252 protein-coding genes, 16 tRNA genes and 1 other RNA gene (2 of these 269 only partly in view) are annotated in these 223,858 nt (G+C 43.1%); 82 read left to right on the top strand and 187 right to left on the bottom strand.

Features of this window, described 5'->3' with window-relative positions; translation table 11 throughout:
• A protein-coding gene (locus VFA52_01765; GenBank protein HZS42925.1) for a DNA recombination protein RmuC crosses the window boundary here: on the top strand, nt 1-537 show its 3' portion. 519 nt of this gene lie to the left of the window's left edge; only the last 537 of its 1,056 coding nucleotides appear in the window; its start codon lies off the left edge, out of view; its stop codon occupies nt 535-537.
• Between the two features lie 67 nt (nt 538-604).
• Here VFA52_01765 and VFA52_01760 read toward each other — a convergent pair whose 3' ends face one another.
• The gene (locus tag VFA52_01760; protein HZS42924.1) at nt 605-1,000 is read right to left on the bottom strand and encodes a hypothetical protein; all 396 of its coding nucleotides are present in this window, start codon (nt 998-1,000) and stop codon (nt 605-607) included.
• A 77-nt stretch (nt 1,001-1,077) separates the two neighbouring features.
• Between VFA52_01760 and rplU the strand changes: the two genes are divergently transcribed.
• On the top strand, nt 1,078-1,443 hold the full coding sequence (gene rplU, locus VFA52_01755) for a 50S ribosomal protein L21 (GenBank protein ID HZS42923.1): 366 nt from the start codon (nt 1,078-1,080) through the stop codon (nt 1,441-1,443).
• Between the two features lie 53 nt (nt 1,444-1,496).
• Here rplU and VFA52_01750 read toward each other — a convergent pair whose 3' ends face one another.
• Both VFA52_01750 and dnaB read right to left on the bottom strand, forming a co-directional pair.
• Nucleotides 1,497-2,120: a toprim domain-containing protein gene (locus VFA52_01750; GenBank protein HZS42922.1), complete on the bottom strand. Its 624-nt coding sequence runs from the start codon at nt 2,118-2,120 to the stop codon at nt 1,497-1,499.
• Entirely contained in the window at nt 2,120-3,511 is a 1,392-nt protein-coding gene (gene dnaB, locus VFA52_01745) for a replicative DNA helicase (protein ID HZS42921.1), read from the bottom strand. Before dnaB ends, VFA52_01750 begins: the two co-directional genes overlap by 1 nt.
• A 126-nt stretch (nt 3,512-3,637) precedes the next feature.
• Between dnaB and VFA52_01740 the strand changes: the two genes are divergently transcribed.
• A complete protein-coding gene (locus VFA52_01740) occupies nt 3,638-4,048 on the top strand; it encodes a hypothetical protein (GenBank protein HZS42920.1) in 411 nt (136 codons plus the stop codon).
• Nucleotides 4,049-4,056: 8 nt separating this feature from the next.
• Here the strand turns inward: VFA52_01740 and cysS are convergent, their stop codons facing one another.
• Complete coding sequence (gene cysS / locus VFA52_01735) at nt 4,057-5,439, bottom strand: cysteine--tRNA ligase (protein ID HZS42919.1); 1,383 nt, start codon at nt 5,437-5,439, stop codon at nt 4,057-4,059.
• Between the two features lie 4 nt (nt 5,440-5,443).
• A complete protein-coding gene (locus VFA52_01730; protein ID HZS42918.1) occupies nt 5,444-6,358 on the bottom strand; it encodes a magnesium transporter CorA family protein in 915 nt (304 codons plus the stop codon).
• A 111-nt stretch (nt 6,359-6,469) separates the two neighbouring features.
• Here VFA52_01730 and VFA52_01725 point away from each other — a divergent pair, with 111 nt between their 5' ends.
• Nucleotides 6,470-7,693: a S41 family peptidase gene (locus VFA52_01725; GenBank protein ID HZS42917.1), complete on the top strand. Its 1,224-nt coding sequence runs from the start codon at nt 6,470-6,472 to the stop codon at nt 7,691-7,693.
• 20 nt (nt 7,694-7,713) lie between these two features.
• Nucleotides 7,714-8,157: a 50S ribosomal protein L9 gene (rplI, locus tag VFA52_01720; protein HZS42916.1), complete on the top strand. Its 444-nt coding sequence runs from the start codon at nt 7,714-7,716 to the stop codon at nt 8,155-8,157.
• 74 nt (nt 8,158-8,231) lie between these two features.
• Here rplI and rpmA read toward each other — a convergent pair whose 3' ends face one another.
• Complete coding sequence (gene rpmA, locus VFA52_01715; GenBank protein HZS42915.1) at nt 8,232-8,504, bottom strand: 50S ribosomal protein L27; 273 nt, start codon at nt 8,502-8,504, stop codon at nt 8,232-8,234.
• 12 nt (nt 8,505-8,516) lie between these two features.
• On the opposite strand from rpmA, the gene VFA52_01710 reads away from it, so the two are divergent.
• Both VFA52_01710 and VFA52_01705 read left to right on the top strand, forming a co-directional pair.
• On the top strand, nt 8,517-8,942 hold the full coding sequence (locus tag VFA52_01710) for a hypothetical protein (GenBank protein HZS42914.1): 426 nt from the start codon (nt 8,517-8,519) through the stop codon (nt 8,940-8,942).
• Nucleotides 8,943-8,944: 2 nt separating this feature from the next.
• Nucleotides 8,945-9,538, top strand: coding sequence for an exonuclease domain-containing protein (locus VFA52_01705; protein ID HZS42913.1), 594 nt, complete (start codon nt 8,945-8,947; stop codon nt 9,536-9,538).
• Between the two features lie 9 nt (nt 9,539-9,547).
• Here VFA52_01705 and VFA52_01700 read toward each other — a convergent pair whose 3' ends face one another.
• Nucleotides 9,548-9,787 carry a hypothetical protein gene (locus tag VFA52_01700; GenBank protein ID HZS42912.1) on the bottom strand — a complete coding sequence of 80 codons (240 nt, stop codon included), beginning with the start codon at nt 9,785-9,787 and terminating at the stop codon, nt 9,548-9,550.
• A gap of 349 nt (nt 9,788-10,136) precedes the next feature.
• Here VFA52_01700 and VFA52_01695 point away from each other — a divergent pair, with 349 nt between their 5' ends.
• From VFA52_01695 to VFA52_01660, 8 genes are all read left to right on the top strand, one after another.
• Nucleotides 10,137-10,580 carry a hypothetical protein gene (locus tag VFA52_01695; protein ID HZS42911.1) on the top strand — a complete coding sequence of 148 codons (444 nt, stop codon included), beginning with the start codon at nt 10,137-10,139 and terminating at the stop codon, nt 10,578-10,580.
• 32 nt (nt 10,581-10,612) lie between these two features.
• Nucleotides 10,613-11,413, top strand: coding sequence for an ATP-binding cassette domain-containing protein (locus tag VFA52_01690; protein HZS42910.1), 801 nt, complete (start codon nt 10,613-10,615; stop codon nt 11,411-11,413).
• 6 nt (nt 11,414-11,419) lie between these two features.
• Nucleotides 11,420-12,166 (top strand): ABC transporter permease, encoded by a 747-nt coding sequence (locus VFA52_01685; protein ID HZS42909.1) that lies wholly within the window; start codon nt 11,420-11,422, stop codon nt 12,164-12,166.
• Nucleotides 12,167-12,205: 39 nt separating this feature from the next.
• Nucleotides 12,206-12,739 carry a hypothetical protein gene (locus VFA52_01680; GenBank protein ID HZS42908.1) on the top strand — a complete coding sequence of 178 codons (534 nt, stop codon included), beginning with the start codon at nt 12,206-12,208 and terminating at the stop codon, nt 12,737-12,739.
• 89 nt (nt 12,740-12,828) lie between these two features.
• A complete protein-coding gene (locus tag VFA52_01675) occupies nt 12,829-13,500 on the top strand; it encodes a serine protease (protein HZS42907.1) in 672 nt (223 codons plus the stop codon).
• A gap of 205 nt (nt 13,501-13,705) precedes the next feature.
• On the top strand, nt 13,706-13,966 hold the full coding sequence (locus tag VFA52_01670) for a helix-turn-helix domain-containing protein (protein HZS42906.1): 261 nt from the start codon (nt 13,706-13,708) through the stop codon (nt 13,964-13,966).
• Nucleotides 13,963-14,391: a type II toxin-antitoxin system death-on-curing family toxin gene (locus VFA52_01665; protein ID HZS42905.1), complete on the top strand. Its 429-nt coding sequence runs from the start codon at nt 13,963-13,965 to the stop codon at nt 14,389-14,391. Before VFA52_01670 ends, VFA52_01665 begins: the two co-directional genes overlap by 4 nt.
• 51 nt (nt 14,392-14,442) lie before the next feature.
• Nucleotides 14,443-14,946, top strand: a complete 504-nt coding sequence (locus tag VFA52_01660) for a hypothetical protein (GenBank protein HZS42904.1) — start codon at nt 14,443-14,445, stop codon at nt 14,944-14,946.
• A 144-nt stretch (nt 14,947-15,090) separates the two neighbouring features.
• Here VFA52_01660 and VFA52_01655 read toward each other — a convergent pair whose 3' ends face one another.
• The 3 genes from VFA52_01655 to VFA52_01645 are packed head-to-tail and all read right to left on the bottom strand — an operon-like array spanning nt 15,091 to nt 16,711.
• Nucleotides 15,091-15,441, bottom strand: coding sequence for a DUF2200 domain-containing protein (locus VFA52_01655; protein HZS42903.1), 351 nt, complete (start codon nt 15,439-15,441; stop codon nt 15,091-15,093).
• 26 nt (nt 15,442-15,467) lie between these two features.
• Nucleotides 15,468-16,127, bottom strand: a complete 660-nt coding sequence (locus VFA52_01650) for a peptidoglycan DD-metalloendopeptidase family protein (GenBank protein ID HZS42902.1) — start codon at nt 16,125-16,127, stop codon at nt 15,468-15,470.
• Nucleotides 16,128-16,159: 32 nt separating this feature from the next.
• Nucleotides 16,160-16,711, bottom strand: a complete 552-nt coding sequence (locus tag VFA52_01645) for a hypothetical protein (protein HZS42901.1) — start codon at nt 16,709-16,711, stop codon at nt 16,160-16,162.
• Between the two features lie 28 nt (nt 16,712-16,739).
• Between VFA52_01645 and VFA52_01640 the strand changes: the two genes are divergently transcribed.
• Complete coding sequence (locus VFA52_01640) at nt 16,740-17,498, top strand: endonuclease/exonuclease/phosphatase family protein (GenBank protein HZS42900.1); 759 nt, start codon at nt 16,740-16,742, stop codon at nt 17,496-17,498.
• A gap of 640 nt (nt 17,499-18,138) precedes the next feature.
• Here the strand turns inward: VFA52_01640 and VFA52_01635 are convergent.
• The 5 genes from VFA52_01635 to VFA52_01615 form a co-directional block, all read right to left on the bottom strand.
• A complete protein-coding gene (locus VFA52_01635) occupies nt 18,139-18,618 on the bottom strand; it encodes a VOC family protein (protein ID HZS42899.1) in 480 nt (159 codons plus the stop codon).
• The gene (locus tag VFA52_01630; protein ID HZS42898.1) at nt 18,618-19,208 is read right to left on the bottom strand and encodes an IPT/TIG domain-containing protein; all 591 of its coding nucleotides are present in this window, start codon (nt 19,206-19,208) and stop codon (nt 18,618-18,620) included. The genes VFA52_01635 and VFA52_01630 overlap by 1 nt, the downstream gene beginning before the upstream one ends.
• A 31-nt stretch (nt 19,209-19,239) precedes the next feature.
• Nucleotides 19,240-20,388, bottom strand: a complete 1,149-nt coding sequence (locus tag VFA52_01625) for a replication-associated recombination protein A (GenBank protein ID HZS42897.1) — start codon at nt 20,386-20,388, stop codon at nt 19,240-19,242.
• A gap of 256 nt (nt 20,389-20,644) precedes the next feature.
• Complete coding sequence (locus tag VFA52_01620) at nt 20,645-21,211, bottom strand: S24 family peptidase (protein ID HZS42896.1); 567 nt, start codon at nt 21,209-21,211, stop codon at nt 20,645-20,647.
• Between the two features lie 7 nt (nt 21,212-21,218).
• Nucleotides 21,219-21,419 carry a hypothetical protein gene (locus tag VFA52_01615; GenBank protein ID HZS42895.1) on the bottom strand — a complete coding sequence of 67 codons (201 nt, stop codon included), beginning with the start codon at nt 21,417-21,419 and terminating at the stop codon, nt 21,219-21,221.
• A gap of 89 nt (nt 21,420-21,508) precedes the next feature.
• Here VFA52_01615 and VFA52_01610 point away from each other — a divergent pair, with 89 nt between their 5' ends.
• Nucleotides 21,509-21,808 carry a hypothetical protein gene (locus VFA52_01610; GenBank protein HZS42894.1) on the top strand — a complete coding sequence of 100 codons (300 nt, stop codon included), beginning with the start codon at nt 21,509-21,511 and terminating at the stop codon, nt 21,806-21,808.
• A 72-nt stretch (nt 21,809-21,880) separates the two neighbouring features.
• Here the strand turns inward: VFA52_01610 and VFA52_01605 are convergent, their stop codons facing one another.
• The 18 genes from VFA52_01605 to VFA52_01520 form a co-directional block, all read right to left on the bottom strand.
• Nucleotides 21,881-22,168, bottom strand: coding sequence for a hypothetical protein (locus VFA52_01605; protein ID HZS42893.1), 288 nt, complete (start codon nt 22,166-22,168; stop codon nt 21,881-21,883).
• 33 nt (nt 22,169-22,201) lie between these two features.
• Entirely contained in the window at nt 22,202-22,438 is a 237-nt protein-coding gene (locus tag VFA52_01600; protein HZS42892.1) for a hypothetical protein, read from the bottom strand.
• Nucleotides 22,410-24,254 (bottom strand): asparagine synthase (glutamine-hydrolyzing), encoded by a 1,845-nt coding sequence (gene asnB / locus VFA52_01595; protein ID HZS42891.1) that lies wholly within the window; start codon nt 24,252-24,254, stop codon nt 22,410-22,412. Before asnB ends, VFA52_01600 begins: the two co-directional genes overlap by 29 nt.
• A 52-nt stretch (nt 24,255-24,306) precedes the next feature.
• Nucleotides 24,307-25,629: a peptidoglycan DD-metalloendopeptidase family protein gene (locus tag VFA52_01590; GenBank protein ID HZS42890.1), complete on the bottom strand. Its 1,323-nt coding sequence runs from the start codon at nt 25,627-25,629 to the stop codon at nt 24,307-24,309.
• Nucleotides 25,607-26,980, bottom strand: coding sequence for a glutamate--tRNA ligase (gltX, locus tag VFA52_01585; GenBank protein ID HZS42889.1), 1,374 nt, complete (start codon nt 26,978-26,980; stop codon nt 25,607-25,609). Before gltX ends, VFA52_01590 begins: the two co-directional genes overlap by 23 nt.
• Before the next feature lie 3 nt (nt 26,981-26,983).
• Complete coding sequence (gene murG / locus VFA52_01580) at nt 26,984-28,111, bottom strand: undecaprenyldiphospho-muramoylpentapeptide beta-N-acetylglucosaminyltransferase (GenBank protein HZS42888.1); 1,128 nt, start codon at nt 28,109-28,111, stop codon at nt 26,984-26,986.
• Nucleotides 28,112-28,184: 73 nt separating this feature from the next.
• Complete coding sequence (locus VFA52_01575) at nt 28,185-29,279, bottom strand: putative peptidoglycan glycosyltransferase FtsW (protein HZS42887.1); 1,095 nt, start codon at nt 29,277-29,279, stop codon at nt 28,185-28,187.
• Complete coding sequence (locus tag VFA52_01570; GenBank protein ID HZS42886.1) at nt 29,279-30,334, bottom strand: hypothetical protein; 1,056 nt, start codon at nt 30,332-30,334, stop codon at nt 29,279-29,281. The genes VFA52_01575 and VFA52_01570 overlap by 1 nt, the downstream gene beginning before the upstream one ends.
• Nucleotides 30,335-30,361: 27 nt before the next feature.
• On the bottom strand, nt 30,362-31,354 hold the full coding sequence (locus VFA52_01565; GenBank protein ID HZS42885.1) for a hypothetical protein: 993 nt from the start codon (nt 31,352-31,354) through the stop codon (nt 30,362-30,364).
• A complete protein-coding gene (gene scpB / locus VFA52_01560) occupies nt 31,347-31,952 on the bottom strand; it encodes an SMC-Scp complex subunit ScpB (GenBank protein ID HZS42884.1) in 606 nt (201 codons plus the stop codon). Before scpB ends, VFA52_01565 begins: the two co-directional genes overlap by 8 nt.
• A gap of 2 nt (nt 31,953-31,954) precedes the next feature.
• Nucleotides 31,955-32,686 (bottom strand): ScpA family protein, encoded by a 732-nt coding sequence (locus VFA52_01555; protein HZS42883.1) that lies wholly within the window; start codon nt 32,684-32,686, stop codon nt 31,955-31,957.
• Nucleotides 32,687-32,737: 51 nt separating this feature from the next.
• Nucleotides 32,738-34,567, bottom strand: a complete 1,830-nt coding sequence (locus tag VFA52_01550; GenBank protein HZS42882.1) for an ABC transporter ATP-binding protein — start codon at nt 34,565-34,567, stop codon at nt 32,738-32,740.
• 74 nt (nt 34,568-34,641) lie between these two features.
• On the bottom strand, nt 34,642-36,042 hold the full coding sequence (aspS, locus tag VFA52_01545) for an aspartate--tRNA ligase (GenBank protein HZS42881.1): 1,401 nt from the start codon (nt 36,040-36,042) through the stop codon (nt 34,642-34,644).
• A gap of 36 nt (nt 36,043-36,078) precedes the next feature.
• The gene (gene trpS, locus VFA52_01540) at nt 36,079-37,032 is read right to left on the bottom strand and encodes a tryptophan--tRNA ligase (GenBank protein HZS42880.1); all 954 of its coding nucleotides are present in this window, start codon (nt 37,030-37,032) and stop codon (nt 36,079-36,081) included.
• An 84-nt stretch (nt 37,033-37,116) separates the two neighbouring features.
• A complete protein-coding gene (locus VFA52_01535; protein HZS42879.1) occupies nt 37,117-37,419 on the bottom strand; it encodes a hypothetical protein in 303 nt (100 codons plus the stop codon).
• A 49-nt stretch (nt 37,420-37,468) separates the two neighbouring features.
• Nucleotides 37,469-39,046: a HAMP domain-containing sensor histidine kinase gene (locus VFA52_01530; GenBank protein ID HZS42878.1), complete on the bottom strand. Its 1,578-nt coding sequence runs from the start codon at nt 39,044-39,046 to the stop codon at nt 37,469-37,471.
• Between the two features lie 13 nt (nt 39,047-39,059).
• Nucleotides 39,060-40,166 (bottom strand): ThiF family adenylyltransferase, encoded by a 1,107-nt coding sequence (locus tag VFA52_01525; GenBank protein HZS42877.1) that lies wholly within the window; start codon nt 40,164-40,166, stop codon nt 39,060-39,062.
• Nucleotide 40,167: 1 nt separating this feature from the next.
• Complete coding sequence (locus VFA52_01520; GenBank protein ID HZS42876.1) at nt 40,168-41,193, bottom strand: hypothetical protein; 1,026 nt, start codon at nt 41,191-41,193, stop codon at nt 40,168-40,170.
• A gap of 289 nt (nt 41,194-41,482) precedes the next feature.
• Between VFA52_01520 and VFA52_01515 the strand changes: the two genes are divergently transcribed.
• Complete coding sequence (locus VFA52_01515) at nt 41,483-42,301, top strand: helix-turn-helix domain-containing protein (protein ID HZS42875.1); 819 nt, start codon at nt 41,483-41,485, stop codon at nt 42,299-42,301.
• 1 nt (nt 42,302) lies between these two features.
• On the opposite strand, the gene VFA52_01510 is transcribed toward VFA52_01515, so the two are convergent.
• The gene (locus VFA52_01510) at nt 42,303-43,538 is read right to left on the bottom strand and encodes a hypothetical protein (GenBank protein HZS42874.1); all 1,236 of its coding nucleotides are present in this window, start codon (nt 43,536-43,538) and stop codon (nt 42,303-42,305) included.
• A 527-nt stretch (nt 43,539-44,065) separates the two neighbouring features.
• On the opposite strand from VFA52_01510, the gene VFA52_01505 reads away from it, so the two are divergent.
• The gene (locus tag VFA52_01505; protein ID HZS42873.1) at nt 44,066-44,368 is read left to right on the top strand and encodes a hypothetical protein; all 303 of its coding nucleotides are present in this window, start codon (nt 44,066-44,068) and stop codon (nt 44,366-44,368) included.
• A gap of 39 nt (nt 44,369-44,407) precedes the next feature.
• Here VFA52_01505 and VFA52_01500 read toward each other — a convergent pair whose 3' ends face one another.
• A complete protein-coding gene (locus tag VFA52_01500; protein ID HZS42872.1) occupies nt 44,408-44,917 on the bottom strand; it encodes a hypothetical protein in 510 nt (169 codons plus the stop codon).
• 37 nt (nt 44,918-44,954) lie between these two features.
• Between VFA52_01500 and VFA52_01495 the strand changes: the two genes are divergently transcribed.
• The gene (locus VFA52_01495) at nt 44,955-45,212 is read left to right on the top strand and encodes a UBP-type zinc finger domain-containing protein (protein HZS42871.1); all 258 of its coding nucleotides are present in this window, start codon (nt 44,955-44,957) and stop codon (nt 45,210-45,212) included.
• Here the strand turns inward: VFA52_01495 and dnaJ are convergent.
• The 32 genes from dnaJ to VFA52_01335 all read right to left on the bottom strand — a co-directional run bounded on the left by dnaJ (nt 45,209) and on the right by VFA52_01335 (nt 74,460).
• Nucleotides 45,209-46,285, bottom strand: a complete 1,077-nt coding sequence (dnaJ, locus tag VFA52_01490; protein HZS42870.1) for a molecular chaperone DnaJ — start codon at nt 46,283-46,285, stop codon at nt 45,209-45,211. The two genes, VFA52_01495 and dnaJ, sit on opposite strands and share 4 nt — an antisense overlap.
• Before the next feature lie 272 nt (nt 46,286-46,557).
• Entirely contained in the window at nt 46,558-48,462 is a 1,905-nt protein-coding gene (gene dnaK, locus VFA52_01485) for a molecular chaperone DnaK (protein HZS42869.1), read from the bottom strand.
• A gap of 47 nt (nt 48,463-48,509) precedes the next feature.
• On the bottom strand, nt 48,510-48,872 hold the full coding sequence (locus VFA52_01480; protein HZS42868.1) for a hypothetical protein: 363 nt from the start codon (nt 48,870-48,872) through the stop codon (nt 48,510-48,512).
• 43 nt (nt 48,873-48,915) lie between these two features.
• A complete protein-coding gene (locus tag VFA52_01475) occupies nt 48,916-49,482 on the bottom strand; it encodes a nucleotide exchange factor GrpE (GenBank protein ID HZS42867.1) in 567 nt (188 codons plus the stop codon).
• 172 nt (nt 49,483-49,654) lie between these two features.
• Nucleotides 49,655-50,062, bottom strand: coding sequence for a 30S ribosomal protein S9 (gene rpsI / locus VFA52_01470; protein HZS42866.1), 408 nt, complete (start codon nt 50,060-50,062; stop codon nt 49,655-49,657).
• Nucleotides 50,062-50,406, bottom strand: a complete 345-nt coding sequence (gene rplM / locus VFA52_01465; protein HZS42865.1) for a 50S ribosomal protein L13 — start codon at nt 50,404-50,406, stop codon at nt 50,062-50,064. Before rplM ends, rpsI begins: the two co-directional genes overlap by 1 nt.
• A 4-nt stretch (nt 50,407-50,410) precedes the next feature.
• On the bottom strand, nt 50,411-50,758 hold the full coding sequence (gene rplQ, locus VFA52_01460) for a 50S ribosomal protein L17 (GenBank protein ID HZS42864.1): 348 nt from the start codon (nt 50,756-50,758) through the stop codon (nt 50,411-50,413).
• Between the two features lies 1 nt (nt 50,759).
• Nucleotides 50,760-51,734 (bottom strand): DNA-directed RNA polymerase subunit alpha, encoded by a 975-nt coding sequence (locus VFA52_01455; protein ID HZS42863.1) that lies wholly within the window; start codon nt 51,732-51,734, stop codon nt 50,760-50,762.
• A 54-nt stretch (nt 51,735-51,788) separates the two neighbouring features.
• A complete protein-coding gene (gene rpsD, locus VFA52_01450) occupies nt 51,789-52,397 on the bottom strand; it encodes a 30S ribosomal protein S4 (protein HZS42862.1) in 609 nt (202 codons plus the stop codon).
• Between the two features lie 40 nt (nt 52,398-52,437).
• The gene (rpsK, locus tag VFA52_01445; protein ID HZS42861.1) at nt 52,438-52,869 is read right to left on the bottom strand and encodes a 30S ribosomal protein S11; all 432 of its coding nucleotides are present in this window, start codon (nt 52,867-52,869) and stop codon (nt 52,438-52,440) included.
• A gap of 37 nt (nt 52,870-52,906) precedes the next feature.
• Entirely contained in the window at nt 52,907-53,284 is a 378-nt protein-coding gene (gene rpsM, locus VFA52_01440; GenBank protein ID HZS42860.1) for a 30S ribosomal protein S13, read from the bottom strand.
• A gap of 9 nt (nt 53,285-53,293) precedes the next feature.
• Nucleotides 53,294-53,410, bottom strand: coding sequence for a 50S ribosomal protein L36 (gene rpmJ / locus VFA52_01435; GenBank protein HZS42859.1), 117 nt, complete (start codon nt 53,408-53,410; stop codon nt 53,294-53,296).
• 74 nt (nt 53,411-53,484) lie between these two features.
• Entirely contained in the window at nt 53,485-53,706 is a 222-nt protein-coding gene (infA, locus tag VFA52_01430; protein HZS42858.1) for a translation initiation factor IF-1, read from the bottom strand.
• Between the two features lie 65 nt (nt 53,707-53,771).
• Complete coding sequence (locus tag VFA52_01425; protein HZS42857.1) at nt 53,772-55,208, bottom strand: hypothetical protein; 1,437 nt, start codon at nt 55,206-55,208, stop codon at nt 53,772-53,774.
• Between the two features lie 24 nt (nt 55,209-55,232).
• Nucleotides 55,233-56,390, bottom strand: a complete 1,158-nt coding sequence (locus tag VFA52_01420; protein ID HZS42856.1) for a hypothetical protein — start codon at nt 56,388-56,390, stop codon at nt 55,233-55,235.
• Nucleotides 56,391-56,416: 26 nt separating this feature from the next.
• Nucleotides 56,417-58,099, bottom strand: a complete 1,683-nt coding sequence (locus VFA52_01415) for an alanine--tRNA ligase (GenBank protein HZS42855.1) — start codon at nt 58,097-58,099, stop codon at nt 56,417-56,419.
• Nucleotides 58,100-58,106: 7 nt separating this feature from the next.
• Nucleotides 58,107-59,894 carry a M3 family oligoendopeptidase gene (locus tag VFA52_01410; GenBank protein ID HZS42854.1) on the bottom strand — a complete coding sequence of 596 codons (1,788 nt, stop codon included), beginning with the start codon at nt 59,892-59,894 and terminating at the stop codon, nt 58,107-58,109.
• Nucleotides 59,881-60,489, bottom strand: a complete 609-nt coding sequence (locus tag VFA52_01405) for a uracil-DNA glycosylase (GenBank protein HZS42853.1) — start codon at nt 60,487-60,489, stop codon at nt 59,881-59,883. The genes VFA52_01410 and VFA52_01405 overlap by 14 nt, the downstream gene beginning before the upstream one ends.
• Before the next feature lie 13 nt (nt 60,490-60,502).
• A complete protein-coding gene (locus VFA52_01400; protein ID HZS42852.1) occupies nt 60,503-61,111 on the bottom strand; it encodes a protein-L-isoaspartate O-methyltransferase in 609 nt (202 codons plus the stop codon).
• Nucleotide 61,112: 1 nt separating this feature from the next.
• Nucleotides 61,113-61,910 (bottom strand): PD-(D/E)XK nuclease family protein, encoded by a 798-nt coding sequence (locus tag VFA52_01395; protein HZS42851.1) that lies wholly within the window; start codon nt 61,908-61,910, stop codon nt 61,113-61,115.
• A gap of 37 nt (nt 61,911-61,947) precedes the next feature.
• Nucleotides 61,948-62,547, bottom strand: coding sequence for a dihydrofolate reductase family protein (locus VFA52_01390; protein HZS42850.1), 600 nt, complete (start codon nt 62,545-62,547; stop codon nt 61,948-61,950).
• Nucleotides 62,548-62,625: 78 nt separating this feature from the next.
• Nucleotides 62,626-64,014, bottom strand: a complete 1,389-nt coding sequence (locus VFA52_01385) for a hypothetical protein (GenBank protein ID HZS42849.1) — start codon at nt 64,012-64,014, stop codon at nt 62,626-62,628.
• Nucleotides 64,015-64,092: 78 nt separating this feature from the next.
• Nucleotides 64,093-65,058, bottom strand: coding sequence for an endonuclease NucS domain-containing protein (locus VFA52_01380; GenBank protein HZS42848.1), 966 nt, complete (start codon nt 65,056-65,058; stop codon nt 64,093-64,095).
• Between the two features lie 52 nt (nt 65,059-65,110).
• The gene (locus tag VFA52_01375) at nt 65,111-65,956 is read right to left on the bottom strand and encodes an ATP cone domain-containing protein (GenBank protein ID HZS42847.1); all 846 of its coding nucleotides are present in this window, start codon (nt 65,954-65,956) and stop codon (nt 65,111-65,113) included.
• Between the two features lie 50 nt (nt 65,957-66,006).
• Nucleotides 66,007-67,068, bottom strand: a complete 1,062-nt coding sequence (gene mnmA / locus VFA52_01370; GenBank protein HZS42846.1) for a tRNA 2-thiouridine(34) synthase MnmA — start codon at nt 67,066-67,068, stop codon at nt 66,007-66,009.
• Between the two features lie 32 nt (nt 67,069-67,100).
• On the bottom strand, nt 67,101-68,084 hold the full coding sequence (gene mltG, locus VFA52_01365) for an endolytic transglycosylase MltG (protein HZS42845.1): 984 nt from the start codon (nt 68,082-68,084) through the stop codon (nt 67,101-67,103).
• A complete protein-coding gene (locus tag VFA52_01360; protein ID HZS42844.1) occupies nt 68,084-69,319 on the bottom strand; it encodes a hypothetical protein in 1,236 nt (411 codons plus the stop codon). The genes mltG (VFA52_01365) and VFA52_01360 overlap by 1 nt, the downstream gene beginning before the upstream one ends.
• Before the next feature lie 28 nt (nt 69,320-69,347).
• A complete protein-coding gene (locus VFA52_01355; protein ID HZS42843.1) occupies nt 69,348-70,376 on the bottom strand; it encodes a sigma factor-like helix-turn-helix DNA-binding protein in 1,029 nt (342 codons plus the stop codon).
• A 71-nt stretch (nt 70,377-70,447) separates the two neighbouring features.
• Nucleotides 70,448-72,796 (bottom strand): class I tRNA ligase family protein, encoded by a 2,349-nt coding sequence (locus tag VFA52_01350; GenBank protein ID HZS42842.1) that lies wholly within the window; start codon nt 72,794-72,796, stop codon nt 70,448-70,450.
• A gap of 8 nt (nt 72,797-72,804) precedes the next feature.
• Nucleotides 72,805-73,362, bottom strand: a complete 558-nt coding sequence (locus VFA52_01345) for a hypothetical protein (GenBank protein ID HZS42841.1) — start codon at nt 73,360-73,362, stop codon at nt 72,805-72,807.
• A 61-nt stretch (nt 73,363-73,423) separates the two neighbouring features.
• Nucleotides 73,424-73,597: a hypothetical protein gene (locus tag VFA52_01340; protein ID HZS42840.1), complete on the bottom strand. Its 174-nt coding sequence runs from the start codon at nt 73,595-73,597 to the stop codon at nt 73,424-73,426.
• A gap of 47 nt (nt 73,598-73,644) precedes the next feature.
• Nucleotides 73,645-74,460, bottom strand: a complete 816-nt coding sequence (locus VFA52_01335) for a redox-regulated ATPase YchF (GenBank protein HZS42839.1) — start codon at nt 74,458-74,460, stop codon at nt 73,645-73,647.
• Nucleotides 74,461-74,514: 54 nt separating this feature from the next.
• Between VFA52_01335 and VFA52_01330 the strand changes: the two genes are divergently transcribed.
• The gene (locus VFA52_01330; GenBank protein HZS42838.1) at nt 74,515-75,525 is read left to right on the top strand and encodes a serine hydrolase; all 1,011 of its coding nucleotides are present in this window, start codon (nt 74,515-74,517) and stop codon (nt 75,523-75,525) included.
• On the opposite strand, the gene VFA52_01325 is transcribed toward VFA52_01330, so the two are convergent.
• Genes VFA52_01325 through VFA52_01295 form a run of 7 tightly spaced genes read right to left on the bottom strand, consistent with a single transcriptional unit; the run spans nt 75,526 to nt 80,616 of the window.
• On the bottom strand, nt 75,526-76,089 hold the full coding sequence (locus VFA52_01325; protein ID HZS42837.1) for a hypothetical protein: 564 nt from the start codon (nt 76,087-76,089) through the stop codon (nt 75,526-75,528). It lies immediately after the preceding gene.
• A complete protein-coding gene (locus VFA52_01320; GenBank protein ID HZS42836.1) occupies nt 76,086-76,661 on the bottom strand; it encodes an NAD(P)H-dependent oxidoreductase in 576 nt (191 codons plus the stop codon). Before VFA52_01320 ends, VFA52_01325 begins: the two co-directional genes overlap by 4 nt.
• Before the next feature lies 1 nt (nt 76,662).
• A complete protein-coding gene (locus tag VFA52_01315; GenBank protein HZS42835.1) occupies nt 76,663-76,887 on the bottom strand; it encodes a hypothetical protein in 225 nt (74 codons plus the stop codon).
• A 17-nt stretch (nt 76,888-76,904) separates the two neighbouring features.
• Entirely contained in the window at nt 76,905-78,209 is a 1,305-nt protein-coding gene (locus VFA52_01310; GenBank protein HZS42834.1) for a glucose-6-phosphate dehydrogenase, read from the bottom strand.
• Between the two features lie 20 nt (nt 78,210-78,229).
• Nucleotides 78,230-79,543 carry a DUF5667 domain-containing protein gene (locus tag VFA52_01305; GenBank protein HZS42833.1) on the bottom strand — a complete coding sequence of 438 codons (1,314 nt, stop codon included), beginning with the start codon at nt 79,541-79,543 and terminating at the stop codon, nt 78,230-78,232.
• Complete coding sequence (locus VFA52_01300; GenBank protein ID HZS42832.1) at nt 79,527-80,069, bottom strand: RNA polymerase sigma factor; 543 nt, start codon at nt 80,067-80,069, stop codon at nt 79,527-79,529. Before VFA52_01300 ends, VFA52_01305 begins: the two co-directional genes overlap by 17 nt.
• 49 nt (nt 80,070-80,118) lie before the next feature.
• On the bottom strand, nt 80,119-80,616 hold the full coding sequence (locus tag VFA52_01295; protein HZS42831.1) for a PH domain-containing protein: 498 nt from the start codon (nt 80,614-80,616) through the stop codon (nt 80,119-80,121).
• A gap of 42 nt (nt 80,617-80,658) precedes the next feature.
• On the opposite strand from VFA52_01295, the gene mltG (VFA52_01290) reads away from it, so the two are divergent.
• Entirely contained in the window at nt 80,659-81,504 is an 846-nt protein-coding gene (gene mltG, locus VFA52_01290; GenBank protein HZS42830.1) for an endolytic transglycosylase MltG, read from the top strand.
• Here mltG (VFA52_01290) and VFA52_01285 read toward each other — a convergent pair.
• The 7 genes from VFA52_01285 to uvrA all read right to left on the bottom strand — a co-directional run bounded on the left by VFA52_01285 (nt 81,494) and on the right by uvrA (nt 89,784).
• Nucleotides 81,494-81,844 carry a diacylglycerol kinase family protein gene (locus VFA52_01285; GenBank protein HZS42829.1) on the bottom strand — a complete coding sequence of 117 codons (351 nt, stop codon included), beginning with the start codon at nt 81,842-81,844 and terminating at the stop codon, nt 81,494-81,496. The genes mltG (VFA52_01290) and VFA52_01285 overlap by 11 nt on opposite strands.
• A gap of 96 nt (nt 81,845-81,940) precedes the next feature.
• On the bottom strand, nt 81,941-83,404 hold the full coding sequence (locus VFA52_01280; protein HZS42828.1) for an AAA family ATPase: 1,464 nt from the start codon (nt 83,402-83,404) through the stop codon (nt 81,941-81,943).
• 130 nt (nt 83,405-83,534) lie between these two features.
• A tRNA-Ala gene (locus VFA52_01275) sits at nt 83,535-83,607 on the bottom strand.
• 99 nt (nt 83,608-83,706) lie between these two features.
• Nucleotides 83,707-84,051 carry a hypothetical protein gene (locus VFA52_01270; protein ID HZS42827.1) on the bottom strand — a complete coding sequence of 115 codons (345 nt, stop codon included), beginning with the start codon at nt 84,049-84,051 and terminating at the stop codon, nt 83,707-83,709.
• Between the two features lie 28 nt (nt 84,052-84,079).
• Nucleotides 84,080-85,054, bottom strand: coding sequence for a D-alanine--D-alanine ligase (locus VFA52_01265; GenBank protein HZS42826.1), 975 nt, complete (start codon nt 85,052-85,054; stop codon nt 84,080-84,082).
• 273 nt (nt 85,055-85,327) lie between these two features.
• A complete protein-coding gene (locus VFA52_01260; GenBank protein HZS42825.1) occupies nt 85,328-86,617 on the bottom strand; it encodes a UvrB/UvrC motif-containing protein in 1,290 nt (429 codons plus the stop codon).
• Nucleotides 86,618-87,177: 560 nt separating this feature from the next.
• Nucleotides 87,178-89,784 (bottom strand): excinuclease ABC subunit UvrA, encoded by a 2,607-nt coding sequence (gene uvrA / locus VFA52_01255; GenBank protein ID HZS42824.1) that lies wholly within the window; start codon nt 89,782-89,784, stop codon nt 87,178-87,180.
• Nucleotides 89,785-90,390: 606 nt separating this feature from the next.
• Between uvrA and VFA52_01250 the strand changes: the two genes are divergently transcribed.
• The gene (locus VFA52_01250) at nt 90,391-90,582 is read left to right on the top strand and encodes a hypothetical protein (GenBank protein HZS42823.1); all 192 of its coding nucleotides are present in this window, start codon (nt 90,391-90,393) and stop codon (nt 90,580-90,582) included.
• Between the two features lie 33 nt (nt 90,583-90,615).
• Here the strand turns inward: VFA52_01250 and uvrB are convergent, their stop codons facing one another.
• The gene (gene uvrB / locus VFA52_01245) at nt 90,616-92,658 is read right to left on the bottom strand and encodes an excinuclease ABC subunit UvrB (GenBank protein HZS42822.1); all 2,043 of its coding nucleotides are present in this window, start codon (nt 92,656-92,658) and stop codon (nt 90,616-90,618) included.
• Nucleotides 92,659-92,707: 49 nt separating this feature from the next.
• A complete protein-coding gene (locus VFA52_01240) occupies nt 92,708-92,989 on the bottom strand; it encodes a hypothetical protein (protein HZS42821.1) in 282 nt (93 codons plus the stop codon).
• Nucleotides 92,990-93,021: 32 nt separating this feature from the next.
• Between VFA52_01240 and VFA52_01235 the strand changes: the two genes are divergently transcribed.
• The 11 genes from VFA52_01235 (at nt 93,022) to VFA52_01185 (ending at nt 100,681) form a co-directional block, all read left to right on the top strand.
• Nucleotides 93,022-93,258, top strand: coding sequence for an AtpZ/AtpI family protein (locus tag VFA52_01235; GenBank protein ID HZS42820.1), 237 nt, complete (start codon nt 93,022-93,024; stop codon nt 93,256-93,258).
• Between the two features lie 10 nt (nt 93,259-93,268).
• A complete protein-coding gene (gene atpB, locus VFA52_01230) occupies nt 93,269-94,018 on the top strand; it encodes a F0F1 ATP synthase subunit A (protein HZS42819.1) in 750 nt (249 codons plus the stop codon).
• A gap of 33 nt (nt 94,019-94,051) precedes the next feature.
• On the top strand, nt 94,052-94,450 hold the full coding sequence (locus VFA52_01225; protein HZS42818.1) for a cupin domain-containing protein: 399 nt from the start codon (nt 94,052-94,054) through the stop codon (nt 94,448-94,450).
• Between the two features lie 128 nt (nt 94,451-94,578).
• Nucleotides 94,579-94,800: an ATP synthase F0 subunit C gene (gene atpE, locus VFA52_01220; GenBank protein ID HZS42817.1), complete on the top strand. Its 222-nt coding sequence runs from the start codon at nt 94,579-94,581 to the stop codon at nt 94,798-94,800.
• 30 nt (nt 94,801-94,830) lie between these two features.
• Complete coding sequence (atpF, locus tag VFA52_01215; protein HZS42816.1) at nt 94,831-95,349, top strand: F0F1 ATP synthase subunit B; 519 nt, start codon at nt 94,831-94,833, stop codon at nt 95,347-95,349.
• 3 nt (nt 95,350-95,352) lie between these two features.
• Nucleotides 95,353-95,667: a F0F1 ATP synthase subunit delta gene (locus VFA52_01210; GenBank protein ID HZS42815.1), complete on the top strand. Its 315-nt coding sequence runs from the start codon at nt 95,353-95,355 to the stop codon at nt 95,665-95,667.
• A 4-nt stretch (nt 95,668-95,671) separates the two neighbouring features.
• Nucleotides 95,672-97,210 (top strand): F0F1 ATP synthase subunit alpha, encoded by a 1,539-nt coding sequence (gene atpA / locus VFA52_01205; GenBank protein HZS42814.1) that lies wholly within the window; start codon nt 95,672-95,674, stop codon nt 97,208-97,210.
• Nucleotides 97,197-98,135, top strand: coding sequence for an ATP synthase F1 subunit gamma (gene atpG, locus VFA52_01200; GenBank protein HZS42813.1), 939 nt, complete (start codon nt 97,197-97,199; stop codon nt 98,133-98,135). Before atpA ends, atpG begins: the two co-directional genes overlap by 14 nt.
• A gap of 33 nt (nt 98,136-98,168) precedes the next feature.
• Nucleotides 98,169-99,569, top strand: a complete 1,401-nt coding sequence (atpD, locus tag VFA52_01195) for a F0F1 ATP synthase subunit beta (GenBank protein HZS42812.1) — start codon at nt 98,169-98,171, stop codon at nt 99,567-99,569.
• Complete coding sequence (gene atpC, locus VFA52_01190; GenBank protein ID HZS42811.1) at nt 99,569-99,802, top strand: ATP synthase F1 subunit epsilon; 234 nt, start codon at nt 99,569-99,571, stop codon at nt 99,800-99,802. Before atpD ends, atpC begins: the two co-directional genes overlap by 1 nt.
• 27 nt (nt 99,803-99,829) lie before the next feature.
• Complete coding sequence (locus tag VFA52_01185; GenBank protein HZS42810.1) at nt 99,830-100,681, top strand: hypothetical protein; 852 nt, start codon at nt 99,830-99,832, stop codon at nt 100,679-100,681.
• Nucleotides 100,682-100,698: 17 nt separating this feature from the next.
• Here VFA52_01185 and tgt read toward each other — a convergent pair whose 3' ends face one another.
• Genes tgt through VFA52_01165 form a run of 4 tightly spaced genes read right to left on the bottom strand, consistent with a single transcriptional unit; the run spans nt 100,699 to nt 103,020 of the window.
• The gene (gene tgt, locus VFA52_01180) at nt 100,699-101,904 is read right to left on the bottom strand and encodes a tRNA guanosine(34) transglycosylase Tgt (protein HZS42809.1); all 1,206 of its coding nucleotides are present in this window, start codon (nt 101,902-101,904) and stop codon (nt 100,699-100,701) included.
• Nucleotides 101,904-102,407 (bottom strand): FKBP-type peptidyl-prolyl cis-trans isomerase, encoded by a 504-nt coding sequence (locus VFA52_01175; GenBank protein HZS42808.1) that lies wholly within the window; start codon nt 102,405-102,407, stop codon nt 101,904-101,906. Before VFA52_01175 ends, tgt begins: the two co-directional genes overlap by 1 nt.
• A 10-nt stretch (nt 102,408-102,417) precedes the next feature.
• Entirely contained in the window at nt 102,418-102,684 is a 267-nt protein-coding gene (locus VFA52_01170; protein ID HZS42807.1) for an MGMT family protein, read from the bottom strand.
• 6 nt (nt 102,685-102,690) lie between these two features.
• Nucleotides 102,691-103,020, bottom strand: coding sequence for a hypothetical protein (locus VFA52_01165; GenBank protein ID HZS42806.1), 330 nt, complete (start codon nt 103,018-103,020; stop codon nt 102,691-102,693).
• A 116-nt stretch (nt 103,021-103,136) separates the two neighbouring features.
• Between VFA52_01165 and VFA52_01160 the strand changes: the two genes are divergently transcribed.
• Nucleotides 103,137-103,394, top strand: coding sequence for a plasmid stabilization protein (locus tag VFA52_01160; GenBank protein HZS42805.1), 258 nt, complete (start codon nt 103,137-103,139; stop codon nt 103,392-103,394).
• A 100-nt stretch (nt 103,395-103,494) separates the two neighbouring features.
• Here the strand turns inward: VFA52_01160 and VFA52_01155 are convergent, their stop codons facing one another.
• From VFA52_01155 to VFA52_01055, 21 genes are all read right to left on the bottom strand, one after another.
• A complete protein-coding gene (locus tag VFA52_01155) occupies nt 103,495-104,091 on the bottom strand; it encodes a hypothetical protein (GenBank protein ID HZS42804.1) in 597 nt (198 codons plus the stop codon).
• Nucleotide 104,092: 1 nt separating this feature from the next.
• The gene (locus VFA52_01150; protein ID HZS42803.1) at nt 104,093-104,752 is read right to left on the bottom strand and encodes a thioredoxin domain-containing protein; all 660 of its coding nucleotides are present in this window, start codon (nt 104,750-104,752) and stop codon (nt 104,093-104,095) included.
• Nucleotides 104,753-104,768: 16 nt separating this feature from the next.
• Nucleotides 104,769-105,194, bottom strand: a complete 426-nt coding sequence (locus VFA52_01145) for a disulfide oxidoreductase (protein ID HZS42802.1) — start codon at nt 105,192-105,194, stop codon at nt 104,769-104,771.
• Between the two features lie 66 nt (nt 105,195-105,260).
• Nucleotides 105,261-106,163: a hypothetical protein gene (locus VFA52_01140; GenBank protein HZS42801.1), complete on the bottom strand. Its 903-nt coding sequence runs from the start codon at nt 106,161-106,163 to the stop codon at nt 105,261-105,263.
• 23 nt (nt 106,164-106,186) lie between these two features.
• The gene (locus tag VFA52_01135; GenBank protein HZS42800.1) at nt 106,187-106,438 is read right to left on the bottom strand and encodes a hypothetical protein; all 252 of its coding nucleotides are present in this window, start codon (nt 106,436-106,438) and stop codon (nt 106,187-106,189) included.
• Nucleotides 106,439-106,534: 96 nt separating this feature from the next.
• Nucleotides 106,535-107,560 (bottom strand): DoxX family protein, encoded by a 1,026-nt coding sequence (locus VFA52_01130; protein ID HZS42799.1) that lies wholly within the window; start codon nt 107,558-107,560, stop codon nt 106,535-106,537.
• 85 nt (nt 107,561-107,645) lie between these two features.
• A complete protein-coding gene (locus tag VFA52_01125) occupies nt 107,646-108,263 on the bottom strand; it encodes a lactate utilization protein (GenBank protein HZS42798.1) in 618 nt (205 codons plus the stop codon).
• Nucleotides 108,264-108,336: 73 nt separating this feature from the next.
• On the bottom strand, nt 108,337-109,230 hold the full coding sequence (locus tag VFA52_01120; protein HZS42797.1) for a G1 family glutamic endopeptidase: 894 nt from the start codon (nt 109,228-109,230) through the stop codon (nt 108,337-108,339).
• 264 nt (nt 109,231-109,494) lie between these two features.
• Entirely contained in the window at nt 109,495-110,991 is a 1,497-nt protein-coding gene (locus VFA52_01115) for an MDR family MFS transporter (GenBank protein ID HZS42796.1), read from the bottom strand.
• 56 nt (nt 110,992-111,047) lie between these two features.
• Nucleotides 111,048-111,710 carry an efflux RND transporter periplasmic adaptor subunit gene (locus VFA52_01110; GenBank protein HZS42795.1) on the bottom strand — a complete coding sequence of 221 codons (663 nt, stop codon included), beginning with the start codon at nt 111,708-111,710 and terminating at the stop codon, nt 111,048-111,050.
• Between the two features lie 66 nt (nt 111,711-111,776).
• Nucleotides 111,777-112,373 carry a YcnI family protein gene (locus VFA52_01105; GenBank protein ID HZS42794.1) on the bottom strand — a complete coding sequence of 199 codons (597 nt, stop codon included), beginning with the start codon at nt 112,371-112,373 and terminating at the stop codon, nt 111,777-111,779.
• A 7-nt stretch (nt 112,374-112,380) separates the two neighbouring features.
• Nucleotides 112,381-112,968 (bottom strand): hypothetical protein, encoded by a 588-nt coding sequence (locus VFA52_01100; protein HZS42793.1) that lies wholly within the window; start codon nt 112,966-112,968, stop codon nt 112,381-112,383.
• Nucleotides 112,937-113,668, bottom strand: a complete 732-nt coding sequence (locus VFA52_01095; protein HZS42792.1) for a hypothetical protein — start codon at nt 113,666-113,668, stop codon at nt 112,937-112,939. Before VFA52_01095 ends, VFA52_01100 begins: the two co-directional genes overlap by 32 nt.
• Before the next feature lie 68 nt (nt 113,669-113,736).
• Nucleotides 113,737-114,444 carry a hypothetical protein gene (locus tag VFA52_01090; protein ID HZS42791.1) on the bottom strand — a complete coding sequence of 236 codons (708 nt, stop codon included), beginning with the start codon at nt 114,442-114,444 and terminating at the stop codon, nt 113,737-113,739.
• A gap of 30 nt (nt 114,445-114,474) precedes the next feature.
• Nucleotides 114,475-115,500, bottom strand: coding sequence for a CAP domain-containing protein (locus VFA52_01085; GenBank protein ID HZS42790.1), 1,026 nt, complete (start codon nt 115,498-115,500; stop codon nt 114,475-114,477).
• A 93-nt stretch (nt 115,501-115,593) separates the two neighbouring features.
• Entirely contained in the window at nt 115,594-119,046 is a 3,453-nt protein-coding gene (locus VFA52_01080) for an SdrD B-like domain-containing protein (GenBank protein HZS42789.1), read from the bottom strand.
• Between the two features lie 155 nt (nt 119,047-119,201).
• Entirely contained in the window at nt 119,202-119,603 is a 402-nt protein-coding gene (locus VFA52_01075) for a hypothetical protein (protein HZS42788.1), read from the bottom strand.
• Nucleotides 119,604-119,680: 77 nt separating this feature from the next.
• The gene (locus VFA52_01070) at nt 119,681-120,613 is read right to left on the bottom strand and encodes a DUF5666 domain-containing protein (protein ID HZS42787.1); all 933 of its coding nucleotides are present in this window, start codon (nt 120,611-120,613) and stop codon (nt 119,681-119,683) included.
• A gap of 105 nt (nt 120,614-120,718) precedes the next feature.
• Nucleotides 120,719-121,501, bottom strand: a complete 783-nt coding sequence (gene msrB / locus VFA52_01065) for a peptide-methionine (R)-S-oxide reductase MsrB (protein ID HZS42786.1) — start codon at nt 121,499-121,501, stop codon at nt 120,719-120,721.
• Between the two features lie 36 nt (nt 121,502-121,537).
• Nucleotides 121,538-122,320, bottom strand: a complete 783-nt coding sequence (locus VFA52_01060) for a hypothetical protein (protein ID HZS42785.1) — start codon at nt 122,318-122,320, stop codon at nt 121,538-121,540.
• A 333-nt stretch (nt 122,321-122,653) separates the two neighbouring features.
• Nucleotides 122,654-122,724, bottom strand: a tRNA-Gln gene (locus VFA52_01055).
• 86 nt (nt 122,725-122,810) lie between these two features.
• Between VFA52_01055 and VFA52_01050 the strand changes: the two genes are divergently transcribed.
• The gene (locus tag VFA52_01050) at nt 122,811-123,617 is read left to right on the top strand and encodes a hypothetical protein (GenBank protein ID HZS42784.1); all 807 of its coding nucleotides are present in this window, start codon (nt 122,811-122,813) and stop codon (nt 123,615-123,617) included.
• A 7-nt stretch (nt 123,618-123,624) separates the two neighbouring features.
• Here the strand turns inward: VFA52_01050 and dnaX are convergent, their stop codons facing one another.
• The 5 genes from dnaX to serS form a co-directional block, all read right to left on the bottom strand.
• Nucleotides 123,625-124,677 carry a DNA polymerase III subunit gamma/tau gene (gene dnaX / locus VFA52_01045; GenBank protein HZS42783.1) on the bottom strand — a complete coding sequence of 351 codons (1,053 nt, stop codon included), beginning with the start codon at nt 124,675-124,677 and terminating at the stop codon, nt 123,625-123,627.
• Nucleotides 124,678-125,201: 524 nt separating this feature from the next.
• Entirely contained in the window at nt 125,202-126,185 is a 984-nt protein-coding gene (locus tag VFA52_01040) for a tRNA-dihydrouridine synthase (GenBank protein ID HZS42782.1), read from the bottom strand.
• Between the two features lie 14 nt (nt 126,186-126,199).
• Complete coding sequence (locus tag VFA52_01035; GenBank protein HZS42781.1) at nt 126,200-127,333, bottom strand: serine hydrolase; 1,134 nt, start codon at nt 127,331-127,333, stop codon at nt 126,200-126,202.
• Between the two features lie 15 nt (nt 127,334-127,348).
• A complete protein-coding gene (locus VFA52_01030; GenBank protein ID HZS42780.1) occupies nt 127,349-128,224 on the bottom strand; it encodes a hypothetical protein in 876 nt (291 codons plus the stop codon).
• A complete protein-coding gene (gene serS, locus VFA52_01025) occupies nt 128,225-129,499 on the bottom strand; it encodes a serine--tRNA ligase (GenBank protein HZS42779.1) in 1,275 nt (424 codons plus the stop codon).
• Nucleotides 129,500-129,605: 106 nt separating this feature from the next.
• On the opposite strand from serS, the gene dprA reads away from it, so the two are divergent.
• Nucleotides 129,606-130,469, top strand: coding sequence for a DNA-processing protein DprA (dprA, locus tag VFA52_01020; protein HZS42778.1), 864 nt, complete (start codon nt 129,606-129,608; stop codon nt 130,467-130,469).
• Between the two features lie 52 nt (nt 130,470-130,521).
• Nucleotides 130,522-132,750 carry a type I DNA topoisomerase gene (gene topA, locus VFA52_01015; GenBank protein HZS42777.1) on the top strand — a complete coding sequence of 743 codons (2,229 nt, stop codon included), beginning with the start codon at nt 130,522-130,524 and terminating at the stop codon, nt 132,748-132,750.
• A gap of 216 nt (nt 132,751-132,966) precedes the next feature.
• Here the strand turns inward: topA and VFA52_01010 are convergent, their stop codons facing one another.
• Both VFA52_01010 and VFA52_01005 read right to left on the bottom strand, forming a co-directional pair.
• The gene (locus tag VFA52_01010; GenBank protein HZS42776.1) at nt 132,967-133,200 is read right to left on the bottom strand and encodes a hypothetical protein; all 234 of its coding nucleotides are present in this window, start codon (nt 133,198-133,200) and stop codon (nt 132,967-132,969) included.
• A gap of 54 nt (nt 133,201-133,254) precedes the next feature.
• Nucleotides 133,255-134,304, bottom strand: coding sequence for a ParB/RepB/Spo0J family partition protein (locus VFA52_01005; protein HZS42775.1), 1,050 nt, complete (start codon nt 134,302-134,304; stop codon nt 133,255-133,257).
• Between the two features lie 63 nt (nt 134,305-134,367).
• Here VFA52_01005 and VFA52_01000 point away from each other — a divergent pair.
• The 3 genes from VFA52_01000 (at nt 134,368) to miaA (ending at nt 136,671) form a co-directional block, all read left to right on the top strand.
• Nucleotides 134,368-134,449, top strand: a tRNA-Leu gene (locus tag VFA52_01000).
• Nucleotides 134,450-134,871: 422 nt separating this feature from the next.
• Nucleotides 134,872-135,759, top strand: a complete 888-nt coding sequence (locus VFA52_00995; GenBank protein ID HZS42774.1) for a hypothetical protein — start codon at nt 134,872-134,874, stop codon at nt 135,757-135,759.
• 27 nt (nt 135,760-135,786) lie between these two features.
• The gene (gene miaA / locus VFA52_00990; protein HZS42773.1) at nt 135,787-136,671 is read left to right on the top strand and encodes a tRNA (adenosine(37)-N6)-dimethylallyltransferase MiaA; all 885 of its coding nucleotides are present in this window, start codon (nt 135,787-135,789) and stop codon (nt 136,669-136,671) included.
• On the opposite strand, the gene VFA52_00985 is transcribed toward miaA, so the two are convergent.
• The 3 genes from VFA52_00985 to rpmG form a co-directional block, all read right to left on the bottom strand.
• Nucleotides 136,634-137,317 (bottom strand): DUF5672 family protein, encoded by a 684-nt coding sequence (locus VFA52_00985; protein ID HZS42772.1) that lies wholly within the window; start codon nt 137,315-137,317, stop codon nt 136,634-136,636. The two genes, miaA and VFA52_00985, sit on opposite strands and share 38 nt — an antisense overlap.
• Nucleotides 137,317-137,391, bottom strand: a tRNA-Trp gene (locus VFA52_00980). The genes VFA52_00985 and VFA52_00980 overlap by 1 nt, the downstream gene beginning before the upstream one ends.
• A 47-nt stretch (nt 137,392-137,438) precedes the next feature.
• On the bottom strand, nt 137,439-137,594 hold the full coding sequence (rpmG, locus tag VFA52_00975; protein ID HZS42771.1) for a 50S ribosomal protein L33: 156 nt from the start codon (nt 137,592-137,594) through the stop codon (nt 137,439-137,441).
• A 427-nt stretch (nt 137,595-138,021) separates the two neighbouring features.
• On the opposite strand from rpmG, the gene VFA52_00970 reads away from it, so the two are divergent.
• Nucleotides 138,022-138,108: transfer RNA gene (locus VFA52_00970), tRNA-Tyr, on the top strand.
• 183 nt (nt 138,109-138,291) lie between these two features.
• Here VFA52_00970 and VFA52_00965 read toward each other — a convergent pair.
• From VFA52_00965 to VFA52_00955, 3 genes are all read right to left on the bottom strand, one after another.
• Nucleotides 138,292-140,976 (bottom strand): AAA family ATPase, encoded by a 2,685-nt coding sequence (locus VFA52_00965; GenBank protein ID HZS42770.1) that lies wholly within the window; start codon nt 140,974-140,976, stop codon nt 138,292-138,294.
• Between the two features lie 95 nt (nt 140,977-141,071).
• Complete coding sequence (locus VFA52_00960; protein HZS42769.1) at nt 141,072-141,881, bottom strand: S1C family serine protease; 810 nt, start codon at nt 141,879-141,881, stop codon at nt 141,072-141,074.
• Nucleotides 141,865-143,067 (bottom strand): cysteine desulfurase family protein, encoded by a 1,203-nt coding sequence (locus VFA52_00955; protein ID HZS42768.1) that lies wholly within the window; start codon nt 143,065-143,067, stop codon nt 141,865-141,867. Before VFA52_00955 ends, VFA52_00960 begins: the two co-directional genes overlap by 17 nt.
• Here VFA52_00955 and infB point away from each other — a divergent pair.
• The 5 genes from infB (at nt 143,057) to VFA52_00930 (ending at nt 145,582) form a co-directional block, all read left to right on the top strand.
• The gene (infB, locus tag VFA52_00950) at nt 143,057-144,646 is read left to right on the top strand and encodes a translation initiation factor IF-2 (protein HZS42767.1); all 1,590 of its coding nucleotides are present in this window, start codon (nt 143,057-143,059) and stop codon (nt 144,644-144,646) included. The two genes, VFA52_00955 and infB, sit on opposite strands and share 11 nt — an antisense overlap.
• Nucleotides 144,647-144,677: 31 nt before the next feature.
• Entirely contained in the window at nt 144,678-145,001 is a 324-nt protein-coding gene (locus VFA52_00945) for a ribosome-binding factor A (protein ID HZS42766.1), read from the top strand.
• Nucleotides 145,002-145,095: 94 nt separating this feature from the next.
• Nucleotides 145,096-145,170 (top strand) — tRNA-Cys (locus VFA52_00940).
• A 78-nt stretch (nt 145,171-145,248) separates the two neighbouring features.
• Nucleotides 145,249-145,330, top strand: a tRNA-Leu gene (locus tag VFA52_00935).
• Nucleotides 145,331-145,509: 179 nt separating this feature from the next.
• A tRNA-Lys gene (locus VFA52_00930) sits at nt 145,510-145,582 on the top strand.
• Nucleotides 145,583-145,657: 75 nt separating this feature from the next.
• Here the strand turns inward: VFA52_00930 and def are convergent.
• Nucleotides 145,658-146,287 carry a peptide deformylase gene (gene def / locus VFA52_00925; protein ID HZS42765.1) on the bottom strand — a complete coding sequence of 210 codons (630 nt, stop codon included), beginning with the start codon at nt 146,285-146,287 and terminating at the stop codon, nt 145,658-145,660.
• A gap of 66 nt (nt 146,288-146,353) precedes the next feature.
• On the opposite strand from def, the gene VFA52_00920 reads away from it, so the two are divergent.
• Nucleotides 146,354-147,298 (top strand): gluconeogenesis factor YvcK family protein, encoded by a 945-nt coding sequence (locus VFA52_00920; GenBank protein HZS42764.1) that lies wholly within the window; start codon nt 146,354-146,356, stop codon nt 147,296-147,298.
• A 17-nt stretch (nt 147,299-147,315) separates the two neighbouring features.
• Complete coding sequence (locus VFA52_00915) at nt 147,316-147,795, top strand: hypothetical protein (GenBank protein ID HZS42763.1); 480 nt, start codon at nt 147,316-147,318, stop codon at nt 147,793-147,795.
• 33 nt (nt 147,796-147,828) lie between these two features.
• Here the strand turns inward: VFA52_00915 and VFA52_00910 are convergent, their stop codons facing one another.
• The gene (locus VFA52_00910) at nt 147,829-148,314 is read right to left on the bottom strand and encodes a hypothetical protein (protein HZS42762.1); all 486 of its coding nucleotides are present in this window, start codon (nt 148,312-148,314) and stop codon (nt 147,829-147,831) included.
• 232 nt (nt 148,315-148,546) lie between these two features.
• Here VFA52_00910 and VFA52_00905 point away from each other — a divergent pair.
• The 3 genes from VFA52_00905 to VFA52_00895 all read left to right on the top strand — a co-directional run bounded on the left by VFA52_00905 (nt 148,547) and on the right by VFA52_00895 (nt 150,505).
• A tRNA-Leu gene (locus VFA52_00905) sits at nt 148,547-148,630 on the top strand.
• 136 nt (nt 148,631-148,766) lie between these two features.
• The gene (locus VFA52_00900) at nt 148,767-149,867 is read left to right on the top strand and encodes a hypothetical protein (protein HZS42761.1); all 1,101 of its coding nucleotides are present in this window, start codon (nt 148,767-148,769) and stop codon (nt 149,865-149,867) included.
• Nucleotides 149,867-150,505 (top strand): hypothetical protein, encoded by a 639-nt coding sequence (locus VFA52_00895; protein HZS42760.1) that lies wholly within the window; start codon nt 149,867-149,869, stop codon nt 150,503-150,505. Before VFA52_00900 ends, VFA52_00895 begins: the two co-directional genes overlap by 1 nt.
• 58 nt (nt 150,506-150,563) lie before the next feature.
• Here the strand turns inward: VFA52_00895 and VFA52_00890 are convergent, their stop codons facing one another.
• From VFA52_00890 to VFA52_00840, 11 genes are all read right to left on the bottom strand, one after another.
• Nucleotides 150,564-150,839, bottom strand: a complete 276-nt coding sequence (locus VFA52_00890) for a hypothetical protein (protein ID HZS42759.1) — start codon at nt 150,837-150,839, stop codon at nt 150,564-150,566.
• A gap of 2 nt (nt 150,840-150,841) precedes the next feature.
• Nucleotides 150,842-151,270 carry a pilin gene (locus VFA52_00885; GenBank protein ID HZS42758.1) on the bottom strand — a complete coding sequence of 143 codons (429 nt, stop codon included), beginning with the start codon at nt 151,268-151,270 and terminating at the stop codon, nt 150,842-150,844.
• Between the two features lie 11 nt (nt 151,271-151,281).
• Nucleotides 151,282-151,641: a hypothetical protein gene (locus tag VFA52_00880; protein ID HZS42757.1), complete on the bottom strand. Its 360-nt coding sequence runs from the start codon at nt 151,639-151,641 to the stop codon at nt 151,282-151,284.
• 90 nt (nt 151,642-151,731) lie between these two features.
• Nucleotides 151,732-152,052: a hypothetical protein gene (locus VFA52_00875; protein HZS42756.1), complete on the bottom strand. Its 321-nt coding sequence runs from the start codon at nt 152,050-152,052 to the stop codon at nt 151,732-151,734.
• 3 nt (nt 152,053-152,055) lie between these two features.
• Nucleotides 152,056-152,505, bottom strand: coding sequence for a pilin (locus tag VFA52_00870; GenBank protein HZS42755.1), 450 nt, complete (start codon nt 152,503-152,505; stop codon nt 152,056-152,058).
• Nucleotide 152,506: 1 nt separating this feature from the next.
• Complete coding sequence (locus VFA52_00865; GenBank protein HZS42754.1) at nt 152,507-152,908, bottom strand: pilin; 402 nt, start codon at nt 152,906-152,908, stop codon at nt 152,507-152,509.
• On the bottom strand, nt 152,909-154,213 hold the full coding sequence (locus VFA52_00860; protein ID HZS42753.1) for an extracellular solute-binding protein: 1,305 nt from the start codon (nt 154,211-154,213) through the stop codon (nt 152,909-152,911).
• 24 nt (nt 154,214-154,237) lie between these two features.
• Entirely contained in the window at nt 154,238-154,768 is a 531-nt protein-coding gene (locus tag VFA52_00855) for a methyltransferase domain-containing protein (protein HZS42752.1), read from the bottom strand.
• A 12-nt stretch (nt 154,769-154,780) separates the two neighbouring features.
• Nucleotides 154,781-157,258 carry a DNA gyrase subunit A gene (gene gyrA, locus VFA52_00850; protein HZS42751.1) on the bottom strand — a complete coding sequence of 826 codons (2,478 nt, stop codon included), beginning with the start codon at nt 157,256-157,258 and terminating at the stop codon, nt 154,781-154,783.
• A gap of 43 nt (nt 157,259-157,301) precedes the next feature.
• Nucleotides 157,302-157,613 (bottom strand): hypothetical protein, encoded by a 312-nt coding sequence (locus VFA52_00845; protein HZS42750.1) that lies wholly within the window; start codon nt 157,611-157,613, stop codon nt 157,302-157,304.
• A 31-nt stretch (nt 157,614-157,644) separates the two neighbouring features.
• A complete protein-coding gene (locus tag VFA52_00840) occupies nt 157,645-158,250 on the bottom strand; it encodes an MBL fold metallo-hydrolase (protein HZS42749.1) in 606 nt (201 codons plus the stop codon).
• A 179-nt stretch (nt 158,251-158,429) separates the two neighbouring features.
• Between VFA52_00840 and VFA52_00835 the strand changes: the two genes are divergently transcribed.
• Nucleotides 158,430-159,545, top strand: coding sequence for a S1 RNA-binding domain-containing protein (locus VFA52_00835; protein HZS42748.1), 1,116 nt, complete (start codon nt 158,430-158,432; stop codon nt 159,543-159,545).
• Nucleotides 159,546-159,629: 84 nt separating this feature from the next.
• Nucleotides 159,630-159,911 carry a hypothetical protein gene (locus tag VFA52_00830; protein ID HZS42747.1) on the top strand — a complete coding sequence of 94 codons (282 nt, stop codon included), beginning with the start codon at nt 159,630-159,632 and terminating at the stop codon, nt 159,909-159,911.
• A gap of 57 nt (nt 159,912-159,968) precedes the next feature.
• Here the strand turns inward: VFA52_00830 and pth are convergent, their stop codons facing one another.
• Entirely contained in the window at nt 159,969-160,592 is a 624-nt protein-coding gene (gene pth / locus VFA52_00825; GenBank protein HZS42746.1) for an aminoacyl-tRNA hydrolase, read from the bottom strand.
• 158 nt (nt 160,593-160,750) lie between these two features.
• On the opposite strand from pth, the gene lepB reads away from it, so the two are divergent.
• From lepB to VFA52_00790, 7 genes are all read left to right on the top strand, one after another.
• Entirely contained in the window at nt 160,751-161,386 is a 636-nt protein-coding gene (gene lepB / locus VFA52_00820; GenBank protein HZS42745.1) for a signal peptidase I, read from the top strand.
• A gap of 1 nt (nt 161,387) precedes the next feature.
• On the top strand, nt 161,388-162,632 hold the full coding sequence (locus tag VFA52_00815; GenBank protein ID HZS42744.1) for a His/Gly/Thr/Pro-type tRNA ligase C-terminal domain-containing protein: 1,245 nt from the start codon (nt 161,388-161,390) through the stop codon (nt 162,630-162,632).
• A 28-nt stretch (nt 162,633-162,660) separates the two neighbouring features.
• Nucleotides 162,661-162,912 (top strand): hypothetical protein, encoded by a 252-nt coding sequence (locus VFA52_00810; protein ID HZS42743.1) that lies wholly within the window; start codon nt 162,661-162,663, stop codon nt 162,910-162,912.
• On the top strand, nt 162,912-163,337 hold the full coding sequence (gene ybeY / locus VFA52_00805; GenBank protein ID HZS42742.1) for an rRNA maturation RNase YbeY: 426 nt from the start codon (nt 162,912-162,914) through the stop codon (nt 163,335-163,337). Before VFA52_00810 ends, ybeY begins: the two co-directional genes overlap by 1 nt.
• Nucleotides 163,338-163,367: 30 nt before the next feature.
• Entirely contained in the window at nt 163,368-164,555 is a 1,188-nt protein-coding gene (gene ftsA, locus VFA52_00800) for a cell division protein FtsA (protein HZS42741.1), read from the top strand.
• 164 nt (nt 164,556-164,719) lie between these two features.
• A complete protein-coding gene (gene ftsZ / locus VFA52_00795; GenBank protein ID HZS42740.1) occupies nt 164,720-165,862 on the top strand; it encodes a cell division protein FtsZ in 1,143 nt (380 codons plus the stop codon).
• A 15-nt stretch (nt 165,863-165,877) separates the two neighbouring features.
• A complete protein-coding gene (locus VFA52_00790; protein ID HZS42739.1) occupies nt 165,878-166,798 on the top strand; it encodes an FAD-dependent oxidoreductase in 921 nt (306 codons plus the stop codon).
• 46 nt (nt 166,799-166,844) lie between these two features.
• On the opposite strand, the gene VFA52_00785 is transcribed toward VFA52_00790, so the two are convergent.
• The 3 genes from VFA52_00785 to VFA52_00775 all read right to left on the bottom strand — a co-directional run bounded on the left by VFA52_00785 (nt 166,845) and on the right by VFA52_00775 (nt 168,326).
• Nucleotides 166,845-167,228, bottom strand: a complete 384-nt coding sequence (locus tag VFA52_00785; GenBank protein ID HZS42738.1) for a hypothetical protein — start codon at nt 167,226-167,228, stop codon at nt 166,845-166,847.
• 133 nt (nt 167,229-167,361) lie between these two features.
• Nucleotides 167,362-168,174, bottom strand: a complete 813-nt coding sequence (locus VFA52_00780) for a hypothetical protein (protein ID HZS42737.1) — start codon at nt 168,172-168,174, stop codon at nt 167,362-167,364.
• Between the two features lie 65 nt (nt 168,175-168,239).
• Nucleotides 168,240-168,326: transfer RNA gene (locus tag VFA52_00775), tRNA-Ser, on the bottom strand.
• Nucleotides 168,327-168,393: 67 nt separating this feature from the next.
• Here VFA52_00775 and VFA52_00770 point away from each other — a divergent pair.
• The 8 genes from VFA52_00770 (at nt 168,394) to VFA52_00735 (ending at nt 175,281) form a co-directional block, all read left to right on the top strand.
• Nucleotides 168,394-168,465: transfer RNA gene (locus VFA52_00770), tRNA-Glu, on the top strand.
• A gap of 9 nt (nt 168,466-168,474) precedes the next feature.
• Nucleotides 168,475-169,245: a DUF817 domain-containing protein gene (locus tag VFA52_00765; protein HZS42736.1), complete on the top strand. Its 771-nt coding sequence runs from the start codon at nt 168,475-168,477 to the stop codon at nt 169,243-169,245.
• 203 nt (nt 169,246-169,448) lie between these two features.
• A tRNA-Val gene (locus VFA52_00760) sits at nt 169,449-169,521 on the top strand.
• A gap of 2 nt (nt 169,522-169,523) precedes the next feature.
• Entirely contained in the window at nt 169,524-170,711 is a 1,188-nt protein-coding gene (tsaD, locus tag VFA52_00755) for a tRNA (adenosine(37)-N6)-threonylcarbamoyltransferase complex transferase subunit TsaD (protein ID HZS42735.1), read from the top strand.
• Nucleotides 170,712-171,307: 596 nt separating this feature from the next.
• Nucleotides 171,308-173,440: a valine--tRNA ligase gene (locus tag VFA52_00750; protein HZS42734.1), complete on the top strand. Its 2,133-nt coding sequence runs from the start codon at nt 171,308-171,310 to the stop codon at nt 173,438-173,440.
• Nucleotides 173,437-174,201: a PrsW family glutamic-type intramembrane protease gene (locus VFA52_00745; protein ID HZS42733.1), complete on the top strand. Its 765-nt coding sequence runs from the start codon at nt 173,437-173,439 to the stop codon at nt 174,199-174,201. Before VFA52_00750 ends, VFA52_00745 begins: the two co-directional genes overlap by 4 nt.
• A gap of 10 nt (nt 174,202-174,211) precedes the next feature.
• Nucleotides 174,212-174,706 (top strand): Hsp20 family protein, encoded by a 495-nt coding sequence (locus VFA52_00740; protein ID HZS42732.1) that lies wholly within the window; start codon nt 174,212-174,214, stop codon nt 174,704-174,706.
• A gap of 320 nt (nt 174,707-175,026) precedes the next feature.
• Nucleotides 175,027-175,281 carry a hypothetical protein gene (locus tag VFA52_00735; GenBank protein ID HZS42731.1) on the top strand — a complete coding sequence of 85 codons (255 nt, stop codon included), beginning with the start codon at nt 175,027-175,029 and terminating at the stop codon, nt 175,279-175,281.
• Between the two features lie 151 nt (nt 175,282-175,432).
• Here the strand turns inward: VFA52_00735 and VFA52_00730 are convergent.
• The 4 genes from VFA52_00730 to VFA52_00715 all read right to left on the bottom strand — a co-directional run bounded on the left by VFA52_00730 (nt 175,433) and on the right by VFA52_00715 (nt 177,141).
• Nucleotides 175,433-175,505: transfer RNA gene (locus tag VFA52_00730), tRNA-Phe, on the bottom strand.
• 289 nt (nt 175,506-175,794) lie between these two features.
• Nucleotides 175,795-176,670, bottom strand: a complete 876-nt coding sequence (locus VFA52_00725) for a class I SAM-dependent methyltransferase (protein HZS42730.1) — start codon at nt 176,668-176,670, stop codon at nt 175,795-175,797.
• Nucleotides 176,671-176,700: 30 nt separating this feature from the next.
• A tRNA-Arg gene (locus tag VFA52_00720) sits at nt 176,701-176,772 on the bottom strand.
• A 135-nt stretch (nt 176,773-176,907) separates the two neighbouring features.
• The gene (locus VFA52_00715) at nt 176,908-177,141 is read right to left on the bottom strand and encodes a glutaredoxin family protein (protein ID HZS42729.1); all 234 of its coding nucleotides are present in this window, start codon (nt 177,139-177,141) and stop codon (nt 176,908-176,910) included.
• A gap of 135 nt (nt 177,142-177,276) precedes the next feature.
• On the opposite strand from VFA52_00715, the gene VFA52_00710 reads away from it, so the two are divergent.
• Nucleotides 177,277-177,639: a hypothetical protein gene (locus tag VFA52_00710; protein ID HZS42728.1), complete on the top strand. Its 363-nt coding sequence runs from the start codon at nt 177,277-177,279 to the stop codon at nt 177,637-177,639.
• Nucleotides 177,640-178,009: 370 nt separating this feature from the next.
• Here the strand turns inward: VFA52_00710 and VFA52_00705 are convergent, their stop codons facing one another.
• From VFA52_00705 to VFA52_00675, 7 genes are all read right to left on the bottom strand, one after another.
• Entirely contained in the window at nt 178,010-178,519 is a 510-nt protein-coding gene (locus VFA52_00705; GenBank protein ID HZS42727.1) for a type II secretion system protein, read from the bottom strand.
• Between the two features lie 267 nt (nt 178,520-178,786).
• Nucleotides 178,787-178,857, bottom strand: a tRNA-Gly gene (locus VFA52_00700).
• 51 nt (nt 178,858-178,908) lie between these two features.
• The gene (locus VFA52_00695; protein HZS42726.1) at nt 178,909-179,301 is read right to left on the bottom strand and encodes a septum formation initiator family protein; all 393 of its coding nucleotides are present in this window, start codon (nt 179,299-179,301) and stop codon (nt 178,909-178,911) included.
• A gap of 182 nt (nt 179,302-179,483) precedes the next feature.
• The gene (lepA, locus tag VFA52_00690) at nt 179,484-181,313 is read right to left on the bottom strand and encodes a translation elongation factor 4 (GenBank protein HZS42725.1); all 1,830 of its coding nucleotides are present in this window, start codon (nt 181,311-181,313) and stop codon (nt 179,484-179,486) included.
• Between the two features lie 443 nt (nt 181,314-181,756).
• On the bottom strand, nt 181,757-183,445 hold the full coding sequence (locus VFA52_00685; protein ID HZS42724.1) for a lipid II flippase MurJ: 1,689 nt from the start codon (nt 183,443-183,445) through the stop codon (nt 181,757-181,759).
• A 15-nt stretch (nt 183,446-183,460) separates the two neighbouring features.
• Entirely contained in the window at nt 183,461-185,428 is a 1,968-nt protein-coding gene (locus VFA52_00680) for a tetratricopeptide repeat protein (protein HZS42723.1), read from the bottom strand.
• Between the two features lie 39 nt (nt 185,429-185,467).
• Nucleotides 185,468-185,866 (bottom strand): hypothetical protein, encoded by a 399-nt coding sequence (locus VFA52_00675; GenBank protein HZS42722.1) that lies wholly within the window; start codon nt 185,864-185,866, stop codon nt 185,468-185,470.
• Between the two features lie 84 nt (nt 185,867-185,950).
• Here VFA52_00675 and rnpB point away from each other — a divergent pair.
• Nucleotides 185,951-186,336: RNase P RNA component class A (gene rnpB, locus VFA52_00670), an RNA gene on the top strand.
• 48 nt (nt 186,337-186,384) lie between these two features.
• On the opposite strand, the gene VFA52_00665 is transcribed toward rnpB, so the two are convergent.
• The 3 genes from VFA52_00665 to VFA52_00655 all read right to left on the bottom strand — a co-directional run bounded on the left by VFA52_00665 (nt 186,385) and on the right by VFA52_00655 (nt 191,015).
• Nucleotides 186,385-187,392, bottom strand: coding sequence for a ribonucleotide-diphosphate reductase subunit beta (locus tag VFA52_00665; GenBank protein ID HZS42721.1), 1,008 nt, complete (start codon nt 187,390-187,392; stop codon nt 186,385-186,387).
• A 224-nt stretch (nt 187,393-187,616) separates the two neighbouring features.
• Nucleotides 187,617-190,358 (bottom strand): ribonucleoside-diphosphate reductase subunit alpha, encoded by a 2,742-nt coding sequence (locus VFA52_00660; protein ID HZS42720.1) that lies wholly within the window; start codon nt 190,356-190,358, stop codon nt 187,617-187,619.
• 171 nt (nt 190,359-190,529) lie between these two features.
• Nucleotides 190,530-191,015 carry a DUF192 domain-containing protein gene (locus VFA52_00655; protein ID HZS42719.1) on the bottom strand — a complete coding sequence of 162 codons (486 nt, stop codon included), beginning with the start codon at nt 191,013-191,015 and terminating at the stop codon, nt 190,530-190,532.
• 77 nt (nt 191,016-191,092) lie between these two features.
• Between VFA52_00655 and VFA52_00650 the strand changes: the two genes are divergently transcribed.
• Nucleotides 191,093-191,533, top strand: a complete 441-nt coding sequence (locus tag VFA52_00650; protein HZS42718.1) for a GtrA family protein — start codon at nt 191,093-191,095, stop codon at nt 191,531-191,533.
• 51 nt (nt 191,534-191,584) lie between these two features.
• A complete protein-coding gene (locus tag VFA52_00645; protein ID HZS42717.1) occupies nt 191,585-192,307 on the top strand; it encodes a dolichyl-phosphate beta-glucosyltransferase in 723 nt (240 codons plus the stop codon).
• 22 nt (nt 192,308-192,329) lie between these two features.
• On the opposite strand, the gene VFA52_00640 is transcribed toward VFA52_00645, so the two are convergent.
• The 7 genes from VFA52_00640 to VFA52_00610 all read right to left on the bottom strand — a co-directional run bounded on the left by VFA52_00640 (nt 192,330) and on the right by VFA52_00610 (nt 197,751).
• Complete coding sequence (locus VFA52_00640; protein HZS42716.1) at nt 192,330-193,169, bottom strand: aminotransferase class IV; 840 nt, start codon at nt 193,167-193,169, stop codon at nt 192,330-192,332.
• Between the two features lie 389 nt (nt 193,170-193,558).
• Nucleotides 193,559-193,861 (bottom strand): gamma-glutamylcyclotransferase family protein, encoded by a 303-nt coding sequence (locus VFA52_00635; GenBank protein ID HZS42715.1) that lies wholly within the window; start codon nt 193,859-193,861, stop codon nt 193,559-193,561.
• A gap of 7 nt (nt 193,862-193,868) precedes the next feature.
• Nucleotides 193,869-194,507 carry an MBL fold metallo-hydrolase gene (locus tag VFA52_00630; protein ID HZS42714.1) on the bottom strand — a complete coding sequence of 213 codons (639 nt, stop codon included), beginning with the start codon at nt 194,505-194,507 and terminating at the stop codon, nt 193,869-193,871.
• Nucleotides 194,494-194,895 (bottom strand): peptide-methionine (R)-S-oxide reductase MsrB, encoded by a 402-nt coding sequence (gene msrB, locus VFA52_00625; GenBank protein ID HZS42713.1) that lies wholly within the window; start codon nt 194,893-194,895, stop codon nt 194,494-194,496. Before msrB (VFA52_00625) ends, VFA52_00630 begins: the two co-directional genes overlap by 14 nt.
• Nucleotides 194,892-195,989 carry a hypothetical protein gene (locus VFA52_00620; protein HZS42712.1) on the bottom strand — a complete coding sequence of 366 codons (1,098 nt, stop codon included), beginning with the start codon at nt 195,987-195,989 and terminating at the stop codon, nt 194,892-194,894. The genes msrB (VFA52_00625) and VFA52_00620 overlap by 4 nt, the downstream gene beginning before the upstream one ends.
• Before the next feature lie 15 nt (nt 195,990-196,004).
• Complete coding sequence (locus VFA52_00615; GenBank protein ID HZS42711.1) at nt 196,005-197,105, bottom strand: DUF2914 domain-containing protein; 1,101 nt, start codon at nt 197,103-197,105, stop codon at nt 196,005-196,007.
• Nucleotides 197,077-197,751, bottom strand: coding sequence for a phosphatase PAP2 family protein (locus VFA52_00610; GenBank protein ID HZS42710.1), 675 nt, complete (start codon nt 197,749-197,751; stop codon nt 197,077-197,079). The genes VFA52_00615 and VFA52_00610 overlap by 29 nt, the downstream gene beginning before the upstream one ends.
• Before the next feature lie 96 nt (nt 197,752-197,847).
• Between VFA52_00610 and VFA52_00605 the strand changes: the two genes are divergently transcribed.
• Nucleotides 197,848-198,396, top strand: a complete 549-nt coding sequence (locus VFA52_00605) for a ferritin-like domain-containing protein (GenBank protein ID HZS42709.1) — start codon at nt 197,848-197,850, stop codon at nt 198,394-198,396.
• Nucleotides 198,397-198,448: 52 nt separating this feature from the next.
• Here the strand turns inward: VFA52_00605 and VFA52_00600 are convergent, their stop codons facing one another.
• The 7 genes from VFA52_00600 to VFA52_00570 all read right to left on the bottom strand — a co-directional run bounded on the left by VFA52_00600 (nt 198,449) and on the right by VFA52_00570 (nt 201,856).
• Entirely contained in the window at nt 198,449-198,850 is a 402-nt protein-coding gene (locus VFA52_00600; protein HZS42708.1) for a VOC family protein, read from the bottom strand.
• A gap of 67 nt (nt 198,851-198,917) precedes the next feature.
• Nucleotides 198,918-199,424: a hypothetical protein gene (locus VFA52_00595; GenBank protein HZS42707.1), complete on the bottom strand. Its 507-nt coding sequence runs from the start codon at nt 199,422-199,424 to the stop codon at nt 198,918-198,920.
• Nucleotides 199,414-199,782, bottom strand: a complete 369-nt coding sequence (locus VFA52_00590; GenBank protein HZS42706.1) for a DUF1801 domain-containing protein — start codon at nt 199,780-199,782, stop codon at nt 199,414-199,416. The genes VFA52_00595 and VFA52_00590 overlap by 11 nt, the downstream gene beginning before the upstream one ends.
• Nucleotides 199,783-200,202, bottom strand: a complete 420-nt coding sequence (locus VFA52_00585) for a DUF1761 domain-containing protein (GenBank protein ID HZS42705.1) — start codon at nt 200,200-200,202, stop codon at nt 199,783-199,785. It abuts the gene before it with no gap.
• Nucleotides 200,203-200,306: 104 nt separating this feature from the next.
• The gene (locus tag VFA52_00580) at nt 200,307-200,690 is read right to left on the bottom strand and encodes a hypothetical protein (GenBank protein ID HZS42704.1); all 384 of its coding nucleotides are present in this window, start codon (nt 200,688-200,690) and stop codon (nt 200,307-200,309) included.
• A 68-nt stretch (nt 200,691-200,758) separates the two neighbouring features.
• A complete protein-coding gene (locus VFA52_00575) occupies nt 200,759-201,262 on the bottom strand; it encodes a hypothetical protein (GenBank protein HZS42703.1) in 504 nt (167 codons plus the stop codon).
• 168 nt (nt 201,263-201,430) lie between these two features.
• Nucleotides 201,431-201,856 (bottom strand): hypothetical protein, encoded by a 426-nt coding sequence (locus VFA52_00570; protein ID HZS42702.1) that lies wholly within the window; start codon nt 201,854-201,856, stop codon nt 201,431-201,433.
• Nucleotides 201,857-201,960: 104 nt separating this feature from the next.
• Between VFA52_00570 and VFA52_00565 the strand changes: the two genes are divergently transcribed.
• Nucleotides 201,961-202,557, top strand: a complete 597-nt coding sequence (locus tag VFA52_00565) for a hypothetical protein (protein HZS42701.1) — start codon at nt 201,961-201,963, stop codon at nt 202,555-202,557.
• Nucleotides 202,558-202,609: 52 nt separating this feature from the next.
• Here VFA52_00565 and VFA52_00560 read toward each other — a convergent pair whose 3' ends face one another.
• The 3 genes from VFA52_00560 to VFA52_00550 all read right to left on the bottom strand — a co-directional run bounded on the left by VFA52_00560 (nt 202,610) and on the right by VFA52_00550 (nt 204,271).
• Nucleotides 202,610-202,882, bottom strand: a complete 273-nt coding sequence (locus tag VFA52_00560) for a hypothetical protein (protein HZS42700.1) — start codon at nt 202,880-202,882, stop codon at nt 202,610-202,612.
• Between the two features lie 86 nt (nt 202,883-202,968).
• Nucleotides 202,969-203,625: a hypothetical protein gene (locus tag VFA52_00555; GenBank protein HZS42699.1), complete on the bottom strand. Its 657-nt coding sequence runs from the start codon at nt 203,623-203,625 to the stop codon at nt 202,969-202,971.
• A gap of 49 nt (nt 203,626-203,674) precedes the next feature.
• Nucleotides 203,675-204,271 (bottom strand): MFS transporter, encoded by a 597-nt coding sequence (locus VFA52_00550; GenBank protein HZS42698.1) that lies wholly within the window; start codon nt 204,269-204,271, stop codon nt 203,675-203,677.
• 56 nt (nt 204,272-204,327) lie between these two features.
• On the opposite strand from VFA52_00550, the gene VFA52_00545 reads away from it, so the two are divergent.
• Complete coding sequence (locus VFA52_00545) at nt 204,328-204,888, top strand: hypothetical protein (GenBank protein HZS42697.1); 561 nt, start codon at nt 204,328-204,330, stop codon at nt 204,886-204,888.
• A 40-nt stretch (nt 204,889-204,928) separates the two neighbouring features.
• On the opposite strand, the gene VFA52_00540 is transcribed toward VFA52_00545, so the two are convergent.
• Together VFA52_00540 and VFA52_00535 are read right to left on the bottom strand one after the other, a co-directional pair.
• A complete protein-coding gene (locus VFA52_00540) occupies nt 204,929-205,327 on the bottom strand; it encodes a hypothetical protein (protein ID HZS42696.1) in 399 nt (132 codons plus the stop codon).
• Nucleotides 205,275-206,396, bottom strand: coding sequence for an AAA family ATPase (locus VFA52_00535; GenBank protein HZS42695.1), 1,122 nt, complete (start codon nt 206,394-206,396; stop codon nt 205,275-205,277). Before VFA52_00535 ends, VFA52_00540 begins: the two co-directional genes overlap by 53 nt.
• A gap of 98 nt (nt 206,397-206,494) precedes the next feature.
• Between VFA52_00535 and VFA52_00530 the strand changes: the two genes are divergently transcribed.
• A tRNA-Ser gene (locus VFA52_00530) sits at nt 206,495-206,581 on the top strand.
• A 183-nt stretch (nt 206,582-206,764) separates the two neighbouring features.
• Here the strand turns inward: VFA52_00530 and VFA52_00525 are convergent.
• Nucleotides 206,765-207,076 carry a YdeI/OmpD-associated family protein gene (locus tag VFA52_00525; protein HZS42694.1) on the bottom strand — a complete coding sequence of 104 codons (312 nt, stop codon included), beginning with the start codon at nt 207,074-207,076 and terminating at the stop codon, nt 206,765-206,767.
• 71 nt (nt 207,077-207,147) lie between these two features.
• Here VFA52_00525 and VFA52_00520 point away from each other — a divergent pair, with 71 nt between their 5' ends.
• Complete coding sequence (locus tag VFA52_00520) at nt 207,148-207,360, top strand: hypothetical protein (GenBank protein HZS42693.1); 213 nt, start codon at nt 207,148-207,150, stop codon at nt 207,358-207,360.
• Between the two features lie 85 nt (nt 207,361-207,445).
• Here VFA52_00520 and VFA52_00515 read toward each other — a convergent pair whose 3' ends face one another.
• The 7 genes from VFA52_00515 to VFA52_00485 all read right to left on the bottom strand — a co-directional run bounded on the left by VFA52_00515 (nt 207,446) and on the right by VFA52_00485 (nt 212,496).
• Nucleotides 207,446-207,676 (bottom strand): hypothetical protein, encoded by a 231-nt coding sequence (locus tag VFA52_00515; protein ID HZS42692.1) that lies wholly within the window; start codon nt 207,674-207,676, stop codon nt 207,446-207,448.
• Nucleotides 207,677-207,722: 46 nt separating this feature from the next.
• Nucleotides 207,723-208,628: a M48 family metallopeptidase gene (locus tag VFA52_00510; GenBank protein HZS42691.1), complete on the bottom strand. Its 906-nt coding sequence runs from the start codon at nt 208,626-208,628 to the stop codon at nt 207,723-207,725.
• 33 nt (nt 208,629-208,661) lie between these two features.
• Nucleotides 208,662-209,150, bottom strand: a complete 489-nt coding sequence (locus VFA52_00505; GenBank protein ID HZS42690.1) for an NUDIX domain-containing protein — start codon at nt 209,148-209,150, stop codon at nt 208,662-208,664.
• Nucleotides 209,151-209,172: 22 nt separating this feature from the next.
• A complete protein-coding gene (locus tag VFA52_00500) occupies nt 209,173-209,739 on the bottom strand; it encodes a LemA family protein (protein HZS42689.1) in 567 nt (188 codons plus the stop codon).
• A gap of 9 nt (nt 209,740-209,748) precedes the next feature.
• On the bottom strand, nt 209,749-210,399 hold the full coding sequence (locus VFA52_00495) for a hypothetical protein (protein ID HZS42688.1): 651 nt from the start codon (nt 210,397-210,399) through the stop codon (nt 209,749-209,751).
• A gap of 88 nt (nt 210,400-210,487) precedes the next feature.
• The gene (gene groL / locus VFA52_00490; GenBank protein HZS42687.1) at nt 210,488-212,140 is read right to left on the bottom strand and encodes a chaperonin GroEL; all 1,653 of its coding nucleotides are present in this window, start codon (nt 212,138-212,140) and stop codon (nt 210,488-210,490) included.
• Between the two features lie 11 nt (nt 212,141-212,151).
• Nucleotides 212,152-212,496 (bottom strand): co-chaperone GroES, encoded by a 345-nt coding sequence (locus VFA52_00485; protein HZS42686.1) that lies wholly within the window; start codon nt 212,494-212,496, stop codon nt 212,152-212,154.
• Nucleotides 212,497-212,647: 151 nt separating this feature from the next.
• Between VFA52_00485 and secG the strand changes: the two genes are divergently transcribed.
• From secG to VFA52_00465, 4 genes are all read left to right on the top strand, one after another.
• Nucleotides 212,648-212,878: a preprotein translocase subunit SecG gene (secG, locus tag VFA52_00480; GenBank protein HZS42685.1), complete on the top strand. Its 231-nt coding sequence runs from the start codon at nt 212,648-212,650 to the stop codon at nt 212,876-212,878.
• 64 nt (nt 212,879-212,942) lie between these two features.
• Nucleotides 212,943-214,715: an ABC transporter substrate-binding protein gene (locus VFA52_00475; GenBank protein ID HZS42684.1), complete on the top strand. Its 1,773-nt coding sequence runs from the start codon at nt 212,943-212,945 to the stop codon at nt 214,713-214,715.
• A 109-nt stretch (nt 214,716-214,824) separates the two neighbouring features.
• Nucleotides 214,825-216,744, top strand: a complete 1,920-nt coding sequence (locus VFA52_00470; protein HZS42683.1) for a ribonuclease J — start codon at nt 214,825-214,827, stop codon at nt 216,742-216,744.
• Between the two features lie 161 nt (nt 216,745-216,905).
• Nucleotides 216,906-218,090, top strand: coding sequence for an MFS transporter (locus VFA52_00465; GenBank protein HZS42682.1), 1,185 nt, complete (start codon nt 216,906-216,908; stop codon nt 218,088-218,090).
• A gap of 117 nt (nt 218,091-218,207) precedes the next feature.
• Here the strand turns inward: VFA52_00465 and VFA52_00460 are convergent, their stop codons facing one another.
• From VFA52_00460 to VFA52_00425, 8 genes are all read right to left on the bottom strand, one after another.
• Nucleotides 218,208-219,416 (bottom strand): diadenylate cyclase, encoded by a 1,209-nt coding sequence (locus tag VFA52_00460; GenBank protein ID HZS42681.1) that lies wholly within the window; start codon nt 219,414-219,416, stop codon nt 218,208-218,210.
• 5 nt (nt 219,417-219,421) lie between these two features.
• Entirely contained in the window at nt 219,422-220,339 is a 918-nt protein-coding gene (locus tag VFA52_00455; GenBank protein HZS42680.1) for a CAP domain-containing protein, read from the bottom strand.
• 341 nt (nt 220,340-220,680) lie between these two features.
• Nucleotides 220,681-221,121: a hypothetical protein gene (locus tag VFA52_00450; protein HZS42679.1), complete on the bottom strand. Its 441-nt coding sequence runs from the start codon at nt 221,119-221,121 to the stop codon at nt 220,681-220,683.
• A gap of 59 nt (nt 221,122-221,180) precedes the next feature.
• Nucleotides 221,181-221,462, bottom strand: a complete 282-nt coding sequence (locus VFA52_00445; protein HZS42678.1) for a hypothetical protein — start codon at nt 221,460-221,462, stop codon at nt 221,181-221,183.
• Between the two features lie 9 nt (nt 221,463-221,471).
• Nucleotides 221,472-222,077, bottom strand: a complete 606-nt coding sequence (locus tag VFA52_00440; protein ID HZS42677.1) for a Gmad2 immunoglobulin-like domain-containing protein — start codon at nt 222,075-222,077, stop codon at nt 221,472-221,474.
• Between the two features lie 98 nt (nt 222,078-222,175).
• On the bottom strand, nt 222,176-222,565 hold the full coding sequence (locus VFA52_00435) for a DUF4383 domain-containing protein (protein ID HZS42676.1): 390 nt from the start codon (nt 222,563-222,565) through the stop codon (nt 222,176-222,178).
• A gap of 95 nt (nt 222,566-222,660) precedes the next feature.
• Nucleotides 222,661-223,731, bottom strand: a complete 1,071-nt coding sequence (dinB, locus tag VFA52_00430) for a DNA polymerase IV (GenBank protein ID HZS42675.1) — start codon at nt 223,729-223,731, stop codon at nt 222,661-222,663.
• A 9-nt stretch (nt 223,732-223,740) separates the two neighbouring features.
• Nucleotides 223,741-223,858, bottom strand: the end of a protein-coding gene (locus VFA52_00425) for a cytidylate kinase family protein (protein HZS42674.1). The gene runs 407 nt beyond the window's last position; only the last 118 of its 525 coding nucleotides appear in the window; the start codon falls outside the window, past its right edge; it ends in the stop codon at nt 223,741-223,743.

Raw genomic sequence — 223,858 nt, 5'->3', positions numbered from 1 at the left:
GAAGAGCGAAATGAAACCGAGCGAGTACGCCTAGAAAAACTTTTCGTTAACGATCTAAAATTCCGCATTCAGGAGACCTCCAAATATATTAAGCCGGCTGAAGGTACGATGGATTTCGCTTTTATGTTTATTCCTCATGAAGCCATTTATTACGATTTGCTGGTTAACAAAATCGGCGCTCTAAATACTGACGACACTGAAAATCTGATTCAACGAGCCGCCAGTCGCTATCGCGTAATGATCGTCTCGCCAACTTCTTTTTTGGCATATCTCCAAACCGTTTTACAAGGTTTGAAGGCTCTGCAGATCGAAGAGACAGCCAAAGATATTATCAAGCGGGTAGGGGAACTCGGCCGACACCTCAAAAGCTACGAGGAATATCACAATAAACTCCGCAACTCTCTTGCCACCACCGTTAATCACTTCAACGCCTCCAGCGGCGAATTCAAGAAGATTGATAAGGATGTCATGCGCATTACCGGCGCCGCTATAGAGATTGAGACGGCGGCTCTAGAGAGGCCGATGCTAGAAGATTAAAAACCTCAAGCCGCCTTGTGCCTCACCGGTGCAAGGCGGCCTTTTTCATTTTCCAAAATAAAATGCCCTAAGGCCGGGCATTGACTATCCTTTTTACCAACTCATCACAGAACAATCCGTGAGTCTCCACGAATTTCTCTGTTGCTTGCTGAAGTTGGGCTTCCAACATTTCCAGCTCTTCAATTGTCATTGATTGATTAACTCCAAAGAAACCATTGTCAAAAAAAGCTAAATGGAAAATCTCATGGATTACATTTTCCTTATGATCTTCGAAAATGCACCAATCAGCTGACAGAACTGTAAAGCCGGCCATATTTTCAGATTTCCGGCTACCCCCATATAGAATTTTAGACTGGAGATCAAACTGGATATTGTAAGCCGAGATAAGATAATCGACGTAGGCTGGATTAACCCCCAATAACTTTTGACCGATTAATTTAATCAGCTGAAGTTTCTTATTCATCTGAACATACTCTAATCTATTTCCTTACTTTGTCTATTTGCAATTTAGGGCTAAATAAGTAAAATAAAAATCCTACTATGCCCACCAAGACACCCAAAAGAAAAAGTACTAAGAAGGCCAATTCCGATGAATTTGCCGTTATTTCCACAGGTGGCAAACAATACAAAGTTGCCGTGGGTGATGTCCTAAATATTGAGAAGATCAAGGGGGACTACAAAGCGGGAGACAAAATTACTTTTGATAAAGTCTTGCTGGTAGACAATGGATCGGACACCACCATCGGGACACCTTACATTGATGGGGCGGCCGTGGTTGCCACTCTTGAATCAGCCGGGCGAGCCAAGAAAGTAACCGTCATTAAATACAAACAAAAGAGCCGTTATTTTAAGAAGAACGGACATCGACAGCCGTACTTCAAGGTGAAGATTGAGGCGTTGAAATAATAATAATAATACTAAAAAAACAAAGAGCGCCGGCGAAGCCGGCGCTCTTTGTTTTAGGCTCTATTCTTCAAAGCATTTTTTATCGTCTCCGTGTCTGAATATTCCAACTCGGTGCCGGTAGAGAGCCCGCGGCCGAGAGTGGAGACTTTAATATTATTTTTTTCTGAAAGAGGTTTAAGCAAAGCGTTCAGATAATCGGCGGTGTTTTCACCTTCTGGATTGAGGTTCATGGCCACGATGATCTCCGTTAAGCCTTCTTTCTTGAGCCGACTCTCAATAGTTTTAAGTAATTCTTTCTGACGAATCTTAGTTTCGGGGTTTTTCTCCAAGATTGGCACTGATCCTCCAAGGACAAAGTAAAGTCCGGCATAAATATGGGCTTTCTCAATATTTTCTAAATCAACGTCGCGACTTACTAGAGTTAAGAGCTTCCTATCGCGATGAGGGTCGCGGCAAATAGAACAAAGCGGACTTGACGATCGGTCGGCCGGGAAAAATCTATAACACGATTGGCAGACTGAAGTTGAGGCCTTTAATTCATCGAGTAGGGAAGTCAGATTTTTCAGATAACTATCGGAGCGGGTCAGGAGGAAATAGACAAAGCGACGAGCCTGTCGCGGGCCAATACCCGGAAATTCCGAAAATATTTCCGTTAATTTTCGAATCGGATCACTCATTAGAATTGCTGGGGAGCTGAATCATCAAAGACGCCGAAATCGCTCTTATCAATACTAAGGAAGGTAGCGCGCTTATCATCAAAATAAAGTTCCACCTTGCCAGTCGGACCATTTCGATGTTTCTCAATCAGAATCTCTGCAATATTCGGTTTGTCTGAATTTTCATTGTATTTATCATCGCGGTGAATAAACATGACGACGTCGGCATCCTGCTCAATGGAACCAGAATCACGAAGGTCCGAAAGTCGAGGTTTGCCACCGCGTTGTTCCACGGCCCGAGAGAGTTGGGAAAGAGCCAATACTGGTACATCGAGTTCGCGAGCCAACTGTTTCAGAGAACGGGAAATTTCCGTCACCTGATGCACCATACTGTCATAATTTCGATTACTGCTCGGTACCATAAGTTGCAGATAGTCCACTACAATCAGCCCCAGGCCTTTCTCCGCTTTCAGTCGACGAGCGACCGAGCGCATCTTCAGGATGTTATTACCCGGTTGGTCGTCAACGAAGATCGGCGCGCGGGACAGCGGATCGAGAGAGTCGCGAATTTTATCGAACTCGCTATCGAGGGAGAGCTTGCCAGTGCGAAGCTTCCAGCCATCAACGCGAGACTGAGCGGCTAGCATACGATCAACTAGCTGTTGTGAGCTCATTTCAAGAGAGAAAATACCGACAGGAATATTGTGGTTGATAGCAGCCTGACGAGCAATATCCAAAGCGAGAGATGTTTTACCCATTGAAGGACGAGCGGCCAGAATAATTAAGTCCGATTTCTGAAGACCGGCCAGTTTGCTATCAAGCTCCTTAAAACCGGTTGGAATGCCGCGCATCTCATCCTTTGATTTGTGAAGCTTGTCCAATCGCTCCCAAGCTTCACCCAAGGCGTCTTTCAGTTCAATAAATTTGTGAGTGCTGGAATTGTTAGTTAAATCGTAAATTCTTTTTTCGGCTTTATCTAAAATGTCATCAAGTTCGGCTGCTTCATCAAAACCTAAATTGGAAATGTATTCCGAAGCCTCAATTAGATTTCGCATCATGTGCTTTTTGTGCACGATCTCAGCGTAATGTTTGACGTTGGAAGCCGAAGGAACTGAATTTGAAAGCTCGGCTAAGTAGCTTGCGCCGCCAGCGGCCTCAAGCATACCCTTTTCATTTAATCGAGTGCGAAGCGATAGGAGGTCAATCGGCTGCATCTTGCCGAAAAGTTCCATCATGGTACGAAAGATTACTCGGTGCCGCTCGCTGTAAAAACAAGTATCTTTGATGATATCGACGATTTCATTAATCGCTTCCGGCCGCAGCATAATGGAGCCGAGCAAGGCTTTTTCGGAGTCGTTATTTTGAGGAGGCACGCGCAGTTTTGGTTTTTTGACAGTTTTAGTGTCGGCCATAGTTGGAAGCATTTTAGCACAATTAGAAAAAGGTCAATTTGCTCCAAATAGCATAATATGGGCAAAAGATGGGGATTAGTCTTTGCTTATTTACAGACTAAAATTATGTGTTAATTTGATGGATAGATGAAGTTAATTGAATTTGATTCAGAAGAGTGGTGTCTAGAGCTCCGCAACGTCTCTACCGTAGAAATTCTTGTGGGCCTTTTGGCAAGATTGGATAATAAATGGTTCTCTGATGAGCAATTCTATGACTGGATTATCTCGTTGGGGGACAAAGAACTCGTTCGCCGGTTTGGTATTAGAGAAACTGAGCCAGCCACATCCAAAAGTTTCAGTTTAGTTTTCAGTGCTCTTACCATCGGCAAAATTTTAGAAGAGTCTCTGGAAGCTGGGCCAAATCTTTACCGTCGCAAGATTTCTCCTGAGGTTTTGATTAAAGACCTAACAGACAGAGAGGTCTGGCCGAGATATGAGAATCTTTTTTGCCAATTGGCAGAGAACTTTCGAGAACATCAATGTCAGTATTCCCGCTAGGCGGGATTTTATTTAGAAATTTTTTGACCACTTTCAGTGTCAGAAATCTCAAAACCAAGTCTCCGAATCTGATCTCTTAACTCATCCGCCTTTTTCCAGTCTTTATTTTGGCGAGCTGCTTCTCGTTCGTCGGCGAGCCGGCTGATTTCGGCGGGGATTTCGAAATCAGCCGGCTCTGATAACTTTTCCAGATTAAGGCCGAAGACTCGATCAAAATCTAAAATAGTGGCACCTTTGTCAGCCTCGGAGACGTTTTGATCTTTGATTAAATCCCAAACGAGAGCCAAAGCTTTTGGAGTATCTAAATCGTCGTTAATGAATTGGTGGAATTTTTGCTGGTAAGCAGGATTGATGGCGCCGCCTGTGGCGGCGCTAGATAGATGGCTCGCAAGCCTGTCTAAGGCGGCTTGCGAACCTTTTAGAGCTTCAAGATTTAAGTTTACTGGACTCCGGTAATGTGAAGTCAAAAGCCAATATCGGTAGGCTAGGGGAGAGATGCCCTCATTCTCCAGATCCTGAAGCTTAAGAAAATTGCCTGCTGATTTAGCCATCTTGCCCCCATCGGAAACATTCACGAAAGCATTATGAAGCCAGTAATGCGCCAGAGACTTACCGGTAGCCGCTTCAGATTGAGCAATCTCATTGTTGTGATGAATGGGAATATGGTCCACTCCACCTGTATGGATATCAAAAGTCTCGCCGAGATATTTCATACTCATGGCCGAGCATTCTATGTGCCAACCGGGGAAGCCTTTGCCATAAGAGCTTTCCCAACCGAGATCATTATTGAATTTCCAGAGAGCAAAATCCTGAGGATGACGTTTTTCAGGATTTTGCTCGATTCGAAACTGATCCTCGGCGGCATCTCTATTAATGCCGCCGAGCCTTCCATAATTCGGATCCTTCGAAGTGTCAAAATATAAACCGTCGGAAGTTTTATAAACGAACCCCTTTTGATCCAGCCTTTCAATCAATTGCAAATCTTCTTGAATATTCTCACTGGCTTTCGGCATTAAAGTCGGTTTTTCAATATTTAGCTCATCCAGATTTTTTAAAAAGGCGGTGGTATAAAAATCCGCCAACTCTTTTAAAGAATCTAGATTCAAAGATTTGCCTTCGCGCTTTAGAGCGGCTGTCATCTTATCTTCGCCTTCATCCGCGTCCGATCGCAAATGCCCAACGTCCGTAATATTCATTACCTGCTTAACTTTAAAATCGTTATATTCAAGGGTGCGCCGTAAAATATCGGCAAATAAAAAAGCTCGCAAATTACCAACATGAACGTAATCGTAAACGGTCGGCCCGCAATTATACATTTTTACTTCACCATCCTGAATCGATTTAAATTCCTCTTTTTGGTGCGTGAGAGTATTGTGAAAACGTAAATTCACGTTATTAGAGCCACTTCTTATACTTAAAGAATGAGAAAATGCAAAGACCGATCACCAGCATTGAGCCAAGAATGATCCAAAAACCGTTTGGACTTCCGACAATTGGCAGATAGTCGCTGTTCATGCCGAAAATTGAAGCGATGAAGGAGAGAGGCAGAAAGATAAAGGCCATGATCGTTAAGGTTTTCATCACCTCATTCTGCTTGGTGGTCAGGAGAGAATTGTTAGTAGTTCGAAGTTCTTCTACGAATTCCTTGCTGCCCTGGATCTCGGTGTGAACTTTAAAGTATTCGCTGATGATTGATTGAAGATAATATTCAAAATCCGGCCCAAAAAATTTCTTACCGGCGATTGCCAGAGAATCCAGAACACTTTTATGAACACTGGTAGCTTCCTTGAAATCCAAAAGAGTTCGGCTAATTTGGGAAAGTTCAATCACCATCTCTCGTTCCTCGCCCTTAAAGATATGATCTTCCACTTGAGCCAAGGAGCTCTTAATGGAATCAAGCTGATCAATCAGATAACGGTAAAGATTGCGGATCATGTAATAGAAGATAAAGCCGGCATGCTCTCCCATGTTGCTACGGTCTAAAATCGAATTGACCTCAAAGACGCGAGAAAACTGGTGAAGCGGGTCAATTTCTTCATATCGCGAGGTAACCAGAAAATTGCGGCCAATAACAAAATCGATTTCTTGATTTTTCTGGCTATTCTGGCCGTATTTCAAAATAGGGAAGTGAAGGATGAGATAAATGCAATTGTTATAGAGATCAACTTTTGGCTTAAGACTCGGTATTAAAAGTTCTTCGGCCACCAAGGGTTCCATGGCGTATTCATCCATGACGGCCCGTACCTCGTTGCTGCTTGGATTTTCCAGATCAATCCAGACTAAATTGCGATACTCGTATTTCTTAATCATTGAAAATATTATACCGAATTAAGTGTGGAATTAAAAACCGGAGAGTCAAAAGGGCTTGGCTAGGTCGGCTGAATTGACCTAGCCAAGCCCTTTTGAGATAATTAGTCCTTCATGAATTCCAACAAAAGGATTGTTTCAATTATTCTCGCCATCCTCCTTCTCGGAGGTTCGTTTTTTTTGGGTCTTTCGGTTGGCAACGCCAATCATCCGCCGATAAATGACATCACCACTCTTTCAAACAAGGAAAGCGGTCAGCCCGATCAGGTGGATTTTTCGCCCTTCTGGAAAGCCTGGGGTATCGTTAATGAGAAGTATGTAGCCACTCATTCCACCACCACGGTCTCCGATCAGGACCGCGTTTACGGCGCTATTAAGGGCATGGTGGACTCTTTGGGCGATCCTTACACCACTTTCTTCCCGCCAGCTGACGCCAAAGTTTTTCAAAGCGAAATTAGTGGCAACTTCGAAGGAGTAGGCCTTGAAATGGGGGTAAAGAACGGCATTCTTACCGTTATCTCCGCTCTTAAGAACACTCCGGCCGCCAGAGCTGGCATTCAGCCGGGAGATCAGATTTTGAAAATAAATGACGCTGATGCCACCAGCCTAAATATTGATGAAGCTGTTCAGATGATCAGGGGACCAAAAGGTACTAAAGTCACCTTTACCTTACTTCGAAATGGCGAAAAGCAGCCTATTGTAGTCAGTCTTGTTCGCGAAACCATCAATATTCCGACCATTGATACGAAAATGCGCTCTGACGGAGTTTTCGTAATCAGCCTTTACAATTTCTCAGCTGATTCTCCTAATCTTTTCCGAAATGCTTTGCGAGAATTTATCAACGCTCACACCGACAAGCTCGTGCTTGATTTGCGAGGTAATCCCGGAGGCTACCTCGACGCGGCCGTTGACATGGCTAGCTGGTTTCTACCAACCGGTGATGTCATTGTTCAGGAAGATTATGGTCAAGGGAAAGAGAAAGAAATTTCCCGCAGCAAAGGCTACAACATTTTCAGCAAGCAACTTAAAATGGCTATTCTTATAAACGGGGGTTCGGCTTCGGCCTCGGAGATTCTCGGCGGCGCCCTGCAGGAACACGGCGTAGCCAAACTGGTAGGACAAAAAAGTTTCGGCAAAGGTTCGGTGCAGGAGCTGGTTAATCTGACCCCGGATACTGCCTTGAAAGTGACAGTCGCTCGCTGGCTAACACCAAATGGAAAATCAATTTCAGATGGTGGCTTAACGCCCGATTTAGTAGTACCGATGACAGAAGATGATGTAACAGCTGGAAAGGATCCGCAAATGGAGGCAGCCGCTAACTTGCTAAAATCGGAATAATAGTTTAAAAATAGGAAACCATGAAAGTAATCTTACTGAAAGATGTGCCAAATTTTGGCCGACGATATGAAGTGAAAAATGTTTCGGACGGACATGCTCTGAACTTTTTGTTTCCCCGTGGCTTGGCGGAACTGGCAAACGATCAAACTCTAAAGAAAGTTGAGGAACTAAAGAAGCAACACGATGATGAAAAACGAGTTCGTGAAGATCTCTTAGTGAAAAACTTAAAAGCCCTGACTGACTCTCGAATTGAATTAAGTGAAAAAGCCAATGATAAAGGCCATCTCTTCGCTGGTATTCACAAGCCGGAAATCATCGCCGCCATTAAAAAACAGACAGAGTTGGATGTGGATGCCGATCATCTTGATTTGGAAGAGCCGATTAAAGCAGTAGGGGAGTATGATATTAAAATCAAGGTTCAGGACAAGGAAGCGACTTTTAAATTAATTGTAAATTCTATTTAAAATTTAGATTGAGAGAAAAAATAAAAGGCCGGCGCGACGCGCCGGCCTTTTATTTTTTCTTTATCAAAACTTCATTAGTTAACGTGTACAATTTTTCGGACTGTAGTCGTTCGGTCGTAATTAGTCTTTCGTTTATTTTTAAATTCCACCTTGCCTTCTTTTAGAGCAAATAGAGTATGGTCTTTGCCGATACCGACATTCTTACCGGCTAGCACTCGGGTGCCGCGTTGCCGAACGATAATAGCTCCCGGTTGAGCTACTTCACCATGATAGAGCTTTACGCCGAGAAATTTTGGATTGGAATCGGTTAGGTTTTTGGCCGAACCGCCGGCCTTCTTTGTTGCCATAGTGCCACTATTATGCTGGAAAAGATTAAAAATGCAAGTTTGGTCAGATATTTAGCCATTTTCGGGGTTGGCACTCTTTTTTTAAGCGACGCTTTTGGACTCGGACGTCTGTCCTTGCTCCTTCATCAAAAAGAGCCAATTGCCATTGAAGGGTATTTGCCGGAAGCGGTTTCAGCATCTTTGAGTTTGCTGGCAGGGTCGCCAGCTTCGCCGGCGACCCTCTCAACTTCTTCGGCTTCCACTAAATCAACTCGCTCCGCCGTGCCCAAATCTTCCGAAACCGCCATCTTTGTCGCATCTAAGACCGGTCAAGCTTACTACTTTCCTTGGTGTGGTATAGTTAAACGCATCAAGCCCGAGAATCAAATCACTTTTCATTCCAAAGAAGAAGCAGAAAAGGCGGGTTATCATGCTGGCAATTGCGCCGGTCTCAAATAAACATGCTCGTGGTAGATGTAGAAGGAACAGGTCTAGATTTTCAAAAGCTGTCTCTTTTGAGTATTGGAGCCATTGACCTGAACAATCCTTCCAATACTTTTTATGAAGAATGTCGTATCTGGCAGGGCGCCCACGTTGATCCGGAATCACTGAAATATAACGGCTTCACTATTGAAGAAATTAATGATCCGACTAAAAAGAGTGAGGAAGAGATTCTTAAAGATTTCATAAACTGGGCCAGCATACTACCTGATTTCACTTTTGCCGGTCAAAACGTCTTCTTCGATTATGAGTGTTTGCGTCAGGCGGCAATGCGCTACCATTTAAATTGGCCCTTTGCTCAACGAATTATTGATGTACATTCTGTCTGCCTCGCACATATGATCAAAAAAGGAATTATTCCTCCACTCCAAAACCACCATTCATCTTTGAACTCAGATGCTGTCTGCCAATATGTCGGCATTCCAGCAGAACCTAAACCTCATCGCACACCTCTTGGAGGTGCCAAATGGGAAGCGGAAGCTCTCAGTCGACTTCTTTATGACAAAAATTTGCTAGAAGAATTTGCCCAGTATTCTATACCTTGGATTAAATAAAATGCGTCCTCATGGACGCCAAGGTACTAAACAAAGCAGAATTTGGATCCCTGGTCGAGCCAAATAGAATTCGACTCGATGAATGTTGTGAACGGGGGATTTACCCACTTCATAAGAAAGATAAAGGATAGAATTGGGTCGAGACATTCGTTTCGCAATCTCAACTATCCATCGGTCTTCTGGTTCAACATCAATGTATTCCTTGGTTTCGGGTGGAAGATCGGACATTCGGAACATGTGAGCTTTCATCTTAACTGTTTTTACCACATTTTAGAGTAAATTGTCAATTGGACCAAGTTAAAAAATGCTTATTTTAAGGCACGAAATATAAAATTTCCTTTATTTTTTATCCACAGCGGCCTTGAAAAAAACCTCAAATCTGCTAGTATATTGATTACCAGACATGATGTCTGGTTTTTTCTTCTCCCGGTAAGTCTTCAGTTTATCAGCTAAAAAAAGGCTTATAATACATTTATTTATTGCAGCATTTACTGCCGTATCCCTCTTAATTACCCCAAAACCGACTAGCGCCGCTCTAATTTCACAAACTCCGAATCTTTCACCGAATACCTATTCGGTTCTTCATGCTGAAGAAACTGTGGCCACGAAGGGTCAGCCAGTCAATAAAGTAGCCCTTTTGCTGGCCACCTCCAGCTCCAAGGTAGCTCAAAAGCCGGATGAAAAAACCCTTTATGTGAGCCCTAAGAAGGTGGAAGCGGCAGTAAAGGCCTACTTTAAGGACATTCCTTTAATGGCCGATATCGCTCAGTGTGAATCGCATTACCATCAATATGCCTCAAACGGCAATATTTATCGCGGTTCCATTAATACCAGTGACGTCGGAGTGATGCAGATTAACGAAAAATACCACCTCCAGACTTCGAAAAAGATGGGTCTCGATATCTACACCTTAAAAGGCAACATGGCCTACGCCCGTTATCTCTACACTTCGCAGGGTTCGGAGCCGTGGATTTCTTCCAGCGCCTGTTGGGACAATGTGGCCAAATCCGCCGCAAGCTCAAGCGTCGCTATCAATAAGTAAGCAAGAAGGACATCACTCGTCCTTACATAAACATGGACTCAAACATAATTGAGGTAAAAAATCTCATCAAAAAATTCGGCGACTTCGTCGCCGTCGACAACATCTCTTTTGAAGTAAAGAAAGGAGAGATTTTTGCTTTTCTTGGTCCAAATGGGGCAGGGAAGACCACAACTATTAAAATGCTTACGACCTTGCTTCATCCCACTTCCGGCAACATTCGTCTGAACAGTTTTGATGTTACCAAGCAGTCAAATCAGGCGCGGCATTCTTTTGGAATCGTCTTTCAGGATCCAAGTTTGGACACCGATCTGACCGCTTTGGAAAACATGCATATTCACGGGGTGCTATACGATTTGCCAAACGACCTCTATCGCAGTCGGGCCGAGGAACTTCTAAAAATGGTGGAACTTTGGGATCGTCGCAATGACTTCGTGCGTGAATTTTCCGGTGGCATGAAGAGACGACTGGAAATTGCTCGCGGCCTTCTTCATCACCCGAAGGTGCTGTTTTTGGATGAGCCAACCCTCGGACTGGATCCTCAAACTCGCAATCATATGTGGTCATACATTCAGGATTTGAACAAAAAAGAGGGAATTACTGTTTTTGTCACCACTCATTACATGGAAGAGGCCGATAAAGTAGCCGGCCGAATTGCCGTGATCGATCATGGTAAAATCGTCGCCCAAGGGTCATCCGAGGAATTAAAAAAGCAGACGGGGAAGGGAAGTCTGGAAGAGGCCTTCCTATCGCTTACCGGACATGCCATTCGGGAAGAAGGAGGCCAGTCGGAATTTAAACAAATGGCCAAACTTTGGCAGGGTGGCCGAAGATAAAAATATATGAGAACTATTTATATTCTTTGGTTAAGACAAGTAAAAAAATATCTTCGCTCGCCGTCCCGCGTGATAGGCTCACTTGGTCAGCCGATTCTTTATTTAGTGGCTCTAGGTTACGGCCTTGGCTCGATTTACGCCAAGGCCGGCGGAGGCAATTACATCCAATTCTTGACGCCCGGAGTTATCGGCATGAGTGTTCTTTTTACCTCCATCTTTTCCGGTATTGAAATTATTTGGGACAAACAATTCGGCTTTCTAAAAGAAACGATGGTAGCGCCGGTCTCACGTTTCAATATTATGCTCGGCCGAACTCTGGGCGGCGCGACAGTTGCCAGCCTGCAGGGAATTGTCGTTCTAATTCTTTCGGTAGTGGTGGGATTTCGTCTGACTAATTTCAGCCTGCTTATTCCAGCCTTCGTCTTTATGTTTCTAACCGCTTTACTCTTCACCGCCCTCGGAACAGCCATAGCCGCACGATTAAATGATATGCAAGGGTTTCAATTGATCATGAACTTCTTGGTGATGCCAATTTTCTTTCTCTCCGGCGCTCTCTTTCCACTTTCCGGTTTGCCAAAAATAATTGAATATCTGACTAGAATTAATCCACTCTCGTACGGTATTGATGGCTTGCGGGGAACACTAATTCATGCCGCCACTTTTAATCTCTGGACTGACTTTGGCATTCTGGCTGTGCTTAGCATTCTGTTCATCGCCGTCGGTGCTTATCTATTCTCTACGATTGAAGCCTAGCTTGTATTCAGAGTGGATTTGACTATACTATGAGCCAGAATGCACTGCTCATTAGCTACACTTGTGGCTCAAAAGCCCGCCGGTACAAATGGCAAAGTTGTGCGGCTGAAAGACGCCACACTTTATAAGCCCCTCTCTGAACCGCTTTCGGCGGAAGAGATTTCAAACAGGCTGGAAGTTTATCTTGGGAAACTGGGACAAAATTCCATTCCTCCGGCCTTGACCAAGAGGGAAAACAGATGCGCCCTTGCCCAAGCTTTGGCGGACGCCACCTGTTTTGACCCAGAGAATCCGTCGGAGCTAATTATTACGAAGTTTCGAACGGCTGTTTACTTTCTTGAAGCAAATCGGCTACCGCCAAGGATATGCAACTTAGGCGAAATCCTGATCGGATTTTTGAAGATCCTGCAAGAGAGATCGCCGGAACTGCTCAAAGGAAAAGAAAAGAGGGAAGCGCGGTTGGAACTCAAAAAGCTTCTTTCGGAGCTCAAGATTCATCAAGGTCACCTCCGAGTTCATAATGTGAAGTTGCCGGCTAGAATCGCCGAACCCTTTCCCGAAAAGAAAAAGTAGCGCGAACGTTCTCGTTCGCGTTTTTTATTTTGGTAGTCTTTTATTTTAAGAAACTAAGTATTAAAATATGAGCAGAATCCAGAATACTCATGAAAAAGCTCCTGTTCATTTTAATTCCATTTTTCTTTACCCAATTCGCAGAAGCGGTAGAGGAGTGGCCATCATCACTTCACAACAAGTTGGCACAGTCTGTGACATTCGTGAGAACGCTAGTAAGTTCTAAGAGAGTAAAGGAATCAACCTCTAGTGGAAGCCTTCTAGCACGAGTGACTACACGTGTTATCCAAAACAACCTTAACTCCAGTGGTTTCGCAATTGGTAACGGCCATTTTGTTTTGACTTGTTTCCACGGCATAGACAATAGAAAAAGTTGTGCTGTCTCCAGTCTAAGAAACGAGACTCAAATGGGTAAAGTAGTAAAAACCGATCCAAAAGATGATCTGGCCCTTATTTGGATTAAGAAACCACTGCCACCGCTTCAACTCGCGACAGCTAGCCGCCTGCGTTCCTTCGAGTCAATTCATCAGATCGTTCATCCGATGGATAAAAAGTGTGTAGAGAAAGTTGGTTATTTTCTTTATCACTTCAATCATCAAGATTTCTTCACTATTAGGAGTGAGCATGGAAACTCCGGTTCACCATTATTTAATCAAAATGGGGAAGTGATCAGCATGGTGATGGCCACAAACGTGTGCGGTGGAATTACTACGACTGTTGGTAGAGATCTGAAAACGCTAAAAAAATTCCTGGCCGCCCATTAGGTCAGATTCACGAATACCCGAGGTATTCGTTTTTATATCAGATGAGAGAGAGGCAACATCGCACAATATGGTAATCGCGACTAACAAAAATACTGAATTTTTTTCTAGCGCTTTGACAGGATTTTTGAACAAAAATGGCAACAGTATTTCTGCTGTAAAAGAGCCAGAATTTGATTTGATAGTTAACATATGTTAACATACAAATATGAAAAATGGCTCAAACAAAAGATACTACAGCGCTACTGAAATATCTCGTTTATATGGATTAAGCAGAACGGCCGTATTCAAGAAGATTCAAAGTGGTGAAATTCCGGCTGAAAAGGTTGGAAGAAACTATATTATTGATGTAAAAAATCTACATATAGATTCCAATCTTCCCAAATCTAGTCGAAAAGAAATTAACTCGGCAGTAAAAAGAGCTGTAAAGGAGTATCGAGAAGTCTTCGAGAAACTTGGAAAGGAATGAGATCAAAACCCATTACGATCCAGGAGGTGGAATATGGGGCTCACGCACTAGCACGAGCATTGATGAAATATAGTGAGCCAATACCTGAATTTGGTACTCGATATAAAGGTAAGTTAGAAAGTTGTTTAGATACTCCTTTCCAAACTTATGGTGGAAAGTATCTTTACAAGGGGCTTATAGGAAAAGTAAGTATATTATTTTACCTTTTGGTGAAAAATCATGCCTTTGTTAATGGAAATAAAAGAATTGCTGTGATGACCGTTTTTTCTTTCGTTAATAAAAACAAAAGATGGCTAGCCATGCCCAAAAAACTCCTTTATGAAATTGCCAAAGAAGTTGCTATGAGTGAGGCATCTGACAAAGACAAAGAAGTAGAGAAAATCCAAAAGATTTTCAATATATATCTTGTAAAAGCAAAAAGGTAGGGAAGTGAGCCCCTGGTCGGATCCTGCATAAATTAGAGGTATAATAATTGAATGTCTCTGTCAGATTCTAATTTTAGAGAATTCATCTTTAAAGAATTGGAGAGGAATAGATGGGGCGAAAAGCTTGCTGATGAAGAATTGAGTAAAATTCTTTTATACGTTTCCGCTGGGGCTTTCGCCGTATCGATTACTTTCTATAGCGGCTCTTCTTGTTTAGAGAATATTCAACTACTACTGGCTTCTTGGGCCTGTCTTTCTTCTTCGCTAATGTCAAATGCCTTTAGTTATTACATAAGTAGAAGATATTCTGCAGAAAATTTTGAGGAAATAAACAACCGTATTGGTGCACCAGAGGAATTTACACCTCAAATGTATCAAAAGTTGTCTGATGATCTCAAGGATAAAAGAGGAAGGAAAATCGAACGAATAAATGACTTTGTAATGTTTAGTTTTATTTTGGGTTTAGCCTTTTTGGTTCTATTTGCGATTTGTAATGTAGCAGCAAACAATGTCCAAAAGGAAGTAAGTCTGAGTCAAACATCTTGCCATCAATAAGAAAGTCGAACCACTAAAAACCCCATGCAGTATTACACGTCGCTATAGCTGTGGGGAAGAGACCTTTCTCATATATAGATAGTGTCGCACAATATACCTTTTGCGACATGGTATAGCTACACCACCGCCTCTCGAGCTTTAAGCTTACTTCCGTAAAATTTGCTCCATAGGCTTTCCTTTGGCCAATTCATCAATCAGTTTGTCTAAATAACGGAGTTCTCGCATTACTTTGTCCTTAATTTCTTCAACTCGAACACCACAGATCACGCCTTTTATTAAGGATCTCTTGGGGTTAGGCTTAGGCGCTTTGGTATAGAAAGTCTCGAAGTCAGTTCCCTTTTCGAGTTGTTTTTCAAATTGTTTTTGGGTGTAGCCGGTTAACCAGCAGATAATCTTATCAACTTCCGCTTTCGTGCGTCCTTTTTTCTCCGCCTTGGCAATATAGTAAGGATAAACCTTGGCGAACGATGTGGCGTAAAGATTTTGTTTTAGCATGAATTAATTTTTGATTACCGTTTAAGCTATGTAAGTGATATGTATTGGAGTGGGTCAGGAAATCTAAAAGCGTGATTCGCTAAATTCTCCCAAGAGCCGTAACCATCAAGATCTTCTACAGCATTTTCCTTTTCTAGCTGTTTATAGAAATCCTCTCTAATTACTTGAACGTGTACATGAGGAAACCAATTTCCATTGTAAGGAGCCTTACCGATCCGGGCGAATACTTGTCCTTTTGTAATTTTTTCTCCCTTCGTAAACGAAATTTCTTTGTCCAAATGTCCGTAAATAAAATACACCGGTTTTGATTGATGTTTCAGCATAACTCTTGGTCCCCAACCCCCTTCTTCCGGATAATCGTCATCAATCAAAATCACTTCTGCATTAAAATCGGCAGCTATTTCTGTTCCAACCGGGGCATTAATATCAACACCAAGGTGGAGATAAGTATTTAGAGGCTCAAGATATGTTCCGCGCCCCAAAAAACTTCTGTCTTCCATCCAACCACCATACGAAAAATCAATTCCATATTTTTTGTGCACATCAGCAACCATTTTAGTATTCACTTCAGGATCAAGTAAAGCATTTTCTTTTAAAGCTGGTTTCTGATCTTTAAGCCACAGTTCCGCTTCAGTATTTAGGTTTACATACCCAAAGGCCTTATTTTTTAAGGTCGGGAAAATCATGGAGAAATTATAGCAAAATAGAACGCGTAATTTTAAAGACTGATGAGAAATCCAACAATTGAGCTAAGCAAACCGAAAATTAAGTCACCCATGGTGTCTAGGTTTGTTGGCTGATCTAGCAGATTGAAGCGGAGGTTGTAGCTAAGAATAGGCTCGTGAACGATCTGAAGGCGGAAAATATCGTGGAGGCACTCCCCTATTTCCCAAAGGACAAAAAATAAAGTGGAAAGAGAAACCAGGATAAGGAAATTTTTCCAACGACTTTCATGAAGGATTGAATATTTTGGGAAAAGCTGGCAGAGCCACAATATTAAAAACCAAAATAAAAGTCCTGAAAAGAAATGCTCAAAGGCGTCGTAACCGAAAAATTCAACCCCACAGCCTAAGTATTTATGACAATCGGCGTTGGCCACGTAAGCATACTCAACCGCCCCATAAATCTGAATTATGATGTATATCCCCGCAAATAAAACCAGCATCCAGCCGAAAAATTGCTTGGGTGTTAATTTTATGGATTTTAAAATCACTGTTCCGGCAATGCCTGCAACAAAGCCTCCGATGATAAGATAAGTAGCGGTATCCATACTTTTATGCTAATACAGAGTTAGATTTATGTCGACTAAAATCAAAATTGCCACTTTAAATCTTCAATCGGGAGTAGCTACTACCCGCGGTCTTCATGATTTCTTTTTAACTGGTTGGCGGTATTGGCTGCCTCATTCCGACGCCCCGATCAGACAGGCAGGAGAAATCCTTAAAAAAGAAGGGATTCAGATTGCCGGCGTAACTGAAATCTCGGAACCCTCACTTCGAGGAGGATCTGAATCACAACTCAAGGTTCTCTCCGGAAGCTCCGATCTGGCCGAAACTCATTTCTATTCGTCACAGAAGTACGGCAAATTCTTCTTTTATGAAGGAAATGCACTTCTGACGCAGTTTCCGATCAAGAGATTTGATTCGCATCGTATTTACAATAAATTGATGCGAATGGCACTGGAAGAAGGCGCGATCGATGTTGGGGGCCAGAAAATGAGTGTCTTCATTTGTCATTTGGCTCTTCAGACTAAAAATCGGCGAATTCAGATTGGAGAGATCATTGAAGTGCTGAAAGATCGGTCGGAGCCGTTAATCCTAATGGGCGATTTCAATACCAGAAAGGATAAGGAGGCACGGGATCTTGAGGTCTTGCTTCAGAAGACACCGCTAAATCATTGCTGTAGTCTCCCGACCTATCCTTCGTGGAATCCAAAGCAGCCGCGAGATTACATCTTTCTCAGCCATCATTTCCGGTCAATTAACTGCTACATTCCGAAAGCCAAGGCTTTTTCGGACCACTTAATGTTGGTGGTTGAAACGGAGCTGTCAGACTAAAGAGGTCTGGCATTTTATTTCACATTTATAAGATTTATAAGATAAGTCTAGAGGGCTTATTTATCTTGGTTGGGTTTGATTTTTTCTTTATCTTAATTTAATCTAGAAATTAGATGAGTACATTTTCTCATGTTCTTTTTTACCTTTTTCTTTACTTTTTTCTCTGGGGACCCATCTCTTTGGCTCTCTGGTTAAGCTTCTATAGTCTAAGCAGACTTACCAGAAGGATCAAAAAGCGTCCAGCCTGTCGAAGTTGCAAAAGTCTGGAGGTGACCACTATAGTTATTACCTGCAATCGTTTAGTGGTCTACTTCAATGAGTCAGAGCCACGGGCGCATTACCACAAAATCACCACCAGATGGTGTCGTCAGTGTGACCATCTCGAACTCTTGTACTGCTACTCGCGAGTAGCTACATCAGAGGATTTGATAAACGTGGCCTTCGATAGTCCACGAATGATTAGGAGGATTTATCACCATGTCTCTTAAGCAGATTTTGTAGGGCGTGGGAATTCTCCTGGTAATCGTTTAATCGTTCTGGTCTTTCTTTCACGAATAGGTTTCCAAACATGGAAACAGATGTGTCAAAAATTCAATGAATCCAGACTCGATTAGCAACATGCGATATCGAGTTTTTATTTTTAATCCAAAGTCTTAAGCAAATCTTCCAAATCGAGAGGCTCGGTAATCATTTCCACTTCCCCATCATTTTTAACTTTCCATTCTGAACGAGGTCGATCAACATAAAGTTCCACCCCATTACCATCAGGATCATTGAGATAAATAGCTTCGGAAACACCATGATCGGAAGCGCCAGTCAATGGATAATCAGCTTCAATTAATTTCTGCAAGACTGTGGCCAGCTCTTTTCGACTTGGATACAAAATCGCAAAGTGATACAAGCCTGTGTGACCTGCTGCTGGCGGAGTTCCTCCCAGACTTTCCCAAGTATTTAAACCAATGTGGTGGTGATAGCCTCCGGCCGAAAGAAAAACCGCTCCGGCGCCATACCGAGCAGTCACCTCAAAGCCCAGAAGATCTCTATAAAATTTCAAGGCTCTATCAAGATCGGCCACCTTTAAATGGACGTGACCGATCTTTACTTCTGGATGAACAGCCATTACTCAGTCAGGCTAAATTGAACAACATTACTAGTGCCATTTTTATTGATGACACTGACAGGATAAGTTCCGGAAGTTAGACGCAGAGCGGAAATTCCAATACAAGATCCGGCGCTGCTACAAAGAATGCCGGATGGACCACTGGCGGGAACGGTAAAAGTTAAAGTTTTGCCATCAGCCGAACCAACATTGGCAATAACGTTATCAGCCGATCCATCCGGATGATGGCGACCATTGGAACTGCCAAAAGTGATTTGATTGGAATTTCGATCAAAATTTAAACCGCTAATAGTTACTTCTGTGCCAGCGCTACCACTTGAGGGATTCAATGAATTGATTTGAGGTTTGCTCGTAGTTGTAATGACAGTGGTGGTGGAAGTAGTAGTGGAAGTTACAATGGTGACTGGAATGGATCCTCCACTATTTGAATAATTGCCAGCCGGTAGCGGCGCATTCGCCGATAAACTCAAAACATCCGCAGTTTTCTGATATTGAACTCCCAAGTAAAAAGTCAAAATCGGCAGAAGAAGAATAAAGACGATTAAAGCGGCAAGCCGCGAATACCAAGTATACTCATTCCATTTGATCATAGAAGTTTAACTTAATTATTAAGTTCCTCAATTATAACTTACTCTTATCATTTTTATAATACTTCTTCCCTTTTAATTTTTCCGGAAGAAGGTCTTCTTTGCTGTAGCGTTCATATCCTTTGTGATAGCCGAGATCTTTCATCAGTTTGGTGGGAGCATTGCGAATCTTTAGTGGAATTGGAAGATTGCCGAATTTTTTGGCATCTTCCATGGCGCGGCCGAAGGCCTCGTAAGAGGCCTTCGATTTTGGCTGACGGCACAAATAAACCGTGCCGTCAGCCAAGTTAATGGCGCATTCCGGTAATCCAATTATCTCAACCGCCTTAAACACTTCATTGGCCACTACTAAGGAGGTTGGGTTAGCCTGTCCGATATCTTCCGAGGCAAAGATAACCATTCTGCGAGCAATAAATTTTGGATCCTCTCCGCTCTCAATCATTCTGGCCAGATAATATAGCGCCGCGTCCGGTTGACTGGCGCGCATACTTTTAATGAAAGCACTTATAGTGTTGTAATGCTCTTCTCCTTTCTTATCAAAACGCAAAAATTTGCTCTGCAAAGTTTCCGCCAGAGTCTTGGGAGTAATTTCATCATAAAGTTTCGAAACGGCTTCAAGCATAGTAATGGCCTGTCGGGCATCACCATTGGCCATACCAATTAGCCACTCTTTTGAATCTTTAGAAAGCTTCAGGCCGGTTCGATCAATAATTTTAGACATCTCCGCATCAGTCAACTCATTTAGGACAAATACCCGACAGCGACTAAGCAAAGCCGGAATAACTTCAAAACTCGGATTTTCTGTGGTGGCTCCGATTAAAGTAATTTCGCCACTTTCTACGTAAGGCAACAAAAAATCCTGCTGGGCTTTGTTAAAACGATGTATCTCATCGAGAAAAAGCAACTTCGGTTTGGAAAGGAGATTACCCTTCCCCACCAATTGCTTAATGTCATCTTTGCCGGCCGAGACAGCCGAGAGATGATGAAACTCCACATCTAGAGCGTCAGCATAAATTTTAGCCAGAGTAGTTTTTCCGACCCCCGGCGGTCCCCACAAAATAAAAGAAAAAAGATGCTTCTCTTTAATAGCAATAGCCAAAGACTTTCCGCGGCCCACTAAGTGAGATTGACCGATAAATTCCTTCAAACTCCGAGGCCTAATACGCGAGGCTAAAGGCTCCATATAAAAATAGTGGGCCAGTAAATCAGAAAGTTAGCCGTTAGGAGTAAATTCCTAACAAGCTAACCGCCGATTTAACTAAGACCTAACTAAAATAAAGAAAGAGTGACGAGCTTATTGTGGAACTTCAAAAAGATCTGGAAATGACTGGCAAAGCGATGCTTTGCTCTCTGAAGTCGTCTCTCCTTAGTTTGATAATCGTAATACAACATGTTTTTGATGACGTAAACGGTTGATAAATCTTACTTTAATGACCTAATTAATATTTTCTGATAACTGCCCGAACAATGGCGGCGATTTTCATCTCATATTCCGGATAAATATTGCGGTAATTCTTATTAGCCGGCTGAAGATAGTGCTTGCCGGTTCGACTGTCGCGGCGCAGATACTTCATAGTCCAGCCTCCGTCGACTTCGGCGATAACAATATCTCCTTCCTTTGGCTTACCTTTGCGATCGACCAGTACCATATCCCCTTCCTCAATATGAGCATCAATCATGGAATCACCCTTAACCTCCAGAAGATAAGTAGAATCTTTATTCTCCACCAAGAAATCTTCAAGACTAATGGTGTCACCCCGGATCTCTTCCGCCGTTTCCGGAATACCAGCTTCTACCAAACCGAGTAAAGGGATTTCATCAAAAATGGAGTTGAGACTGATGCGACCGTTGCTGTCTTTATTCAGAATTCCTTCATCTACCAGCTTATTAATCAGCTTAAAAACGGCATTCTTGGATTTGAAACCGAGCATGCTCATCATTTCTTTGTAGCCCGGCAATCGTCCGTGCTTTTGATAGAAACCGATGATTTTATCTTTATGATCCATGTTCATCTTAAAATAACGTTAAGAAACGAAAGCTTTTAGTTAGTAAAGAACTTCCCTCACTCTGCAATCGGTTGAATCGGGAAAGCAAAATCTTATGTTTACTAGCCAAAGATTTGTAGTTGCGGCCCTCAATAATAGCTAGATCGATCTGCTCATTTAACTTGTCGAGCTCATATCTAATTTTGTTTAAAATCTGACTTTTACCCATGTCTATAGTATAGGTGAACCATAGTTCACCTGTCAACTATAGGGCTGTGGATAACTTTTTCTAGGCCGGATGGCTATACTTTAGAGCAGATGAAAAAACTCCTATTTGCCCTTTGTCTACTTTTCAGCTGCCAACACGTGGCCTCGGCTTATAGCTGGAATGGTGACATTTGTACCCTGACCCTTAAGGAATGGATCAATATAAACAGTTGCGATTTCGGCCTTCAGGACGAACTTCTATACCACATTACATATGAATACCTACACGGGCCGGCTGGATTTGAGCTCTTCTATAAATATCAAGTTGGAATTTTTGAATATCGGTTAACAGGTATGGAGATCCGCTTGATTCCTGTTCGTGGCAGTCTTCGGCGCCTAACTAAAGCTTGAACTGCGTTTTAGCGCAGTTTTTATTTAAATAAAAAGACTCTACCAAGGGCAGAGTCTTTGAATAGATTGAATTCAAGAAAGAGGCTTCCCGTCCAAGAATCTTATGGCCATTAATCCGCCACACTCGATAAGACCGCAGGGGCAATGACCAGTCTCTTGGATAACCTCGGAACTGAACTCCAATTCCGCCATACCTCCGACGAATTTCAGTCTGACTCGTCCTTTCTTTATCAGTCGGCTGGCTTTAGCAAAACTGATGATTTTTGAAGAGCTGCCCTGCTTCTTTGGGGAAATCTTTCCTCGTGGACGAGATCCACTTTTCTTCTTTTTAGCTTTTGCTTTCGAAGTAGCATTTTTCATCTACTTCAATAATATAATATAAAAACAGATATGTCAATGGCCTTGGACAATACCGCGAATGAAGTTTAGAAGTAGAAGAAAATCTTGCCAAATAATTTTAGTTAGATCCCATACATAAACAAAAAAGTCGTGGACAGATTTCTTACTTAAGAGTTCAAGTAGGCTGATATTAAGATAGTGAAGAATCACCAGCGCAATTACTAAGACCAATATGATCTGAAGAAAGCCTCCCTGCTGCCGTTTAGTGTGCGTCATTTTTGATAAAGACATTATACCAAAGGGCCAGCATGTATAAGAGATAGAGTTTGCGGGCATTGTCCTCTTTTCGATTAAGATGATTTTCAGAAAGTTCCTTAATATATTTCAAACTGAATTTAGCACTGATATATTCATTATCGGTAATCGTTTTTAAAATAACTTCGGCTTTTTTCGGATCTTTTAGCCAAGCGCGAATTGGGGTGGGAAAACCAAGCTTCTTACGATCAGCCGTGGCCTTAGGTAAGATCCCTTCAAAAGCTTCGCGCAGAATGTATTTGGTTTTACCATTTTTATATTTCAATTCTTCTGGAATGCGGCCAGAAATTTTAGCAATTTCCACATCCAAAAACGGCACTCGCAGCTCCAGAGAATTGGCCATAGTCATTTTGTCCGCCTTGGCCAGAATGTCGCCTGGGAGCCAGGTGTGAATATCAATGAACTGCATTTTGGCTGAATCAGTCTGGGTTTTGACCTGATCGTAAAGTGGGTTGAGGTTGAACTTTTCGTTCGGATTACTTTTCCAAAGTTTTTCTATTTCAGCCGGATGGAAAACGTAGGCGTTGCCGATATAGCGCTCTCTAATTGGCAGAAGAACACGTTGAAGATAATTGCGTCCATAGAAATCAAAAGGCAGATTGGCGAAGAATCTAATCAAAGATTTTGGGAGCCATTTGGCATACGCCAGAGCAAAAGGCTCGCGATAAATGTTGTAGCCGCCGAAAAGCTCGTCGCTTCCCTCGCCACTAAGCACTACTTTAACGTGCCTTCGGGCTTCTCTGGCCAAAAAATAAAGCGCTACTGCCGAAGGATCGGCTACAGGCTCATCAAAATGCCAGACAATTTTTGGCATCTCTCTAAAATATTCTTCTGAATTAACGCTGATTTCCGTATGTTCCGTCCCCAGAAGATCAGCCATCACTTTAGCTTCGCTCTGCTCACTGACTTCGTTGAACCCAATAGTGAAGGTCTTCAGATTGTCGCCGGTTTCTTTTCTGACTTTACTCATCATGGCGACAATGACGGCGCTATCAATTCCTCCAGAAAGAAAAGCACCAACCGGTACATCGGCAATCATATGCGCTCGCACCGAATCTTCAATTCCCTCTCGGACTTCCCGCTTCAATTTCTCCTCATCGATATTTTTTTCTCGAAACTGGTAGCCCCAGTATTTCTCTTCTTTAATACTCTGATCATTTAAATCAATTCGCAAATAGTGACCGGGCAAAAGTTTATGAATTCGCCGAAAAAAAGTTTCTTTAAACGGATTGTATTGGTATGAAAGATAATTAAAAATAGCTTTCTCATTTAATTCCGGCTTGAAATCCGGATGAAGCAGGATCGATTTAATTTCCGAGCCGAAAGCTTTCAGCTTCCAGTCGTCAAAGAAATAGTAGAGAGGTTTGATACCAAAATAATCCCGTGCCACGAAAAGTTCCTCCTTTCTTTTGTCATAAATGGCGAAAGTAAACATTCCGCGCAACTTTAAAAGCATCTCCGGTCCGTGTTGCTCATATAAATGAACCAGTGTTTCTGTATCGCTGTGAGTCTTTAGAATGTGGTTTTGCTGAAGGAGTTCTTCTCGAAGAATTTTATAATTGTAGATTTCACCGTTAAAAACGATGCCAATATCTTTAGTTTCGTTCCAAATCGGCTGGTCTCCGGTGGATAGGTCAATAATACTAAGGCGCCGCATGCCAATGGAAGCTTTCTCTCCGTCATAAAAACCATCGCCATCGGGTCCGCGATGACGAATTCTTTCAACCATTTCCCGAATAATTTTTTCCTTATTCGGCGTACTTTGTCCGACTATTCCGGCAATCCCGCACATAAAACTATTATAGCAATATTTTTATTAGTTCCTTTTGTTTGCACGAAGTTTTTTATTGCGTTGGACCGCTATATGCTGGCAGATATAACATTGGATCTAAATAGCCGTTAGTAGCGGCGATTGGTAAACGATAAATACGGTTGCCGCAGACTTTGCTGGGAAGATTTTGCATGGTGACAGCAGCTGAAGCGTACACACTCAAATGAAGGTGAGGACCGGTAGCGTAACCTGTTGAGCCGCTGTAACCAATAACCTCTCCTCTTTTTACTTGCTGACCCTCCTTCACGGAGATGACTGAAAGGTGACCGTAAGTGGTGGCTAGACCATCATAATGGCGAATAAAAACGTAACGACCGAATGAAGCCCCCGGACAAACTAAATCCGTATCAGCCGCGCCTTCTACTGTACCGTCAGCCGCTGCTTTCACCGGGGTGCCGACACTGGCGGCAAAATCTACACCGTTGTGAGAGCCGGAAACGTACAATCGAGCCGAAGCGTTAGTGACGCCGAATAATTGAGTGATTCGGATCTTATCAAGAGGCCAGGAAAGCACGGCCGACCCGGCTTTTGGCAAGCTGCTCGGATTTAATTTAAACTTCAATTGCGACTCGTAATCGTAAAGCTCTTTTTCAAAGGCCGCTTTTTTTGCCTGCTTCTCGGCAATCGTCTGCTGATAAATTTTTTCCTGATTTTTAGTTTCGGTCAGAAGTTTTGACTGCTGCTGTTTGTTATAAGCGATTACTTTTTCCTGATCGCTTAACTGATTCTGATAATTCTGAAGATTTACTTTTTCAGCGGTGGTGGACGCTTGATCCTTCTCCAGCCCGGCTTTGGTATTCTCTAGATCTTGCACTCTATCTCGTACCCGATTTTGAAAGGTGATGAGATTTTGAACATCATTCCAAAAATCACCTAAATTTTTCCGGCTAAGAAAAGAAGTAATAAGACTTTCAGAATCAGTTTGCTGAATGCTACGTAGGGCCTGGGCAATGACTTCCTGATTTGTTTTAATATCCTGCTGTTTATCAGTAATTTGAATTCCCAGTTTTTGAATATCCAAGTTAGCCGCGGCGATTTTATCTTGAGTTACTTTAATGCTGGCGTCGAGTTTTTTCTGACTGGCTTGCAAAGTGGCGATAGCATTTTGCAAAGTCTTGGCTTGAGCGCTGGTCTTGTCGGCCAAGGCCTGATATTGAGCAATTTCTTTTTCCAGTTGAGCGATATTGGCGTTACGCTGATCGATTTGAGCTTGAAGGTCGGAGACATCGTCGGCACGGGCAGTGGAGAGCGGCAGGCGGACTAACAAAACGCCTGCCGCCACTAGAATGAGGAAGCCGACAAGTAATAATTTTTTATTTAATTTTAGAAATGGCATTATCTAAACGTCTCAAGGTTTCGTCTTTGCCGAGAATCTCGGCCAAGGTGAAAGGATCGGGCGATTTGTCGCGGCCGCTTAATGCATATCGCATGGCCCAAAGGACTACCGCTCTACCCTGCTTTTCCGCGTATGGCCAAATTGTATCCTTTATAAAATTTCGGTCAAAATTGTCTAAAAGTGGCTCTAATAAGCCCTTTAAAGCCTCTAAAATCGGTTTTAAGGCCCCTAATTCCAGCTCCTGACCCTTTCGCTGTTTAGGCGGACAAAGGAGACTTTGAGGGTCATATTGAGGCGGCTCAAAAAAGTACTGAATTTCACCCGCTTCGGCCATTTCTTTAAGCTCTCCAAAAGTAGAAATACGCTCTCGAAGGAGAGGCAAAATTTTCGGAAAAACAGTCGAAAATTTTGCCGCCTCTTTAATTTCTTCCGGCAGCCACTTCTTTACTTCCTCAGCAAACCCTTCCTCCGGCATCAACTTAATATGTTCCTTATTAATCCATTTTAATTTCACCAAATCAAAAATGGCGCCACCTTTCTGAACCGCTCCGATATCAAACTCACCAATCAATTCTTCCATTGAAAAAATTTCTTGCTCTGTCCCCGGATTCCAGCCAAGTAACGCCAGATAATTAACTAAAGCCTCCGGTAGATACCCCATCGCGCGATACTCTGTCACACTGACTGCTCCGTGTCGGCCTGAAAGTTTTGAACGATCCGGCGCCAGAATTAGAGGAATGTGAGCATACACTGGTCGTGGCGCCCCAATCGCTTCCTGAATTAAAATCTGGCGCGGTGTATTTGAAATATGATCCTCACCCCGAAGGACGTGGGTAATTCCCATTTCAAAGTCATCTACTACCACTGTCAGATGATAAAGCGGATCATCGATAGTTCGGGCAATGACAAAATCCTTCAAATCCGTTGTATCAAACTCAACTTCGCCGCGAATTAAATCATTCCATTTAATTTTCTTATTTGGATTCTTGAAGCGCACCACTTCTATATTTTCAGTGGGATTTTCTTTTTTGGGTTCTATTGATTTATAAGCTGCTCCACTTTCCAGAAGCCTCTTTAAATATTTTTGATATTCTCCCGTCCTCTCTGATTGCCTAAAAGGGCCTTGATCATATGAAATACCCAGCCACTTTAAACTTTCAACAATATCCTGCTCGAATTCGCTTTTGGATCTTTCCTTGTCGGTATCTTCCAATCGGAAAACCATTTCTCCGCCGTTTTTCCGGGTAAATAAAAAATTAAAAAGAGCGGTACGAGCCCGACCAATATGAAGAAAACCGGTCGGACTCGGTGGAAAACGAGTGATAATTTTCGGTTTATTAGTTTGCTCCATAATCTAGTTCTGGTGTTCCAATCCCAAGGCAATGATTTCTTGGGCAATTTTCTTGGCTGCGTCCAGTTTGGCAAAATCTTTAGCCGCCTTCTGCATTTTCTGATAAATTTCCGGATTAGTCATAATTCTTTTTATCTCGGAAAGCATAATTTCCGGTGTCAGATTCTCCTGCTCAATCACCACCGCCGCTCCACTTCTGGCATACGCATAAGCATTTTCGCGTTGATCATGACTAACTTTTTCCGGAATAGGGATCATGATGCTGGGCAACCCCCAGGCGGCAATTTCAAATAAAGTGGAACCGCTGCGAGAAATTACCAATTTACTGGCACCGGCCGCCATTCGTAGAGCCAAATCATTTAGATAATCAAAAGGTTTATATCTTTCCGGGTGCGGTCGTTTCTCCAAGATGACTTTGGCCCGCCCTTTCACTTCTTCAATATTTTTACGACCGGTTTGGTGAATAACCTGAAAGTTTTCTACTAACGGCGCCAGACAATCGAGTAATCTTTCGTTAATGATTTTTGCGCCCTGCGAGCCGCCCAGAATTAAAATTGTCGGAACTTCTCTTTGAAGATTCAGAAACTCAAATGATCCTTCTGTGGCCGGAATCATAATTTCCTTGCGAATAGGATTGCCGGTATAAACCGTTTTGTCTTTTGGAAAATAACTGGCTGTTTCCGGATACGAAATAGCAATGGCTCTGGCAAACTTACCAGCCCAGAGGTTTACTTTACCCGGAACCGTATCGGACTCGTGAATAATTACTGGAATTTTCAAAAGTTTGGCGGCGAAAAGCACCGGAAAACTCATGTAACCACCTTTGCCAAAAACCACATCCGGATAAATCCAAAAGACTTTCCATAAAGCGCGTATTACTCCCCAGCCGGTTTTAAATAGGTCGAAAAAATTTAAAATGGATCGGTAGCGGCGGACCTTACCAGCCTCAATTTTCTTGTAAGTGATGTCGTGATCAAAAAGAATTTTACTCGAATACGGAACCGGCGCTAAATAATATATTTGGGCTTCCAGCAATTTCTCTTCGCGCATTACAGCTCGCAATTCCTCGGCCACGGCAATTAGTGGATAGAAATGTCCGCCCGTCCCTCCACCACAGAAAACAATTTTCATTTTAAAAGGTTAGAAGTTCTTAAGGTTTAAAAGTCCGTAAAGTAGTCTTTATGAACTTTATAAACTCTATAACTTATCTTTTGGATGTGTATCGTGAGACATTTAAAATAATTCCGACTTCGGCCAAAGTGAAAAAAAGAGCGGTGCCACCGTGACTGATAAAGAGAAGCGGAATTCCGGAAACCGGCAAAATACCCAACATGGAAGCAATATTAATGAAGGACTCGGCTAAAATCAGTATAACAAGCCCTGTTACTAATAGTCTACCGAAGAGATCCGGGGTTTGAGCCGCAATGCGCAGGCCACGAAAGGTAAAGAAAAGATAAAGCAAAATAATTAAACTAGCGCCCACAAAACCGAATTCTTCTGCTGCCACGGCAAAAATAGAGTCGCCAATCGGCTCCGGTAAATAATTGAATTTCTGAATACTTTGACCAAATCCCCTACCGGTAAGTCGCCCGGCTCCTATGGCGATTAAGGACTGCTGAATTTGGTAGCCGCTCCCCAGTGCGTCATTGGCCGGATGGATAAAAGTATCAATTCGCTGTCGAATGTAAGGGCGACTGACATATAAAACCCCGATGCCGATAATGCCGATAAGTCCCAGAATAAAAAGATCCCGCCAACGACAACCTGCAACCACAAACATTGAAAGTCCGGCAATAAAAATCACTCCGAAGGTGGCGGTGTCAGGTTCTATTAACATTAGGATGGCAGCGATGGCAATTAAAATGGCGAATGGCAGGCTGCCATATTTAAAAGTATCCACTTTTTGCTTTACACCCGAAAGCCAAGCGGCAAAATAGATAACAAAACCAACTTTGAAAATCTCTGATGGTTGCAGAGAAAAACTACCTAAACTAATCCAGCGCCTGGCGCCATTGTATTTGAATCCAATATGAGGAACAAAAATTAGGAGCACCGATAAGATGGAGCCGACAAAGATAAAAAGAGCGTATTTTCGCCAGAACTTATATGGAATTTTATTGTTGATATAACAGGCCAGCGACCCCAGCACCACTCCCAAAACTATTTGGTTTATCAGAACGGATTTAAAGGTGGCGCCGCTGCCGGCTAAAAGTCCGAGAGAGGCTGAACTAAAAATAAAAAGACCAGCAATGACTAAGATCAGGATAGAAATCAAAAATGGTTTGTCGACAGCTTTCATCAACTTATGATAGCAATAATTGCTCCGATTAAGGCGAAGACAACGGAAATAATCCAGAAGCGCATCGTTACTTTGTAAGATGGCCAACCGGAGGCCTCAAAATGATGATGGAGCGGCGCTACTATAAAAATCTTTCGATTAAATCTGGTTTTAGCAATTCTCTGAATAATTACTGAAAGAGAAGTAATGAAAAGCGGAAAAGCGATTAAAGGCAAAACTAAAACGGAATTCGTCAGAAAAGCGATGATAGCCAGAGTAACGGTTAGTCCCAGCATGCCTGTCTCCCCCATATAAAAGCGAGCGGGTGGAATATTGAACCATAAGAAAGCCAGAATTCCGCCGACAATCACGGCGCAGAAGGCGGCCAAGTCAATCTGGTTGTGAACAAAGGCAATGATCATGTAGGCGCCAAAGGAAGAAGCCAGGACGCCGCCGGCCAAGCCATCGATGCCATCAATGACCGAACCAGAAAAGACGCCGAGCATGACGATAATAAAAAATGGGATGAAAGAAATGCCTAAATCAACGTCCTGCCAAAACGGCACATGAACGCCGAAATTTTTTAACTTAAAATAAAACCACCAAGCGCCGATGGAGCCGAGAAAAAGAACGATTAAGACTCGCAAACGTCGATTGAGCCCGTCACTTAATTCAATTCGAGTGCTATAAATTTGCAGAAGATCGTCAAGAAGGCCGATCAACGACGCCAAAACCAGAGTAAAAAGTGGCAGTAAAGTTTGATTCTGACTTAAGAAATTTAATTTAATATTCAGACGACTCGGAAATATAAAGGAATTCAAAGAAAGTAAAAGCGTGGAAATCAAAACGGAAAGCCAGACAATGATGCCGCCAATTCGCGGAGTTGAAGTTTCGCCGCCGTGATTATGGATTTTCTGAAACTCAGGAGTGACATAATCCTTGTTTTCAGCGCTTCGAGAGCGGTTTTTCCACATCCGACGCCGATAGAGAATGTTGCTAATGCTTGGCGTAATAGCCAGACCGACCAGAAAGGAAAGAATGGCGGGGACAAAGACTTTAACCGTACTGAGAATCATAGGAGAATTATAGCCTAAAAAGAGGCATTATTGGCTCTTGAGATAGGCGCGAGTAGAGGAAGCTAGAGCCAAAGTATCGCTAAATCGGCCAGCCGCAGTTGAGCCAAGCACGGTGATAATAATCGGGTGAATCAGTCCTGGGTTATATGCAATAACCAGGTTTCCACCAGCAAGCAAAGTGTAGCCGGTTTTCGAAGCAATAATTCCGGAAATCCTAGTGATATCTTCGTCGGTATTTACCGCCGTATGATTTATACCGCTCAATGAAGTGAACTTAAACCGATTATTTTTAGTGATTTCCACAATATCGGGATGAGTTTGAACAAGATAGCGTAAGAATTCACTTACATCTTTAGCCGAACCAATTGCTCCCGGAGTTGTCGTATCGACATCGAGGCCGGTGGAATTTTGAAAATGCAAAGTAGGAAGATTTAATGAAGCGGCTGCTGTATTCATTTCATTGGCGAAGAGAGCCTCGAGAGTGCTGCTACTTAGACCGGAGATAGTCGGATCCGTTGAGCTTGAATGAGTGGCGATGGTAGTGGCAACGGCCAAAGCGATGGCGTTGGCGCCATCGTTGGAAGAAACCATCAGAGTAAAATTTCTTAAATCCTTGAAAGTCCAGAGCTCATTTGGCTGGAGGCCACTCTCACCCTCAATCGCTGCGGAAGAAGTGGAGATAGTTACAGTGGCCTTATCGTCTAAAAATTTTGAGCCAACAAAAGCTGTCATTAGCTTGGTTATGGAAGCGAGGGGCAACGGCGTGTTTTCATTTTTGGCGAAGATAACCTGATTGGTAGTGATGTCGAGAACGTACGCAGCTTTGGCCTGAAGTTTAAGATGATCAAAAAGACCGACAGTTGGTAGCGACGCCGGGACCGGGACTGTCGAAGATGCTTCGTTGTTTGGATTGGTAACGGTGTCGCGTTTAGAAGGGGCATACACCAAAATGAAAAAAACAACCACCGCTAAGGTTCCAATCACCCATTTTTTAAAAGTTTCCTTTCTTATTCTATTCATTCTGAACTGGTTCCAGGTTTTCTTCCGAAGGCTCGCTGGTTGTTTCTCCTTCACTTTCGACTTCCGACTTCTCTTCAGCTTTTTGGAAATCATTCAATTGGGTGAGAACTTCCTGATAATTCGGGATGCTTTCCAGGCGACTTGCCCCAAGATAAGACAGTAGTTCAAAAGTTGGCTTGTAGAGGAAGCTTCGCTCGTCTTTTGGGTTAGTAATTTTTTCGACTAAACCGCGAATCAGAAGATGTCTCAAAATAAAAGTGGAATTAACTCCGCGGATAAAATCAATTTCGCGACGGGTAATCGGCCCTTTGTAAAGAATAACGGAAAGAGTTTCGAGACCGGCTCGCCCCAAATCTTTAGTCAGTTCTTCCTTGGCCAGATCCTCAATCATTTTTGAAAGAGCCGGAGCGGTTCCGAGCATCACTTCATCTTCTTTTCGCATTAGAACCAAACCGCCGGTTTCCAGCCTTCTTTCCAGAGTGGTAAGAGCCGCTTCAATTTCGGCTGGATCTTTTTTGAGAATGTCGGCGAGCCGCTTGATAGAGAGCGGCTCGCCCTTCCAAAACAGAATTGCTTCAATTTTATTTTCCAGATTCATGGTCAATTATATTTTGGAGTTTCAAGACTTTGAGTTTCCATATGAATATCGTCAAAATTGGTATTTTGGGTGACATCAATTATGCCCTGTTTGACCAATTCAAGCATGGCCAGAAAGCTGACGATAATATTTATCTTATTCTCTTTGCTAATTTTGGTAAACTCTCGAAAACTCATCTTTAAGGAATCTTTGATGCGGACCGTCAGACTATCAATCATCTCTTCCAGACTAATTACTTTTTCCACTACCGTTTTTGGCAGTCGCTCATTCTTTGGTAGATTAGCTAAGAGATTTTGCATGGAACTTACTAATGAGTCCAGGGATAAATCCTCTGCCGGAGAAAAGACAGAAACCGTCATTCGCGTTGATGACTTTGGAAAAATTATCTTTCGGCCAAAGTGCTCGCGCAGGCCGGCCGTAGCCTCTTTCAAAATTTTGTAAACTCGAAGCCTCTCTTGAAGCTCCTCAATGCTCATTTCTTCTTCCTCCGAGAGGCTGATTACCGGCAATAAAGATCTGGACTTTATAAGAACCAGAGTAGAAGCAATTAATATAAAATTGGCGCTTTCCGGAATGGAAAATTGAGGTAGATTTTTTAAATAGCCCAGATAATCATCGGTCACTTTGGCTAGAGAGATGTCGTTAATCAGAAGCTTTCGCTTCTCAATCAGGTTTAAAAGCAGATCAAGAGGCCCTTCAAATTGTTCGGTTTTGATGGCGAATTTTGTCGTCATTCTAATAATTATATAGTAGAAGAGGGGTCGGGCGAAGCCCGACCCCTCTTCTTAATCCTCTTCCTCCTCTGTATCTTTTTCTTCAATAGTCTCCTCTTCCCCATCATCAGTCACAATAAAACCGCCTGCCTGTAAATTCCATAATTTCTGATACAGCCCGCCTTCTTTCTGAAGCAGCGACTGATGTGTACCTTCTTCAATGATTTTGCCATTTTCTACTACTACAATACGATCCATTTTTTGAATAGTAGAAAGTCGGTGAGCGATAACAATTACGGTTTTATTCTGCATCAGCTTTTCCAAGGCGTCCTGAATTAAAGCTTCCGAATGTGAATCAAGACTTGATGTCGCTTCATCCAGCACTAGAATTGGCGCGTTTTTCAGAATGGCTCTGGCAATGGCGACCCGCTGCCTTTCCCCTCCGGAAAGCTTGATACCTCGCTCTCCCACATAAGTTTCATATTTCTTCGGCAAGCTCTCAATAAATTCATCACAGTGTGCCAATTTGGCCGCTCTAATCACCTCTTCATCGGTGGCGTCACGCTTTCCATATCGAATATTTTCCATCAAGGTTCGGTGAAAAAGAATTGGGTCCTGTGGCACCAGACTAATATTGGCATGGAGACTTTCCTGTCGCACTTGCTGAATATCTTGTTCATCTATCAAGATCTTACCGCTAGTAACGTTATAGAGTCGAAGTAAGAGGCGAACGAAAGTTGATTTACCTGCACCCGAAGGGCCGATAAGAGCCACTTTTTCTCCGCCAGCGATTGTTAGATCAACGTCTTTTAGCACCTGCCTATTTTCATTAAAACTAAATGAAAGATTCTCGAATCTCACCTCCCCTTTCCTGATTTGAAGATTTTGGGCGTTTGGCTGATCCTGAATTTCATGTGGCAAATGCAGAATTTCCACCATTTCCTTGGCGTCGGCAAACGCTTCATAAAGATTGCGGATGATGTTACTGAACCCCCAAAGTCGATAACCTAGACCAAGAATGTAGGTTTGAAAAAGCACGAATGTTCCCAAACTGATTTGATTTTCCGCCCACAATCGAATGGAAAAATAGAACAGAAAAAATTCCATCAGGATCATCAATAAAGCTTGCGTGGCGTCCATTGCCTCATTTAAATTGGCTACCAAAAGACCGAGGCGGAGCTGTTCATTTGTTGTTTCCTTATATCTTTCGTTCTCCATTCGTTGTCCAGTAAAAAGTTGAATGGTGTTGTGATTGGTGATGTTGTCAGCCAAAAGGCCCGAGGACTTAGTATCGGCAGCCGCTTTGGCAATATCGTACTTCAGTTTGAATCGGGCAAAGGTGTAATTAAAAGCTAAAAAGAGAATTGTCCAGCCGACAATTACCCAAGCAATGACGTTGTTAATAGTAAAGACAATAATAATCGTTCCGACAATTCGAATAGCAAGCGGAATAATGTTGTAAGAGATCCGATCGGTCAAACTCTCATATGCGCGGGCATAGCGGCCAATCTTCTGTGTCAACGATCCGGTAAAATTATTGGCAAAGAAAGTGTAAGAATGATCGATTAGATATTCAAACGATAGCTGACGTATCCTGATTGAACCTTTACTCTCGAAACGGTCAATACCGATAGTGCCAATCCGAGAAATAGCCCATTCGGCTAAATTCAGAACAAGAACAATAACAATGATTTTCGAAAGAGCGGGAATGGTCGCCGCCTTATCCGTGGCGTCAGCCAATAAGTTAAAAAAGTTTCTATATTGCAGCGGAACAAAGATATCAATAACAGTGGGGCCGATACTCCCAATTAAAGTGAGTATAAGCCAAAAACGAACGGTTTTGACTATCCGCCAGAATGAGAGCGCCACCTCTTTTATGCCGATTTTCGGGGTGTTTTTCATACTTTTATAGACAAAGAAAACCAGGAATTTCCTGGAGGATTTTTAGCATATCACTAGCTTCAGCTAAAACAAAGTTAACCTTGCGATTTTTTCTTTAGACTGATTCCTAACTCTCGCAGTTGCTCATCAGATACTTCGCTTGGCGAATCCATCATCAGGTCTCTTCCCTCTCCAGTTTTTGGGAAGGCGATTACTTCACGGATGTTTGGCTCGTTCTCAAGTATCATCATCAGGCGATCAAAACCCCAAGCAATGCCACCGTGCGGTGGCGTACCGCTTTTAAAAGCATCCAGCATATGCCCAAAACTCTTTTCAATGCTTTCCTTTGAATATCCCATGATTTCGAAAACAGAAGTCAGAGCCTCTGGATTATGATTTCGAATACTACCGCCGCCAATTTCATAGCCGTTCAGGACAATATCGTATTGAGAAGTCAAAATTTGATCAATATTCTCTTTGTTTTTAAGCCAATCTTGATGCTCGGTCTTGGCGCCAGAAAAAGGATTATGAGTAAATGTCCAAGCCCCTTTATCAGTTTTCTCAAAGAAAGGAAAATCAATAATCCAGCAAAAAGCCAAAACATTTGGATCATTTTTATCTTCTCTGAGATCAGGCCGGTCAGTCTGGTATTTTTCCATCGTCTCCGCGTACGAAATTCTTGGAAATGGAATCTCTTGAATTTTCTTATCTGGATAAATCGCCTGAACCATTTCAATCAAAAGCTTTTCATTAAGTGCCATCACATCATCTTGATCCACGAAGCTCATTTCCAGATCAAGTTGAGTGAACTCCGGCTGTCGGTCTCCTCGAGTATCTTCATCGCGCATACATTTGGCAAATTGAAAGTACTTCTCCAAACCAGCAGCCATCAAAAGCTGCTTGTATTGCTGTGGCGATTGAGGAAGGGCGTAAAAATGGCCCGGTTCAAGCCGAGACGGCACAATATAATCTCGAGCACCCTCCGGTGTTGATTTAGTTAAAACTGGTGTTTCAATTTCGGTAAAGCCTTCTTTGTCCAGAAAATCCCGCACAAACTTCACCACTCGATGGCGATGGCGAATATTTTTCTGCAACCTTGGCCGCCGCAAATCCAAGTAACGATATTTTAGACGATGTTCTTCTCCGATTTCGTGACCGTCACTCTGAACATCAATCGGTGGAGTTTCCGCCTCGTTTAAAACCACTATCTCTTTAATTTCCAGTTCAATATCGCCGTTTAGTTTTTCCGGCTGAACACTTTTTTCCGGTCGCTTATTGACAAGACCCTGGACTTCTACCACCCATTCCGGCCGGACCTTTTCCCCAATCTCATGCGCTTCACTTTTAGGCAAGATTACACCTTGTACATAGCCACTCATATCGCGAAAATCTAAGAAAATCAGTTTTCCCTGATCACGTCGAATATCAATCCAACCATTAATTTTGACTTCCTGTCCGATTTTCTCCTTTAAGTTTTTAATATAGGTTCTTTGCATTTTCTAAAAGCTAACGCCCATAAGCTATAAGCTATTTCAATATAATTTTACCCCGATGCGCTCACGAACAATATTCATTTTGGCCGCCGCTCGCTCCCGGGCCTTCTCCCCGCCCTCTTTTAAGATTTTCAGCACCTCCTCTCGCCGACTCTCCCATTCTTTTCTTTTTTCTCGTAGCGGTGAAATGAAAGCAGTTAAATCTGTAATTAAGGCTTCTTTCAGAGACTGATACTTTCCGCGGCTTTCCGAATATAGTTTTTCAACTTCCGCGGCGGGTTTTACCAGAAGATGAATGGCTTTCACATTCGTCGGCTCCCCCTCTCCTGAATCAGTGACGATGCTCATTACCGATTTCCTTATTTCCTCATCCGAAGCAAAAAGTGGAATGGTGTTGTTGTAACTTTTGCTCATTTTCTGTCCGTCAATGCCGGGCACCGTTTGAACTTCACTCAAGATCATTGGCTCCGGCAGCTTAAAAGTTTCCCCGAAAATTCGATTGAATTTTTCAGCCGTATCTCGAGCAATTTCCACATGCTGTTTCTGGTCGCTTCCTACCGGAACGACGGCCGGATCATAAAGCAAAATATCAGTGGCCATCAACATCGGATAATTAAAAGTGCCGGCGCTAATTTCCTTATTTTTGGCTAGCGCATCCTTGTAGGCGTGAGCGCGCTGAAGATATGGCATGGTGGTAATGGTGTCAAAAATCCACGTTAATTCAGTATGTTCCGGCACATCTGACTGCTTAAATAAAATTACCTTTTTAGGGTCAAGGCCGATGGCTAAATAATCCATCATCACTCCGACAATATTTTCGGTCATTTCGTCGGCATTTTGAATGAAATTGAGGGCATGATAATCGGCAATCATCACCAGACTGTCATATTTATCCTGCAATTGTACAAACTGGCGCATGGCCCCAAAATAATTGCCAATATGAGGTCGGCCGGTTGGCTTAACGCCGGAGAACATGATTTTTGAGTTTGCCATTAGGAAAATAATAGCAAAAAATGGCTTAAAACTGAAATAAAATAATTAGCCCAGCCACTTTTGATGGTGGCTGGGCTAATAAAATCACGAAACATATGGTTCGAACTCCGGCCGCAATGGCAGAAGCCTTCGCAGTCGGCCAGTGGTGGCTTCGACATGCACGACACCCTCTTCCATTGCCTTCGCTGGAATAGGGCGATCCATGGGCAAGATAACCACGCTCGGCTTGATCTCTCTGCAAAGTTTTGAGTGCTCGAGATAATCTCGCGAATCTAGCTTCACGTACTGAATCTCTTTTCCCGGAAAGGCATGTTCGATGGCGAGAACTTCTTCCTGAAGCAAGTCCTTTTGCTCACGACGCAGAATTCCAACAATGATTTTATCCAAAAGACCTCCTTGGTTTATTTTCCGAATTATACCATCTTTAAATAAAAAATCAAGTAGCGGATAATTCCACAAAAAAAGTAGAACCTTTTCCGGCCCCTTCCGATTCGGCCCAAATGCGCCCTTTATGAACTTCCACGATTTGTTTGGCGATATAAAGGCCGTAACCGGTGCTGTCAACATTCACTTTAGTTGATTCCTTGCCGCGCCCGCCTTCGGTGAAGAGGCGCTTCTTATCTTCATCTGTAATTCCAACACCACTATCCTTTACCCAAAATAAAATTTTGTCTCCATTTTTTCTCAAGCCAATCGTGACGTTCCCCTTCAGGGTGTATTTAATGGAATTATCGATCAGATTTCCGATAACGTGCTTACTCAATTGTTCCCCGTCTCCGATCAAAGCATAATTCGGTTCTTGATCAATCTGACTTTCAAAACGCAACCCTTTATCGACGGCGGCCTTTCGGTGACTATCGATCTGATCGATTACTAACTTCCTAAAATCAAGTGATTCTCTTTTGTAGGTAACTGTACCACTTTTCAAATTGGCGGCGCTCAAAATGCTCATGACGGTCTCTACCCCTTCCTGATTATCCTTCAATCCTTCTTTAGCCACAGACTTAACATTCTCAGAGACTTCCCCGAAATCCCCCTCCAAAATACCGGCAAAAGCGGCCTTGCTTTTGGTCAGATACCCCTTAATTTGATGACTAATAAAGTGGATTAAACCCTCTTGTCTCTCATTGGCGCGCTCCAATTCTTCTCTTTGTTCGGCAATAGTTTCCACAAAACGGTTCATCAAGATGCTAATTGCCAAAACAATTAAAAAGACTGCGGATCGAAAAATAATTAAAACTAAAGTATTGGAAAAAATAATTTCAAGAAATGACACTACGCATAGGACTGAAGTAATAACCGAGACACTAGCTGCTCGAACGTTTAATAATTTTCGCTGATAAATGGCATAACTAGTCAGGGCTATTAAAGGGAAATTGAACAAGGCCCCATAGATAATATAGTGTGAATCTCCACGGAAAGCAGGATAAATGAAAATAAAAGTAATGATCAAAAAGAAAGTGGTGAGAGTGCCTATCAAAATATAGACGAGCGGCGCTTTCTGACCTGATTTAGCCCGAACAATCTTGCGAATTAAAATAATGAAGGCACTAATAAGCAGAATAACAATGGTTAGCCCGAAAAAAGGAATTAAGGGACCGGGCAGGAATGAAATTAAATGACCATCTCCGGAGTAACTTCCTGGAGTGGCCGCTACTAAGTTACTCAAAGTTAGTAGAGATAATAGGCAAACCCAGGGAATTAAAAATCTCTGATAATATCTCGGAAAAGTAACCGTCTCTTCCGGCAACACATACAGGAATTTAAAAAAGTAATAAGTGTGCCAAATAGCGCAAAAAAGTTCTCCTCTTATCAAGAACAGCTGGTTGGGTAGGATCAACTGGTAACTTAAATAGTTTAGAATGCTCCAAACTATCGAGACTACCGACAACATCAAAAAAGTTTGGTTGGTAATGCTTCGCCGATTATTGATGTAGAGAGTAAAGCCCAGAATACCAATTCCGGCCGTAACGATTCCTACTGTCAAAAGATCAAAGTTTTGAAAGACATCCATCGTTAAAATTCTATCAGGCTATTTTCTTTTTCAAAATACTGTCAGAAGTTAATAAGTATCTTCCGGATACCACTTTCTCTCCGCTTAGAATTTTTCTTGCGCCATGACAGAGGAGGGCGCCGCGCAAAAACGTCCATTCGGCTAACTGCGGAATGCTTGGGATTTCCGTACCAATTTTTTCAAAAGCTTCGTTTAAACGTTGAGAATGCAGATCCTTCCCGATAAAATCCCGCGCCAACATCACTCTTTCTCGCAAGTTGCCTTTGCTGGGCACAACATTATTTATCCCTTCAATGACTTCCGCCCTCAAGTTGCCCGCCATAATTGGCAAATCAGGTTCCAAATCATATCTTTCAATGTCTAAAATGCCATCAGCGGTGACCATAATCACTGGGATCCGATGAAGCTTAGCTCTTTCCCGGATAAGAATTTTCAATTTTAAATTGTCCATTTCCTCAATGAGTAGGTCAATTTTAGGCTCAAGAAGAAATTTATCAATATTTTCCGGCTTAATTCCATCTTCATACAATTCTATTTCCATGAATGGATCTATTTCGAATATTTGTCTAGCAGAGATTATGACTTTATTTACTCCTAAATTATCAATGCCGGTATTAAAACGGTTCATATTCGACACAGATAAAGGATCAAGGTCAGCCAATTTCATCTGACGGGATCCTCCCTCTAGCGTAATACAAACGGCCCCCGGATTACCGACATTTAGACCGGCGAAACCAATTCTCGCCCCCTCGAACTTTTTCTGTTCCTCCAGGGTAATCAAGTGACTATTTCGAGACGTCCGAAGTTCTATATAATCAGATTTCGCCAAAAGGTGAATCAGACTTTTCCTCCAAGGGAAATACACCCAAACTCCTTCGTCGGGATCTGTTTTAGATTCTGTCTTTGTTTCGGTTGGATGAGAAATTTTAGATGGATCCCGAACTTCGGCCAATTCTTTATTCTGAATATGAAAAGTTTCAATTATTCGGTCAATTGCCCCACTTTCTATAAGATCTGCCACGGCCTTTTGATCCTTCTGCGTTTTTAAATCAAAAATAGAGGGTTGCCAGATCGTATCCGGTTTGTGAGGTTGTTTTTTAATTTTAGAGAAGAGATCCATGTCAATTAATAATTTTCTTTTCTAATCGATGACGGGGCGTGAATTTATGAAGGGAGTCTATTTTCCCTACCGCAAAAAGAAATTGTGGAATTTCAGTCGTATTTAAAATTTTCTGAACCTCTTTATAAAGATCAGCCATTTCAATAGAGGCTACAAAAATGGAAGTCTGCAGATCTTGACTCTGAAATTCAAGCATGAGTCTTTCGGCTAATAGCCCAGTTTCGAGCCAAGTGTGCGGATCATTCTTCTTGGCGCTTATAACTACTAAAAGCGGAGCAGATGAAATACTTTGATAATTTTTGTCGGCTAAAAAAGGGCCAATATCCTTCAGACGAACTAAAGTAGGAATAATGAAAGACAAAAACAGTGGCATTTTAAGCGCGTAACCGTGGAGCCCTTCTTTTTTCGGCGAAAGACTATTATTCATCCATCGAGACATTTCCCTTCTAAAAATAGGTTTTTGATAAGCCATACGGAGACCCCGTGCCGTTAAACGGGCAAGACTATTTATTTTATCTCGATCCACAATGAGGTGAAGAGTTAAATTATCGGTATAACCACTCTTTTGCATTTCAGATTTGACTTCGTCCAAAGTAGACAAATTGATTTCGGTCTTTTGGAAAACTCCACGGGCATTAATTCTTTTCGGGATCGTATTTAAGAGATTCCCGTAGTTATCGAGCTTATTGGCGGGTTCGGAGAAAATTATTTTTGCAAGAAGATTTTTTTCCTCGAACGGACCGAGATTAACAATGGGAGCCATACCAAAATATTTAGCGGCGATATTCAAGTTTTCCACCGCGCACCCGATACTTATATGCAGATCGCGAGTTAGAGGATCTCCTACCGGAATCAAATATTTTGGATCGTAATAAACCTTACAGACATTATTCTCAATTTTAAAAAGCCATGGCTGGCTGTTGTGAGTCGATGGCGCCAGAACGGCGTAACTCAATAAAAACTTAATACGGTCTGACTGAGTTACCATTCGATAAAAATTTGATAATTTAATGTCCCTAGGGTTCATTTCTTTAACTCAAAATTAAATAGACAAACAAGCTTTTTGGAAGAAGATAGATAAACTTTTCATTTTTTCTTTAGACCATTTTATCCACTTTCTTTTTCCTCCGTGTTTAAAAGTAAATCTAATCAAGACAATCTGATTCATGTGTTTATTTTATCATTAAAAATCCCCGTGGGCTAAGCGGGGCTCAATCACCGTAGAATAATACCGCATTCACCTGCCGAAGATTTGATTTTATCTGCATGACGAGCAGATTCAGGTTCATCAATATTTCCACCGACTGAACGACCCATTGATTCTTTTAAAGATTAATTCTAAGATGTTGTTGATGCTTAACAACACAAAAAATGACTTAACTTCCATTGGATTAAGTGAGAAACAAATCACAGTTTATGTCTGTTTAATAAAGCTCGGGACCGCAACAGTCAGTGTGATAGCTAAAGAGGCAAAAGTTAATAGAAGCTCGACTTATGTCATCATTGATTCTTTGCGGAAACGCGGTCTGGTGGAGTTGGTGGTGGGTCATAAATGTCAACAATTTGTGGCAGCTACCCCAGATGCTATTCTGAAAATCGCAGAAGACGCTGTAAAAGACCGTACTCTTGCTTTAGATTCGGTGAAAAAAATCATCCCTGAATTGCGTGCTTATCATAAAGAAACACGATACAAGCCAACCGTGAAAGTATATGAGGGCGTTGAAGGATTGAAAAATACTTATCATGATATCTTTTCTTCTGAGGCGAAAGATTTAAAGACTTATGCAAATCCAGGGACTATTTTTAAAATTTTCCCGAACTTTCTAGAAGAACATAATATACCTCGTATTAAAAAAGGTATAAAGATGCGGGCAATAAATCCTGCCAACAAGGAGTCTGTAGCTCGCTGGAGAACATTGCCCAAAAATATACCTGATCAAATCTCGCTCATACCAGAAAAAGAATATAAATTCCCTTGTGATATGGCTATATATGGGAATCGAGTAGCATTAGTAGATCCCGTAAAAAAATTTGGAATTATCATTGAACATAAAGAAATAGCGGAGATGTTCAAAAATAGTTTTAATTTAGCGTGGAAAGAGGCTCAGAGGTTACACGAACGGATCAAAAAATAGTTTAGCGTTGTTTTTTAACCCACTTTTGTTTAATGCCCGGGCGAAAATGTTCAGGATGTTCATTTGGCCAAAAGACTAAGCGTGGATAAGCTCGCTTCTTCAAAAAATTTGAAAGTTCCCGATACTCCGAGTTTTTCAGGCGCAAATTTTTCACAATCTGCGTCAAAGTTCGAGCCTTCAATGCTTGAGAGGCGTTTTTGTTTTTTTGAAGTTCCAAATTGATTTCCAAGTACTGATTCTGGAGGTGATCATATCGAGTAATGAGAGTAACCTTACCGGTTAAATAGGTTGAGATTGGTTTTGTCAAAAGAGCTTCCCGCACTGTTTCCGGATAAATCTGCAATCCGTATAGAGTGGTGGAAAGATCGGCTCTTTCGTAGACATAAACAAAAGGAAATTTCAAAATGGTTTTGGATATACCAGCCTTTTCCGCTTCCCGCAAAATATTTATACCGTGATTGCGAAATATTCGAACGACCTCTCTGAAGGTCATGGTTCCCCCGTGGTCACCAATATCGTATTTGATTAAAGGTATGGTGCTGTCCCCGGAAAGCAGAATACGACCATTATTGGAAACAAAATGAATAAATTCCGGATTATACTGCGCAAAAGTAGGAGTTTTTGAGATTGATGAAAAAAGAGAGTCAAAAAGCTCCGGTTTTCTTTGGGCTAAACGGCGCATTAGAATGCTAATTGGCGTTTCAAAAGCCATGGCGCCGATATCCGCACTGCCGTAGATATTCATCGTATCGAGAAGAACATTTTTGAGACCGGCTTTCTTTGCAATATAATCACGAAAACCTTCTGTAAATGCCTCGGCCGCAAAAATAAGTCTTACATTCATTTTGCGCAAATTAACACCCTGACTAGGTGCCTCATCAACAATATCTTTTATAAACGGAGCGTACCCAACCATAATGACCTCATCAAAATTGTAGGCGATCTTTTTCAAGGCATTGAATATCTCTGCTTTATTAATACCTGGTGTAAGAATAGATATAGATTCACCTCTATCCCCCATTATTTTAAAGGCCTGATAAGTGAGAATTCCACCAATCCAAACACCCATACCGAAACAAACGATCACTAAAGTCGATTTATCTTTAGAATCTGAACGATATTTATAAAAAAGATCATGAACCCATGCGGCTTGATTATCGACAAGTTTTTCGCGCGGGAAATAAAATGGCTCGCCCGTTGATCCGGACGTGGAAGTAAAAATAAGATGATGACGCATAGAACCTTTCCAGGTCAACTCCTTTAATGGATATCGACGAAGGTAGTTGGACTTATTCATTATTGGGATAGTCAAAAAATCTTTTGATCTCGAAATATCAGTTGCATTTAAGTGGTTTTTTTTGAGAAACTTTTTATAAGCCACTACGTTTCTTGCTGCTTTTTCAAAAAGTTCTAACGTTTTTCTCTCTCCATTCATGGGTTTCATTTGAATCCTTATTTAAGCGATTTTTTAAGAATTTTAACACAAGACATTACCTAATCCAAATTTATACTATGAAAGATGCTAGCCGAATCAATAAAACTATTAAAGACTTAAATTTAAATAATAATTTTTGTTAAAAAACTTCCGCTGTTTATTATATATAACAGAATCTCATTCTATAATTGTTTTTGGACTTAATCACTGTTGGCGCGCAGAGGCAGTATTTTGCACATGTAGAAATTTATTTCCTAATTGTTGTTGGCTATAGACAACAATTATTGCCACACTATTCTTATTTTGTTATAAGACCTAAGAATAAATTCATGAAAAAGTATGAATTACTGTGTGTTTGCGGAAACAGACTATTCGCATATTTTAAAAAGGATAAAAAAGCTCCTAAATGCTGTTATTTAAATCAAATCTTGCCTTCCGATTTAATTAAATTTCAATCTGACTTAAATAATACAGATCCGGATAATGTTCGACTTCTGATATGTATAGAATGTCATCATATGATTGGAATGCCTATTAAACGCAATGGAGAACTTGCGTTTCTACTTCGCCAAAGTCGCTTTAAAGAAAAAGAAATGCAGAGGATTCCGCTTCCAAATAAAACAAGTGGATAATGACGTTATTTTTGACGACACCGGTTTTTTTGGTAATGTCTACCGAGTGAAAAATAGTCCAACAAATGGCACTAAAAGCCACCAGAAGAAATCTTTGGAGGTTGAGAGATAACGAGCTAACGGTAAGGAAACAGAGTAGACGTTTGTTAAGGGCACCACTCTATAGAAGAAAACGATGATCAAGATCAGAATGGAGATGGAAAGAATAGCGGCTTGCAGAAACTTTCGATTACTATTGAAGCCGAAATCCCCGAAGACAAATCGATTAAAAATAAGATGAATTGGAATAAGAAATATTAGAAAGATAACGCATTTGGAAACAAAGATCTGGCCGGCCGTCGCTTTAATTAATAGAAGATTATTAACGTAAGGAAAGTTCAGGAAAAGCAGAATGGCCGGATAAAAAGCCAAAATTAAGGAAACCAGCCGCTGCTTGCCCCAATACAAACCGTAGACGGCGGTCAAAATAAAAAGAATTACTAGAATGCTTAGATCAGCGCCGTATGAATGGGTTAAGGAATTGGGTAAGAGGGCCAAAATAGTTTTCATCTCTATATTTTAACATAATAGTTGATATGATTAGGGCATGGAAAAGAAATGTACTCATATAAGCAGTATTAAAGAGGTCAAACCTAAAAGTTCTGGTTGTGAAGAATGTTTGAAAATGGGAGATAAATGGGTTTCACTTAGACTTTGCCTCAGTTGCGGTCATGTGGGTTGCTGCGATTCATCCAAGAACAAGCACGCTACTAAACATTTTAAAGCAACTGGCCATCCAATCATTCAATTCTTTGGACCGGAGCAAAATTGGCGCTGGTGCTATGTTGATGAAATGTTTATTTAAATCCCCTCTTTTTTGAGTTCTTCAATTAGCTTTTTGCTTTCTTTAGAAAGTTTTTTCGGCAACTCAATCTGAATTCGGATCATTAGATCCCCGCGACGATTGGTTCGCTCGCCCGGTACGCCTTTGCCTTTAATTCGCAAGATTTCTCCAAAAGTGATGCCGGCTGGAACCTTAACCGTAACTTTTCCGTCCAAAGTCTCAATGGGGATCTCGGTGCCCAGGAGTGCCTCGCTCAATTTAATTTTCAGGGTCATGTAAAGGTTTGAGCCTTCCTTAGTGAAAACTGGATGAGGTCGCACATGGATTTTGACGTATAGATCTCCGGCCGAGCCGCCTGAAATAGCTTCGCCTTCGCCGGAAAGTCGGATCATTTCGCCGTTATTGATGCCGGCGGGAATTTTGATTTTGATTTCGGTCTGTTTTCTTTCCACTCCCTCACCTTTACATTGTTTGCATTTTACTTTCGGCACTTGGCCGCTACCGTGACAAGTAGGACAGACTATAACCGTATTAAAGACGCCCAAAAACGAACGGCGGGCTTCATTAATCTGTCCTTGGCCGTTGCAGGTCGGACAGGTTTGCATTTCGGTGCCCGGTTCGCCACCACTACCGTGACAATGACTACAGACGCTGGTTTTGGTCAGGAGAACATTGCGCTCGGTGCCAAAAACCGATTCAGCAAATGGAATTTCGAGATCGATGGAGATGTCACGACCTCGTGCGGAGCGTCTGGAAGCACGGCCTCCGCCGAAGAAGTCGCCAAAGATATCTCCGAGATCGAAGTCCTGAAATTGACTTGGGTCAAAGCCTTGACTGAAATCAAAGCCGCCGAAGCCTTGGCCGGCGCCTCCAAATCCGGCGCCGGCCTCTCCATACATATCGTATTGAGCTCGTTTCTTCTCATCAGACAACACAGAGTAAGCTTCGCTAGCTTCTTTGAATTTGGTGGCGGCGGCTTCGCCGCCGCCTTTATCCGGATGATACTTATGTGCCTGCGCACGAAAAGCCTTCTTGATCTCGTCTTTCGAGGCCTTTTTATCGATGCCTAGAGTTTTGTAATAATCTTTCGCCATCTTGACTGATTAAATTTATTATGTTATTTTATAAGTGGAGGGAATATCAATGAAAACAACTCTGATTCGATTCAAAATCATCCTTTTACTAATGTGCAGCGGGGCTTGGGCAGTAGTTATTCATCATTGGAAACATCCGGCTAATCCCAATCCCACCGAACATAGAATAGCTATGGCTCTGATGATCATGGGGTCTCTTGGTCTCACGTGGTCATTTTTCAGAAGTCTGTATTTCACGAACCGGCCAGCGTCTTCTTGATGCTGGCGGTTTTTTATTTTGTCTCTGCATCCCTAACATTTCCTTCTGGTCCGCCAGTTTGATCACTGCCGTTCTGGCCATCTGTTTGCGTGGAGCCAGTCGAGGAGTTGCTTTGGTTAGCTTTATTAATTGCCTCTCCTACTTTCGATAATTCGGTAGATAACTCTTCCGTAGCCTTCTTGATTGCCTCTGTATCAGTTCCATCTTTTACTCCCCGCAAAGCAGTGACCTTCTCTTCCACTGAGGTCTTTACATCGGCTGGTACTTTATCACCGCCATCTTTTAATGATTTCTCCGCAGTGTAAATCAACTGCTCGGCCAAGTTCTTAACCTCAACCTCCTGTCGTTTCTTTTCATCCTCAGCTTTGTTAGCTTCAGCTTCTTTCTGCATTCTATCGATTTCGTCTTTTGAAAGACCGGAGCTTCCTTGGATGGTAATGGACTGCTCTTTACCACTTGCTTTGTCTTTGGCTTTGACATTCAAGATTCCGTTTGCGTCCACATCAAAGGTTACTTCAATCTGCGGCATACCTCGCGGAGCCGGTGGAATTCCATCAAGAATGAATCTTCCGAGTGATTTATTGTCTTTAGCCATGGCTCTTTCACCCTGAACGACATGAATCTCAACCGAAGTCTGATTGTCCGCGGCAGTCGAGAATATCTGCGAGCGGGAAGTTGGAATGGTAGTATTTCGATCAATTAATTTAGTGGCCACATTTCCCATGGTTTCAATTCCAAGTGAAAGTGGAATAACGTCGAGAAGCAGCACATCCTTCACATCTCCAGCCAAAATTCCTCCCTGAATAGCGGCACCCAGAGCTACTACTTCATCAGGATTGACAGTCATGTTCGGATCTTTGCCGAAGTAATTTTTCACTTCCTGCTGGATTTTCGGCATGCGAGTCTGACCACCGACCAAAATGATCTCATTAATTTCATTCAGTTTGAAGGGCGATGCTTCCATGGCGCGCTTGGTAATCTGCATGGCTCGATCAATGAATTCAGCCGTCAATTCCTCAAGCTTGGCGCGAGTCATTTTGATAAGCAGGTGCTTCGGACCATCAGCGCCTGAAGTAATGAATGGAATATTCACCTCCGTTTCTAAAGCAGTTGAGAGCTCAATCTTGGCCTTCTCGGCTGCCTCATCTAATCGCTGCTTGGCCAAAGGATCGGTTAGCAGATCAATTCCCTGCTCCCGTTTAAATTCATCAGCTAGCCAATTGATGATTTTCTGATCAATGTCTTTACCGCCAAGGTGAGCATCTCCATCCGTTGACTTTACTTCGATGACATCGCCGCCAACTTCCAGAATGGAAATATCGAAAGTTCCGCCTCCGAAGTCAAAGACGGCAATCTTTTCATCTTTCTTTTTGTCAAAACCGTAAGCTAAGGCCGCCGCCGTTGGCTCGTTAATGATTCTTTTAACATCGAGACCGGCAATCTTTCCAGCATCTTTGGTGGCCTGTCGTTGGGAGTCGTTGAAGTAAGCCGGCACGGTAATAACCGCCTCCGTAATGGTCTGCCCGAGACGCGCTTCGGCATCCTTCTTTAATTTCTGAAGGATCATGGCCGAAATCTCTTCCGGTCGAAACCATTTCTCACCCATTTTTACCTCGATACCGCCATTTGAAGCCTTTCGACTCTCAAACGGCACGGCCTTAATATCTTTCTGAACGGCGGCTTCATCAAAGTTGTGCCCAATGAAACGCTTGATTTGAAAGATGGTGTTTTGCGGATTAGTGACACTTTGGCGTTTGGCCAAAAGCCCTACCAATCTCTCTTTTGTTTTTGATTCGGCTACGATGGAAGGTGTGGTACGAGCGCCTTCAGCATTTTCCAAGATCTTTGGCGAGCCTGCCTCCATCACTGCCACGGCCGAGTTTGTAGTTCCTAAGTCAATTCCAATAATTTTTGCCATAGTAAATAATTAATTTAGATGCGATTAATAAACCGAACGAATCTAAATTACTTATTTGGTCCGCGAGTCTTTTGAGTCGAGAAGAATTCCGCTTCTCTAAATAAAGATAAAAAGTATGGGGAAGGTACGATATCAGCACTCTCGACAGGGAGGCTATCGGCTTTCGGCGAAGCCAGAAGGAATGGTTTAGTCGAAATATTTTCCTCGAAAATTATGAAAATATTTCGACTCTCCAATTCCCTCTTCTCCGTCAGCAAAAGTATATATTCAGCTTCATTCAGGACTTTCTGTCCCAGAATTTTTGATTCATTACTCTCATTAAATACAATAACGGAAGCCAGCCAGCCGCTCGAGAGCTTCTTTAGGAGAATTACCGATTTTTGGTTGTAATTTTTGATGACCTCTAACATTTGATTTTTATTTTACTTCTTACTTGCTACTCTCCCTGCCCTTTTATTCATAAACTTTTACTAAAGCCGGTCTCAATAATCTTTCCTTCATTTTATAACCTTTCTGAACCACTTCGGCAACGGTATGACTTTTTTCCACCCCTTCTGATTTTACTGAAGCAATTGACTGATGAAAGTTTGGGTCAAAAGAATCACCAACCTCTCCGAAAGCTTCGACGGCGTTCTTACTTAATACGGTGCGAAGCTGCTGATCAATACTTTCCAGACCACTCCTCCATTCTTTCGGGACGTTTTCGTCCTGTTTCATCTTACTGATAGCGGCATCAAAACTATCCAAAACCGGCAAAAGCTCCTCTACCAATCTGGCCGAAGCATACTGAAGATGTTCGGCATTCCGCTCTTCATCACGTTTACGGGCATTAATGAATTCAGCCTTGTCTCTCTGCCAATTGTCTAGATATTTTTGTTTTTCCGCTACTGCTTCCTTTAATCGTTCTCGGAGCCTCTTTAACTGATCCTTGCCGGGCAATTCCTCACCGTCTTCGTTGGTTTCAACGATTTCCTCCTCCTCTGGTTCAACTTGATCTTTTTTATTTCTCTCGGCAGTCATTGACTAATATTAATGGTTATCTACTATAGAAAAAGATATGGACTCCATGAGCGATACGGCCGTGCTTATTTCCCTCTCATTTCCAATTGTTCTCCTCGTTCTTGCGTTTTGGGAAATACTTTTTAAAAAGTTTCGGCGACATTGAAGCCTCTTCTTGGAAGGAGGCTTTTTATTATCTCTTGCTCCACTGCGGCGCCTTTCGGGCTTTCTTGAGACCGAATTTTCGGCGCTCCTTCATTCGCGGATTACGCTTCAAAAAACCTTCTTTCTTTAGTTTTGGTCGGAGCTCCCGATCATATTCTATTAAGGCTCGGGAGAGTCCGTGGCGTAGAGCTTCCGCCTGTGAGCTAATCCCTCCACCTTTCAGTTTGACCGTTACCTTGAATTTTTCTGTCAAAGCCGCCTTGTTCAAGGGACTGGTAGCCGTCAGTCGAAGTTCGGCAGTCGGAAAATAAGACTCCAAATCCCGATCATTAACTAAATAAGATTGTTTTGATTCAGGCAAAATCCGAACGCGAGCAATTGAAGTCTTGCGTCGCCCCACCGCTTCTATGTATCGTTTTGTCTCAGTTGTAGCCATTATTCCGTGATAATTAATTGCTTGAGCATTCTAGCCCGAAGTTTGTTTGGCGGCAACATCCCGCGAACGGCCTTGCGAAATGCTTCTGAGTAGCCCTTCTTGCCGATCAACCGCTCCAGAGTTACTGTCTTCTGCCCACCAGGGTAACCGCTGTAAAACTGATATGTTTTACCTTGGCGTTTTTTAGTATCAATATTAACGGCCGAGGCGTTGATAATGCGCACCGTTTGATTTGGAATACGATGACGGGCAAAATCCGCTCGATTCTTACCCATCAAAATTCGGGCCGCCTCTGATGCGACTCTGCCCAATTTTTTATCTTTTGCGTCGATAGTGTGTTCCATAGTATTAAACTAATTCAATTTGAGCCATGCGACTACCATCACTCAAGCGGCGCGGCAATTTTACAATTCGAGTATAACCTCCGGCCCGATCCTGATAACGCGAACCAATTTTAAAAAGTTTGTTAACTTCCTTGCTTTTGGTAATTTTTGCAGCCACTAAGCGCCGATTGGCTAGGCTATCCTTTCGACTTCTGGAGATCAATTTTTCCACGTAAGAGCGCAGCTCTTTGGCTTTAGCCTCGGTAGTAACAATTTTTTCCTCGCGAATTAAATTTCGGGCAAGACTTTTCAGCAAGGCGCTACGTCCTTTTCGTTTTAATCCTAATTTTCGATTGCTATTATGGTGACGCATACTATTCTTTTAATGAAAGGCTGGAATCTTTAAGAATCTTTTTAATTTCCTCGAGACCTTTGGCTCCCAAACCTTCAATCTCTAAAATATCTTTCTCCTTCTTTTTGACCAGACCTCCGAGAGTCCGAATATTTCCGCCAATCAGGGCATTAATGGTTCGCTGTGATAAGTCCAATGATTCAATTCTGGTCTTCAGCAAGTCATCATAATCTTCTTTGTTTTCAGTTTCACCCGCCGGAGTTTCACCCATTGATTCAGAATGAGTAATTAAAATTTCCTCCTCTTCCTTGAAACCAACGATGGCTTTCAGTTGGCTAATCATAATTTCAATGGATTTCTCCAAAGCTTCTTTTGGAGAAATCGTTCCGTCCGTTTCAATAAACATCTTTAATCGATTGAAGTCGGTTCGATCACCCACTCGCATTTGCTCAACATCATAATTAACTCTTTTAATCGGGCTAAACGGAGCATCTAGAGCGATAGTACCAATCTCCACCTTCTCTTTCTGGAGAGCCTCTTTTGAAATATAGCCAATGCCTTTCTCTACCGAAAGCTCCATGTTAATTTCTCCGTTTTTATCGGTGATTTCAGCCAGATACTGATCAGTATTCATAATTTGAGCCTGTCCCGGAGCTTTGATATCGGCAGCGGTCACCTTTTTTGCCCCTTTGACTTTCAAAGTAAGCGTTTGCGGCTCGTCGGTTAAAAGCTGGATTCTGACTTTCTTGAGGTTGAGAATGATATTTATAACATCCTCTTTTACACCAGAAATAGTGGAAAATTCATGACTGACGCCGTCAATTTTAATTGAAGTAATGGCCGAGCCCGGAAGCGACGACAAAATGATGCGGCGGAGAGAATTGCCGAGAGTATGACCGTAACCGGGGTAAAGTCCGTCAATTTCAAAATTACCTTGAAATTGATTTTCATTAACTACTCGGGGTTTTGATGGTAAGAGGACGTTGTAATCAGCCATATGTTTGCTATTAGCGCGAGCTTTGCTTGCGCTTCTATTAATTAAATAAATAAATTAACGCTTATAAAATTCCAACACCGATCCCAAATCAAAAACCAAACTTTGTCCGGCCAACTGCGGCACTCCTTTAACTTCAGCGGTCTTGGTTTTGATATCTAAATTAAGCCAGTTCGGAGTCTCCTGTTCAGCAAGCTTCTCATCCAAATCCTGAAAAAGAGCTTTGGCGGCGCTGCCAGCCCGAATACCAATCTTGTCGCCAACCGAAACCTGAAATGACGGAATGGTAACTTTTCGGCCGTTAACCGTAAGGTGGCCGTGAGAAACCATTTGTCGGGCGGCTAATCTGGTTTTAGCCAAGCCAAGGCGATATGCTACGTTGTCCAAACGTCTCTCGAGCATGGAAAAAAGTCTTTCCTGTGGGGGTACTTTACTCATTTGCCCGATTACCTTATTAACATAATTGCCAAATTGTTTTTCGGAAATCCCGTAAGAAAAACGCGCCTTCTGTTTTTCCAAAAGCTGTTGACCATAGTCGCTGCGAGCTCGCGGTCGGCCACCTTTGCTTTTTCGATCGGCACTCAGCTTGAATTTAGTGGTCTGAGTTTTTTCAAAGACCGGAGCACCGAGGCGTCGAGCGATTTTAAATTTTGGGCCAATTTTCATAAATTTTTAATACGTAATTTGTAGAAAGCAATTGAATAAATTAAACACGTCGGGGTTTCTTAGGTTTTGGACCATTGTGGGGCACCGGTGTTACATCTTTAATAGACGTAATGGCAATTCCCTTTGATACAAAGCCTCGAATGGAAGATTCGCGGCCGGAACCGACTCCTTTGACTACTACCGCCACTTCTTTTAAGCCCATGGTCTGGGCCTTGCCGCCAACGGTTTCGCCAACTTTAGCCGCGGCAAAAGGTGTTCCCTTTTTGGCTCCTTTAAAGCCGAGTGAGCCGCTGGAAGACCAAGCTAAACTATTGCCCTTAGGATCAGTGAGTACTGCCTTCGTATTATTATAGGTAGACTGGACGTACAAAATGCCTGTGTCTACGCGCTTTTTAGAGACGATTGAAGGTGCCGCTTTTTCAGCAGCTCCGCCTTCTTCTCCTTCTTTTTTTACAATTCGTTTCTTACCCATTGATCGTTTGAATTATTGTTTATGATTATTGGCTCTTTTACTTCTTCTCGGCTTTCTTGCGTCCGGAGCCCATGGTCTTCTTCACCCCTTTCAGAGTGCGGGCGTTTGTTTTGGTGCGCTGTCCGCGAGCCGGTAATCTTTTGGCGTGTCGGCTGCCGCGATAAGATTTAATGTCTTTCAGACGTTTAATATTGGAAGCCACTTCTCTTTTCAGATCTCCTTCTATTTTGTAAGCTTCCACGATTCGGCGAATTTCATTCTCTTCCTCAAGTTTCAAATCTTTAGCTTTTCGGCCGTAATCAATCTTAGCCTGCTCTAAGATTTCTTGAGCTCTTGGCCGGCCAATACCATAAAGAGTGGTCAAGCCAATCTCTAATCTTTTATTATCTGGAATGGTAATACCTAAAATACGCATATTGATTGATTAACCTTGTCGCTGTTTATGGCGGGGATTAGCTTTGCAGACAATATAAACGTAGCCCTTTCGACGAACTACCTGACATTTTGGACACATTTTTTTGACTGATGCTTTAACTTTCATATTAATTAAAATTTCTAGCGACGAAAAAACCACCCGTCTCCATTCTTATCTTAGGGTCTGGGTGATTGTTGTGCTTAAAACCTTTTGACAATCCTTCCCCTGCCTCCGTACGGATCAAGTTCTACCTGAACTTTATCTCCAATTAAAACTCTGATTCGATTCAATCTCATTCGGCCTCCAAGATACGCCAAGAGTTCCTCTTCTTGATCATCCAATCTGACCTTGAATAAGGTATTGGGCAAGGCTTCAGTCACTACCCCAGTGGCGCTTGGAGCTTTCTCTTTACTGCTAGCCATTTATATTTTCTTGCCGAACATATTAAATTAAACCAGTAACCTCAGCATAACAGAAATAAGGCCCTTTAGTCAACGGTGGAGGTGGCGCTTTCAATTTCAACCTTAATATTAGCCGTTTTATTCGGAAAAGACCAGCGCCAGAATGGTTTGAAAACTACCTCGGCTTTTTCAATGGAAGGATATTTAGCTAAAACGGCTGAAAGTCCTGAACGAGAGATTCCCTTCAGATCATTTTTTAATTTCTCAATATCTACCAAGGAAACTAGCTTCAAAGTACCTTCCAGTTTAAAAGTGAAGTCGGCCGAGCTTGAGGCGGTTGATTGAAAACCGTTCGGATTTGTAAAACTGAATTTTAAATTCTCAATTCCCGCTAGAGTACTACTTGAATAATTGACGGAAAGGTTATCTTGGAAATATTTAGCCAAAATATTGCGATTGAACAGAACGGCGTAAGCAGTAGCGCTTTCCCGCACCGTCAACTTTTGAGTAGTGCTGGTGGAATTAGCTGCCGGAGAATAAGTAATGGTAAGAGCGTCTGGATAAAGAATAAAGTCGTCGGGCTTTTGAGAATTGGCTTGGGTTATAAATTGATTTCGTAGATCTGCCTCAATTTGAGTTTTGGCGGTAGCGATATCGGCGGCCGAAGCTGTGGCAGTAGTACCAATGAAGCCTCCGGTAATCGGTGTTTTTGAACGGGCATAGAATCCTTGATATTTAGGCGTGCCTTTAAAACCCGGAATGGTGAAATCTTTCAAACCAACATTATATTCTTCGCCGGCCTGATCGGCATAAACGGTTGCTTCAACGCTGCCTGCCGTTACCTGTCCGTTAACCGTGCTCTGCCCGGGCACTGTTATATCTTTATCGATTCGGAAAACCAAACCTTCCGGAGTCTCAAACCGAGTAGTGGCTACTAGTGATTGTGGACTGGAACTGTAATTGTTGTAGATGATAATCTCTCCAGAAGCCTTGTTAGCCACATTCTGCGTTCCATTGGCCGTTACATCTTTGCTGCCAGTCTTTTCCAATGTGATCACGGCATACGGCATGGTTCCCCCGCTTCCATTTGGGTCAGCGTTGATAGTTTGATTGACTGTTACATCCTGACTGTGAGGAATGACTTTTATATTCGCGCCGGCAAATAAATAAGAAACGCCGAAGAAGAGAAAAATCAGGGCAATTAGGGCCAGAAGCCAGAGGCCAGCTCGCCAATAAGGATCTCGCTCTGATCGTTCTTCCAGATCGGGAGGAGAATCGATGGGGCGGGGCCCGACTATTTCTTCGTTAGGCCTAATCTCCGGAGTCTTTTTTATTCTCACCTCTTCCCGGGGTGGAACTACAGGAGAAGGTCGTGCTTTAATCTCCGGTTCAGCTTTTGGTCGATGAGTGAGTGGCGGCGGTGGAGGTGTCGGTCGATCGGGTCGCTCCCGTCCTTCCGGTAAGGGAATGTCCCGAATAGATCGTTTTTTTGGTGGAATGATATCTTGGAATTGATTGGCCATAATTGGAGAATTGTTTATCTCATTCTAACTCATTCGTTCCCGATTCAAAAGGGTTTGTTTGGCGAAAATGATAGCCACCGCCATTCCGGAATCGAGAGGTAAGCGATTGAAGTCAATAAATTGTACGAAGTCCAGAGCCGAAATATTTCGAATATGAAATTCTCCCTGATTGAAAGAAAACTGACTGTAATCTTCTGGTTGAATCAAATCGGCAAACAGATTTTCTAGCTGGTGATGCGACAATAAGTAGCAGGCGGCCGGAAGCGCCACTCCTCCCGAGAGATTTTTGAAGGCCTCCCCAATTTGAGCCGCCCATTCCTTCCTGAAGACGGCTAGGGATTCTCCCAATTTCTCCCCAATCTGTTTTTCCAACTGATCACCTTTGTACATTTTTAAAAGAGAAAAGGCTACCTCGGGAGTAACATTCAGGGCCTTTGAAACTTTATCCAGTAAGCCGGCAAAACCAATTGGAATCGAAATAGTTTCCTGTAGCAGATTGTCCTTAACCAAGGAAATTTCGCTGATTAAATTCGTGACATTAATTAAAAGAAAATCCTTGGTCTCTTTCAGAATATCCCGAATGGTAACGAAACTGGCCAAGGCCAAAGTGTGAAAATGGTAAGCCGAAATCGGAAAATATCTGGATAAAATATTTTCAATCTCGCTTAGGAATTTTTTCTCCGTCAGACTTTGAATTACCGAAACTTCCAGATCGGTTGCTTTTTTATTAATCGGCGAATCCGTGACGTAGCCATTTAGAGCAATGTGAATAATTTTTCTTTCCAAGACCGTGACTTCTTCTTGCTCCGGAGCTGAATCTTTATCGGTTGATTCCAATAATTCCGTGATGGTTTTGTCTTTAATTAAGAAGGGTTCATCCTTTTTCAATTTATAGGTTTTGGTCAGAGCGTGATACCAAGGAGCGGAAACGATGGCTAAAACTGCGTTTACCTTCTTATTCGTAAGGTTGGCATCTAGAATAGCTTTTTGCATCCGACCGGCGAGTGCATCCAATTTTCTATAGACAACTTCTTCCAGCTCCTTCTTAGACAAGCTTGCCGAATTTCCGAGACTTTCTCGATCCAGTAACAAAATTTTCGGTAGATCTGTTTTGGATTGACTGATTAAAGCACTCTTCAGTCCTCCGTTACCAATATAAAAAAGCAAAACTTGTTTCTCCATTCTCTTTATTATAGCGCTTATCGACTCTATTCCAAGACAGCTTTTATTCGCCGAACACCGGCAGAAACCGCTTCTTCTTTAGTGATCTTAAAATGTCCCAGAATCCCGGTTCGCTCCACGTGTGGCCCGCCACAAAATTCTCGGCTGAAGTATCCATTTTTCTCATCACCGATCGAATAAACTTTGACAACATCTCCGTATTTTTCGCCGAAAGCATGAACGGCGCCGGTTTTCTCGGCCTCCTCCTTGGACATCTCCTTAAAGGAAACCGGAAGATTTGCCTCGATTTTGCTATTGACCAAATCTTCCACCGCCTTCTTCTGCTCATCGGTCATTTTATTCGGATAACTGAAGTCAAAACGCAGGCGCTCCGGCGTAATGTTACTTCCCTTCTGCACCACTTCTTTCCCGAGAACTTCTCTCAAGGCCGCGTTCAATAAATGAGTAGCGGTATGATATTTGACGGACATCTCGGATGTATCAGCCAGACCTCCTTTGAATTTTTGTTCGGCACCGGCGCGAGAAATTTCCTGATGTTTCTTAAGCTCTTTTTCAAAATCTTCTCTGGTCAGCCGCTCTGTTTCTTTTGGAGCAAGCTCTTTTATTAAATCGAAGTCAAGTCCATAGCTTTCAAATAGCAAAAATGCATTCGATATATCAATACTCTTCATCTTGCTTAATTCCTTTAGGCCCTTAGGAAGACTTTCATTAAATCTTATATATTCATTTCTAACTATATCCTCAACACGGGAAAGGTCTAAAGATGGATATATGTCTTTATATTTTATACAGACTGCCCTCAATATATCCTCATAATTCATGGGTACCTTTTTCGAAATACTGGCTAAGTAATAATGAGTGACAATTCTTTTTAAGAGACGGCGCAAAATGTAACCTCTTCCTTTGTTTGTAGGTTCCACACCATCATTAATAAGGAAAACGACCGCGCGGGAATGATCTAAAATTATTCTTTTGGTTCTTTCGTCAAAATCACTAAGTATTTGACCAAAAGAAAATAAATCTGTTTCAAAAACTGTGGGTGTCTTCTGAACGACTTTCGCTAAGCGCTCTAATCCCATTCCCGTATCGATTCCTGTGACTTTTAGCGGCGCAAGTCCTTTACTCTTATTCTGAAAATACTCATTGAAGACGATATTCCAGACCTCAATGCCATCTACGTATATTTCTGTAGTTGGACCGCACGGCCCTTCCTCACCGGTTGGTCCCCAAAAATTATCCGATCGCCCAGCCTTTTTAATAAGAATGTGCTGATCAATAGTTCGCCAAATTTTTTCTGACTCTGTATCGGAAGGCACCTCCCCTTCTCCCTGAAAAACTGTTACATAGTCAATCTTTAAACCCAATTCTTTAGTAATAAAATCATAACCATATTGTATAGCGTCTTTTTTCCAATAGCCTCCGAAACTAAAGTTCCCCAACATCTCAAAAAAGGTTAAATGGCTTTCATCTCCCACCTCTTCAATATCAGAAGTTCGAATACACCTTTGAATAGAAGCAGTATTTAAGGTACCAAAATCTTTTTTCGCGTCGGCAAGCCCAATAAAATATGGTTTAAATTGCTGCATACCCGCAGTAGTGAAAAGCACGCTATTATCATTCTCCGGCACGAGCGATGCCGAAGGAATAATTTTGTGTCCCCTTTTTTCAAAAAATTTTAGAAATCGCTCCCGAATTTCGGCTGAATTCATGCCCTAACTATATCAATTTGGCCTCTTTTGCCAATTTTTCCAGCTCTTTTATATCTCCTTTGATTTGGTCCAATCCACGTTGAAAGAAATCTGGCTTGGTGACATCGATACCGATATCCTTGAAAATATCTTCCGGTGATTTACTGCCGCCAGCTTTTAGGAATTGCTCGATTTTGTTTAAAAAGTTCTTATCTTCCCGATACTTTTTATAAAGGGCTTTGCTAACAATCTGGCCGAAAGCGTAAGTGTAGACATAAAAGAATCGGCGAATGTGGCTCCAGTAAACGAAAAAGTAACCATCCACTTCTTCCAAGCGAGTGATTGGTCCGAGATAACTTTTCATATGCTTATTCATGAGAGCCGCAATTTCTTCTTTTGAAATGGCACCATCTTTTCTGATTTTCTGATGCAAGTCGTTTTCAAAATTAAAACAGGCAATCTGGCGAAATATAGTTTGAATGTCGTCATTGAGCCGATTATGAAGGGCAATAACTTTTTCTTTCGGACTTAAAGTTTCAAAAATCTGATCAAAGACAAAGTTTTCAAACAAAGTACTGGCCACTTCGGCGGCGGCAATGGTATAGCCTTGATAAAGCGGGCTTTGAACTTTGCTTAATTCCGTATGGATGGCGTGGCCCATCTCATGCCCCAAAGTCATGACGGATCCGAGACTATCGGTATGGTTTAACAACACAAAAGTATCAATATTGAGCCCGCCAGAGCAGTAGGCGCCTCCGGTTTTGCCCTTATTAGGATAAACATCAATTTGACCCCTTTTCACATAAGATTTTAAAATGTCGGCATATTTTGGACTGACAATTTCAAAGGCATTTTCAACAGTTTTCAGAGTCTCTTTCCACTTATAAACCTTCGTGCTTTTGCCTACCTTGGCATTCCGATCGGCGTAAGTTAAATATGGCAGGCGCATTAGCTTGGCTTTCAATTTGTAGAAATCGTGACTGATTTTGAAATTCTTGGTGACCGTATCGATTAAATTCAAAACCATTTTCTCTGACGTCTCATAAGAAAGCAGGGTGGCGTCATATGGATTTTTAAAATGGCGCAGCTCATCATTGATTTTTTTGTTAGTTATAACGGCATTTAATTCAGCTTCGGCAAAATCACTGATCTCTTTGCATTTTTTCATTACGTCTCTCATTAGGTTTCGGCGGTCTGGTGTTGGTAAAGACGAAACACGGCCGATAGCTTCGGCGATCGGCAGCATTTTCCGCTTGAATGATATTTCTTGCTTGGAAAGATATTTTTCAGAGCTATTTACCCACATCGAATAGGCCGGCAGTGACTTTAGATTCATAATCTTTTCTTCCGGCTCTGTTAGGTTGTGTCGGCTTTGGTCAAAAATCAGTTTCAGTTGGTAGCGGAAATGCTCTAATTTTCGGCTCTGTAAAAATCTTTTTTGCAGATTTGGCGGAATTTTTCCCAATTTCAGCTCGAAAAACAAGACCTTATTGGAAACTTTGGTTAGGTGTTCCGAAAGTTGGTTGAGTCTGGCTTCAGCTATCTTGTTTTGAGAATCAATATCCTTAAGCAAATGAAAATAATGAAGCGGCCTCGTTGAGCCGACGATATCCCGCAATTTCTCGCCATCAGTCAGAGCCCGAAATAAAGCAGCTTCATTTTTCAAATAATCATCCTTGTCTTTGTATTTTTTTTCAAAGTTATTGAAAGCCGCTTCTATCGTTCGGATATCCTTTTCAATCTGTGGGTCCTTCGGGCTTTTATAAAGCAGGCCGAGGTTCCATTCGGTTTTAGATTTTGATTTATTTTTTGGCATATTTCTTTAAAATTTTGAAGTCCTCTCGCAATACTTCTCGCAAACTTTGATTATAGATTGAAGCGGCTGGATGGTAGAACGGAATGATAGTGACTTTGCCATAGGTAGCTTCGGCCTCAAAACTTTTGCCGTGCATTTGGGTAATTGGCAAAAGTTCAAATTCCAGACCGAATTTCGTCATGATGTAGACCATTGAAAATCGTCCTAGAGTGGCGATGATTTTTGGCTGGATGATATCAATCTGACGATCCAGAAACGGGCCGTAGATTTCGATTTCGTCTGGCAATGGATCGCGATTTTGCGGTGGTCGATCTTTGACGATATTGGTAATGTAGACATCTTCGCGCTTAATGCCGATCTCTTCCAATAATTGAGTCAGGATTTTTCCGGCCGCCCCGACAAAAGGGCGGCCGGTCGCGGCTTCGTTTTTTCCCGGTGCTTCTCCCACGAACATAATTTCCCCATCATGACTTCCCTCGCCTATTACTGGGAAAACTTTGTTCTTAGTTCTTTCTTCAAACAAGGGCGAGGCTTTCAGAGCCACTACCTCGTCTTTTATTTTTCGGAGGGCTTCTTTCTTTTCTTCTAGCTTCATAGGTTAACTATACTTAAATCAGCGGTACAAAAGCAAAGCCGGGGTATTCCGCCTCCTCCAGTTCCCCATCCTCTGTTTTGATGATTTTAAAAATAGATTCTTCGATGGGAATTACAATAGTTCCACCAGCTCTTAGTCTCTCAATTAAATCCTCCGGAAGTTCTTCTGCCGATGCCGAAACGAGAATCTTGTCATACTGCTCGCTCTGCTCCTCTTCCTCCCCCACTTTTATGATCTTGGTTTGAGAATATTTATATGGCTGCAAGTTTTTTTGTCCCAGCTCTGCTAATTCAGGTACGATTTCCACTCCCAAGACCAATCCTTCTTGTCCAACCAAGTTAGAAAGTAAAGCCGTGGTCCATCCTGAGCCGGAGCCAATGTCCAGTACCTCTTCTCCTTCTTTGACATCGAGCAGTTCCAGCATAAAGGCCACGGTGGTCGGTTGAGAAATGGTCTGACCAAAACCAATCGGCAAGGCATAATCTTCATACGCTTCTACCTTGTAGTCCTCGGGGACAAAATCGGCTCTATCAATTTCGCGAAAAGCGCGTGCAAGTGGCTCTGATTCAAGCACCTTGCTTTCATTTTTTAGATGTTCATATAACTCCTCTCGCTCCATCATGTTAAAACAAGGTTGATTCTTTCAATTCTTTATTAGCGCTAATACGGGCCTGAAAAGCGGCGGCCGCCTGATTGCGATAACTGCAATACTCGCAGTCCTCGGCCGGCGCCGGCGATTTCTCGCTTATTAAACATTTCTTGATCTCCTTCAGTGTCGCCGGAATCCATTTATCAGATCCCTTGTGAGAAATTAATTTAATATCGAAATCCAACTTCCCATCAAAAGCTTTTCTGTCTGTTTTGCCGTTCACGTAGACAAACCAAGCGGTATCGGAGACTTTAAAACCATTTTGACGAAAGAGCCATTGATAAACTTCCACTTGTCTCTTGTATCCGTCCTGCCACTCTGCATCTAGAGTAACTTCGGCCTCTTTGGCTGTAGCTTTATAATCAACAATTAATAATTCCTTGTCCGAGGTAATCCAAACATCATCTATTCCGCCTCGCACCAAAAGATTGGTTTCCGGATCCAAATAGCTAATGCCCTTTCGAAGAGCGTCTCTCCATTCCTCCAGATTATCGTGAGCAAATGGCACGGCATCAATTCCATATTGTTCCATCATGGGATGAGGGCTCCCCGCCGCGCGATGAATATCGAATTCCTTCTTCAGCAACTTATCAACAGCTGCATTTAAAGTGAAGGGAAAGGGTCGCGGGCGTGGCACGCCGAGCACCTGATCTAAATAAAAACAGCGCGGACACTCGGTAAAAAGATCAATCTTTGATCGACTGATCTTAAAAGGCTCCTTGGAATCAGTATTGAAAATAGTCCTTTTTTTGTCTTTATTATAGTGACTCACGCGAGCAGTATAACACTTTTCAATTCCTGTTTAGAGGCTAGGAAAAAGAACCGGTTTTTACTTCCCCATCTCTCTTGTAATTGGCGAAAATTACTCCGCTGGGTGTAGATTTAGACTCCAGCAATTTAAATGCAGCCGGAATCGTACCCTCGGCAAACAATTTCTTACCACCACCAAGAGTTACGGGAAAGGTTTTCAGCCATAATTCATCCACTAAATCGTTCTTAAGAAGAGTTTGAATGAAATTGCCGGAACCATAAACCTGAAGATCCGGCCCATCTTCCTCTTTCAATTTCTTCACGGCGGATACCACATCCCCATTTAAAATGACACTGTTTTCCCATTTGGCCTCGGTCAAAGTGTTTGAAGCCACGTATTTTTGAGCTTTATTTACTCCGGGCCAATTCTCTCCATGTTGCGGCCAATAATTGGCAAAGATGTCATAAGTTTTTCGCCCCAAAAGCAAACTAAAGGGCTCTTTCATCTGCTCATCCATCAGCTTCCCCGCCGCTTCATCAAAGTATGGAAAGGTCCAGCCCCCGTATTTAAACCCGCTCGAAGTATCTTCGTCCGGGCCGCCCGGCGCCTGCATTACCCCATCTAGACTAATAAAAGATAAAACAATAATTTTTCTCATATCTTGATTATATCTTATTCATTTAAATTTCCTCACTTGCTCCCAAGAAATAAAAGGTGTCGCCCTGTTGGCGAAAAATTACTTGTCGCTCCCATTATTGGTTTCATATTTATCCATGTCCTCAATTATTGTCAGATAGGGTTTCGCCCAATCCTTTCCATATATCTGCTGAACAAATCTAAGATGATCATTATCAGCTTTTAACAATATATTATCTAAATAATTAAGGAAAGCTTCCTTGTTTCTGAGAGAAAATATTTTTGTATTTACTCCTAGCTTTCCTTTTACTCGGCCATCTTCTAGAAGAGCTGCGTTTTCCTTATCAACAAAGATGGCATCACAATATGGAAGTAGCCCGGAGATCATATCAGTATCCGCTTGGACTCCGGGAGAAGGTAGATTTTTTCTTCCATGAGCGGCCTGATCTGCAAGGGCGGCATAGATAAGACTTTGAATTCTTATGGCAGGTATTTTTTGTAGATTCTCAATCTGCATAAAATCAAGCACTTTTTTAACACAATCTTGTTGATCGGACGCTCCTGCTATAAATGCTTCATTCATTAATTTTTTAAGCAAATCAACACTAGGGGGCGGTAAAATATTATTTAGATCAATTATTTGACCTGGCACATAGTTCATCAAAAAAGCCGTTTGGCGTTCCTGGAAATTTTTTGCAGCAAGAATTGTGCCCTTGGCAAATCCACCAATCTCTTCACGATACCAATCGTCAAATTTCCTCTGCGTTTCTGTCTGCCACCGCCGGAACACTTCACAAAAAAACTTATACCCTTTTTTCTTATGTTCCAGCTTCTCTTTAATCTCTTCTTCTTTGGGCTGCATACTTATACTGACTTTCATCCGGTCGTGCCACTTATTTAGATCTCCTATCACAATTTGAGATGGATCAAGAACAGGTATTACATCTTTTCCGATTAGCCAGTTTTTAAAGTAATTGACCACCTGTTGTTCAGTAATTTTAGCGTTATTTAAGAAGGTGACTCCTCCAGAAAAATGTTCGTAGATTCTTTCTAATGACTTAAAATAATCTGTTGGAGCCGATTCATCTATATGGAAAAATGAATCTGGACAAACAATAAGTTCTGCTCTGGTAGGTCCTTCAAGCTTTTCAAATACCTCCTTCCAGAATGGCTCCTTAATAACTTGAGAGTGCTTAGGGTGCTTTGGATCCAAAGTTTTTACGATATTGTCAAATACGAACTGATCTAGATAGATTACTTTCTTTTTTAATTTTGGAAGATTCAAACCCTCAGTGTAATCGCACAAAAGACATGCCATAACATAGGTCTCACCGCTATGCATCATCGGATTGCCTAAGACTCGACGTCTGCAATTTGGGCAATTTTTATAAGGATGGGTTATTGTTAACCATTTCCCAAATGCCACTTTGTCACCAGCTTGTAATTCTGGCTCATCGCTGTATTCATCGTGAAAAGGTCTCGAGGACATTCGTTATTTTTATCACAGAAGTGGGCCAGCCGCCCAATTCTTGTATAAGCTGTTGTCAATTCTGACTTCTTGTATGATCTACTGAATAGACAAATTGAAAGTCTTTACTTCCATTAAAGGATTTGCACTAACGGCGTATTCTAAGGCAGTATCTTTTGATCCGGCTATAATGATGCCTCGCACTCGCTGACCAGGTTGTGCTCGGTGCTTTATGGCCCAGCCCATATATCGTTGAATCTGTTCAATAATAGATGGTCCAGCAGCCGCTCTTTTTAATTCGATGACCACCAGATTTTTATCCTTATCTTCACACAACAGATCTAATCGGCCGACTTCTTTAGTATCTACTTGTCTTCCAATGAGATTGAGGCCGGGTTCAATTTCACTAACCTTATCGACAATCAGATTCTCGAGGTTAGCTTCCAATATGGTGGTGTTCCCAATAGGGCGTAATAATCTCTCCTTTATAATATTTTCTTTGACTTCAGCAGGATACTGAGTTTCTTTGTCCACCCATTTTCCTTCACGAAGGTAATTAAGAAAATCTATTACTGATCCAAATTTATTTTCAATTCTATTTAACCGCATTGATTCGGTAGCGGCAAACCCATATGGTCGAAAAGCTTCGTTAAATCCCATTAATTCATTAAAAATTTTGAGGGGAACAGAAATTTCCACCAGACCATCTAAAAAGTAAACATATTCCCAGGTTTCTCCCTGGGGATTGGTGCGCCACAAATGTTTCGCCAAATCCTTATTGTGGATTTTAAAAGTTACAAAAGCGTAATATTCAAAATTGCCTTTTCGATAAATTAAAATGGGGTCGCCAATATTAAGTTGATGCCAAGTTCGAATATTTCCAGACCCTGCAGTAGCACCCCAAGCCCGAATTAGCTTATCACCGTAGATATTTCTTAATGCAAAGATTTGATCTTGGTCAAGAAAACTAGTGACTGAATCTAACGGAAAACCTCGCTCGATTGTATCGATGTAATGCTGGTAAGCCTCTGGATTACTAGCTGTGATCCGAAATAAATTGGCCATTATTTAATGGATTATGCCATAAAAATGAGTTTATTTCAAATTCAGAAAAAATTTACTTCTGTCCTGTCAGATAGTTTATTTCCTCCAAAATTTCGGGGAGGCGTTTTTGGGCGTCGGGGAGGTGCGTAAAGAGATGATGGTGATTTTCTAAGAGTTCGCGGCAGAGGACGATTTTGTTAGCGAGAAGGTCGGTCTTTTCAGCGGAGGTTAGAGTGGTGAGACAGGTAATGGGATGAAGCTCTTGGTCTTCAATGAATTGTTGAAGATTGCCCTTTTTCGGATAATCCCAGCCGACCATTTTGAGACCGTAGCACTCGCCATAGTGAATAGCTGTTTCAGTGAATTTAGTATTGGTGATGAGCCAACCTTCATCCAGCCGGCGTTCGTGTCCGTAATCAAAAATGTTAGCTTTCAGATCGTCAAAGCGAGCCTTCACGTAAAGAGCCACTTTTAGATCAGTCTTCGGACTAGTTTCATTATGGAATTTCACTTCGCACATGATGAGCTTCTCCTTGTTCCAGGCCACAATATCAACTTCGTGCGGGACGCAGCTTCCCAGCACCATTTGATCCGTTAGGGTTTTATAACCCCGAGAGCTAAAAATTCTAGCCACGTAATCTTCAAAAGGAAAACCGGTTGGTCCAAGCTCGGCAATAGCTTTTTTCAGCGAATAGCGGGCGGCTACCGGCCTTTGGAGCTTTTTTAAATATTGAAAAGCGTGATCATAAATAGCCCGCGTAGTCATACCATCGTGAAGTTCATCTTCAATATGCTTCACTACTTTTTCAATCACCAATTTGTCGGCACCGGCGTCTCGCAAGGAGTCAATTAGCTTTTCCGGATCAAAAAATTCCCTTTCGCCAGTATTTTTGATGATTTGAATATTGGATTTATGCATATGATTATTATACCCCGTAGTGAAGTTTCAATTTATTAAATCTTTAACGACTATACCTCTATTACTCCCCCGCCCAGACATTTTTCTTGCTCATAGAGAACGAGAGATTGGCCGGAGGCCAAGGTGGTTTGGGGCGCGGCAAAAACGGCTTCGAAGTTTTTGCCGCGCCTTTTTATGGTACATTTCTGCTTTTCTTGTCTATAGCGAATTCGACAAGTGTAATTCTTGCCGGTTGTCGGGTTTTCTATCCAATTAACGGCTGATAAGCTGCAGCTTTTTCTTTTTTTGCTTTCTTCAGCTATTTTCGACCGATCAGAAACGATAAGTAAGTTCTTCTTCAGATCCTTGCCGATAACATAATAGGGCTTATCTTTCGGAGATTTTTTAGTGATATTAAACCCATGTCTTTCGCCAATAGTGAAAAAGAAGGCGCCGTTATGATCGCCGAGGGTATTTCCCTCTTCATCTACCACCTTCCCTGCCTTAGGCTTAATAAAGTGGGATAAAAATTCCTTCATATCCACTTTGCCGATAAAGCAGAGGCCTTGGCTGTCCTTTTTCTCGGCGTTCGGCAGCTTGAATTTTTTGGCAAGCTGCCGAACCTTTTCTTTTTTGAAATCTCCGATCGGAAACAAGATATGCGCTAATTGATCTTTCGTTAAAGTCCACAAAAAGTAGCTTTGGTCTTTGTTTTTATCCTTTCCTTCAAATAATTGACTTCGGGTCACCCGTGCATAATGACCAGTGGCGACATAATCCGCTCCCTGCTTCAGAGCCCATCGATAATAAGCGCCGAATTTAATCTGCTGATTGCACATAACGTCCGGATTGGGTGTTCGTCCGGCTTTATATTCGGCCAGCATGTAGTCCACCACTTCCTTTTTGTATTCCTTTTCTAAATCCAAAGTTAAAAACGGAATATCCAAAAGAGCGGCCACCCGCATGGCATCCCTCCTATCTTCCTTCCAAGTGCAATGAATAAAGTCCGGCTGCCAGACTTTTATGAATACTCCAGTAACATCATAGCCGGCCTTTTGGAGCAACGCGGCCGAAACAGACGAATCCACTCCGCCGGACATGGCGACAAAAACTTTTTTAGCTTTCTTTAGCATTCAGACAATTTAACACAAAGAAGCCGAGAATCTCAAAGATACTTTTTAATATTGGCCAGATGCTCCTTCAGAGTCTTGGCATAGTGAATATTCCCCTCTTTATCGGAAAGGAAATAGTAATAATCGGTGATAGTTGGATTAAGAGCCGCTTCAATGGATTCAAGACCTGGATTGGAAATTGGAGTCGGTGGCAGGCCGCGATTTAGATAAGTATTATAGGGAGATTTAGTTTTGAGATCGGCGGCAGTTAATTCAGCCGAACTTTTGCCGTTAATGTATTTAAAAGTGGAATCTACTCCCAGAGCCACCCCATCCGCCAGCCGCTGCCAAAGAATACCGGAGACGATTTTCTTATCCTCTACAGTCTTGGCCTCGCCTTCCAAAATCGAGGCCATAGTAATGATTTCGTTCAAAGAATGACTGGAAGTGGCCAAAGCGGGCTCCAGGGGGGCAATTTTCTGATTAAAAGTGGTAGACATCATGGTAACAACTTCTGCGGGCGTAACCGTTGGAATGAAAAAATAAGTTTCCGGAAATAGATATCCTTCCTTCGGCTTGGCCAGACTCAAGAATCCCTCTTCATCGAAAAGATTGAATTTCTGTTTATAAATATCGGCGATCTCTGAAACATTCAGGCCTTCAGGAATAGTGACCTTGATCTGAACAATGCCGAACTTTCCGTGTGTAATGCGATGAGCAATGGTAAAAAGATTTTCCGGACTCTGAAACAGATAATAGCCGGCGACTACTCGATGCTCGCCGCCGGTTAAAATAATTAAATTGGTCAGCCAAAAAGAAGAATTTATAATGCCCTCTTTTGTCATCTCGCGCGTCACCGAATAAACGCTTTGCCCGGCTTCGATCTTGATAGTTGAGTCGGGTTTGAAATTGCGCGGTGTCTGAAAAAAGAATAAATAAAAACAAAATAGGAGGACGCAAATAATTAAAATGCCGTAAAGACCGAGTCGCTGGAACAGAATTTTGGCCTTCTCTTTAAGCTGATTGTTCCAAGACATTAAATCGGTAAGTTAGAAGGCGCTTCGGCTTTCTTAGCCGGAATGCGATCAAAGGTAGGTGTAGCGGCCACTTCACCCGGAAAGTGAAAGACGGTGGCAAGCTCCTCGGTAGTCATAACAAACGGCTCATGATGATCGGTAAAGGGAGGCTCAAAAGCTCCGCGATGTTTGTAAGCTTCAAGCATATGTCTTTCCATCCGATCTCGCCGCCGACGCATGGCGTTTCGAAGCGGCGGAAACCAGCCAAACAAAGTCAGCATATCTTTGCCAAAGTCGTCGTGATCGGTAAACCAGCCCAAAGAAATATTATTTAAACGTGACGGAGAGGAATACTGACGGAAGCTGCCAATTAAACCTGAGATCCCCAAGTGATTGTTGAAGATTTCGCCCTTGGCAAGATAGATGCCCCGAATGCAGCATTCAAAAGGAAATTTAGCCAGATTACGCTCCATGGAGGCGATTAATTCCTGCTGGGCTCTGGTAGGATTCGGTACGCGAATATTTTCGCCGCCGCTTTTTAAGATTTCCTCGCGAATTTTCTGAATTTCTTCTTTTACCGCATCTTTCCAATCATTTTTCTTGGCGTGAAAAATCCGCCCTTCTTTTATTCCCTCACTCTTATGAGCTTGGATGATAATTTGAATCCAAGCATATTCGTTCTGATGCAGTGAGCCGAGATATTCCAAGACCGAAGTCATCGGATCCACCTTGTGTTCCTCTTTCGGATTTTGATCTAGTCCGTAGTCAATATAAGTTTTGATGGGGTAAACCTCATCCTCTTTTTTCTTAAAATAAGTGCCCCACATCACCATGTCATTCTCGGCGTGCTCGATCATGTCGGTGTAATCAGAAACTTCCACTACTTCCACCGTCGGATACTGAGCATAAATTTGCGACTCAATGATATTTTTCCAAGCCTGACGAGTCCAAATATAAAAATGTACTCGACCCTCAAGCGAGACGAGTTCCAAGGAAAAAACCGGTCGGAGTTTTCCCTGCCAATAAGTTTCAAGATAGGTGGCGGCCCCAGTCTGATATAGAGCGGTCAGAAAGATCTCCATGGCAGCCGGCGATTTGGTGATTTCGCGAGGTACCTTCAATTCAAGCAAAGTGTATTTTTGTCTTGATTCGAAATCTGTTCGGGCATAGCGCAGCCACAAGCGAACGAAGGCGTAGATAAAAAAGAACGGAATGGCCACTATTAACAGCACGTAAACCGCATAAAAAACATTCATATTCAATATTTTAGCTCAAATGTACTCCTTAGACTACTGTGTATTTACCTTCCTTCGTCTTCTTGAAGAATTTTGGATTCTGCAGATTGACAATAATGGTATTTTCCTTGACGTATCGTTCCTTCATTACTTTTTCAATAATCTGCTCCTTAGTTAAAGGACCGTTTTTCTCGAGGATTTTCTTGATGACGTCTTTGACCACGCCGCTAATATAGCCCCATTCGGAAAGAGCGTAGAGGCCGCGTCCCACTAGCACAAAGCGCGGATCTTTAATTAATTCGTTATGAGTGGTAGCCACGTGCGCTTTCTTATCAAAAAGGTCGGTCACAATCTTGGCAATTTCCTTGAAATGGATCGGCGAGCCGTGTTTTCGCATGGCCAAGAAGGCATAGTCTCGAATGCCTTTAGTCTTGATGTTGGGCGATGAAGCAATGCCCCATTCTCCGAGCGGATTCTTGCTGATGTTTTTAGAAATGCCCAACCAGCGTTTCAGAATTTCTTCATCTTTGTATCGCTCATTAACATCTTTGACATGTTCAAGAAAAGACGAAATTAATTCGGCTTCCGGCACAATATCTTCGTCAGAAAGATTTTTGTAAAGCTTCTTTAGAGACTCGTGAACCTTCTTGGAAACATCCTCGTTCACATACCAGCGATGCTTGAATTCATCATCTTCTTTCAGGCGCTTGAAGGCATCACCGACAACAAGTAAAAAGTTAACGTGATTTTGAACAGACGGATCTTTGGAAATTTCATTTAAAAAATCTTCTTCCGCCACAACAGAGCCCATAGAATCCAAGAGCCGCTCTAGTTCTTCAAAGGCGGCGCTTTCTTCTTTTAAGGCTGTTGATTTGCGAATGTTGACTAGAGCGGAATTTTCAATCTGGCGGACTCGTTCTCGGGTGATGCCGTAATGCTCTCCAATTGCCTCAAGGGTCATTTTCTCGGGGTCTTTGCCTAGGCCGTAGCGCTTAATCAATACTTCACGGGCTCGCTCGGGTAGACTTTGAAGCAAATGCTTGGTGGTCTGTTTCGGTTTAGATTTTAAAACGTTCATAGGAGTGTTTCTATTTTTATCATATTCTGTCTATAAGTCAATAGACTAGTTAAAATGGCTAAAAATAAGCTCTAAATGACAAAATTTATTAGCTTATTGGGGACAAAAATGACTTTTTTAATAGTTTGGCCAAGAAGCCATTTTTGGACTTCCGGAATGGCTTTGGCCGCTTCGGTTATTCCAGCTTCGTCTTTATCGGGGTTCGATTCCAAACTGGCCCGCAGGCGGCCGTTAATTTGAACCACAATTGTCACCTTTTCTTCGCGGATTAGGGATTGATCGTAGGAAGGCCAGGCGGCTTCTTGAATGGAGTCGGAGTGCCCGCACATTTGCCACAATTCCTCGCAAATGTGCGGGCAGAAAACTGATAACAAGACTAAAAACTTTTCATAATCGGTTTTCCTAATAGATTCCTCCTTCTCAAACTGGTTGGCCATAATCATCAAAGCTGAGACGGCCGTATTAAATCTCATTGCCTCAATATCTTCAGTTACTTTTTTAATAGTTGCTTCGAGTAAGGCCTTAGTTTCTTTGGATGTTTCATTTTCTGAAATTTTATCGGACAATTTCCAGATTCTTTCCAAAAATCGGCGTGGTCCAAGAATACCTTCAGTGCTCCACTTTACCGCTTGATCAAACGGCCCCATAAACATTTCATACAGACGAAAAGTATCAGCTCCAAATTGATTGACGACATCATCCGGATTGATAACATTGCCGCGAGATTTGGACATCTTCTCGCCATCGGGCGCTAGGATAAATCCATGTGAAGTTCTCTTCCGATATGGCTCGCTTGTCGGAGCAACTCCAATATCAAAGAGGAACTTGTTCCAAAACCGTGAGTAGAGCAAGTGAAGAGTGGTGTGCTCCATGCCACCGTTATACCAATCAACCGGCATCCAATATTTAAGTTTTTTCGGATCAGCCAGAGCGCGATCATTTTCTGGATCGGTATAGCGCAAAAAATACCAGCTAGAACCAGCCCATGTTGGCATAGTATCGGTTTCTCTTTTAGCCTCTCCATCGCACTTTGGACACTTCACCTTGACCCAATCGGAAATAGCGGAAAGTGGCGACTCCCCTGTTTCAGTCGGCTGATAATTTTTCACCTCTGGCAAGATCACCGGTAAATCCTCTTCGGGCACCGCCACCATCCCGCATTTCGGGCAATGAATTATCGGAATCGGCTCCCCCCAATATCGCTGGCGTGAAAAGATCCAGTCGCGGAGCTTGAATCGAATAACCTTTTTGCCAAAATCCTCAAATCCGGCTTTCGGATAATCCCTGACAATCGGCAGCTTAAATTTCTCCGCAAACTCTTCATCTCTCTTATCGTCTGCTGGTACAGCCATAATAGCGCCGGTTCCGTAATGTGGCAGAACGTAATCTGCCACCCAAATTGGAATTTCTTCCTTGGTAGCAGGATTAATAGCTCGAACTCCTTTAATCTCTATGCCCGTCTTTTCTTTTCCTTCCGCGGTTCGTTCAATATCAGTTTTATTTTTAACGGTCTGGACATAAGTCTGGACTTCTTCTTTGTTCTCTAAAACGTGATGATCGTTACGCGTCGCTAAGGTGACCCACAAATGCTCCGGCGCCAACACCAGATATGTTGCGCCGAAAATAGTATCCGGACGAGTGGTAAAAATTGGGATATGAGCTTTTTCCCCATCGGGGCTGCGATTCTGATTCGCCGAAGGATCGAAGGTAAAGTTTAGATAAAATTTTATTTCCGCTCCCTCACTTCGGCCGATCCAGTTGCGCTGTTGGGTTTTGATTTGCGGCAGGTAATCGACGCTGTCAAGATCTTTGTCAAGGCGTTCGGCATATTTAGTGATGGCTAGAATCCATTGCTCTTTCTCCCGCTTTTCCACCGGCGTGCCACAACGCTCGCATCTACCGTTAACCACTTCCTCGTTAGCTAAACCGATTTTGTCTTTCGGGCACCAATTAATAGTGGCTTTGGCTTTGTAAGCCAAGTCATGTTTGTAGAGCTGCAAAAAAATCCATTGCGTCCATTTGTAATATTTTGGATCCGTAGTGTTGATTTCTCGGGACCAGTCAAAAGAAGTACCGAGCATCTTGATCTGACGGCGGAAATTATCGGTGTTTTGCTTGGTTACCTCGGCCGGAGCAATTCCAGTCTTAATGGCATAGTTTTCGGTGGGCAGACCAAAGGCATCCCAGCCTATCGGATAAAGAACATTAAATCCTTCGGCTCGTCTTTTCCGGGAAATGACATCCATGCCAATGTATGGACGAGGATGACCAACATGAAGACCGTCTCCGGACGGATACGGAAATTCAATTAGACTATAGAATTTGGGCTTCTTTGAATTATCTTCTGCCTTATAGATTTGTTTTTCCTCCCAAATTTTTTGCCATTTTTCTTCAACTTCTTTGTGGTTGTACTCTTTCATTCCCTCTTTCACTCATTTTTGAATCTTTTAACTCCTACCCAGATAAGGGCGGCTAGAGCTACGGCTAAAATTAAAACGCGTAATAAGTTTTGGGCATCACCCCAGTATCGAATGGAAGCGATGACTAAAGATAAGACTCCTCCTAAGGAAAGGCCAATTGAGACGATACCGGCGGCTCGCCAGAAGATTGCTACTAAGATGGATAGAATGCCAAGAATGACTAGAATGACAAAAACATTACGTTCATAAACTTTTCTAGCGGCGTCAAACTTGGTCTGACAAGTGTAATCCTGATTACAATAGCCCGTGATTTCCGGAGTCGTTATTTTGGCCGGAGAATTGACGGGTTGAGGCGTGACGTTTTCTGTCCATTGTCCTCCCTTTGCAACACACTGGTCGCGAGTGGCGGGAGCGATATTAACCTGCGGGTTCGGACAATAACTTTCTCGATCGGGCGCTTTGTAGAAAAGAGACAGAGAATAATTAAAAAAGAGGTTTAAGACAATAACGATACCAATAATAATTGACCACTTTAAGACGCGGGACTGTCGATTGTTTGGTTCCATAATACTTTTATTTTGCCACAGATAGTGGAAATTAAAAAGCCTCGACTATTACTAATCGGGCTTACTTGAAAGTTAAAACATTGCTATTTTTTGCCATCTTCTCTCCAGTGTCAATCACCACTGATTTGGGGGGCGAAGTGTTAGATTCCGGAGGTTCATCTGAAAATTGATGAAATTTACCGATAAAGAAAAGGGCGGTTACGATCGCGATAAGGTAGAGAACCATTTTTTCCATATGAGAGTTCCTGGTTTGAAATTAAACCTCTTCTTAAAAAAGTCAAGTTAAATCAAAAACTCTATAACATCGCCGTCTTGCACGATATACTCCTTCCCTTCTGTACGAACCCAGCCTTTGGCGCGGGCGGTGGCGTAGGAGCCGGCTTCAATTAATTTCTCGTATTGAATGACTTCGGCACGGATGAATTTGTCGCGAAAGTCGGAGTGGATGGCCGCGCCGGCTTGAGGCGCGGTCGAGCCGCGCGGAGTAGTCCAGGCGCGGCTTTCTTTCTCCCCTGTTGTAAGAAAAGTAATAAGATCGAGAAGGTCGTAGCCGGCTTTAATCAGGTTATCTAAACCGGTTCCAAAAATCGGATCGATTTCAATGTAAGGACCTGGTAATTTAGAAATAATCTCTCGATGATTTTCACTGGCCTCCGAAGTATTCAAAACATACAGAGTCGGTTTTTTAATCCCGGCCGCCTCAAGTTCCAGATTAATAATTTCAATATCAAAAAGCGGATCAACTTTCTGATGAACATGCAGAATGTCCTTATCCTCAAAAATTCTGACCACTTCAATAATGGCATCTACTTCCCTAATATGGGAGAGAAATTTATTTCCGAGACCGGCTCCTTCACTCGCCCCTTTAACCAGGCCGGCAATATCCACGAATTCCACCACGGCCGGAATAACCTTCTTGGATTTGGACATCGCTGCAAGCTTCTCCAAGCGCTCATCCGGCACCGGTACGATTCCGACCGATGGATCAATGGTACAAAATGGATAATTCTCGGCCGGCACCCCTTTTTTAGTCAAAGCATTAAAGAGAGTGGACTTGCCGACATTCGGCAGACCGACAATACCAATAGAAAGAGACATGTTGCATAGTCTATATTAAGGACCTAACAAAGGCAAAAATGATAAAATATTTATATGACAGGGAGCAAGTCAGGTCCCAAAAAATTAATGGCTCTAAGCGGAATCCTGATTTTTCTAATGGGTTTATTGATGGGTTTTTTTCTTTTACCTCTCTTTTTTCCTCGACAATTGCCGGTCTCTCAAAGTATTCGTTTATCAGATCCAAAGAACAAATTAATCTCTCCGTTTTTATTGTCAGCTGATTCCCCTACTACCGAGGATTTTCAACTGGAAGATCATCTGAGGCTCGCCAGCTACGATTCTCTGAATACTTCCGGTTTTGAGGCAATCTCCATTTATTTTCGTGATCTGAAAAGCGGTATTTGGGCAACTGTTAATTCTGAAGCTCAATATGACCCCGCCAGTTTATATAAGGTTCCAGTGATGATAGCTTGGTTTAAAGAGGCTGAAACTAAACCGAATATTCTGAACCAGAAAATTCTATATGAAGGTGGCCCTTTAGATAATAAAGGCTTAGCTTTTAACACCTTAACTCCTGGCACTTATTACACTATAAATGATCTGATCAAAATTATGATTGAAAAATCGGATAACGATGCCGATGATATTTTGGAAACCAGTCTTGGCACAACTACTTTAGATCAGATCTTCGTCGATTTAAATATCCCATTACCAGATTCCTCCTTACAAGTTACGGCCAAAGATTATGGTCGTTTTTTCAGACTTTTGTATAATTCCACTTATTTAAATGAAGATTACTCGGAACGAGCTTTGGAGCTTTTGGCCTCTACTGATTTTAATAGTGGTTTAGTGGCAGGTGTACCAGCCGGGATTACTGTCGCCCATAAATATGGCCAATATCAAGATCAGGCTGGCACTCGTCGAGAACTCCATGACTGCGGTATTATCTATCATTCTACCAATCCTTATTTGCTTTGTGTTATGACTAAAGGAGATGCGACAGTTAATAATTCCATTTTCGAATCAGCGATTCGAAACATATCGAGTGTTGTCTACGATGTTGTGGATAATCATCAGTTTAATATTCCAAAGCCCCAGACTTAGCTAGGAATGAATATCCATGAAGGTTACGCCTTGGGGGATAGCGAATTTCAAAGGATCAATCGTCCACTCACTGCATTTATAAGTATAGTTTTGATCCAAATTAACGGCAGCGCCTTCAGATTGTTTGGCTGTCTGGAAAAGACTGTCCGGCATTTTCACTCCACTATTTCCAGTCCAAAGGTAAACTTCTCCGTCTGTTCGAAGAATGGCTGTTTTAAAGTTACTGCTTTTGCTGTTAATAGCTAGATCTCCTCTCAAATTATTTCCAGAAAGATAAAGTGTGCCGGAGATGGAACCGGACGAGCTAAGACCGCTAATATCACATCTTTTAATTTGATTAGAGAAAACCAGACTGCGCAAAGTAGCGCTTCCTGAAGCGCCTGAGAGCGGCTTAACCGAGCCGCTTGGAGTAGAACTTGAATCCACAGAAAGAAGAGTCTGCTTTGTTGAAGAAGCGGCCGGAGCCAGGACTGGATTTTTTGGAGCCACCAGATAGAAAATGCCGATTAAAATTAAGATGGCTATTAGCCCCAAAGCAATTTTTTGTAAGGTAGAGATTTTCATTTAGCGTTTTGACCTAGCTGATAAATTTTTTGCTTCCACGTCTCAATATGTTCTGCCGACATGTCTTTCATCGGTCCGATTTTTTTAATGCGAACCGGATGAATGCCGGAGAAGCGAAGGATGGCACGGCCGATTTCGTTTGTGGAATCCCCAAAAAGAATGCGTTGAATCATTGGCCAGCTATCCATGGTAATGAAAACATGGGCCGACTTGCCGTGAAGCAGACCGTGCCAACCCATATTGTCCTTATTGAAGTGATAAGCAAAGCCGGGTAAAAACATCCGGTCAAACATACCTTTCAGCAAAGCCGGCATGGAAGACCACCACATGGGATAAAGGATGACAATGTGATCAGCCCATTTCATCTCTTCCTGAACTTGTAGGAGATCCGGCTCAAGAGCTTGAATAACTTTGTATCCTTTGTGAAGAATTGGATCAAACTGCATTTCCCCGATATTCATCCGGCGGACTTCATGACCAGCGCTTTTGGCGCCTTCCTCGTAAGCGGTAGCAAAAGAGCCGCAAAAGCTTTCGTTGTCCGGATTTCCCTGTAGGATAAAAATTTTGGCCATTTTATTTCATTAAACTCTGGAGTTCGCTCTGATGTTCTTGCATTACTTCCATCACCGCGCTTATCTGATCTTTCCCCGACTTAGTCTTTTCAGCTATCTCATCGGCAATTTTCCGGAAAAAATCCGGATTATTTTCAAAGAGAGTGGTAATTTTCTGGCGTTCCGCTTCCGGCAGATCTTTTAATCGGCTGGCCAGCATTTTTCGCATTAATAAATCTTTCAACATTGATTAAATTTAGCAGATTAGGAAGGGAGAGGCAATTTAGAAGATATTTCTTCGGGTCGGCTGCCTCTCGTATATGGAACGAGAGGCAGCTTCTTCCAATTTTCTAAAATGGGGGTAATAAATCGCCAAGCCGCTTCCACTTCGGCGGTGCTATTGAAAATAGCCTGATCTCCCAGAACACAGTCCATCAATACTTTCTCATAAGCCTCGGGGGTTTTTCCGACAGATTTATTGTAATTAAAAGTTAGAGATGATTTTTTATCTTTAAAATAGACCTTGATTCCCACTGAATCCTCGTTTAAGGCCTTCCCTGCCTCCAAGATAAATTTGGTTTTATTCCAGTGAGCTTTATCTAATTTTACATCTAGATGAAAAAAGGTCTCGGTTTTTGAATCTGTTTTTACGCCTCTTTCCTTTAGGTAGCCGATATATTGCCCCTTTATCACTCGATTCTCCAGATCTTTTTTGGAAATAGGTTGAAGCTTTTCTAAAATTTCAGCTCTCGCCTTTCGAATTTCTTTAGCAACCATCTTTGAGGGCTTTTTCATGACAATAAGAGCAAGCATCTGAAGCAAATGGTTTTGCCCGACATCCCGCAAGGCTCCGATTTCATCATAAAAGGCTCCCCGATCGTTTACACCCTTCCTTTCCAAAAGCTGGATTTTAATTTTTTCAATATTTCTATCGTTCCAGATTTTCTCTCTGGCGTTTCCGGTAAATCGAAACTTCAGAATTTCCTCTGAAGTCCCTTTGCCTAAGTAATGGTCGATTCGGAAAATCTGGTCTTCTTTAAAAAGTCGACTTAGCACGAGGTTTAACTTCCGGGAAGTTTTAAAATCGTGACCAAATGGTTTCTCAATTAAAACCCTAGTCCAGCCGAGGCGCCCACCACAGGGAATAGTCAGGCCGGAATGGGAAAGATTTTTGGCGATGGTCTCATACCAAACCGGCGGCACGGCCAAATAAAAAAGTTTGTTGCTGCATTCGCGGAAGATCTCATCATCAATTTTCAAGAGATGTTCCCCAAGTCTTCGATAATCAGAAAGAGGTTCGAAATGACCCTGGATATAGTTAATATGCGAAAAAAATTGAGATAGATCAGTTTTTGAAGGCTTTAATTTCTCCAGACTTTTCTCCAAATACGCCAAAAATTCGGGCCGTTCAATTGGCCGACGTGAATAACCAATGATTTGAAATTTTTTTGGCAATTTCCCGTACCGAAAAAGATTAAAGAGGGCCGGAATTAATTTATTTTCTGCCAAATCCCCGGTGATACCAAATATTACAAAAGAAACCGGCATTTTTAATGCTTGGTTTTTCATTTTATTATTCGGTCAGTATATCAAATGTGGAGCGAGCTGTTGGAACCTGAATTATTTAAAGGAGGAATTGGAAGAGGAATTGGCGCGGGCGGCGGCAACGGGACCGAAACATTGGAGTTCGGCGGTGCTTGCTCTGTTGGTAAGCCATTAACGCTGAGATTTACACTAGCGCTCTGGCTCGCCGAAATACTGGAACCAGAATTCGAACTCGTAGCCTTCGATGAATGATCAGAATTAGTAGAGGAAGCTCCGGACTTGGAAGAAATTGGGTTAACTTTCACATCCAGATTTGATTGATCATTTTCAATGACTTTTAATTTCATTCCGTTATTGTGGTCCTTTTTGTTAAGAATGTTCTGAAGCGATTCTACCTGAATTTGACTCTGAAGATAATTGTGGCTCGAGATGAGTAAATCAGCCGCTTTGGAAGCATCGGTAAAAGCCTCTGTGTAATTGTCGGCAGCAAAGGCCGCTTTAGCCTTGGCCTGAAGATCAATGGCAGTCTGAAGATCGTCAGCAACTGAAAGTTGAATATCTGAACTTAAATTGGCATTTTCAGCCAGAGAATTTTTAAGATCGGCAATTCGCAGATCGTTTCGATTAAGCCGTACTTCCACTACATGCGGCGTGGTGCTGGCAAAACTCAAAATAGCCCATATGGATGTTGAAGCGTTATCGGCGGCAGCCAGTTTCGTCTCGGTTGAATTCAAAGTTAGGTCAATGTGTCCGGCTAAAAGATTAAGATTGGAGGCACTCTCCGAAGGAGTAATCCTAGCAATCTGATTTAGGATATTTCGGTGAATTTCCAGATTATTGTGGAAATCCATGGCGATGCTGTAGGCCTGATCATCACTATTTTGATCGGAAATTTCATTTAGATTATTCTCAAGACCATTGGCGTGAGCGTTGAAATCGGCCACCAAATCCGCCTGAGTAGAGGAACTTAATTTACCTTCCGCTCCCAAAGCTTCGGCTTCTTCCAATCGAACTAAAGCGAGTTTGGCTTCGTGTTGGGCTCTGGCAGCGGGGTTAGTGGCAAAGAAGCCTTCCACTCGTTCGTTCACTTTAGTTTTAAAAGGATAGAAAATATCTCCGGGCAGAGAATCCTGGGCGGCGTAAGAGGCGCTGCCAAAGACTAGAAAGACGGCCAGTACTAAAACTTGGATGCGGCTGAAAGAAAAAGCCGAGAAATAAGGAGAACTTGTTAAGTTAAAAGATGCTACCGGCTCTTTCGCTGTTACCATATGCAAATGACTAGCGATGCGGCTCTTTTCGTCGCTTGTCATGCCAACTTCCTTGGCGTATTTAATGAATTGATTAAATTGGTTGGGCATTTTGGTTTTCTTGCGTATGTCGTTCCTCTTCGCTTAATATATTTCTTAATTTTTCCATTCCGCGATGTAATCGAACGGAAATATTATTTTCTTTCTCCTTTAAGACTTCGGCAATTTCTTTTATTGATAATTCTTCCACGTATCTCATCATGATAACGTCGCGATAAATCGGTTCGATCGATTCTACCGCCTTCAGGGCAATGGCTCCGTCCATATGATCAAAGAGGCGTTCGCGGCGGTCAAAGCCAGGATCAAAACCTGCTTCCTCAAGCTCATCGAGTGAAACCATTTTCTTTTTTCGAAACCAGTCGATAATGAGATTGTTGGCAGTTTTATATAAAAAAGCTTTGAGGTTGCCGATATCCTTCCCTCTTCCAATGTATTCCCACGTTTTGACAAACGTGTCCTGCACTAAATCCAAAGCCTTTTCTCTATTCGAGGTTTTATAGAAGCAGTATCGAAAGATTGCATCTCCATAGAGATTGTAAGCTTCCATAAATTCCTCGCGTTTTAATTTTTTGACCATATCTACAGACGTAAACTGATGGGTTTTCTTACAAAGAATTCCCGTGATGTTATTTCTTTTGATCCTTTATTTGAGCCATTAAAACCCCCTGCAAGCCGTTGGCAGCCTCTCTTCTTAAACCTTCAATGTGCGGTTCCATGCCAAGAAGAGCTGAATTGTTGGTATTGATGTGAAGATCCCAAATTCCGAGCAATAGGTCAAAAATATCGCGGTCAATGGTTACTGAAGTAATTCGGTCATATGGCACGGTGATTTCCCGAGGAAAAATCGGGTCTTTTTTGATGATGACGTAGTCGGCCGTCAAATCGTAAAAATAAGAGCTAAAATAAGCCTTTTCGTAAAAGAAGGCCACCAGGAAAATGAGAACAATCAGCCCTCCAATTATCTCGGCCGTCAGGTTAATATCGAAATCAAGGGCTAAAATACCCGAAAAATAAAGGACAATTAAGAGAATTACCAGAAGCAAGGTAGCTTGGACTACCCGCTTAAAGATCAGTAAGCGACTAATGGGAAAGTTTTTACGAGTCTGACTAATTGGGGCGGCCATAATTTCTTAAGGAGACTTTCTTATTATATACTATAAGGAAAATTGCCAAAAAAATCCCCTCAACAAAGAAACAGGAAGAAAACTCTTGTTAAAAAGCCAATAGCTTTGGGTATTGGCGTTCTTTTATTGATTCTTTTGGTCGCTCGCGTCTCCTACTTTTTATTTAATGGCGCGAGCTTTTTCGAAACCTATCAGAATCTGGCTAATCCGTACGTCCGGGTCGTTCATATCAGCGCCGGCCTGCGCAAAGAACAAATTGCCGACATTTATGGCAATGCTTTGGCTTGGAATGCCTCAGAAAAATCAGCTTTTTTGGCTGCTGGCAATACTTCAAGTAGTCATAATTTTGAAGGGTACTATTATCCTGATACTTACCTAGTTTCCCTCGGCGAGACCGGCACTTCAGTTAGCCAAAAAATGATAAGTAAATTCAATCAGGTAGTGGCCCCGCAAGCCAGCAAGTCAAATAAGAAAATTATCAACGTCGATACAGCCGTTAAAATCGCCTCAATCATTCAACGGGAAGCAGCCGGTCCGCAGGATATGAAATTGATTTCGGGAATTATCTGGAATCGCCTTTTTGAGGGCATGGAATTGGATATGGATGCTACTTTGCAATATGCTAAAGGCAATAGTCAGAATGGCTGGTGGCCCCAGGTTGTACCGGCCGATAAGAAAATTAATTCGCCTTACAACACTTATAAAAATGAAGGCCTTCCGCCGTCGGCCATTTCAAACCCAAGTTTGGCTGCCATTCAAGCAGCTTATAATCCTCAGGCTACCGATTGCATATTTTATTTCCATGACGCCAACCGTCAGATCCATTGTTCAGCCACGTACGCCGAGCATGTGGCCAAAATTAAGCAGTACTTTAGTCTTAAAAGTTAAGGTGGTGAAATAAAAGAATCGCGCCAACCAAAATGGCTGCAATCACCGTTAATAGCACAAAGAAGGCGCAAATATCTTTTATTTTACCGATGATCGGATCGTATTTCGGTTCCAGTTTGTTAAGAGCGTCTTCTAAAATGGTATTGATAGCTTCAGCTGCTAGAACCAGAAAGATGGTAAGAATAATTATGGCAAACTCAAGATAAGAAAAGTGGAGAATGGCGGCCGTCGCTAAAGCGACGGCCGCCACTCCCACCTCAACCCTAAAATTTCTTTCTTCCTTCCAGACAAATTTAAAACCTTTGAAGGCATAGGCAAAGCTTTTTAAGATGGAAGACATATAAAATAGAACGATAATCTAATGTGGACATTATATCAAAAAGTTGGAACCAATTACTGACCCAAGTGAGACTGAATTGAAATCAGTCAGGAAATATCATTCCGAAATCAATGCTTTTAATAAGTCAATTCCAATAAAATTTACAATACTTGTAGGATTTCCCGACTCGCTATCAATCTTATTATCTTTTATTATTTGACCAATTAGTTGTCCTGTATTTTTTCTCCACCACTTTTTATCTCCAGTTATTGATTCATTTAGCTCATCCACTCTCTCTTTAATATCATCATTGAGCCTATCTCCAGTATATATTTCTGCCACAGTCTTGGAATATTTAGCTAAATAGTTGTCTGACAGAATACAATTTTCCAATTCATGACATTTTGTCTTAAAGCGGCGGACATATTTTCTGTCATCAATCTCAGATTCGCCCCGATCCTTATCTCGGAGAGAAATTACCACATAAGTATTCTCAGACTCATCACATAATGACTTAAGCAATTTTTCTATACCGTTTTCTATCTTTTTCATTTCTGAATTACTTTTGCATTCGTGCACATACGCATGGACCTTTCCATCCGATGATTTAATGGCTTGCATCCACACTTCCTCGTCATCCATACCTTCAACTAATAAAATCTTATGATTAATGAGAAGTTGCAGTGCAAAATTACTTCCCATTATTTCTGCCATATCTTTGATGGTTTCGCGCTTACTCTCTCCTCTTAATTCTGTTGCATCTTCATGCATCCAGATTATTGCAGTTTCATTATCTTTGATATTGGCCACGAAAGTTGTGCTATGGGTGCCTATTATGACTTGGATTCCATATATTTCTACTAATTTATAGATAAATTTTAGAAATTGAATTTGTAAATCTGGATGTATGTGAACATCAGGCTCATCAATAACAAGAATTTTGTGTTGGTTTTCAGCTCTATTCCAGTTAGCCGTAATTAAACAATCTAAGGCAAGCGTAAATATTTCAATTTCGCCACTACTGAGAGAAGCAAAATCAATCTCTGCCTTACTTTCTTTTCCTATTACGGATAAATTTGTTCTCTTTCTGATGACCGAATATTTTTTAGGAACAATTGTATTAAGTGCCTCTATAATTTTATCAATCTTTAGTTGAGGTCTATCATCTCCTTCTTTATCATCGCTCGCGAGATTGGCCAACAGTCGTTCGTATCTTGAAGCTACCTGCTCTCTAAAGTTTTGAGAGAATCGCTGTATTTGACTCTCAAAAACAAAGTTATCATTTGCTGCAATATTTGTCGCTACATTACCTTCTAATCTATAATTCCCCCCTCTTTCAGCGGTAATTTTTGAAACATCAATTGAAATGGAGTTGGCAACCGTTTCATTGAAAATAATCTCCAGATCATTTGATTGCACCACCTTACTTCGTAACTTTTGAACTAGACTGTTTAATAAAGTGGTTTTACCACAGCCATTCTTGCCCATCAAAAAAGTAAGAGGCTTTAGTTTGCTGACGTCCCAATGATTTCCTCCTAGATAAGCAGGACGAGATATGTTTTTGATTTCTTTAATATGCATAATTAAATGAAAATTCTCCCACAATTTTCAAGAAATCTTTGTTCACATAAGAGGGACGGGTTTTGGAAATGCTAATTTGGCTCTACCTTTAAGGGTTTTGAGTTATCGGAACATATCAACTCTTCTCTTGTGGACCCGAGAGGATTCGAACCCCCCACCCCCTCAGTGCAAATGAGGTGCTCTACCAAATGAGCTACGGGCCCAGTAAAAGAAGAATATAAAACCTGAGGCAAAAAATCAATTTCCATTTCATTTTATAGTCTGTTATTAAAATAAAAACGCCTCTTCTCAGAGACGTCAGCTTAAGGAATTTTCCGCAGACCTTCCTCAAGTGCTTGCTCGGCTCTCCTGTCATATTCAGCCGAGCGATTAGCTGCTTCTCGTGACAAATCTGACTTGGAAACTACCCACTCCAAACATTCACTGCAGGAGCATTCGGGATCATCGTGTGGTTTTCCGATTAGTAAACCATCTGAACTGGCTGATTTATCCGTCTCCGTTTCTGGAGCGATATCGCCAGACCACTTTGGTATCGGTCCTTTAACTTGGCAAAAGCCACAGCCTTCTTCTTTACCACAAGGACAACCGGGAATAGTTCTGCCACGGTGCTTTTTTGAAGCCCTTTTAGATTCGTGTTTATTAGCCATAATTGAACTTTCCAGTTCAAATATTAGACTACTTTCTGTTCATTGCAAGACCAATCACATGTTCCAAAAATTCCGGTAAATCCGATCCGACAGTTCGCAGGGCTTTGGGGAAAAGAGATTCACTAGTTAAGCCAGGCAAAGTATTAGTCTCTAAAATATAGATACCCCGGCGCGGATGAACAATAAAATCCGAACGAGAGTAATGTCGAAGGCCGAGAGACTGGTGAGCTAAGATGGCTTGCCGCTCCAATTCATTTTTCTCATCATAACTAAAATTTCCCGGGCAAATTTCTTCTGATTTACCGCTATATTTGGCTTCCAAATCAAAGAATGATTTATCTTGCGGCGGCCGAATTTCAATTACCGGCAGAGAATAGGAATCTTTGCGACGAAAATTATCAATTACTCCGACTGTCGCTTCCTTGCCGGAAATATATTCTTCGATTAACAAATCGGAAAATTTATCGGCCGCTTTTGCTAAGCCGTTATAAAGGTCGTCAAAACTTTTGACTAATGAGACACCGACGGAGGAACCGGCTCCGACCGGTTTAATAATGAGAGGCATCGGGAAGCTCCGAAAAACAGTCAGCGCTAGCTCTTCTAGATTTTCATCTGGAGAGATTTTGAGAATTAAAAAATGAGGGGTTTTTAATCCGTGCTGATTATAGATGTATTTCGCCCGTGCCTTATTCATGGCCAGGGCGGCCGGCAGCGTTTGAGAGCCGGTATATGGGACGTTATGAATATCTAAAATCTGTTGAACCTTCCCGTCTTCCCCGTATTCCCCGTGCATGGCGTTGAAAATTACGTCTACTTTTTTTAAAGTGTCCGTCGGATCGTGGCTCAAGCCGTCAATATGCCAAGTTCCGTCCTTGTCTACAAAAATATCCACGCCTTGGTACTTTTCAGGCAGGCTTTTTAGAACGTTTGATCCGGTTTGGAGTGATACATCGTATTCCGATGACGGGCCACCGCGCAGGACTCCGACTTTTATTTTTGCCATGAAGAAATTATATCACTAAAAGAAAAACGGTGACGCCGGCAGGCACGTCACCGTCTATGACCTTCATTCCCGGAGGAATGATAGGAGGAGAACTTTAAAATTGAGGAGTGGGAGATGAAAACACTTTCCCGAGTATCCTTCAATCCCCCACTCCATACCGAAATTCGACGGCAGGCGCTCGTGCCTCGACTGACTGACGAGACGCCTGCCGCATGCTGATCTGCACTTGTCCAATCACTAGCATAATTCAATCTTTGGTAAGATGTCAACTTTTTATAAAAATGATTTCCGGCGCAGTTTCTTGTGGTATTTGATAGTGAAGCGATGAGCCTCGCTATTTAGGAGTAAGATTTCTTTTTCATATTCCCGAGCGATTTTTTCGTCACCAATGATTCTTTCGGGTTGGTGGCGGTCGTCCTTGACGACCGCCACCAATTTAACCGGATAATCTAGCGGATTCTCTTCCCTATTTTTTACTTTCTCTAAGACGGCCTCGGCGGCATTCAATTGAGCCGTGCTGCCATCCAAGACAATAACGTCAGGCCAAAGCCATTCAGGATGATTTAAACGCCTTTCCATGGTTTCGGTTAGAGCGGCAATATCATTCACACCTTTATTGCCGCGAATCCGGAACATTCGATAATCGGCTTTTTTAATCTCACGATCTTCTGAAACTACCATTACGCCGGTGGTATTCTTACCGCCCATATGCGCGATATCATAGGCTTCCATCCGAAAAGGTCTTTCATAAACAACATCCTCAACATCCCGAGGCGCCTTAATGAGAGAAACATCCTGAATGTGGCTAAGAGCGTAAATGGTTCGCTTAATTTGATTGGCCCGCTCAAATTCCTGACATTTGGCATAGAGCTTCATGTCTTTTTCTAATTGTTTAATTAACTGGCCCTTTTTGCCTTGGAAAAAGAGCCTCAAATGATTAATGGTGCGGGCGTAATCCTTTTTATTAACTTCGCCTGTGCAGACACCCGGACAAAGACCGATCTGGCGATTGAAACACGGTCGAGGCGCGGGCTTGCCTTGCCGTAGTTGGACGGAGGCAGGGACGCATTTATCATCCCGATATGGAAAAATTCGCCGCACAATCTTCATCGCCTCCTTCAATTGCAAACCATGAGGATATGGTCCGAAAACGTATTTAGCCTCCAAATCTCCCAGCGCATATTCCGGATTAACATGAAAAGAATGCTCTCTCACCAGCCGTATTCGCGGAAAATCTTCCTTGGTGATAATCACATAATTGTAGCTTTTATTATCCTTAGCATCAGTGTTGTAGTACGGCTGGTGCTTCTGAATCAGATTGCCTTCCAAAATCAGAGCGTCCAAAACTGAATCCGTCTTACAGAAATCAACGTCATCAACTTTTTCCATCATATCGGCAATTAAAAGACCTCGGGTTTGGCGGAGATCTTTGCCTAGATAACTTCTGACCCGATCTCGAAGTGAGGTAGCTTTGCCGATATAAAGAATTTCCTTTCCACGTTTAAAAAAATAAACACCAGGTTCATCGGGAAGTTTTTTTAATTGCTCTAAAGTAATTGACATATTATTTAAATACTATAACGTTTCATTGGAATTGTATGCCACTATCTAAAGAAACTTCCATTCAAAGAGGTCGTAAAGTGACCAAAAGAATAGCAGAGATCGGCTTCCCTTTTCAAACCCTTCGACTTAGCCATCACTCTGAGGAAAGCCGAAAAGCTACTGAGATTTGGATTCAGCGAATGAGGAACCTCAAAAAAAGGCACCCTTCAATTAATTTTCAGAAAGCTGTTCTGCGTTGTCCACTTCTGGATATTCAGGCGAAAGTCAAATGATTTTCGCTTTTTATTTTGTAATTTTCCTTTATTTGCCAAAAGCATTGACATTTCTGAAATTTGTTATATTATAATTCAGGAGGTGATACTTATGAAATTCCTATATGCTTTCGGATCAAGTCTCGCTGGAGGTTTGGCAACGTGGGATTTAACCCAAAATTGGCATGCTGCCGGGATGGTGGGGGTAGCAATCTTCCTTTTTTGTTGTCACATGCACCGACTTCATCGAGAAGCTCTAAGCAAATAAACAAAGTGCTCATAACAGCTCGTTCTTCACGGATCGAGCTGTTATTTTTTCTTCAAAACCTTTTTTAAATATTCCCCGGTATAGCTCTTATCATTATTCGCCACCTCTTCGGGCGTGCCTTTGGCGACCAGTGATCCACCACCATCTCCCCCTTCCGGTCCAATATCAATTATATAGTCGGATGATTTAATCATGTCCATGTTGTGCTCAATGACCATGACAGTATTACCCCGCTCCACCAACTTCTGCAGAATCTGAATCAGTTTCTTAACATCTTCGTAATGCAGCCCGATCGTTGGCTCGTCTAAAAGATAAATCGTCTTCTGTAAATGCGGTCGGTATAGCTCGGCTGAAATCTTCACTCGCTGAGCTTCACCACCGGAAAGAGTAGTAGCCGATTGCCCCAGTTTTAAATATCCGAGCCCCACTTCATCCAAAGTATGCAGACGATCGTAAATAGATGGAATATCTTCAAAAAATTTCAAGGCTTCTTCCACCGTCATTTCGAGCACGTCGTAAATATTTTTCTTTTTATACTTCACTTCCAAAGTCTCTTTCATGAAGCGTTTGCCGTTGCAAACATCACAAGTAACGTAAACGGTTGGTAGGAAATGCATTTCCACTTCAATGAGACCATTACCCTGACAAGTCTCGCATCGGCCGCCTTTGACGTTGAAAGAAAACCGATTGGCTTTCCAACCTCGGGCCCGAGCTTCAGGAGTGGTGGCGAACATATCTCTAATGTGAGTGAAAGCGCCGGTGTACGTTGCCGGATTGGACCGAGGGGTACGGCCGATAGCTGACTGATCGATTAAAATGGCGCGACCCAAATATTCCGTACCGGTAAAACTGGCGGCATTGAAAGTTTTGGCCGAGCGATATTTTCGATCAAGTCGGGCCCGCAGATTTTCATAAACGATTTCATACATGAAGGATGATTTACCCGAACCGGAGACGCCAGTGATCATAATGAGTTTGCCGAGCGGAATATCCACGTTCAGATTTTTGATATTGAAAACATGCCCACCTCTAATGGAAATCTTGCCCTTCTCGGCCGTTCGTCGATTTTCCGGAATTTCAATCTTAATTTCTTCTCGAAGATAATCGAGAGTCAAGGAACCGCTCTTGTTAGTTTTGGCCGTCAATAACTCGTCTAAATAACCTGAAACGACAACGTGACCGCCATGCACCCCGGCGCCCGGCCCAATATCCACAATGTAATCAGCGGAGTAGATAGTATCTTCGTCGTGTTCCACCACTACAATGGTGTTGCCAGTATCGCGGAGATTGAGCAGGGTTTTTATTAGGCGATCATTATCCCGCTGATGAAGGCCGATGGTCGGCTCGTCCAGTACGTATAAAGCGCCGACCAGGCCCGAGCCCAGTTGGGAGGCGAGGCGGATTCGTTGAGCCTCGCCTCCGGAAAGAGTGTTGGCCTTGCGATCCAAAGTCAGGTAATCGATTCCAACATCATTCATGAAATTCAAGCGGGCCTCAATTTCTTTCACTACAACTTTCGAGATTTCTTTCTCCTTGGCGGAAAGTTTCAGATGACTGAAGAAATTCAGAGCGTCTTTAATCGACATTTCCGTGAGCTTTACAATATTAATTTTTCGTTCGCTCAAAAAGACATGCAGAGCCTCTGGACGAAGACGAGCTCCGTGGCAAACCGGACAAGGCTCATTGCTAAAGAAATAACGAGTACCGAGGCCGTTACATTCCGGACAAGCCCCGTAAGGTGAATTAAAAGAAAAAAGTCGCGGTTCGATCTCGGGAAAAGAGAAGCCGTCAAAAGGACACATGAATTTGGAAGAAATCAAATAATCTTCTCCAAGAGCCTGAATGCGAAGCAGGCCGTCAGATTCTTCAAGCGCTCTTTCTATGGCTTCATTCAGGCGCTCGTTAAAACTGGTAGCAACCTGCTTGTCTTTGGAGTGCATTTCTGAAATGAAGAATTCATCCACCACCACATCGATGTCGTGCTTTTTATTTTTTGACAAAATAATCTGGTCTCGGAGATTCTTCATCTGACCGTCCACCCGCACTCGCTCGTAGCCTTTTCCCAAAAGATCATAAAGAAGCTGATAATACTCGCCCTTTCGGCCGACAATAAGCGGGGCCATAATGGTAAATTTCAGATCGTTATAGGCCACCCCCATTACTTTCTTTTCCGATTTGGAAGTATCGATTTTGCTAACCGTATTGAAAATAGTTTCCAGAATTTCCTCCTTTGAAAGCTTCTTGATTTCCCGCCCGCAAACTAAACAGTGGGGCCGACCGATCCTCGCATACAAAATACGCAAATAATCGTAAATCTCCGTAATAGTTGCCACCGTTGAGCGCGGATTATTTGAGCGCGACTTCTGATCGATCGAGATAGCCGGTGAAAGACCGATAATTTCATCCACGTCCGGTTTCTGCATCTGACGCAGGAATTGTCGGGCATAGGAAGAAAGCGACTCAACATAGCGTCTTTGGCCCTCTGCAAATATAGTGTCGAAGGCCAAAGACGACTTACCGGAGCCGGAAAGGCCGGTAATAGCAATCATCTTGTTGCGTGGCATTTCTACCGTAATATTCTTTAAATTATGGGTACGCGCGCCCTTAACAATTATTTTGTCTTCAGTTTTTTTATCGTTTTTGGCCATTTTTGGTGATCTTTGTAAAACAGAAATAGCCCGCCTGCGGCGTTCTATATCTAAATATGACGAGCTCATTATAAACCGACTAAAGAAATTGTAAAGAAAATATAAAAAGCTTTAATTACAGAGCATTTTAGAAATTTTATTTGACAGAACCTCTTATCCAATTTCTACTACCTTATCCCCATTGACGTGGTTTTTCATTCTGGTACATTTACTCACCAGTCGTTAGTTCCTTAAAGCTAATAACTTGGGAGTGTGCATAGCGCGCACCACCTGTGGTAGGGGTAGCTCGAATCGCAGAGAGGAAGGCTCGCAAGAGTCGAATCAAAACGGTTCTGATTAAATTCAAGAGCTTGCTGGCAAGGTCCCTACACTGCAAGGTGCAAGGGCCAACCAATACACGAAAGCGAGTGGTTATCGCAAAGATTCGAATCCGCAAGGAATCGGAGCGACGCGGTAAGTTAAGCAAAAGCTGGGTGCTCCAACCCCGCTGAGATGTTGAGCAGCAATGATCAACAAATCAGTTCTGACTAGAGATTCCAACCAATCGTGGGGAATTTCAAAGGCGGATAAGCCGACGATTAAACACCGACGGTTTAGATCCAGGAAATGTCTCAAGAAATTGAGCCAGAAATGGAAGCAGTTCCAGACTTAGGTCGGGAATCAACAAATGGAGAATGGTACGCCCACGTACTCAAGTTACTTGGAGGGAGTGTTTTTCAGACCTCAGGGGTTTGTCGAAAGATGAATTTCAGGGGAGGTAAAGAAAATACGAAACCTCGTAACGCCGGTAAGATTTGAAGGCGTGTATCGAAAGATACACGCCTTTTCTTTTTAATTATTTGTTTTGATTTTGGACGTTCTCCCTTCCAACTTAAGCGTAAGCTCTTTGATTTCGTCTCTTAGAATGGCAGCTGTTTCAAAGTCTAAAACCTTTACCGCATCATTCATTTGTTTTTGTTTTTCCTCAATCAATTTCTTGGGATTTTTCTGAAAGCGAGCTTCATCAAATTGCAGAAGCATTTTAAGAGTCTTTTGGTGTTCGCTTTGGATTTGCTCCGTAATATCCTTAATATTTTTAACAATAGTCTTTGGAGTAATACCGTGTTCCTTGTTATAAGCCGCCTGTAATTCTCGACGACGTCTGGTTTCATTAATGGCTTTATCCATTGAGCCGGTCAGATTATCCGCATATAGAATTACGCGGCCTTCAGTATTTCGAGCGGCCCGTCCAATGGTTTGAATAAGAGAAGTTTCAGAGCGGAGAAATCCCTCTTTATCGGCATCTAGGATACCAATGAGGGTCACTTCCGGAAGGTCTAGTCCTTCGCGCAATAAATTGACGCCGACAATGATGTCAAACTTCCCTCTTCGGAAATCAGTCAAAATTTGAATGCGATCTAGAGTTTCGATTTCACTATGAAGATATTCGGCCTTAATTTTTTTCTCTTTTAAGTATTCACTCAAATCTTCGGCCATTTTCTTGGTCAAAGTTGTCGCGATCACTCGGTTGCCTTTTTTTACTTCAATTTCGGCCTGCTCAATGAAATCCTGAATTTGACCTTTGTAGGCTCCTTTTTCTATAACCGGCTTTACTTCAATCAACGGGTCAACGAGGCCAGTCGGACGAATGACTTGCTCCGCCACCTGAGAGCTGTGTTCCAATTCATATTTTCCTGGAGTAGCCGAAGTATAAATTGTCTGGCCCACCCTTTCTTCAAATTCGGCAAATTTCAGAGGGCGATTATCTCGAGCGCTAGGGAGTCTGAACCCGTGCTCTACTAAATTTTGTTTTCGAGAAGCATCACCGGCATACATACCGCCGAGTTGAGGAACAGTGACGTGAGACTCATCGATAATAGTAAGGAAATCGGCGCTACCATCCTTCTTGTGAGGAAAATATGAAAGTAAGGTATCAGGCGGTTCGCCCTCCTTTTTGCCGGAGAAATGGCGCGAATAATTTTCGATACCGTTGCAATAACCGATTTCGCGGATCAGAGCCAGATCATAATTGGTGCGACGCTTCAGTCGCTCGGCTTCGAGCAGCTTTCCTTCTTTCTGGAACTTAGTGAGCTGCTCTTCCAATTCGGCCTTGATATCTTCAATAGCCCGCAATCGCTCGTCTTCCGGCGTGACGAAATGTTTGGCTGGAAAAAGAAAGAAAACATCTATCTCTTCTAAAATTTTTCGGGTAATGGCATCCACTTTCAGGATGCGATCGATCTTGCCTTCGGCAAGATCGATCTTATAAATAACTCTTTCATTAACCGGCATAACCTCCACGGAATTGCCGAGCGCTCGAAACTGACCGGGTGAAAGATCGGCATTGGTGCGGTCAAAATAAATATGGATGAGCTTGCGAATCAGATCGGCTCGATCCCCAACTGCTCCCTTTTGAATGCGCAGGTGAACCTTTTCATATTCCACCGGCGAACCCAAGCCGTAAATACAGGAAACGGAAGCGACGATAATGACGTCGCGACGGGTTAGAAGCGCCTGTGTGGAGGCGTGACGCAGGCGCTCAATTTCTTCATTAATTTGAGCCTCTTTTTCAATATAGGTATCAGTTACCGGTAAATAAGCTTCCGGCTGATAAAAATCGTAATAAGAAACGAAATAGTGTACGGCATTATCAGGAAAAAACTCCCGATATTCCTGTGCCAATTGAGCAGCTAAGGTTTTGTTGTGAGCAATAACCAGAGTAGGTTTTTGAACCGTAGCGATAATATTGGCAGCCGTAAAAGTCTTGCCGGAGCCAGTAACGCCAAGCAAAGTTTGGTGGCGATAGCCTTTGCCGACCCCTTCAATTAATTCTTTAATAGCCTTTGGCTGATCCCCTGCCGGTTTGAATTTTGTTGAGATTTTGAAATTTGACACTTTGTTATTATATACGGCTCAGAAATAAAACAAGGTCAGACAGCTGACCTTAAGCTTTTCTTTTTTTGAATTTTTCTTGGAAATATGAGTCCCAAAAAGAATAAAGAACACGATTTTCCCGGTTGTTTCGCCCTTGGAGTCCCAACCGAATAGCTTCCGCCCTGCTCCTTAGATGAAAGAAGGACAAAGGTTTCTTCTCAAAATCAGGAGACTGTGAAAATATCTTATGTTTTCGGAGATGAACCATGCCGTTTCTGACTCTCTTGGCGAGCACTGTTCCTATTTTTGCGGCGATAGGATCCTTGGCCTTTTTAGATTTAGATTTTTTCATAAACAATCTCTGCCTATGTTATACTACCTCCCGTGGAAAAAGAGAAATCGCCTGATTTAAAGCCAGTAATGCCGAAATCGGAGCTAATATCATTAGTTTTTGAATTGGGTTTTACTATCGCCATTCCAATAGTATTACTGGCTTTGGGGGGACGTCTTTTAGACAGACATTTTCAGACTTCCCCATTATTTCTTTTGGTAGGCGTTTTACTTTCCATTATTATTTCCAGCATTCTGGTTTACAAGAAAACAATTAGGTACTTAAAATAGTTATCTTCTTATGCTCCATATTTCCATCAGCGCCGAACCAATTTTTCAAATCTTTGGTTTTACCGTCACTAATGCTCTGCTTACCTCCTGGCTGGTAATGCTTTTGCTAATTGGGATCGCCTTATTCCTGTCGGCGCGAATCAAACGCGCCGACAAAATCCCGGGCAAATTCCAAAACTTAATGGAATTTGCCATCGAAAAACTGATCGACTTCCTCGAAACCGTCGCCGGAAGTCGATCAGCCGTCATTAAATTTTTCCCGGTGGTGGCTACTATCTTCCTTTTCATTCTTCTTTCAAATTGGCTGGGGATTCTACCGGGCGTTGGCAGTCTTGGTTTTTATCATTTAGAGGATGGCAAACAGGTTTTCGTACCGCTATTTCGTTCGGTCAACTCCGATATCAATATGACTTTGGCTTTGGCTTTGATTGTAGTAACAATGAGTCATGTTGTCGGCTTCATCACTATCGGCCTGAAAAATCATCTCAAGAAATTCTTTCGTCTGACCGGCCCGATTGATTTCTTCACTGGACTTCTCGAAATTATCAGCGAATTCGGCAAAATCATTTCCCTGACTTTCCGTCTTTTTGGAAATGTTTTCGCCGGAGAAATTCTTCTAACAATTATGGTCTTCTTGGTTCCCTATCTTATTCCAGTTCCATTTCTGGCTCTAGAAATTTTCGTGGGTTTCATCCAGGCTTTAATTTTCGCCGTTCTAGCCATGATGTTCTTGGCCCAAGCCACTGAAGCCCATCATTGATTTTTGCCAGGAAGAGAGGTAGGTTGAGAGTAGATGAAACCAATAAGTTCTGAAGAAATTGAATCTCTTCGAAAGGAATATCCGGATTGCCCGCTTATTCTTCTTCCGGAGAAAGATCCTCTGGAAGTAATTGTGGAACTGCCTCAAGTCTTACCCCATCAGAAGAGTGCGATTGCCTTGATTTCAAAATCTGCTCCGCACCACCACGAGGAAACTATTGAGGTTTATGAGGTTCTCCAAGGTACTCTTTTTCTTGAGAGTGGAGACGGAGAATATTTTCTCAAACCTGGCGATTCTCCTTTCATTATCTATCCAAAGATTGTTCATTGGGCCCGAACAGAAGGAGAAATCCTTGCAAAAGTTCGAGTCACAAGTTGTCCCCCTTGGCGATCTACGGATCATCATTTGGAACTGGATATTCACGCTTCTTAGACATTACCCGCTTACGACGGGTATTTTATTTATTTTTCGTCAGAATTTGGCCTTTTAAACGGCTTAAGGTAAGATATTGGCACTGACCCCCAAATGAGGTCATTTTTTATCATTAATTTATTTAAATTATGGATCTTGCTCCTCTCGCCGCCGGTCTAGCTATTGGTCTCGGAGCTATCGGACCGGGTATTGGCATCGGATTATTAGCAGGTAAGGCCATGGAAGCCATTGGCCGAAACCCTGAAGCCGCTCCGCGAATTCAGACGGCCATGATCTTGGCTATCGTCTTCGCCGAAGCTATCGCCATTTACGCTCTGGTAGTGGCTCTTATTATTCAGTTTGTGAAATAAATTTTTTGACACCCTTAAAGGGGTGAGTTTATGTCCGCTTTATTAACAAGTCTCGGCATCGATTGGAAATTGCTTATCGCTCAAGCGATTAATTTTGCCATTCTGGTTTACGTTTTGCGTCGATTTGTTTATGTGCCAGTCATTGATGTTCTGGAAAAAAGACGTCGGGAAATTGCGGAAACCAAAGAAAAGGAAAAGCTGGCCGGCACACGTCTTGCCGAGATTGAAACTGAAAAGCAAAAAATTCTGACCACAGCCAGAGAAGCAGCCCAAGAAATATTGGCTAAAGCGGAAAAGGCTTCTCAGACTCAAACCGAGGAAAGTTTGAGATTAGCGGAAGAGAAAGCCAAGACTTTAATATCGGAGGCCAAGCTTTCGTTGGAACAGGAAAGGCTGAAAATCCGCTCTGAAATTAAGAGTGAGATTGGGGAGGTGGTGACGGCAGCGGTGGAAAAAACTGTTGGAGATTTTTTGAGCAAGGAAGCAGAAGCCAAACTGAAAGCTGACGCCTTGGCCATTATTAGAGAGAATGCTGAGGTGTTTAAATAAGGTATGCGCTATTCCCCTACTCAATACGCTAAAATCTTTGGTGCTCTTTTAGAGAAAACAGCCAAAAATAAGCGCAAAAACGCTGTCAAGAGTTTCGTCAAGATGCTCGAGGAAAATGGCGATTTAAAAAGCGAGTCAGAGATTCTTTATGCTATTGAGAAGAGTTTGTATGAAAAGACCGGCAAAATGAAAAAGGAAATCACGGAAGTTAGTAATGATCCCAATTTAATCGGCGGAGTGAAAATCAAAATTGGCGATACCGTAATTGATAATAGTATCCGAACCAGAATTAATAATTTAAGGCAGGTCATAAGTTAAGCAAATGGAAATCGATTCAATTTTAAATGAATTAAAAGAAGAGATTGCCGGCATTAAATCGGGGCCGTCAATCTCGAATGTCGGAGAAGTCATGCGCGTGGGCGACGGAGTGGCCAGCATTCGCGGCCTTAGTGAAGTGCGTTACTCGGAAATGCTAGAGTTTGAAACTGAAGATGGAAAAATCCTCGGTCTCGCTCTTAACTTGGAAGAGAGCAGTGTTGGAGCCATCGTTTTAGGAGCTTCGGAAAAAATTAAAGAAGGTCAAACTGTCAAAGCGACCGGCACCATTCTTTCTATTCCAGTCGGTGATAATTTAATTGGCCGCGTCATTAATCCTTTAGGTGAGCCAATTGATGGTGGACCGGCTTTGGATAGAAATAAGATGCAAAATTATTTGCTGGAGCGAATTGCCCCCGGCGTTATCACTCGCCAATCGGTTAACAGTCCTTTGCAAACCGGAATTAAAGCAATCGATGCCACTATTCCAATCGGTCGCGGCCAGCGAGAATTGATTATTGGGGACCGACAGACAGGCAAAACAGCCATCGCTATCGATACGATTATTAATCAAGGACAGAACTCGGGCGACAGCGTCCCAATTTGTATTTATGTAGCTATCGGTCAGAAGGAATCAAAAGTCGCTCAGATTGTCGAGAAATTGAAGCAAAGCGGGGCGATGAAATATTCTATTGTTGTTTCAGCCGGCGCTTCCGCGCCAGCCTCCCTCCAGTATCTAGCCCCTTATGCCGGCTGCGCCATTGGCGAATACTTCATGGAAAAAGGTCAGGATGCTTTGGTGGTCTACGACGACCTTTCCAAACATGCCTGGGCCTATCGGCAGATTTCCCTACTTTTACGTCGCCCTCCCGGTCGCGAAGCTTATCCCGGCGATATTTTCTATTTGCATTCCCGCTTGCTTGAGCGAGCGGCCAAATTAAACAAGGATTACGGCGGTGGCTCTTTAACTGCCCTGCCCATTATCGAAACTCAACTTGGCGATATTTCGGCTTATGTGCCCACAAACGTTATCTCCATTACCGATGGTCAAATTTATTTGGAACCTGAACTCTTTTATCAGGGAATTCGACCGGCAGTGAATGTCGGCCTTTCCGTCTCCCGCGTCGGATCAGCCGCTCAAACTAAAGCCATGAAAAAAGTGGCCGGTACTTTGCGTTTGGAACTAGCCCAATTTCGAGAATTGGCTGCTTTTGCTCAATTTGGACAGGATCTTGATAGCGCCACAAAACTAAAAATCGATCGTGGCCGTCGCTTAACGGAAATTCTGAAACAACCGCAGTATTTGAATATGCCTTTTGAGAAGCAAGTAATTTCCATTTTTGTCGCCACTAACGGTTTCTTGGATACGGTTAATATTGAGGATGTTTCCCGCTTTGAAAATGGGCTTCTGAAATTTTTAGACACCAATTATTCGGAGCTCCTTAAGGAATTAAAAGATAAAAAAGATTTAAGTGAAGATCTCCAGAGCAAGTTGAAAAAAGCGGCCGAAGATTTCAAAAATAATTATTTCAATGGCAACCAGTAGAACAATTAAAAATCGTATTCGGGCTACTAAAAACATTGGTCAGATTACCAAGGCCATGCAGGCAGTTTCGGCGGTCAAAATGCGAAAAAGTGAGCAAGGAGCGATCAAGGCTCGGCCATATGCTTTAGCCGCTTTGGAAATTCTAAAAAATATTCGGCGGGCCATTACCGAAGATGATTCCGCTTCAGAACTTGTCCGGGAGCGGCCGATCAAAAAGATTTGCTTAGCGGTAGTTACTTCCGACAAAGGTTTGGCCGGCTCTTTCAATAGTAATGTCTTGCGAAAAGCTAATCAGATTCTGCATCACTCCCCTGCGCGGGTAGAAATAGTAGCGATTGGCAAAAGAGGCCGCGACTTTTTCAGCCGTCGCGGCCACAAGATCATTAAAGAATTTCACGAGGCCGGCGATTACATCAGTTTTCAGGAAACTCTGCCGGTGGCACAATATCTCCAAGAGATTTATCTTTCCGGAGAATATGATGAAGTCCTACTAATTTACACTAATTTTCTGTCAGCTCTCAAACAAGAAGTGGTGGTAAGGAAGATTCTGCCGGTAACTGTAAAAGCTTTGGAAGAAATTACCAAACACATTATTCCGGAACATGGTTTATATGCTGGTTTGCCTCAGGCTATTGACAGAGCTCTCGACAAGCCAAGCGAGAAAATTAACTACCTCTATGAACCTTCCATTCCTCACGTTCTGGAAAATCTTATTCCGCGACTGGTCAGTATTGAATTGCATCAGAGTATTCTGGAAGCTAATGCCTCGGAACACTCTTCCCGCATGGTAGCCATGAAGAATGCTTCGGAGAATGCTTCGGAATTAATTGATGAGCTTGGCATTACTTATAACAAACTCCGACAGGCTGCTATTACTAAAGAATTAACGGAAATCAGCGCCGGCACGGAGGCATTGAACCAGTAAAAAGTTAAAGATAAAAGGTAAAAGAAAAAATATATGAATAAAACTGAAGGAAAAATAATTCAAATAATCGGACCGGTAGTGGATGTGGAGTTTGCCGAGCAAAAGAACTTGCCGGAAATCTACGACGCACTGGAAGTTGAGAGGGGCGCCAGCGAAGCTGACGCTTCCAAACTCGTCCTTGAGGTGGCGCAGCATCTGGGCAGCGGTCGCGTGCGCACTGTTTCCATGGGACCGACGGAGGGTTTAAAACGAGGTCTGGCGGTCTCAAGTACCGGCGCTCCCATCAGCATTCCGGTCGGCAAAGACATCCTCGGCCGAATGTTCAATCTTTTAGGCGAGCCGATTGACGGAGGCGTACCGGCGCCTTCGGAAGCACCGCGGTGGCCAATTCATCGACCGGCTCCAAAGTTTACCGAACAATCAACTAAAGTAGAGATTTTTGAAACTGGTATAAAAGTCATCGATCTAATTTGCCCTTTCATTAAAGGGGGTAAGATTGCTCTCTTTGGCGGCGCCGGTGTCGGTAAAACCGTTCTTCTTCAGGAACTTATCCGAAACGTAGCTACCGTTCACAAAGGCTATTCCGTTTTTGCCGGTGTGGGCGAGCGAACTCGAGAAGGAAACGATCTTTATAATGAAATGAAAGAATCGGGCGTGCTTAACCAGACTGCCTTGGTTTTCGGTCAGATGAATGAGGTGCCGGGCGCCCGATTGCGAGTAGCGCTGACCGGTCTTACCATGACGGAATATTTTCGCGACACTGAAGGTAAAGATGTGCTGTTATTTATCGACAATATTTTCCGCTTCACTCAAGCTGGTTCCGAAGTCTCGGCTCTTCTTGGCCGAATGCCTAGCGCCGCCGGTTATCAACCAACCTTGGCTACCGAAATGGGTGCTTTGCAAGAACGCATTGCCTCCACCACTAAGGGTTCAGTGACTTCCGTGCAGGCGGTTTATGTACCGGCTGACGACATTACCGATCCTGCTCCGGCTACTACGTTTGCTCACCTTGATTCAACAATTGTGCTTTCACGCGCTCTGACTGAACTGGGAATTTATCCGGCCATCGATCCTCTGGAATCCATTTCCACTGCTCTTGATCCAAACATTGTCGGAGAAGAGCATTATCAAGTGGCCCGCGAAGTTCAGCGAATTATCCAACGATACAAGGATCTCCAAGATATCATTTCCATTCTTGGCATTGAAGAGCTTTCAGACGAGGACAAATTAGTAGTGGAACGAGCTCGTAAAATCCAGCGATTTCTGTCGCAGCCCTTCTTCGTGGCTGAACCTTTCACCGGCCGAGCCGGCAAATTTGTCAGCCGAGCCGAAACTATCCGGGGTTTTAAGGAAATTATTGAGGGCAAACATGATAATGTGCCCGAGCAGAATTTCTATTTAGTCGGTGGTATTGAGGAAATTAATCAAAAATAATGAAACTCTATATTTATTCTCTAGAAAGTATTGTCTATGAAGGTGAAGCTGACGTAATCACTTTGCCTACTTTAGAGGGCGAAATAAGCGTTTTGGAGAATCATATTCCTCTGGTTTCCGAGTTAAGAGACGGTTCGGTGGTAATTAAAAATAAAAATCAGCGTGAGGAATTCCCTATTTCCGGTGGCTTCGCCGAAATCAAGCCGAGGAAGACAATTTTACTTGTGGAATAGAGATTAAAGGAGTAATATCAGAAAAAGATGAGTACCCTACACACCGTTCAGTCGTCAAAACTTTTTGATTCCAAGAAGGCTGAAGAATTCGCCCGAGAAAACTTTTATGTTCTTTCGGACGACATCTTCAGTGCTCCTAATACATTACCATTATTACACCGGCCCCGATCATCATATATTCACTGTATCGATGATCGGCACCCTCGAAACATTCTCGGTATTCCAGTGCCGGGAGCGGTGCTGTCTTTCAATGCCAGTTTTATTGCTTCCTTGGAGAAGATCGAGAAGGAAATCGGCCAGATTCTTTATAGCTCCCCGTTTACTATTATGGCTGTTGAAGAAATGCTGGGTCCACCGAGTTATCACAGCGATCAAAGTAGAGCAAAAAATCCTGACAACTTACCTTGTCAGGGTTGCGGCCATGCTTTCGGAGCCGTTGATCGTCCAGAGGAATATTTTCTATCTGAAGATATGGCAAATATCCTGGTGGATTATATTAAAAGCCTTCCTGAAAAAGGGGTCCGTCCTCTTCTGTATGAAGGAGGACATGAGAAGGCCAGAGCTGTTTTCATCATCACCAATCCGCATCTCAGCATGCACCACCAGTCTTCCGATGGTTCCGATCATGCTTATATCTATCACCAGTATTGGCATATGGAATTAATTGATCGACTGGCAAGACGACTATCCATTGTCTTGAAAAACCTGTCCAGAGGGAAATTGGATGAGGAAAATCTGGCAAAGGTGACGAAGGAGGTGGCGAGCAAGCAGCTAGATAGCACAGTGACTCACTTGGGAGCGGATCGGCTACCAAGATTTATTCTCGGTGGAAGCACGGCTGAGGATTTCGAGTTTAAGATGGTTGCGAGACAAAGCTGACCGCCAGGTCAGCTTTTTTATTTTTTGTAGAGACGAAGAAAATTTTCTTTGAAGCTTTGAAAATTTTCTTCGAGAATCGACTGGCGAATATTATTCACCAGATTGGTGATGAAATATATATTATGAATGGAAGCCAAGGTACCGCCAAGAACTTCTTTGGCTCGGAAAAGATGTCCCAAATAGGCCAGAGTAAAATTTTGACAAGTATAGCACTGGCAATCCGGATCAATGGCGTTGAAATTCTGCCGAAATTCTGCGTTTAAAATATTAATCTTCCCTTCTTTAGTGTAAATGGAACCATTGCGGCCAATTCGGGTCGGAGCTACACAATCAAAAAGATCGCAGCCATTTTCAATTCCGCCAAAGAGATCTTCCGGTTCGCCGATTCCCAGCAGGTGGCGCGGCCGATCGTCCGGTAAAACGCTATTAACCCACTCCACCGCCGTATTCATATCTTCCTTGGCGAAAGAGCCACCAATACCGAAACCATCAAAATCCATTTGGCCAATAATTTGAGCGCTTTCTTTTCGTAGCCTTTCATCCCGCCCACCCTGAACAATTCCGAAAAGAGCCTGTTGTGAAGCGTTTTCCGGCTTTGATTGGTGATAGACCAAACATCTTTTGGCCCAGCGATGTGTTCGGTCGAGTGCCTGTCTTTGATAAGTTACGGATTCAGTCGGCGAAGTACACTCGTCGAAAGCAAAAATAATGTCGGCACCGATGTTGTGTTGAACTTCTATCGATTTCTCCGGTGTGAAATAGTGAGAGCTGCCGTCAATGTTCGACTTGAACATCACTCCATCGTGATCAATACTGACTAGTGAAACCTGATCACGTAAATCCTGGGCTTCAGGGAGCAGAAGTTCAGTTTCGCCTTTTAATATTTTGCTGATTCCCTTTCCGTAAGCGACTCCGAGAGAAAAAACTTGAAAGCCACCTGAATCGGTCATGGTCGGCCCAGGCCAATTCATGAATTTGTTTAGTCCGCCGGCCGCTTTTATTAGCTCATCGCCGGGCTGGAGATAAAGATGGTAGGTATTGCCCAGAACGGCCTGAACGCCAATTTCTTCAAGCTGCTTTACTGTCAAGGTCTTGACATTGGCCTTGGTGCCAACCGGTACGAAGGCCGGGGTCAAAATAGAACCGTGCGGCGTTTCTAATCTCGCCGCACGGCCCATTTTTCCTTTTAACCTTTTTTCAATTTGAAATTTAATAGCGGCCACTACTGATTGACTGCCGGAGCGTGTGAGACGTTCAGAAGTTCCACTTCAAAAAGAAGAGTGGAGTTCCCCGGAATCGGGCCGACCGGATTTGGACCGTAACCAAGATTAGGCGGAATGACTAGATCGCGTTTGCCTCCAACTTTCATACCGACAATTCCCTGATCCCAGCCGGAAATAACCTGCCCCGAACCCAAGACGAAAGTAAATGGCTGGCCATGATCATAAGAACTGTCAAATTTAGTGCCGTTAGTGAAAGTGCCAATGTAATTAACCGTAACTGTATCTCCTGCCGAAGCTGCTTCTCCAGCTCCTAATACCACATCTTTGATGCCGAGACCGCTCGCTGTGGTGGTGCCGTTTTCGGCCTCTGTTGATGATGAATTTGATTGAGTCATATTAAATGCTACTGGTTTTTGAATAATTCCATTAAAATAACTGTAAACTAAAAACAAAACGACCGCTGCGATGGCTACCCCCACTGCTACTCCTTGATTACGATTCATAAGATTATTTTTAATTGTTAATTTTATATCCTTCCTTGATTAAAATCCTTCTTTTGGCTGAAGCCCCTCCTCGATTATAATTCCCAATTTTGCCGTCAGTACGAATAACTCGGTGACACGGTACATCCTTCTGGTAATTCTGACTTAAAATGGTGCCAACAGCCCGATAAGCCTTTGGATGGCCAATTTTCATGGCTACTTCTTTGTAAGTTAAAACCTTGCCTTTGGGAATTTTTTTAACCACTTTATAAACTTTCTCTTTAAATGTCTTTTCCATATTGTTTTAGCGATCAGCTCTTAAACGTTCTCGATGGGCTCGATTGGCCGGATGATGTCGGTGGACTTTGTGCCTCCAGTGACGACCGTGCCACCAGCTTGGATATTCACCGGCTCTGAAACAAAATAAATCGTATATTAAAAAGATAGTAACCGCTTCCAGCAAAAAGTGCAAAAATCCGCCACCGAGCGGATAGGCAATCCAGAGGTCAACTATAAATAGATAGACCAGAAAGAACAGACAAGCCAAAGTCACCACCCAGCCGGGGAAATTAACCGGATAATATACGGCAAATTCTCCCCATCTTTTTGGTCTAAACCAGTAGTGACGACTCATGAAATTATTTTAACACATTTTCCGGTAAGGTCGGCGCTTTTAATGCGTCAAAATTCATGAAGGTCGTTTATTAATTTAAACAGTACAAAGTACATTGTACGGAGTACCTAAACACTATGGCTAGAGGCAGTAAGAAAAAATATACTAATAAACAAAAACGCAAGGCCGATCATATCGAAGAAGGCTACGAAAAACGCGGAGTTTCAAAAAAAGAGGCGAAAAAGCGAGCTTGGGCGACGGTTAATAAGAGTGATCGCGGCGGCAAGAAAAGCGGCAGCGGCAGAGGCAAGAAGCAGAATAAAAGCTCAATGCGTAAAGGTGGCCGAAAGGGTGGGCGCAAGGGACGAAAAAAGGGCGGCCGGAAGAGCCGATAGAAAATGAAAGCTCTTTAATCTGTCCAAAAGCCTGTCATTTTTGGACGCCGCCCAAAACAATCCGGCCATTTTTGCTTTCTTCTTCGCCGCGGCAAACCAATTAACTCTTTTCTTCATCTCCGATTTTTAAAACAAAGTTGAAAATTACCTCTACTCCAATTAAAGAGATCAACATAACTAGCGCCCAGACTGTAATTACGCTCCAGCTAAGCTGACTTTCCCGATTTTCTACTTCGCGCAGCGAGCGACCGGCTAAGACAAAGCCAGAGCTTGAAGAACTCGTATAAGAAGTAATGACGGCGGCAATTCGAACAGTTTTTTGAGGTTGCCAAGTTATCCGATCTTCTCCATTTTTTTGAACATATTCAAAAACACCGAGCGGTGGCACAGGGATGAGACCATTAAGAGTGGCTGATGAGGCTAAAGGGTGACCCAGATTGTCGTAGGCAATCAGGAAGACCCCAAGACTTTTGGCAATATCAATTTGAGATGGTCCAACTAATAGCTCTGGAGGGGTGCCAGAAGCTAAAAACTCGCTGGCGTCTTCAACGATACTTATTTGAGGATCATTAGCCGATTGTCGATAATTTTGCTGAACACTGACGTAAATTAGACCAGCCACCAGACTGATAATGGTGGCTGGAAAAAGCCAGAAGAGAAACGGCAACAGGAAACGATGCCGGGTTTGAAAAGACATATTATTTGGCTAAGAGACTGTCAATCTTGGCTTTTAGAGCGGCTACAGTCAGATTTTTATCTACTTCTTCTCCATTAATGTAAACCGTGGGCGTATGATCAAGTCCGAGTTTCTGAACGTCGGCCAGATCGGCGTTAATGCGATCAACATGGGCGTTGTTCTGAACATCGGTTTTAAATTTGTTGACATCTAGTCCCAATTGTTCGGCATAGGTGACAAAAACGGCAAGCGGATCCTGAGTAACAGACGGATCCCAAGCGCTCTGATTCTCGTAAAGAAGATCATGCATCTGCCAGTATTTGCCCTGAGCGCCGGCCGCTTCGGCCGCTTCGGCGCTGATTTTGGCATACTGGTGTTGAGGCAGAGGAAAATTTCGGAAAATAAAGTTGAAATTTGGATTATTTTGATAAAAGTCAGTGACATTCTTGATGGTTGGATAAGCCGCCCCACAGGCTGGACATTGATAGTCTCCGAATTCCACCATGGTAACTTTGGCACTGGAACTTCCAGTCATGTGACTGTTTACGCCCAGCAGCAAAGTTTGCTGATCACCGCTAACAGTAGTTACCGGAGCGGAAGAAGAATTTTTAACAATTAAAACGCCCATGACAATTAAAAAGATTACTCCGATGGTAGTGATGATAATAGATTCTTTAGACATAAATTTTATGTTTCTCTTAATCTTGCTTCTGATAATAACGATATATGAACATTATAACGGTAATTAAAGTAAAGGCGATAAGTGAAAGTAATGGAATAGTAATAAATCCAAACCATTCGATAAGACGAGTGGTGCACGAGACTCCGGCCGTGCAGGGAGCCAGACTTTCCGGAATAATATTGTAATAGAGAAGATTGTGGTAAAGAGCAATCACAAATCCAATAATTGAAAAAGGTAAAACGTAGAGATAAACTTTCTGATCCTTTCGAAGCAAACCGACGGCCAAAATAAGGACTAAAGGATACATGCAGATGCGCTGATACCAGCAAAGCACGCATGGTGGGAGATTCAAGACGTTGCTAAAATATAGACTGCCTCCGAGGGCAACCAAGGAAATAATCCAGCCGAGGTAAAGTCCGTAGCTTCTGGCGAGATTTTTCATGAAAAATAATTATAACAAAACGGCCCTCGCGAAGCGAGGGCCGTTTTCACTTCCCCGATGTGGTTATTAATGAGTGGTTGAGCTTGCGCTGCTGCTTGCAGTCACTCCAATTCTACCGAAAGATCTAAGACCTCGTCGAATAGTTTCCGCATCATCGCGAGCGGTCTTCAGATCAATTCTGGCTGCTTTTAGTTTGGCGCGGGCCGATTGCAAAGCCTGCTTATTAGATTCGGCTTTATTCTTATCCCGATTATCCGGACTTAAAGAAACAACAAGAGAGGCGGCAGCATTCGCTTGTATTTTAGCGTCAGCAATTTTGGCTTGGTAATCACTAAGGGCTATGTTGAGCGATGCGGTATCTTTGCCGGCATTAGTGGCCGCGGTAATCCTGCTCTGGAATTTGCCAGCCACTATGTTCATCATGTCTACGAGAGTGTCTGTTCGATCAGCCGCAACTGCGATCTCGACTTGAGGAATAACTAAGGCATAAATTCGATAAGAGGCAGTAATGGAAGCAATATCGGTTTTCAAAACGGCGGCATCAGTATCGGCGTCGATTTTAGTTTTCAGATTTGTCATGTCTGTAATGGAAGCCTGAATTGAAGCAGCCAGACTGGCCTTAGTGGTAGTGGAAAGTTTTGCCATAGCTGCCACTCGTGCACTCAATTGATTTAGAGAATTGATTCGTTTATTAATAGCGTCGTCTGCTTTAGCTTTGGCGCTGGCCTCCAGAGTGGTTGAGGCAGTGGAGGAAGCCAAGCGGGCTCGAAAATCATCACGAACAGTAGTAGAAGCTTTAACAGTGGTAGTGCCCATCATATGATCCCCTCCCCGCCGAATAAAAGCTTGTGATATGAATTTCAGGAAACTGCTGGATCCTGTAGATCCCTGACTGTCAGCTAAAACGTGACTAGTACTACCGATGAGTAGCGACAACAAAAGAAAAGTTGCAAGAGTAAATTTTTTCATGATTTAAGATATTTTAATAATAATTATGGATTCTGATTGGCAGCATTATAATCATTATCTAAGCCTCTCATCTGAGTATCAATCTTGGCGAAATCCTGATCAAGATCGGCATCGGAATTTCCGCGCGAAAGAGTGGTGGCTTCAATGACTGCCGCACTATTGCTTTCCTTATTGGTTGTATTGGTTAGGCTCTGATTGGAGTACATCCAAACAATCAGGGCGATTACAATAACTATTAAAATAATCCATAAAACTGTTCTAGTCGTTTTTGACATATGTGCTAATTATAAATGGTTAAAGCTAATTTAACTTTAAAATTATATCATGTCCGCTGACGAAACATTAAGCCATGACGTATTTCTTCCCCGAATTTACGGCTTAAAATAAGGGTTTTTGAAAAATCGGTCGAACCAGCTATCCAAACTGTAAAGGTTGGGGGCAAAAATCAGGTTGAGCCCGATTCCATAGAGAATATAGTGTGGCCAGACCAGCTCGCGGAAAAAGATCAAGGATAAAGTCACATAAAAGAGCATCACGATGAGGGTCAGGCGCAGCTGGAAACCAAAAATAATAAAAAGACCAATGGCAATTTCAGCTAAACCGGCTCCAAGCACTACTAACAGTGGGTCATGAGGAAAAAGCAGATGAAATTGAGTCAGATGATAATCATTGACCACATCTAAAGTAAGGATGGCGTGAATAAATTTAATATTGATGGCCGCGTAAACTAAGCCAAAGCCAAAACAAAATCGCAGAAAAAGATTTTCATACTTTCTGTATTTTTCCATCCAGCCCGATGGTCCAAAAAGTAAACCGTCCAGCGAATAAGTGCGAGCGCCAAACGCCATAAGAACAAGGAATTCTCCTACATAATTGATGTAGGTCATCATATAGAGGTGAAAAACTGAAACGGCTAGCCCAAAGATTATTAACGACAAAATAGCGGCATACTCCGTGAATAAACCGAAGAATATAAAAATACTCAAAATGTATAAAACAATTTGGACAACAACCCAAAACGGAAAGGCGGTCAGAGACAATTCCGGTCCGAGAAAACTTAAGCTATAGGCTGAATAGAAAAACGAAATTGCCACCACCAGACGGATTAGGAGTGGTCCGATAGGGTTAAGATAATTCCAAAATCGAGCCCAGCGTTTCCCCAAAGCCGAGTGCTGGAAAAAGAAATTTAAAATAAGGCCTAATAAGATACAGGCGGCAATAATTAGAGTGGTTTTTAAATTTGCTGGATCTTTTAGGGCGTCAAAAGGATGAATACTCTCATCATGTAACCCTTCGGCAATGACTCCTTTCGGCAGCACATAGACTTCGTGAGCAAAGACTAAAACCGGAGAAAAAAGAAAAAAGAAAAAAGTTAATAGTCTTTTCCAAATTCTCATTATATAAATTGTATCATGAAACAGAGGGGCCGCTTTGCGGCCCCTCTGTCCTCTCCGCCTTTCTATGTCAAGATTATGTCCCCAATTAAAATCCGAGCTTTTCCTTAACAATAATCAGGCGAACGTGGCGATTGCCTATCGGGTTTTCATAGTGGAAAATTACTTCCTTCGAAAGATGCGTGCCGATATTGTATAAATCGTGCATGTGTTTGTCTTCCAGTGGTACTACATACTCTTTTAGCCGCTTTCTGGCCTCTTCCAGGGTCGGTACTATCTTTTGCGCCCCGACGACGAAAATCAAATTCGGAGAATTGAATACTATGCCGGGAAGCTGGCTGCCAGTATTAGAAGCAATTACAAATTCCCCTTCCTCACTAAGACCATGAACGCTCCCCAAATAATAGTCAGCCAAAGTGGCCTCGCGACGCATTTGAGCTTGCTTGGCGGGATCTTTTTCTTCCAAGATTTTCCCACGCAGGTTCTGCCAAGGATGTTTTCCTTCTTTTAAATAATCTACCAGACCAATTTCTTCCAGCGTAACGGAGGCCCCCATCATTACTCCCGCGCCGGCTGGAATTATTTTCTTAATTTTCTCCAGAGCTTCCGACTTGTTTTCTACCACTATTGCTTCAACGTTCCGTTCTCGGAGACCCGCTACTGTTCTGTCCAACGCTTCCTGGCTGGCTAATTCGTTATATACCATATAATTTTTTAAGGTTCTTCCTTAACTTTAACTATGGCTAGTTTAGCCATAGTTCAAGAGATTTTATTAATTTTTAATGGGTTCTTGTCCTTAATCCGAACTGACTAAAAAACGTACGGATGAATTCTCTTTGAGTGACATCGCTACCCCTTCTCCAAGTGACCCGGATTACTCGGATAGTTGTAGGAGTGGATGTCGGCACCGTCTCCATCACTGTTTGATTAGATGATCGACTGATACTGAAGCTGTCTCCATTAACTAAGCCCGAAGGAGAAGCCAGAAGAATGCCACTAAAAGTCGTCATGGTGAGGGCGGTCGCTCCCGTCTTGGCAATATTCACATTAGAACCGTTTTGAATTGCCGCACCATTCATTACAAAAAGTGTGCCGAAATTATCAAGCGGAATTAATCTACCGCTGGAATATTCAACTGGCCTTTCCTCAATCCATTCGGCGGATGAGTGGCTGGAAACATATGAGACATTCTGGGTGTAGCTCTGATTGGTGCTGTTATTGGTGAAGGTAATCTGCCAGAGGTTCGGTGATATTTCTGTAATGGCAACCTTGATGGAGTCTCCCGCCTTAATAGAAAGAGGAATATTGACTGCCGCATTCGGTAAGGTTTCGTACCAGGCCTTATAAGTAATCTGACCATTTTGAATAATGGCCTGGGTACCAGCCTGGATCAGATCGGTGCTACTTACTCCGCCAATACCTACCCACATAGCGTCAGCCGAGAGATTTGAGGCGTTGACGGTTGAGACAGCAGGCACGATCCACGTCGCGTTTACGCCGCTATAGCCACCGCTATTAGCCACGTAGCCAGCCCAATTTTCGGAAAGATTGGAAGTTGAAGCAATATTTTGAGCTTGAGGATAACTTTGGGCCAAAACTGGGCTTAGAACAAGGAGACTGTTGACAAGGAGGGTTCCAATCAAAGATTGGAGAAAAGTTTTAAATTTAGACATAAAATAAAGAGATTAGGACTCTGTATAACGAAGAGCCGGCCCGAATCTTACAACATTAGAGCATCCGAAGTCCAGTCGGTGAATCGGGCGGCGGCGAAGCCGTCGTCCTGCCTGTCTAAAGGTTTAGACCTAGAATAGAAATAATTGCTGCATTCAACTCCGTAGCGGAGCATAACCTCCATTTTAAATAGTCTGGCCGACCTTAAAAGAATTCAGCCGGAGATCCGAGGACTTTTAAAATGGAGTGTTTTGCGAAGCGCCTCTCTATGCCTCCACGAAGACTTCCACCTTATCTTCACCGCCCATTTTTACCTTTTTAAAGGAGAAGGCTAGTAAGCCGCCAAAGATAACTAGCAGAGAAGAGACCCAGAAGACTACGGCAAAGCCCATAACTTCCGCTTTCAAAATAATTAAACTGATAAATTCCTTCACGGCCAGCGGATCGGTGCTTCGAAGAGTGCTATGTTGACTGAGCTTCACCACGCTGGAATTAATAGAATTGGTAAGAATGGCCGAAAAAATAGCGATGCCGAAAGCTCCAGCGATGTTTCTTATTAACGCTAGTACCGAAGAAGCTACGCCAATTTCCGATTGGGGCACGGCTGAGGCAATCATGTTAGTACGTTGAGCCATACCAAAGCCCATGCAGAAGGCCATGATCATAAGCGGAAACATCAAATCCCACGGTGTAGAACGTGGGTCAATCCAAGTAAAGAAATAAAGACCAATGCCCGCGCCCAAAGTACTGGCAATAATGACGTACTTCGGCTGGACGCGACCAGTCAGGCGGCCCCCAAGGGGGGCCGCCAACATCAGAGCTCCGGCCATGGGAATAAATAAGTAACCACTTTCGGTAGCGGTGTAACCCAAAAATGTCTGAGCAAAAATCGGAATAATAAAAAGAGAGCCAATCATGCCCATGAAAATAATGAAGTTATTGACAAGAGTATTGACAAAAATGCTGTTCTTAAAGAAGTGTAGATCCACTAATGGTTCTTTAACTATTTGTTCCACTTTAATGAAGGCCCACATCAAGAAAACAGTTAAGAAATAGCAGAGCAAAGCACTAGCAGATAACCACCCCCAGTCGCTTCCCTTATCAAGAACTAAGGTAACGGAAGTTAAGGCACCCCCAAGAAGAAAAGCTCCCCACCAGTCAAAGTAAACCGTTTTATGTTCGGAAACAGATTCGCGAATGAAAATCATGGCCATAATGATTCCAATCACACCGATAGGAATATTAATCAAAAAGACCATTCGCCAGCTGAAACTGTCAATCAATGGCCCGCCGATAAGCGGCCCCAAAACGGCGGAGGCGGCGAAAGCGCTCGACCAAATACCGAGGGCTTGGGCTCTGTCACGTTGGGTAGTAAAAGTAACCGTTAAAATAGCCATGGCGGTCGGATAGTCGGCAGAGGAGGCTACTGCCTGAATGATTCTAAAAACTAGCATGGAAGAAAAATTCCAAGCCAGTCCGGCCAATGCTGAACCAAGAATGAAGATGGAAAAGCCGATAACATAAACTTTTTTCCGGCCGATTGTATCACCAAGTTTGCCCCAGATCGGCACGAAAACGGCGTTAGCTAGAATGTAGGCAGTACCGATCCAGCCAGCCGTAGAGACGGTAATGCCGAAATCGGAAATAATTTTCGGCAAAGCCAGATTAACAATAGTCTGATCGAGACGACCCAGAAAGGTACCAATAATGACCGTCAGCAGAATCCACCATCTTAAATTAGATTTTTCGGCCGTTTTTTCCATTAGATTGTTTTAGTCGCCGCTTCGCGGCGACTACTTCTCCTTACTCTCTGCCCCCTCTATTTTGTATATATAGTCACCTTGGCCGACATCCCGTTTAGAATTTCCGGATAAGCATCAACATCGTATTTAATTTTCACCGTAAATTGCCGAGTTTCTCGCTTGTCAGAAACATTAAAAACTACCTGTGATTCTACTGCCGATGGAATAACAGACTCAACAGTTCCCTCAAATTTGCGCGAACCGAAAGCATCCACCGTAAATACCACCCTGTTACCGGCGCTGATTCGAACTAAGCCTTTATTTTCATCCACATTGGCCAGTACTCGTAAATCATTCGGATTAACCATCGTCACAACTGCTTGTCCCGGATTAAATAGAGTACCGATAGTATCGGTAGTTTTGACTACTACACCTCCGACATTGGTCTTTATTAATTGATCGCCCACTCGTGCCACCGCCTGATTCGGGGTAACAATGTCCCCTTCCCGGACATAAAGTTCCCGTAAAATGCCCGGCGTGTCGGCGCTTAAGGCAATTTCCGGAGCGGAAACGGTAGCGTTATCGGTAGAAATTTTATTGCGATTAGAAAACCAGTAAATAAAACCGATCGCAATAACTAAAATTATTGCCCCAATAATAATATTCCGAAAAATAGGACGGCGATAAATCGGTACTTTGATTTCTCCGACGCTTTCTGAATTTTTATTTTCTTCAGGCATTTTAGACAACTTACCCTTCGGTTAGCCGAAGGGATGTTTTTCACCATACCAAATTTTAGCTTTAAATCAAGAATGAGTGGCTCTACGTGCTCTGGCCAAAGCCATCAGAGAAAATACTAAGGCTACCAAACTAATAGTTAAAGTGGTGCTATTTGTTTTTGAAACTGAAGGAGTCGGGTTTAAATCATCTACAACTTTTGTCTGGCTGTATGGTCCAGATTGGGAGAAGTCCGTGATGTTTTCGGACGGATCATGATCCCACGAAACCACAGAACCATCACTATATGTCTGATAAGCTCGCCAAGAAAGAGCAGTAGAGGTAGCAGGTACCTTGGCGCTAAAGTAAAAATCATCGCGCTCACCTGCGGGAATCGATCCGCCAAACCACTCAATAGCTGTTATTTTGGCATTCTCTCCAGTACCTTCTTTAAGGATGTTGATTTTCCAACCGGGTTTTACATTCGGACTGACAAAAGTCAGACCATCTGGAATTAAAAGTTTTAATCCGACGGTTGGTAAATCTTTCTCTGCCGGTACCCCCATGACAAAAGTCTGAAAACTGCCAATTCCCACCTCGTTTGGTTTAACTACTACGTGAGCACTCGCCGCGCTGAAAAAACCGAAAAATAATATAGAAACAAACATTACGTAAATCTTTTTCATATAATCATTATATCTTTTTATTTCGCCTGATGTCACGAATAATAATGTAGAGGGAGATCAGGATTGCTCCCCCAAAGAGAATGTAGTGGAGACTGTGGCCGGCAAGGAATTGGAGGAGCGCCGAAGGCGCTCCTCCCGTCTCTGCCCTCTGATCTACCCGAAGGTCATAACTTAATTTAAAAGATTGAAAATCGACCGGTGCCATCGGTTTTCCTTCCATGATTAGGGTGTAAATGCCCGTCTCGGGTAGAGTAAACTGAAAACTGGCCTCGGTGGCCGAGAATTGAATGTTCGGATCAGCGCTAAGTTTAGCGGTATAAATCGGACTACCATTACTGATAATGCTAAAAGTGCAATCACACTTTCTTAGATCAAGTCGGTTGCTAGGGTCTTTAAAGGAGAAATTAAAAGTACTCGGTGAGTTAGCTACTGGTGAATCATTCGGATCAATATGAAGAATAGCCCCAATCTGATCATCTACTAAAATAAAATGGGCATCGGCTTTTTCGACAGCCAAGAAAAAGCCGAAGCAAAGGACTATTAGACAGAGAGCTTTGAATGAATTAGTGATGGTGCCCGCCATTGATGTATCCATGCAATAAGAATAATAAATAAAAACCGCCGATTAAGACAATTGAGAGTGAAAGGCTCCAGAGTTGGCGGGAAACATTCGGATATTTGCTAACTAAATGCCGGTAGGTACTGAGAGCATACAGCAAAATTAAAATCACCACTGCCAAGATAAAGAAAAAGGCGGTCGGATGAGTGAAATCTCTAAAGTCATCCCCAATTAAAATCGGATGAATTAACAAGGCGATGGCAGCCACATACACCAGCCGCTGAATGGATTTCCATTTGCTACCTAATTTAACCATGGCCCATTTAAAAGAAATGCTGGCCATTATAGCGAGAATAATTAAGGCAATTAGACCCAGAATAAAGGCTATTAAATAGACTGGAGTTAAAAAAGGTAAACCGGCAAAACCCTTAAGAGTACCGAAAAAGCCGCAGAGAAAATGAAGAAAAGCTAAATAAAAAGTAGAAATACCCAGGCCTCCTAGAGATGCCCGGTGAAGATTCTTGGTTGGTAGATTGGGAAAAAGGCGATAAAGCGGACCGGCCATCATTACTACGATCAAATAAAAAAGAGCGGTGAGACCGAAAAGCTGATCAAGTCTCAAATATTCAAGGTTAGGTGGTAAGTTTTGAGAGTGAACTTGAAGATAAATGAAACCACTAAGAAGCATGGTAAGCGCAATTATCGTTGCCTTAATTTTCCAAGTTGGCTGGAACATTTAATTATTATAACAAAGAGAGGGCTGCCGTCGGCAGCCCTCTCTTCTAATTTCAAGACTCTAAACTCTTAACAATGCAATGCTAGCAAACACTGACTCTTAGCATTGCCACTAAGAGAAGCGCAGGCACTGCATTGAGCAGAAACAGAAGCTCCGGCACTAACATTTGCTTTTGTTCCTGTTCCCGCATTCCCATTTCCGCTTACACCTGCCGCTCCGTGCATAGCGGCATTTATGTCAATGAAATTGACGTTGGTAGGCGCACTGAACTTGGAATTATCCGGTGACCAGCTCGAACAATGATAATTTACTTTTTGATCAAGATTTACATTGCTCTGACTCTTGGAATTGGCAGAAGCATTGCTCATGTCACTGGTGTTGTAAGTCATTTTTGCTCCTTGTGAGCCGCTCCAGGCGTACATAATATCTCCATTTCTAATCATGTGTGAATCCAGCTTCGCCGATCCATTAAAACTCGAGGTGAAATCTCCCCTCATATTAGTGCCGGCAATATACATGGTACCCATTAAACTAGAGCTTGCGGTGCTCTCGTCGATAGTACACATAACATTCTTGCCCATAGCGAGTAGATTCCTAAGGGTACCGTTAGAGGCTTGACCTGAAACACTTACATTCGCAGAAGTATCATTGGAAACCGTAGTGGCTGGAGCGTGATGAACACTGTAATAAACTCCTCCGCCCAAGGCCAAGGCTACTGCCACGATCAAAATAATAATTAACGGTCCTAAACCAGCTTTTAAATTAGATCTTTTCATAAGAATAAATTTAGCTAATAATCGATTAAATTATACAACCGATACTGACGGGAAGAAAATCACCCAGTTAATGTAGGTGGCGCTTAGGATGATAACTAAAATCAAGACACCATAGGCGATATTTTTCGGATGCTGGATGCGCCATTCGATAAAAATAAAAAGAAGCAACGAAAGTATCACAAAAGCGGCCAGGGCTAGGTAAATATTTCTAGCAGTCTCAGCAGGATTACTGAAACTTCTTTCAAACCAATTACCTCCGGATTTAATAGAACTTATAGAGACAGAATTAGTGGCTACGTTAGTTTCTGTAGTAGCTGGTGAAATAGATTCTCCTTCTACACTTTTGACGGCGATAAAGGTCGGGCTACTTGAAACCGTAATGACTTGGGCAGGAACCACTTTATTTTTGGGTTTGATTGCTGCAATCACAACTCGAGGAGTACTGGAAGTGGTAACGGTGGAAGTCGTAACAATGGTTTCAGGTGTTGAGGCTACGACCGTGGTTGGTTTTGGTGAACCAAACATCTGTACTACAAAAGTAGTTGGTCGGCCATTTAGATTACCCTTGGCGATGCCAATTCCAATCTCGGTGAAATGACCGTTTAAAATATTTTCCCGGTGAAGTGGTGAATTCATCCAAGCTCTCTCCACATCATTTGAGTCGGTAAAATCAACGGCTAGATTTTCGCCGGCATACAGATAAGGGTAGCCAGCCTGCGACATCCAGTACCAAGGAGTCAGCCCATCGGGACTAATGTGAGAAAAATAACCGCGGGCGGCCATGTCGTTAGCTTTTTGCTGAGCAGCGGCTGCTAAAAGCGGGTTCGGACTAAGAACAGAAAGATTAGTGGCTGCTCTGTCCTGATTCGTCAGGCTGACAATAACCGCTGAATAGATGTCAGCCGTCAGGCTGCTGGTACCGACGAAGTGAGAGACTACTAAAGAGCCGGCAAAGACCACTACAATTAGGAGAAGCATGACGAGTACCGAAAATTCCCGCAGAATGTGGGGCTTATAGTCGTTGTGGCGGTGAGGAATGAAAAGCTTCTTTAGCATTTTTCATATTATACCATGGATTTATGAAATTGAAAGGGCGGCGCCGGAACAATAGGCGCCGCCCTTCCTTCCCCGCTTCCCGCCCTAATTACCTTAAGGCAGCTGCGGAATCGGAGCATTCAAGCTCGCACATTTCAATTCATTAATTCGATGCAAGGTAGTCTTGTAGACGTATCCGGTTGGCCACTCACTATTACTAATAGGTACTCCGGCTTGGCCCCATGGATTTCGAATGAAGGCTTCTTGAGCTACTTGGAATATTTTCACAGCCGCTAAAGTTAGCTTGCCGAAGAATCCTGTTACCGGCAGTCCGGCATTCTGGAATTCATTCAAGAATGCCTGGAGTTTCTTTACTTCTACCGGATCATTTGATCGCCCGTATCGCATGTATTTTAGAAGATAGGCGGAACATGTCAGAGGTCCTCCCTGGTCAGCCATCGGTCCGGTGCTGGTTCCCAAAACCTGGCCAATATTACCACCGCTTGGGCCGCCGAAGCCGCCAATGACTGAAGTTGTAACCGAACCACCTCCTCCACCACCCCCACCTCCGTTATTGTTGTCAGTAGGATTCTGATGATTACCGAAGTAGAGAGGATTACCGTTTATATCCGTATTAATGTCTCCGCAGAAGCCAACGAAATCAATAGAGAATATGGAGAAGCAAGGAGTGATGCTAATAGTGAAGGACGTTGATGTTGGAGCCGTCTGGGTCCAGCCACTTTGCTGTGTTTCCGTAATAATGTAGGTGCCCCAGCTTTGAGGTGGGAAACTCCAATTGCCGCTAGAATCAGTAGTGGTGGTGGCCACCAATTCAGTTGAAGTTGATTCATCTTCATTGGTAACTACTCGCGAAAGATTGATTCCCCAATCAGGTAAACCCGGCTCTCCTTCATCCCGAATACTGTTACTGTTTTGGTCATTAAATTTCAAACCGTTAATCCAGCCCGTGCTCTTGGTATTGGTGAAAGTACAAGTGACATGGTCGCCATCATCTACCACAACGGTCTCTCCGTTGGGTACAGAAATCCCAATTGATTCGTTATCGTATTGGCAGCTTGAGCTAGCCAAAGTCCAACCATTTTGTGAAATCTCCGAAATAGTAGTGGTGCCGTCGTTGAGGTTAAGGGTGACCGTGCCAGTACCTGCAGTAGTAGTAACGTTCGTGGAAGTAGAAGTATCCCCCGAAAGGTTGAAGGTAAAGGTGCCATTCCCACTTTGCGTATTTTTAACGATTGTCAGAGTGGCTTGATCTCCCTCTCCTCCTTCATCTGGAGGACAAGGCTGGTTTACGACAATCAGGAACTTATCCTGACTGAAGCCTTCATAATTAGGAGAATCGGTGGTGAGTTCTGCATTTTCTGCTTCCGCAAGAGAGTTGCCGGATCGATACCCGAGTAATCGGAAATCTCCTGCCGGACAAACTTCGGAATTAGTTGGAACAACCTGACTGGATTGGTCGTCGGCCGTGGTCTTCTCATATGTATGGTAGAAGATGACCGGAGTCTGCATTGGAGAAGTATCGGCGGCGAATGTTGAAGTCGCTCCTCCATGATGATTTCCGAGGACATAGTCTGCTGAAGAAGTGGCTCCCCCGTCTAGATTTGTTGCATGCCAGGTGGCATTCATCGGAAATGGAGTGTCGGCGGAGTCATCAGGTACCTGCGAAGATTCCTCGCTATCACCTACATATTTGTAGATATGAACTTTTACAAATGTCGGTTCAGGAGGATTACAGCCGTTGCTATTAACAGTCAATTTGTAATCGAGACCGGCAGGGTTTGGATCGCCGAATGGCTGACCGTTGTCAGGATTGGTGCCTGGGTTGGTGACAGTAAAACTGAAAGTGTTGTTTCCTGACTGAAGAGAGGCGGCCGGAATATTCCATGTATCAGCAGAGCTAAAGTTATCCAAGTCCGTGGCAGAAGTACCCGTATCAAATGGATTACCATTAACCATTAGGGAGTAGTAATTGTCTGCAGCAATTTTTAGAACTGAATTGAGCGGAGTGCCGGAAATGTTAAAGGCTTTGGTGAATTCTTTAGTTTCAGCTGGAGAGGAGCCATTTTGATCTAAGGCCTCGGCCCAAATCCAAGTAGCATCTGGAATAGAAGTCCAGGCAGGATGTGGAGTGACGGCAACAGAATCGTGGCCATCTACTTGAGTACTTTCATCACTAACCACATCTGTGGATGTCTGATTTAATTCACACGGAATTACCTGATTACCAAAGTTAATATTTCCATTATTGTCACTGGCGCTTTCAATACTTAGACTGTAGCCTTCAGTTCCGTTCTCGCAACCATAATTGTCAGTGGGGTATGTCTGTTGCCAGCCGTCTTGTGGAGATTCACATACATAATAAGTTCCGAGATCTAAATCATTAAATGAATAGTTGCCTGAGGAATCAGTGGTAGTAGAAGTTATTTCGTTTCCATCTGAATTTAATAGAGTAATGGTCCAACCAGGAAGACCGGTTTCTTCATTGTTTATTTGACCGTCGCCGTTTACGTCATTCCATTTCATTCCAGAGATAACTTGGCACACTCTTCCTAATTGGCTTCTTGTGTAAGTAACGTCTGCAGAATCTACTCGGCCATCGCCGGTCACATCCCCTACGTCAAAGCCTCCGCCAACGGTGAGAGCGTGGGCTCTGGCAAAATCAACGTCAGCGTCAGTTACAATATGATCATGATCAAAGTCAGGACAAGGAAGAATCTCCGTGGAGGCACAGTTGTGATTCATGACCAAAATATACATATTGTTGGCGATATCACTGAGATTAGCCGAATTTTGGGTGCTGCTAGCGAGGGCGTCCGATTCTGAATCGCCAACTTTATAACCATCAAGAGAGTACCCGCTTGTATCGCTACAGGAAGAAGGTACGTTATTTTCCACCACGCTGTAGTCAGCGCCTGAAGTCATTTCGGAAGTAATAGCCTGATAAGGGGTAGAATCACCATTGAATCCATCGGCATCTAAGTCAAAAGAGCCACTCCCAGCACCGATGTTCTCGGCATTCCAGGTAGCCGTCATGTTGAAAGAGGCATTGTCGGCGCTTTCAGGGGTGGCCTTTGAGCCATCAATATATTTAATGATGGTAACGGTTATTTTACAGGTTCTTCCTAATTGACTTTTTGTGTAGGAAATATCTCCCGAATTCACTGATCCATCTCCATTCGCGTCGCCGACATCAAAACCTCCGGCGGTGCCAGAATGAGCTTTTACAAAATCGACGTCGTCCTGCGTAACAACGTTGTCATTATCAAAATCGGGGCAAGGATTAGTAAAGGTGGTAGTAGTGGTAGTGTCTGCAACAGTCTCTTCTTCAACCACCGAAGGATTGGTTACTGATTCATCTTTTGGAGGATCAGTCTCTGTCTGATCGGGCGGCAAGATTGACTGTGTGTCATCAGTTGCTACCGAACTTTCATCAGACTGCGCCACCGCTTGTGAGAAAGGAATGACGCTAAATAAAGAAGCTACTAATAAAAAGATGGTGAGACCAGCCAAAATATTTTTGGCGATCCAATGATTGGCCCTGTTCATAAATTATTTTAGGACAGAAATAAGCTTATTTCTGCGTGATTATTAATAATCCCTCTAGTCAATACTAGTAACTACTAGTTCTACGCTGAGAAACTCTTCTTGTCAAAGATAAAGGTGGATAAAGACTGAATAAGGTGTGGAAAAGGAGGGGAATTCTAAAATAGAAACCCTCTAATAGTTCGTAGACAGAAATAGAGAGAAATCACAAACAATAAAGCTAATATCTGATTTAAGAGTACGAGAAACGGATGATCACTAAACTTTAGATTAAGAGAAATAACTTCTAGAACCGCAATGATAAAAAGTGAGAGAATGGCATTAATGTAGAAAACAGTTTTCCATTTCCGATTGGTAAAACCGGCCAGGATGATTAACATGATGCCGAATAAAACAAAAATTATATTGAGACTGATGACGTTACTGAAAAGCGGAAAGCAGATCAGCATAATAATGGCGGCAATGAAAAAGAGAACTCTGATCGGTTCAGCGTAATAATAAGTTTCTTTTACCGGGGTCTCGTTTTCAGATTTATCCGCGCTAGGACCGTCGTAATCCATGAAAATATAATAACACATTTAAAAAGGCAGCCGGCCTTTCGGCCGGCTGCCTTTTTAAATCATTCTGTCGTTAATTCTTAGAAGAATCCGAAGAGGTGCTTGAAGAATCCACCGATTGATTTCCAGATTCCCCCACCCTGATGAGTTGAGGAAGCGTTCATGCCAACGTCAATGATGGATGAAGCGTTTACGGTATTTCCAGAGACAGCACCTTGAACAATGACTTGGTCTCCAACGCTGATGGCGCTGACAGTAGAAGTAGCCTTGTTCTTGGCGATGACTGAACTTGAGGCATCCACATTGTAAGTCACATTTCCGGAAGCAGTAGTAATGGTAACGGTGTTGCCACTAACTGCGGTGACGGTTCCGCCAATTACGGGCTGACCGTTTCCGGTAATCACAATAGGATTTGGTTTAGGATTCTTATCTACTCGAGAAGTATCTCGAACGGAAGTAGCCACTACAGAATTTCCATTAATCGTTCCGGAAACAATTACGACGTCTCCGACAGTAATAGAGCTGGCGCTAGAACTAGCTCCATTTCTGGAAATAGTTGCGGCTGAAACATCCACACTGTAAGTAGAAGAAGCGTTTCCGTTGTTAACTATTACGCTAATAGTGTTGCCATTAACGGCCGAAACACTACCAACAATTCCGGCAAAGCCATTGTGGAAAAATGGGAAGATTCGATGAACAAAGTTCATGAATAAACCATTGTTTACATTGGCTTTTATATCGCCGTGTGATTCAACCTTGTTCTGATTATCTTCAGAATTATTGTCTCCGTCCTCATGTTTATCGGAATCTGCGTTGGCATTGAGATTGGCATTCGCATTAGCCCCGACATTGGCATTCAAGAGACTGTCATGTTTTAGATTAACGTTGCTTGAACTATTAACATCCGCCTTAGCGCCGAGACCGAAATTTAGACCATGGGCCGAAGCCGTGCTTGTTCCTACAGCGAAGGCCAGAGCCATGACCAAAATGCTTAAAGTAAGTTTGTTTTTCATATTTAATTTTAATTACTGATAATAGGCAAACCTTCGGTTTGCCTATATATAAGCCGAAATGAGGGCCTATTTCTTACAATATATTCTTACAATATAAAAGACCACTTAAGGCGTGCCTTTTGTGCCGGTAGCTGTAGCTGAGGTGGCCGTAATAGGGCTAGAGAGATTGGAGCTGGTGCTGGAGGAGCTACTGCTTGAAAGGTTAGAAGCAGCAGATTTCGGAAGTTTCTTAGGAGTTGAAGGGGCAAGTAAAATTGAAGAAGTACTGACTGGAACAGGACTACTTATCGAGGAGCCCGCCACAATAGGAGAACTAGTCTGACAAAGATAAGCACCATAGGAGCCGCCTAGAACTCCGCCCGCTAAAGCGGCGGCTACTAAAAAAAGCATATTTTGAAGAGAAATGGTCGGAAGCTTAACTTTCGAAGCTGTCTGTGGGTTACCTTTTACTTTTGACGCATTCTTCTGGGAACCGTCCTGATTATCTTCATCTTGATCGGAATCATCTTCGTCATCCAATTCCGGCATATCCAGAAATTTTAAACTAGCCGAGTTGACTTGATAATACGGTTTTTCGCCGGGAGTTCTTGAAAGTAAGTAACCGAGATGCCCGCCGCATTTTGAGCAAGTTACTTCAGTCCTACCGCCAGAGGCGGCAATTTCTGTCAGATGACTCTTTTTGGCTGGCCTGGCAAAACTCGGCCAGCCCGTCTCCGAATCAAATTTGGAAAGAGAGGTAAATAACGGATTATTACAGGCCGCACAAAGATAAATTCCCTTCTCCTCATGATCCCAGTACCTTCCCGAATATGGCCGTTCTGTATCTTTCTCGCGCATCACCCGATACTGCTCCGGATTTAATTTTTCTTTAAAATCGTCTTCAGTCATAATAAGAATAATACTATAAATTAAAATGGTCTCGCCTTACGGCGAGACCTCCGAATACTCCGCTGAAGAACGCAGGTATTCCACAGCTCTCGGGACTTCCATTGGATCGCGATTGCTGCCGCTAGTTCGAAGTTTTCCTTCAGCATCCCAACTAAGATCGGGACTTTCTTTGACCAAGGATCCAAGTAAATGAACCGTCTTTGGTCCGAGTCCTCCAGCCACAGTGATTGCCATTTTCGGGAAAGCGATCTTGATGGCCCGAATAAATCGCGAAAGTTCTTTGGGTGCCAGAGGCCGACCTTTTCCCATACTCTGATCGAGCGAAACTCGCTGAACAATGTCTTCGTATTCCTCAAGTTTGCGAACTAACCGAAGCGGATCGGAATAAACCGCCTCAAATGCCTTTAGACCGATTTGCAGAATCACTTCCACCTTCTTTCTGGAAGCCTGAACGCCCTTGGCGATTTCTGTTGGATCCGGCCAAGTCATGTCGAGCTGAATGGCGTGTAGGCCAATTCCTCCCAGAGAAATGATCTCCGTCAGAGTTTCCCAGAGTTTCGGGCGACCGACGTAGTCTACATAATGGAGACAATTGTAAGTCTCAGCGCAGTCAAAAATTTCGGCAATTCGATTCTCCAGAGGAAATGCTTTTTCATAGGCATGCGGGATATGGTGATGATGTTTGTAACTGGTCATCACTCCCACATGAAGCTTCCGAGTTGATTCTTTGGGTCTGACACTTTTCCAGACTGCCGACAAGGTTTTAACCTGTTCAAGACTGACAAAGCCGGTAATACCGACGTATGGAGTTAAATTCATTTTTTCCTTTCTTCTAATCTGAAATTAGCAGTAAATTAGAAAAAGTCAAAATGTTTTAGCCTAACCCAAAATAGAAACCAGTAACTATAATTATCTGAATGAGAATTGCCAATAAAAGTTTCTTAGAGCGTGAGAAATTGAAAAAATATGCTGCTAAAGAGAGAAGAAACACTATGGCTGCTGCCCCTACAACTACCAAAAGATTTGGGCCTTCGGGATCATTGAAAAACAGAAACATCACCCTAGAGAAGACAAGCGATGTTATAGCCAGGATTAGAAGTGAGATTTTTTCTGATTTGAAATGCATATTTAAATTATATCAGAAATTACGGGCTGCGGGACTTGGACTCGAACCAAGATACTCGCCTCCAAAGGGCGATGTCCTACCATTAGACGATCCCGCAATGCTGGGAATAATATCATCAAAATTTGAGATAAAAAAATCTTGTGCTAACCTGAACATAGGAGAAAGTTCATGAGAAAATTCATAATGCAAACCGACATACCGCGGTGGTTTAATCTGCTTTGGGATTTCAAAAAGAACGGTCTTTTCATTCAAATACATCGTCCATCTATCGCCTTCCTCGATCATTATCAGGACTGCACACCTTTATTCAGAAACGTGGAAGACCAGTTCGGTTTCCTACCGCTTTTTGAAAAATGTGAGTGCCGTCTCGGCGAAGAGAGCTTCGGCATTAACAACGCCATTACGCTTAGCGAGACTATTGGTGACTGGTTAAGTTATCGGATCAAATTGCCTCGATTTGATTATCGAGAGCAATACTCCCGATCTGAAATTGCCAAAGTCTGCTTTACTCTCCAAGTTCTTCTTTTCGCCTTGGAGAGGCCGCCACTCAAAGAGCTTGGTCAAAAGGAGACTCAGCTTTTTACTCTCGGCACTTGCGCCACTGCGGATAGACATGGTCACGCAACGGGAGGCCATGCCAGTCCGGCGTTAGTTAAATTCATTGAGCAGCAATCGGACTCCTATGAGAAGCCAATGGCCTTTGAGCCCGGCATTCGTGCCATGAAAAAGGCCTACGCCACTATTCACGGAAAAGTGGAAAGTTTCAACCGAAATCAATTCCGTTCCTTTTTTCGCGGAGGTCAGGTGCTTTTTGCTTGCCCTGGCGACGCTTGCGAATTGCACACCGATTATAAAGGGAGCATACGAGAGATGGGTGACGGATACGGAACAGAAATTATTTCCCACAATCTCGACGGGGCTCATCAGCAACTGACCCTACTCAGTGGCCTTGGGGCTTTGACTACAGTTTTTGATGAATCCAAAAATTGAAGCGATCCTAACTGATCGCTTTTTTATTTTGAACCTCAATTAATTTGATTAGGGCCAGCTCCAGTGGAAGTTCGGGGATATGAGTGCGGCCAATTTGGTCGTAGATGCCGAGCATTTCAGCCAGAGTGGCGGAGGAAATGGTGTGAGTAGGATCGGTGGCCAGTTTCTCAACGAAGGTGAGGTCGGAAGCGGAGAGCTCGCCGGCGAGCTCTCTGCGCAAATCCTTCTGATAACGCAGAAGAAGGATTTGGCGCATTTTCTCCAGAATTAATTTCAGATAGAGTTTCATATCAATATTTTGTTTGGCCGCCTTCTTAATCGTGGCCAAACCTTCTTCGAGATCCTTTTCAGCCAAGGCCTTGACGAAACTATTGACAAGCTCGCCTCGCGGAGCACCGGTTACTTTCTCAATCTCATCCAGAGTAATTTTTTTATCATTAGTTGAACCGATAATTTTCTGCAAAATGCCTAGAGCGTCACGAAATGAGCCGTCGCCTAAAAGGGCAATCAGATCTGCTCCGCCCGCTTCAATCTGATATCCTTCCTCCTTGGCGGTCTTTTCGACAATCTTTTTTAAAATTGTTTGGGAAGGTTTTTTAAAAGTAAATTGCTGGGTGCGAGAGACAACCGTCTCCGGCAACTTTTCCGCTTCCGTGGTAGCTAAAATAAAAACAACGTGTGACGGCGGCTCTTCCAAAGTTTTCAGAAAGGCATTGAAGGCTGCCTTTGATAGCATGTGGACTTCGTCCAGAATGTAGACTTTATATTTTGATTCATACGGCAAAGTGTTAACCGCTTCATTTAAAGCCCGGATTTCATCGACGCTATTTCTAGAAGCCGCATCAATCTCATACAAATCATTATTACTGGTACCAATAGCTTTAGCCAGAATGCGAGCGACGGTTGTCTTCCCAGTCCCCCGCGAGCCACAAAATAAATAAGCGTGAGCAATATTACCCTGTTTGATAGATCCCTGAAGTACATCTACAATCTCATCTTGCCCCATTACTTCCTTGAAACTTTTTGGACGATATTTTCGATAGAGAGCGGTCTCTGACATAGAAGGATTATAGCAAAAAGAAGAGCGAGGTCATTGCTGACCTCGCTCCGTATGAAAAAACCTTACCCTTTAAAAAAGAGATTAGGTCTGGGATGAAGTTTTACCTTCTTGCGATAGAATGATCTCCTTTCTGGGATTTAATTATACCCTTTTTTGCAAAATAAAAAAATCGGCGGGAGCACTCTTTCGAATGCCCCCGCCTTTTTCTAATAGTGATAAACCTTTTAACGTTGCCGCATTTCCCGGTATGTGGGTTGTTAGCGGCGATGTTTGATTTGCCGTGACGAGGCCGGAAAAATTAAGAGAAATAGAAGCCTATCTCTATTAATCTCTCAGGCTGCTACGTTATTTACCTCCTTTGGCGCCATGCCGGTTAAGGGTTGTGACCGCGCCGCCCGATCAATGGGCGTCGCCGTCCGAGCTGATCGCGTCGTTTTTCGTATCCAATAATGAACAGAGCTGGCTCCCACTGGGAGCTTTCAGTTTTTTCATTCAAATAAATTATATCACCTTAAAAAATAAAGTCAAGCTAGAAATGTGTTTATTGTTCTTTCTGCTTCTCTGGCATTTTTAGCTTCCATTAACTCCATTCGGAGTTCCTTGGCTCCCCCAAAGCCTTGGGCATAGGCTTTGTAGTGTTTTTTCATAATAGCGAAGCTCTTAATATCACCGAGTAGTTGTTCAAATAGATAGGTGTGTTCAACCAGCACCTTTAATTTTTCCGGAAGAGCTGGTTGAGTTTCCGAAAAGAGCCAAGGATTGCCGAAGATGGCGCGGCCGAGCATGATGCCGTCGGCGGAGGAGGCGCGCGCTTTAGCGCGCGCCTCCTCAATATCCGAGACATCACCATTGCCAAAAATGAGAGTCTGGGAATTCATTCCATTCCGAATCTCTACCGCTCTTCTCACTACCTCCCAATGAGCTGCCACTTTCGACATTTCTTTTCGGGTGCGGGCATGCACCGTGATGACAGCCGGCTCTGTTTTAAGGAGGGCCGGCAACCAAGTTTCAATCTCATTTTTATTGTAACCAATGCGAGTTTTGACCGAGACTGGAAGCGGCGGGCGATTTAGTCGGGCGCCAGCCGCTTCCGTTCCCTCTTTGGCCGCCGCAATGATAGCGGCGGCCAATTCCGGTGTATTAATAAGAGCTGCTCCCGCTCCTTGTTTTTCAATACTGCGGTCAGGACAGCCCATATTAATATCAATACCATCAAAGCCGAGCTCGCTGGCAAGCTCGGCTGCTTTCTTCATCATTTCAGGCCGAGCGGTAAAAAACTGAGCCACTATTGGGCGTTCGGTTTCACTAAATTGAAGGTCGCGCAAGAGTTTCTCGCGACCTTCTTTCGGAGCCAAAACCAACCCATCGGCCGAGACAAACTCCGTCCACATCACATCCGGCTTGCCATATTTGGCAATCACCCGCCGAAAAGCCGCATCTGTAACATCTGCCATCGGAGCCAAGACCATAATTGGCTTTTTTAATTTTGCCCAGAATCCCAGATTCATATCCCGTTCTTAAATTAGCGATCAAGATTTCCTCCGGTCGGGCCTGGTTGAGTACCACCAACATCCAAAGGTTGCTGCTGATAACGAATGTTACTTGAAAGGTAATTTAAAATCTTGGAAACATCCCCAGTCCGATCGTTGGTATGAAGGAGAACAATAGCGATAGTACGAATCTCATTTTTATTTTTCGGATTAAATGAAAGATAGAAAAGAGAAACTGTTGATTGTTCAGCTTGATCGGTAAAACCGTTTTTGCCTCCGGCAAAACTTTTGTAAGTAAGCTGATGATTCTGGTTAATCCAAGTGTGACCAAGAATTGAATATTCTCTGATGCGGCCAATATCAAATATTTCCGGATGATTCTCTTTTATATATTGCGATAATTTGAACAAATCTAGAGCACTGGAATAACTTTTCGGATCAAGACCACTTGGATCATTGTAATGACTGTTACTCATACCTAAGGTGGCGGCTTTGTCATTCAATTCTTGTAAGAATGTGGCACGCCCGACAAAATTGGCAAAAACTTCGGCAGCTACATTACTGGACACCACTAACAGCGGATATTTTAGATCACTGATTTTAACTGTCTCATTCATAATTAAATCTCCTGTTAGGGGATAGTATTTTGTGCTGGCCGGAGTGACAGTGGCGTAAGCGAGCTGATCAAGCGTTTCGAGCTCCACAGTGGCAGTCATCAGTTTAGTGACGGAAGCCATCGGCCATTTAGCATTTTGATTTTTTTCAATAATGATATCGCCCGTATCAACATCGCCGACCAGATAGGCCGAAGCACTCAAAGGTAGGGGCTTTCGTGGATTAAGCACGCTATAGAAGCCCGAAATCTGCTCTTCAGAAGTGGTGGTACTTAACGTATCGTCAGAGCCCTGCTCTGCAGAAGGTTGGTTGGCCGCAAGCTCCGCTTGGGGCCCTTTTAAATACTCATAAGCCACGCCTCCGGCGTGCACTGCCCCATAAGTGGCGCTAACGCCTAGAATTACAGCCGCGATCGTCCAGAAAATATAGTGATGCGGACGAAAACCTAGGATATTGATTTCCACATTTAAAAAACTTGAAGAAGCCGAAAGGGTCTTCATCGCCAGCGGGTCATGTTTATGATCTTCTCCAAAATTATTAAGGGTAGCCATGATTTGAATATTATACTAAAGAGTACTGCTGGCAGAGGTAGTGGCGCTTTGAACGGCGGTACCACTCTTTAACTTATAATTGATTTTGTTGCCAAAGCGCAAATCAATGTAATCGATTTTTGAAAGATCGATGCTTGCCCCATCTGGATTATTTTTATTAATCACAATTTCCAAATTGCTCAGAGCCTGATCAAGTGGCTCTCGAGTGCTGAAAAGAATTTTGCCGCCCGTGTCTAAATTTAATTGAAAATCGTAAAGATCAGTGGCCACTAAGCTAGCCGGATTAATATTTAACTTTCTAAGGTCAGCGATGAATTTGTTTAAAGCCTGAAATCGATCGGCTGGCAAAAATCTAGAACCAATTGGATCAATTTGTTCTACCAGCCCCGAATAAGTGAAGAAGTTGGCCCCATAAATTTCGGGTGCCTTGTCAAAAAGGTAACCAGTTTGATCGATTGAATAACAGGAAGCACTGGTGGTGGCACTGATATCAAAACACCAAATACCAATCGCCTTCCTCTCGGATAGATCAATTTCGATTTTATCCAAAGCGGTCTGTTTGATGCTGGCACTCATAATACGAGAGTGATGATTCAAAATATCATTCTCAATCTGAGCTTTAGGGAAAAGTAAAATATTTCGTCTGGAAAAGAGGTAATAATAGTTGCCAGTCATGTCCGACTCAGCCAGAGAAGAAATATCGGAAGAGGAAGTCACTTCATTTCCTTTAACCACGATATTCTGAACAGATATTTTGGACCAGTGAGTGAGGAAACTGGCTCCTACCACAATTAAAATCAAAAGAAGGAGCCAGAGAAGAAATTTTATTAATCGTCTCCTACGCCTTCGTCTGCCTAATTGTGACGGCTCAATGGCTCGACGCCGTTTCATCTATTTTTTTGGTTCGATTACTTTTCGGCCGCCCATGTATTTCTGAAGAGCCTCCGGAATGTTGATGGTGCCGTCGGCGTTTTGATAATTTTCTACAATGGCGGCGATTATTCGAGGAGTAGCTAGGGCAGTGTTGTTTAAAGAATGGGCAAAACGCAGTTTTCCTTCATCGTCTCGATAGCGGATATTTAGTCGGCGCGTCTGAAAATCGTGAAAGTAAGAGGCTGAATGAGTTTCGCGATAAGTATTTTCCGAAGGCATCCACGCCTCAAGATCATATTTTTTAACTTGCCCCAAACCGAGATCTCCCCCGCAGATTAAAAGGTTTCGATACGGCAATTTAAGCGCCTGCAAAATTTTCTCCGCATTGAGAGTCAGCTCCTCATGATGCTTAACTGATTCTTCGTGATTGGCTTCACAAATAATAACTTGCTCGAATTTATAAAATTCATGCACTCTGATAAGACCTTTAGTATCCTTGCCATGACTCCCCGCTTCGCGCCGAAAGCATGGAGAAAAGGCCAAAAACTTGACCGGCAATTTTTTCTTTTCAATTATTTCGTCAGAGTAATAACTCATGGTTGGCACTTCGGAAGTTCCGGCCAAATATGAATCATCCTGGGTTCGGTAAAGGTCTTCCTCTCCTTGAGGTAAATAACCGGTTCCGAGAAGGGTTTCTTTTCTAACTAAAGATGGACTAAGAAGTGGCGTGAATTCTCCGTTCCCCGTCATGGTTTCTAAAACAAATTGCCAAATGGCAAAATTTAACAGGACTCCGTCATTTTTCAAAAAATAACCACGGAAACCTGCCACCTTTGTGCCTCTATCCAAATCGAGCATTTCCATCTTTTCCATCAACTCGATGTGACTTTTCGGAGTGAAGTCAAATTTCGGCTTCTCGCCAGAAGTTTTTATTTCCTTATTTTCCGTTTCGTCTTTTCCTTCCGGCACGGACATATCCGGCACATTTGGTACTTGGACCATTAATCTTTGCCAATCTTTCATTACTTCTTTCAATTTTTCCTCTTCCGCGCTCAAACCTTCCTTCAAAACTTTCATTTCTTCTATTAGTTTGACTTTGTCAGTCTCGGAAGCGTTGACGATTTTCCCGCTAAATTGGTTTTGCTCGGCTTTTTTAGCTTCTATTTCAGTCAATAATTGCCGCCTTTTATCGTCGGCGGCAATTAATTCGTCAAGGTTTATGTCAATACCCTTTTTTTGAGCCCCAGCCTGAACAACTTCCTTATTTTCGCGAATGAATTTGATATCGAGCATAACTAAATGATAGCAAAATTGACGGAATTTGACGAAGTTCGTTTAAATCCGGCTTATTTTAATTTTCTTTTAAAGAAATTTCATGTCGACTGATTAAACTAAGGCCATGAAATTTCCCATCGTTGAGCTGCCCCGCGACCGCTATCCCCCGTCCCTTTTGGAAATTCCGGAGCCGCCCGAGCGATTGTATCTGCGGGGAAAATTACCCCCACCCTCGACAAAATTACTCTGCGTAGTCGGCGCCAGACAATTCAGCGATTATGGTCGAGAAGTTTGTGAACAATTAATTGCCGGCCTAGCTGGTCATGATCTTGCCATAGTGTCAGGACTGGCTCTCGGCATTGATTCAATTGCCCACACGGCAGCTCTGCGGGCCGGTCTTTCTACGCTTGCAATGCCCGGATCTGGATTAAACCCAAAGATGATCTACCCAGCCATTCACCAAAGACTGGCGGAAAGGATTTTGGAAGCCGATGGAGCTCTGCTTTCGGAATTTGCACCGGATTATCGCGCTACTGTAGATGCTTTCCCTCGACGTAATCGTTTAATGGCTGGTCTTTCGGATGCCACTCTAATAATAGAGGCAGACAGAAAATCCGGCACCATGATTACCGCTCGTTTGGCTACTGACTACAACAAGGAAGTGCTGACTGTTCCCGGCTCGATCTTTTCTAAAAACTCCAGTGGTCCGCATTTTTTGATTCAAACCGGCGCTACCCCGATTACTTCGGCCGAAGATATTCTGGATGTTTTTGGAATGAAAAGCTCCGCCATGACCGCCCCCTCAATCAAATATCGAAGTTGTTCAGAAGAGGAATTGAAAATCATTGAGCAACTCGCTTCCCCTCTCTCCCGCGAAGAGTTGTTGCGCCGAGTTAATTTCCCTATTAGCCAGATGAATTCTCTCCTGACCGTTCTGGAATTAAAATCATTAATTAAAGAGGCGGCTGGTGAGATATTTCTGATCTAATTACCATCTGAAATTTGCAATTAGAAATGCGATGTAGTATATAATGGCGCTCATGAAGTTACTGATTGTGGAATCTCCGGCCAAAGCTAAAACTATTTCCAAATATTTGGATGGCAAATATGAAGTGAAAGCTTCTGTGGGTCACGTGCGTGATTTGCCGAAAAGCAATAAGAAGGCCATTGATATTGAGGCAGGTTTTGTTCCCCACTACGAAATAAGCAAGGGTAAAGAAAAGGTGGTGAGCGAAATCAAGCAATTGGCCAAAAAAGCCGATGAAATAATTCTGGCAACTGACGAGGACCGGGAGGGTGAAGCTATTGCTTGGCACATTTCTGAGCTTTTGGGCGTCAGTGACAAAAAAAATAAAGGACTCTCGGAAAAGATTAAAAGAGTAACTTACAACGAAATCACCGAGGAAGCTATTAAAGAGGCTCTTCAGCATCCGCGGGAAATTGATCAAAATCTTCGTCGCGCTCAGGAGGCTCGCCGCGTCTTGGATCGACTCGTTGGATACGATTTATCGGGATTAATCTGGAAGAAAGTGCGTTATGGCCTATCCGCCGGTCGCGTTCAATCGCCGGCCCTGCGCATTATTATGGAACGTGAGCGCGAGATCAGAGCTTTCAAACCGGAAAAATTCTGGATTATTACTGCCGCGGTTAAGGGGGGCGACAAAAACGGCCCGGAATTTACCCTGACCTGCGTAGAGGAACCGCGCGAGAAGAAAGAAGTGGAAAGAATTCTTAAAATTGGAGGAGAAACTGCCAAGAATAAGTGGCGTATAACCGACCTTTCCGAAAGCGAAGTTAAACGTTCTCCTCGGGCTCCCTTTATTACCTCCACTCTCCAGCAAACAGCCAGTTCTCGCCTAGGTTTTCCTCCATCGAGAACCATGGGTATTGCCCAAAAACTCTATGAAGCTGGTCACATTACCTACATGCGTACCGATAGCACTAACTTAAGCAAATTGGCTCTCGGGCAGATATTTGGAACCATTGAGAAAAAATTTGGCAAAGAATATCTCAGTCCACGTACTTTTACTTCTAAGAGCAAGAACGCCCAAGAAGCTCATGAAGCCATTCGACCGACTCATATGTCTATGGAAAAGGCTGGGTCTACTCCAGAACAACAGAAACTTTACCGGTTAATTTGGCAGAGAACCTTGGCTTCGCAGATGACAGACGCCAAACTCCTGCGAAGCAAGCTCACAGCGAACGTTAGCGACGATCCAAAAGAAAAGGATGCCATTCCTGATTTTGCTATTACCGGACAGCGCGTGCTCTTTCCCGGCTGGCTCTCTGCCGATCCGGAAGCTCGCGGCGAAGACGTTGAATTACCGAAAGTAAAATTGGGTGAGAAACTAAATCTCCTTAAGATTGATTCGGAAGAGAAAGAAACTCAACCTCCTCCACGATATTCTGAAGCTGGCTTGATTAAAGAGTTGGAAAAACGTGGGATTGGCCGCCCTTCCACTTATGCCTCCATTATTAAGACTTTGGAAGACCGCGGCTACGTTAATAAAATTAATAAAGCCCTGACGCCAACCGACACCGGCGACGTGGTTTCCTCGTTTTTAGAAGATCATTTCACTACCTATATTAGCGACTCATTCACGGCCGAAATGGAAGATGAACTTGATGAAATTGCAGCCGGCAAACGTGAATACGAAAAAACTTTGAAAGATTTTTACGCTCCCTTTACCAAAGAAGTTAAATCAAAAGACAAAAAAATGGAAAAAATTACTAATTTGGGCGCCGCACCGGACGAATTCAAATGTCCGGTCTGCGGCGCCCCCATGATCATCAAACTTGGCAAAAACGGCAAATTTATGAGCTGTTCCAGATTTCCGGAATGTACGGGCGCCCGCACTATTGAGGGAAAAGAATTAGCTGGTCCAAAACTCACCGGTGAAAAGTGCCCGATTGATGGCGGAGATTTGGTGCTACGCGAAGGAAAATTCGGTCAATTCATTTCCTGTGCCAATTATCCAAAATGCAAATACATTAAAAAAGATGCTGAGCTTGAGAAGCAAAACTCTACTGGTGTAGAGTGCCCCGTATGTAAAAAAGGTTTTATGGTAGAGCGTCGCGGCAAATTCGGCATATTTTACAGCTGTTCAAACTACCCTCAATGTAAAAACGCCATTAAGGCCAAACCAACCGGCAGTCTCTGCCCGATGTGCGGCTCATTAATGATGGAAGGGACGAAAACGATTCCCGAAAGGTGTTCAAATAAAGCCTGCCCAAATCATAATCCGCACAAACTCCAAAACACCAAATAAAGCAGGCAAACTGCTTTGCCTGCGCCACTAGTTTTCGTCGGCCGGAGCCATGTTTTTCTAGTAAGAAAAACGGGCGACGCAGGGCCGCGAAAATTTTCGAGTTGGCGAGAAAATTATTTGTGGCCCAAGACGATCCCGGAGTGCTGCTCCAACAAAGGATGCCCAAACCCTAATCCGCATAAATTAGTGACAAAATAAAACGCTGAGGATCTTGCCTCAGCTAAGTATTGGTTCCGTAATTTCTTCTTGCTTAACCCGATAGAGAGCGGTTCTTTTAAATTTGTAGTGCCAAAAAGGACTTTTGATGTATTGGTTGCATTCACGTTCCTTTTGCGCTACTAACTCATCAGCTTTTTGAGGTGCTTGAGTATCATCATCTGCCTCAAATGTAGCTGAATTATTACCACCACTTTCCGCTCCTGTTATAGAATATTCAACTTTGTATTTCATTAAGACCCTCGATCCGTTTTAAGGTTCTCATATTAATGAAATTGCGTCTAGGAATTAAATCGAAAAGTTTTTAATCGAGTACAAATCTTCTTCATCCGATTGCTTCTCTTGGCTCGATCGATCATCAACAGGAGTAGAAGTTTCCTGTTCTATAGTTAAGTCGTCTACTCCTTCGGGATTATTAGCTTCAGCAATAGCAATTTCTGATTCGTCCATTTTTATTGGAGAATTTTGAGCGATATATTTCTCCATCATCTCTGTGGCTGGTTTTGGTTTATTGGACCGTACTAAATCCAGAATGCTCTGAAGGTCGGCATTTGAGAAAAAATCTATAACTAATCGGCCACCCTGATCTTTTCTTTCAACATGGACACGAGTTCCAAGTGATTCAGCCAATTTCTCTTCAAGCTCCACTAATTCTGGATCAAACGCGCGTTCCTTTTTGCGGACCTTATCGTAAGCAATCTTGCGAGCAATGGCCTCGGCTTCTCGGACCGTCATCTTCTTGTAGATAATTTCTTTATACAAAGTCATCTGCTCGTCCGGACGATCAATTAACATTAAAAGCGGTCGGGTGTGTCCTTCGGAAAGTCGTCCTTCCGACACTGCGGTCAGCATTTCTTCGGGCAAGGAGAGTAATCGCATCGTATTAGAAACGTACTCGCGACTCTTCCCTACTTTTTCGGCAATTTGATTGTGCTTAAAGTGAAATTCTTCGGCTAGTCTTTTAAAGGCTCGAGCGCGATCCACCGGATTAAGATCCTCACGCTGGAGATTTTCAATAATAGCTAATTCAAGTTTTACCCTTTCATTCTCCTCTTCAGCTCGAATAAGAACCGGTACTTGGGCTAATCCGGCCAATTTAGAGGCCCTTAGACGGCGTTCACCGGAAATTAATTCGTATTCGGTTGTTAAACCACCGTCTTCCCGCGTCACTTCGTGGCGCGTCACCACGAGCGGCTGCAAAACGCCATACATTCGAATGGAATCGGCCAAATCTTGAAGACGCGCCTGATCAAATTCACGACGCGGCTGGTAGGGATTGGGTTTAACTTTTTCTACTTCAATCCAGAAAATAGAATTGCTATAAAAATGCGAGGCCATTAAGAATATTATAACAGAAACTTAATTGATTTTTGGCCAAATTTCATTATATTTAAATCTCATGCCGAAGTGGCGGAATTGGTAGACGCACACGACTCAAAATCGTGCGGAGCAATCCATGAGAGTTCGATTCTCTCCTTCGGCACCGATAGGTAGAAGAGTAAGCAAACTGCTTTGCTTACGTGAGAGAATCGAAGACCGGAACATATCGCCATTTTTGGGCGATGCGAGGTGGGGTCTCAAGATTGCGAAGCGAGACTTGTGACCGATTCTCTCCTTCGGCACCTGAAAAGATTTCGATAACTAAAATTGACATTTTATTCCCTCTTCCTATGATGGGTGCAGAATATGTACCTTAAAGAATTTTTTCTGTTGAACAGAGAAGGGTTGTGGCTTGTATCAACTGAGCGGTACAAGCGCAGTGTTCCCTTGGTATTACTTATAGCAGCGAGGCTTGATCAAAGGTCTGAAAAGCTCTGGCCCCTACTCCACGGTCAGACGATCGGAATAAATGCTCAACACTTATTCCTTTACATGTCTCGAGCGGGAGTTTCTGAGACGGAGGGAATGATAACTATAGAACTGCCTTCAGAAGTAAAGGAGTCGGAATTGGGAGATAAAATTCCATGGTTAGCTTTTTTTCTGAAAAGAGAAGAAGCTGAAAAGGCTCTAATTGCCATGACTGATGAGACTTCCAAAGAAACTTATGAGGAGAAAACTTTGGAAGTGTTAAGGGCAATCGGCCCGGATCACCCAGTTTTTGTTATCGATCGTGGAAATCTGGTTTATAGTTTTTCTACGGAGTGGCAAAAAGCGATAGGAATCCGAGGAAAGAGACCTTTAGTGAAGAGAGAGGACTACCTTCCTAAGGCTCCGTTGGTGGAAGAAACAAAGGAATTGGCTCCCCCAGGGCCGGAAGATAAGATTAAAAAACTTCCTTTAGGAGTAGGTCTTCCATCACAAAAGATTATTCGTACTGCTCCCAAAAGAAGCAATCGCGTAGTCTTTAGACGAATTGAGGATCTACCGGTGGATAGTAGTCAGAGTAAATCAGTGGCTGAAAATCCGGCGTCCATTATTCGGGAACCAAATTATCCGCTGATAGGAGAAATAGAGAGTCCACTTCTGAAACCAATCCCGAAAAAACTCTTAGAGACCATTGCGGATTTGGGAGAGAATCGTTTAATCTTCTTAACTTTTCTTCGACCACGTGAGATCTCTAATTTAAAGCAGTTGGAGGAGAAAGTTAATTTGCAAGCCGGTACTTACGAGTTTCTAATTACTTCTTTCGAGAATCAGCGGGTCTACGTTCTGCGCCCAGATTATCCAGAAAAGTATTTCGGAAACTATGCTAAGAATTGGGATCAGTGGTTCAGAAATAACTCCATTTCTTTTGCGGTGAGACCAAGCTTGAAACTGACTCGAAAGCGCGGTGTTCAATGGCTCAAGTGCTAGTCGACTTGAGCGTTTTATTTTAAATTCATGAGATTGAAACCGAAAATATTAGTAATAGTTGGGCCAACTTCCTCCGGGAAAAGTGAGTTAGCTGTAAAGCTGGCGAAAAAATTAAATGGAGAAGTTGTTTCGGCCGATTCCCGACAAGTCTATAAAGGATTAAATATTGGTGCTGGGAAAATTACTGAAGCTGAAATGCGAGGTGTGTCACATCATCTCCTAGATGTGGCACACCCTTCAAAACAGTTTTCCGTGGCTGAATATAAGAGACTCGCCGAGAAGACTATTGACAAAATCCTTGACAAAGGAAGACTCCCGATTATTTGCGGTGGTACGGGTTTTTATATTCAGGCTATTGTTGATAATTTGGTTCTCCCGGAAGTGCCGCCAAATCCGAAACTGCGCAACAGATTGGAACAAAAGAGCGTTTCACAATTATTTTCCATATTAAAAAAATTGGATTCAAGAAGAGCCGGCACTATCGATAAAAATAATCGGCGTCGGCTAATTCGCGCGATTGAAATCGCTACGGCGATTGGCAAGGTTCCAAAAATCAAAACTAAATCCAAATATAGTGCACAAATACTAGGCATTAAATTAAAGGATGATGAACTGAAAAGACGGATCAGAAGGCGCCTCAACCTTCGGTTGAAACGCGGCATGATCGCTGAAGCAAAACGTTTGCATGAAAACGGTCTATCTTGGAAAAGAATGGATCAACTCGGCCTAGAATACCGATATTTATCTCAATATTTGCAAGGAAAAATTTCCAAAAAAGAAATGACTGAAAAAATCTATATTGAAAACTGGCACTACGCCAAGCGCCAGATGACGTGGTTTAAGAGAGATAAAAGGATTGACTGGATTAAGAACTCTAAATCCGATAAGTTGGCCTTAAAGTATTGTCAATAATTTTTCTATATTTAGGATTTTTGTTTAACCAATCCTTTAACACCGTCTTAGAAAGATCGTGAAAACCAAATTCTCCTTTCCAAATATTCTGTCCAGTTTTAAATTCTCTAATATTTCCTTCGACACTGAATTTTGCCGCCAATCGCTCTGGAGCAAATTTAATCCCTTTTGATTCCAGATATTTTCGGTAAGTGCGACAAATATGATGATCCTCGGGCGTAAATTTCTTGATTTTCTTATCGTTAGCTAAAATCTTCAAAAGCTTTCTACTTCTCAAGCTAAAACCGCCATTGCCTACATTTTTACCATCATCGTACCACCAAGGTGCCCCAATATAATCATAATAAAGAAATTCTTTGGTCCAAGCCTTAGGATTAAGAATGAAACCATCATGCTGGATAGTTAGCACAAAATCAGTTTTCACATACTTATATAAATTCTTGATCATGAATTTACTATAAGCCTGAATATTTTTAAGAGGTCGAATTTCGACTGTTTTATATTTTTTGCTCTTTAAATGACTCAAAAGTTTGACCGATGCAAAATTTGCGTAATCTTGGCAAATATTCGATGCCTTTCCAAGACGATCAATATCCACACAATCAACCCCTAAAAGGGTGACATTTCTAAGCGATAACTTCTTCATGGCGGGCCCAGCAGGACTTGAACCTGCAACCTCGGTTTTGGAGACCGATGTTTTACCATTGAAACTATAGGCCCAGAGAATTAATTATACCTTATGAAAATTGCGCCGGCGGCGCAATTTTCTACTTCTTGGCTTCTTTAAAAATGACGTGCTTGCGAAGTTTTTTGCTGTATTTTTTCAGCTCAATTTTTCGTTCCACTTTACGCTTATTCTTACGCGTCCAGTAGACTTCGCCGGTAGCCTTATGTTTTAAGAGAATTAGATTATCCTGTGACATAAAATTAAATTTGAATGAGGCTTTAGCTTAATATAGAGCCTTTAAAAAATCAATCCCCTGCCGCAAGACGGCAGGGGGATTTAAGCTGCGGCTAACAATATCGCAAACGGTTAGCTCTGCGCTTGAGGCCTAAGCGGGGAGCGTTTTGATGTGAACGTCGACGTTTTTTCCGGACTTTAGAATGGTTTGTCGAGCCGTTCGGCGAACTCCTCAACTTGTGATTAATGCCGGAAGAGCCCGAGGGTGAGAGTTGAGTAAATTCGAGACTTGAGAGTATCGGCACTGGTTTTGATCGAATAATCCAACGAAATCCGAAAAATCGTCGAATTTGTAAAGGTGTTTTCAGTTTCATGTGTCTAATTTGGACGATAACATGAGTTGTATAGCTTGTCAATAAGCAGATAATTATGTTAAATTATCTAGCACTGCGCAGGTGGTAGAGCGGTCAATTACAACAGACTGTAAATCTGTCGGCCAATGGCCTACGGGGGTTCGAATCCCTCCCTGCGCACCACTAAAAAGCCCTGACTTTTACCGTCAGGGCTTTTTAGTGGCTGCGAGTGAATCGGAGGGATTCGAAAGCCGGAGCGCAGCCGCTATATCGCTGCGCGATTGCGGCAAGTGAGGCGGGGTCGCGCAAAAATTGAGTAGCAATTTTATGCGTGACCGAATCCCTCCCTACTGACTGGACTAATTGCTACACCCTCACCGCCTCCTCCACCACACTTTCCTGAATTAGACTTCCCTTTCTTCCCTTCTTCACATCAAAGGTGAATTCATTATTTTGTTTATTGAGGCCAACACTGATCTGACCCCCCTTCATTACTCCTTCGGAGACCATCAGTGAGGCTACCGGAGTTAAGATCTTATTTTGAATTAATCTCTTCAGCGGACGAGCGCCATATTGCGGATTGTATCCTTCTTTAGCGAGGTAAGCGCAAACATCTTCGGAAACTTCCAGTTTGATTTCCTTGCCGGCCAGTCGGGTCTTAACTTTGCCCATCTCAATTTCCACAATTCTCTGAATGCTCTCTTCGCTCAAGATGTCAAAGATAATAATCTCATCCAGACGATTAAGAAATTCCGGTCTGAAGTAATCTCGTAAGCTGTCAGTGACTTTCTTTTTAACATCATTGTATTCGGCCTTTTCGTCACCCGTAGCAAAACCGATTCTCTGCATTCGATCGATGAATTGAGCTCCGATGTTGGAAGTCATAATGATGATAGTGTTTTTAAAGTTCACTACCCTACCTTTGGCGTCAGTTAAGCGGCCATTATCAAAGACCTGAAGTAAAATGTTGAAGACTTCCGGATGAGCCTTTTCAATTTCGTCAAAAAGAATGACGGAATAAGGTCGGTGACGCACTTGTTCGGTAAGCTGTCCTCCTTCTTCGTAGCCGACATAACCGGCGGGGGCACCAATGATCTTGGAAACAGCGTGTCTTTCCATGTATTCGGACATATCTACTCGAATAAGAGCCTTCTCATCATCAAACATGAATTCAGCCAGAGCTTTGGTTAATTCAGTTTTACCGACGCCAGTCGGACCAAGAAAGATGAAGGAGCCAATCGGGCGATTCGGATCGGCAATGCCGGCGCGGGAGCGTTTGACAGTATCGGCAATTTTTCGAACCGCTTCATCCTGCCCCACAATGCGCTTCTGTAAGACCTTTTCCATGCGATTAAGTTTGGCGGCTTCAGCTTCAAGCATTCGAGCTACTGGAATGCCAGTCCATTTAGCTACGACATTGGCAATATCATTTTCAGTAATTTCTTCTTTCAGGAGTCGTCGCGAACTCTGAAGTTTTTTAATTTTTCGTACACCGGCTTCTAAGTTCTTCTCCAGATTAGGAATGCTGCTATAACGGATTTCGGCAGCCTTGGCTAAGTCGGCACGGGCTTCGGCTCCTTCGGCTTCCAAACGAGCAGTCTCCAATTTCTTTTTTACATCTTTAATTTCGCCGAGAATTTCTTTTTCATTTTTCCATTTCAATTCCACTTCGGAAGTTTTTTCTTTCAAATCGGCAATTTCTTTCTCAATGGCTTTAATACGACTCTTGGCACTCTTGGAACTCTCTGCTTCTTTCTTCAAGGCCTCTCTCTCAATTTCCAGGCGCATGATTTTTCGATGAGCCTCCTCGAGAACAGGCGGCTTATTTTCCAAAGAAATTTTCAAATGTGAGGCTGATTCATCAATTAGATCAACCGCTTTGTCGGGAAGAAATCGGTCGGTGATGTAGCGGCTGGATAGATTAACAGCCGCTACAATAGCGTCGTCGGTGATATGAACGCCGTGATAGAGCTCATATTTTTCTTTTAATCCTCGCAAGATGGCAATGGCATCTTCAATGGATGGTTCCTGAACGTAAACTGGTTGAAAGCGTCGAGTCAGAGCCGGATCCTTTTCAATGTGACGCTGATATTCTTTCAAAGTAGTGGCCCCAATGGCTCGAAGCTCGCCGCGAGCTAGAGCCGGCTTAAGCATGTTAGAGGCGTCGAGTGATCCTTCGGCCGCTCCTGCTCCGACAATAGTATGAATCTCATCTATAAATAGAATGATGCGACCATCGGAGCGCTCCATTTCTTTCAAAATATTTTTCAGCCGCTCTTCAAACTCGCCCCGATATTTAGTGCCGGCTACTAATGTGCCGAGATCAAGTGAGACCAATTCTTTTTCTTTCAACGATTCGGGAACATCACCGACGGCAATGCGACCGGCTAATCCTTCTACAATGGCGGTTTTTCCGACGCCGGCCTCTCCGATTAAGATCGGATTATTTTTAGTACGACGAGAAAGGATTTGAATAACTCTGCTGATTTCATCATCTCGACCGATAACCGGATCGAGTTTATTCTCGCGGGCTAATTGAGTGAGGTTGCGAGTGTATTTAGCAATGGATTTTAATTTTTTCGGCGCAGCGGGTTCCGCACTCTTGCTGCTTTTGAGTTCGTCCAAAACTTTTAAGACGTCAGCCTTGTTGAGATGAAAACGATGAAGAATTTCGCGCGCCGGGCCAGCGACGTCAAAGACAGCCAGAAGAAGATGCTCGGTAGAGACATAATCATCTTTCAAATTGGTGGCAATTTTACTGGAATTTTCAATAATCTGGGCTAATTCCGGAGTTAGATAAAGCTGATAGGAGGGAGCGAGTGTGGAAGAAGCGTCAGGAGACTCGATCGATTCGAGAAGAGAATCAGTTAGGAGAATAGAGTCAATTTCCAGCTTGTCTAGAATGGAGATAACCATGCTCTCTTCTTGAGTAATAAGGGCGGTCAGAAGATGAACGGGATTGACGTGGTTCTGTCCCCTTTGTACCGCTAATTCGTGGGCTTGCCGGATGGCTTCTTGAGCTTTGGTAGTAAAATTTCTAAATGGAGGCATAGATTGAATTTTATAAGTTAAAAGTTATTAAAGGAGCCCTGTAAAGAACGGAGTTCGGTGTTAGGCTGATTATATAATTGATTGGCTTCGAGTTGTCAAATGCCCAGTTCTCGTTTGAGATCATTGGAGGAGAGAAATTCATTATCTTCACCGATTTTGCCCACCTTCAGGCCGATAATTTCGCCATTCAGATTGATTAGAATGGAACCGTAGGCCAGATCTGAGACGCTAAAATCCGGTTTAATATAATTCTGTCCCCCATCACTCTTATCAAGACTGGAAATGATGCCATCTATTACAATGTTCTTGCTGGAACCGCTGACAGTCAAGACCTTCTGGCCCAAAGAAAGCTTAGTGGAATCGCCAAAGACCGGCACGCTGAGTTTCTCACTGGTAGAAGTGCCGATCGAAAAAATTCCGACAGAGGTGGTGGAGGCGTTTAGAGTGGCACGCGTCATAGTGGCAGTTTTTCCGTCAGGAAAAACTGCCACGTAGTTGGCATTGACTGATTCAAAGAGTCCTTTGTCGGCGATAATCAACCCTTTGGGAGAAATAACTACTCCAAGACCCACGAAAGTGTAAGCTGGCTCGGTATTAATTTGCTTGATTCGAACCAATGACGGAGTGTTTTTGGAAACAGCGGAAACCATCAGATCACTTTCAGAAAGAGTCGGTGGTTGCCCATTTCCTCCCGTAGTGGCCACTTTAACGGTATCTGTGCTGGTAGCTTTAGTGCCCGGAATGACCGTTTCAATGGTTTTCTCCACGACAGTTTGAATAGTCTGACCAACCCCTTGTGAAGATTGATCAACTAAGGCGACGGTGACAATACCGGTGGCAATAGATGTAACAAAACTTACTAAAAGAGTTAGAAGGACAATTTGAGTTTTAGTCAGTTCCTCCATTGACTACATTATATAGAACTGCGAGACACTTATCAATTTCCGCTTTCGTGCTAAGACGCCCCAAACTAATTCGCAAAGAACTTTTGGCACAGTCCTCTTTACCTATGGCTTCAATAACGTAAGAAGAAGAATCTTCGGCAATGTTTCGACAGCTGGTAACGGAAGAAATCGCCACTCCTTTGGCGTCAAAACGCAAGACGGCCAGTTCGGCATCCAAATTCGGAAAACAAATATTTATATTATTCGGCAATCGATTCTGCCGATCTCCGTTTAAAGTCGATTGTGGAAAGTTTTTTAAAACTTTGTCTATAAAGTATTCACGCAATTTAAGGAGACGCTTGTTTTCGGCAGTCTTTTCTTTTTCCGTTAATTCAAGTGCTGTAGCAAGCCCGACGATAGCGGCCGGATTTTCGGTGCCGGAGCGGCGGCCACTTTCGTGGCCGCCGCCGAAAATAATCGGCTCCAGAAGTTTGTGGCGGCGGGAGAACAAAAAGCCCGCCGCCCTTGGTCCGTAAATTTTACTACCATCAATTGTCATGAAATCCACTCCCAGCCTCTCCACATTTAAATCCAGATAAGCAGCGACCTGACTGGCGTCGGTATGAAAGTAAGGATAAGTGTCATTCTTTCTAATCTTCGTACTGGAATTATTCGTCTTTTTGAAATGTCTAATGGTCTTGGCAATTTCCCGAATGGGCGCAATAGTTCCGATTTCGTTATTGGCATACATTACCGACACCAAAACAGTGTTCTTCTTCAAAGACTTCTGAATTTCCTTTGGATCTACTATTCCGCTTTGTTCAACTTTCACGTAAGTCACTTCCCCACCTCGTTTTTCTATTTCAGCACAGACTTCTAAAATTGAAGGATGCTCGATGTTTGTCGTCACGACATGCGGTTTTCCGTTTTTGAATTTGGAGTTTCTCTTGGCCGCTTCAAAAATCCCTAGAAGAGCCAGATTATTGGCTTCCGTTCCGCCCGAAGTAAAAATAATTTCATCCGAATGAGCAGCCAAGCTTGAAGCAATTTTCTGGCGGGCCGATTCAATTGCTTTTTTAGTCTTTACTCCTTCCGTATAAATCGAAGATGGATTGGCAAATTCTTCCTGAAGATAAGGTCGCATGGATTTTAAAACCCGATCATCAAGAGGAGTGATTGAAGCGTAGTCTAAATAGATGCGTTTCATAGATAATACATGGTACAAAGGAGAGCGGCCAAAGTACAGCGTCCATTTTGAAAAAGCCCTTTTTCAATGTATAAGTAATAAATACATGCCAGAATTAAAAACTAAAACTACAAAATTAATTGAGCGCCCGCCTGTCATTGTGGTCATGGGGCATATTGATCATGGCAAATCGACCTTGCTGGATTACATTCGTCAAAGCAATGTGGCAGAAAAAGAAGTGGGGGGCATCACTCAAAATATTTCCGCATATGAAGTGGAACACAATGGCAAACGCCTGACCTTTTTAGACACACCCGGTCATGAAGCTTTCTCGCGTCTGCGCGGTCGGGGCGCTTCCGTGGCCGATCTGGCCATTCTGGTAGTGTCAGCGGAAGACGGAGTCAAGCCACAGACTATTGAGGCTTACAAAAGTATTCAGGAGGCAAAACTGCCGGTTATTGTGGCCATTAACAAGATTGATAAGGAGGGGGCAAATCTGGATCGAGCTCGTCAGTCACTTATTGAAAACGAAATCTATTTGGAAGGTTTTGGCGGCGACATCCCCTCCATTCCCATTTCAGCCAAAACCGGACAAGGTGTTCCGGAGCTTCTCGATATGATGCTTTTGGTATCGGAATTAGCTGAATTAAAAGCGGATCCAAATGCACCGGCCGAAGGCACTATTATTGAAGTGAATCGCGATAAGGAAAAAGGTATCTCCGGAAGCCTTATTATTAAGTCCGGTACCTTGCGCGGCGGCATGTTTGTAGTCGGGGGTACAAGCATTGCTCCCACTCGCCTGATGGAAGATCATCTGGGACGACGGATAACGGAAGTCACTTTTTCTTCACCAGTAAAAGTAATCGGCTTTGATAGTATTCCGTCAGTTGGTTCTCGCTTTTATACATTTCCCACCAAAAAGGAGGCCGAAGGATTTATTGAGACAGCCAAAAAGACCCAAACAGAAAACAAAGTTGAAGCGGATGATCCTAACAAGTTTGTTATCCCGATTATCATTAAAGCTAATACCTCGGGCATTATTGAAGCCATTGAATATGAGCTCGCTAAACTTCAGACTGAAAAAGTTGGTCTGCGAGTACTTTATAAAGCCATCGGTGATGTAAACGATGATGACGTAAAAATTGCCAGCGGCAAGGCGGGTTCATTAGTAATTGGTTTTGATACTAAAATCAGTGGGCCCACTAAACAATTGGCCGAGAGATTGGAAGTGGAAATTCATATCTTTAATATTATTTATAAGTTGCAGGAATGGCTGGAGACGGTTATCAAAGATCGAACGCCCCAAGAAGAAGTGGAAGAAAAGAAAGGATTGGCAAAGATTTTGCGTCTTTTCAGTCATGTTAAAGATCGCCAGATTATTGGCGGTCGGGTTGAAGAAGGAACGATTAGTCTTAGCGATGAATTGAAAATTCTTCGACGCGATGCCGTCATTGGTCAGGGAAAAATTCGGGAGCTTCAGCAGGCCAAGGCTAAGACCAGCAGTGTAGAGGCCGGAGCAGAATTCGGAGCCATGGTAGAGTCAAAAATTGAGATTGCCGCTGGAGACAAACTTGAGTGTTTCGTTGTTGTTAAAAAATAAAGACGATCATTATCTTTAGGTAATAAGATTAATGGCTTACCGACAGGAAAAAACCACTGAACTAATCAGACATCTGGCTTCCGAATTCATTGAGCGAGAGTCAGGCGGAAACGGTCTCATTACTATTACTCATGTTTCCGTCTCAGACGATTATAAAGAAGCCATGATCTTATTTACGGTTTATCCGGAGAAAGAAGAGAAGGCCGCCCTTGATTTTCTAAAGCGGCGGCGCACCGACTTTAAACATTACGTTAAGCAAAAATCGCGAATTGGACGAGTGCCATTTTTTGATTTTGAACTGGACTATGGTGAGAAGAATCGCCAGAAAATTGACGCCATTTCCAATAATCTCTAGAATCTATAAGCTATAATGTTATTTATGGCGTGGTAGCCAAGGGTAGCGGCCAAAGAGCTGATAACTGGGTTAACGCTTAGTAAATAGAAAATATGGCGTGGTAGCCAAGTGGTAAGGCAAGAGTCTGCAAAACTCTTATACGCGGGTTCGATTCCCACCCACGCCTCCAGCATAGTTTTGTCTGTAAGGTTTATAAAGTTTGTAAGGTCCTTATAAACTTTAAGACTTTATGAACTTAAACTGTGCTGCCCGAGTGGCGGAATTGGTATACGCGCACGACTTAAAATCGTGTCTCGCAAGGGATGTGGGTTCGATTCCCACCTCGGGCACTAGCAAAAAATTGCTTTATCTTTTGCAATTTTTTGCTAGTGCCCGAGAGTGAGCAAACTGTTTTGCTCACGTGTGGGAATCGAAAGCCGGAGCATGTCGCTCTTTTTAAAGCGACGCGAGGCGGGGTCGCGAGTTCGCAAAGCGAAAATTGTGACCGATTCCCCCACCTCGGATAAATCCACCCATAGCTCAGTTGGTAGAGCATCCGCCTCTTAAGCGGTTGGTCGTAGGTTCGAATCCTACTGGGTGGACATGCAAGTGAGACCAACGGATATAGTAGGATAGATTTTTTATTTAAATAAAAAATCGCTCGATTTATCAAGCGATTACTTTCTAATTCCTTTTATCTTTTCCCACTTCTCTCGCGAGCACTTTTTCGGCCAATTTCTCCAGCCTTGTTTATTGCGATACTCTGGAAATTCATCCCTTTCCACCCAGTGAAGGTTGCTGACGTCGCTGATGTGAGTAGTGAATTCAATACCGTTCAAATGATCAATTTCGTGTTGGAAGACGCGAGCTATATAACCAGAATGATCTTCTTTAATCGGTTTTCCTTCCCTGGTCATTGCTTCGACAGTGATACGTGAAGGTCTCGAGACGATTCCGCAGACCCTACTTGTAGAAAAGCACCCTTCATACCATTCCTCTTTCTCTTCAGAAAACGAGACTATCTCTGGATTAATGTAGACACGCAAATCACTTTTCACTTCTCCTTTGCCGTCCGCGGTTACATCAACCAGAATGATTCTTTTAGAAATACCAATCTGGGGCGCGGCAAGTCCAACCAAAAGCGGCTTATCTTTTTCTTGCTGTTCGCCGTAGGCTATTTTCAGCATCTCTTCGATATCTCTCTGAACTTCCAGACTTAGGATCTCTGTCGGCGAGATCTCTTCAGCAGCCTTTGTGAGAATGGGGTTATCTGGAGATAGGAATTTTTCAGTGTTTAATGTTTTCATATTCCAATTTTAGACTAGCAGAAAAAGAGTAAAATAAAAAGATCTCTAGAATGATAAAATATCGAGATGAAAAAGATAGTTACCATTGGCGGCGGCACGGGTAGTTTCATTACTCTTCGAGGATTGAAGAAGTATCAATTTGATATTACAGCTATCGTCAATATTTTCGACTCGGGCGGTAGTAGCGGAGTTCTTCGTGATGAATACGGTATTTTGCCTCCCGGCGACATCAGGAGATGTTTGGTTGCTTTAGCTTCGGAAGAGAAGGAGCCTATTCTGCGAGATCTCTTTTCCTATCGATTTGAAAATGGCAGCTTAGGCGGTCACAGCTTTGGGAATTTGATGTTAACTGCTCTAGACCGAATTAAAGGCAATTATCTACAAGCTATAGAAGAAGCATCAAAAATCTTAGAGATTAAGGGAAAAGTTTTACCAATTTCGCTTGATAAGGCTACCTTATGCGCCGAACTTGAAAACGGCCAAATAATAGAAGGAGAAACTAATATAGATGTTCCAAAACATGACGGAACGTTGAAAATCAAAAGGGTTTTTCTCAAACCAGAAGCAACCATTTTACCTCAATCAGCCAAAGCGATTGAGGAGGCGGATCTAATAGTAATTGGTCCGGGTGATTTGTATACCTCCATTATCCCAAATTTCCTAGTTAAAGGATTTAAGGAAGCAATAAATATGACTAGAGGCAAGATTGTTTACACCTGCAACCTGATGACTAAATGGGGCGAGACTAATGATTTTGTTGCTTCGGATTTTGTAAAAGAATTACTTTCATACAGTGATTTAAAGAAATTAAACGTTGTGATTTGTAATGATAAGGAAGTCAAAGAGCCGTATTTGTCTCGATATGCCGAGGAAAAGAAATATCCATTAAAGATTGACAACAAGCTTTCAGATTTGACCGACAAAGTAATAAAAATAGCCATCTTCAAAGAAGCCGACGTTGTACGTCACGATTCTGATTCAATTGCGAAGGTAATAAATTCATTGTTATAGACCCAGCCGGTTTCGTTATGGATAAATTTAAGAAATATTTTAAAAAGGCGTTTATATCTGTTTTTCGCTTTGAAGCCCTGCAGGATTACACAGCTGAAGATGGCCAAGAAATGGTTGATGAATATCTAAATAATGGGAAACTGGCAAGGCCGGAATATAGCTCGTGGTGGAAGGAGATAAAAGAAAAAAATGAGCATGGAGTCCTAACTCAAAGAGTTAGATTAGTGGATGAACCCCTAAATGATTACACAAAGATGGAATTGACCTATCTTAAAAAAGCCGCTGCTTATTCTGGCGAAGATATAAGAATCATCAGAGAAAAAGATTTTAAGAATAAACTGAATGATTTCTACCTTATTGATGATAAATATTTATTCATTTTAAATTACGGTAGGAGAGGAAAATTTTTAAGTTCTGAGTTTGTTGAAGGAGAGAAAGTTAAAGAGTATATAAAGCACAAAAAAATTCTTCTTAATCAGTCGGCTAAATTAATTTAATAAAAAGACCTACTTACCTTGCGGCTTTCGGTCTTAACTTGGAGCTTTTAACTCTTTCGGCTCGGGAACCTGCGGAAGTAGCGCTCCATGATGTACGGCCATGTGCCGAGGAATACTTCTTTCTCCCTCTCCCCAAATCAGATGACCGAAGTCTTCTAGAATTTCTGGAAGACAGTGGCCCTCAGTCCAGGATAGAACATATGGCCTGTTTCCTCCCTGCCAATCTATGGTAAGGCGATTAAAATTGTAATCCCCTTGACGATAGTCTCCGTAACTTTTAAAAGTCTGGAGGTCATAGAAGGTATACTTTTTGGGATCAATCCCCTCCGCCTTAGCAATAGCGGTCACTATCCTTTCGGCGCCATTGATGGTTGAGAGCCTCGGACCATCTTTGCCGTTATGAAGACCACTGAAGACGATATGGTCGTCGTAAATTATGTACTCAACTTCATGGAGATTCAGGTTGTTGAAAATCTGACACTCCCAGGTTTCCTTGTAGAAAATTTTTTTACTTTTCAATCACTATCCTCCTTTCAATAAATATTATATCTTAATATTCATAAAATGTCAAATATTACTAGTGCTCTCCTGTGTCTCATTTTTTCTAAAAGGCCCTATGTATCAATACCTGCCCAGACAGAGGGGTCTCGGTTCAAGACGCGGAAATTTGCTAGAATAGCCTTACCCCGTCTGTTCTCCAAAGATGCGAGACTGAGAGGACATGATAAATAATTGACATTTTAACCAAAGTGCTGGGGTGGCGAAATTGGCAGACGCACCAGCCTTAGGAGCTGGCGGGGTAAAACCCATGGAGGTTCAAGTCCTCTCCCCAGCACTTTGTTTGAAATATTTCCCTCGCCATAGCCAAAGTGGCCTATTGATTGACTTTTTCTCCAAAATATGATATTATTGTACCCGAATTGAACCATTCTGGTTCTTTGAAATTTCAACAAACACAAAGAAAGGTAAGTATGCTAAAAAATATTCTGTTAACCGCAGGGAGTGCCTTAATTGTTGCGCTCGCTGTCTATGCAGGTTGGCTCTCACTCTTATATGTAGTGGACGCAACCCTCATCATTCTAATCCTAGGCGTTGTAGTCTATACCCTAGCCTGGAAAGATATCTTTTTTACCTTTGTCGAGGAAGGCGAAATTGTCGCTATCGTCGAAGGAAAAAATCCAGTTAAATACATCGGTAATATCGATGGCGTTCAGGTCGATCCTGAGACGGGAATAGTGGTCTCAAAACCAGGATACAAGACACCGCTTGGACTTTTTGGTGTTTCATGGATCGGAATCCCTCCAATCCGAAGACGCTACAAATATGTCCTGAGGTGGAATAAATTCGACAAGGAGGAAGACGGCACGGATTACACCTTCATTCCTCGTAACGAAGAGGTAGATTCTATCTATTACAAATATCCTTACGCCATTCGAATCTCCGGAGCAGAAACTAAGGATCGACTTCCGGTGGACATTTGTATTGTGGCTTTGCTGCGTACAGAAAACGCTCAAACAGCTCTTTTCATTGTCCGCGGCGGCTATCTTCAAAAAGCCACCGCCTCAATTATGGCCCGAGTTCGTGATTGGGCAGGATCAATGCCTATCAAGGACCTGACAGAAGCCAGGAATGAAGGAATGATTGCGCTGGATAATGCAGGAGAGACTCCTTCAAATCCAATCACTTCATTTGTCGGAGCGATGCAGGTGCTTAATCGGAGCGACGCTGGAAACCCCAGCTTAGCTGAGCAGTGCGGTCTGTATCTCGAGGCAGTTAACTTCCTCAGTTACGATATCGTTGGCCCAAATGCGGAGGAGATTCAGCGATCCACCGTGAGAGCCTATACTGCCGATCAGGACGCATATGCTATCGACAAGACAGGCACTGCGGAAGCGAACGTCATCGCCAAAAAGTATGCAGCAATGAGGGAAAACGTTGCTGCAGCACCTCTGGCTTTTGCGAACGCAATTGAGAACTTCAAAGGTAGTTCCTTGGTCCTTAGTGACCGAGTGATGCCGGCTTTGCCTCTTGGGGGCGATCGCAAAACTGATGAAAAGAAGGAGGAAAAATAATGTCTCACCTTCAAACTACCCTTCTTCTGTTCGCCATCTTCATTCTCACCTGTCTTATCAGCTGGATAGTAATCCAGAGAAATTCCATCCCTAAAAGGAAGGTCAAAAATCTGGATCCTGAAAAAGATAAGGATAGAAAAAAAGTGGAAACAACGTCGGTGGTCATAAAATCTCGGTGGTATGACCTTCGTGATTGGATACCAATTTGGACATTGGTTAAGGCTCTTGGTGTGATTATCCTTGTACTCCTGTGCTTGGGTCTTATCTTCTGGGTAGGGCAACAGATCAGGGTGTATTCAAATAACCGCACCTTGGGATTTCAACCTGTAGCTTTGGTGACCACATCTCAACCGAACGTTGTTCCTTGGACCGCCCCGACGGATGGTTACGGGAATACAATTGACATTCCTGCCGGTATGGACTTCATTGAAGATCCTGATCAGGCTGGGGTGCTCCTTTCTGTGTTGGTCAACGAAGGAACCGAGGAAGAAAGAGTCGTGCTTCTGGGGCCAGGTCACAGAGATCTGGGGCAGGCCGTCAGGTCAGTCCGATATCATTCACGAGAAGGTCGTGATCTTTCCGGCACAGTCGTTCTTCGACCTCATCGAGGTCTTGTCGCCGCGACAAGACGTCTCTAAGGAAATCTCAATCTCGGGCAGCAGCACTTAGGCTGCTGCCCGATTTTTATTTAAGAAATTATTTTTTTATATTATTAATCGGCGCCGAATCAATTCCAAAGGTGTGAACGATTACATTTATGATTCCGTAAGCCGAAACCATGATGAACATTCCTATCAGCCCCCAAAGAATGTGCTGTCTGCCTTTAGTCCTTCCCGCCTCATTATCAGAATTAATAATAAATTGGACCACTCCCCAGAGAAATACTACTAAGGCAATAGCAAAGAGAAGATAAATCAGTGGATTTACAATTACCTCATCGATTCTTTGTAATAAATTATCAATTGGATCCATAATTATTGTCCAAAGCTAGTGTTACCTCCATTTCCAAAGACTGGTCCACCGGAAGAGAAATCGCTATTCGGCACACTTGGCGCAGAAATGTTGGGATTGGTTGAAATACCGAGAGCATCTCGAAGTAAGTTAACCAGCCCCCAGACGGAGACCATAACAAAGAGCGCGATGATGCCCCAAAGCATTACTTTTCTGGCACTAGATTTGTCCTCTGCGGAACCGGCCAAAGCATATCTTACGACGCCGTAGAGAAAGAGTACCAAGGCCAGACCGATAACAAACGGCACTAACAGATTGAGAACATTCAGCGCCGAGCGGATAAGCTGGCCGATAGTCGGAGATTGCTGACCAAAAGCTACCTCCGGCAGAAGAAGGCTGAACAAAATGCCGAGGTAGAAATTAATTCTGTGCCAAAAAGACTTTAGACTCACGACCGATTCAATTAGTAACCACCTGAAGCGTTGGTTGGAATGTTTGGAGCTGGAATATTCTGAGCGTTATTCAAACCGAGAGCGTTACCGAGGAAGTTAACCAGACCCCAAACGGAGACCATGACGAAGAGGGCGATAATACCCCAGATCATGATGCTGCGAGCGGCGGATTTATCTTCCCCACTACCGGCTAAGGCGTAGCGAATAATCCCGTAGAAGAAGACGACGACACCTAAACCGATGAAGAACGGAATCAACTGGTTCAGAATATGGGTGGCAGAGGCCACTAAAACGCTGATATTGGTTAATTGCTGACCAAAAGCTACGGCTGGGAAAGCAAGAGCGAGGGCGGCAATGAGATACTTTTTCATTATAAATTGTTAAAAATTGTTAAAATAATTGACCGTTACAGCTTTAATCTTAGCATTTTCGGGGATTTTTTAAAGGCTCGCTTGGGGATATTAGCGAAGTTGTGGAATGGCCAGAGTGCCGCCGAAAAAGGTACTTTCCAATATGCCGACTAGTCCCCAGACAGCCACCATGACGAAAAGGGCGATGATTCCATAAATCATTAAGGTCCGGCCTTGTTTAATTTTCTCTTCACTTTGGCCGCCGGTAACGTAGCGCATCACTCCCCAAAGAAAAGCTACGAGAGCGATGCCAATGATAAGAGGAACAAGGGCATTAAGCAGACTAATAAGGAGCTGGACTAAACTTTTAAAATCGTTGGCTTTATTGCTTTGAGCTTCCGCAAGAGACGGCAAGAAAAATAATAAATTCATAGTTTAGAGAGATTTAATAGTGTTCTCAATAATTTTAGCAATTAATTCGGCCCCCAACAAAATGATTACTCCAATGACTGTATAGAGAAAGGCGTTCTTGGCAGTTTTCAATTTATCTTCATTTCCTTGAGCGGTCACAAACAAGAAGCCGGCGTAGATAATAAAGAAGACACAAATGACTGCCCCAATTTTCGCCACTTCTTCCAAAACTTTGGCGATGAAATCATAAATATTGCCGGTGTTGCTAAGTGGGTTATCGAGCCGGCCGCTGCTGTTGTTTCCTCCACTACTTTGACCCAGATTTGAACCACTGCTTTGTCCATAAAAAGGACTTGCCTCCGGACCAATATTAGTATTACCACCGAAATTAGAGATATCGTTTTGGGCAAAGGCAACAGAAAAAACCATCAAACCACTGACTAAAATAACTATTAAGGAAGTAAAGTTTTTCATATTAAGATCCTAACAAGGAATAGGTATTTTGCACTCCGAGACCGGCTAAGATGGCTTTGACTAAAAGCCATGCCCCCACGGCGATAATTAGGCCAATAATCACTTTCCAGAAAATACCTTTAGCTTCGGCTGCTTTGCTGGGGTTCCCTCCTGCAGTTAAATACAGAAAACCGGCAAAGGCAAAAGAAATAGCGGCCAGAGATCCAGCCAGATAAAGAAGGAAGTTAACAATTGTATTAGCTAAGGTTACTAAATCATTCCACTGACATCCCCCATTATTGTCATTACATTTCGGAACCAATTGGGATGGCTGACTAACCGCCACAGTTTGATGCGGGAAAACCGCTAAAATCGAAAAAATACTTAGGAGCAGAAATATAAAAATTAAACCGAGACTTTTCATTTAAGGAATAAGATTTTGTAGTTCAACATTGCCGGCACTGACAGCATCTCCGGTGGTTCGATTGCCCGATTCAATTGATTCTACCATTTCTCTGAAAACTTTGACACTTTCATTCGGATTCGGATCAAACCAGCCTTTGCTCTGAAGGGCGGCGTTTTGAAAGACGGCCATGGCGGCGCTGGTGGCAGTGGTAGCCAAAAGATCGCGGCGAACTGGCGGCAAATTATTCATGCCGGAAAGAATACTTAATGAGGTGCTGTTGGTAAGAACTCCAATGGCGGCATAAGCGGCATCAGAATGCTGCGTACCTTTGGCGATGGCTAAGCCGGTAATGTTTCCGAAATTGATTCGGGCGGTAGCGTTCCGCGGTTGAGGTAAAAGTGCTACATCAAAATTTAAGTTTGGATTTTTTTCTCGGAGCGAAGCATATTCGCTGGCAAAGCCCAGATAGATGGCGAGCTTCCCTGCTAGAAAATCATTACTGGAATTCGGCAAAGCGCGAGTCCAGGAAAAATTTGGATTGGTGGGATCAGAGAATTCTGTATAGAAATCAAGAGCGGCTGGTGTTGGAGGTACGGTCGCCGAAAATTTCTGATCGAGCACGGCAGAAACCTGATCTGGATGAGGATCGGTAGCCGGACTAAGAACGGTAATTGGATTTCCGGCTTGGAAAATTAAGGAAGAGAGAATGGCTTTGGCGTTATTGATATTTACTATCTCACCGAGAGCGATGGTGCTTTGAGTGATGTTTGAAGATTGGTCCTTTTTGGTCAAAGTTGGAACTAAAGTGGAAAGCTCATCCCAGTATTGAGGAGGTCGAGATAAACCGGCATTCTGAAAGAGAGTTCGATTCCAATACATTACTAACGGATCAATCGTAAAAGGCACGGCTAAATATCCGCGAGAAGTGCCGAAGATACTGCCCTCTTCCACAAAAGTGTCGGCAATCTGGCGGTCAGTTAAAGTAGTCAAAGGAATGGGAATAAGTTTGTTTCGCTCCGAGAGAATTTCATCTTGCGAAAGAACGATTATATCTGGACCCTTGCCTTCCGCCACTGCCTCGGTAAATTCAGCGTCGAAGGAAGCCGGATCTTTTTGAACATACGTCACCTTGATGGCTCCTCTTTTAATATTGTCTAAAGCGGCCAGAAGATTATTGATATCTTCCGCTTTTAGAGTGCCCCACATGGTGAGATCCGGCACCGGCGCCGCGTGTTGGCCCAAGCCGCCGGAAGCAAAAAGTAAGACGGCCGCCACAATGATGACGCCGAAGATAGAAAGTAGAACAACTTGAAAAGCAGACATGGTGATTGGTGAAGTTAGAAAATATTATATCACCTTAAAAAGCAGCCCGTAATGGTGGGAGCCGGCTTCAAATTGCTGAAGCAATTTGAAGCCGGCCTTTTCCGAGAGACTAATTGCTTCGGCAGCTTTCACTACATGATCTTGGTGAGGGCCTATTTGACTAAAGGAATCGCTCCAGTCAATTAAAACTAGTTGTCCCCCTTTATTCAAAACGCGCTTAGCCTCGCTAAGCGCTTCCACCTTACTTCCCAACTGAAACAAAACATTGATCATAAGGACGCGATCAACCGATCCGTTCGCTAAAGTACTGCCATTTGGCTTTTCAATATCTCCCAAAATGGAATGAACATTCTCTAACTTTTCTCCTTTGGCTTCGGCTCGAAGTTTGGATAAAAGATCGGGCTGAATTTCCACCGCATAAACACTGCCGGTTGGCCCAACCCTTCTTGCCGCGGCAATGGCATGGTGCCCTACACCAGCTCCAAAATCCGCCACGCTCATTCCTTCAGCGAGATAAGCTGCTTCTAGATTTTTTTCCGGATGGGTAAAGAGCATATTTATAAAAAACTACAAACACACGAGTGAAGCAATTGAATCCCCTTCGCGCAATTTCATAATGCGCACTCCTTGAGTTTGGCGTCCAAGCGATGGGATTTCGGTAAGATTAACACGAATGACCTGACTCTTTTTGGAAATAGCTACTACTTCCGTTTCGGCTCCGGAAATAACTTTGGAAGCGATCAGATCGCCAGTTTTGGAAGTTACTTTGGCCGTCTTAATGCCGCTTCCCCCTCGTTTTTGAGTTTTGTATTCTTTCAGATCAGTCTTCTTGCCATAACCATTCTTCATCACCACCAGAATTTCCGGATTACTATAGCTTTTCTTGATGACATCCGCCCCCACAACTTCGGCCTTTTTAGCTAATTTCATGACCCGAACTCCGCCGGCGCTTCTGCCCATTTCTCTCACGTCTGATTCCCTAAATCGAATGGATTGTCCATCGGACGAGACAACACTGACCTCATCTCCCTTTTCCACAAAAGAGGCTGAAATTAATTCATCTCCCGCCTCCAGCCGAATGGCGATCAAACCGCTGCGTCTAACATCATGAAAATTTTCGGCTTTGACTTTTTTGGCCGTCCCACCTTTGGTTACCATAAGAAGAGAAACCGGATTATTCTTCACCACTTTCGGCATCGGTAAAATGGAGGTGACTTTCTCGTCTGAGCCAAGTGACAGAAAATTCATAATTGATTTGCCGCGAGTAGCCCGACGTCCTTCCGGAATGTCATACATCTTGATTTGATATGCCTTGCCTTTATCGGTAAAGAAAAGCAAGTCGCTGTGACTGCTAGTGGTCAAGAATTTAGTAATAAAATCTTCTTCCTTAGTATCAAGATCAACTACTCCGACTCCGCCACGTTTCTGACGTCGATATTCGTCGGGATTGGTGCGCTTGATGTAGCCTCCAGCCGTCAGAACCAGTACGGATTCCTCATCCGGAATAACATCTTCAATAGAAAAAGCTTTGGCACCGTGTTTGATGATCTTGGTTTTGCGTTCGTCCGCATATTTCTCTCGGATTTCCTTCAGTTCGTTTTTAATAATCGTTTGAATGCGCTTTGAGCTGGCCAAAATTTCTTTGAGATCTTTAATGAGAGTTTGAGTTTCTTTTAAATCATCTTCTATCTTCTTGCGCTCGAGCCCGGCAAGCTTCTGCAGCCGCATTTCCAAAATAGCAGTAGCTTGCTTATCCGAGAATTTAAATTCCTTGCGCAAGTCGCCATGAGCAGTGGTGACGTCTTTGGCCGCTCGTATCAATTTAATGATGCGATCGATGTGGTCCAGAGCCTTCTTTAAGCCGAGCAAAATGTGTTCTTTCTCTTCGGCTCGAGCCAGATCGAATTCAGTGCGCCGTCGAATAACAACCTTTCGGTGGCTAATGAACTCTTCTAAAAAGCCCTTGAGAGCCAGAGTTTGAGGCACTCCATCTACCAAGGCTACATTGTTAAAGTGGAAAGTTTCTTCGAGTTGTGTGTGTTTGTAAAGATAATTTAAAACATTCTGCGGATAGGCACCGTTTTTAAGATCAATGACAATGCGAATATCTTTGGTTGATTCATCGCGAATGTCCTTAATGCCTTCAAGTTTCTTGTCGCGCACTAGATCAGCAATATGAGTGATGAGATCGGCTTTGTTCACTCTAAATGGAATGGAAGTGACGATAATTTGGGAGCGGCCAGCCTTCTCTTCCACAATCTCGGCTTCTCCCCGCACTACTACCGGACCTTTGCCGTTGGCGTAAGCGTGATGAATATCTTTCTCACCGTAAATAATTCCGCCGGTCGGAAAATCCGGTCCTTTGATAAATTGTGTCAGTTCGGGATTGCCGGCTTCCGGATTATCAATTAAATGAATAGTGGCGTCTATTACTTCTCCGAGGTTGTGAGGAGGAATGTTTGAGGCCATACCAACAGCGATCCCTAATGTTCCATTCAATAGAAGATTTGGCACGGCCGTCGGCAAAACTACCGGCTCACGACGAGTGCCTTCATAATTTGGCCGGAATTCCACCGTGCCTTTTTCCAGATCGCGTAGAAGTTCGCTGGCAATGCGCGACATTTTAGCTTCAGTGTAACGCGGGGCAGCCGCGCCGTCGCCATCAATTGATCCGAAATTCCCCTGCCCAATAATGAGCGGGTAGCGCATGGAAAAATCCTGTGCCATCTTTACCAGCGATTCATAAACAGCCGCATCTCCGTGCGGATGATAATTACCTGTAACGTCTCCGGTAATCTTGGCTGACTTTCGAGTTTTGGCACCGGCGGTTAAACCAAGTTCGTTCATGGCATAGAGAATGCGGCGATGCACCGGCTTCAGTCCATCACGAATGTCAGGCAAAGCTCGCGCCGTAATAACGGACATGGCGTAGTCGAGATACGACTCTTTCATCTCGGTCACCAGACTTCGCGGAACAATATTGGGGCGATTTTCGCCGGCGATGGGCTTTTCTTCCTTATTTTTAGGGTTTTCTTTTGGAGCCATATATTGCTATTTTAACACGATTTTAAGCCATTTTCCATTGATTTTACTCGGTGGATGTGGTGGCATTTAGAGTAGAGGAAGATGAGCTTGAGGCTGGCAGATTTTGGATATTACTTGAACTTGCTTCCATAAAATGATTTAGACCCGTAGAAGCATTACCCAGATTGTTTTGTAAAAGAGTAATTGGATTAATTTCCACCGTTTTTGAATTATTTGATTTAAACATTAATTCATGAGTAAAGCTCGCTAGCCAAACTAAAAAAATAACGAGCGTTATGGAAAAAGTGCTGACAATTAAAATGCGGCGGCGCTCATTCTCCGGTTTTTGCTGAAGTCTTTGAATTAGTTTGAACATGCTTACTTTTTATAATTGCCGGTCACCTCTTCTAAACAATACTTAAGACCACCACATCACCCTCCTTTCCTTCCAAATCTTTCTTTTTGATTGTCAGCTTATCAATCGCCTTCACCTCTTCCCCAGCTTCTTTCAGAAAAGTTTTTAGTGAACTCTTGTCCTGTTCAACATAATGCATCGGGATAACTAGCTTCGGCTCAAGGTTAACTGCTAGTTTATTGGCATCAGCCGGCGTTAACACACCGTGTCCCCCGATTGGCACAAATAAAATATCAATATCGTCCAAAGCCTCCACAATATTAGGTGGCAAGTCTTTCGATTCGAGAGGTCCCAGGAAACAAAGATTGATGTTATCCAAATTCAAAGTGTAGATAGTTACCGGCAACATATCTAAACCGCGAATAAAAACTTCTTTCACTTCATACTCGCCCGGACCGGAAATGATAAACGGCACTCTTTCTCCGTGTTTTAATTCCTCAGCGCCATTCATATCAACATTGTTCATGGAAACCAAAACAATATCAGCGCCAAATCGAGGAGCTTTAAAAGGAGATTTCTTGGAAGGCGGATTAAAAGCCACTGTTAAGTCGCCCAGTTGCATCTTGAAAAATTCCAAACCGTGATAGGTAATGACCATAAAAAAATCTTACCAGATTTTGAGAGAATTACGAATGAGAATAACGACGAATTGCCTTGCACTGGGAGATTTCCTGTGTATACTAAATATATTAATCGAATCGATCCACGGACGTAATCCACCTTTTTGTCACGATAGCTTCGCGGGGTGAACGTCGGGATATTTTTGTTACATAATTTATGCCACGCATAGCCACCAAAAGTCCGGAAGTTGAAAAGGAAGTTAAGTCCAAGAAGGACAGCATCATGTCCAAATACTTGTCCGATTCCCCTACACCGCCCTCAACCGGCGATTTAATAGAAGGGGCGGTTTTAGCCATTGATAAGAATGGAGTCTTTGTTAATTTGTCTCCTTTCGGCACCGGTATTATCTATGGCCGAGAATACATTGCCGCCCGCGATATTATTAAAAGAATCAATGTTGGGGATACAGTAGCAGCTAAGATTGTTGATTTAAATAGTGCTGAAGGCTACATTGAACTTTCACTAAAAGAAGCTAAGCAAGCGCTCATCTGGAGCGAGGCTGAAGCGGCTATCCGGGATAAACGCATTCTTGATTTGCCGGTAGTGGAGGCTAATAAGGGTGGGCTGATTCTGACCTGGCAAGGCATTCAGGGATTTTTGCCGGCTTCTCAACTTAAAACCGAACATTACCCGCGTGTTCTTGATGGCGATAAAGATAAAATTCTAGAAGAGTTGAAAAAATTAATCGGCCAGAAAATTTCCGTGGCAATTATTTCCGCTCTGCCTAAGGAAGGCAAATTAATCTTCTCGGAAAAAAATCCGGAATTAAAAGACAAAGAAAAGATTATCGGCAAATATACTGTCGGTGATGATCTTGATGGTGAAGTAACCGGCATTGTCGATTTCGGCGTCTTCGTCAAAGTAGAAGAGGGGTTGGAAGGACTAGTTCACATTTCAGAAATTGACTGGTCGTTGGTGGAAGACCCGCGCACTCGTTTTCATATCGGCGAGAAAGTAAAAGTGAAAATTATTGAAATTAAAGATGGGAAGATTTCTCTCTCTATCAAAGCGCTGAAAGAAAATCCTTGGAAGGCGGCCGAGGCCAAATACAAGAAGGATGATGTCGTTCAGGGTGTCGTCATTAAATACAACAAACACGGTGCTCTAGCCTCCATTGAGGAAGGAGTAGCGGGTCTGGTTCACATCAGCGAATTTGGCAGTGAGGAAAAACTTCGTCAGAAATTGGAACTTGGCAAAAGCTATACTTTCCGCATTACTCTCTTCGATCCAAAGGAACAAAAGATGGCATTGTCTTTTGTAGAGCATATATAATTCACCTTGACAATTTCTAATAAAATACCAATATTCTAAAAAGGAGGTAAACATACGAAAAAAAATCAAAAGATATTGTTGAGTATGAGTGCAGCTGTTTGTTTGGGCGGAGTGATTCTGACTTTGTGCAGTCTGTATACGCCCCGAGCAAAGGAAGCTCGTCGACACATACAAGCTACGGAGGCCGTACTTCATGAGAAAATCCTGGAGCGGAGTCAGCTCCCTCTCCAACAGGAGATTGAAAGACTGGGGGAAGAAGTAAGGAGTTGGGAGAAGGAAATCCCTAGCTCTATCACGACCATGGGTATCGTCTGCATGGTTGGTGGATTAGTTCTTGGGGGAATAGTAATATTCCTCACCAATTAGCTTCAAAAAGGATCAATCTAATGCCGGGTTACGCTTCGCGCAACCCGGCATTCTTTTTTATAGACTATTAAATTCGCCCATCGCTTTTTCTTTTCCTTCCATTATTATCATTTCAATTGCTGCGGAGACTTTTTTTGAAACTTTTTTTAAAATGTCCAGTTCAGATTTTTTAAATGGACCGATAATGAAATCTAAAATCTTTTTATGATCCGGCTTTCGAATTTTCCCGGATGGAGTGGCCGGGGAAATTCCGACTTTGATTCGGATGAAAGCTTCAGTTTTAATGGCCCGAATAATTGACTCCACTCCTTTGTGGCCACCGGAACCACGATTGAAGGTAATTTTGAATCTTCCTAGTGGTAAATCCAAATCATCATTTATGACGATCAGTGATTCGGCTTTTTTCTTGCTGGTAATTAGTGGTTTAACAGATTGACCGGATTTATTCATGAAAGTTTCGGGCAGGATCAGGGTGGCGCGCTCGCGACCCGCTTCGCCTGCACGCAAGCGAGGCGAGCCGACTTTTCCTTCGGTTATCAGAGCCTGTAATTTCTTATTAAAAGCAAAAGCTGTAGATGGTAAATTTTGTTTTATAAAATTTACAACCATCATTCGTCCGACATTATGTCGAGTATTTTGATATTCCTCTCCAGGATTGCCCAATCCCACAATATAAAACATAAAAATCATTCTAGCATTTCATTTTTAAGAGTGTTAGGTGCTACCACAACCAGTCCTAAACGCCGACAATGCCACAAAAGGTGAAGAGAAACGAAACAGCGAACGCCAAAGCTGACACGACGCTTGTGTCAAATAAGCTTTGCCTATATGATGTGCCCATGTCAGACGAGAATACCTCGCCTCAAAATCTTTCATCTTCTGAAAATACGGCTAAAAAGGGCGGTTTTTTCAAGGAATTAGTCAAGTTTGTCTTTTTTATTTTAATCATCTTGGTACCCTTGCGAGTCTTCGTGGCTCAGCCCTTCATTGTAGTTGGAACTTCTATGGAGCCAACCTTCTCCGGCGGTGAGTATCTAATCGTTGACGAACTTTCATATCATCTTGGAAATCCTTCGCGCGGCGATGTAATTATTTTCCATCCGCCCCGACAAGCTTTCACCGATCAGGGAATAAAACCTCAAAGCGGTATCTATTACATCAAACGCATCATCGGTCTTCCAAATGAGACTATTGTCATTCAAGACAACCAAATCATTATTAAAAATCAGGAACATCCAAATGGTTTTGTTTTGGATGAACCTTACGTTAAATATTCCGGAGAAAAAAATGAAACTATCACTCTTGGTCCGGATCAATATTTTGTTCTTGGCGATAATCGGCCCGTCAGTTTTGATTCGCGTGCTTGGGGACCCCTCTCCCGTGATGAAATTGTTGGTCGAGCTTTCTTGAGACTTCTGCCCATTGATCGAGTCAGCTTCATGCCAGGAGCTGTAAAAGAAAAACCTACGAATTAAGATGGCTACTAAAACTAATCTAAAGAAAAAGATCAGACGCGTTCGTCCACCAAAGAGAATCAGTCGAGAATATGAACGAGCGACAGAGACAGCCAAATATTATGGTTTTTGTCAGGCGCCATATCTGGAGATTGAAAGAGAAGATTTAATCAAAGCCAAAACTTTTAAGGATTCTCATACGAAAGAAGTTCATCCTTTTCGGGAGGATGAATTTAAATTCTCCGGATTTTTAGAAGAGAAGATCTGCATTCTTCGAAATTTTCTGGAAAAAAATATGGCGCACTTAGGTATTCCGGCGCCGATTTATTATGAAGGGCCGATTGCTGGCAACCCACATATTCCCCGTATTAAAAGAGAAAAGACTTTTAATATGGAAATCTTGAGCAATTCTAAAAGCATTGCTGACGCCATGATTATTGAGACGGCTTTTGTCATCTTGAAAGATCAGTATCCGGAGGAAGAGTTATCCATTGGCATCAATAGTATTGGGGATAAAGAATCAATTGCCCGTTTTACCCGAGAATTAACAGCTTATTATCGTAAAAACTGGAGTAGTCTGCCTGCCCATTGCCGGGCCACTTTTAAGAAAGATATTTTTGAAATTCTTCACTGCAGGGAAGAAGAGTGTTTGGCCCTACAGGAGGCGGCGCCAAAGGCTATGAGTTTTCTCTCCGAACCAAGCCGAGTTCACTTTAAAGAGGTTCTGGAGTATCTGGAGTCTCTTGGTTTGCCTTATAACATTGAGCATTCATTGGTGGGTAGTCGAAGTTTCTGCAGTGGTACCATTTTTGAAATTCGCGGTACTAATAAAAAAACCAAGGAGGAAAATACTTACGCCATTGGAGAGCGTTACAACGGGCTGGCCAAAAAAATTTGGAACAAAAAAGATGTGCCGTCAGTTGGAGTGGCCATCTTAATTCATCCGGATCATTTGAAACAAAATAGACGACATCGGGAGGTGGCACCAAAATTTTATTTCATTCAATTTGGTTTTGACGCTAAACTGCAGAGTTTGAAAATCATGGAAATGCTCCGACAGGCCAAGATTCCAATGCATCAATCCTTAAGTAAAGACAAATTAACGGTGCAAATTGGCACGGCAGAGAAAATGAATATTCCTTACGTTATTATTATGGGACAAAAAGAGGCTCTGGAGGGCAGCGCGGTAGTTCGCAACATGAGCAACCGTTCTCAGGAAACTATCATGATTGAAGACCTGGTGAAATATTTGAAAAAGTTGAAATAGTGAAAGAGCCGTGCTATTCTAATGAACCATGATTAACGTTGAAGTCAGCCGAAATAATAATGAAAATAACGCTACCTTAATCCGGAAGTTCACCCGCCGGGTGCAGGAGGCTGGCATTTTAAATCGAGTGCGTTCCCTTCGTTACAGTCAGCGCACCACTTCTCCATATGTCCGAAAAAAGAAGGCTTTAAAGAGTCTCAGAAAACGAGAGGAAATTAACGAAATGATTAAACTCGGCAAGATCAGACCGCGAGAAACTCACATGGGTTCCGGAAGATAATGGCTAAAACGGTTTTCTATTCTCCTAATTTTAGTGTGACGAAGTTGATTGGAAGCGCCCCGCCTATAGGCGGGGCGCTTCTCCTTCGAATTAAAGACAAAGTTCTGGGACGAAAATATCAATTAAGTCTGGTCTTTACTTCCCTCTCTCACAGCCAGAAACTTAACCGGAAATACCGCCAAAAAAGAAAGCCCGCCAACATTTTGAGTTTTCCAATTTCAAAAAATGAGGGAGAAATTTTTATTTCGCCGGCTGCTTGGGCAAATCCCAAGCAGCCGAAATCCAAATCCGCCGTCACTGCCGCGACGACTACCCTCTTCATTCACGGGCTTTGTCATTTGAAAGGCTTCCGACATGGTAGTAAAATGGAAAGTGAGGAAAAAAAATACCGTCAATTTTTCAAAATCAAATCTAGCAACTTTTAACCTTTTACTTTTAACTTTTAACCCCTCTAAATGGCCCGTCAAATTGCAGCCGGCATAGACATAGGAAGTTACCAAATCAAAGTCGTGGTGGCTGAAGCCTCTTCCGACAATCCTAAGGCTGGGCCTCGCATTATTGGGTCCGGCTCTGCTGAAACCAAGGGACTACGCCATGGTTACGTTATTAACGTGGAAGAAGCGGCCAAAAGCGTCTCTTCCGCTGTCCGTCAGGCCGAAAAGACGGCCGGTGTTCGAATTAGCAAGGCTTATTTAGCTTTTGGCGGAATCGGACTTTCCGCCTTCATTTCGGTAGGTTCATTAATCACCACCAGAGCTGATTCAGAAATTTCCGAAAATGATGTTAAGAGAGTAGTGGAGATTAGCGAAAATGAAATTCCAAATTCTCTTTCTCTCAATCGCACGGTTCTTCATACTATTCCTCTTCAATATAAAGTTGACGGTAAAATTGTTCTGGGCCGGCCGCAAGGAATGAAAGGCGCCAAACTTGAAGTACGCACTCTTTTTGTTACTTCGCTTTCACATCATCTCAATGACATTATCAGCGCCGTAGAAAAAGCCGGCGTGGAAGTGGAAGATGTCATGGCGGCACCGCTTGCCGCCAGTTTGGTAACACTTAGTAAAACTCAAAAAATTGCCGGATGTGTTTTGACCAACATCGGTTCCGAGACTGTTTCCATCGTCGTTTTTGAAAATGACATCCCGATTTCATTGGAAGTTTTTCCGATCGGATCAAATGACATTACTAACGACATCGCGCTCGGTCTAAAAATTCCAATTGATGAAGCGGAGCGGGTAAAACTCGGCGCCAGTCAAAACGATAAATTTTCCAAAAAGAAGTTAGATGAAATTGTGATCGCTCGTCTGTCAGATATTTTTGAATTAGTTGAGGCCCACCTACGAAAAATCGGGCGCAATGGTCTTCTTCCAGCCGGCATCATTATTACCGGTGGAGGCTCGGGAGTAGCGACCATTGAAGATATGGCTAAGGCGGCCTTGAAACTCCCTTCCAAGCGTTCCGATCTGAAATTTGAGGGCAATATTAAAGGAATTATTAAAGGCTCGGAATGGGCTGTGGCTTACGGCCTTTGCGTTTTGGGGCTGACTTCGGCCGAAGATAACCTTATTACTGACTTAGGTCTTTCCGGTATTAAAGATACGCCAAGCAGACTTTGGAGATGGGTGAAAAAGTTGTTGCCGTAAAGACTTAAAAGGCCGGCTCGCTTCGCGAGCTGGCCTTTTGCATTTTTCATTCTCCTTATGTATTATTGAAACATTACAAGAGGGATTCTTATTTTCAGGACAGAGGCCTTGGGATTTTAGGATTATTTACATCCTAATTCTCAACCCCTAACTCCTATTCACATATGCCACAATTAAAACCGGAAGTTGAAACATTTGCTCGCATCAAAGTTATTGGTGTCGGCGGCTCAGGTAAAAATGCTTTAAATCATATGGTCAATTCCAAAGTAAAAGGAGTTGATTTTATCGCTGTCAATACTGACGCGCAGGATTTACATCATTCATTAGCCAAGAAAAAAATTCATATTGGAAAAAATTTAACGAAAGGTCTTGGCACCGGCATGAATCCAGAAATGGGCAAACGCGCCATTGAAGAAACAAAGGAAGAAATCCAGGAAGCGGTGAAATCGGCTGACATGGTTTTCATTACTTGCGGTTTGGGTGGTGGTACTGGCAGCGGTGCTTCGCCAATTCTGGCCAAGACTACCAAAGAACTCGGGGCTCTAACTGTTGGAGTAGTAACTAAGCCTTTCTTTTTTGAAGGACAACAGCGTATGAGACTAGCCGAAGAAGCCCTAGCCGAACTATCTAAAGAAGTGGACGCTCTGGTAGTAATCCCAAACGATCGTCTCTTAAGCACCGTTACTAAAGAAACTACGGCCAAGAATGCTTTTGCCATGTGTGACGAAGTGCTTAAGCAGGCAGTGGAAGGAATTTCCGATCTTATTACCACTCCCGGTTTCATTAATATTGACTTCGCCGATATTCGGGCAGTTATGGCTAACGCCGGATCGGCCCTCATGGGTATCGGTATGGCTAGTGGCGAGAACCGAGCTGTTGAGGCAGCTAAAATGGCCATTAATTCTCCCCTACTTGATACTTCTATTCAGGGAGCTAAAGGCGTGCTGTTCTCGATTGCCGGCGGTGAGGATGTTACTCTTCACGAAATTCAGGATGCGGCTAAAATTATCACCGAATCCATTGATCCTGGTGCCAAAGTTATCTTCGGTACCATTAAAGATGACCGCTTAAAGAAAGGAGAAATTAAAGTAACTGTTATCGCTTCCGGTTTCCCGGATGGAGCCGCTCGAAGACCGGCTCTGCAATCAGAATTTGATTTAAAAGCTGATAAAGGAAAGATTTACAACACCATTAGCAACGGCAAATCAGAGAGTCCTAAAACTGACGATAAGAAATTAGAAACCGTCGGAGACGATGAAGACTGGGGTGCGGTTCCGGCTTTTCTTAGGAGATCTAAATTAAAGTAGTCATTTGGGTTTAATATGTACGACTTAGCAATCATCGGAGGCGGTCCGGCTGGTGTAGCCGCCGGCGTTTACGCTGCGCGTAAACGCCTCAAAACCGTTCTGATCGCCAAAGAAATTGGCGGTCAGTCAAACGTCTCCGGCGACATTCAAAACTGGATTGGTACCGTTTCCATTAGTGGCATTGATCTGGCCACCTCTTTTCGCAAACATCTGCTGGCTTACGCCGAAGATGTGGTGGATTTGAAAGAAGGAATTTTAGTTAAATCTATTGAAAAAAGTGGGAATGGTTTTGTGGTTAAAACCACGGGCGGTGATTTTGAAACTAAAACCGTTCTAGTGACAGTCGGCAGCACGCGGCGGAAAATTGCGGTGCCGGGCGCCACCGAATTTGAAAATAAAGGTATTACTTATTGCGCCACCTGCGATGGTCCTCTTTTTGCCAGCCAGGATGTCGTAGTTATTGGCGGGGGTAACGCCGCTTTTGAAACGGCCGCTCAATTACTCGCCTATTGTAAAAGCGTTACCCTGCTGAATCGTGGCGAAGAGTTTCGCGCCGATCCAGTCACCGTCAAGAAAGTTCTTTCAAATCCGAAAATGCACGCGGTTTTAAATGCCGAATTAGTAGAAGTAAAGGGAGATAAATTTGTGAAAGGAGTGATCTATAAAAACAATGAAACCGGCGAAAACACCGAAATCCCCGTAGCCGGTGTTTTCGTGGAAATCGGGCTCATCCCTTCCACCGATTTTATTGGCGAGCTTTTAAAGAAGGACGTGTACGGGCACATTGTAGTTGATCACCAAACCCAGCAAACTTCAGTCGCCGGCATTTGGGCCGCCGGCGACTGCACCGACGGTCTCTATCACCAAAACAACATCGCCGCCGGCGACGCCGTCAAAGCGTTGGAGGACATCTACGTCCATTTGCACACGAAATAAATAAAACGGGCGCATATTTTGGACACGCGCCGCAAGAATGATCGAATTAAGAAACTACTTCAGGAACCATAAACTCGTCCACGAGACTAGCAACCCGACTAGAATATCGGGATTCATCCTTTCTCCGTAGACGCAATTTAACCAAGGCTCCTTCGGGTATCTTCGTTGGATCAGCGCAAAGAATAACTCTTTCCGATTGGTCGTTAAGAATGATCATGTTTTCGGGCCGCCCAAAAGGACCGCCGTGAGGTTCAACAAATGTACGAGTACACTTCCATGTTCTCTTAGGATTTCCGTACCAGAACCTGAGCAAGTCGCGTGTAGTTTGGGTCTTAATTTCGTACTGCTTCCGATAGGTCGGAAACCGACGGCCAGTTATAAACAAGATCAACGAGCCAGCAATCAAAGTCATTTCAATATAAAGGTGCATACTAAAACCACATTAGTCAAAAGCCTGGGAAAGTCAAGGCGGGCTATCTCGACTTAGAACTTTTATCGGTCAAGCCCAGTAAGGTTATTTTAGCATTTTAATTTTAGATTCTTCGACGGACCTCGAGCTAATTTTAATTGGTTTTTTCTGTAGAGGTAGAAGTGACATAGACTCCATTTTTTAGTTCGGTCGTCACAACAACTCCATGCTCACTATCAACGCCTTTTACGAGAACTGGTTTGTTATTTACTACTTTATATTCAGCATCGTAGTTACAGTCTGCGCAACTGTTTCCGTGAGTTAAGATAGTTTTAGTCACAGGATCGGGCAATCCGGACATTTTGCTAAAATCCTCGCTGTAGTCAAATTGACTGGTTTGAGGATTAAATAAGAAATAAGTTCTACAAACATTTCCGGTTGCTCCAAAACAAGTGTCCATTTCTATATCATTGTATCCATCGAAATTAATGTCGGCACTATGAAAAAAGTCGGTAGAGTATGACGGCTCAAACATATACGGTCCCTCTGCTTTGTTATCCATAGCAATATGTTGGATCTTCTTTCCATCTTTTATGACATCGATTCCTATGATCGTGTCGTACTCACTTCCCAACAAATTGAATGTATATGGGGATTGATTAGGGAAGATTGAATATTTACAGACCATTCCCCCTGTAATATTTGGATATCTTTGTAAATAACCTTCTAGAGATGAGGTGCTTTCTTTAGGAGGTAGAACATTGCAATTATTGTCACTAGTTAAAAACTTATTACTTAAAAAACTGGGCGTAGCAGAATCCGGGATAGAAGACTTTTCACTTTTTAAAGTTGATTGAGTTAATTCAAATTGTGTCCCCACATAAAAAGTCAGAGTTGGTAATACTCCAATAAAGAAAATGATAGCCGCTAATTTGGAATACCATGTAACTTCATTCCCCTTGATCATGGTTAAATTGTATCAGAGTAAATCAAAATGACGCTCCTCGTGCGGGGTGACCTATCTCGACGATGCGGAGGAGAGAGGATTCGAACCTCTGATGCGGTTTCCCACATGCCAGTTTTCGAAACTGGTGCCTTCAACCACTCAGCCACTCCTCCAGTCTGAAAATCGTAGCATTTTTTGTCGTTTGAACAAAAAATGCTATATTTTAAAAGCTATTTTTACGGCCCTATCGTCTAACGGTTAGGACATCAGCTTTTCAAGCTGGTAATCCGGGTTCGATTCCCGGTAGGGTCACAATATTTCATGAAAAAACTTGCTCGAGAATTCATGATCTTCATCATAAAAGAAGCCCGTGCCTGCATTTTTGCGGGCTCATTTTTTGCTCTTTTATTTCTTTCAAATCACATTCCCCTTTTTGGTTTGGCGAGATACGATTTTCTCTTTTTATCGGCGGTTCTTTTGCAGATTATTCTATTTCTGACAAAAATCGAGACATGGGATGAGATCAAAACTATTTTTCTCTTTCACCTTATTGGAACTCTTTTGGAAGTTTTCAAGACTAATCCAGCTATCGGCTCATGGAGTTATCCCGAAGCGGCTATCTTTAAAATCGCTACCGTGCCGCTCTTTGCCGGTTTTATGTACGCCTCTGTAGGAAGCTACATTGCTCAAGCTTGGAGAATACTGAAACTTGAACTGGAAGAGCCACCAAATTATCCGGCCATGTTAGTGCTGGGAGTTTTAATTTACCTTAACTTTTTCACCAATCACTTTATTCCGGATCTTCGTATTCTACTTATTCCGGCAGTATTTCTTCTATTTGCCCGCACTCAAGTCTTCTTTACAGTTACGGAAAGACGTCGCTCCATGCCGCTTGCTTTAGGCTTCTGTCTCATCGCCTTCTTTCTTTGGGTTGCCGAAAATCTTTCAACTTTTTGGGGCGCCTGGCAATATCCCGATCAAGTTCATGTATGGAATGTCGTTTCTACCAACAAAATCACCTCTTGGTTTTTGATGGTTATAATCAGCTTCATCATCGTGGCTTACTTGAAACATTACAAAAAGATTCATTGAACAGATTCTTGCCCAAAAGCTCGGAAGACTTTATTATTCAAAAGAAGGGCGATTAGCTCAATTGGTAGAGCGCAACATTGACGTGGTTGATGTTAGAGGTGAAGAGTAATTCTATGGCAAGAAGGCCCGATACTCCAAGGTATGTGGCAAACTGTGGTAAAACTTTTTCCTCTATCGCCGAAAAATGGTAAATTTCATAAAAGGCGCGGTTAGCTCAGTTGGTAGAGCGCAACATTGACGTTGTTGATGCCGGGGGTTCGAATCCCTCACCGCGCACAATGAAAATTCTTGGTATTGAAACTAGCTGTGATGAGACGGCTTTGGCGATTGTGGAAGCGGAAGGAGGCGCGAAGCCGCATTTCAAGATCTTGGCCGAAGCTCTTAATTCTCAAACAAAAATCCATGAAAAATATGGAGGCGTGTTTCCGATGATGGCCAAGAGAGAGCATGCTAAAAATCTCATCCCTCTTTTAAAGAAGATTTTTGACCAGTCAGAAGTTAAAAGTCAAAAGTTGAAAGTAGAATTCAATCAAGAAGAGATTGAAAAAATTCTAGAAAGAGAGCCGGAATTGCTGCGACAGTTTCTAGCAGCACTTCCGGCTCTACCAAAACCTGACCTTGAAGCGATCGCCGTTACTGTTGGCCCGGGCTTGGAACCGGCTCTCTGGGTAGGAATCAATTTTGCCAAGGTCTTAGGGATAGTCTGGGATTTGCCAGTGGTGGCCGTCAATCATATGGAAGGACACATTCTGTCAGTTCTTTTAGAATCCGATCTGACAAAATCGGAGAATTCAAAGTTAAAAGTTGAGAGTTTTAAATTTCCAGCAGTTGCTCTTCTTATCAGCGGCGGTCATACGGAACTGGTTTTGATGAAAGACTGGCAGAAATACGAAATTCTCGGACAGACCCGAGATGATGCCGTGGGCGAAGCTTTTGACAAGGTGGCTCGAATGATGGAACTGCCCTATCCTGGCGGGCCGGAGATTTCAAAATTGGCAGAAGAAGCACGGGCGCGGCACGGTGGCGGTTCAATTGCCAACTTGCCGCGACCGATGATCAAATCCAAAGATTATGATTTCTCTTTCGCCGGATTAAAAACGGCAGTTCTTTATCGTCTACGCAGTATGACAAATACTGAAAAAGAAAACCCAAACTGGAAAGTTCAACTGGCCAGAGAGTTCGAAGAAGCCGTAACTGAAGTCTTGGTCTCAAAAACTAAACGGGCGCTGGAAGAATTTGGCGCCAAAACTTTAATTGTTGGAGGTGGAGTTATTGCCAATAAACATATTCGGGAAGCTTTTCAGGCCCTGATTTTAGACTTTCCTGATTCCGAACTCTTAATTCCTCATTCATCTCTCTCTACTGATAACGCCGTCATGATTGCCGTAGCCGGATATTTCAATTATTTGAACAAAAAATCGGCTTCCTTGGATTTCAAAGCAACTGGAAATCTGGCTTTAAAATAAGGCCGGCGCCCCTCTTGACTATTTTTTAGAATGTGCTATACTATAGGAGAATTTGGACTTTGACGATTTCTCATCGGCGAGGGTTCGGGTTAGGAAAAGGGTGCTAATTTGTTTACTATTTACTATCGCAACCATCTTAACCTTGGCGACGTAGAACCCTCGCAACATTTTCGCCGACATTTAGTCGGCATCGATACCTGCGATTAGTCTTGTTGATGACCTTGTGCCAGCCGATTAGATCTGGCCCTGACTTATCGCAGAGGAATGCAACCCCGCGTCGCCGGCTAGCAGACCATCGCTGGCATCGACTAACTTGGCGACGCGGGGACGGGATTTCTCTTGCTGTGACTCCGAGTCGACTTTTTAGCGCCTTCGCTTATCGCCCCGGCGCAAGCTCTGAGTCACAGATGGTTTTCGCACCACGGACCGCTGCAGTTGGTTGAAGTGCTCGATAGACTTACCAACTTGCCGAGCCGCATAATTTCATGATTGACAAATGAAATTATGCGGCTCTTTTCTTTTATATAAAGGGCGGCGAGCGAAGCTCGCCGCCCTCCCAATTCCAAAAAACCCTTATTTTTGCTAGAATTTTCCTAATGATCCCCGAGAAACTCCTAAAGCCCTACAATCCAAAAGAAACAGAGTCTCGCATTTACCAAATCTGGGAAGCGAGCGGTTTTTTTAATCCCGACAAGCTTCCAAATGATCGAAAAGAGCCCTTCACTATCATCATGCCGCCACCTAACGCCAACGGCCATCTTCACGCCGGTCATGCTTTAGGCACGACACTGGAAGACCTGATGATCCGATACAAACGAATGCAAGGCTTTAAAACTCTCTGGCTTCCTGGCGCCGATCACGCCGGTTTTGAAACCCAGATTGTTTATGAGAAAAAGCTGGAAAAGGAAGGCCGATCCCGGTTCAAGATGGATCCAAAAGAGCTTTATCAGGAAATCTATAACTTTACTCAGGAAAACAAGAAAAAAATGGAGAGTGAAATCCGCGCTCTGGGGGCTTCCTGCGACTGGTCACGTGAAAAATTTACCCTCGATCCCGACGTCATCAAAACTGTCCACCAGACTTTTAAAAAAATGTTTGACGATGGTTTGATTTACCGTGCCAGTCGGCTGGTAAACTGGTGCACGAAACATCAGACTTCCCTCTCCGACGTAGAAACGGTCTCCAAAGAAATGACGGATAAACTCTATTATCTAAAATATGGACCGTTGGTAGTTGCCACGGTTAGACCGGAGACAATGTTCGGAGATGGGGCGATAGCGGTTAATCCGGAAGATTCCAGATATCAAAAATATATCGGTCAAAACATTACGGTAGAAACACCGATTGGTCAGATGGATCTTCCAGTAGTTGCAGACGCAGCCGTAGAAATGGAATTTGGCACAGGCGCTTTAAAAATTACTCCTTCGCACGATAAAAATGATTTTGAAATTGCCGCTCGACATAATTTGCCGAAAAAGGAAGTCATTGATCAGTTTGGCCGACTAAACGAAAAGACTGGCAAGTATAAAGGTCTTAAAGTGCTGGAGGCTCGCAAACAGGTAGTGGCTGATCTTGAATCCATGCATTTAATTGAAAAAATCGAAGACTACACCCACCCTGTTCCCGTCTGTTATAAATGCGAGACGATTATTGAACCTCGAGAATTGCCCCAATGGTTTGTGAAAATGAAACCCTTGGCCGATTTGGCTTTAAAAGCGGCTGAAGAAAACCGAGTAATTTTTCATCCTGAAAATTATAAGAAGATTTTTACTTACTGGATGGAGAACACTATTGACTGGAATATTTCCCGCCAGATTGTCTGGGGCATCCCCATTCCGGCCAAAATTTGTCAGGAATGCGGAGAAGCTTTTCCCGATTTGGATGATTCTATTCGGAAATGCCCAAAATGTGGTGGCGCCATGGTTGCCGACACCGATACATTCGATACTTGGTTTTCTTCCGGACAATGGCCACTCATTACTTTAGGTTTCCCCGATCAGTCTGATTTTAAGACTTTTTACCCTACCTCGGTAATGGAATCCGGTTATGATTTAATCTTTAAGTGGATTCCGCGAATGGTGATCTTCGGACTCTATCTCGCTAAAGAAGTCCCCTTTCAACATGTTTATCTTCACGGATTAGTTAATGATTCTAAGGGTAAGAAAATGTCCAAGAGTAAAGGCAACGTCGTCAGTCCGCTCGAGCTAATTGAAAAGTACGGTACGGATGCTTTGCGAATGGCTTTGATCGTTGGTAATCCTCCGGGCAGTGACATGTCATTAGACGAAAATAAAATTCGCGGCTATAAGAACTTTGCCAATAAAATCTGGAATATCGCCCGATTTGTTTTAACTAACTCAGAAAACTATCAAGAATCCGGGGAGCTTAAATTAAGTGAACTTCAACAGAAACAATTGACGGAGTTTAATAAACTGCTGAAGGAGGTGACAAATTATTTTGAAAATTTTCAATTTCATTTAGCCGCTGAAAATATCTACCACTATATCTGGCACACTTTTGCTGATAAAATAATCGAGGAAAGCAAGACTACCTTAAAAGAAAACCCCCTAGGGACACAATGGTTTCTACGCCACCTTTTAAAAAAATCCTTAGCACTTCTCCATCCATTCATGCCTTTCATTACGGAAGAAATATGGTCATTTTTGCCAAAAGAAACCGCCCAGAGTGATCTGCTAATGGTAGCAAGTTGGCCAAGCAATTCTAAATGAGATTAATTTTAATTATCATTTCGCTCCTGATTTACCCTCTGCGGATTTTAATAGCAGCTCTGATCTTCACATCTGTTCATCCGCAGGTGGCCGTATGGGCCATCCTGGGAGGAGTGGTTCCTTCTTGCGTTTGGCTCTTTTTCTGGATTCAGGAAGATCGCCTGCATCCCGAACCAAAAAAAATCATCTGGCGTTCTTTCGGGGCCGGAATCATCGCCGTTTTAATTGCGGTGGGTCTTGAGCATCTAATTCAACCGGATCCTACTCAAGCTACTCTGTTGATATTCTTTATTTTTGCTCTGGTGGAAGAAATTTTCAAATATTGGGCAGCCTATTTTAGCTGCATCAATACGCCTTACAACGATGAACCGATTGATCCGGCAATTTACCTTATCAGCGCCGCGCTGGGATTCGCGGCGCTGGAAAATATCTTCTTTCTAAATACTCCTATCCTTCAAAATAATCTCTTCAATAGCGTGGTAACTGGTAATTTGCGATTTTTGGGAGCTAACCTGCTCCATGTTATCTCTTCAGCTACTATCGGTATTTTTATTGCTTTTGCCTTTTATAAACCACCTTGGCAAAGAAGACTGTATTTAATTATTGGCCTAGTCTTGGCTGTTGTGTTGCATGGACTCTTTAATTTCTTTATAATTAAGGCGGGAGGGGATTTATTTCTAATTTTCGGCGCTGTCTGGCTTTGCGTGATTCTTCTCATTCTTGTATTTGAAAAAGTTAAAACTATTAAACGAACTTCTTAAATAATTATTTATGGCCAAAGATAAAAAATCATTTTTTGAGCGACTAACCGGCAGTATCAACGTGGATGAATATGAAGATGAATCAGAGGATGCAAATTCCGCACCGGAGAGAAGTTTCAACCCTATTACTAATCGGGAAAAAGCCACCAGTAACTGGCTGGAAGAAGACACCGGCGAGGGTGAGCTTTCAGTAGATGTTTATCAGACGCCTCGCGAAATTGTGATTAGAACAATGGTAGCCGGCGTACGGCGGGAAGATTTGGATATTTCTATTACCCGAGACATGGTCACCATTAAGGGCCGTCGCAACGAAGAGCCGGGTATTTCGGAGCAGGATTACTTTCATAAAGAGCTTTATTGGGGAGCTTTCTCTCGGACCGTGCTTTTGCCGCATGAAATTGAAATAGAGGGTGCGGAGGCTATAGAAAATCAAGGACTTTTGACCGTTAAGCTGCCGAAGGTAGACAAGGAAAGGCAAGCAAAACTACGAGTAAGAGCATCATAATTTAAAATAAAAGACCCGACATATAGATGTCGGGTTTGATTCGAACCCACAGACCTAAGAGAGCCAGTGAGCTCGAAAAATAACTCTTGATGAGGCCTGTTCTTCTGGATGGCGCTGGAGCCAAACTACTAAACTACGGATTAAAGCTGCAGAGCAGAGAATCTTTAAAGTGAGATAGGTTGGTGATAAAGGCTGCTTGGCTAGAATCTCTGCAAACAGAGCGGCGCAGAAAAGCGTAAATAGAATTTTTTTGAACATTTCCCCGAGATTATCATATCAATAAAATTTGGTCTAGTTTCAGAGTTTGTTATAATTGAGGCATGGATGATCCGGAATTAAAAAATCTGCTTCGGGAAAATATTAAATTGGGAGAGGAAAATAACCGAATGCTTCGATATATGTACCGATCGGCCCGCTGGTCTACTGTTTTTTCAATTATTAGGTGGGCAATTATCATTGGTTTAGCTATCGGCGCTTTCTATTATTTGAAGCCGGTTATTGATCGGCTGTCTGCTTCTTACGTCTTTTTAACAGGCCACCAATTGCCCACGGTTGGCAATTTCTTCGGAAAGTAGATCAATTATACAAAGTCGAGGGCCGGAAAATACTTCTCATTGTTTGAATTTTGGAGGTTAATAGCTTCTTGCCACATAATTGCTTAAGCTATACGGACTTTACGGCACTAAAATAATAACCGCCAATTAGAATTGGCGGTTATTATTTTAGTGCCGAGGGCCGGGCTCGAACCGGCGACCCCTTGCTCTTCAGGCAAATGCTCTACCAACTGAGCTACCTCGGCATAGAAGCTTAATTTATATCATAAATTTGACAGACATTAAAATTTAGATAGGATAAGAACGGATACGGGATCATCAAACAAGCCCAACTGTTCAGAAATGAACGGGAAAGCCAGGAGTTGGTCCACTTAACTATGCGTGAGGCCTATGGTGCACCGTAAGGCGGGTAACGTCTCTGGTTGAGCAGTGCTCCCTCGTTTCGCATTTTCGCGTTTTCACGGTTTAGCGTTTTACCGGTCTTGTCATGCTGAGAGCTCAATGATAATTTTTAAATCATTGGGCTCTCTTTTTTTATATAATCCATCTTGCAAAAATCCCGGACGGTAAAAGTCGTTTGCTTTGGGATTCTTCGATAGTTAATTCTCCTTTTTCAATTTGGCCGCCAAATTTGGAAGCAAGCGTTTGGAGATTATTTTCATAAGCAATAGCAGAATAACCCGAAGCATAACCGTTTATTAAGAAAAATATTGGTTTTTTGGAAAGAGTGAGGAAAGCTAAATCCAAAAGCTCCACAAAATGCTCTTCGATTTTCCAGACTTCTCCGTTCGGACCACGGCCAAAAGCCGGTGGATCCATAATGATGCCGTCGTATTTAACAGCCCGCTTCACTTCCCTTTTTAGAAATTTCCGAACATCATCTAAAATCCAGCGGATGGGTTTTTCCTTAAGGTTGGAAATTTCGGCATTTTGTTTAGCCCAATTAATAGTGCTTCTTGAGCTGTCGAGGTGAGTAACCGAAGCGCCGGCTTGAGCCGCGGCTAAAGTGGCACCGCCGGTATAACCGAAGAGGTTAAGAATGGCGGGCGGCTGCCCTGTGGTCTTGGCAGCCGCTTTTACTTTTTCTTCAATCCACTGCCAGTTTGAAAGTTGCTCTGGAAAAATACCTACATGTTTGAACGGCGTTGGTTTAATGATGAAATTCAGAGTGCCGAGCTCAATATGCCAGCTTTCCGGAATCTTGGATTTGAATTTCCAAGAGCCTTTGCTGTGGCCGTCGGTCGCGAAGCGACCGACGGCCTTTTCCCATTCTTTTACCGAAAGATTTTTCGGCCAAAGAGCTTGTGGATCGGGACGGACTAAAATATATTGGCCATACCGCTCCAGCTTTTCTCCTTCTCCACTATCAAGAAGTTCGTAATCTTTTGATGCTTTAGTAGTTAAAATCATATTATTATTGGGGTTCAGATTTCTGGCTTGTGCTCCTGGTAGGAATTGAACCTACATTAAATCCTTAGGACGGATCCGTTCTATCCGTTGAACTACAGGAGCAAATAATTATACCCTTAGGCGGGGTGTTGTTCTCCATTGAACTACGAGGGCGGATAAGAAGGACATCATACATACTACAACAAAGCGGCTGCCTTTGGCAGCCGCTTTGTTGTTCGTTTAGATTCCCATTTAACTTTATACGCCGAGAGTTTGCTTTAAAGTATCTGCATCAAAACCCACCATCACTTCATCATCAATGACGATTACAGGCACGCCTAGCTGTCCGCTCTTATCAATCATTTCCTGTCGCTTCTCTAAATCAGTTCCGACGTTATATTCATTATATTTAATATTGTGCTCCTTAAAGAGCTCCTTAGCCATCTTGCAATAGGTGCAAGTATCGGTGGTGTAAATTGATACGTTTTTCATAGGGCTTAAGTATATCAACCTTTAAAATGGGTAGCAATATTTCAAAAATATGGCTTAAAATAAGGATCCTTGAAAGATTCCGGGCACCAAAGCGTCAGGTTTTATGTACGTCTTAATAAACTAATTTTTGACAATATGCAGGCAACCACCGATCATGAAGTAATTAAAAATTGGATTCTAAAGTGGGGCGGCACTCCGGCTATCGGCGGAGATTCGGAAGACGGGAGTGGTAAAGGCATCTTACGTATAATCTTTGGAGATAATTCCGAGAATGCCGAACCTATTGGCTGGGAAGAATTTTTTGATATTTTTGAGGCGGATCGTCTGACCTTTCGATGTAACAACGATGTCGTAAAGGGTAGCGAATTTTTATCTTTTACTTTTGTTGACCGCGATAAAAGTGCCCCACTTAAAGAAGACGAGACTTCCCTACCGGAAATCAACAAAATGGCTGAGGAAAATATGTACGATAATTTTGAAACTGACCAATCTTATTGAGCCTTGCCTCCTCAATCCTGAAGTGCTAAAGTCTGTTTAGAAGGAGACATAATGAATAGACTAATGATGGTTATCTTGGCCCTGACTTTGACTTTTGTGCCTAGTTCAGGGAACTCACAAGGTCGGCGCGGTAGAATGTACTACCGAAATTTTGACCACTCACAAGGAGGTTATGGGTATCATGGGGGATCGCACAGAGATTTCCGGGTTTTTTATCCTCAACCTCGCTGGATTTTCATCGGCGGTGGTTGGCAGTGGATGCAACCCGAGCCCGTGATTATTTATAGGGATTGCGGCTGTCGATACTAATTCGGATAGTGGCGGAAGAATTTCTTCCGTCATTTTTATTTGCGACGCAGGAAATTTATATTTATCTAGTCACTGAAATTTCCTGGCTGGCTACTTCAGTGGCTGGTGCGCTAATGGTAATGCGTCCGTCTGAGTCGGTAGCAATGGTGTAGCCGGTATCGTAATCACTATTACTGCTATAATGTGCGCCAGTGGCACTCGGATCAAACGGTAAGGTAGAAATGTAAGTCGGCACTAAACAAGGTCCAACATCAAAACCGCCGCTGCTTTTCATAAGAGTCTTGGTGTTGGGAATGGAAGTAGAGGCGCTACCGCAAGTAAAAATGCCTTTGTTTTCGGCCAGATTCTGGCCGACGGCGTTTAGGATAGCGGTGACGTTACTCTGGCGTTGGGAGTCCCGAGCCAGTTTAAATTGCCGCGCCGGATTAATAGCCACCAGCACGACGGCCGCCAGAATGGCAATAATGCCAATGACCACCAGAATTTCGATCAGGGTGAAGCCGGCGTGGGATATCTGATAATTCCTGAGGCGCCGGCCGCAGGCCGGCGCCCGAATAAATAATTTTTTCATGCGCCGATTCTAAACTATCGAGCATGAAAAAACCTTAAATAAAAATTAAAATCGTAATTAGTGCGAGTGGCGAGAAAAATATCTCTCATCGTCCGAATATTCGTATATTGGGGCTCGGTGCCATAGAATTATCGAACTCTGTAAAGTGCGAGATACGGGAAAAACATTTCTCATAGTCCGAATATTCGAGTGTTAGGCTTATTGCCATAGAATTATTGAACCAATTTCATGCTCTTATCCTGTGGTAAATTGCGAATCTAACATTAGTGCGAGTGGCGAGAATCGAACTCGCGTTATCTGCTTGGGAAGCAGACGTATTACCACTATACGACACTCGCAATTTTACTGTCGGGGTGGGAAGCATGTGTTCTACCATTGAACTAATCTCGCTATTTAGTCTTTCTTTTAAAAAGACTAAGAAAATTATCCCACCAGCGGACTAAGAAATTACCGGGAGGAGTTGAACTAGCTGTATTATCCTTGTCCACAATGACTATGACCTGCTCCCCTGACTTGGCCACCTGATATTTGCTGCGAATCTCACTCTCAATCCCCTGATCAGTCTGGAGGGCCGCCACATCATCTGACAGGGCGGTATTTCGAGCCTGAAGTTCCGAAAGCTGGTTATTAACTCGCCACAAGTTGGCCGCACTCTCCCGTTCTTTTTGGAAAACTTTCCAGGTCCCTTCAATTAAAAGAGCAAGTAAAATAGCTAAAATTATTACCACTGTCTTGGAATAGATGCGCTTCTTAATTTTTTTACGTTCTCGAAATTCCCGCATTATCCGTATGATATAATGAATTTCTTAAACCTAAAAGAGATGTTTTTTAACCCAAAACATAGAAAGACTCTGCAGATTATAATGACTATCGTAGCGGCGATCATGATTTTAGGCATGATTATGCTCTACTTTCCAGCTTTTCAATAACTCTTTTCCTATTGCCTGAGACGACTGCCAGCCGCCTAACTTTTCATCATCTTTAAGAAGGTTTCGTGCGGAATATTTACTTTACCGCGCTCCTTCATTTTCTTTTTGCCTTTCTTCTGCTTTTCCAAGAGCTTCATCTTTCGAGTGATATCTCCGCCGTATAGATAGCCGGTAACGTCTTTGCGTAAGGCCGAAAGAGTTCTTGAGGAAAGGATTCTACCTAAAGCTCTGCCTTGAATTTTAGTAACGAATAGCTGGCGCGGCAAAACCCCGTAAAGTTTTTCCACGGCTTTTTCCGCTTCCTCCTGAACCCGCCGAGTGGAAACCACTCGGGTAAAAGCTTCCACCGGCTCATCCGCCACTAAAATATCCAAACGAGCCACTTCGGCTGGTCGCATTTCCTCAAATTCATATGAAAGAGAGGCGAAGCCTGAAGAGACGCTTTTTAATTCATCAAAAAAGTTACGCATCAGTTCCCGCAGCGGTATCAGCACCGTTAAGTTGGTTCGGTTATCCCCGAAAGTTTCGGAGTGATCCAGATCGGCTTCGTGCTCATAGAGTAGTTGGGTAATTTTACCCAAGTATTCAGACGGCGAAATAATTTGCAGTCTCATCCACGGCTCGAGAATACTTTCAATTTCATTTTGCTCGGGAAAAAGCGAGGGTGAATAAATAGTAGCCGTTTTTCCATTTTTATATTTAATTTCGTAGGTGATAGAGGGGGTGGCAATAATTAATTTCAAGCGAAATTCACGTTTCAATCTTTCAGTAATAATTTCAAGGTGAAGTAAACCCAAGAAACCACATCTGAAACCGCGCCCCAGCGATCCTGAAGATTCTTCCTCGTATGAAAAGGACGAATCGGAGAGGCGCAATCTTCCAAGGGCCTGTCGAAGTAAGTCGAAATCATCGGCATCTTCAGGGTAAATGGAGGCCCAAACTACAGGTGAGGGCCTTTCGTAACCGGGAAGAGCTTCGGCCGGCCGCTTCAGTAAAGTAACAGTATCTCCAACGGAGGCAATACCGGGTTTTTTAATACCGGTGACGATGTAGCCGATTTCGCCCGCGCCTAAAGATGGCGCGGGCGCTTCTTCGGGTTTAAAAACTCCGACCTCGAGCGCAAAAAACTTCTCTTCGGCAATACGGAAAAGTAATTCTTCTCCTTTTGCCACTTTTCCTTCAAAGACGCGAACGTAGACGATTACTCCTTTGTGATTTGAATATTGGAAGTCAAAGACGAGGGAGCGAAAGCTCTCTTTTGGACCGCCACGCACTTTTGAATCGCCTTCGTTTACCGGCGAATCAAAAGTGCTTGGCGGCGGCACTCTTTTAACAATCTCTTCCAAAAGCTTCTCCACCCCCTCCCCTGTTTTTCCCGAGGTTTCTAAAATGCTTTCAATCGGACAATCTAACAATTTGGCCACTTCTTCCTTCACTTCCGGAATACGAGCTAAAGGCGAATCTACTTTGGATAAAACGGGGATAATAGTCAGGCCTGAATTTCTAGCCATGCCCAAAGTAGTAAGAGTCTGGGCTTGTACCCCCTGGGTAGCGTCTACTAATAGAATAGAGCCCTCTACCGCCTTTAGAGCTCGGGAGACTTCATAGGAGAAATCTATATGTCCAGGCGTATCTATGAGATTTAAAACGTAGGCTTGCCCGTCGGCTGGATTTTTATATTCCATCCTGACCGGCCGCATTTTAATGGTAATGCCCTTTTCCCGCTCCAGTTCCATATCATCCAATACCTGTTCTTTCATCTTCCGTTTCTCAATCGTATGGGTAATCTCCAACATCCTATCAGCCAGCGTCGACTTGCCGTGATCAATATGGGCGATGATAGAAAAGTTCCTAATATTTTCCATTGAGTCTCAATAGTAACAGAAAGTATTCAATATTTCAGCTTAAATTAAAAGAGTTGCTTAAAAGCAACTCGGTATCTATTCGAGAAATAGCCGCCGGCGCATTGAGTGAATTCGCAATTTGAAAATTTTATAGCCAAGCCGTACACCAATTGAAGTGCCAAGTATGGTTGCGAGAATTCCCCATGGTTGAGGCAAGCTCCATTGCCAAAAGACAAAGATTACTGAATAAAGGATACAGTAAGACCCCATCTGGATAATCAGGTTTTTTGTCCTGACTTCAATCCTAGCAAAATTACGGCGTACGATATTCCTTTCGATGACAGTGAGGTAGACCCAAAGACCTAAAAAACCCAGAAAAAGGAAACAGACAAAGACCTTGATTAAAGGAATGATTGTATTCATATCTCTTGAGAGATTACCAAAAGACAAGAAAAAAAACAATATTACACTTCAATCTTCGTCTGCTCGGCCACCACCACTTCCTTGGTTCGGAAGATGCGGCGGTGCAGCGTTTGCCAAATTTCCCCGATTTCTTGATTGTTGATTAATTTCAAAATGAGAAGACCGAACAAAATACCAATCACTCCGGAACACAATCCTTGGAGGAAGATGCCGATAGTGGTGGAGAGATCAAAAACCTTGTCAAAAACATTTAAGGAAATGTAAGCGACAAAACCCATCAGGATGGCTGCCGAGAAACTCTGGCGAAAAGTGCGCCAGAGGTGAGCAGCCACATTTTTGAAATCCCGCTCAAAGGCAATAAAGAAGATCAGAACATTGAGCAGAACGCCGATCGAATAGCCGAGCGGCAGCATCAACACTTCCGTTCCCGCCACATCACTTACCTTAAATAAGCTTTCAATAAAATACTGAAACATTGGAAAATGGACAAAAGCCTGCCAGAGAAGAAACGGAAAGAAAATGTCCCCCAAAGTGGTTAAAAGGTTGATAATTAAGGGTTTTTTGGTATTACCGGCGGCGTAATAGCCGCGGACAAAAAGTAGAGTGAGCCCTTGGGCAAAAAGGGAGATAGTGAACATTGAAAGGGCCGCCGCCACCAAGCGAGTGTCATCCCAGCTGAAATGCCCTGCCCCCAAAATAGATCGGACAATCTGGGCCCGTAAGACAATGAAGAGAGCGGTGATCGGAATAGAGAGAAAAATAATGTGACGAGCGGCCGTTACTACCTGTTCCACAAACTGACTCTTTTCGCCGCGCGAATAAAGCTTGGCCAAGGTTGGAAAAGCGGCCAAAGTGTAACTCGTTCCAATGATGGCCAGTGGCACCGACTGAAGATTCAGAGCGAAATTAAAAATAGCGATCGAGCCGCTTAACATTAGTCCGGCAAAAGCGGTGACACAGAGCAAAGAAAAGCTGTCCGCCGATAAGGCGATGGTACGCGGCAGTGACAGAAAAATAACTTGCTTCACCTTTTTCCAGTCCAGCCGACCGATAAAGTGAGGCAGCATCCCCTGTCCTCTAACAAACGGAATCTGAATAAAGAAATGGAGAAATGCTCCGATAATTACTCCGAAGACAATGCCGCGCAAACCAAAATGCGGCCGCAGAAAAATGATGCCGAAAATGATAGCGGCGTTATAAATAATCGGACTGGTAGCGTAAAGAAAGAATCGGCGAAAAGTCTGTGTAATGGAACCAAGAAAGTTGGAAATGCCTAAAAAGATTGGCGAGAGAAGCAGTAATCTTGATAAAGTAATCAGTTCGTCGCGTTGAGGGCCATTAGCCAGGGCCGGCAGAATAATTTTCAGAAGATAAGGAATTAAGAAGAAAGCCGCCACACATACCACAATCATTACTAACGAGAAGGCGGTGAAAATGGTATTGAGAAAAATTTTTGATTCTTCCTTGTCTCGATCAAGCCGCTCCACTAAAAATGGAATCAGCACGGAAATGGAAACGAGTGAGGCAATGGAAGCAAAAATAAAATCCGGAATTCTAAAAGCGGCATAATAAACATCGAGAGTCTGACCAGCCCCGAAATAGTAGGCCAACAAGCGATCACGAATCAGGGCCAGAAGCTGGGAAAGAATGGCGAAAAAACCGAGGAGATAGGCGGCCTCATGAACGCCGCCTATCTCCTTATTAAAGATATTCAGAAACTTGCGAACCATCAGGGCTAAACGGCCTTATTGAGCCGTTTTTTTGGTAGAACTGGCGCTTTGAGAGGGTTGATTAGCGTTTGAAGTATTTAAGCCACTAAATGGGTCGCGGCCGGCTTTCAGATTGGCGAGAATGGCAGTAACTACCGAATTATCAGGATTATTGTCAGCTAGGTACTGAAATTGGTTAATGGCGTCGGCGGTTTGACCAGTCTTGTAAAAGCTTAGGCCAAGATAATATCGGGCATCAGCATAATTTGGAATAAGAGCCACCGCTTGATTAAAGACGGTCACGGCATCAGCATAATTTCCCAAACCATATTCCAAAAGACCCAACTGATAATAGACACTGGCATTGTTCGGAGCAACGGTGGTGGCGGCAAGCATTGTCTGAACTGCTCCATTCGAATCATTTTGAGCTAACTGAATCTGAGCTAAGAGATAAATTGCCTGAAGATCATTATTTTTTAATTTCAAGGCACTGACAATATTTTCTTTTGCTTTATCGGCATTTCGGCGGGCTACTTCTAATTGGGCCAGGGCAAGATAAATGTCCGGATCTCGCGGATCGCGCTTCAGAGCTTCTTGATAGGCGCTTTCAGCGCTAGTATCGGCATCCTTCACCCCAAGAGGCACCACGCTCTGGTAAACCGATCCCAGAGCCATCCAGTTGCGATAATCGGTTGGATCAAGCTGGGTGGAAACAGTGGCAGCCGAGACGGCATTACTTAGAATTGATTGAAATTGAGTCTGGATTAAATTGGCGGTCAGATTATTTTGCGAGAGCAAATCATTCAGGCGAGTCAGTTCCACTTGCGCCAGCAGACGATAATAAATCGGATTTCGATCGAGGGAGCCTGCTCGGAGCATGTCGGTTTCAGCGGCAGTAATATTATTGTTGTTTACGGCAATCACTCCTTTATTGGCATAGACGGAAGCCATTATTTTGTTGGAAATAAAGTAACCCCAAGTCAGAATGCCAATAATGACAAGGACGAGCAGTAGAATGACGGCAAATCCTTTACGCGAGTCCTGAACATAATGAATGCGTTTTTCGCCGAGAATTCCTTCCCGAAATAGAGAGGCTAGAAAAAGTCCGGTGAAGATGAAAGCCATTGATAAGGTAACGAGACTCGGAACATATAGAATGTGAATAATCCAGAGATAAAGAGCGATAAAGAAGGAAGAAACCATTAAATAAAGCGAAAATCGGTCTTTAACCCGTGAGAACAGGGCTCGAATACCAAGATAGACAAATAAGCCTAAGAAAGCCAGCCAGGCGAGAATTCCCAGAATACCGGTGGTGACGAGAAAAGTTGGAATGAGACCAACGCCATAGTTAAATGCCGTATCCCAAAAATCCGTTTGATTGACACCGTCAGGCTTTGACAGAAACCATTGGCTGTCAAAACGATTTGGTCCGACACCCAAGAGAGCGTTGTGAGAAAGGGCTCCTTTAGATACAACTAGAGTGGATTGCCAAGTTGGTTCGACGTCCGTAACGTTGATGTGAAAGTAATTATTGAAAAAATTAGATAAAGGAGTTACGGCCAAAGTAAAGATAACGGCAAAGACCAGAACAATTAACGAAGGGAGTGGCAGCTTGCGGCTCCTGGCGAGAGTTGTTCCTTCAGCGGTCTGAATCTCTGCATTGTTGGAAGAGATAAAGTAAACAAAAAATACAAGAGCAAAGAAACCGATAATGGTAACGATGGTGATCGGAGTATTCCAGATAACAGTAAAGTTGGTGAGGGCCAGCAAAAACAGACCGACCACCAAAACAATGTAGGAGAGAATTTTAAATCCGCGACTAAGAGCCAGAAGTTCCAGACTAATTAGGGAAAGCAGAACGGCTACGCCGGAAAAGACTCCCAAGTCGTTCCACTTGCCGATGGGATTTGCTGTCACATCCAGAAAATATTTAAAAGAAAGGAAGCTGCTTGGCCCGGCAATTAAATGAAGAATTTGGTAGAGAGCCAGGACTAAAAAAGCCACTCCAAATGAAAGATAGCAATAAAAGATTTTTTCCTTGCTTCAGACAAAAATAGAAACCAGAAACATCAAGACAGTTAAAAGAAATATGGTACTGAAGGTCCCCAGTTCAAAACCACCACCGATTAAAGAAAGATTTTTGGTCGGAGAAAAAAGTGAAGATAATAGAAAGACCACCGGAATAGCGATGGCGGCGAGCGAGAGCCAGTTATATGGAAGAACTAACTCTCCGCTTTTAAAGGAGGCAATTGCCCAGATAAATAGAGAAAGCAGAGTGATTAAAAAAAGGAGAATAACCTTGCTGTAGGCAAAGGAAATTACCGCGGAGGGAATGAAAAATAAGGGTAAAAGAAAAATTAGACCAACCAGTAAAATATAAACAATTTTTTCTAGAAGGTTGCTGCTTCTTTCCTTCTGAACATTAATGCTGATTTTTTCCATGCGAATAATGAACTATAAATAATATTCCCTCATTATAACTTGATCCCCTTGCCTTCGCAAACGGCCTATATTATACTTCTAGCCTCTTTGAATTGGACAATTGCTCGGTCAGAAATGATTGGGAGGAAAGTCCGAACACAGTTCATTAATTTGAAAAGGTGGCGGGTAACGCCCGTCTGGAGCAATCCAAGAGGTGCGAACAGAAACGGCGGTTTTCGAAAGAAAACCGCCGCTCTACAGGCGAATGGTCTGTAGGGCGAAGCCCGAAAGTAATTTCGGGAGTGAAACGGCAAAATCCTTACCCCTGTGCAAGGCCGTACCCAACCGTAGTTTTGTTTTAAAATCTCAAAACTACGGCTGGGGGTGCCGCTAGAGCCGGCTGGTAACAGCTGGCCCAGATAAATAATTGTCACGAGAAAAGCGACTTCGCCTATCTCGCACAGAATTCGGCTTACAGATCCAAAGAGAAACAAATCAAAAAGGCGGCCTCACGGCCGCCTTTTTGCTGCAAACATAAATTATTTCGTCGGTTCCTTCTTCTCCGATGAATGCGCCTGCACATCCACTTCGTAGCTAGTATTTTGAGCTTCAAAGAAATTCACCAGCTCAAAAACGTCAGTGGCAGTGCTCATCCATTTGGCCGGATTGGTGGCATTATAGTGTTTCTCCAGACCCAATTCTTCCAAACGTCTATCCGCCACATACTGCACATATTGATTGACATAATCAGCGTTCAAACCAAGAATGCCGTTTGGAAAGAGATCTTTGTTGTAGGCTACCTCCTTATCCACCCCTTCAATGACGATGTTGCGGATTTCATTAGCAAATTCTTCGGTTACAAGTTCGGAATTCTCCTCAAGAATGGTGTGGACTAGATTGATGCCGAATTTCAAGTGAAGCGATTCATCCCGCAAGACCCAATTAATCATTGAGCCGAAATTGCGCAACTGATTTCGCTGTCGAAAAGACAGAGCCACCATGAAACCTGAATAAAACCAAGTACCCTCCATTACAATATTGGTGGCCACAAGGTTGCGGATGAAATCCTTCTTCCCTTCCGGCGATTCAATATCCAGAGTCTCTTCCGTCATTCTCCTTAAATACCGAAAAATAAATTCTTCCTTGGCTATCATCGAAGGAGTCTGAAGATGGATACCAAAAATCTTTTCTCGATCAAGGGGGAAGGTTTCAAGTACGTATTCAAAAGAAACGCAATGATTAGCTTCCTCCCACATCACCTTGGCGAGATAGAGGTGAGCTTCCGGCGCCTTCAGATATGGATAAATACCGAGAGCAATGGAGCGATTGACAATCAGTTCGGCCGGATTGAAGAAAGCCATTAAGAATTTTACCGCGTGTCTCTCGTCCTCCGTCATTTTCTCCCAGTCATCCAGGTCTTCTTTCAGGGCAATTTCGTGCGGAAACCAAGTATTGCGCACGGCCTGATTGTAGAGATCATAAGCCCACTGATATCGCAGTGGGTGTAGATTCATATCTTCCGGTGAGGCTTTTCCGATGAGGGGCATGGGTTGGTTCTTAAAGTTTATAAGGTTTTTAAAGTAAGTGATTACTATTGTAATGGAAAGTAAATATGACGCAAATGGATATGTAGAGCGCCGGCTTCGCCGGCGCTCTAATTATTAGAACTCTTAAGCGAAGCAAAATCTTATTTTAAATGGTCTGGCCGACCTTAATTAGACAAAGCCGGAGATCCGAGGACCTTTAAAATAAGATTTTGTGGAGCGTCCTTTTATTGACAACTATCGCACTGATTTAATTCAGCCGGATCCGTTGGGCAAGTCTTGGCGCCGATAAAACGAACGTTCGGCTTTTTAGATTGAGCAATTGGATCAGCGGGAGTAACGGCGGCTGGAGCAACGTCAGAAGTTTCTACTTTAGGAGTTTTCGAGACACTCTCAACAGTTCTCACGGCTTTGTCAGTCTCGACGATGTTTTTCTCTATCTTCGCTACCATTACCGGCTCAACCATGTCTTCTTCTTTAATCGGACTAACCACCGGTTCCACAATCATGGTAGCGGGAGCACTGTCTGCCAGAAGTTCCGATTCATCGGTGGTCTTTTCCTCTACCACCGCAGCCGCTACGGTACTCTTTCGAAGACCGCCGAAGCCCACCCGGCCCATCTTCTGCGACTTATTGACGGAGACGGTACTTTGCTCGGCTGTGTGTCTTGGTTCCATGTGTAGATAGTAAGTACTCTTTAATCCTTTCTCCCAAGCGCTCATATAAATCTTCATCGTCTCATCAATGTCACGGGTGCGCAGATACATGTTGCGCGAAATAGCCTGATCCATCCATTTCTGGGCCCGAGCTACTACTTCAATAAAGCCATAGGGTGAAGTGGTAAATGAAGTCTTATAAACTGCCTTGATGTGTTCGGGAATCTCGGCAATGTTGGAAATGTCACCTTGATATTCAATGATTAAATCTTTTACCTTTTCCCAAACCCCAAGGTTCTTCAAATCCTTCACTAGATTATGGTTGATATCGAGATATTTGCCGGAAATCTTGTTGCGAGAAAAAACTTGAGCAAAACGTGGGTCTACTCCCGGCGTAGTAGCGGCAATTAAGCCGATATTGGCGTTCGGAGCAATAGCCATCAGAGTGGCGTTTCTAATTCCCTTCTTAACTTTCTCCCGCAAGATATCCCAGTTAAGACCTTTGTGTTTGCTCTCAAGAGTGACGGAAACCGGAACACCTCTCTCTTTTTCGATTTTAGAAATAGTGTCGAATGGCACGTGACCTTTTGACCATTCGGAGCCGGCGAAGTTTTTGTACGCTCCGCGCTCATCGGCCAATCGGGCGCTCTCATCAATAGCCATATAACTAATGAATTCAAAAATTCGATCGGCAAAATCGTATGCCGGCTGACTATCATATGCCAAGCCCATTTTCTCCAGAGCATCGGCAAAGCCCATTACTCCGAGTCCGACGGCCCGATTCTCTTTATCCGCTCGCTCCGCCTCGGCTACCGGCAGAACGTTAATGTCAATAAGGTTGTCAAGCTGCCGAATGGCTAATCGTACTGACTCTTCCAATTTGCCCCAGTTAACTTCCTTATTAATGACATGCACGGCTAAGTTAAGTGAAGCCAGATTACAGACAGCAATATTATCCTTATCCTGTGGTAAACAGATTTCCGTGCAGAGATTAGACATGTGAATGGTGCCGGTGTTGTTGTTGAGAGCTCGCAGATTAATGGTGTCTTTAAAAATCTGCCATGGGTGTCCGGTGGTCTGCAGAGAGACGAGCATCTTACGATAAAGTTCTACGGCTGGCATTTTCTTGGCCATCTTTAATTTACCCTGATCAGCCAACTCCACGTACTTGTTGTAGCGCTTGCTGAACGCTTCTCCGTATAATTCTCCCAAGTCAGCCGTTTCAGCCGGATCAAACATGTACCACATCTCGGCTTTTCTGACTCGTTTCATGAATTCATCCGAAAGATAAGCGGCCGTATTGGCGGTTCTCATTCTCATGTAGTCATCGCCGGCGTTGTGCTTCCAGTCAATAAATTCTGGAAAATCAATGTGCCAATTCTCTAAATAGAAGCAGAGAGCCCCCTTTTTCTTGCCGCCTCGCTGAATAGCCCGAATGGCCGTGTCCATAATCTTGGCAAAAGGAGTAGGACCAGTGGAAACTCCATTGTTTGATTTTAGAGGTGAGCCGGCCGCTCGTAATTTTGAAACGGAAACACCCAGGCCGCCTGAAGCTTTAGAGAGCATCATCACATCCGCCACACTCTTGGCAATGTGCGCCATGTCGTCCTGCACTTCCATCAGGAAACAATTTGAAAGTGCCGGGTGAGTTGTTCCGGCGCCGAGATTGGTGGAACCGCCACCAATGTATTCAAATTTGCTCATCTTGTTGTAAAACTTCTTGGCCCACTCCGTTGGTTTGTTTTCGTTGAATGAAAGTCCCATGGCCACTCGCATGAAAAAATATTGCGGCGTTTCGCGCGGACTTTGATCTAAATTCTTCAGAGCATAACGATTGAGAAAAGTGGAAAGACCGGCGTACTGAAATAATTCATCTCGTTCAATATCTAAAGTTTTGGAAAGTTCACGCAGATTAAATTTTTCTTCCATTCGTGAATCGAGCTTACCCTCTTCCACTCCCTTTTTAATGAAGTTAATGAAACCGTCGCGATGTTTTTTAATTAATTCCGCTTCACTATCCTTATCGTAATCTCCCAAAACCTCACGATAAATGGTTTTCAGAAGAATACGAGTAGCTACCTTGTCGTATGAAGGGTCATCTTTAACATTTTGAAGAGAAGCATTGATGGTAGCCTGATCAAGTTCTTTGGTAGTGATTCCATCATAAAGAGTCAGTCGCGTTTCAGTAGCAATTTGAGTAACCATCGCAATCGGATCCATCAGTCCGCGACAAGCTCTTTCAATGGATCGATTAATTTGATCGGCATTAAAAGGTTCGCGGCTACCGTCATGCTTGGTGATTGAAAGGCTCATGTTCTTTATATTTTGAGAATTATTTTACTAAATATTTCACTTAATTTTACTCGGAAATGGAGAGAAAGACCAGTTCTGGAGCAAGGATTCTTGCATATGAAAATAAAAAACTAGAGATGTAAAATCGCCCCCTAAAATAGACCAGAAAATATACTTTTTTAGGAGCTTTCTTTAGAAATTTACCTGCTCACCTGTTTTTATTTGATGGATTTTAGCGTAACCAGCCGGTAATTCGAGAACATATAGAGCAAGCGATTGGGGACGAAAAACCATCGGATAAGTTTCGGGCAAAACGTCACTTTTAATGTCAACAATTTTTTTATCTTCACTAATCCAAATCATATCAAGAGCAATTTTAGTGTCCTTCATCCAGAAACCATAATGATCAGGGTGATCAAAAATAAAAAGCATGCCAGTGTTTAGAGGAAGGCTCGAACGATTACCTAAACCTAGGGTTCGCTTCTCTTCAGTGTCGGCTATTTCTACCGTAATGTGATCCTGTCCTATAGAAAGACTGGTGGTAGCGTAATTATTTGTGTCCTTTATAGCATTGATAGCAGGAGCCTGTACTTGTCCTTTAGGCCAAAAATGTAAAAGACATAGTACAATAATTAAAATTAGAAAACCGATTAATAAAATTTTAGTGGTGTTTCTCATTTCTCTATTATATTAAAAATCCAATCTGACGTCTAAATTTTTTCACATCGGTTTCTAAGAATTTTTCAAAATGATATATGATGGAAATAAATATGAAGGAAAAAATTTTTAATCGTCTCCCCAAATCAATTGCTTTCCGGCAGTTTATAAAATTCTCGTTAGTGGGAATTGTTAACACCTTAATAGATATATCTGTCTATTTTGATTTAAAACACTGGACTTTTTATTTTACTTATCACTTAAGTCTGGCAAAGACAATTTCTTTTTTGACTGCCGTCACTTTTAGTTTTTTTACCAATCGTTCTTTTACTTTTAATCGAAAAAGTCGTGTCAATTGGAACGAAGCCTTGCGTTTTTATGCAACGGTTGGCAGCGGTGTGTTTTTAAATGTCTTGATTCATTTTCTGACCCGTACTTATCTGAATTTTCCCGATATTCTAGCGCTTTTGACCGCCTCTTTCAGTACCTTGTTTTGGAATTTCCTTTTTGCTCGATTTTGGGTCTTTAAAAATGTCTAAAATGCCTTACTTTATAAACTTTAAGAACTATATAACTTTATAACCTACTGTATGCCTCTTTTTCTCTCTATTATTATCCCCTGTTTCAACGAAGAAGCCCGAATTGGCTCTACTTTAGAGGCCATCGGCAGGTTTTTAGGAGAGCAAGAATACGAAACTGAAATAATCGTAGTAGATAATGGCTCAATTGACCGAAGCCGAGAAATTATTAGGCAGTTTGAAGGTAGAGTCACGAATTTAAGGCTTTTAGAGCGGCACAGTCATGGCAAGGGTTATGCCGTTCGCGAAGGTATGGTAAACGCTTCCGGCAAATACCGTCTTTTTACTGATGCTGATAATTCTACCGATATCAAGCAACTGCCCCAGCTTCTGTCTTTTGCTCGCGCCGGTTTTGATGTGGTGATAGGTTCTCGGAAGATTACCGGCTCCGAAATTATTTCCCCTCAACCACCATTACGGATTTTTCTGGGAAATCTTTTTCAGTGGATAGTGCGTCTTTTAATACCACTTGAAATTGCGGACACTCAAGATGGTTTTAAACTTTTTTCCCAACGTGCAGCCGAAAAAATTTTCCGCCATCAAACATCTTTTTACTGGGCTTTTGATGTGGAGATTTTGGCTCTAGCTAAGAGATTTGGATTTAGAATCAAGGAAGTACCGATTGTCTGGGTTAATGATGAGCGAAGCGGTATGAACTTCAAAGGAATGATTAGAATGTTTTTTGAAGTTCTGCTGATTAGAATCCATCTTTGGACTTGGGATTATCGAAGTTAAGTAGTCTTGACAGAAGTATTGACTATTTTTGGGTTTCCGCCCGATAGAGTTCCTCTAGTCTTTGGCTGTACGGACCGGGTCGGCCGCTGCCAATTTTAATGTTATCAACTCTAACTACTGGCATTACTTCCCGATAAGAAGAAGTTAGAAAGGCTTCCTCGGCCTGTCGGAGTTCTTTGAAAGTAATATTCTTTTCAAAAACATTTAGCCCGATCTTTTTAGCCAGCTTCATGGCAACCTGCATGGTAATACCGTCGAGGACCTGATCAGCAGGTGTAATCAGATTATTTTTAATAATGATGGCAAAGTTAAAGGTCGTGCCTTCTAAAATATGATCTTTGGTGGCGTAAAGTGAATCATAATATTTCTTGCGCACGGCTGTCTGATTTGAAACTACCGCTCCGACATAATTGAGAGATTTCACCGAGGGCAGGGTCCTTAGAATGGGTGTAGTGAGAAGCGAAACTCCTTTTTCAAAGGCGTATTTTGGCCAGAATTTCTCCGGATTAAAAGGATTGAAGATGATATAGAGCCGGGGGTCATTTTCTAGAGAAAGATAGGAGCTGTCGCCGCCGGTAATAATGATTTTGACGGAAACAATTGGAGCTTTTATCTTGCCTAAGCCTAGCCTGACTTTTTCTTCGAGATATGAAAGGAGATAGTGTTCCTTGATGCCGAGGAGCTTGGCGGAAACTTGTAATCGTTTTAAATGTTCCCTTAGATGGAATGGCTTGCCGTTGTAAGAGAGGAGGGTTTCGAAAACTCCAGCCGCTCGCTGAAAAGCAATGTCGGTGATTGGCACGGCCGCTTTTTCGAGTGGAATGAAGGCCCTTTTTTGAGCATCGAAGACGATACCTTTCATAAATCGATTATAGCAAAGAAAAGTGATGGTGTGGAAAACTGGCTAGTAAAAATCTTATTCCTCTGTAGAATATCTATTTAGACCAATGCTCCATTGCCACGATCCGACGGTCTAGACCTTGTCTAGACCAATGTTCGAAGCAAAGGACGTTTCGCACAACTTGTCTCGAGATGCCGATCAACTAAGGATAACGAGTAGGCAGTAATCCAGTGTATTACTATCGTGTTTTCTGAGGTCGACCCGCTGACCAGACATTGCAACCACTTCGAAACAAACGACCGCTGCCTCTGGGCCGCGGTCGTTTCCTTTTATATTTTTATATTAAAGGCGCCGGCTTTGCCGGCGCCTTTAATCCTGATTACAACTTTATAAACTTGCTCCTTTATAACCTATTTCGTATACGTCCAGGCTTCCCTGCCGCTTTTTAATCTTACTCTTTGGCGTTTATAGAAATCTTCTTCGTATTGATCGATTTTTGTTAATTCTTCCGGCGTAACATCAAAGGTGATTCCGTCTACGCCATGGCCTTCAATCGGACAAATAATAACCGGATAAGTCTTTCGATCGCCATGCTGAAAATGAGATTTAATGCAGCCATCCAGATGATCGGCCGCTCCTTCAATTTCCCGACCAATCACTTCTTGCTGAACTTTCGGATCTTTCAGTGTTCCATAGGCAAAGATAGTTTCCATAAATCAATTATATCTCTGTTGGCTTGTCTAATTCAAGCGGCAGAAACTCAATGTTGTTTTTCTCTAAAATTTCTTTGGAAACATAATACGGCGCTCCGCCGAGAATTCTAAGATTGGCATCGTGAACGGGAAAAGTCTTTTTGGGTTTCACTTCTAAGGCATAATCAATCGAATCGGAAATCTTCACCCAAGGACCGGCTACCGGCAAAGCCAACACTAAAACTCCTTTGGATGGCGCATGAAAAGCATCTCCCGGAATATACAAATATGAATTGATCAGATATCCGGTGTTTTCTACCAGCATCAAGTCTTTATAAATCGGCGCATGATCTTTACCAAATCCCTCGATTAATACTCCGCCGATTTCTATCTTCTCTCCATCTCCCACTTTTTCATATTTAAAACCTTCTTTTTCCAGAAGGCTTCCGACGGCGCCATTGCTAATCAGTCGAGCTGTCGGATTATTCTTCATCAAAGCTTTGACTGAATCCAAGTGATAGTGATCGGAATGTTCGTGACTGATTAGGACAATATCAATCCCCGTTACTTCATTTTGTTTGTGAGTATAGTTGCCCGGATCGGTCAAGATCTTTAATCCTTTCTCTTCAATTATCAAACAGCAATGTCCGAGTTTAGTGATTTTCATTTTCTTTTTCTAAATCAAGACAAACCCCGTTAATGCAGTAGCGGGCACCTGTTGGGGTTTGAGGGGCATCATTGAAAAGATGGCCGAGATGTGCACCGCAGTTAGCACAGCTGACTTCGGTGCGATGCATTCCTAAACTATTGTCTTCCTCCAGTTTAACGGCGTTAGGCAAAGCGTCATAGAAGCTCGGCCAACCACTACCCGAATCGAATTTAACATCCGAAGGAAAAAGAGCTGCTCCGCAAACGGCGCATTTAAACATCCCCTTTTCTTTTGAGTGGAGATATTGACCGGTTCCCGGCATCTCGGTTCCCTTCTCCCGAGCTATGCGATAAAGTTCTGGATCTTTTTTCTTCAATTCTTCGTCTGTAGGAAATGTTTTATTCACGGCAGGAGTTTGAAATTAGTAATTTTAATATTTTGATAATTCGGATCACTTGAATAATTAAAAGAGGCTCTGTAAACATTGTGCCCGTCTTCATAAGAGATTTGACCCGCCTCACCGCTCTCAGCTAGCTCAATATTAGTAGCATAAAATTTGCCACCCAAGGAAGCCTTGATGGGAGAGAGATCGTTAATATGGTCACTGATGTATTTTGTCACCTCTATCCCCAAAGGTAAACAACCACGAGCAGAAACATTCTTTGGCTTATAAGCATCTTTCGGATTAATTTTATACTCCCCGGTCAGACTGACTTGACCATTAGTTGAGATATCAAAACATTTAGCGGACAAGAGATAAGGAACTCCGCTTCCACTCGTTTTAAAAATCACAGCCGAATGAATGCCGTCATTATACGGAATGACTTCAACCGAAGTTGGTGGCAATGATGTTTCTAGAAATTTTTTCACTTCCGGATATTTAGCGGCCACCATCTCAACAGCCTCATCTTTAGTCAAGGTTCTTTCAGAAAGTTTAATGGTATTTAAAAGGTCGTTATAGTCGAGAAGAATGGCATCAGTTGGAGCATCATAGGTAACAGAAAGGGCAATTATGTTTCCAAGGTGTTCAAAAACTGTCGTCCGGCCATTGTATAAACCCTGCCAGCTATACTGAATGGCCACAGAACTATCAACGGTGGCGGAGGCGTAGGTATGATTACTGATCTGCCAATTTGAAGCGGGATTAGTATTCAGCCATTTAAAAATATCGGATTGATTTTTAAAGACTTCAACCGTAATGGCCCGAGGTCCTTCGCCAACTGGTGGCTGAAGGTTATCCTCCGTTCGAACTAAGGCGGTCTGATATGAGCTGCTGGCGTTTTGAGTGGTGCTTTCCGAAAGAACGTAATCGGCAGGATAAGAAAAATTAAAACCAAATTCTGAATTTTGATAATCTTTCAGATTCTTTTGAGAAGTCGCCTGAAAGGAATGGAGGGTCAGAGACTTGTCATGCCACTCGGCTACCACATGCCAGATGCCAAGACCGACAATACATAAAATAATTATGAGAATGATTAAGAGCTCACCGGGTTTCTTCATTTTTATAGAATAGCATTACTGCCACTTCTCCTGCAAAAGTGGAGTGGTTGCGGCCGGCTCGACATTAAAGTCGAGCCGGCCAATCACCTGCCCTTCCGGTGTTTCTACACTCACTCGCCAGCGACCGGCCGCAAGACCGGCCTTTAAAGAAAAGGTTCGGTAGCCGCTTTCTCTTCCTCCGACAATTCCAAGCCGAATAACACTCTCTGTTAACCATTCTTTTCGCACTTGATCATAATATTGCCAGCGATGAACGATGCCGGTGGCAAAACGGGCAGGGGCAAAAACCGAGCTGAAGACGTACGCCGGCTCCCCGGAAACCAGATGGATAGTTGGCCGAATTAAAAAATATTGATACCACGGATTGCTGTTTGTTTCCTCTGTTACAAAGTAGTTGCCCGTGGTCGGATCGCGCGAAATTGAGTGATAAACGCCGGCTGCTTTTAGAGATAACGGGATGGGCGGAATAACGTGAGCGAAATAGAGAAAATTAATTAAAAGATAAGAGAGGGCCACAGCTGGCATGATCAACCATTTCTCCTGTTTCATTCTTTTTGGTGAGATGGCAAAAAGAATCAGAAGGAAAAGAGCCATAGCTGCGAGACTAATAAGGCCGCTTAAAATAAAAATTTGACTGGAAATCTGGCCGACGATAATTGGCACAATGTAAAGACAGTAAAAGAAGATGCCGAGAAAAAGCATAGCCATCTGAAAACCGGCTCGTCGATAGCGTTCGCGAAGCCGCTCATTCGCTAGAAAGTTTAAAGCAAGTACTACCAAAAACGGCCAGCTGGCAAAAAAGTTAGCGCTGCGAGAATAAAAGACTAGGTAGACACTGAAGAGGCCGCCGAAAGCAAACTGGATAACAAAAGTCCACCAGAAGTGAGCCCGTCCCGGCACTTTTTCTTTCAGTCTTCCCTCTTCATATAAATTCAACATCAGAATCCCAACGGCCGCTACAATCAAATGAAAACCGACCCAGATATTTTCCAGGAGCTCATCCACTCTCGTCAGAGTGAAGATATCAAAAAGAAAACCGCCAATTAGACCGAGCGAAGAAAGTGGTCGCTCGTATTTCCAATACCATTCAGTCAGTTTTTGAAAAGCTTTGACCATTATTTAAGAGTGAATGAAAGCTGCGACCGACTGCCGAACCAATAATGAGACCTAAAATGGCTCCGGCTACAAAGTCGGAAAACCAGTGAATGGTAGCCCCTACTCCAATACCAATATATAGAGCGTAAAAACCAATTAGAATTTTTAGAAATCTTTTTCTGGGAAATAGAGCGAAGATAGTACCCGCCAAGGCAAAAGCGACGGCCGTATGAGAAGATGGCCAGCCCCAGAAAATTCCGCCTTGCCAGAAACCGAAATGAAAAACGTGACTGATGTCGGTTTGGCCACTAAGATCGGGATGAGCGCGGCCCGTAAAAATTTTATAAAAACTGGAAAGCATCCATCCTAAAATTTCAGCTTGAGTAATGGCAAAACTGACTCGAAGAGTTTTAAAATCCCTTTTAATCTGCCCCCAACAGAACAGTACAAGAGGCAAAAAGACCGGTACGAAAAAGCCGAGGATGGCAGCGCCGAAAAGAATGGTACGGGTTTCTGTGTGCCGAGCAAAGTATTGGAAGTAAGCCCAATCCGCTCCGGTGATTATCAGTAAATAAGTCAATAGAAAAGCCAGAAGCTGCCAAAGTAAATTACGGCCTTTAAAACAAGAAAGGATATTTTCTGGCAGTCTATAGAATAACTCTTTCATCCTCACATTTTAACAGAGTTAGAGGACATCTGTCAGAATTTTTGAGGCTCCACGTCCACGGGTCTAGAGGGACTTATTCGTTAAAATTTCAATAGAATGCCAACTAAAGCTAGGCCTAGAAGAGTTATTGGGAGGAAAACCCATACAAAAACCCTTTATGATCTGCTGATTACAAAAATGCAGGTGCTCTATGACGTAGAGCAGAATTTAGTAAAAAATTTACCGAAGGTGAGCGAGGCTGTTGCGAGCAGTGAATTGAAAGCGGTTCTGGAAGATCATTTTGAAGAAACTATTAATCATGTGAATAGACTGGAGCAGTGTTTTGAGCTCCTCGATGAAAATCCGAAGCGTCTGGAAGGTGAAGCCATCAGCGGATTGATTAAAGATGCCGAGTGGGTAATTAAAAATATTGAGGGACCGGAGGCCAAGGATACTAATCTGGTGGCCGCTCTTCAATATATCGAGCATTATGAAATAGCTGGATATGGTTCGGCGATAGCTTGGGCACGACAGGTGGGCCGCGATGAAGTAGCCGACATCCTGGAAGAAACTTTAGACGAGGAGAAAGCAGCCGATACTAATTTGACGGAGTTGGCTACTCACAAAATTAATGAGAGGGCGATTGAGATAGAAGAGGAGGAATAAGGGAAAAAGAAAGGGCCGCCGACGGCGGCCCTTTCTTTTTAATTCCACGATCTTATTGGTTTTGAGGACCGGGTTCCAACAGCACCATGTGATTGCCTTCCGTATCAATGATAGTAGAAAATATACCTACTCCCGGAATACCCTGTGGCTGGCTGTTAATCTTACCACCGGCTTCCTCCACTTTTTTTAAGGCCGCGTTTATATCTTCTACGGCAATAACTACATTCGGGATCTGACTGGGAAGATCATCTCCTCTTTTGTAAAATCCACCGTTAATAGTGCCGGGAGTAGTTGGCCGCATAGTCTTCTGATCAGTTTCAGTAGTACCGACATTAATATAGTTACCCATTTCCGGACCAGTCTCATTAGTAACCCAGCCAAAAGCCTGCTGATAGAACTTGCTGATGCGTTTGCCATCTTCATATGGCAATTGAAAGTGAACAACTGGATTCATAATTTAAATAGAATTAATTATTAAGATTTTTATCATAGCATGAGAAAGGCGCCTTCGGCGCCTTTCTTTATTTTCCTGACCCAAACTGACTAATTAGCCATTTGTTCTTTACTTTAGTAAGAGTGATTTTTACTTCTTCCCTACCAGAATCACCGCCGGCGACTACTTCTTGGCTGGTCATTTCCACGATTTCACCTTGCACTTGATAATGGGTGGAGTCTATTTGATTAATAGAAAGAATATCAATGTGATCTGGCCAAGGACTAGAGGTTAGTCGACCAGGAGCGAGCGATGGATTGTTTTGCCACTCTGCGAGAAGCTCAACGGTTATGTAAGGTCCGTAATATCTAGCTATGTCCGCCTTTAAAGTAGAAGTTGGAGCAAGGAGCGAAACATTTTTCAACTTACTGCCAAAATCGGTTACTGCACTGCCAACATCTGCCAGATCAGAAGAAACCGGTGTATTGTTTGTAGATGAGGAGGAAGTGGTAGATTTAGGAGCGGGCAGTTTGAAGACAATTACGAGAATTACCACGCAAATTATAAAGAGGGTAATTAAATATTTATTTTTCATAATTTTTTTTCTTTTTCTCCATTCTTCGGCCTTTTTCTCTAACCAATTTTCTAATTAAATTTGCGGGGAGAGCTTTGTCATAAGAAAACTGCATTGTCCCTTTGCTGGTAACGTATTTGTCCGCTCGTTTTTTCAGATCTCCTTTAATATGCATGTTCAACGTATAAAGCCCAATATGATTTGGGAAAGCAGCGAAGCCGGTAAACATCCCGAGGTAATTGTAATATGGCATGCTATAGCCGATTTTCTCTTTTACTTCCGGTACCTCTTTTTTGATAATCTGACGGAGAGTTCGGAGATGTGGCCGCGCCTTCGGCGCGGCCATCCTAATGTATTCATCTACAGTTTTAGGTTTCATCTACACCCAGAGGGCTAAAATTATGCCCATGATAACGAGATCAACAATGTAATAGCTGTTGTTGATCCACCAGAGTTTCCAACTTTTATTTTCCCAAAGTACGGAACCGAGAGTGACGGGAGCAACAAAACCTAACCAGCTCATGAAGCCGATTAATAACCCCAAGCCAACTCCAGTAAGGCCGGTATAGAGAGCTGCCGTAATAATAGAATGAGCCAAAACCCAAGCCATCACTAGGGCACCAATAAACATCAAAAAGTATCTCTTACCCATTCCTTTCGTCTGCTCCGGAGACATCGTCTCCACAGAAACTCCCATCTCCCGCATCCAAGTTTTACCAAAAAATGGACCGTACCAAAGATAACCAAGAATCATGGCTGCAATTCCACAGACCAACACCGCTAAATAATTAATAGGCATAAGTCTAAAATTAGCTAGTAATAATATCTATTAATTATAGCAGAGGTTCGGCGCGCAAGGCGCCGAACCTCTCAAATAAAATCCTCGTCTCACGACGAGGTTCTCTAGCCCCGCCTACGGCGCGGCCTCTTCCCCTTCGGCCTTCTTCTCCACCGTCGTCTCCGCCTTCTTAGATGCGAGATATCGGGTACTGCCTCAACGGTGACAACGGTCGAAGTCTTAGCCTCTTCGTCTTTGATGATCACCAGGCGCCATTCACCGAAACGATAATAGTCAGCTTTTACCTGACCGTTACTAGCCTGCCGCCGATCTTGATAGCGAGCAGGGAGTTTCTCCAGAGCTGGATTTCTTAGAAATCTTTTAATCTGGAGGACTGGATCAGGGTGTAATACTCCATAAAGCTTCCTCCAATCTGCCAAAAGTTTCGATGTCGCATTGTCTGTAATGACCAGGTGAGTTTCTTGGAAAATGGTTCCCCAATTATTCATTTCTGCCTCCAACTTACTTCAAAGGAGCAAGTTGTCAAGAAACTTTAAAACGGCAGCTTCGCTGCATTCTATTCTTTCACCTCAGGACTACCCTCTTCCAGAGCTAATGCTAATTCTATCTTATCTAAAAGTGCTCGAGTGTTCTCGGCTAACGTATTAATAGTTTCCGCCCGAGCCCGAGGAATTATTCTATTTGAAACATAATCATGGAGATTTCTTAAAGATTTCAAATCTTCTTCATCAAGTCTATCCAGAGTCTCTAGTGGAATCATGGCTTCCGCCAGAAGGATCTGCAAGAAACTATCGGCGTCCACTAGAGATTGTAAAAAATGGTCGCTGATTATGGGATTCTTTACTTTCTGAATCTGAGGCAAGAGTTCATTTTCATATTTCTCAATCAGATTATTGAGATTCACAATGCCCTGCTCAAACTCCTGAAATGTATCTACTCTCGGTCTAGCAATATAAAGATGATCAGCTGCTTCCACAAATCTTTTATTAAAAAGATCTGTCTCAGTCAGCTCTTCCGCTGGTTTAGTAAATTCCTTTAAATATTGCTCTTCCTCGGCCATATATTAATTCTAACAAGTCTTCTGATTTAATAAAAATCGCTGTGAAGGTGACACCTGCACAGCGGCTCTTGGTTTGCGACTTCGAAGGATTAGGCGCTTTTGCCGCCGACGAGCACGACTGATCTCTCTGACCTTCACCTCTTCAACTATAGAGTTTCGGAACGAAGGCTAAGCGCTATGCGGTGGATGAATGTTGAAGTAAAGCTCGTGAGGCTGGATGAGACCCTTCTTTATTAAGAACTTACCGAGAGTGCTGCTGGATTTTGTGGGCAGTCGCGTTTTTACCCATTCCCGGATCTCTTTCCCGTATTCAATTAAGCTGAACTCTTGCGTAAGAGGGATTTTAAAATTGAAGTGAGCCAACAGGCCCTTTGGAGAAATCTCGGCTTCAGAAAAAGTTTCGAGGTTTTCTGAGATGTAATTGAGAACAGCCACTTCAAATTGAAGATGTTGATCCGCTTCTCTGACAATGGCCAACATCTTAGATTGAAAGTCCGAACAGGTCGCGGTGGGATGTCGATAATCGGCTTCCTCGCAGCCTTTACAGCGCTCACCAATAGCGTGAGGTTTTTCCAGAATATTCGTAAGGTTCATTTGTTTTCTGAATTAAGATTGGCATTTATTGGAGGATTTTTCAATATCAAATCCAGGATTGACTTTTCCTAATTTAAAGCTAATTTAATTTTAGAAAGATCTATATGTCTATTCAGTTTCAACCTTTGACAGGCAGAGAGAAGGAGAGAACTCATCAGCGTATCTTGACAGCTTATCTCGACGGCGCGTGTTACATCTTTGCCATCGCCCTTCACCGAGCTTTGGGCTGGCCAATTGTTGGCCTAATGGTAAATGAAGTTATTCGGCATGCATTACTTCAGCCGGAAGGTGCCGTCTCTTATTTTGACGCCCGCGGCTGGGTAAGTGGATCCGAAATCGGAACACCGTTCAATATTCAAGAACCGGTTTTAAGAAAAATAAAAGAGGAAGATTTACTGCGGCTGCCCAAGCTGACGGAAAATGAGCTTCTTGAGTTTAACCTTGCCTCCGCAACAGAAATAGCTGAACTCGCGTGGCCAGAATTATGTTGGCCCGAAAACAGTTTCTTAAATCGAGCAAAGAAATTCGCCGAGGAGCTGGAAGAATTGAGTCGTAAACATAAAATCTGGCTTCATACTCCTTACGAAACAGCAAAACCGATTCTGCGAGACGATTGTGATAAAGAATCTGGTTATAATCTTGACGCCTTGGAGGTGGGAGGTTATACCATCAATCGCCGGCTCCGCCTCGGTGGAGATTGATTTCAGCGTTCGCCTACGGCGAACGCTTTTTAAATAAAAGACGGCGCCGGATTTAAGGCGCCGCTGGAGAATCGGGAGCAAAGCGGTTAAGTAGGTATTCTTTGACCCAGTGCTCCTTTGGGTCAGGCAAATTTTGTCTAACCCACTCGGGTATGGAAAGTAAACGCGAGGAAACATCAAGTTCCAAATCAATGCGAAGAATGATTTTTTCATCGCTGGATTTGTAAAAAACATTTCGAAGCATTTGGTGACCATGGGTTCTAACGTAAGCAAGGTAAGCTAAACATTGCTTTTCTTCAAAAGAAAGATCTTCAAGACGGATCATAGACCTTCTGTCGATATTAATAGAGATCAAGAATTTAGCAAATATAAATAAAAAGCGGCGCAATCTTTTAAAAGCGCCGCCAAGAATCAAACCGTTTTAGTTTCTCGCAAGAAACCGGCATGGTGATGATAAAAATTCAGGACCTCATAAGCCGGTATGGCCAGAACTTTATCATCACTGGTGGAGGTAATGGCTATGCCCGCTACGTCACCATTCATACGATAAAGAAGGCTTGCTGGGATTCCCGATTCTACATCTATGTGCATCAATGAAAGTTTTTTAGCGAAACTGGAGTAAGAACTTTTGATAATTTCGGAGAGTTCGAGCACCAAAGGCTCTCTGCAACCGCTAACCAAAAGCAGATACTCGCCAACATCAGGACGACATTCCAAAAAACTTGGAGCGATTGGACGGTGTCCGGGGACGACCAGACAAAGCTTTAGATTTTCGTCAAAACCCCAGTTCACTTCTACCGGCGAACTAACCTCTTCGGGATAGAACTGGGAAACAATAGGCCGAAGATAAAGTTGGAAGGAAACGGCACTTTTAATTTGATCGCCGAAAAGACCCGAGATAATAACAGAACGATTAATAATGGATCCACAGCCCGTCATTTCTCCCATCTCTACAATGACCGTTCGTCGGACCGCATTAGTTAACCAAGAGAGTTTCAGAATGCCTTCTTTCCCCTCTTCATCCGTCTTAACTTTTCGAAGCAAAAAGGATTCCTGTTTAAGGTTCATCTAGTGCTGATATTCTGCCAAAGCGGGAATTCTGTCAATATTAAGACTTCTACAGTATTTCCCTCGGTAAGCGCCAAATATAAATTCCAAGAGCAAAAGAAATGATGGACATTGATAAAAAGATGGAGGCATATCCGAAAGATTGAATAAGAATGCCTCCAATCAAAGCGGCTAAACCGGTAGCTATGGCGGCAATGCCTTCCCAACCGCCCCACTGTACGATCGATTCGGCTTGGGTAGTGTGAGTTTGATAAACGGCATCAAAAGCTGGAGTGCCGATAGCGGCTGCTATTCCCCAAAGCACTTGGGTAATGATCAGTTGAAACATGCTTCCCATGAAAGCGTAACTAAGAAAAACCAATCCTCTTAAAAGATAGCCGAGCGCAAGAAGCAATTCTTGTTCCTTAATCTGGAGCTCCCATCGCGTAAAAAGCAAAATCAAAATACCACAAACTATTGAAAACAAGGCCCAAGAAAAGCCAGCGAAAGCAATATTGCCCCCTAGCCCCACCACAAAAATGGCGTAAAACGGCGCAAATAGACCAATAACAAAAACCATGAAAGTGTTAACAATTATCAAAATGCGAAGACTCCGATTGAGGTGGGTTTGCGGCAAGAGGATCTTGAAAAGCTCTCGAATGTTCATGATCTGATTATCTCGTATTTGACTTCCTTTTAAAAGGTGGTTACATAGAATTAGAAATGAACAAACTCAATCTGCAGATTGCTTTGGCCCTCTTCTTAGCCAGCCCTTTGATTTTCCCTTCTCCTACACCCTTGTCCACGGCTTCGGTATCAGAACCTCTTCCAATCAAACTAATGAGCTGGATTTGGAACCGGACCGGGAAAGTAGTAGACAGTAATTTCGAAGCAGTTATCTTTACCTTAAATTATCAACTCGGACCGATGCCGGAAGATGTCTGGGTACCGGTAGGAGCTACAAGATCAGCGGGGCTTCTTCAGTCGAGCTTGAAAGGTCTTTCGTACTCCATACGAGATCCCAAGGGGAAATTAATTGAAACGGGCGAGGCGGAAAGCGCGTGGAACATCACTTCTCCAAATTCTGAAAGTGGTCTGATGAAAATTCGGGCAGGAGAAGAGATCACCTTCTGTTTGACAGTCTTCTTCAAACCGGAAAAATCTGGCGAGTACATCCTCGAACCCAATGGTATTTATTGGCTCACTAAAAAGGAAGACTTCCATTCCGAACCATTGCCAAAAGAAAAGTTTCGCATTGGACCGGTTTTTATCAGAATTCCCTGAGCGTCGTCGACGCTCATTTTATTTAAATAAAATGCCGCATCTACGATGCGGCCATTAGCAGTCCGATAGGGATACCGGATTTTTTAATTGACTCTCTCTTCTCGGCTTCGTCCATTTGCAAAAGCCTTTGACAAGCGGTTACTTGGCCGAAAAGTTGAATAATTTTATTGTAAGTGGCTGGTTCCGATTCCCTATATGGAGCTAGCTGCTCGAGAGTAGTAATTCCTCGGGTGTTAAGAAGCTCTGCCAAATTTTGGCGGGTTCGCTCATAAAGTTCTTTAGCTTGGTCGTCGTCTTTCATTTCCGCTGATATTTTAACGTCTGCGGCCGAGATTGCAATACTAAAATTAAAAGGCCGGGCGCCGCCTGAAAGGGCGCCCGGCTCTCTAAACTTTTCTGGCCAGCTGACTATTCCGATATCTTGGATTATGCGTGACATCTTCCAAGACTCCGAGTGGCGGCAGCTCCATCTCCTCCTTCTCTTCAGTCAGCTCGACCTCAAGAATGACGAGACCGTCTGAGAACAAATCAAGTTCAAAGAACTGATTGCGCCAGAAGAAGCAGTTTCGAGTTTTTCGAATGACTCTTCGAGAGAAATCGCTAAATTCCAACAGGGTTTCGTACTCTCTCCGGTCAATTATCCTCTCATGACTCAAGCGGCTGGCATCGGGTTCTTCTTTCTTCAAAGTAAAGAAGTAGAGAAAACCTTCTTCCGCTGTACCGCGTTTTCTAACCCGTCTGGAATTTTCCGGCAGGTCAGAGAGAAGATAGGTCTGAGTAATCTCCGTTCGGTGGAGTGGCACATTCAGCTTTTTTAGAAGATTCTGATCAAAATTCTTAATCAGAAACTTCTTCTCCACTCCCGAAGGGACTGGCTCACCAATACAACAGCAGATTTCCTGAAGCAGCCTTTTCATTTTGCCCTGAAAATCAGTACTGTTATCGATTACTCGCGGCCGAAAATGGCGGCTCCAAGCATTGAGAGTTTTCATGTCCAATATGCGAGCTTCATCGACGTTTTCGCGACGAGTTTCATTGTTCTCGCAAGTATAGAACTCCTCCGCGCCATCGGCCGCCGTGCGAAGATGAAAAACGCCGTGATAGCGTCCTTCGCAAAGATTCCGCGGAGTTTCCCCGATTTTCAGGATGAGTTTTTGATAAGCTTCGGCTCCGATATAAGCCTCTCCGTCCATCGTGCCTCGGTCACAGAGAACTACCACTTTCTGACCTCTATCTCGATAGATTTTAGCTATTTCAATAACAGCCGCTTCTTCGGAAAGAATATTTCGAAGGACTGCTTCCTGAAATTCCAAACTAGTGAGATCGTGTTCGCCAATACCGACGCCGCTAGAAAAGAATTTGGTGGCCACTTCAGAGACCACTAGCACTTTATAGCCGCGAGCCGAGAGTTTAGAAATGATGTAGGGCAAACCTGAGGTTTTACCACCGCAAGGGCCGCCTGTCAGAACCAGAATGTAAAGGTTCGCTCCGAGATTGAATAGATACATTTTGTCTTTCTGTCTGATTTGATACTGACATGAAGAGAAAATATTTTCAATCTGTTGAATTTAGTGTCAAAATAGCTTAAGTTAGTGAATTCTTAATTGGAGAGGTGCCAGAGTGGTTGAATGGGCAGACCTGGAAAGTCTGTGTGCTCGTAAGGGTACCGAGGGTTCGAATCCCTCCCTCTCCGCAACGACTTGCAAAGAGTGATCTGCATCACTCTGCGGCAAGGCGTCTGACTCTGAGAGGGAGGGATTCGAATGGCGGAGCGGATGCCGAGCGAGCACGCGAGGCCGCGAGCCGGTGCCCAGAGAAATTTTTGCGGGTAGCAAAAATTTACTCGCGGGCGAATCCCCTCGGATTTTTAAACAAATTACCTCCCCTTCTTTTTCTTATCAAGTACCCACTGTACTGATCGGCTAATTTTTTTATCTTTGCGGTGAATACAGCCGAGCCAGCAACAAGGGCGGCGCATGCCTTCGATAAGCTCGGAACGAACTCGTCGAACATGCTCCTCCCGGGTTTCTGACTTTTTGGGAGATATGGTCCAACAGATCCACTCGTTTCGAGCAATAGGCGTTAGAGATTGCCAAGCAGAAAGAGCCTTCGGCGAAGAAATAATAGATTTTCGCAAGTCCGTCGGTAATTTATGAACGGTGCCTCCGGCAATATTTTTTGTGGTCATAAAGATATCTTAGCAAAATTGAACCAGGGTTAGCCTTGACATTTTAAATAGCTGTGGTAATGAGAGTGTAGATGAACACAGCAAAACCAGAAGACATCATTTTCGGAAACGAACTCAAAGACTTACGTAATCGGTTTGACCGTGTAAGAAAGATTTTTTGTATACAGCTGGAAGACGAGAAAGCCGATCTTCTCTTTCAAAAAGTGGTCAAGCGAGTTTTCAAGCGTCGTTGTAACGTTCAAATCAAGTTTGTCGATCGGCAAGTTCTTGTCTCGCCACCTTAATCCTGACTTTTTCGCCGCATTATCTAAAGATGCGGCGATTTTATTTATTCGTCTATATAAAAACTACCTGCCTTCTGACAGATAGTTAGTCAAACTCTGTTTTCCCTTCAATTCGCAAAACGGTTTTATTTTCAAAACTATAGTAGCTAGAGAGAAAACGAGAATCATTTCTTAACTCTTGAGCTCTCTTTGATTCTATTGGCCAAAGGGTAATATCCGTTCCCTCAATTTCAATAGATTCGATCTCGCCGTCCTCTTTCATCATTCGAACAGCTTTTTGAAGTTTTCTGGATAGTTCTGGAGGGTCTTCTCTCATAATCCTCTCTTATTATCTCATCTTGCCTTTCGTGGTTCAATAAAAATCAAGATTGTTCGCTTTGGCGAAGGGCGGCAATTCTTTCTTCAATAGGCGGATGAGTCATGAAAAGGCGGGAGATACCGCTAAGCCGGCGGCTATCCGGTCCAAAAGGATTCGATATATAAAGATGAGCGGTGGCATTATTAGCGTGCTTCATTGGCACTTTATAGGCGGCAATTTTTTCCAAGGCCGAAGCCAAACCTTCAGGGTAGCGTGTGAGCAAGGCTCCACTGGTGTCAGCAAGGGATTCGCGGCGGCGCGAGATGGCTAACTGAAGCAAGGTGGCAATTATCGGAGTTAAAATGGCCAGCACGACACCAATCAGTGCCAGAATAGCGCCGCCGCCTTCCCTATCCCGACTACGGTTGCCTCCAAAAAACGACAGCCGCAGAAAAAAATCAGACAGCAAAGTAATTAAGCCCACCAGCACTACTACCACCGTAGAAAGCAAAATATCCCGGTTGCCAATATGCGAAAGCTCATGAGCAATTACTCCTTCAAGTTCCGTTTTGTTCATCATTTGAAGCAGGCCCGAAGTAACAGCCACGGCGGCGTGATCCTTATTGCGGCCAGTAGCAAAAGCATTCGGCGCCGGATCATTGATAATGTAAATTTTCGGCATTGGAAGACCGGCGGTGATTGAAAGGTTTTCCACCACATTATAAAGATCGGGGGCTTCAGCCTTAGTTACTTGCTTAGCGCGGGAAATACCGAGCACGATCTTGTCCGAAAACCAGTAACTGCCGATATTCATGATCAGGCTAAAAATAAAAGCGAAATATAAAATACTTGGACTTTGATAGTAGTAGCTGAAGAAATAACCAATGCCTAGAAGCACTATCAAAAAGATAATCATTAAAATCCAGGTTTTGGCGATGTTTGAATCTTGTTGAGTGTAGAGTGAGGCCATAAAATTGTTCGGTCCGGTGCCTTCCTCCAAATTTTATTCTGAAGGGAGAGGATGTTTAAAAAGACGTTTGTCAGCCAGTTCAATTTCCTCCAAAATCCCTGGGATAAGATCGTACTTTTTCGCTTCTTCAAAGCTAACCCAGGCAAAGTCGGTGGAGTCTTCATTGAGTTTCACCTCTCCAGATTTATAAGCGGCGAAGAAACTCAAGACTAAGACCGGAGTTTTATCCGGCCGGACCAGGGTTAAATCCAGTAAATATTCCGGTTTTTCAATTTCCAAATTAACTTCCTCACGAATCTCGTTTCGTAAACTTTTTTCCAGGGCGTAATACCACTGGTTTGGATGAGTTTCTGGAGTACTCATATAATCATCGGTTGAGAGACCACCTCCGGGAACCGTCCACATATTGGGAAAGGCGTTTTCTGTCGGCGCCCGTTTAGTGATTAAGTATTTGCCGTCTTTATAAATAATGGCGGTAACGGCAATGCGATGAAGCTCTTTAGATTTGTCTTCAGAAGCCATTCGTTGAGGCGAGATATTCCTATTAAAATTTCACTTCTACCGGCTCGCGTGCAGCTTTATCTTCCGGTGAATCTCCGAGCTGGAAGTAATCCATCCCCTTAAAGTGAAAGAGGCTGGCAATAAGATTTGAAGGGAAGGTGGAAAGCTTGATAGAAAGGTCGCGTACGTTGGTATTGTAAAAACGTCGAGCGGCCTGAATTTTGTTTTCAGTGTCTTCAAGTTCGCGCTGAAGTTCCAGAAAGTTCTGGTTGGCTTTTAAGTCTGGATAGGCTTCGGCGACGGCAAAGAGGCGGCCGAGGGCGGCTGATAATTCGCCCTCGGCCGCCGCTCGAGCGGCCAGCCCGGTGTTAGTGGCATTAATGGCGGCACTTCTCGCAGTGCTTACTTGATCAAAAACGCCGGCCTCATGAGAAGCGTAGCCTTTAACTGTATTAACCAAATTGGGAATAAGATCGTGACGGCGCTTGAGCTGAACATCAATGTCTGCCCAAGCTTCTCGAGCTCGTTGGGTCAGTCGGATAAAACCGTTGTAACTGGCAATGAACCAGCCGAGTAAAATGGCAAGAACGATAATGATGATGGTGAGCATATTTAAAGATTATTTAGTAAAGGAAAAAGTTGAAACGACTCGATCCATAATCTGCATAAAGGCACTTTTATCTTTAGCTTCTTGAGCGTCTACTTCGGCAATTTGATCGGGGTCCGAATAATAGAAACCGGCGCCATTAGTGCTATGAATTAAGAGAAGCATTGAATAACAGGTGTTGTTCTTGATTAAGGTGTAGTGAACAGAATCGTAGAGTTGACCAGCGCCCACACCGGCCCAGCTGCTTCTACTAAATGTGCCGGCGGGAGAAGAAACGGTTGATTTAGTAGGAGAAGAATATGTTTCTTCCTCAAGCTTCGGGCAGGTGGAGCTGGCATCAAAGATAGTCAGGCTGGCTTCATTCGCAAGTACTGTATGAAAATAATTTTTGATTGGGGCTACTAGTGAAACACTCTGACCCGGTTCCTCGGTCAAAGAAAAATCTGGCGGATACTGAATGGAAAACCCAGCCTGATTATCCTGATAGGTTTTCCAGCCGGCAATCTGAATTTGATTTGAGGTAGTTGAAGAAGTGGAAGAGGCAGTAAGAGAAGGAGTCTTAGATTGCAAAGTAAAAGCGACGTATTCCCAAAGTGAGAATCCGATAAGGATGAGAACTAGGCCAATGGCCATGCTCATAAAGCCGCTTCTTCCCTCTTTCATAAGAAAGTCATTATAGCATTTTTATGAGAATGGAGAGTTATTAAAAGGGCCGCCTTCGGCGGCCCTTTTAAATCTCCCTCTTAATCTTTTAGTATCCCATTCCTCCCATCTCGCCCATCCCTGCGGCAGGTTTCTTCTCTTCCGGCAGATCAGCTATGGCCACTTCCGTAGTTAAGAGAATGGCGGCAGCACTGGCGGCATTCTGAATACCGCTTCGAGTCACCTTTACCGGATCAATAATTCCGGCCGCTATCATATCGGTCACGATTTCATCCTTCATGGCATCGTAGCCGGCATTACCTTTGCCGCTTTTTACTTTTTCCACGATCACCGAGCCGTCGTCCTTGCCAGAGTTTAGAGCAATTTGTCGAAGCGGCTCCTCGAGAGCTCGGATAACAATGCTGTAGCCTAGATCGGCTTCGGCGTTTGAGGCCGCGGCCGCTCTGTTGGTTTTGTGGCCGCGACCAATCATCTCGGCCACACGCACCAAAGCGCTTCCACCTCCGGCCACAATTCCTTCAGCGATGGCCGCTTTGGTGGCGTTGACGGCATCTTCAATTTTCAATTTCAAATATTTCATTTCCGTCTCCGTGGCCGCCCCCACTCGAATAACAGCCACCCCGCCGGAAAGTTTGGCAATTCTCTCTTCGAGCTTCTCTTTATCAAAACTGGAATCACTGGCTTCGCGCTGTTTCTTCAGTGATGAAACTCGCTTTTCAATATCAGCTTTCTTACCTTTGCCGCCGACAATAATCGTATTATCTTTAGTAGCTACCACTCGATTAGCGCGGCCAAGCATATTGAGCTCGGCATTTTCAAGTTTTACTCCAAGCTCCTCTGAAATCACCTGCGCACCGACAGTAATGGCAATGTCAGCAAGCTGCTCTTTTTTACGATCGCCATACCCCGGCGCTTTAACAGCCAAGACATTGAAACCGCCCCGCAGTTTATTAACAATGAAGGTGGCCAGTGCTTCACCATCAACGTCTTCAGCAATAATAACAAGATCTTTCTTACCGCTCTGGGCCAGTTTTTCGAGAAGCGGTAAAATTTCCTTAACCGTAGAAATTTTCTTGTCAGTAATTAAAATGGCTGGATCCCGATATTCCGCCTCCATTCTTTCGGTATTAGTGATGAGGTACGGCGAAACATAACCTTTATCAAATTCCAAACCTTCCACCACTTCCGAATCGATACCAATAGTCTGAGATTCTTCCACCGTTACCACTCCGTCCTTCCCTACCTTATCAATAGTGTCGGCAATGTACTTGCCAATTTCAGCTGATTCGGCGGAAATAGTGGCAACTTGTCTGATTTCCTCCTTATTTTTAATCGGTTTGGCAATGCTTTGGAGGGCCTTAACCACATCGGCAGTCGCCTTCTCAATACCGGAGCGAAGAGCCATGGCATTTACTCCCATGGTGGTATGCCTCATTCCTTCATTAATAATAGACTGGGCCAAAATAACTGAAGTGGTGGTACCGTCTCCGGCTGTTTCGTTAGTTTTAGTAGCCACTTCTTTAATAATCTCCGCCCCCATGTTTTCAAATTTATCTTCCAAAGTGATCTCCTTGGCGATTGAAACCCCATCATTAGTAATAGTTGGCGCTCCGTAACCTTTGTCCAACACCACATTACGGCCACGCGGGCCAATAGTAATTTTGACGGCGTTAGCTACTGCATCAACGCCATTTTTTAAAAGTTTTCGAGCTTCCTCATTGTATATAATTCTTTTGGCCATATTTTAAATGATTACTTAATGACTGCTAAAATCTGATTCTCTGAAACAATTAGATACTCCTCATCGTCGATCTTGATTTCATCATAACCGTATTTGGAGAAGAGGACTCTGTCGCCCACTTTCACCCGCACCGAAATAAGCTTGCCGCTCTCATCAAATTTACCTTCTCCGACAGCCACTACTTTTCCCTGCTCCGGTTTTTCCTTGCTGACAGTCTCGGGGATAATAATTCCGAAAGAGGATTTTTTTTCTTCGGTACTAATCGGGCGCAGTAAAATCTTATCGCCAAGCGGTTTGATTCTAACGGAATTTTCTCCTCTGTTATTTCCATTTTTTCGATTCTTTTCTTTTGGCATATTTTCTAGCGAAATAAATTGATAATAGAATAATTTGCGGGCCTTAAGCTTCTGGCCCGAATTCGAACAGTCTGAGTAGTTTTTTAATATAGAAGATTTAGGACTAATTTTCAACTTGCCATATCGGTCGGATCTTGGTATACTGGCTTAAATGCAGTTTCTCTCCGGAATATTGCCCTATATTGAGATCGTTTTGTCGATTCTGTTAATCGTCGCTATTTTGCTGCAACAGTCGGACGCTTCCGTCGGAGCCGCTTTTGGTGGTGATAACTTCAGTTCCGTTCATCGCACGCGTCGCGGTTTTGAGAGAACTTTATTTATATCAACTATTGTCATATCTATTCTATTCGCTTTATCGGCCTTCCTGGCCTTGGTTGTTTAATTAGTCTTTAACGACTTAACCCATCAAGCCGGAAGTCTATTCTATTTTCAGTTAATCTTTTGTTGTGAATTTAAAAACCTCCTTTCAAAAAATCGGCCCTCACAAGTGGCGTATCCCCAAGACGGAAAAATTGCGTCTGGCCATTAAGTCCTTTGGTTTGGCGGAAAAACTGGTTTTTTATACGTTTTTCGGACTCTTTGCCTTGTCAGCCTTACTACTTTTGAATGAAGTGAATAACGCCTTTATGGTAGAGATTCCAGCTAAAGGCGGTACTTTAGAAGAGGGTGTTGTCGGCTATCCGCGTTATATCAATCCGGTTCTGGCCATCAATGATTCGGGGCGAGATCTGACTCAACTTATCTATTCGGGCTTAATGAAGCGCACCGCTTCGGGCGAATTAGTACCTGATTTAGCCGAAAGCTACAGTGTCTCTCCGGACGGCCTGACTTACGATTTTATTTTGAGAAAAGATGCCACTTTTCAGGACGGCGTAGCCGTCACCGCTGACGATGTGCAATTTACGGTTTTAAAAGTGGAAGATCCCACCATTAAAAGTCCTCGAGAAGCTAATTGGCAGGGTGTGACGGTTCAGGTAATTAATCCGAAAGAAATTAAATTTACTTTAAAGAAACCCTATGGGCCTTTTCTTCAAAATACTACTTTGGGCATCTTGCCGAAACATCTCTGGAATGAAGCTGGTGATGCCGACTCTTTTACTCTAAGTGATCTCAACCGCACTCCGATCGGCTCCGGCCCATACATGATTAAAAGCATTAAGACTGATTCTTCAGGTCTGCCAGAATATTATCATTTAGTGCCGTTTAAAAATTACGCTGGTGGCGCGCCCTTCATTAAGGACATCATTGTCAGAATTTATACCAATCAAAACAACTTGCTGACCGCTTTCAACAATAACGAGGTGCAGGACATTAACAGTATTTCTCCAGATCAGGCCGCTTATATCCATTCCGGAAAAACTGCTATCGCTACCTCTACTCTGCCGCGAGTTTTCGGCATCTTTTTCAACCAGAGTCAAAATCCGGTCCTGTTACATCAGGAAGTTCGCAAAGCCCTGAGCCTGTCAGTTGATCGAGAGGAAATTGTCAAAGAAGTTTTTAACGGTTACGCCGAACCTCTAACTGAACCGATTCCAACAAGTCTGCTCCCGGCCGCTACTAGCTCTACTTCAGATAGCGCTTCCTCGTCGGTTTCAAGTGGCGGCTTAGCGGAGGCCCGCAAACTTCTCGCTTCCAATGGTTGGGCCACTGGTACAGACGGCGTCTTACAGAAGAGCGCTAATAAGAAAACAGAGCGTCTCCAGTTAACTATCTCCACTATTGATACGCCAGATTTAGTTAAAACTGCTAATCTGGTTCAGAAAATGTGGCAGGATCTCGGAGCCAGTGTTGATATTAAGATTTATGAGGCCGCCGATCTTAATCAAAACGTTATTCAGCCGCGCAAATATGACGCCTTACTTTTCGGAGAGATTATTCCACCGGGCCTCGATGTCTACAGCTTCTGGGATTCGGCTGAACGAAATGCACCGGGGTTAAATATCGCCCTTTACACCAACAGCCGAGTAGATAAGTTGCTTGAGGCAGCCAGAGCGGCTTCTGACCCGGCTACGACCGTCACCAATTATCAGAAATTTGAAACGGAAATAGATAAAGATGTGCCGGCAGTTTTCCTTTACACTCCCGATTTTATTTACGTGGTGCCAAAAGCTCTTGGAGGTTTCGAGGTGGGTAATATTACCAACTCTTCAGACCGATTCTTGGGCATTGAAAATTGGTATCTGGAAAAAGAAAGAGTTTGGAAAATTTTTAACAAATAACAAGTAATGAGGTAATGCCTAATGATATAAAATCCGATCATTGCGTTATCAAATTATTTTTTACCTATCGATATAATCTTATTACTCAATATTTATTACAGTATTAACAATGAAAGAAGAAAAAGAAAAAAAAGACAGTCTGAAAGAAGCTATCAAAGAAGTTCAGGAAAAACAGGTCGCCCCAGGTGAGCATCATGCTCATTCTTCGCGACGGCGTTCTCGCACCTATCATGCCGTGCCGGAGGCACCTATGGCCAAGAAAAAAAGATCAATGCCGCGTCGGCGCTTCGCGCCGACGCGCCCCACCCTTGAAATGGAACGCCGAAAAGAAACCGGTAAAATTCCGCCTGTCGGCGAAAATATCCGGATTATTCCGCTTGGCGGAGTAGAAGAAATCGGCAAGAACATGACGGTTATTGAAATTAATGGCGACATTATCGTCATTGATATCGGCTTTAAATTCAAGGAGGAAGATACTCCGGGCATTGATTACATTCTGCCCAACACCAAATATCTGGAGGAGCGAAAGGAAAAAGTTCGGGCCGTCATCATTACTCACGGTCACCTCGATCATATCGGCGGCATTCCCTACATCATGGACAAAATTGGCAATCCTCCACTTTATACTCGAAACCTCACCGCCTTCATGATTAAGAAAAGGCAGGCCGAGTTTCCGCATTTAGCCCCCATTGACTACAAGATTGTAGAAAAAAATGACCGGATTAAAATCGGCAACATGTCTGTGAGATTTTTCGGAGTCACTCACAGTATTCCCGACTCAATGGGCGTAGTGGTGGAAACACCTTATGGTCTCATTGTGAACCCCGGAGATTTTAAATTAACTCATAAAGACGGAGAGCCGGTAGAAGAGGAAGATCGAGAGTATTCGGAACTTGCCAAAGAAAAAGTGCTGCTTTTTCTGGGCGAATCAACCAATATTGAGAATCCGGGTTTTTCTACGCCGGAAGAAGAAGTCCATAAAAATCTGGACGAAATCATCCGCACTATTAAAGGGCGTCTAATTATCGGAATGTTTGCCTCTCATATTTTGCGCATGATGAAAGTAATAGAAGCCTGTGAGAAATATGGCAAAAAACTGGTAATTGAGGGCCGCAGTATGAAAAATAATATTGATATTCTGGAGCAGGCTAAAATGCTGGAAATTAAAAAAGGCACAGTTATTTCCTCTCAAAACATGGGCGATTATCCGCCGGATAAGATTGTGGTTCTGGCCACCGGCGCTCAAGGCGACGAATTTGCCGCTCTGATGCGCATGGGCACCAAAACTCACAAGCACTTCCATATTAATGAACGCGATACCGTCTTACTATCCTCTTCCATTGTGCCGGGCAACGAAAGGTCGGTGGAAAAGTTAAAGGATAATCTGGCGCGTCTCGGGGCCAAGATAATTTCCATTCAGACTTCGGACGTCTACATTCACTCGACCGGTCACGGCAATCGTGGAGAAATTGAATGGCTTCATCGGAAGCTCCGTCCAAAATTCTTTATCCCTATTCACGGTAACCATTACCGCTTGAAACTACATGCTGAAGTGGCGGAGAATCTGGGCATTCCAAAAAATAATATTATCGTGCCGGATGATGGTACCGTAGTAGAAATTCAGGATAAGGGTCAAAAGATTGTGGCCTTAAAAGAAAAAGCGCCGTCGGGAACGGTGATGGTAGACGGTTTCGCCATTGGAGATATGCAGGACGTTGTCATCCGCGACCGGCAGATGCTGGCGCAGGATGGGATGTTTATCGTCTTTGCCATCGTTAATTCCCAAACCGGTAAATTGAAAAAATCTCCCGATATTATTTCTCGCGGTTTTGTTTACCTGCGTGAATCCCAAGACTTATTAAGACAAGCTCGTTTCGTCATTAAAAAAACTATTGAAGAAAACACTGCTGGCATGCATCCGATTAATTTCGAGTACGTCAAAAACAACGTCGCTGATGCGGTCGGCAAATTTCTCTTTCAGAAAACGGCTAAACGGCCGATTGTCATTCCGGTACTTTTGGGAGTTTAGAGCGGTTGCGCCGCAGGCGCAACCTCCTCCCTCCTCCCTCTTTGGAGACATAAGGTGTGGGGCACGCCAGAGCTCTCACTTTGTTTGAGACTAAGACTCGGGCAAGCGCCCCTGGAGCGGTCTCAAACAAAGTGAGAGCTCTGGCGTGTTAAAATAATTTCATGGACCAAGAACCTGTTGTATATCAACCCAAAACCATTCGCATCTTCATGCTTATCTATGTCTCCGCTCTCCTCTACTCCATTCACTTCTTTTTTATTTACTTCATTAATTCCGCTTATTTAGTCAGCTACTTCGGCAGTACAGCTCTGGTGGGATTACTTTATAGTCTGGGCGCTTTCGCCAATCTTTTTATCTTTCTTAATATCGGTAAGATTCTCAACCGAACCGGCAATTATCGCTTGATGATCGGTTTAATTCTCCTTGAAGCTCTGTGTTTAATTGGGCTAGCCTATGGGCAAAATATTTATCTAATAGCGGTCATGTTCATTATTTCTCAAGCCCTTAACCCAATCTTAATTTTTAATCTGGACATTTTTCTGGAAAATTATTCTCGTAACGAAGAGACCGGCAATATTCGCGGCATATTTCTGACCATGACTAATTTGCCGCCAATTGTCGTGCCTTTTGTGGCCGGCCTGATTTTAACTAATTCAGAATACTGGAAAGTCTATCTGGCCGGTGCAGCCTTTCTCATTCCTCTTCTATATGTTATCTCGGCAAATTTCCGCAAATTTAAGGATCAGGTGTATCACGAAACCAATTCCAAAAATCTAGCTCGGGAGTTAACGGATAATCCGAATGTCTACGATATATTATTCGATAACTTTTTGCTGAACTTCTTCTACGCCTGGATGAGTATTTACATGCCTATTTATCTTCACCAGTATGTTGGTTTCAGCTGGCCGCAGATTGGCATAATGTTCAGCATTATGTTGCTGCCTTTTATCCTCTTCCAGATTCCGCTTGGGCGGCTCGAAGATAGAAAATACGGCGAGCAAGAAATTCTGATTATGGGTTTTATCATTGTGGCTATCTCTACCATTCTGATTCCCTACATCAGTCAAGCTAATTTCCTCATCTGGACCATCCTCTTATTTGTTACCCGTATTGGGGCGAGCTTCATTGAAATATCGGCTGAATCTTATTTCTTCAAACAGGTCAGTGTCGCCAACATTCATCTAATCGGCCTCTTTCGTATGACTAAAAATCTACCGTATATTTTTGTACCTGCTATTGCTTCACTTGTGTTAGTTTTCTTTGATTTTCAGTATGTCTTTCTAGTTCTTGGCTTAATCATGCTGGTAGGTTTGCGTTACGCCTTTCTTTTGAAAGACACAAAATAGATTTGATTCCCACCTAAACGAAGATAAATTTACTCTTTTAAATAGTCTGGACCACCTTAAATGACGGAGCGGGAGATCCGAGGACTTTTAAAAGAGTAAATTTATCGGAGTGTCTCTTTATGGTCCCGCTTTCTGCAATCCAATCAACACCTTGTTCGGCGTAATGTTGTTCAAAGTAATGTAAGAAGGCATGGAAATATTGTCGCCGGTAATGATCACCTGCTTGGTGCCGGCGGCAGCGTTTGTAAGGTCAATTACAATCCGCACCGAATTCTGATTAAGATTATGGAGATCCGATGAATTGCCGCTGATGGAGAGATTAACATCTGCCGGAATTACTTTTGAAACGATCAGGTTTGAGGGAATGTGACTGAATTCAAGAGGAATAATCAAGCTTTCAGTTACGACATTGGCCTGAAATACGAGAAGCACCCACAAAGCGAAAGAAATTAGAACTGACAGAATTTTGATAAAAAAGTTATTGACTAAAATGTAATACCAAAAACTCTGATTCTCCTGCACATTCTCTTTCATAAAATTTCGGACGATACCCTGCAGGCTTGGGGCGTCCGTCACTGTTCGCAAGGCTCCATTTTCAGCCACTGATACAATGCCGCGTTCTTCGGAAACAACGATGACTAAAGCATCCGATCTTTCCGCCAAACCTAGGGCCGCTCGATGACGGGTGCCCATATTTTTAAAACCGCGAAAATCCTCGGCCAAAGGCAGATGAAGTCCGAAAGTTTTGATTTTCTTGTTCTCAATTAAAACCGCCCCATCATGGCCTGGTGTCGTATTGTCAAAAATACTTAAAAGTAGCGGCACCGACACTTCTCCGTTTAGAGGAAAGCCTCCTTCTACAATATCGTCCAGAGGATATTCGCCTGAAAGAATTAGCAGAGCTCCTGTGCGTTTTTTAGCCATGATGCCAACTGCTTCAACAATGGCGCTTGAGACTTCAGCGCTTAAATTAGTCAGGTGGCGCCCAAATCTTTCCCGAGAAATGATAAACCATTTGAAAAATCTTCTGATTTCCCGCTGAAAAACAATCACAAAGATGACGGCAAAGAAAGTAATGAGCGGTTCAAAAAGCTTTCTGGTTAAGGCTAAATTAAAAGTACGAGAAAGGTAGATAATGATGAAAAGGAGAAGCAGTGTATTGAAAATAAAATAAGAGCGTGATTGCTTGATGAAAAGCAAGATAACGTAGACGAAGAAAGCTACTACAATAATGTCCAGAGCGTCATGAAAATGAAAATTATGAAAAATGCCTGGGATGCTGGAGAAAACATGAGCAAAACTAATATTGGCAAGGGCTTGAGCCATAAAAATTAAGTGCTACCAATGCAATCGTTATAACTTTTAACCTCTTTGTTATAAAGAGCGATATTGTCCTTTTCAGTCGCCAATTCATCATCATAAGCCTTCTTCATGGATTGATATTCGGCCACCTTTTGATTGTAAGCATCCCCTGATTTAGGATTGGCGTTATTAATTTCATCAGCTTTAGCTTGGAGGGCTTGGTATTTGTTATTTAAATCAGCCTGCAAGGTTTGAATGGTAGAGAGGAGAGACTGGTCAGGATAAGTACAGCTCGGAAATGGTTTGCCAAATTCCTGGACCGCCAACCAAACTTTCCGACCTTCAAACGTGCCCTGCATTACCGCTGCTCCCATTTCGGTGAAGCTCGCATTTAAAATATTGGCGCGATGCCCCGGACTATTCATCCAAGCGTCAAGAAGGGCCTGATTGCTGGCAAAGTTTCCGAGAGCCAGATTTTCTCCGACCATTAAGTACTGATAACCTTCTGCTTTAGCCAAATCGCCCACTCCCACTCCACTTGGAGAGGTGTGTTCAAAATATTGTTTGGCAAACATGTCCTTGACCTTGGCCAGAGCGGCCGCGTCTAATTTGGCGTTTTCATGCAGAGCGGCCAGATTGCCGTTTGCTTTTCGTTCTTGATTCGTCAGAATAATTACTTCGTTGGCGTTTAGAGTGGCGGCGTTACTGTTTGTGCTAGTTCCCGCACCGTTTAAAATTTTTAATGGCGGTGGAAGATTGTCGGCAATGGTATCTACTTTTTGAGTAACAATTTTGGCAATCTCTCCGGAGGAGTTTTCTAGATTGCTGACCGTTAAACGAGACGAGAGTTCAGTCAGAGATTTTTTCAGTTCGGGATATTTATTAGTTAAGAGAAACCCGCCAAGGAGAATTAAAAAAAGGAGAATAATAGGACGGAGAAAAACCATACTTTCATTCTATAAAGCCTGCTTTTTAATGGCAAGAGCGGGAGCTGCTCCAAAATTGATGGGAATTGGATGAAAGAGGTAATGAAAGAACGCCGGCTTCGCCGGCGTTCCAGAATCCTTCGATCAGTAATTAGTTAAAACCCTTCCGCCGTGGGATACGGTGTCTGTTTGTTCCAGATTTCTGCATGCTTACCATCCTCGCATGTACAGGAAACTAACGGCTCTCCATGTTTGGAGCAACTTTTGACCGGACAAATTCCGGGATTTTCCGAAACGCTTCGGCATTCGCCGGCGCAAACGTAATGGTTGGTAGTTAGGGTTTCAAGATCCACCTTACTATTCTATCTCTTTCCCCTTCTCTTTTTAGCAACTTTTCCACCCTTGACAGCCCGCTTGACTGCTCGAGCTTTTTTACGGCTAACCTTAGCCATTTTCGCTACCGTACTTTTACTTTTCTGAAACTCTCGCTGGATATTGCCCCAGTGCCCTTTTAATTCTCGAGCCATCAGAGCTAATTCTGCCGGATTGGCATCTTTGAGCTTCTTATACTTTTCCGTCACCGTATCAACGATTTGGTGATAGGCATCTTCATTAACATCTTTCAATTTTTCAATCTGACTGATGACTTCTTTGCGAGCCTTGATAGCCCAAGCCTCCATCTTCTTTCTCTTTTTCTTACCGTCGGCCGTTCCGTAAAAATAATAAGCACCTGCGGCGGCCGCTGCGACCGCGGCAGTGATACCAACGCCGGTCATTACTTTCTTTGTATTTTTTGTGGTCATGAATTTAATAATTAGCTACTAATATAGTTACTTACTATTTAAGACGAATGTTTCCGCTTCTACTTACCGGAGCGATGGGAAGATTTTCCTCGGCCAAAAAGTTTCCGGAAAAAACCGAAAAAGTAAAGCTTATTGAAGCCTTCAGCCTTGACGTGCTCGCGAAAATCATGAATATCGGAAATGATCTCTTCTCCTTCATCTTTAACTTTGCGACTGATGCTTTTTAAATCATTTAAAATCCGAACGACGTATATTAAAGCCACAATCAAAACCACGGCGATGATGACCAGCGCAATGGTAGAGATCAAGAAAAAAATGTCGGCGTGAATTAGTGATTCCATGTTGATAATTTATTCGGCAAAGCGCACCGGAATACTCCAGGAGTCATCGCGGCTTGGATCCCCCGACGGATTGTCCTTTTTCAAAACCAGCGTGCCGGATCGAATCGGCGAATTATTTTTAAAAGTTAAAGTGACACTAAAAGGTACATAATCCGGACTAGCCCACTCTCCGATAGCTTGAGCCACCCCTTGGCCGATGACATCCTTGTTGCTGTCTAGAATCTGAACCGGAAAAGTGCCTTCAAAAAACCAGCTGCCTCGAGCTTCTCCTTTTAAAGTGAGTGGGCTCTTAATAGTGTCGTTCTCTTTGAGATTCGTCACTTTCACTACGTCCTTGTAGCTCATGGCCGAGGGACTGGATGAGGCGGTTGGCCCATTTGGAATGAGGTCTTCAATATAGGCGGGACCGTTTGGTACCTGACATTCGCGAGGATAACTCTCCGTGGTAGGAAAACCGGCGGCCGCGCATTCATAAAAATTAGAAACACCGTTGGTGGAAGTGGCATTAGAGCCGACCAAATCCGAATTGGACTTCTGATTTTTAACCAACAAAAAAGCCCCGACAACAACGATTAGGAGCACAATAATCAGAATAATAAGAGTGTTTCTATTCATATTTTAATAATACGCAATATTCCCCAAAAGGGAAAGCGGCCGTCAAGCATTTTGCTAGCAAAATGCTTGACGGCCGCTTCCAAAAAACAAATCGAAATTTAAGCAGCCATTGGCATTTCACTGCCTTTACCGGCAGCAAAACCAACCCAAGTGATAACTATGCCAAGCACAACGTGCAGCCAGTTATCGGCCATATTACCCAAGAGTAGTTGACTCATGAATGAAGGCGCTACAAATCCGAGGATAGCCACCAGAAGGTAGACAATTCCGAAAACTTTCAGAACAGCAGCCGAAGATCGAGCGGAAGCAAAAGCCACAATCAGAAAGATTAAGCCAGAAAGAAAGTGGACCCAGTCGTGTAGAGCGTTAGTCTGGAAAATTCCAGTTGGTCCAACAATACCTGCTCCACCGATAAATCCTAGAAGACCAACAATCACAAAGACAACTCCAAAAATAATTGCCCAAGTTTTTGCCATATTTTTTGTCATCTTAAGCCTTTTAATAGATCGACCTTTCGTTCTTAACTAATTAAATATACCACAAAATAGCCATATTTTGAAGGAGGTATGGGGATATTAATTTTCTAGGATAACCTTTCCAGACGCAGACCGATTAACCTGAATCTTTTAGCTTCTGTGTTCCGCCGCTTATCTAAGAATGGCATCAAAAGCGAAAGAGCCTGAAGGTAAAAAGCTTTAGATGATTGAAGCGGCGTTTTCAAAGTTCGAGAATGGGTTTTAGTTTCAAAGTCAGCGTATCGAACGATAATTACCACTCGCGCTGCTTCTTTAAATCCCTCTTTTAAAAAAGATTTCCAAATTCGTGAGACCATTTCTTCCAAAATAGGAAAAAGTTTCCGATAATCTTTTATGTCTTTATCGAAAGTGATCTGTTCGCCAATCGATTTAGTCGGATATTCTTCTAATACCGGCGATTCATCAATGCCCCTGACTTTGGAAAATAATTCCTCTCCCCATTTCCCCAAAAGATCCTTTAATTCAGTTTTTCCTAGTCGTTGAAGATCACCGATAGTCTGAATTCTTAATTTATTTAAAATTATTTCCGTTTTCGGACCGATACCGGGAATGGTTCTGATAGAGAGTGGAGAAAGAAAGGAGGAAACTTTCTCTTCCGAGATGACAGTTAGCCCGTCCGGCTTCTTAAAACCTGAAGCGATTTTGGCTATCATCTTGTTCGGCCCTAAACCAATAGAAGTTGTGAGATTCTCCAGCTTTTTAATTTCCCTTTTAATCTCCTTTGCTGTTTTCTCGGCTGCTTTGTATGAGTTTAAGGAGCTTAAATCTAGATATGCTTCATCTACGCTGGCCACTTCTATTGGGCCGTATTTGGCCAAGATATTCATAATCGTTGAAGAGATCTGGCTGTAATAATGATAATTTCCCGAGAGAAAAATGGCTCCTGGTTTTCCCGCTTTTTTGGCTGTTTCGGAAAAATGCCAGGCCTTTTGAATGGACAAGGCTGATTGAATGCCGTACTCTCTGGCGAGATAATTGGCCGTGGAAACCACTCCTCTTCCCTTTCCGCCTTCCGGATCGGCACCGATAACTAACGGCAGCCCTTGAAGATATGGTCTGTCACGCTCTTCAATGGCGGCAAAAAAAGCGTCCATATCAATGTGAGCGATAATGCGCATGCCGTCTATTTAAGAGAGATTAAAATGCTGGCAGATTTGATCCATTGTTTCGGTCGCGCTAATCTTGGTCGTGTCGATAATCAAATCAAAATGAGAACTGTCTCCGGAATCCTTAATCTGATAATAG

Source organism: Candidatus Paceibacterota bacterium (assembly GCA_035652395.1).
In the GTDB taxonomy this organism is placed as follows: domain Bacteria; phylum Patescibacteriota; class Minisyncoccia; order Phycocordibacterales; family CAJBRS01; genus JADGRH01.
Note: the sequence above shows the minus strand (reverse complement) of the source record. Positions and strands in the feature narration are given on the sequence as shown.

Bases quoted from the DNA above. Each gene is read 5' to 3' on its own strand.
- VFA52_01760 (HZS42924.1), bottom strand. From the start codon at position 1,000: ATGAATAAGAAACTTCAGCTGATTAAATTAATCGGTCAAAAGTTATTG.
- rplU (HZS42923.1), top strand. From the start codon at position 1,078: ATGCCCACCAAGACACCCAAAAGAAAAAGTACTAAGAAGGCCAATTCC.
- VFA52_01750 (HZS42922.1), bottom strand. From the start codon at position 2,120: ATGAGTGATCCGATTCGAAAATTAACGGAAATATTTTCGGAATTTCCG.
- dnaB (HZS42921.1), bottom strand. From the start codon at position 3,511: ATGGCCGACACTAAAACTGTCAAAAAACCAAAACTGCGCGTGCCTCCT.
- VFA52_01740 (HZS42920.1), top strand. From the start codon at position 3,638: ATGAAGTTAATTGAATTTGATTCAGAAGAGTGGTGTCTAGAGCTCCGC.
- VFA52_01730 (HZS42918.1), bottom strand. From the start codon at position 6,358: ATGATTAAGAAATACGAGTATCGCAATTTAGTCTGGATTGATCTGGAA.
- VFA52_01725 (HZS42917.1), top strand. From the start codon at position 6,470: ATGAATTCCAACAAAAGGATTGTTTCAATTATTCTCGCCATCCTCCTT.
- rplI (HZS42916.1), top strand. From the start codon at position 7,714: ATGAAAGTAATCTTACTGAAAGATGTGCCAAATTTTGGCCGACGATAT.
- rpmA (HZS42915.1), bottom strand. From the start codon at position 8,504: ATGGCAACAAAGAAGGCCGGCGGTTCGGCCAAAAACCTAACCGATTCC.
- VFA52_01710 (HZS42914.1), top strand. From the start codon at position 8,517: ATGCTGGAAAAGATTAAAAATGCAAGTTTGGTCAGATATTTAGCCATT.
- VFA52_01705 (HZS42913.1), top strand. From the start codon at position 8,945: ATGCTCGTGGTAGATGTAGAAGGAACAGGTCTAGATTTTCAAAAGCTG.
- VFA52_01700 (HZS42912.1), bottom strand. From the start codon at position 9,787: ATGAAAGCTCACATGTTCCGAATGTCCGATCTTCCACCCGAAACCAAG.
- VFA52_01690 (HZS42910.1), top strand. From the start codon at position 10,613: ATGGACTCAAACATAATTGAGGTAAAAAATCTCATCAAAAAATTCGGC.
- VFA52_01685 (HZS42909.1), top strand. From the start codon at position 11,420: ATGAGAACTATTTATATTCTTTGGTTAAGACAAGTAAAAAAATATCTT.
- VFA52_01680 (HZS42908.1), top strand. From the start codon at position 12,206: ATGCACTGCTCATTAGCTACACTTGTGGCTCAAAAGCCCGCCGGTACA.
- VFA52_01675 (HZS42907.1), top strand. From the start codon at position 12,829: ATGAAAAAGCTCCTGTTCATTTTAATTCCATTTTTCTTTACCCAATTC.
- VFA52_01670 (HZS42906.1), top strand. From the start codon at position 13,706: ATGAAAAATGGCTCAAACAAAAGATACTACAGCGCTACTGAAATATCT.
- VFA52_01665 (HZS42905.1), top strand. From the start codon at position 13,963: ATGAGATCAAAACCCATTACGATCCAGGAGGTGGAATATGGGGCTCAC.
- VFA52_01660 (HZS42904.1), top strand. From the start codon at position 14,443: ATGTCTCTGTCAGATTCTAATTTTAGAGAATTCATCTTTAAAGAATTG.
- VFA52_01655 (HZS42903.1), bottom strand. From the start codon at position 15,441: ATGCTAAAACAAAATCTTTACGCCACATCGTTCGCCAAGGTTTATCCT.
- VFA52_01650 (HZS42902.1), bottom strand. From the start codon at position 16,127: ATGATTTTCCCGACCTTAAAAAATAAGGCCTTTGGGTATGTAAACCTA.
- VFA52_01645 (HZS42901.1), bottom strand. From the start codon at position 16,711: ATGGATACCGCTACTTATCTTATCATCGGAGGCTTTGTTGCAGGCATT.
- VFA52_01640 (HZS42900.1), top strand. From the start codon at position 16,740: ATGTCGACTAAAATCAAAATTGCCACTTTAAATCTTCAATCGGGAGTA.
- VFA52_01635 (HZS42899.1), bottom strand. From the start codon at position 18,618: ATGGCTGTTCATCCAGAAGTAAAGATCGGTCACGTCCATTTAAAGGTG.
- VFA52_01630 (HZS42898.1), bottom strand. From the start codon at position 19,208: ATGATCAAATGGAATGAGTATACTTGGTATTCGCGGCTTGCCGCTTTA.
- VFA52_01625 (HZS42897.1), bottom strand. From the start codon at position 20,388: ATGGAGCCTTTAGCCTCGCGTATTAGGCCTCGGAGTTTGAAGGAATTT.
- VFA52_01620 (HZS42896.1), bottom strand. From the start codon at position 21,211: ATGGATCATAAAGATAAAATCATCGGTTTCTATCAAAAGCACGGACGA.
- VFA52_01615 (HZS42895.1), bottom strand. From the start codon at position 21,419: ATGGGTAAAAGTCAGATTTTAAACAAAATTAGATATGAGCTCGACAAG.
- VFA52_01610 (HZS42894.1), top strand. From the start codon at position 21,509: ATGAAAAAACTCCTATTTGCCCTTTGTCTACTTTTCAGCTGCCAACAC.
- VFA52_01605 (HZS42893.1), bottom strand. From the start codon at position 22,168: ATGAAAAATGCTACTTCGAAAGCAAAAGCTAAAAAGAAGAAAAGTGGA.
- VFA52_01600 (HZS42892.1), bottom strand. From the start codon at position 22,438: ATGTCTTTATCAAAAATGACGCACACTAAACGGCAGCAGGGAGGCTTT.
- asnB (HZS42891.1), bottom strand. From the start codon at position 24,254: ATGTGCGGGATTGCCGGAATAGTCGGACAAAGTACGCCGAATAAGGAA.
- VFA52_01590 (HZS42890.1), bottom strand. From the start codon at position 25,629: ATGCCATTTCTAAAATTAAATAAAAAATTATTACTTGTCGGCTTCCTC.
- gltX (HZS42889.1), bottom strand. From the start codon at position 26,980: ATGGAGCAAACTAATAAACCGAAAATTATCACTCGTTTTCCACCGAGT.
- murG (HZS42888.1), bottom strand. From the start codon at position 28,111: ATGAAAATTGTTTTCTGTGGTGGAGGGACGGGCGGACATTTCTATCCA.
- VFA52_01575 (HZS42887.1), bottom strand. From the start codon at position 29,279: ATGAAAGCTGTCGACAAACCATTTTTGATTTCTATCCTGATCTTAGTC.
- VFA52_01570 (HZS42886.1), bottom strand. From the start codon at position 30,334: ATGATTCTCAGTACGGTTAAAGTCTTTGTCCCCGCCATTCTTTCCTTT.
- VFA52_01565 (HZS42885.1), bottom strand. From the start codon at position 31,354: ATGAATAGAATAAGAAAGGAAACTTTTAAAAAATGGGTGATTGGAACC.
- scpB (HZS42884.1), bottom strand. From the start codon at position 31,952: ATGAATCTGGAAAATAAAATTGAAGCAATTCTGTTTTGGAAGGGCGAG.
- VFA52_01555 (HZS42883.1), bottom strand. From the start codon at position 32,686: ATGACGACAAAATTCGCCATCAAAACCGAACAATTTGAAGGGCCTCTT.
- VFA52_01550 (HZS42882.1), bottom strand. From the start codon at position 34,567: ATGAAAAACACCCCGAAAATCGGCATAAAAGAGGTGGCGCTCTCATTC.
- aspS (HZS42881.1), bottom strand. From the start codon at position 36,042: ATGCAAAGAACCTATATTAAAAACTTAAAGGAGAAAATCGGACAGGAA.
- trpS (HZS42880.1), bottom strand. From the start codon at position 37,032: ATGGCAAACTCAAAAATCATGTTCTCCGGCGTTAAGCCAACCGGCCGA.
- VFA52_01530 (HZS42878.1), bottom strand. From the start codon at position 39,046: ATGGATGTCTTTCAAAACTTTGATCTTTTGACAGTAGGAATCGTTACG.
- VFA52_01525 (HZS42877.1), bottom strand. From the start codon at position 40,166: ATGGATCTCTTCTCTAAAATTAAAAAACAACCTCACAAACCGGATACG.
- VFA52_01520 (HZS42876.1), bottom strand. From the start codon at position 41,193: ATGAACCCTAGGGACATTAAATTATCAAATTTTTATCGAATGGTAACT.
- VFA52_01510 (HZS42874.1), bottom strand. From the start codon at position 43,538: ATGCGTCATCATCTTATTTTTACTTCCACGTCCGGATCAACGGGCGAG.
- VFA52_01505 (HZS42873.1), top strand. From the start codon at position 44,066: ATGAAAAAGTATGAATTACTGTGTGTTTGCGGAAACAGACTATTCGCA.
- VFA52_01500 (HZS42872.1), bottom strand. From the start codon at position 44,917: ATGAAAACTATTTTGGCCCTCTTACCCAATTCCTTAACCCATTCATAC.
- VFA52_01495 (HZS42871.1), top strand. From the start codon at position 44,955: ATGGAAAAGAAATGTACTCATATAAGCAGTATTAAAGAGGTCAAACCT.
- dnaJ (HZS42870.1), bottom strand. From the start codon at position 46,285: ATGGCGAAAGATTATTACAAAACTCTAGGCATCGATAAAAAGGCCTCG.
- dnaK (HZS42869.1), bottom strand. From the start codon at position 48,462: ATGGCAAAAATTATTGGAATTGACTTAGGAACTACAAACTCGGCCGTG.
- VFA52_01480 (HZS42868.1), bottom strand. From the start codon at position 48,872: ATGTTAGAGGTCATCAAAAATTACAACCAAAAATCGGTAATTCTCCTA.
- VFA52_01475 (HZS42867.1), bottom strand. From the start codon at position 49,482: ATGACTGCCGAGAGAAATAAAAAAGATCAAGTTGAACCAGAGGAGGAG.
- rpsI (HZS42866.1), bottom strand. From the start codon at position 50,062: ATGGCTACAACTGAGACAAAACGATACATAGAAGCGGTGGGGCGACGC.
- rplM (HZS42865.1), bottom strand. From the start codon at position 50,406: ATGGAACACACTATCGACGCAAAAGATAAAAAATTGGGCAGAGTCGCA.
- rplQ (HZS42864.1), bottom strand. From the start codon at position 50,758: ATGCGTCACCATAATAGCAATCGAAAATTAGGATTAAAACGAAAAGGA.
- VFA52_01455 (HZS42863.1), bottom strand. From the start codon at position 51,734: ATGGCTGATTACAACGTCCTCTTACCATCAAAACCCCGAGTAGTTAAT.
- rpsD (HZS42862.1), bottom strand. From the start codon at position 52,397: ATGAAAATTGGCCCAAAATTTAAAATCGCTCGACGCCTCGGTGCTCCG.
- rpsK (HZS42861.1), bottom strand. From the start codon at position 52,869: ATGGGTAAGAAACGAATTGTAAAAAAAGAAGGAGAAGAAGGCGGAGCT.
- rpsM (HZS42860.1), bottom strand. From the start codon at position 53,284: ATGCGTATTTTAGGTATTACCATTCCAGATAATAAAAGATTAGAGATT.
- rpmJ (HZS42859.1), bottom strand. From the start codon at position 53,410: ATGAAAGTTAAAGCATCAGTCAAAAAAATGTGTCCAAAATGTCAGGTA.
- infA (HZS42858.1), bottom strand. From the start codon at position 53,706: ATGGCTAGCAGTAAAGAGAAAGCTCCAAGCGCCACTGGGGTAGTGACT.
- VFA52_01425 (HZS42857.1), bottom strand. From the start codon at position 55,208: ATGGCCAATCAATTCCAAGATATCATTCCACCAAAAAAACGATCTATT.
- VFA52_01420 (HZS42856.1), bottom strand. From the start codon at position 56,390: ATGGAGAAACAAGTTTTGCTTTTTTATATTGGTAACGGAGGACTGAAG.
- VFA52_01415 (HZS42855.1), bottom strand. From the start codon at position 58,099: ATGAATTCAGCCGAAATTCGGGAGCGATTTCTAAAATTTTTTGAAAAA.
- VFA52_01410 (HZS42854.1), bottom strand. From the start codon at position 59,894: ATGCCAAAAAATAAATCAAAATCTAAAACCGAATGGAACCTCGGCCTG.
- VFA52_01405 (HZS42853.1), bottom strand. From the start codon at position 60,489: ATGAAGCTAGAAGAAAAGAAAGAAGCCCTCCGAAAAATAAAAGACGAG.
- VFA52_01400 (HZS42852.1), bottom strand. From the start codon at position 61,111: ATGATGGAGCGAGAGGAGTTATATGAACATCTAAAAAATGAAAGCAAG.
- VFA52_01390 (HZS42850.1), bottom strand. From the start codon at position 62,547: ATGAGAAAAATTATTGTTTTATCTTTTATTAGTCTAGATGGGGTAATG.
- VFA52_01385 (HZS42849.1), bottom strand. From the start codon at position 64,014: ATGTCCTCGAGACCTTTTCACGATGAATACAGCGATGAGCCAGAATTA.
- VFA52_01380 (HZS42848.1), bottom strand. From the start codon at position 65,058: ATGGCCAATTTATTTCGGATCACAGCTAGTAATCCAGAGGCTTACCAG.
- VFA52_01375 (HZS42847.1), bottom strand. From the start codon at position 65,956: ATGCATAAATCCAATATTCAAATCATCAAAAATACTGGCGAAAGGGAA.
- mnmA (HZS42846.1), bottom strand. From the start codon at position 67,068: ATGCTAAAGAAAGCTAAAAAAGTTTTTGTCGCCATGTCCGGCGGAGTG.
- mltG (HZS42845.1), bottom strand. From the start codon at position 68,084: ATGTCTTGGAACAATCAGCTTAAAGAGAAGGCCAAAATTCTGTTCCAG.
- VFA52_01360 (HZS42844.1), bottom strand. From the start codon at position 69,319: ATGAATGTTTTTTATGCGGTTTACGTGCTGTTAATAGTGGCCATTCCG.
- VFA52_01355 (HZS42843.1), bottom strand. From the start codon at position 70,376: ATGAACGTTTTAAAATCTAAACCGAAACAGACCACCAAGCATTTGCTT.
- VFA52_01350 (HZS42842.1), bottom strand. From the start codon at position 72,796: ATGAAAGAGTACAACCACAAAGAAGTTGAAGAAAAATGGCAAAAAATT.
- VFA52_01345 (HZS42841.1), bottom strand. From the start codon at position 73,362: ATGGAACCAAACAATCGACAGTCCCGCGTCTTAAAGTGGTCAATTATT.
- VFA52_01340 (HZS42840.1), bottom strand. From the start codon at position 73,597: ATGGAAAAAATGGTTCTCTACCTTATCGCGATCGTAACCGCCCTTTTC.
- VFA52_01335 (HZS42839.1), bottom strand. From the start codon at position 74,460: ATGTCTCTTTCTATTGGTATTGTCGGTCTGCCGAATGTCGGCAAGTCC.
- VFA52_01330 (HZS42838.1), top strand. From the start codon at position 74,515: ATGACAGGGAGCAAGTCAGGTCCCAAAAAATTAATGGCTCTAAGCGGA.
- VFA52_01325 (HZS42837.1), bottom strand. From the start codon at position 76,089: ATGAAAATCTCTACCTTACAAAAAATTGCTTTGGGGCTAATAGCCATC.
- VFA52_01320 (HZS42836.1), bottom strand. From the start codon at position 76,661: ATGGCCAAAATTTTTATCCTACAGGGAAATCCGGACAACGAAAGCTTT.
- VFA52_01315 (HZS42835.1), bottom strand. From the start codon at position 76,887: ATGTTGAAAGATTTATTAATGCGAAAAATGCTGGCCAGCCGATTAAAA.
- VFA52_01310 (HZS42834.1), bottom strand. From the start codon at position 78,209: ATGAAAAACCAAGCATTAAAAATGCCGGTTTCTTTTGTAATATTTGGT.
- VFA52_01305 (HZS42833.1), bottom strand. From the start codon at position 79,543: ATGCCCAACCAATTTAATCAATTCATTAAATACGCCAAGGAAGTTGGC.
- VFA52_01300 (HZS42832.1), bottom strand. From the start codon at position 80,069: ATGGTCAAAAAATTAAAACGCGAGGAATTTATGGAAGCTTACAATCTC.
- VFA52_01295 (HZS42831.1), bottom strand. From the start codon at position 80,616: ATGGCCGCCCCAATTAGTCAGACTCGTAAAAACTTTCCCATTAGTCGC.
- VFA52_01285 (HZS42829.1), bottom strand. From the start codon at position 81,844: ATGTCTTCCATCTTAAAAAGCTTTGCCTATGCCTTCAAAGGTTTTAAA.
- VFA52_01280 (HZS42828.1), bottom strand. From the start codon at position 83,404: ATGCATATTAAAGAAATCAAAAACATATCTCGTCCTGCTTATCTAGGA.
- VFA52_01270 (HZS42827.1), bottom strand. From the start codon at position 84,051: ATGGCTAATAAACACGAATCTAAAAGGGCTTCAAAAAAGCACCGTGGC.
- VFA52_01265 (HZS42826.1), bottom strand. From the start codon at position 85,054: ATGGCAAAAATAAAAGTCGGAGTCCTGCGCGGTGGCCCGTCATCGGAA.
- VFA52_01260 (HZS42825.1), bottom strand. From the start codon at position 86,617: ATGTCAATTACTTTAGAGCAATTAAAAAAACTTCCCGATGAACCTGGT.
- uvrA (HZS42824.1), bottom strand. From the start codon at position 89,784: ATGGCCAAAAACGATAAAAAAACTGAAGACAAAATAATTGTTAAGGGC.
- VFA52_01250 (HZS42823.1), top strand. From the start codon at position 90,391: ATGTCTCAAGAAATTGAGCCAGAAATGGAAGCAGTTCCAGACTTAGGT.
- VFA52_01240 (HZS42821.1), bottom strand. From the start codon at position 92,989: ATGAAAAAATCTAAATCTAAAAAGGCCAAGGATCCTATCGCCGCAAAA.
- atpB (HZS42819.1), top strand. From the start codon at position 93,269: ATGCTCCATATTTCCATCAGCGCCGAACCAATTTTTCAAATCTTTGGT.
- VFA52_01225 (HZS42818.1), top strand. From the start codon at position 94,052: ATGAAACCAATAAGTTCTGAAGAAATTGAATCTCTTCGAAAGGAATAT.
- atpE (HZS42817.1), top strand. From the start codon at position 94,579: ATGGATCTTGCTCCTCTCGCCGCCGGTCTAGCTATTGGTCTCGGAGCT.
- atpF (HZS42816.1), top strand. From the start codon at position 94,831: ATGTCCGCTTTATTAACAAGTCTCGGCATCGATTGGAAATTGCTTATC.
- VFA52_01210 (HZS42815.1), top strand. From the start codon at position 95,353: ATGCGCTATTCCCCTACTCAATACGCTAAAATCTTTGGTGCTCTTTTA.
- atpA (HZS42814.1), top strand. From the start codon at position 95,672: ATGGAAATCGATTCAATTTTAAATGAATTAAAAGAAGAGATTGCCGGC.
- atpG (HZS42813.1), top strand. From the start codon at position 97,197: ATGGCAACCAGTAGAACAATTAAAAATCGTATTCGGGCTACTAAAAAC.
- atpD (HZS42812.1), top strand. From the start codon at position 98,169: ATGAATAAAACTGAAGGAAAAATAATTCAAATAATCGGACCGGTAGTG.
- atpC (HZS42811.1), top strand. From the start codon at position 99,569: ATGAAACTCTATATTTATTCTCTAGAAAGTATTGTCTATGAAGGTGAA.
- VFA52_01185 (HZS42810.1), top strand. From the start codon at position 99,830: ATGAGTACCCTACACACCGTTCAGTCGTCAAAACTTTTTGATTCCAAG.
- VFA52_01175 (HZS42808.1), bottom strand. From the start codon at position 102,407: ATGAATCGTAATCAAGGAGTAGCAGTGGGGGTAGCCATCGCAGCGGTC.
- VFA52_01170 (HZS42807.1), bottom strand. From the start codon at position 102,684: ATGGAAAAGACATTTAAAGAGAAAGTTTATAAAGTGGTTAAAAAAATT.
- VFA52_01165 (HZS42806.1), bottom strand. From the start codon at position 103,020: ATGAGTCGTCACTACTGGTTTAGACCAAAAAGATGGGGAGAATTTGCC.
- VFA52_01160 (HZS42805.1), top strand. From the start codon at position 103,137: ATGGCTAGAGGCAGTAAGAAAAAATATACTAATAAACAAAAACGCAAG.
- VFA52_01155 (HZS42804.1), bottom strand. From the start codon at position 104,091: ATGTCTTTTCAAACCCGGCATCGTTTCCTGTTGCCGTTTCTCTTCTGG.
- VFA52_01150 (HZS42803.1), bottom strand. From the start codon at position 104,752: ATGTCTAAAGAATCTATTATCATCACTACCATCGGAGTAATCTTTTTA.
- VFA52_01145 (HZS42802.1), bottom strand. From the start codon at position 105,194: ATGAAAAATCTCGCCAGAAGCTACGGACTTTACCTCGGCTGGATTATT.
- VFA52_01140 (HZS42801.1), bottom strand. From the start codon at position 106,163: ATGAAAAAATTTACTCTTGCAACTTTTCTTTTGTTGTCGCTACTCATC.
- VFA52_01135 (HZS42800.1), bottom strand. From the start codon at position 106,438: ATGTCAAAAACGACTAGAACAGTTTTATGGATTATTTTAATAGTTATT.
- VFA52_01130 (HZS42799.1), bottom strand. From the start codon at position 107,560: ATGAGAATTTGGAAAAGACTATTAACTTTTTTCTTTTTTCTTTTTTCT.
- VFA52_01125 (HZS42798.1), bottom strand. From the start codon at position 108,263: ATGGTATATAACGAATTAGCCAGCCAGGAAGCGTTGGACAGAACAGTA.
- VFA52_01120 (HZS42797.1), bottom strand. From the start codon at position 109,230: ATGTCTAAATTTAAAACTTTTCTCCAATCTTTGATTGGAACCCTCCTT.
- VFA52_01115 (HZS42796.1), bottom strand. From the start codon at position 110,991: ATGGAAAAAACGGCCGAAAAATCTAATTTAAGATGGTGGATTCTGCTG.
- VFA52_01110 (HZS42795.1), bottom strand. From the start codon at position 111,710: ATGCCTGAAGAAAATAAAAATTCAGAAAGCGTCGGAGAAATCAAAGTA.
- VFA52_01105 (HZS42794.1), bottom strand. From the start codon at position 112,373: ATGAAAAAGATTTACGTAATGTTTGTTTCTATATTATTTTTCGGTTTT.
- VFA52_01100 (HZS42793.1), bottom strand. From the start codon at position 112,968: ATGGATACATCAATGGCGGGCACCATCACTAATTCATTCAAAGCTCTC.
- VFA52_01095 (HZS42792.1), bottom strand. From the start codon at position 113,668: ATGTTCCAGCCAACTTGGAAAATTAAGGCAACGATAATTGCGCTTACC.
- VFA52_01090 (HZS42791.1), bottom strand. From the start codon at position 114,444: ATGAAAAGATCTAATTTAAAAGCTGGTTTAGGACCGTTAATTATTATT.
- VFA52_01085 (HZS42790.1), bottom strand. From the start codon at position 115,500: ATGCTAAAGAAGCTTTTCATTCCTCACCGCCACAACGACTATAAGCCC.
- VFA52_01080 (HZS42789.1), bottom strand. From the start codon at position 119,046: ATGAACAGGGCCAATCATTGGATCGCCAAAAATATTTTGGCTGGTCTC.
- VFA52_01075 (HZS42788.1), bottom strand. From the start codon at position 119,603: ATGGATTACGACGGTCCTAGCGCGGATAAATCTGAAAACGAGACCCCG.
- VFA52_01070 (HZS42787.1), bottom strand. From the start codon at position 120,613: ATGAAAAACAAACTTACTTTAAGCATTTTGGTCATGGCTCTGGCCTTC.
- msrB (HZS42786.1), bottom strand. From the start codon at position 121,501: ATGACTGAAGACGATTTTAAAGAAAAATTAAATCCGGAGCAGTATCGG.
- VFA52_01060 (HZS42785.1), bottom strand. From the start codon at position 122,320: ATGAATTTAACTCCATACGTCGGTATTACCGGCTTTGTCAGTCTTGAA.
- VFA52_01050 (HZS42784.1), top strand. From the start codon at position 122,811: ATGCAAACCGACATACCGCGGTGGTTTAATCTGCTTTGGGATTTCAAA.
- dnaX (HZS42783.1), bottom strand. From the start codon at position 124,677: ATGTCAGAGACCGCTCTCTATCGAAAATATCGTCCAAAAAGTTTCAAG.
- VFA52_01040 (HZS42782.1), bottom strand. From the start codon at position 126,185: ATGAATCTGGGATTCTGGGCAAAATTAAAAAAGCCAATTATGGTCTTG.
- VFA52_01035 (HZS42781.1), bottom strand. From the start codon at position 127,333: ATGGCTACCCTTAATAATTTTGGAGAAGATCATAAACATGACCCGCTG.
- VFA52_01030 (HZS42780.1), bottom strand. From the start codon at position 128,224: ATGAAACGGCGTCGAGCCATTGAGCCGTCACAATTAGGCAGACGAAGG.
- serS (HZS42779.1), bottom strand. From the start codon at position 129,499: ATGCTCGATATCAAATTCATTCGCGAAAATAAGGAAGTTGTTCAGGCT.
- dprA (HZS42778.1), top strand. From the start codon at position 129,606: ATGAAATTTCCCATCGTTGAGCTGCCCCGCGACCGCTATCCCCCGTCC.
- topA (HZS42777.1), top strand. From the start codon at position 130,522: ATGAAGTTACTGATTGTGGAATCTCCGGCCAAAGCTAAAACTATTTCC.
- VFA52_01010 (HZS42776.1), bottom strand. From the start codon at position 133,200: ATGAAATACAAAGTTGAATATTCTATAACAGGAGCGGAAAGTGGTGGT.
- VFA52_01005 (HZS42775.1), bottom strand. From the start codon at position 134,304: ATGGCCTCGCATTTTTATAGCAATTCTATTTTCTGGATTGAAGTAGAA.
- VFA52_00995 (HZS42774.1), top strand. From the start codon at position 134,872: ATGATAACTATAGAACTGCCTTCAGAAGTAAAGGAGTCGGAATTGGGA.
- miaA (HZS42773.1), top strand. From the start codon at position 135,787: ATGAGATTGAAACCGAAAATATTAGTAATAGTTGGGCCAACTTCCTCC.
- VFA52_00985 (HZS42772.1), bottom strand. From the start codon at position 137,317: ATGAAGAAGTTATCGCTTAGAAATGTCACCCTTTTAGGGGTTGATTGT.
- rpmG (HZS42771.1), bottom strand. From the start codon at position 137,594: ATGTCACAGGATAATCTAATTCTCTTAAAACATAAGGCTACCGGCGAA.
- VFA52_00965 (HZS42770.1), bottom strand. From the start codon at position 140,976: ATGCCTCCATTTAGAAATTTTACTACCAAAGCTCAAGAAGCCATCCGG.
- VFA52_00960 (HZS42769.1), bottom strand. From the start codon at position 141,881: ATGGAGGAACTGACTAAAACTCAAATTGTCCTTCTAACTCTTTTAGTA.
- infB (HZS42767.1), top strand. From the start codon at position 143,057: ATGCGTTTCATAGATAATACATGGTACAAAGGAGAGCGGCCAAAGTAC.
- VFA52_00955 (HZS42768.1), bottom strand. From the start codon at position 143,067: ATGAAACGCATCTATTTAGACTACGCTTCAATCACTCCTCTTGATGAT.
- VFA52_00945 (HZS42766.1), top strand. From the start codon at position 144,678: ATGGCTTACCGACAGGAAAAAACCACTGAACTAATCAGACATCTGGCT.
- def (HZS42765.1), bottom strand. From the start codon at position 146,287: ATGAAAACATTAAACACTGAAAAATTCCTATCTCCAGATAACCCCATT.
- VFA52_00920 (HZS42764.1), top strand. From the start codon at position 146,354: ATGAAAAAGATAGTTACCATTGGCGGCGGCACGGGTAGTTTCATTACT.
- VFA52_00915 (HZS42763.1), top strand. From the start codon at position 147,316: ATGGATAAATTTAAGAAATATTTTAAAAAGGCGTTTATATCTGTTTTT.
- VFA52_00900 (HZS42761.1), top strand. From the start codon at position 148,767: ATGCTAAAAAATATTCTGTTAACCGCAGGGAGTGCCTTAATTGTTGCG.
- VFA52_00895 (HZS42760.1), top strand. From the start codon at position 149,867: ATGTCTCACCTTCAAACTACCCTTCTTCTGTTCGCCATCTTCATTCTC.
- VFA52_00890 (HZS42759.1), bottom strand. From the start codon at position 150,839: ATGGATCCAATTGATAATTTATTACAAAGAATCGATGAGGTAATTGTA.
- VFA52_00880 (HZS42757.1), bottom strand. From the start codon at position 151,641: ATGAAAAAGTATCTCATTGCCGCCCTCGCTCTTGCTTTCCCAGCCGTA.
- VFA52_00875 (HZS42756.1), bottom strand. From the start codon at position 152,052: ATGAATTTATTATTTTTCTTGCCGTCTCTTGCGGAAGCTCAAAGCAAT.
- VFA52_00870 (HZS42755.1), bottom strand. From the start codon at position 152,505: ATGAAAAACTTTACTTCCTTAATAGTTATTTTAGTCAGTGGTTTGATG.
- VFA52_00865 (HZS42754.1), bottom strand. From the start codon at position 152,908: ATGAAAAGTCTCGGTTTAATTTTTATATTTCTGCTCCTAAGTATTTTT.
- VFA52_00860 (HZS42753.1), bottom strand. From the start codon at position 154,213: ATGTCTGCTTTTCAAGTTGTTCTACTTTCTATCTTCGGCGTCATCATT.
- VFA52_00855 (HZS42752.1), bottom strand. From the start codon at position 154,768: ATGCTCTTTACCCATCCGGAAAAAAATCTAGAAGCAGCTTATCTCGCT.
- gyrA (HZS42751.1), bottom strand. From the start codon at position 157,258: ATGGCTCCAAAAGAAAACCCTAAAAATAAGGAAGAAAAGCCCATCGCC.
- VFA52_00845 (HZS42750.1), bottom strand. From the start codon at position 157,613: ATGTTCAAACTAATTCAAAGACTTCAGCAAAAACCGGAGAATGAGCGC.
- VFA52_00840 (HZS42749.1), bottom strand. From the start codon at position 158,250: ATGGTCATTACCTATCACGGTTTGGAATTTTTCAAGATGCAACTGGGC.
- VFA52_00835 (HZS42748.1), top strand. From the start codon at position 158,430: ATGCCACGCATAGCCACCAAAAGTCCGGAAGTTGAAAAGGAAGTTAAG.
- VFA52_00830 (HZS42747.1), top strand. From the start codon at position 159,630: ATGAGTGCAGCTGTTTGTTTGGGCGGAGTGATTCTGACTTTGTGCAGT.
- pth (HZS42746.1), bottom strand. From the start codon at position 160,592: ATGTTTTATATTGTGGGATTGGGCAATCCTGGAGAGGAATATCAAAAT.
- lepB (HZS42745.1), top strand. From the start codon at position 160,751: ATGTCAGACGAGAATACCTCGCCTCAAAATCTTTCATCTTCTGAAAAT.
- VFA52_00815 (HZS42744.1), top strand. From the start codon at position 161,388: ATGGCTACTAAAACTAATCTAAAGAAAAAGATCAGACGCGTTCGTCCA.
- VFA52_00810 (HZS42743.1), top strand. From the start codon at position 162,661: ATGATTAACGTTGAAGTCAGCCGAAATAATAATGAAAATAACGCTACC.
- ybeY (HZS42742.1), top strand. From the start codon at position 162,912: ATGGCTAAAACGGTTTTCTATTCTCCTAATTTTAGTGTGACGAAGTTG.
- ftsA (HZS42741.1), top strand. From the start codon at position 163,368: ATGGCCCGTCAAATTGCAGCCGGCATAGACATAGGAAGTTACCAAATC.
- ftsZ (HZS42740.1), top strand. From the start codon at position 164,720: ATGCCACAATTAAAACCGGAAGTTGAAACATTTGCTCGCATCAAAGTT.
- VFA52_00790 (HZS42739.1), top strand. From the start codon at position 165,878: ATGTACGACTTAGCAATCATCGGAGGCGGTCCGGCTGGTGTAGCCGCC.
- VFA52_00785 (HZS42738.1), bottom strand. From the start codon at position 167,228: ATGCACCTTTATATTGAAATGACTTTGATTGCTGGCTCGTTGATCTTG.
- VFA52_00780 (HZS42737.1), bottom strand. From the start codon at position 168,174: ATGATCAAGGGGAATGAAGTTACATGGTATTCCAAATTAGCGGCTATC.
- VFA52_00765 (HZS42736.1), top strand. From the start codon at position 168,475: ATGAAAAAACTTGCTCGAGAATTCATGATCTTCATCATAAAAGAAGCC.
- tsaD (HZS42735.1), top strand. From the start codon at position 169,524: ATGAAAATTCTTGGTATTGAAACTAGCTGTGATGAGACGGCTTTGGCG.
- VFA52_00750 (HZS42734.1), top strand. From the start codon at position 171,308: ATGATCCCCGAGAAACTCCTAAAGCCCTACAATCCAAAAGAAACAGAG.
- VFA52_00745 (HZS42733.1), top strand. From the start codon at position 173,437: ATGAGATTAATTTTAATTATCATTTCGCTCCTGATTTACCCTCTGCGG.
- VFA52_00740 (HZS42732.1), top strand. From the start codon at position 174,212: ATGGCCAAAGATAAAAAATCATTTTTTGAGCGACTAACCGGCAGTATC.
- VFA52_00735 (HZS42731.1), top strand. From the start codon at position 175,027: ATGGATGATCCGGAATTAAAAAATCTGCTTCGGGAAAATATTAAATTG.
- VFA52_00725 (HZS42730.1), bottom strand. From the start codon at position 176,670: ATGATTTTAACTACTAAAGCATCAAAAGATTACGAACTTCTTGATAGT.
- VFA52_00715 (HZS42729.1), bottom strand. From the start codon at position 177,141: ATGAAAAACGTATCAATTTACACCACCGATACTTGCACCTATTGCAAG.
- VFA52_00710 (HZS42728.1), top strand. From the start codon at position 177,277: ATGCAGGCAACCACCGATCATGAAGTAATTAAAAATTGGATTCTAAAG.
- VFA52_00705 (HZS42727.1), bottom strand. From the start codon at position 178,519: ATGAAAAAATTATTTATTCGGGCGCCGGCCTGCGGCCGGCGCCTCAGG.
- VFA52_00695 (HZS42726.1), bottom strand. From the start codon at position 179,301: ATGCGGGAATTTCGAGAACGTAAAAAAATTAAGAAGCGCATCTATTCC.
- lepA (HZS42725.1), bottom strand. From the start codon at position 181,313: ATGGAAAATATTAGGAACTTTTCTATCATCGCCCATATTGATCACGGC.
- VFA52_00685 (HZS42724.1), bottom strand. From the start codon at position 183,445: ATGGTTCGCAAGTTTCTGAATATCTTTAATAAGGAGATAGGCGGCGTT.
- VFA52_00675 (HZS42722.1), bottom strand. From the start codon at position 185,866: ATGGAAAAAATCAGCATTAATGTTCAGAAGGAAAGAAGCAGCAACCTT.
- VFA52_00665 (HZS42721.1), bottom strand. From the start codon at position 187,392: ATGCCCCTCATCGGAAAAGCCTCACCGGAAGATATGAATCTACACCCA.
- VFA52_00660 (HZS42720.1), bottom strand. From the start codon at position 190,358: ATGAGCCTTTCAATCACCAAGCATGACGGTAGCCGCGAACCTTTTAAT.
- VFA52_00655 (HZS42719.1), bottom strand. From the start codon at position 191,015: ATGAGAAACACCACTAAAATTTTATTAATCGGTTTTCTAATTTTAATT.
- VFA52_00650 (HZS42718.1), top strand. From the start codon at position 191,093: ATGATGGAAATAAATATGAAGGAAAAAATTTTTAATCGTCTCCCCAAA.
- VFA52_00645 (HZS42717.1), top strand. From the start codon at position 191,585: ATGCCTCTTTTTCTCTCTATTATTATCCCCTGTTTCAACGAAGAAGCC.
- VFA52_00640 (HZS42716.1), bottom strand. From the start codon at position 193,169: ATGAAAGGTATCGTCTTCGATGCTCAAAAAAGGGCCTTCATTCCACTC.
- VFA52_00635 (HZS42715.1), bottom strand. From the start codon at position 193,861: ATGGAAACTATCTTTGCCTATGGAACACTGAAAGATCCGAAAGTTCAG.
- VFA52_00630 (HZS42714.1), bottom strand. From the start codon at position 194,507: ATGAAAATCACTAAACTCGGACATTGCTGTTTGATAATTGAAGAGAAA.
- VFA52_00620 (HZS42712.1), bottom strand. From the start codon at position 195,989: ATGAAGAAACCCGGTGAGCTCTTAATCATTCTCATAATTATTTTATGT.
- VFA52_00615 (HZS42711.1), bottom strand. From the start codon at position 197,105: ATGGTCAAAGCTTTTCAAAAACTGACTGAATGGTATTGGAAATACGAG.
- VFA52_00610 (HZS42710.1), bottom strand. From the start codon at position 197,751: ATGAAAGAGTTATTCTATAGACTGCCAGAAAATATCCTTTCTTGTTTT.
- VFA52_00605 (HZS42709.1), top strand. From the start codon at position 197,848: ATGCCAACTAAAGCTAGGCCTAGAAGAGTTATTGGGAGGAAAACCCAT.
- VFA52_00600 (HZS42708.1), bottom strand. From the start codon at position 198,850: ATGAATCCAGTTGTTCACTTTCAATTGCCATATGAAGATGGCAAACGC.
- VFA52_00595 (HZS42707.1), bottom strand. From the start codon at position 199,424: ATGAAAAATAAATATTTAATTACCCTCTTTATAATTTGCGTGGTAATT.
- VFA52_00590 (HZS42706.1), bottom strand. From the start codon at position 199,782: ATGAAACCTAAAACTGTAGATGAATACATTAGGATGGCCGCGCCGAAG.
- VFA52_00585 (HZS42705.1), bottom strand. From the start codon at position 200,202: ATGCCTATTAATTATTTAGCGGTGTTGGTCTGTGGAATTGCAGCCATG.
- VFA52_00580 (HZS42704.1), bottom strand. From the start codon at position 200,690: ATGAATAATTGGGGAACCATTTTCCAAGAAACTCACCTGGTCATTACA.
- VFA52_00575 (HZS42703.1), bottom strand. From the start codon at position 201,262: ATGGCCGAGGAAGAGCAATATTTAAAGGAATTTACTAAACCAGCGGAA.
- VFA52_00570 (HZS42702.1), bottom strand. From the start codon at position 201,856: ATGAACCTTACGAATATTCTGGAAAAACCTCACGCTATTGGTGAGCGC.
- VFA52_00565 (HZS42701.1), top strand. From the start codon at position 201,961: ATGTCTATTCAGTTTCAACCTTTGACAGGCAGAGAGAAGGAGAGAACT.
- VFA52_00560 (HZS42700.1), bottom strand. From the start codon at position 202,882: ATGATCCGTCTTGAAGATCTTTCTTTTGAAGAAAAGCAATGTTTAGCT.
- VFA52_00555 (HZS42699.1), bottom strand. From the start codon at position 203,625: ATGAACCTTAAACAGGAATCCTTTTTGCTTCGAAAAGTTAAGACGGAT.
- VFA52_00550 (HZS42698.1), bottom strand. From the start codon at position 204,271: ATGAACATTCGAGAGCTTTTCAAGATCCTCTTGCCGCAAACCCACCTC.
- VFA52_00545 (HZS42697.1), top strand. From the start codon at position 204,328: ATGAACAAACTCAATCTGCAGATTGCTTTGGCCCTCTTCTTAGCCAGC.
- VFA52_00540 (HZS42696.1), bottom strand. From the start codon at position 205,327: ATGTCACGCATAATCCAAGATATCGGAATAGTCAGCTGGCCAGAAAAG.
- VFA52_00535 (HZS42695.1), bottom strand. From the start codon at position 206,396: ATGTATCTATTCAATCTCGGAGCGAACCTTTACATTCTGGTTCTGACA.
- VFA52_00525 (HZS42694.1), bottom strand. From the start codon at position 207,076: ATGACCACAAAAAATATTGCCGGAGGCACCGTTCATAAATTACCGACG.
- VFA52_00520 (HZS42693.1), top strand. From the start codon at position 207,148: ATGAACACAGCAAAACCAGAAGACATCATTTTCGGAAACGAACTCAAA.
- VFA52_00515 (HZS42692.1), bottom strand. From the start codon at position 207,676: ATGAGAGAAGACCCTCCAGAACTATCCAGAAAACTTCAAAAAGCTGTT.
- VFA52_00510 (HZS42691.1), bottom strand. From the start codon at position 208,628: ATGGCCTCACTCTACACTCAACAAGATTCAAACATCGCCAAAACCTGG.
- VFA52_00505 (HZS42690.1), bottom strand. From the start codon at position 209,150: ATGGCTTCTGAAGACAAATCTAAAGAGCTTCATCGCATTGCCGTTACC.
- VFA52_00500 (HZS42689.1), bottom strand. From the start codon at position 209,739: ATGCTCACCATCATCATTATCGTTCTTGCCATTTTACTCGGCTGGTTC.
- VFA52_00495 (HZS42688.1), bottom strand. From the start codon at position 210,399: ATGAAAGAGGGAAGAAGCGGCTTTATGAGCATGGCCATTGGCCTAGTT.
- groL (HZS42687.1), bottom strand. From the start codon at position 212,140: ATGGCCAAAAGAATTATATACAATGAGGAAGCTCGAAAACTTTTAAAA.
- VFA52_00485 (HZS42686.1), bottom strand. From the start codon at position 212,496: ATGCCAAAAGAAAAGAATCGAAAAAATGGAAATAACAGAGGAGAAAAT.
- secG (HZS42685.1), top strand. From the start codon at position 212,648: ATGCAGTTTCTCTCCGGAATATTGCCCTATATTGAGATCGTTTTGTCG.
- VFA52_00470 (HZS42683.1), top strand. From the start codon at position 214,825: ATGAAAGAAGAAAAAGAAAAAAAAGACAGTCTGAAAGAAGCTATCAAA.
- VFA52_00465 (HZS42682.1), top strand. From the start codon at position 216,906: ATGGACCAAGAACCTGTTGTATATCAACCCAAAACCATTCGCATCTTC.
- VFA52_00460 (HZS42681.1), bottom strand. From the start codon at position 219,416: ATGGCTCAAGCCCTTGCCAATATTAGTTTTGCTCATGTTTTCTCCAGC.
- VFA52_00455 (HZS42680.1), bottom strand. From the start codon at position 220,339: ATGGTTTTTCTCCGTCCTATTATTCTCCTTTTTTTAATTCTCCTTGGC.
- VFA52_00450 (HZS42679.1), bottom strand. From the start codon at position 221,121: ATGACCACAAAAAATACAAAGAAAGTAATGACCGGCGTTGGTATCACT.
- VFA52_00445 (HZS42678.1), bottom strand. From the start codon at position 221,462: ATGGAATCACTAATTCACGCCGACATTTTTTTCTTGATCTCTACCATT.
- VFA52_00440 (HZS42677.1), bottom strand. From the start codon at position 222,077: ATGAATAGAAACACTCTTATTATTCTGATTATTGTGCTCCTAATCGTT.
- VFA52_00435 (HZS42676.1), bottom strand. From the start codon at position 222,565: ATGACAAAAAATATGGCAAAAACTTGGGCAATTATTTTTGGAGTTGTC.
- dinB (HZS42675.1), bottom strand. From the start codon at position 223,731: ATGCGCATTATCGCTCACATTGATATGGACGCTTTTTTTGCCGCCATT.